Source organism: Lentzea waywayandensis, from assembly GCF_900115955.1.
GTDB classification, from domain to species: Bacteria; Actinomycetota; Actinomycetes; order Mycobacteriales; family Pseudonocardiaceae; genus Lentzea; species Lentzea waywayandensis.
The window spans coordinates 310,756-481,949 of sequence record NZ_FOYL01000006.1; the positions used below are offsets into that span (position 1 = coordinate 310,756).

Sequence of the window (171,194 nt, forward strand, 5' to 3'; positions counted from 1 at the left end):
TAGATCAGCAGGAGCGACTTGCCCAGCGTGGCGCGTTCCTCCAACGACCGATGAGCCTTCTCGGCCTCCGCCAACGGGTACGTCGCACCGATCACCGGCCGAAGTCGGCCCTGCGCCGTGAGCGCGAGCGCCTCCGTGTGGAGCTCGCGCAAGGTCGCCGGGTCGGGTGCCCCGGCTGCCAGCACGTCGTCCACGTGCACTCGCCGCCGGCTTGCCAGCTCCGGGTCGATGTCGGCGAACCCGCCCGAACTGCCGTAGGTGACGAAGCGGCCGCCGTCGGCGACGGCCTCGAACACGGCCCTGCCGAGCGCTCCTCCCGCGCCGTCGAAGGCGAGGCCGACTCCGTCCGTCGCCTCGCGGACCTGGTCCTGCCAGCCGTCGAGCGAGTAGTCGACGGCGAGTTCCGCGCCCAGTTCGCGGCTCAGTGCCAGCTTGCGTTCGCCGCGGGCCGCGGCGATCACCCGTGCGCCGGCGTCGCGCAGGAGTTGGACGAGCAGCGAGCCCGCGCCGCCCGTCGCGGCCGCCACCAGGACCCACTCGTCCTTCGGGATCTCCACGCGGCGGGCCAGCAGCAGTGCGGTGGCGCCGTCGTGCACCATGGCCGCCGCCTCTGCCGAGCTCAGGCCGTCGGGGACCGCCACGATCTCGTCGGCCGGGAAGAGCGTCTGCTCCGCGTAGCCCCCGGCGCCGCGGCTGAGGACGCGACGACCCAGCCATGCCGGATCCACGCCTTCGCCAACCGAGAGCACGTGCCCGACGCCGCCTCCGCCGGGCACGTAGGGAAGGGTCAGCGGGAAGTACTCGCCGCCCCAGCCGCCGCGCAGCAGCGTGTCGAGGAGGATCACGTCGGCGACCTCCAACGCCACCACGACCTGGCCCGGACCTGCTACCGGCTCGGGAACCTCTTCCACGCGGAGTACCTCGGGTCCGCCGAACTCGTGCACACGGACAGCACGCACCGCAACCACATCCCCCAACTCGATCAACTGGTCGCGTCCCACCGTAGAAGCTCCAGTTTGGTGGAGATCAAGGCTCAATCAGCAGGTGGCGAAGTCGTCCAGGAGTGCCGAGGCCACCTCGACGTCCGGGCTGAGCTGGCGGTCGGACATGTCCGGGTTGAGCTTCGACTCGGCGGTCTCGAAGGCGGACCGCAGTGCCGGGGTTTGAGGGGTGATGCCGCGTAGTCGCAGAGCACGGACGGCGGCGACGACCTCGCAGGCGAGGACGAGGCGGAACGCGGTCAGGGAGCGCAGGGCCTGGGATGCGGACTGGAAGGCGAAGCTCGAGTTCTCCTCCTGGCCGCGCGACACCACGGCGTTGCCGATGCTCGCGGGTTCGGCGAGGGTGCGGACCTCGGCGAGCGCCGAGTTGGCGCTGTATTCGAGGATCATCACGCCCGAGCTGCCGGGGACGCCCTCCGCCAGGAACGGGCGCAGGCCGGTGAAGCTCGGTTCCACCAGCGTCGCCAGGCGGGCGGTCGAGATGTGGCCGGTGTGCAGCATCGACAGCCGGAGCCGGTCCAGCGCCTGGCCCAGGTACGCGCTGTGGAAGGCGCCGTGGTGGTAGGCGGCGTCGTCCTCCGGGCCGAAGTGGTCGGAGACGATCAGCGGGTTCTCGGCGGCGGCGTTGAACTCGACGTCCAGGACGCGGGCGAGGTCGGTGGCGGCGTCGACGGCCGGGCCGTGGATCTGCGGGAAGCAGCGGTAGCCGAACGGGTCCTGGATGCGTGCGGCCGGGCGTGGCGGGTCGCCGATCAGGCGGCGCATCTCCGCGGCCACCGCGACCTGGCCTGGGTGCGGGCGGCCCAGGTGGACGCGTTCGTCGTAGGCCTCGGCGGCTCCGTCCACCGCGAGGAACGACAGCGCGGCTACCACGTGTGTGGCCTTGAGCAGGTGGTGCGCGTCCTGCCAGGCCAGGCCCGCCATGCCGATGGTGAGCGCATTGCTGCTGATCAACGCCAGCGCGTCGCCCGAGTCGAGCTCGATCGGGTCCGGGGTCTGGGTGGAGCCGAGCCAGTAGCGCTCGCCGAGCAGGGTCAGGCCGGTCTCGGCCAGCGCGGTCAGGTCGCCGGTGCCGATGGCGCCGTACTCGTGCACGCCGGGGTAGCAGCTGCTGTTCAGAGCAGCCAGCAGCGCGTCGGCCACGGCTCTGCGCACGCCGGCGCCGCCCGCGAGGAGTTGGTTGAGGCGCACGACCATCATGGCGCGCACCTGTTCCTCGGGGAGCATGCCGCCGAGTCCGCCCGCGTGGCTGCGCAGCAGGCGCAGGCCGTGCTCGGCCCAGCCTTCCGTGCTGACGATCTGGTCGCGGTTGGCGCCAACACCGGTCGTGCGGCCGTACACCTGTCGTCGCACCACGAGCCGCTGGCTCGCTCCCCACGACGCTTCGAGGCGTGCGACGCCATCAGCGTGCAGCGCTACCGGGGAGTGGTACCGCGCGACGCGCACCACGTCGTCGGCGCTGAGGGACTGACCGTCCAGCACGACAGGGGAGTCTTCGACCATGGCACCAATGTGAGCACATAGGGTTCGGAGGTGCTCGTACTGCATGGCCTGTGCACGACCGACGGCGTCCTCGCGCTGTGGGCCGAAGACTCCGGGCTGCCCGCACGCAGCGAGAGCACGCGACGGGACGCACCGCACCCGTTCGCGGCGACGGCCGAGTCGCTGGCCGCCGCGCTCGGGCAGGAACCGCTCAAAACGACCACGCGGGCGTTGCTGTTGCCGTCGTTCTCGTCGGGTCCGATGGCCTCGCCCGAGCTGGTCCGCGACCCGCTGACGGCGGGACGGGCGCCGCGCGGCAAGGTCCAGCTGCGGCAGTGGGGTGTCCCCACGATCCGTCTCGACGGCGCCCCGGAGCTCGGCGGCGAGATGCGGCTGAGCGACTCCGCGCGGTTCGTGTTCGACGTGGCAGGGTTCGCCGCCGACCTGGTCGACCGCGGCCGCGTGCTGCCCTCGGTCGCGCCGGAGCGGGCCGTCGCGCGGTGGGTGCCGGTGTTGTCGGGAACGGACTCGGCGCGGTTCGCGGCACTGCAGGCCGCGATGCCGCCCGCCTGCCGGTGCGAGGAGATCGTCAGCGACCCCGCAGAGCTGGTGCGCGCGGCCCTCACGACCGCGGTCGACGAGCAGGTGCGGAGCCGGTTGAACGGCACGGCGCTCGCTCCGGCACGACGTGGCCGCGTGACGACGGCGGAGTCGTGGCTCGCCGCGCTCACCAGCGAGCCCGCGTTCGACGCCGACCCGGTCGAGCTCTACGAACTGCGCGAGCACCTGGACCGCTGGCGGGACAGCGCGGGCAACGAGAGCCCGGTGCGAACGTGCTTCCGGCTGCGCTCGCCCGAGCAGCGCGAGGACGACGAGTGGGCCATCGAGTTCCTGCTGCAGGCCGTCGACGAGCCGAGCGTTCTCGTGCCCGCGCACCAGGTGTGGTTCGCGGACGACGGCGTGCTGCGGCGCTGGATCCCGGCACCTCAGGAACACCTGCTGGCCGACCTCGGCCGCGCGAGCAAGCTGCACCCCGAGCTGGACGAGGCGTTGCGCGGCTCGCACCCGGCCGAGATGGAGGTCGACGCGGAGGGTGCGTACCGGTTCTTGACCGCGGCGCCGGTGCTGGCGCAGGCGGGGTTCGGCGTGCTGCTGCCCTCGTGGTGGCAGCAGACGACGAAACTCGGCCTGAAGCTCACCGCGAAGAGCCGCGGCACGGCCGGAACCGTCGCCAAGGAGAGCGAGATCGGCCTTAAGTCCATTGTGGACTACAAGTGGGAGCTCGCCCTCGGCGAGGACACGCTGACCGATGCCGAGCTGGCCGAGCTGGCCAGAGCCAAGGTGCCGCTGGTCAAGGTGCGCGGCCAGTGGGTGCAGGTCGATCAGAAACGGCTCGCCGCGGGACTCGCGTTCCTCAAGCGCGGCGGCGGGCAGATGACCGCCGCCGAGATCATGCTCCACAGTGGACTCACCGAGGAGGACGAGAGCCTGCCGCTCCCGCTGATGTCCGTCGAGGCCGACGGCTGGCTCGGCGACCTGCTGTCCGGCAAGGCCGACGAGCAGATCGAACCCGTTGAGCCGCCGGCGAACTTCCTCGCGCAGCTGCGCCCGTACCAGCAGCGCGGCCTGGCCTGGCTCGCGTTCCTCGACAAGATCGGCCTGGGCGCGTGCCTCGCCGACGACATGGGCCTTGGCAAGACCGTTCAGCTGCTGGCGCTGGAATCGTTGAACCGCAGCCACGGCAAGAGGCCGCCCACGTTGCTGATCTGCCCGATGTCCGTCGTCGGCAACTGGCAACGCGAGGCGGCGCGGTTCACCCCGGAACTCTCGGTGCACGTGCACCACGGCGCGGACCGCCTGGACGGCGACGCGCTGCGCGAAGCCGTGGAGAGCAACGACCTCATCCTCACCACCTACGCGCTGGCCGCCCGCGACGCCGACGCGCTGAGCGACCTCACCTTCGACCGCGTGGTGCTCGACGAGGCGCAGAACATCAAGAACAGCGCGACCCGCCAGTCCCAGGCCGTGCGGCAGATCAAGGCACGCCACCGCGTCGCGCTGACCGGCACACCCGTCGAGAACCGCCTGGCCGAACTCTGGTCGATCATGGACTTCGCCAACCCCGGCGTGCTGGGCACGGTCAACACGTTCCGCGCCCGCTTCGCCGTCCCGGTGGAGCGCCACAACGACCAGGACGCCGCCGCCCGCCTGCGCAAGATCACGAACCCGTTCGTGCTGCGCCGCGTGAAGACCGACCCGCGCATCATCAGCGACCTGCCCGACAAGGTCGAGATGCGCCAGCTGTGCAACCTCACCACCGAGCAGGCCTCGCTCTACCAGGCCGTAGTCAACGACATGCTGGAGAAGATCGAGGAAGCGGAAGGCATCGGCCGCAAGGGACTGGTGCTCGCGACCATGTCGAAGCTCAAGCAGGTCTGCAACCACCCGGCCCACTTCCTCGGCGACGGCTCCCGCGTCGCCGGCCGCTCCGGCAAGCTCGCGCGTCTGGAGGAAGTGCTGGAGGAAGTGCTCGCCGAGGGCGACAAGGCGTTGTGCTTCACCCAGTTCACCGAGTTCGGCAGCATGCTCGTGCCCTACCTGGCCGCGCGCTTCGACACCGAGGTGATGTTCCTGCACGGCGGCACGAACAAGGCCTCCCGCGACCGCATGGTCGAGCGCTTCCAGGACAGGAAGGGCCCGTCGCTGTTCCTGTTGTCCTTGAAAGCGGGCGGCACCGGCCTCAACCTCACCGCCGCCAACCACGTGATCCACCTGGACCGCTGGTGGAACCCGGCGGTCGAGGACCAGGCGACCGACCGCGCGTTCCGGATCGGCCAGCGCCGCAACGTGCAGGTGCGCAAGTTCGTCTGCATCGGCACGCTGGAAGAACGCATCGACGCCATGATCGAGGAGAAGCGCGCCCTGGCCCAGCTGGTGGTCGGCGCCGGCGAGAACTGGCTCACCGACCTGTCCACCGCGCAACTGCGGGACCTGTTGACGCTGTCCGGGGAGGCCATCGGTGAGTGAGCACTGGTCGGGCGATCGCCCCCGCTACGGCAAGACCATCAAGGTGGACAACGGTCTCAAGGCGACGAGCAAGCGCGGTGACATCGGCGCCACCTGGTGGTCGCGACGGTTCATCGAGGTGCTGGAGTCGTTCGGCATGGGCGGCCGGCTGACCCGCGGCCGCAACTACGCGCGGCAGGGCCAGGTTCTGTCGTTGTCGCTGTCCACGAGCATGGTCATCGGCCTGGTGCAGGGCTCGCGTCCCACCCCGTACAAGACGCGGATCGCGATCAAGTCGTTCACCGGCCAGGAATGGCAGCGCATCGAGCACGCCCTGGCCGGGAAAGCCCTGTACGCGGCCAAGTTGCTGGCCGGCGAGATGCCCGCCGACATCGAGACGCTGTTCGCCTCGCTGGGGCTGCGGCTCTTCCCCGCGACGCAGCGCGAGCTGACGATGGACTGCAGCTGCCCGGACTGGGAGGTGCCGTGCAAGCACCTCGCCGCCACCTGCTACCTGCTGGCCGAGTCGTTCGACAAGGACCCGTTCGAGATCCTCGCCTGGCGTGGCCGCGGCCGTGAGGAACTGCTCGACCGCCTCCGCGCGCTGCGTGGAACCGTGCGTTCCGCTGTGGCTCGCGAGGAGGCGCCGCCGCTGACGAGGTGCCTGGACACGTTCTGGCAGAAGCAGACCGCCACGAGCATCAACCTCGGTGACCCGACCGCGGCCGTGCGCGCGGACGCGGTGCTCGATCAGCTCGACGGTGTGCCGATCACGGTGGGCCGGTCGTCGCTGGCCGACCTGTTGCGTCCGGCGTATCTCGCCTTGAAACCCGGCGACTGAACCGGGTCGTGTGATCAGATCCGGCCGAGGCGCAGGAACACCGACTCGCCAGGAGCGTCGTCCAGACCGTCGTTGTCCACGACGCCGACCAGTCGCTGGAACGGCCCGCCGCCGATCACGGCGAGGCCTTCCGGCTTGTCGTGCGTGGCGGCGCCGTCCGCCTTGAGCGCAGGAACGAGGTCCCTGGCCTGCTTCTTGGACACCAGCGGCTTCTCGGTGCCGGCGGGCACCGGCGTCAGAGCGCCGATGTCGACGCGGTAGACCTTCTTGGTCTTGGCCGCGTCACCGCGCTGGTTGTCGCGTTCGAGGATGAGCAGCGTGCGGTCGTTCAGCGCGGTGATCTCGGACAGGCCGATCCACGCACCGGCCTGCGGCGCGTCGAGCGGGTACGCGGCGAACGCCCACTCACCGGTCGCCGGAGTGAACCGCGCCAGCGTGGCCTGGCCGGGCCTGTCGGCCTTCCACTCGCGCTGCACGGCGAGCCACACCTGCTCGGACCTGCCGCCGCCGATCACGGTCACGCCTTCGAACCCGTTGCCGGTGGCGGTCTTCGCGATCGCCTCCGGCAGCGGGATCTCCCTGACGACAGCGCCGTCCGTGCTCACTTCCACGAGCAGGTTCGGCTTCTGCTTGCCGTCACCCTCGACCGCGACCCAGTAGCCGCCGCCCTTGCGCGCGGCGATGCCCTCGCCGTCGTAACCGACCGGCTTGCCGTCCTTCGTGAGCGTCAGCTCCTTGCGGACCTTCGCTGGTGCCGACACGGTGTCGATGGTCAGGATCCGGGTCGGGCTGTAGGCCGCGTCCGTCACGGCGACGACGTCGCGGTGGTTGCCCGGGATGCCGGAAAGTCCCGACAGCGCACCGAATCCGATGCCGTCCGACACGATCGACGGCGTGCCCTGGTTGTGCGCCAACGACAACGCCAGCGGCTTGCGGGTCAGGCGGTACCCGCTGAGCGACGAGCGGATGCCGTCCGCGGCCGAATCCTCCTCCGCCGCGACGACGAGCGTGCCGGTCGCGGGAATCGGCAGCAGGCCCTCCGGTCCGACGCCGGTCGGCAGCGCCTGAAGGAAACGCGGCCTGCGCGGGTTGTTCACGTCGTACACCGCGACGAGGTTCGCGCGTTCCATGCCGACGAACGCGTACCTGTCGCGCCCGAACGTGGCGACGGCCAGGCCTTCCGGCTCGACGCCCTTGTTGTCCGACCGGCCGTCCGGGTACTGCCCCTGCTTGCCGGCGATCTGCTGAAGCTCGTTGCCCGAGGAGAACACGACCTTGCCGGAGTCCGCGTCGAAGATCGTCCACGTGCGCGAGCCGCCGACGTAGTCACCCTCGTCGGCGGTGCCGAGCGTGTGGTCGTCCAGCCAGGCGACGGCGTCGGGCTCACGGGCGGCGGTGATGGTCTCGCTGGGCGAGAACTTTCCGTCGTCCGCGGTGTCGATGCCGCTCACCGTGGCCGTGCCAGCCGAGAAGTGCTTCACGAGCCTGCCGGAACGCAGGTCCACGATCGCGATGTGGTTGTTCTCCTGCAGCGTCACCGCCACCTGGTCGCGCCCGTTGATGCTGACGTACTCCGGCTCCGGATCGGTCGGCGCGACCTGCGCGATCCCGGTCAGCTCGACCTTGCGCAGCTGCCACGACGCCGGCCCGCGCCCGACCAGGTCGACGATGGTCAGGAAACCCGCGGGGGCCTGCGGGATCGCGCCTTCGTCGACGTCCTCGTCGCGCTCGTTCTCGATCGCGATGGCCGCGTACCGGCCGTCCTTGGAGATGTCGATCGAGTCCGGCTGGCCACCGAGGTCGTGCGTGGCCACGACTTCCCGCTTGCCGAGATCCACGACCACCAGCACGCCAGACGGCTCGGCGAACGACTTCGACGTGTTGACCGCGACCAGCGCGAGCCCGCCGATGACGTCGACGGACGTCGGCTCACCGGGCATCGGCAGCACACCGTCCGGCGTGAGCTTCTGACTCGCCTTGGCGAACCCGATCCGGCGACCGGGCGAGTCGGTGTAGACGACCAGCTTGCCGTCCGCGGTGGCGGCGGCGATCTCGGCGGCCGTGTGCTCACCCGGCGAGCTGTTCCGGAACACCGACATCGTGTCGAAACGCTGGAACCGTGCCGGCACGGACGCCTCGGCGGGCGCGGCCGACACGAGCAACACCAAGGCCACCAGGCCTGTGCACAACCGGACCACTGGTCCTCCTCGAACAGCTCGGAGGCGCGCAGTGTGGCTGATCGAGTCGTCCGCGGGGTGAACGTTCGCTGATCTTCTGGGGTGGTTCGGGTTCAGGGCGGACGGCATCGCTTGGGGGAGTGGGCAGATCGGGCTGGAGGGGCCTCCTTTCTGCATCGACTGCCTCAGCGGCCCGAGGGAGATTTGGGGTTGAGGCGGGTGATTCGGGGCGAGGGAGCGGTTTCTGGTTGAGAGGTGGTTGGGGGTGCGTTGAAGCGATGCGTCGGCTGAAGGGCTGTGGGATGCCGTGGCTGCGGGATCCGTTGGGGGCAGGTGTGAGCGCGGCGCGACCTGGATCGTGGCGCGCGTGGGTCAGGCCTTGGCCGCCGGTGGCGAGAGGTGGCCGGGTGCCGATGTCGCGGGATCCGTTGGGGGTGCTGGGGTTCGGGCGCGTTCAGGCGCGGGAGGCAGCGTGGCTCGGATCGTGGGCGGCGGCGGGTGAGGGTTGTGCGCCAGCGGCGCGGGACAGCCTGAAGCCGCGGGTGCTAGCAGGGAAGGGTGGGCCGTGCACCCGTTGGGCGCTGTGCGGTCCGGGCGCGGTGGCGGGTGTGCGCGGAGGGCGAGGCGGCTCGGGTCACTTGGCGGACGGGTTGGTGGTGAGTGGGTGGGCGGCTGCGGGGCCGCCCTTGCCCGGAGGGTCAGCGGTGGAGTTTCGGCCTGGAGCGGTTGGCCAGCAGGGTCACGCCGGCGCCGGCGAGGCCTACCTGCAGGGCCAGTTCGATCCAGTCGATTCCCGGGGTGTTCGCAACGCCCAGGACGGTGGCGGCCGCGGTGCCCAGCAGGGCGGCGACGATGCCTACGAGGATGGTCGCGAGCAGCGAGACGTGTTGCCTGCCTGGGATCACCAGGCGGCCCAGGCCGCCGATGATGGCTCCGAAGAGCAACGCGGTGAACAAGCCGCCGATTTCCACTGTTTACCCCCTGAGACTCTGGTGCTTGCTACTCCAGGGTCCGCTTGGCGCGGGGCCCGCGAATCAGGTCTTTCCCTGAGTGGCCCCTGACTTTCCCCCTAGCAGCACGGCGGCTGTGGCGGAGAGCTCGCGGCCGGGGACGTCCGGATCGCAGCCCACCCTGGCCAGGCGGGCGCGGATGGCGGTGGGGGAGCGCTGCATGTCGTCGGCCAGGGACCTGATCAGCGTGGGAGAGGGGGCGTCGGTCGGGGTGAGCCAGGTGGTGCGCAGTTCGGTGTCGAGGGATTCGGTCCAGGGCTGGTTGGCGTTCGCGTGGCGGGACGCGCGGCTGCGCAGGCGTGTGTGGGCGCCCAGGACGCGGGCGAGGAGCTTGCCGATCGTGGTGCCGCCCTCGACCGGCAGCCGGAGGCGGCCGTCCGCGACCACCTCGCCAGAGTCGAGCGAGCCCAGCAGGTCGAGCACCATCGATTCGTCGGAGTCGGTCGTCGCGCTCAGCCGGTAGTTGACCTCGCCGAGCTTGATCTCGTTGTGGAAGGTGGATGTCATGGGGTCGACGTTAGGGAGGGGGTCTGACGCTTTTTCCGGGTTGGGTCTCTGGGGATGCCGTTGTGCGGCGGGAGTTCACTCGAAGGGGTGGGGGTCAGCCCGAAGTCACGGCACTTCGACCGGTACCGATGTCGGCGCGGTCGGCGGCCGCACGTCCCGCACCCCATCCCGCGGCTGACCGCACCGTCACGCGTGAGGTGCGCGTACGCGTGAACATCTGCTCGAACAACGTGTCCACGGCCTGCTTGCGGTCCGCGAGCACCGGCAGCAACCGCTCGTCCGAGGCGATCGGGTCGTCCGGGGAGACCGGCGCGGCCGCCATGGCCTCCAGCCGCTCCCCGATCCGGGACGCGTACGCCACCAGGAACGCCTTCCGGAACGGCCGCGAGCGCGCCTCGCTGCCCTTCCCCGCCGGTCCACCGATGGCCACCATTGCCCGTGTCGCCTGCACGAGCAGAGACGTCGACAGGAGCTCCACGCTCTCCAGGTCCACCTCGTCACCCACCAGAGCGACGAACCCGAACGCGTCGTAGGCCACCGCCCGCGACCGGAACGCCTCCGAGACCACGTGCACGAGCTGCGATTTCTCCTTGAAGTAGCTCTTGTCCAGCCACATCCGCCGCGACGTCGCCTCCGCCGGCAGGTCCGCGTCGAGCATCGCCCGCTCCAGCGCGTGCCGGTTCATCAGCTCCTGCGCCTTGGCCGACAGCGCCTCCGCCTCCTCGGGGAACGCCGTCGACTCGGCCTTCGCGAGCAGCCCCCGGACCCGGTTGAGCACCTTCGGGTCCAGCCCCGCGCGCACGGCGGACATCAACACGTCGCCCGGCAACGGCAGGATGTGCGGCAACGAAGGCAACCGCCCGAGGAACTTCAACAGGTCAGCGGCCGTGCGGTTCGCATAGGCCCGTGTCTCGATGTGGCGCGTTGCCCACGCCTCCAGCAGTGGCCCCTCCCACCACACGGAGGCGCCGATCTCGTCGAGCTGACGCTGCCACCGCGGATGCACGGTCGCCGCGGCATGCGGCGAACAGGACAAAGCGATCACGTCCACCGCGAGGGACGCGGCCGACTCGTCGAGCGAACGCGACACGATCTCGCGAAGGTCGTACGGCAGCCAGCCGCGCTGCCAGAGCGCGTCGACCGCTTTCACCAGTTCCACGCCACGCAGTATGAGACGTCCGCCATGTGCGAAGGTCGGGGACCACCTGGTAGACACGGGATGTGATCGAGCTCCAGTTCCGCGGCCGGACCGTCGTCCGCGACCACGCGCTGGTGATGGCGATCATCAACCGCACGCCGGACTCGTTCTACGACAAGGGCGCCACCTACGCCGAGGACGTGGCCATGGAGGCCGTGCACCGCGTCGTGGACGAGGGCGCGGACATCGTGGACATCGGCGGTGTGAAGGCAGGCCCCGGCGACCTGGTCGACTCCGGCGAGGAAGTGCGCCGCGTCGTGCCGTTCATCGCCCGCGTGCGCGCCGCCTACCCGGATCTGATCATCAGCAGCGACACCTGGCGCGCCGACGTCGGAAGGCTCGTCTGCGAGGCCGGTGCCGACCTGCTCAACGACACGTGGGCGGGTGCGGACCCACAGTTGGCCGAGGTCGCCGCGGAGTACGGCGCCGGCTACGTGTGCTCGCACACGGGCGGTGCGCGGCCTCGCACGCGTCCGCATAGGGTTAGTTATCCGAACCTCGTCGCGGACGTCATCGCGGAGACGACGACGCGCGCGGAGCGGGTGGTCGCGCTCGGTGTGCCTCGCAAGAGCGTGCTGATCGACCCCACACACGACTTCGGCAAGAACACATGGCACAGCCTCGCGCTGGTGCGGCACACGGACGAGCTGGTGGCGACCGGGTGGCCGGTGCTGATGGCGTTGTCCAACAAGGACTTCGTCGGGGAGACCCTCGGCGTGGAACTGCACGAGCGCGTCGAGGGCACCCTCGTCGCGACCGCGATCGCGGCGTTGGCGGGCGCCGCGGTCTTTCGCGCGCACGAGGTGGCGCGCACCAGACGAGTACTCGAGTCCGTCGCTCGACTCTGAGCTGGAGGTAACAGGTGGACGACGTCTTCGCCCGGTTTTCGGACGACCGGTGGGACGACTTCCTCGACGAACTCGACAAGATCCGCGTGAGCGTGGTGGATCCTGCGGAACGACAGCAGATGAAGGCGACCGCGCGCCGCGACGCACGAGAGGCGGGCACTCAGCCGCTGCTCGTGCGGATGGCCCTCGCGGACCACTACCTCAACCTGCTCGCCATCGGCGTGTGGGCGGGCGACGAGAGCTGGCGTGCCGATCTGCGCGACCTGGTCGTCTCTCTCGTGCCCGAGGACGACGAGTCACGTGACGACGCCCTGCTGAGCTCTGTCATCGCCGTGGTGCTCGCACAGCTGCTGCAGGACGCACGCCTGCGCGGCGGTTCCGAGGCCGATGTCATCGCACGGTCGGCGTGGGAGAAGGCCCAGGAGTGGGCGGCCTACGCGGAGGACCGTCACGTGGAACGGCTCCTGTACGCCTCCACCGAGGCCGGTGCGCGCGTCGTGACTGCGTCGGAGGTGCAGGAGGTCGTCGAGCTGGCCACGGCCGCGGCGGACGACCAGCACGCCGAGACGATCGCCGCACTGGAGACGGAAGGCTTCACCGCGGAGTTCATGAACGGCGTGTGGGTGGTGGAGGGCGAGTTCCGCAACGCCGTGCGTGCCGCTGCGCGCGCGATCACGCTCACGGGCCACGGCTGCGTCCTCGCGCGCAACATTCGGTCGTCGGCCGTGATGTTGTGGCACGAGAACACTCTCGCCATGGCGGACTCGAAGGTGCCGCGCTGGCGCGTCTACCCGATCCTCGCGCCTGTTACGCCGCAATCGAAGTTTTCAGGCGGTGAAGGTCTCCCGTTCACCCGTGAGACACACCCGTTGGCACCCGCTCCAGAAGTCGTGCGCCGGTTGGCCGACGCCGTTGGTGTCAACCTGTCCCATCTGCTGGCTGCATTGCGGTGAAAGGGTGATCTTTGCCTTTCCGCTACCTCGACTCGTTATCTTGGTGTCATGCCCAGATTTGCCGAGTTCGATGTGGAAGGCCTGCGTAAATCCAGCGCCGTCGCCGACTTTCCCTGGTCAGAGACGTGGGTCACGTTGATCCGCGTTGATGCCAAGGGAGTTGTGCGGCAAGCCAAGTCGTTGACCGAGAAAGCTTCTTTGCTGACTGTCGCGTCAGACAAGGACTTGGTCATCGCGTCCTGCCCCGAGATTTACGCGGTCGACGACCTGGTGGCGGCCCGTGCCGCTGTCAGGGCTTCGGTCGCACGCGAAATGATCCCAAGCCTCGGATGAATGACTCCCGCCACTCGGGCTCAGCGGCGAGCACGAGTTCCGGGAATCGCCGAAGGAGCGTTCCGAACGCGATCTCGCCCTCGATACGCGCGAGCCGTGCCCCCACGCAGTAGTGGATCCCGTGACCGAACCCGACGTGTGGGTTTCGACCCAGCTGCAGCACGTCCGGATCTGAGTACCGGGACGGATCCCGGTTCGCCGCCCCAAGTGAGACGGTGACCTGCGAAGATCTCGGAATCGTGACCCCTCCGATCACCACGTCGGCAGTGGCGACACGACCCAGGCCCAACGCGAACGGACCGTCGTGGCGCAGGAACTCCTCGACGGCCTCCGGAATCAGGATCGGATCGTCGACCAGCGACCGCTTCAGGGCGGGATCGCGCAGCAGGGCGAGCACACCGCTGCCGATGAGCTGCGAGGTCGTCTCATGGCCTGCTGTGATGAGCAACACAAGTGTGCTCACGAGGTTCGGCTCGTCGCGGAGCTCGGTGATGACGTCGTCACCGGGCTCCTTGGTGTGCACGAGATCCTGCGCGTACGCCGTGAACCTGCCGTAGGCCTCGGCCATCGTCGCCGGTGCGAGCAGCTCCGCGGTCAGCTTCCGGACCACGTCTCTGTCCTCTTTGGGCACACCTAGGAGTTCACATATGACAGTGATCGGCAGCGGATAGGCGAACGTCTCGATGACGTCCACCTCCTCCGCGCCCTGCCACGCGTCGAGCAGCTCGTTGGCGATCTCCTCGATGCGTGGCCGTAGCGCTTCCATCCGCCGTGTGGAGAACGCGCGCGCGATGGGCTTGCGCAACCGGGTGTGCTCCGGTGGGTCGGTGTGGTTCAGCATGCCGCCGGGCATGATGGTGCTGCTGAGATCAGGGTGGCTGAGGGCTTGCACGACGTCGTCGTAGCGGCTGATCATCCACGACCTCTGGCCGTCCGGGGTCTCGATCAGCGCGGGACCCCGCTCGCGCCACTCGTCGAAGTACGGGGTCGGATCGGTGAAGAAGCTCATGCGGTCATCGTGGTGTTCGCGCTGCTCAGAGGCATGAGTAGGCGATCACCCATCTTGGCGGCGCGGATCACCTAGCCTGACGGGGTGGGGTGGCCGTTCGTGGGGAGGGACGCCGAGCTCACCGCGGTCAGGCGTGCGGTGCGCAGTGCCGGGCTGATCGTGGCGGGTCCTGCCGGAGTGGGCAAGACACGGCTGTTGGACGAGGTCGAGTGCGACGTCCGGCTGCGTGCGACAGCGGCGATGTCGGAGATTCCACTCGGCGTGATGGCGCCCTTCTTGTCATCGGTCGATCCCTCGCCGTTGGCGATGTTGACCGCCGCACGGACCGCGTTGCGCGATCGCATCGTGGTGGTCGATGACGTTCATCTGCTCGATGACGCGTCAGCAGGACTGCTGCACCAACTCGTGCACCACCGGGAAGCCGTCGTGGTGGCGACGCTGCGCTCGGGCGAACGCGCGCCGGAACCGGTCGTGGCGCTGTGGAAGGACGAGCTGCTGCCTCGCATCGAGCTCGAGCCGCTCGGACGTGCCGCGGTCGTCGAGGTGCTGGAGACCGTGCTCGGCGGAGTGCTGGACAGCGCGACGGCCGATCGGTTGTGGACGGCGTCAGCTGGAAACATGTTGCTGCTGCGAGAGATGCATTTCGCTGCGCAGTGGGTGTCGCACGGCGGCGTGTGGTCGTTGGACGGCCCGCTGCCGTTGTCGCCACGGCTGGTGGAACTGATCGAGGTTCACCTCGCAGGGGTGCCCGCCGAGGAACGCCGGGTGCTGGAGCTGCTCGCGTTCGGCGAACCGCTGGACCTGGCCGCGTCGGAGGCGTTGGACGGGCTCGTGACCGTGACCGATGAGGGACTGAGGCTCGCGCATCCGTTGTACGGAGAGGTGTTGCGCGCGCAGTGCCCTCCCCTGCGCAAGCGCAACCATCAGCGGTACCTGGCTTCCGTGCTCGACGATCCGTTGCGAGTAGCCGTGTTGCGTCTGGACAGCGGTACGGCAGACGATCCCGCACAGCTGCTGAGAGCCGCGAATCTCGCCAGCGCGACGGGTGGTGTCGTTCTCGCAGAACGGCTCGCACGTGCCGCATGGTCTGTCGGTGGTGGTGTGGAGGCGGCACGGCAGTTGGCTTACGTGCTGGTGTTCACGGATCGCGCGGAGGAAGCCGAGGAGGTCTTCGCGTCGGTGGCGACCGACGACGACCCGATCGAGGTCCGCACCATGCGCGCGATGAACCTCGGATGGGCGCTCGGGCGCACCGAGGAAGCCGCGGAGATGATCGTGATGCCAGCGGGCAGGGCCGCGCTCCTGTTCTTCGCAGGCAAGTACGACGAGGCTCGTGCGCTGCTCTCGGACGCCGATCCGGGTGAGGCGGCGATCCTCGCGATGATCGACGTGGTGCAGGGCAGGTACACGGGGCCGTTCCCGGTCGTCCCGCCGAATCCCGAGGTCGGTCTGGGCGCCGAGATGAACGCGTTCTCCGAGGTGTTCGTGCACGCCTTGCACGGTGAACTGGCTCGTGCGGAACGTCTTGCCGTGCAAGCGCATCGGGAGAAGGCCGAGTGGGATTCCATGCGGTCGAGCTGGGCCGTTTCGTGTGCCGGCCTGGCACGGGCGGGTGGCCGTTTGCTCGAAGCGCGGCGCTTGCTGCGAGAGGCGCGGCCCGTGCAGCCGTTCGTGCGGCTCTGCGAACTGGCCCACGTGGAATCGTTGCTGGGCAACGACGCGCGTGCACTGCTCGCTGAAGCGGAAGAGCTGGCGCCGCCAGGAATGCGCCCGTACGGCATCGGACTGTGGCAGGCGCGGATCTGGGCGGGTGGAACGTCGCCGTTCGAGGCGGCGCAGGACGCTCGGGCGCATACCGAGTTCGCTGCCGAGGCGGTGTTCCTGCACGAGGCCGTCCGGCTCGGACACGCCTCTGACGCCCTCGAAAGGCTGCGGGAGCTCGCCTCCACGACGACCGGGCTGCTGGTCCCGGTGTACGCCGCACATGCGGAGGCGTTGGTGCGCAACGACTCCGGAGCGTTGGAAGAGGTGGCCGCGCGGTTCGAGAAGGCCGGGTACGTGCTGTTCGCGGCGGAAGCTGCCGCAGCGTCAGGCAATCGCGCGCTGGCCGGGCGGCTGATCGGCCTGTGCGAGTACGCACGGACGCCCGCGTTGGCGAGGATGACGCTGACGTCGCTCACCCGCCGTGAGCGCGAAGTGGCCGTGCTCGCCGCACGGGGTCTGACGAACAAAGAGATCGCCGAGTCGTTGGTGATCTCCGTGCGGACCGTCGACAACCACCTCTCCAACGCCTACGCGAAGCTCGGCATCACGACCCGCGGTGAGCTCGCGTTGGTCCTTACGGATGACCTCGGCGGCCGGGGATAACGCTCGGCACGGGTCCGAACGACATTCCGGCATGAGCAACGGGTACGCGGTAGTCGACGTCGAGACCACCGGACTTTCACCTGGTCAGCACCACCGGGTTAGCGAGGTCGCCGTCGTGCACCTCGACGCGTCCGGCCGCCGGGTGGACGAGTGGTGCACGCTGGTCAACCCGCGCCGCGACCTCGGCGCCCAGCACGTGCACGGCATCAGCGCCGCGGACGCCCGGCGCGCGCCCGAGTTCGCCGGTATCGCCGGTGAGCTCGCCGCGAGGCTGTCGGGACGGGTGCTCGTCGCGCACAACCTGTCGTTCGACCTGCGGTTCCTGCGGGCCGAGTTCGCGAGGCTCGGCCACGAGCTCTTCGCGGAGGGGCTCTGCACGATGAACCTCGCCGGCCGGTATCTCGGTGCCACGTCACGGTCGCTCGCCGCGTGCTGCGAGGTGGCCGGCGTGCCGATGGGCACCGCGCACTCCGCGCTGCACGACGCGCGGGCGTCCGCGGGGCTGCTGGCGCGTTGCCTGGACCGCGTCGGGGACGTGGAGCCGGTGCGCCTGACGGTGCCGCGAACCCTGAACGCGTTCGCCGTGCAGCGCAGTCACCCCCACGGAGCCGAACAGCACTTCCTGTCGAAGCTCGTGCGGCTGCTGCCTCGGGTGGAGACCGCGTCGGGCGACGAGTACCTCGACGTGCTCGACCGGGCGCTGGTCGACCGGCACCTGACGCTGGAGGAACAGGAAGAGCTGCTCGAAGTGGCTCGTGCGCTCGATCTCGGCCTGCCGCAGGTGATGGAGCTGCACCGCGGCTACCTCGCCGCGCTCGCCGACGCCGCCTGGGAGGACGGCCGGGTGACCGCGGACGAGGAGGCGGACCTGCGGCTGGTCGCGTCGTTGCTCGGCGTGGACGTCGCCGGGGTGCTGCGCAGGCCGGTACGGCTCTCGCCGGGTGATCTCGTCGTCTTCACCGGCCAGATGCGCGAGGGCCGTGACGTCTGGGAGAGCCGGGCGCTGTCCGCCGGGCTCACCGTGAAGGCGGGCGTGACGAAGAGGACCGCGGTGGTGATCGCGGCGGACCCGGACTCCATGTCGGGCAAGGCGGACAAGGCGCGCACGTACGGGATTCCGGTCGTGTCCGAGGACCTGTTCGCCGGTCTGCTCGGTCAGCTGAGCGGGTCGGCATGAGCGCGATGGACCGGGTGGCCGCGCTCATCCAGGAACGCAACCGCATCGACGCCGAACTGTCGGCGTGCATCGGGCGGCCCGCGTTGACCGGGCACCTCGGTGCGTGGATCGCGGCGCAGGTATTCGGCGTCAGCGACGGCAGGCTCGGCGACGGCCGGACCGTGGGCGTCCGGTGGTACACGAAGCGGGAAGGCCTGCTGGACATGAAGGAGCAGGGACCGGACTTCTACCTCGTGCTGGCCGGGCCGAAAGCCGAGCCGGTCGGTTCCCGTGGCACGACCAGGCCGTTGGTCGTCGACGCGGTCTACCTGTTCGACGCGGCGACCGTGGTGGCCGACCTCCGGTCACGTGGCGTCAAGATCAGCACTCAGGCCAGCGTGCGCACGGAACTGTGGGACGCCGCGGAGATCTACCCGCGGCGCAACCCGTCGTTCCAGCTAACTTCCGAGCAACGCGAACTGCTGGCGTTGTTCGGAAGTTAGTCATCGGCCGTGAGGCTGTGCCCGTCCCACGTGAAGCGCACGGTCGTCACGGCGTCGTCTCCGTCCGTGCCGGTCGTGAGCTGGTGGATGGCGATGCCGGTCAGCTCCCGGTAGTCGCACCACTCGTGGTCCGACGTGAGCACCAGGTCCAGGTCGAAGTTGACCAGCAGTTCCAGCAGCTGGCCCCGGTTGGTGGCGTCGACGCCGACGAAGACCTCGTCCAGCAGGATCAGGCGGGGTGCGGTCGGGGTGGCGTGGTAATGCGCGGCCGCCGCGGCGAACAGCGGGAGGTGCAGCACGATGGCCTTCTCGCCGCCGGACAGGGCGCCGTGCACCCGTTTGGTGACCGGGACCCAGCCTTCGCCTCTGTCCACCTTCACGACGAACTGGTGCCACGTCGTGTAGTCCAGCACCTGGGCGAGTTGTTGTTCCCAGCCCGTTGCGGAGTCGTGCGCGCGTGCTTCTTCCACGCGCTCGCGGAAGAACTGGTGCAGCAACGCGCGTTCGTCGTCGTTCAGGTCTGATCGCAGCAGGAGATCGCGGGCCTCTCGGGTGCCCGGCGGTAGCTGGGGATCCACCTGCCAGTCGAGCTGCACGCGGATGCCGGACGCGGTTTGGACGCGCTCCAAGCGTTGGTTCATGGTGCCGACCAGCTCGGAGGCGCCCTGGATGCGTTGGGCGATGTGCCTGCGCGTGTCGCCGGTGAGGGTCTGGTCGAAGAGGTCGCGTTCGACGTCCGTGATGTGCGTGCACACGCGGTCGCGTTCGGCCTGCAACCTCTGAAGCAGGGCGTGCGCACCCATGCGCACGCCGTCCAGCGTTGCGGTCAGAACCGTGACGTCGTCGTCGGGGTCGAGCGACAGGTCGATGCGGCCTGCCAGTTGCTGCCGGGCCTGGTGCACGGCGAGACCGAGGCGGGACTCGAAGTCGCGGATCAGGCGCGGATCCACGATGTCGTCGGGCACCTCACCGGCGTCGGCGGGCAGGTGGCCGCTGGTCAGATGCCGGTAGCGGGCATCGGCCGCGTCACGCGCGACAGTGGCTTCCGCGGCACGTGCGGTGTCGGTCTTGCGCTTTTCCTCCAACGTGCCGAGTGTGCGCGCCAGACCGGTTTGCTTGTCCTGGAGCGTTTCGCGTTCCTCGGCCAACGTGAGCGCCTTGGCGCGCAACGTGATGAGCTGCTGGTCGAGGGCGTGGAACTCCGAGCCGGCGGAACGTTCGACGGTCTCCAGCGTGATGGCGAGGTCGGCGGCTTCCTGGTGACGGGCTGCCGACGTCTCCTCGGCCTCGTCGGCCAGCGCGCTGCTCACCGACGCACGGTTGCCGGCGTCGATCGACAGCGCTTCCGCGGCGAAGGCGTCGTGACGGTCGTCGAGCCAGCAGTGGCCCGTGCTGCCGAACGCGGCCAGCACCTCCAGGTCGGGCACCTCGGTGCTCAGGGTGTGCCGGGCGACGGCGGCCTCCGCGTCGGAGACCCGCCTGGTCGCGGCCGCGACGGCGTCCTTCCTCGCCGCGCACCGCAGCTGGGCCTTCGTGCGCTGGTCCTCGGCGATCTCGATCGGGTCCGCCGAGGGTTGCCGGGCCAGTTCGCCGGCCAGGGTCGCCCGGCGCACCGCGATCTGGTTCAGCGCGGCGTCCACACCGGACAGATCGGTGGCGAGCTGTTCGATCAGCCCGGTGAGCTCGGCGATGCGGCCCGCGCGGGCGCGTTTGCGCGCGTCGGCGCCGATGTAGGTGGGGAAGGGCTTGGTCCAGCGGCCGTGCGCGTTGGCCAGGCGCCACGTCCCGTCCGCGCCGATCGCGACGGCGTGACCGGTGGCCGTCTCGCCGAACGCGATGCCTTCCAGGAACCGGTAACAGCGCTCGTCGTCGGTGACGAGCACCTCCAGCAGCGTGTAGCCGGGAGCGGGAGGCGCCAGCGTCGGTTCCACGAAACGGTCCTGGTTGGGGAGACCGAACGAGTTGTCCGCCGCGAGCCACGCGTCGAGCAGGCCCGAGGCCTCCAGCGCCGCCTCGACCGCACCGCACACGGCCGTGGGCGTGCCGGGGCGGAAGTCGACCAGACGCCACAACGGAGCGCCTGCGGCGGAAACGCGGTAATCGTCGGCGCGTGTGTACGGCGCGGGCGGCGGCACGTCGACCTGGTTGGCGAGCTTCTCGCGGATGGAGTTGTACTGCGCGAGCTGGCCGTTCAACGCCGTGCGCGTCTCGTCCAGGCGCGCCTCGATGCGGCTGAACTCCTCGCGGGCGAGAGCGGCGGCCTCGACGATCTCGCTGTGTTCGGACACGTTCAGCTCGGAACAGCCGTGCGCCCACGTCTCGAAGTCCGCGCCGAACTTCGCGAACGCTTGGTCGAACGCCTGCTGCGCCGCGACCTCCGCCTCCGTGGCGAGGTCGAGCTCGTCACGGGTTTCCTCAAGGCGTTGGCGTGCGGCGTCCCGTGCGTCGACGACCCTCTCGTGCGCGGCAACGGCACGCATGATCGAGCTGATCTCGGTGGAACGGGAGTCGACGGCGGCGGTGAGCAGCTGCCGTCCCGCCCGCGCGTCTGCGCCCGACTCGATCTCCTCGAACACCGACCGCATACCGGCGTGCTCGGCGGCTTCCCGTGCGATCACGACGGAACGCCGCAGCTCATCGGCGCGTGCGGCCGCGTCCGCCTTTGCCTGCCCGGCCTGTTCGTCGTCGGCAACGGCCCGTGCGCGCAGTTTCGCGGCGTGCTCGGCGGCCTCCGACGCGCGCAGGGTCGCGGCGGAAAGCTGCTGCCGCAACAGGTCGAGCTGCTTGCCCTCCTGGTAGGCGGGCAGGTCGGAGATGCCGGAGATCTCCGCGTCGACCGCGCTCGCCTCGCGTCCCAGCGCCGCGAGCTGGTCGAACGCCTCGTCGGTCAGCGTGATCTGGCGCTGGTAACGCCGTTCGCTCATCCGCGCGGCCCGCGTCAGGTCCTCGAGCTGTTCGGTCGACGACTCCAACGCCCTTGCGGCCACTCCAAGAACGCGCTGGGCGTAGACGCGCTGCACGTCCGCGAGCCGTTCGGCGGTGGTGATCTCCTCGTCGAGCCGCCGCAGCCCCTCGCGCTGACGGTCGAGCCGTTCGAACCCCTCGGCGATCTCGGTCAGATCGGACTGGTCCAGCGGCGGAAGTGCCTTGGACAGCAACGAGGACAGCACGCTCGGGTCGAGCCGCTCGGACAGCTTCGGCGTGCGCAGCTGAAGCAGCGCGGTGATCAGCGAGTCGTACCGTTGCTCGGTCACGCCGGGGAACAACGTTGTCCGCACCGTGTGGCGGTAATCGGCCGGTGAGGCGTGCACAACGCCGTGTTCACCAATCGCCGCAACGAGATCGGTCTTGGTCAACGGGCGCCCGGCCTCGTTCACCAGCGCCAGATCGCCGACCCGCAGCGACGTCGTGAAGTACGTGGCCGAGACGTTCGACGTGTTCGTGGTGGCCTGAAGCCGCGCACCGCACGTGAACCACTGCTCGCCGTGCTGGAACTCCAGCCACACGTACCCGACGCGCGTGCTGCCCTGGTTGCCCTCGCCCATTAGGTTCCAGTGCATCGTGCGGTCCGCGCTGCCGAACGTCGACAGCCGGTGCGGACGCAGGTTCGCGTCGAACAGATACGGCAGCAGCAGCTCGAGCGCCTTCGACTTGCCCGTGCCGTTGGGACCCCGGAGCAGCAGTCTGCCCTGGTAGAACGAGAAGATCTCGTCGTAGTAGCGCCAGACGTTGATGATGCCGGCGCGGCTGGGTTGCCACCGGTCAGTCATTGAGCTCCTCGACCGCGTACCTGGCTGCGGCGGGCAGCCTGTGAACGGTGCCGTTCTCCGTGCGAGCGAGCCCGAACATGTGCAGCAGTTCGAGCCCGTCCGCCGCGAGTCTGCCCGCGCCACCGTCCGACTGGTAGGCGTTGGCCCACGTGCGGAACTTCGTGAGCAGCTCGCGTGTTTCCTCGACCAGATCCTCGGTGGCCGCCGGACCTTGTGCCAACCGGTCGAGCAACAACAACGCGGCGACCTTCGCGTTGTTGTCGTCGTCCGGGAACCTCGTGTCCGTGGCGATCGCATCGGCGTCCACCACGAGATAACCCTCGGCGCGTTCCTCCAGCGTGCAGCCGGCGAGCCCGATGCCCGTCTGGACGACCTTGCGCCCGGCCGGTGAGGCCAGGAACGCGAGTTGGCTCGCGTTCAGCTCTTCCTTGTAGACCACGGGATCGTCGATGAGCCTGCGCATCACGGAGTGCCGTTGCCACAGGCTGCGATGCGCGTTGTCGTAGCGGGTCTCGCGGGTGAGGTCCGCGATCGTGTCCACTGTGGAGGGCGGGACCGGCGCGGCGAGAAGGCGCGTGATGAGCGTCGGGTCCGCGCGGACGTGCTCGTCGGTCTCGACCGCGCCGTGTTCTTCGAGGAACGTCAGCACGTCGTTGAACGCGTTGCGGTCGCTGCGCCTGGCCGGGTCGAACTGGATGCCGTCAGTGGCCGCGTGCTTCGTGCGCGTGGTCAGCTCGTCGAGCGTCATCGTCGGCGTGGCCAGCAGTTCCGCGCACACGAGACACAGCAGGATGTACCGCCGCCGGTCGAACGCCGGTCGCGTGCGATCAGGCCGTTGCGTGGTCTTGAACAGACGCGCGTATCCGGCGCGTGGCTCGACGTGCACACGCCAGCCGCAGTAGTAGTCGAACCACTTCACGATCGGTTCGCGGCGCCTTCTGATGAGGTCGAACCCGTCGTGGTCCAGCCTCGCGGTCAGCAACGGACGCGCGAGCAGCAGACGAACACCACGCGCCACCTCTTCGCTCTCCAGCCGTGCGAGCTGGTTCCCCGTGCGGCTCATCGGCTCTGCACGTCGATCACGTAGTCGGGCCCGCTCAGCGTGCCCTTCTGGGTGGTCATGGTCGCCCAGCCACGCGCGTTGCGCAGGTTGATCTGCATCCGCCCGTCACTCGTGCCGGCGGTGCGCGTGCCCGTGCTGTCCGGATCGCTGCCGAGCGCCCGCCCGACCAGGTCGATCAGCCGGTGGAACGTGTCGTGGTCGAGGTTGGTGAGCGTGGAGATCCGGACTGCTCCGTCGGTCTGGATCTGCGACCAGGCGTATTCGAGCTCCTCGCGTTCCTTCTGCGCCCGTTCGCGGCGGTTGCGGCGCACCTCGTCGACGTTGCGGACCTTGCCGGTGGCGCCGATGTGCTCCTGCTTGCCGGTAGCGCGCAGCTGCGGCGACACGGGCACCGGCGGCGTGTTGTGCCACGCCTCGCCGCTCGGCATCAGCTCACCGTCGGCGTGCGCGAGGTGCGCGTGCCGAGCGGACCACAGCCCGAACGCGGCGTTGAACAGCTCGTGCGCCTCGTCCTCGGTCTCGGTCCTCGCGAACCACCGCGCCAGCGCCCGGAAGTCCGCCGCTGTGTTCGTCGGCTTGCGCTGCTCGCTGATCCGGTCCAGCACCCGGAGCAACTGCACGATCGCCTTGCGCGACACGTCCTGCAGTTCGTCGACGCGCGGCGGGTTGTCGTGAAACCAGCTCTTGAGGCTGCTCCAACGCTCTTTGCGCTGCTGAAGCCACAGCTCGTCGTGGAGGAGGCCGGCGCCGTTGCGCGCGCGTTCGTGCAGCTCGGTCGCGTCGATGCTCGCGATGGTGTCGCGGATCTTCTGCTTGCGCGCGTCCAGGTCCGCGATGAAGTCGCGCAGGTAGGTGACCGTCGTGCGCTTGACGTCCTGGAACGTGGCGAGGTCGGTCTGCTCGTCCCTCAGGAGTCTTTGCAGGTCGGCGTTGAACCGCGTCGTGCCGGTCTCGAAGGCTTCGAGGTGACCTTCGAGCTGGGTGAGCGTGGTGAAACTGCCGCGGTCGTCCAGCGGCCTGCTCAGGTTGTCGAGGTGGGTCGCGATCGCGTCGAGCACCGCGGTCTGCAGCGAACCGTTGCTGCTGAGGGTGTCGAGCGCCTGTTTGACGCCCGCGAACGCGGCCTCGCCGAGCTTGGTGAGCCCGTAGCGGTTCTGCGTCGCGTCCAGCAGGCCCCACCCACGGAGAGCGTTGAGGGACGCCTGGAGCTCGTCGTCCGTCACCTGCTCGGACCAGCCGACGGAGCGGAGCCGTTGCTGCACGTCATCGGCCGTGAGGACGGTCTGCAGGCGCTCGTTCGCCACCCCGAACACGCGCATCACTGCAGTGTGCAGCTCCGCGTGGGCGGTCGTGGTGAAGCGGAACAGGTCCGCGGGCACCCGTGGAAACGTCGTCACCTGTGCCACCGTAGCTGGCGTTGTAGGGCTTTCGGGTGACAGGGCGGGCGGCTATCAAGACGACAGATCGTTCAGGAGGTCGTCCAGCACGAGTTCCTCCTCGATACGACGGTTCGTGTGGCTCATCGCCGTCGCCAGAGCAGGATCCCAGCGTGCTTCGACCGGTGCGCCGGTCAGCGGACGGCCCTCACCGGCAGCGAGGTAGGACGCGGTGTCGAAGCGCCACGGCGTGAAAGGCACGCGATCGTGCAGCACGTTGGCGATGCGGACGCCGCCCCAGTCGAAGTCGCCGTGGTAACGCAGGGTGCCGTGCGCGGAGACGATCAGGCGGAGCAGATGCATCACCGCGGCGCTGGGCTGACCGCTGGTGCACACCAACGGCGGGCAGGACGGCCCGAGGTGGTCGGCCGCGGTCGCCACGACGACCGGGTTCTCGCAGACGAACACGTCCAGTGCGGCCAGACGTGGAGGATCACGGACGAGCTGGCGCAGGGTGAGGTGCACCGGTTGACCTAGCCACGCTTCCAGGCCTTGATGGCCGCCGAAGCCCAGGGTGATGACCGTGGTGGACAGCTCGTCGCGCATCAGGCCGACCGATGCCCACACCTCTCGACGCCATTCGGCGCCGCTGCCGTCCGGCAGACCGCTCAGGACGCGTGCGGCCCGAAGTGCCAGCGTCGCCAACGGACGATCATCGTCCAATGAGTGGGCATCACCGGTTAGTCGTGCGGCGAATCGTCCGATCGGCTCGCCGGGCGACGGCAGGTTCGTCACGACGACGTTCACCTTGGTCAGCAGGTCGGCCGCGGCCTGTGGAGTGGCAGTGAGGCGTTTGACCAGGCCGCTCAGACGCAGCGAGAGTGCCCACGAAGCGAGACGTGGATCGTCCAGCTGGTCGGTGAGTCGATGGACCTGGAGATCACCGAGCTGCTGGCCACCTCGCTGCTGGTCCAGGCCACCCGTGCGATGGTGGCCGAAGGCAGCCAGGCCACTCGGGCCGGAACGTCTCGCACCCGGTCGTTCCGGCAGTCCTTCCCGGTCTCGTACGCCACGCGCATCGGGGAACGGCTGGGCGAGGCCGGTGTCCTGGCGCACGATCCGGTCGAGGACGAGCGACTGTTGCCAGTGCTGGCCGAGCGGTCACGAGTGGTCGAGGAGACGTTCGACAAGATGTTCAGCGATCTCGTCCACAGGTCGGCGACAGTCACCAACGGTGCCAGGTGGGAAGCGGGCCGGGCGGCCGCCGATCGCGCGGACATCACTGTCGGGCGCCAAGCCGTTGACGCCTGAGCACCACCGGCTCGACTCGCCGGGGCTTGATCACCTGATGTCGAGCAAGCGTGTCGGCCGGGTCAGCAGCGAGGAGTCGCTGGTGAACCTCTGCTGCACGCCGTAGGCGTCAGTGACGATCGCGCTGCAGCTCCAGTGGGTGCCCAGGACGAGCCAGTTGCGCTCGCATTGGATGTTCTCGGTTTGGGCGACCGCGGCGCCGTACGCGCACAGGGCGAACCAGTCAGCGTTGGTGACGTCCTTTCACACCACCGGGTTCTTGTCGCGGAACATGCGGAACGTGATGAAGAGCGCGACTACCGGAATGCCCATGAGGGACAGCATGTACGCGACCTTGTTCGGGTCTCTGCGTTCGGCGAGCGCCCACTCCGCGCTCGCCTGGGAAGACCGCCCGGAACGTACGCGGTTGTTGGTCATCGGCACGCGGTTGCCGATGTCGGCTGGCGTGAGCGAGGAGTTCTTGTTGCTGTACGGGTACTGCCTTCCATCGTCAGCGACGATGGTGGCATTGCAATGCCAGAGGGCGCCAAAGGCCCACCAGTTGCGTGCGCACGAGATTCTCTCCGCGTAGCCCTTCGGATCGCCGCCTGAGCCAGCTTCGCCGTCGAAGAACAACGTGCCTGCGTGGGCGGTGTACAGGGCGACGATCCAGAGAACGGCGGCGATGGCGATCCGCCTCGGTTTGGTCACGAGCCTTCCTTGTGGCCGCCGCCTTCAGCCTTGTTCAGCTCTTTCGACAGTTCCTTCGCCGGATGGACGAGGTCGCCCCAGTTCGGCATCAGGTGGCTGATGTCCCTGCTGGACACCGCGCGCACCCAGTTCTGGCCGTCGAGCAGGCCCTTGCTCATCGGCGCGTCCACCCGGTCGGCTGCTCGGCCGAGGCCGGACTGGGGGTCGCCCATGTTCTCCTTGCGCGTGGTCAGAGGGGGCTGGTTCATCGTCTCGTAGAAGTCCTTGACCGCCTGCTTGCGAGCCGGGCCGTTCTCCTTCACGCGGGCTGCCCAGTCGTCGACCTTCTGGGTGGTGCGCTGGGCGATGTCGTCGACTTTGTTCATCGCGTTGTCGACACCGTCTTGGATGCGCCTGCTCGCGTTGCCGAGGCCGTCACCGATGTTGTCGAGAGAGTCGGCCCTGGACACCCTCGTTGCCGAGTCGGAGGCGAGCTCTGCCGCCCGCTGGTTGCCGTAGCGGCTGTTCGGCATCTGCCTGCTCAGGGCCGCGAGGTCGTCGGCTTGCTTGCGCATCGCGGTTGCGGCTTTCTTCGCCAGCGAGCCGAGCTTGTCCAACGCTTTGAACAACTTGGCGACGAACCGGGCGATCTTGGTGCCGATCTCGACTGCCTTGGTGACGGCTCGGGTGATGAAGGCCGCGATGGAGGCGCCCGCGGTCGGGATCGCCGACGCAGCGGCCGGAATGCCCCACATCAGCAGGGTGCCTGCCAGGTCGGCCAGCAGATCGCGAATCAGCGCCCTGGTCGCGGCGACTACCGCGCCGGCCACCTTGATCTTGTTCGCGGCGGACGAGGCGGCGGCCGCCGACCCGCGGAGTTGCGCCGCGAGATTGGTGCAACGGGTGCCATAGGCATCGGCGGCGTCGCCCGTCCACTCGACGAGCGTCTTGGCATGGGACTCGTAGGCGTTGGCCTCGTCGCTCAGGCGTTTGGAGATGTTCTCCCAGGTGGTGCCGATCGCTTCGATGGCCGGTGGATCACCCATGAGCTTGTCGAACGGTTCCCGGATGAAACCGACGTTCTCGATGATCCAGCCCACGACCGACGAGGCCAGCGTGCCCAGCGGGTCGGTGAGGAAGCCGGCGACGTCCAGTGCCAGCGCGGCCCCGTCGATGCCCAGCGCGACCGGATCGATGGTCTTGCCTTCGGCGAAGGGCATGACCAGGTCCTCGGCGGTGTCGAACATGCCTGCGCCGGCGAGCCGCTTCTTGTCGTCTTCCTTCTGCGCGACCAAGGGATTGCTCATCGGTCCACCCCCTGTATGGCGGCGCGGTTGCCTTCTTCGGCCTGGCGGTAGGTCTCAGCCGTCGAGCACAACTCGTCACCGGTTGCCTCGAAGGCCTTGGGGAGGGCGGCGAGAAGGGCCTTGGCGTCGTCGAGCTCCTCGTTGAAGATCCACGACCACGCTTGGCAGAGTTCACCCATCACGTTCGGACCGAGGCTCGTCTGGGAGGCGGACACTGCCTCCTGCAGGGCGAGACCTGGCCGACGAGCATCTTGCCGTGGGCGGAGACGGTCTCGGCCTGGGTCTGGAAGCCGGTCATCGCAGCACCGAGTTTCCGCCGAAGTCGTCTTCATCGCCCTGTGGCGGTGCGGGACGCCCTGGCGCGGGCTTCGGTTCCTCGACCGTGCCCGCCGGGTCGATGACGGCGATTCCCTGTTCGACCTGTTCGCGCAGGAAGGCCATGCCTTCGCCGTCACCGAGGATAGGACGCATCGTGTCCTCGATCTTGCGGGCGGCCTCGACCTGGGCGCGGCGAATGGTGTCCATGATCGTGCGGCCCAGTGCTGTGTGGCCCAGGTCGTCGGCGCGCGGAGTCAGCTGGAGCGACTCGATGCGGCCGCCTGATCCGACGGTGATGATGACCGAGCCGTCCGGGCTCTGGGCTTCTGTGCGGGACTCGCGGAACGCGGTCTGAATGGCATCGGCCTGTTCCTGGGCTTGCTGGAGGCGCTGTTCGAAGCTCACGAGATACTGGTGCGGATCGGTCACGATCGAATGATCGCATTCGTTCGGACTCTCCGCGCACGGTTCGGCACAATGCGTGCATGGTCAAGCCGCTCGTCACTCGGGAGATGCGGGAACGCGCTCGTCGCATGCCCAACAACTGGTTGCACGTGGTCGATCCCGCCTACGACGGTGGTTCGGGCGAGTCGGTCATCGGGCGATATCTCGTGGACGCACAGGGTGAGATCACTGATCAGTACGTGCCGAATCCCCGTTATCGGGTACGGGAGATCAGCTTCGAGAACGACCTCGAGTCGTTGATGTACCTCGTGCACCGCGGGTACGCGGACAAGGCGGAACTGGTCGACGCGGTGCTGGCGGCCGAACTCGTGCTGCCCGCCGATCCCACTCTCGAACCGAGAAAGCATCTCGTCGTGCGCAAGGACGTTGTGGATGTCTTCGCGTCGGAACGAGCTCGGCCGCGTGACTGGCCGCCGCATTGGCACCGGTTCAGCGGAGTTGAGCTGGCTGTGGTCGTGGACGCGCTGGAGCAGCCGGTCACGGTGCTGGTGACCGCGCAGGGCGGGGTTCAGTTCGAGGTTCCAGGCGAGTTGCTCGTGGACGGGCTGCGTTCGGTGATCACGATGGGGTGATCCACGTGGTGGCGTAGAGCCACGAACGGGTCGCGTTGCGCCGATCGGCCTAGTCTCCCGCCCATGCGGACGAGGCTGACCCCCATGCAGCAGGCGGTGGTGGACGCCGGGCGCCCCTTGCCGCAGCTGACCGATCCGCTGGAGGTCGAGCTCCAGGTCAGCTCGTTTGCGGGGCCGTTCGCCGACAACGAGGAGTTGTGGGAGGTCGTCGTCCGGCATCTCGAGGAGGTGCCGAGCCGGCGTAGTGCGGCGTTGCTGACGGCGTTGGGGCATTTGCTTCCTGGGCGGCCAGGGGTGTGGGCGCAGGAGGCCGCGCGGCGTCAGGACGAGCCTCAGTGGGATCTGGGAGCGCTCACATTTGGCGAGTGCTGGATCGGTGATCGGTCGATCGACGCGGGATATCTGGCACTGCTGTGCAGTTATTCGTACGGGGACTCGCCGCACGCGATGGTTTTCATGATCGATGAAATCAGCGGGAGTCTCACGCGGCACGCGTTTCTCACTCGGCAGGTCGAGGAGGCGCTGGCTCGGCTGCGGGACGAGATGCGGTTGGAGCTGATCACTCCGGTGGCGGCTCACTGGCTGCTCAGCCGCAGCTACGACCGGTTCGAGCGGCGGCCTGGGCTTGGGGTGAGCATGGACGTTCATCAGACTCGGCTGGTTGCGCGCAGGAGAATCGCACTGGCGATGAACTAGGTGGCCTGTGCGAATCGCAACGTGGTGATTCATCCGACTGTGCAGAGTGTCTGTAGCTCGATCGTGGCTCGGCTATTACTGTCCGAGTTGTCGATCACAGGGCGGAGGGATGATCATGACCGCTCTACTCGGGCGCGATGATCAGGCCCTCAGTCGTGTCCCTGACCAGGCGCGGCACCCTTGGTTGTCGGTCGCGACCCAGCGCTTCGGGCAGACGACCGCGCTGAGTCAGTTGTTGCTGGGCGCGACCCTCGGCTTCGGCATGTCGTTCTGGGACGCGTTCATCGCGCTCACGATCGGGGCCGTGCTCCTCAACGCCGTGGCGATCGCCGTGGGGGTCATCGGGCAGCGGGAAGGGCTTTCCACGGCCATCCTCACTCGGTGGACCGGGTTCGGGCACGCCGGGTCGGCGGTGCTCGGGCTGATCATCGCCCTGTCGTGCACCGGGTGGTTCGGGGTGCAGACGGGGCTGGCCGGAGCGACGCTCGCCGGGGTCGCCGGGGTGTTGCCGGCGCCGGTGTGGTCGTTGCTCTTCGGCATCGCGGTCACGGTCATCGCCGCCTGTGGCGTGCGGTGGATGGCGTGGACCTCGTACGTGGCGGTGCCCGCGTTCCTGGCGTTGTTGCTCTGGCTCGTGCTGACGAACGTCAACGATGTCAGCGCTGCCATCGCCGGTCCGGCGCCGGGGCCGCCGATCGGGATGCTGACCGCGATCACGCTGGTCACCGGCAGTTTCATCGTGGGTGCGGCGGTCGCGCCGGACATGACGCGCTTCAACCGCACCGAGTGGGACGTCGTCAAGCAGACCGTTCTGGGGATCACGCTCGGCGAGTGGGTCATCGGCCTGGCCGGGGTGGTGCTCGCTCGCGGGGTCGGTACCACCGACGTCATGGGCGTCATCAGTTCGTCCGGTGGCTGGATCGGCGCGCTGATCGTGGTCACGGCGGTCTTGAAGATCAACGACTGGAACCTCTACTCCGCCTCGCTCGGGATCGTGAACCTCGTCGACGCCGTGTTCGCCATGAGGATCAGCCGGGCGCAGGTCACGGTCATGGTGGGGTGCGCGGGCAGCTTCCTCGCGGCGGCGGGGATCGTGAACCAGTTCAGCCACTTCCTGGTGCTGCTGGGCGTAGTGTTCCCGCCCGTCGCCGGGATCATGGTCGCCGAGTACTACGTCGTGCGGCGGTGGCGCAACGAGATCATCTCGACGCGGCCGCACGTGCCGCGGTCGGCGCCTTCGTGGGTGCCCGTCACGGTGGTCGTCTGGCCCGCCGCGGCCCTCGTCGGCGAACTGTTGCCGTTCGGGCAGTCCAGTGTGAACTCACTCGTGCTCGCGTTCGCGCTGTACGTGTCAGCTGGACGGCTGGACCTCCTGAGGATGCGGACGCGACGCGCCACCAACCGTAAGGTGGTCGGGGAAGCGAAGGCCGCCTGAGGGGTGCACATGCACATCGGTATCGACGTCGGCGGCACGAACACCGATGCGGTTCTCGTCGAGGGCCGGCGCGTCCTGGCCGAGTGCAAGGCGACGACCACGGCCGACGTGACGACGGGCATCATCGAGGCGGTCAGCGGACTCGCGTTCGACCGGACGGCGATCACCGCGGTCATGATCGGCACGACGCACTTCGTCAACGCCGTCGTGGAGGGCCGCGGGCTCGCGCGCACGGCGGCGGTGCGGCTCGGACTTCCCGCCACCACGGCACTTCCGCCGTTCGTCGACTGGCCGGAGCCATTGCGGCAGGCCATCGGCGGGCACGCGTACCTCTGTCACGGCGGCCACGAGTACGACGGCAGGGTCATCTCGCCGCTCGACGAGGACGAGCTGCGCGCGGTGGCCGCCGACATCGCCGCCAACGACGTGCGGTCGGTCGCCATCTCGTCGGTGTTCTCGTTGGTCAGCAACGACTTCGAACGCCGGGCCGCGGAGATCCTCACGGCCGAGGTGCCGGGCCTGCTGGTGAGCTTCTCGCACGAGATCGGGCGGCTCGGCCTGCTGGAGCGGGAGAACGCGACGATCATCAACGCCGCGCTGCGCGTGCTCGCCGAGCAGATCGCCGACGGGCTCACGGAATCCCTGACGGCACAAGGCATCGACGCCCCGCTCTTCCTCAGCCAGAACGACGGCACGCTGATGGACCTGGAGTACGCGCGCAGCCACCCGGTCGCCACGTTCTCCTCCGGGCCGACGAACTCCATGCGCGGCGGGGCGTTCCTGTCCGGAACGGACGACTGCGCGGTGATCGACGTCGGCGGCACGACGACCGACATCGGCATGCTGCACAACGGTTTCCCGCGCGAGGCCTCGTCCGAGGTGCTCATCAGCGGCGTGCGCACCAACTTCCGGATGCCCGACGTCCTGTCCGTCGGCCTCGGTGGCGGCAGTGTCGTGCGGCAGCACCGAGGACAGGTCCAGGTGGGGCCGGACAGCGTCGGGTTCCGCCTGTCCGAGCAGGCCCTGGTGTTCGGCGGCGACACGCTGACGGCGACGGACGTCGCGGTCGCGGCGGGCCTCGCCGACATCGGCGACGCGACGCTGGTGCGCCACCTCGACCGCACGCTCGTGCGGTCGGTGCTCGACCACGTCCGCGGCCGGATCGCCACGCAGGTCGACCGCATGCGCACGAGCCCGGCGCCGTTGCCCGTCGTGCTGGTCGGCGGCGGTAGCATCCTCGTACCGGACGGGATCGAGGGCGTCAGCGAGGTCATCAGGCCCGATCACCACGCGTTCGCCAACGCCATCGGCGCCGCGATCGCGCAGGTCGGCGGCGAGGTCGACCGGGTGTTCACGATGGAACCGAGACGGCGCGACGAGGTGCTCGACGCGGCTCGGCAGGAGGCCGTGGACAAGGCGGTCGCGGCTGGTGCGAGGGCGGACAGCGTGCGGATCGTCGAGGTCGAGGAGATCCCGCTGGCGTACCTGCCGGGAAACGCGAGCCGGGTGCGGGCGCGTGCGGTGGGTGATCTGCTGCTCGGCCACTAGGGTCACGCGCATGCACCTGCTCCAGCCCGACGAGGTGGACCAGCTCGCCCTGGGCGTGGTCGTGCTCGGCAGCGGGGGTGGGGGCGGCGAGCACGAGACCCACGCGTTCGCCGCGATGCTGCGGCACGAGATGCGGCAGAGCGGCCCGGTCACGGTGCTGTCGCCGGAGGAGGCCGATCCGGACGGCTACGGCGCGCGGGTCGGACTGATCGGCGCCCCTACCGTGATGATCGAGAAGCTGCCGTCCGGCCTGGAGGCCGAAGAGGCCCTGAAGGCGTTGCAGGCGCAGGACTCCACGCCCGTGACGGCTGTCATCGGGTGGGAGATCGGCGGGTGCAACGGCCTGTTGCCGCTGATCCTGGCCGCGCGGCTGGGGCTGCCGTACGTCGACGTGGACGGGATGGGGCGGGCGTTCCCGCGGGTCGACCAGACGACCTACGACGCGGCAGGCCTGCCCACGACCCCGTTGGCCATCACCGAACCCAGCGGCAACCGCGCGGTGCTCGACTCGACCGGCATCGAGAAGCTCGCGCGCACCGTGATGGTCGACTTCGGCGGCTGGGCGATGATGGTCGCGAAGCCGTTGAAGCTCGCGGACGCGGTCAAAGCGGGCATAACGGGCTCACTCGCACGTGCCCTCGAACTGGGCGGGATCTGGTCGCAGCACACGGTTCCGGTGCGGGAGCGGGCCGCGGCGTCCGGCGGTTTCCTTGTCACGCGGGGAAAAGTCGTCGAAGTCTGGCGCGAGTCGGTCGGGGACTTTCCACGCGGAACGGTGGCGCTGCGGCGGCTGGACACCGACGATGCGTATGTGCGCCTGGAGATGCAGGGTGAGTACCTCGTCGCGCTCGCGGACGGCGAGCCGCTCGTGACGACGCCTGATCTGCTGTGCTGCCTGGACGCCGAGACGGGCCACCCGCTGTCCACCGAACGGCTCAGGTTCGGCGCGGTCGTGGACGTGGTAGCGCTCCCATCACCGCCGCAATGGGTGCGAAGAGAGATGCTCGGCAGGGTCGATCCGCGGGCGTTCGGCTACGACCTCGACTACGTGCCTTTCCGGAACGCCGAGTGATCGACGACGCAGACTCCCTGACCGTGCGCGATCTGCTGGAGATCGGCGTGCTCGGCGACGCGACCCTGCTGGCGGGCCAGCGCGGCGTCGGCACCGAGGTCGCGGACGTGCGGCTGGCAGCGGACATGACGGCCGTCGAGGCGTGCTCGGCGGGCGACCTGGTGATCCTGACCGGGCACCAGCCGTACCTCGTCGAGGTGGCGCTGCGCCGGGCCTACAGCGCGGACGTGCGGGCTGTCGTCCTGGTGCGGCCGTCGACCGGCTCCTACCAGGCTCCGTCCACCGCGACGATCTCGTTCGCGAACCGGCTCGGCGTGCCGCTGCTCCAGATCGACGCGGACGACCCGCTGCTGGTCGCGGACGCGTTGCGCACGGCCGTGCGGCGTCCCGAGGTCGCGGCGGCCCGGCTGCTCAACGCCGTCACCGCGCGGCTGGGGCGCAGCAGGCCCGATCCGCGTTCGGTGATCACGATCCTGTCCGGCGAGCTGCACGTGACGTGCGCGGTGATCAGCGCGGACGGCACCGCGATCGAGGGCGTCTCCCCGCCCGGCCTGCCGCCGGACCTGCTGGCCGGTTCCGTCGCCACCACCGTCGAGATGACCGAGGGCTTCGCCGTGGCCGTGCCGGTGGAGACCGACCGGACCGGGCACGTGCACCTGTGGCTCGTCTCGCACGCCCGCGGCAGCAACAAGCGCTGGGCGGAGACCGTCCAGCAGATCAGTCAGGTCGCCTCGTGGGCGCTCGGCAACTGGGTCGCCGCGGAACGCCTCGAAACCGAGCGCCGCGCCCGTTCCCGCGGCTCACTGCTGTCCGAACTGCTCGCCTCGGGTGACGACGTGCCGCCGCAGCTCGTGCAGCAGGCCGTGCTCGCCGGGTGGCGGCTCGACGGCTGGCACACCGGCGTCCACATGGCGCCGAACCCGCCCGCGCCGGACGCGCTCGACACCGCCAACACCGAACGGCTGCGCGTCGAGCTGTCCCGCCGCGGCCTGCACGGCCAGCTGGTCGAGGGCGCGGAGGGCTGGTCGTTCTGGCTCACCAACGACTCCGAGCCGCCGCAGTCGCAGCACCGCGAGCTGACCACGAAGATCGCGCAGGTGCTGGGCGGCTGTCCGCTCGTGGCCGGCATCGGGCGCCCGCACCCCGGCGTCTCCGGCGTGGGCAGGTCGCTGGCCGAAGCGCGCGAGGCCGCGGCGATGACCGGCGTGGTGAAGGTCGTGCACATCGACGAACTGGGCGTGCGGCGGCTGCTGTCGATGGCGGCCGAGACGCCGGCGCTGGTCGAACAGGCCGCGCGCCTGCTGGAACCGCTGGCGGGCGTGGAGGACGGGCAGCTGCTGCGCACCCTCGCCATCTACCTGGACGAGGAGTCGGTGACGTCGTCGGCGGCCGTGCGGTTGAAGGTGCACCGCAACACGGTGGCGCAGCGGATCAACCGGGCCGAACAGTTGCTCGGCGTCAGCCTGCTGAACCCGGACGAGCGGCTCGCCGTCCACCTGGCGTGCAGGGCGGTCCGCGCCTCCGACGAGTGAGGTCAGGTCGGCACGAACGCGGGCAGGACGGCGTCGACCTCGAAGCCGCCGTCGTCGGTCGGGCCAGCCGTGAGGGTGCCGCCGACCATCTCGACGCGGCCACGCAGGCCGAGCAGACCGCTGCCGGAGCCGGGCAGCGCGAGGGCGGGGATGGCGGACGGCCTGGTGTTGCGGATGACCGCGCGGACGCTGCTCGGTCCACAGTGGATGGTGATCTCGGTGTGGGCGCCGGGAGCGTGCTTGTGGACGTTGGTCAGCGACTCCTGGACCACCCGGTACATGGTGCGGCGCACGGCGGGCGAGATGGTGTCCGCGTCACCGTGTTCGGTCAGCGTGATCTCCAGGCCGGTGGCGGCGGAGTCGGCGACGAGGCGGGAGAGCCGGTCGGGCAGCACGTCCGGGATGCGCGCGGCACGGCCGGACCGCAGCACACCGACGAGGTCGCGCAGTTCGGCCAACGAGTGGCAACCCGCGACGCGTAGTTCCTCCGCGGCCTTGCGCACGTCATCGTCCTTGGCGACCATGCGCAACGCACCGGCGTGCAGCACCATCAGGTTCAGCCGGTGCGTGACGACGTCGTGCATCTCGGCCGCGAGCCTGGTGCGTTCGTCCGCGCGGGCGTGCTCGGCCGTCAGTTCGCGTTCCCGGTCGGCGAGCGCCTCCACGAACCGGCGCCGTTCGCCGAGGTGAAGGCCGGTCAGGCCGGCGATCGCGATCAGGCCGGGGCCGATGAGACCGTCCGGCATCGTCCACACCGCGGAGCCGACGGACCACGTGAGGGCGTGGACGACCACGAGCCAGCGGTGCCTCGTCGTGCGGGCGGTGATGGAGTAGGCGGACACGACCGAGGCGAAGGTCGGGGTGAACAGCGCGAGGAAAGCGATTGCCGAGCCGGAGGCGACGGGGTGGGTGCGCTGCCACCACAACGCCGCCGCCGCGAGCAGGTGGATCGTGACGTAGAACGTCGTCGAGGCGGCCACGAGATGCGACGGCGCGGGCAGGGCGAACTCGCGCACGATCCCGAGCGCTGCCACGAGCAGCGCCAGCGCCAGCTCTCCGGCCCGTGTCACGCGGGTGACGATACTGCCGCTTTTGTGCCCTGGATCACCTACTGGAGCAGGGCGTTGACCCTACTTTCGCAGGTGGCGACCTACGGCTTTTCCGCCTGCCGGACGCCCGCGTCCGTTCGCTGCACTTCCTTGCGGAACAGCGCCGTCCACAGGAACGACTTGCCGAACGCGGGGGAGTCCGGCGGCTCCTCCGTCATCCGGCGCAGGTCGACCTCGGTGAGGTCCTGGAAGATCCAACGCAGGTCGTCTGGGGAGTAGCCGACGCCGCCGGACAGCCCGGACTGCCGGTACAGGTCCGCGTCCGGCGTGGCGGTGCCCTCCTCCGCGGTGAAGCAGGTGAGCGCGAAGTGGCCGCCGGGCGCGAGCACGCGGTCGAGCAGCGCGAGATAGCCGATGCGGCGGTGCGGTGGCAGGTGGTGGAAGCAGCCCGAGTCGTAGACCAGGTCGTACGAGCCCTCGGTCGCGAACGCGTCGCCGTGCCGGAACCGGACGTCCAGGCCTTCGGAACGTTCGGTGGCCCACCTGATGGCGGTGGCCGAGATGTCCACGGCGTCGACCTGGAACCCGTTGCGTGCCAGGAAGAGAGCGTTGCGGCCGGGTCCGCAGCCGACGTCGAGCGCCCTGCCCGGCGTGATCAGGCCGCGCTCCAGGTCAGCGGTCGGCTTCCGGCGCGAACAAACCGTCCAGCAACGCCATCACGTCGTCGATCGTCCGCACGTTCCGCTGCACTCAAACCCCCAGGTGGACGCGTTGCCAGTCTACCTGGAAGGGGTAGGCGGTTGCGGCCTCGTACGGTGTATGGCAACATCAGTTAGGTGATCTACTGACCCCGCTTCCAGCGCATCCGTGCCCGATTTCCCTTCGGCGGTGGGGGTCCCTCATGTCAGCTCAGTTGACGATCAAGAAAATCACCAGGAACTACGCGTACAAGCGCGTGCTCGACGACATCTCCCTGACGGTCCGGCCGGGCGAGAAGCTCGGTGTGGTCGGCGAGAACGGCTCGGGCAAGTCGACGCTGCTGCGGCTGATCGCCGGGCAGGACGTGCCGGACGACGGTGAGATCACCGTGGTGGCACAGGGCGTCGGGTATCTCGGGCAGGTGCTCGACCTGCCCGGTGACGCGACCGTCGGCGACGCGATCGACGCCGCTCTCGTCGAGATTCGCCTGCTGGAGCAGCAGATCTCTGTCGCGGCCTCTCAGGAAGAGCTCGACGAACTCGGTGATCTGCTCACGGAGTTCGAGTTGCGGGACGGCTACTCGGCCGACGCGCGGGTCGAGGCCGCGATGTTCGCACTCGGTGTGAGCGTCGGCCGCGAACGAAGGCTCGGCACGTTGTCCGGCGGGGAACGGGCCAGGCTCGCGCTCGCGGGTGTGCTGTCGGCCGAGCCGGAACTGCTGCTGCTCGACGAACCCACCAACCACCTGGACGACGAGGCGTTGTCCTGGCTGGAGAACAGGCTGCGAAGGCATCCCGGCACGCTGGTCGTGGTGACGCACGACCGGCTCCTGCTGGAGCGGGTGACCACGGCGGTCGTCGAGGTCGAGAACCGGACGATCACCCGCTACGGCAACGGTTACGCGGGCTACGTCGCCGAGAAGAGGGCGGCGCGGCAGCGGTGGGAGCAGACCTACGCGGAGTGGGTCGGCGAGATCGGGCACTGGACCGAGTGGCGCGGCACGACGGCGCATCGCGTCGCGCCGGCGCGACCGATCCGGGACCACAACAAGTGCAAGTACAACGGTGACGGCCGCCGCGTGCAGGCGTCGATCAGGACACGGGTGCGCAGCGCGTCCGAACGGCTGGAGCGACTGCGCGCCGAACCGGTGCCGAAGCCACCGGAACCGTTGCGCCTCAACGCCCCGCTCGACGCGGCGGTGCGCGAGGGTGTGGTTCTCGAGTTCGGGGAACTGAAGGTCGAGGCCGGGCAACGGTTGCTGGTGACCGGACCGAACGGCGCCGGCAAGTCGACGTTGCTCGACGTGCTGGCGGGTGTCCGCGAACCGGATCACGGCACGGTCGTCCGCAACGGTGTCATCGGGTATCTGCCGCAGGAAACCGTGGTGCGCGAACCGAAGCAGACTGTCCTGAAAGCGTTCGGCGGAAGCGGGGAGGAGCTCGAAGAGCTGGGTCTGTTGCGCCGAGTGGACTTCGCCACGCCGGTGGGCGCGTTGTCGGTCGGCCAGCGGCGGCGGCTCGCCGTCGCCCGGTTGCTGTGCCGGGAATCCGACGTGTTGTTGCTGGACGAGCCGACGAACCACCTGTCGCTCACGCTGGTGGAAGAGCTGGAAGCCGCCCTGGAGAGCTACCCCGGCGCGGTCGTCGTGGCGTCGCACGACCGGTTGCTGCGCCAGAGGTGGCAGGGGGAGGAGCTCGCAGTGGCTCGTAGCAGTCGAACGTCCTGATGGGCCGGCGGCCGGCCGGGGACAGCCGCCGGCGTCGGGCGATCAGGGCCGGAAGACCGGCTCGATCCCGTAGTTGCTGGCGTACCAGCTGTCCGTCGGGAAGCCGCCGCCGTAGCGGTACACGCCGGCGTTCACCGGGATCTTGAACGGCGTCTGGACGAGGTTGCCGACGAAGTAGTGCTCCGTTGCCCTGTAACCACCTGAAGGTGTGAAGTACGAGACGACGTACTCGGTGCCCGGCACGACGGGAACCGGTGTGCTGAAGGTGATCCGCTGGCCGTAGGCGGCGCCGGGGGCCTCCTGCTCGGCGAGCAGCGTGCCGTTGGACCAGACCCGCGCGGTCACGGGTCCGGTGTAGTTGCCGCGTTTGATGATCACGGCCGTGATCGAGCCCGGACGGTCGACCGCAGTGCGCAGGCCGAGTTCGACCGCCTGCTCGTCGGGGTCGTTGACCGTCGGGCTGTACGTGTCGTGCAGGAACAGCGAGGTCTCGTGGGCGAGCGCGGGGACCGTCGTGCCGCCGACGTGAATGGTGCGCGACGCGGTGACCGGACCGGTCGTGGACGCGGTGTGGGCGCGGGCCAGGATCGTCACCGGGCCGGGGACGGACGGGAAGAGCAGGACCGACCAGCGTTCGTTGCGCGCGTCGACGGGGGTCCAGTTGGTGCCGTTGTCCGTGGAGAAGTCGACCTCGGTGATGCCGCCCGCCTCGCCGTTGACGGCGCCGCCGATCACGAGCAGCGGCTCGTTCAGCGGGACGGAGGCCTCGGCGGTGGGCGAGAAGATCATCGCCATCGGGCTGTCAGCCGCGAGGGCCGGAGTGGGAGAGACCAGGACAAGTGCCAGCAGCAGTACTGCTAATCGTCTCATGTACGGCAGATCGTCCCCGGTGAAGACGCAGTTACGGTGATCCGCCAGCCAGTCCCGCACCCGTTCGGCTGACAGGCGTACCCAGGTCCGGCAGATGTCGTTGACGAGTACATGACCTGTGACAACGAAGTCCCGGTCCCCGAAGCCCGGGTCCCCGTGCGACGGCGGCAGTTCCTCACGTTCCTGGTCGCGGCGCCGGTGCTCACCGTCGCGGTCCCCGGCACGGCCGAGGCCGTCATCCCGACGCTGCCGCAACCGGCCGAGATCCTGGATCTCGGCGACATTCTGATTCTGGCCGGCACTCCGACCGCGGGCGCGCTCGCCGTGCTCAGCGTCGGCGAGGACGGCGTCGTCACACTCGAACTGCCCCGTGCCGAGGTCGGCCAGGGCATCACCACGGCGTGCGCGATGCTCGTCGCGGAAGAGCTCGACCTGCCGTTGGACCAGGTCCGCGTCACGCTCGCCGACGCACGGCCCGAACTGCTGATGAACCAGCTCACGGGCGGTTCGAACACGATGCGGTCGGTGTACGGCCCGGTCCGTCAGGCGGCGGCGGCCGCACGGGCCAGGCTCCTCGCGGCGGCGTCGAAGCAGTACGGCGTCGCGGCCGACCGGCTGTCCACAAAGGATGGAGCGGTGATCCTGCCGGACGGGCGTCCCATCCTGTACGGGCTGCTCACCTCGGCGGCCGCACAGCTGACCGGAGTCTTCGCCGCACAACCGAAACCGGCTTCGGAACACCGGCTCATCGGCACGCCGCAGTCGCGCATCGACGCCCGCGCGATGGTCACCGGGCAGTTCAGGTACACGCTCGACCAGGACGTGCCGGGTGCCATGCCGACGGTCGTGCGGCGGCCTCCGACGATCAACGGCTCGGTGAAGTCGGTCGACTCCACGGCGGCGAAGGCGATGCCCGGAGTGCTCGCGATCGGCGTCGTGCCGACCGGCGTCGCGGTGGTCGCCGAGACGTTCGGTCAGGCCATGGCCGCCAGGGACGCGCTGAAGGTCACCTGGAACGCCGGAACGATCGACGCGTTGTCGGACAAGGAGATCCGGGCGAAGCTGCAGGCGGCCGCGCTGCCGTTCATCGTGCCACCGCTGCTGACCCAGCACGTGGACATGGAGTTCGACTTCGCGTTCGTCAGTCACGCGCCGATGGAGACGAACTCGGCGATCGCGGACGTTCGTGACGACCGCGCCGAGATCTGGGCGGGATTGAAGTCGCCGATCGTGGCGCGGCAGACCATCGCTGCGGCCATCGGACTGCCCGAGTCCGCCGTGACGGTGCACGTGATGCAGGGCGGCGGTTCGTTCGGGCGCAGGCTGTTCTTCGACGCCGCGATCGAGGCCGCGCAGATCTCGAAAGCCCTGCGGCGCCCGGTGAAGCTCATGTGGGACCGCAAGGACGACATGCGGCACGGTCGCGCTCGCGCTGCGAGCCACCACAAGCTGCGGGCGACGTTCGCGCTGGGCAACGTGCTGACGTTCGAGCACCGCGTGGCCTCGGTCGAGACCGACTTCCGGCACGGCCTCGGCGAGGTCCTCACCGCCACCGCCGCGTCGCTGCCGGTCGCGGGCAACCTGTCGTTCGCGCAGACGGTGTTCCTCACGACCTGCAAGGTGCCGTACAACTTCGGCGTGGTGACCTCGCTGCTCAACGAGGTGCCGCTGCGCATGCACACCGGCTCGTGGCGGTCGGTCTACTCGGCGAACACCCGTGGTGCGGAAGAGATCCTGGTCGACCAGCTCGCGAAGAAGATGGGCAAGGACCCCGTAGCGTTCCGCCGCGAGTACCTCAAGACCGCGCGCCAGCGTGCTGTGCTCGACAAGGTCGTCGCGGAAGGCGAATGGGGCCGCACGATGCCCAAGGGTTTCGCACAGGGCGTCGGTTTCCACGACGAGTACAAGTCGTGCACCGCCTGCCTGGTCGAGATCGACGCCCGCGACCCGCAGAACCCGCGTGTGGTCAAGGCGGTGATCGCGGTCGACGTCGGCCGCCCGATCAACCCGCGCGGCCTGGAGGCGCAGATCCTCGGCGGCCTGACCGACGCCATCTCCACCACGTTGCGCGCCGGTCTGCACATCGACAAGGGCCTGCCGCTGGAGGGCTCGTACTCGCAGTTCCACTACGCCCGGCAGAAGGACGCGCCGAAGGACGTGCGGATCTTCGTGATGCCGGCGACCGGGGAACCGGGTGGCGCGGGCGAACTGGGCGTGCCGGCCGCGGTCGGCGCGATCGCCAACGCCTACGCGCGGGCGACCGGTGTGGTGCCGCGCAGCTTCCCGATCATCTTCCCGGTCGACTTCGAGCCGTTCCCGCGCTGAAGGAGCGTTTCCTGTGCCTACCTACACCATGATCGTCAACGGGAAGCCGGTCTCCGTCGAGGCTCCCGCCGACATGGCACTGCTCTGGGTGCTGCGCGACAAGCTCGGCGTGCGCGGCCCGAAGTTCGGCTGCGGCATCGGCGTCTGCCGCGCCTGCACGTCCCACCTCAACGGCGCGGAGATCCAGCCGTGCGTGACGCCGGTGGCCGAGTGCGCCGGGCAGTCGGTGACCACGATCGAGGGACTGGCGTCCGGTGACGACCTGCACCCCGTCCAGGAAGCGTGGCTGGAGCAGGACGTCGCGCAGTGCGGCTACTGCCAGCCAGGCCAGATCATGGCCGCGGCGGCGTTGCTCCGGACGAAGAGGGAGATTTCGGACGAGGACATCGACCGGATCGCGAACGTCTGCCGGTGTGGCACCTACTTCCGCATCCGGCAGGCCATAAAGTCGGCGGCGGCCAAGATGAGTTAGAGCCGGGGCCCGCCGGCGCAGGAGGATCCCGTGCTGGCGCTGTCGGTGTCGCTGCTGGTCGCTGTGCTGGTCTGCGCGGTCGTCCGGCCGTGGGGCTGGCCGGAGGCGGCGGTGGCGGTGCCGGCGGCGGTGCTCGTCGTGCTCGCCGGGGCGTTGCCGTTCGACCACGTGGTGGACGAGGCGGTGCGGCTGGGACCCGTGATCGGGTTCCTGGCCGCGATCCTCGTGCTCGCCCAACTCTGCGACGACGAAGGGCTCTTCCACGCCTGCGGCACCTGGATGGCGCGGGCGTCCGGCGGCAGGCCGAAGACGTTGCTGGGCGGTGTGTTCGTCACGGCCTCGGTGATGACGGCCGTGCTCAGTCTGGACGCGACGGTCGTGCTCCTCACGCCGGTGGTGTTCGCGACGGCCGCACAGCTGGGCGTCCGGCCGAAGCCGCACGTCTACGCGTGCACGCACCTGTCCAACAGCGCGTCGCTGCTGCTGCCGGTGTCGAACCTGACGAACCTGCTGGCGTTCGCGTCGAGCGGGCTGAGCTTCACCCGGTTCGCGGCGCTGATGGCGTTGCCGTGGATCGTGGCGATCGCCGCCGAGTACCTGGTGTTCCGGCGGTTCTTCCGCACCGACCTCGACGCGCCCGCGCACGCGCCGGTGGTGCAGCCGCCGCAGGAACTGCCCGTGTTCGCGCTGGCCACCGTCGGCTTCACGCTGGTGGGGTTCGTGGTCGCGTCGGCCACCGGGATCGACCCGGCCTGGGCGGCCTGCGCCGGCGCACTCGTCATGGCGGCGAGGGCGCTCGCGAAGAAGCACACGACCGTGGTCAAGGTGGTGCGGGCGGCGTCGCTGCCGTTCCTGGCGTTCGTGCTCGGCCTGGGCGTCGTGGTGCGCGCAGTGGTCGACAACGGGCTGGACGACGTTCTGCGCCTCGCGATCCCCAGCGGCACCAGCCTGTGGGCGTTGCTCGGGGTGGCCGCGGTCGCCGCCGTGCTCGCCAACGTGATCAACAATCTGCCGGCGGTGCTCGTGCTGCTGCCGCTGGTGGCGCCGATGGGGCCGGGCGTGGTGCTCGCGGTGCTGCTGGGCGTGAACCTCGGACCGAACCTCACCTACGCCGGGTCGCTCGCCACGCTGCTGTGGCGGCGGATCGTGCACGACCACGACACCGAGGTGAACCTGCCGGAGTTCACGAAGCTCGGCCTGCTCGCCGTACCTGCCACCCTCCTCGGCGCCGTCGTGGCACTGTGGGCGTCCCTGCACGTGATCGGAGGATGACCATGACGGTGGTCGTGTGGATCGCCGGCGACACCTGGCAGGACTGCGTCGACGCGGCCCGCGCGTACTCGGGCGACTTCCTGTTGCTGCACGTCAGCGACCACGACGTGCCGGGTGCGGCGCACGGAGCGTTCGCCGGTCTGTTCGGTCGCGGTCACCCCTCGCGCGACCCCGGCACCCGCCTGGACGACCTCGCCGCAGGCCATGCCGCGCAGATCCTCGACGCGGCCGCGGAACGTCTGGGGCTTCCGTGCGCGAAGGAGGCGCGTGTCGGCCGGGTCGAGCACGAAGTCGTTGCGGCTGCTCAGGAAGCGTCCCTGCTGATCCTCTGCCGCGACGGCGACGTGAGCCACGCCGGACCGCGCAGCCTCGGCCCGGCGACCCGGTTCGTCGTCGACCACGCGCCCTGTCCGGTGCTGCTCGTCTGGCCGTCGTAACTGCGCATCCGCAAACTTGCGCGCACGCACTTTTGTCTTCTAGTCTCGGTGGCATGCGCGCCAAAGGCATCGCGTACGACACCGGTTTCGTGCGCCACGGAGAGATCTCGCTGGAGAAGTTCGACCTGGACGTGGTCAGGCGGGACCTGACCGTCATCAGGGACGACCTGCACTGCAACGCCGTCCATCTGGTCGGTGGTGATCCGGAACGGCTCGAGCGGGCCGCGGAGATCGCTGCCGAACTGGGGCTGGAGATCTGGTTCTCGCCCTATCCGCTGGAACTGACGCCCGCCGAGATCCTGGACCTGTTCACCGACTGCGCCCGGCGGGCCGAGCGGATCCGGCTCGCCGGCGCCGAGGTCGTGTTCGTGACGGGCGTCGAACTCAGCATCATGAACTCCGGCTTCATGCCCGGTGACGACATCATGCAGCGCCTGACCCAGTTGCTGGGGCAGCCGCAACGGATGCAGGAGGCCGGTGCGAGGCTGAACGAGTTCCTCGCTCGAGCCGTGGAGGTGGTGCGGGAACACTTCCGGGGCAGGCTCACCTACGCCTGCATCCCGTTCGAGAACCCCGACTGGGACCTGTTCGACATCAAGTCGTTCGAGCTGATCCGCTCCGCCGAGGTCGCCGACGTGTACGCCGCGAGCATCAGGAACGTGGTGGCGCAGGGGAAACCGGTCGCCATCACGGGCTTCGGCACGGCGGCCTGGCGCGGTTCGGGGGCCGTGGCGCCGCGCAGCATGGAGATCGTCGAGCACGACGAGGCCGGGCTGCCCGTGCGGGTGAAGGACGGTTACGTCCGCGACGAGGCCGAACAGGCCACCTACCTGCGTGAGGTGCTGGAGACCTTCGAGGCCGAGGGGGTCGACGGCGCGTTCGTCTACATGTTCGCGCTCAACAACTACGTGCACCGGCCGGACGACCCGAGCCGCGACCTCGACATGGCAGGTCCCGGCATCGTGAAGGTCCACGAGGACGGCACCTGGGAGCCCAAGGCCGCGTTCGGCGCGGTGGCCGAGGTCTACGCCCGGACATAACCGCTTGGCGTGCCGGGAGAAGGCGGTCAGACTCGTGGGCATCATGAGCAGCAGGTTGCGCGCGATCGCCCACGACACCGTCGAGATCTCGGAACGAGGTTCCTACTCCACCACCGCGGGCGAGGTCTCGATCGCCGTCGCGCCCGCGGTCGCGGGAACCCGTCTCCACCTGCCGGACGAGGTGCTGTCGCTGCCCTCGGAGACTCCAGGCGTCCGGATCGAGGTCACCAACGAGTCCACTTTGGATGCGACCCGGCGCCTCGGTGGTGACGTCGCGGCGCTGAACTTCGCCTCCGCGCGCAATGCCGGAGGCGGGTTCCTCAACGGTGCGCAGGCTCAGGAGGAGAGCATCGCCCGTGCGTCGGCGATCTACCCCTGCCTGCGTGCCGCCGGCGACTTCTACGCCTATCACCGCGCACACGACGACCTGACCTACAGCGACCGCGTGATCTACTCGCCGCGCGTGCCAGTGTTCAAGGACGACAAGGGAACCCTGCTGCCGCAGCCGTACGAGGTCTCGTTCCTCACGGCCGCGGCGCCCAACCGGTCCGCGATCCTGCGCAACCAGCCCGAACGCATCGACGACATCCCGCTCGCGTTGCTGCGCCGGGCCATCCGCGTACTGCACGTCGCCGCGTCGCACGGGCACCGCCGGCTCGTGCTGGGCGCCTGGGGTTGCGGTGTCTTCGGCAACGACCCCGCGGCCGTCGCCCGGATCTTCGCGCTCGCGCTGCGGGACAACCGCTTCTTCGACCACGTCGTCTTCGCGGTGCTGGACCGGCAGAAGGGCGCGCCCACGCTGACCGCGTTCGCCGACGCCCTGCATGGGTAGCATGCCGGTCATGACCACCGAGCCCGTGCGCGCGACCGACCGTCCAGGAGACGCGTCGCCGTTCGCGCTGGGCCTGCTGCTGCGCCGGGCGCACTGGCGGGCGGCGGCGGTCATGGGGGAGTCGCTGCGTCCGCTCGGCATCGAGCTGCGGCACTTCGCCGTGCTGATGGAACTGGTCAACAACGGCCCCGCGATGCAACGGGACCTGGCGCCGGCCACCGGCACGGACAAGGCCGGGATCATGCGCGTCGTGGACGACCTGGAGCGCAAGGGACTGGCCGTGCGCAAGGCCGTGCCGGGTGATCGGCGGGCGCGCGCGGTGGAGATCACCCCGGCCGGGCTCGCGCTCTTCGACGAGATCCACGTGGCGGCGCGACCGCTGTCCGAACGGCTGGGGTCCGTGCTCGAACCCGGCGAGCGTGATCAGCTCGAAGCGCTGCTGACCAAGCTCGCCCACGCTGACGCCTAAAGCTTCTTCGCCAGCACGACGGCCTCCTCCAACGCGCGCTCGCGAGCGGCTTCGTAGCGCGGGATGAGCGCGGCCATGGCGGGGTTGCGGGGCGCCATCGTCAGTTCCGGGACGATGAAGCCGACGTCCAGTCCGAGGCTGCCGGAGAGCACGGCCCGCAGGTAGTTCCGCACGAACTCGAACCCCTCGCGCGGCGTGCCCGGCTCGTAGGAACCGCCCCGGCTGGCGACGACGGTGACCGGCTTGCCCTGGCACGACGGGCTCTCGCCGGACGTGCGCCCGAGCAGGATCACGTTGTCCAGCCACGCTTTCAGCGTCGACGGGATCCCGTAGTTGTACATCGGGGCGCCGATCAGCACGGCGTCCGCGCGCTCCAGTTCCTCGATCAGCACGAGCCTGCCGGTGGACGCGGGGTCCCGGTATCCCTCGGCGGTGATGTGGGGGACGGGCTCGGCGGCGACGTCCCGGTAGATCACCGTGCCGTCCGGGTGCTGTTCCTCCCAGGTCCGGCGGAAGACGGCCGCGACGGAACGCGAGTGGGACGCGTCGCCGGGGAACACGGACGAGTCGATGTGCAGCAGCGTGGCCATGTGTCCTCTCCTACTTCGTATCGCTCGATATCGTATCGAACGATACTATTTCAGGTGTAACCACGTGACCACGTCAAGTGAGGAGGGCTGTGATGGACGTCTACGAGGCCGTCGCGAGCCGGAGGGCGGTGCGCGCGTTCATCGATCGGCCGGTGCCGCGTGAGGCGCTGGCGCGGGTGCTGACGGCGGCGGCCTGGGCGCCGTCGGCGTCGAACATCCAGCCGTGGCACATCTACGTCGTGACCGGGCAACCGTTGGCGGAGCTCAAGAAACGCGCCGGGGAACGCCTCGCCACCGGCGATCCGTGGGACGAGCCGGAGTATCAGCAATATCCACCCGAGCTGAAGTCGCCGTACCGCGAACGGCGTGCGGCCTTCGGGGCACAGCGCTACGGCTCGCTCGGCATAGCTCGCGAGGACCTGGAGGCACGGCAGCGGGCGGCCTCCGCGAACTGGGACTGCTTCGGTGCTCCCGCCGCCCTGTTCTGCTATCTCGACCGCGAGATGGGTTCGCCCCAGTGGTCCGACGCCGGCATGTACCTGCAGACCGTGATGCTGCTGCTCCGCGGGGAAGGGCTGCACAGCTGTCCGCAGATGGCGTGGGCCAAGTTCAGCGGGTCGGTCGCGGAGGTCGTGGCACCTCCGGAGGGGCTCGTCCTCTTCTGCGGCATGTCGATCGGGTACGCGGATGCTGCCGTGGTGGAGCCACGGACAGGCCGGGCGTCGCTCGCGGAGACCGTGACGTTCCTTGATTAGGCCTCTGACCTGCAGTGAGCCACGATGATGCCAAGTTGAGCCAGAAATGCTTGCTGGTGGCGCCACCGTGTGCCATAGTGGTGCCATGGATCTGACCCCGTATGTGGCTTCCCTCGGCCGCGAGCTGCTGACCGCCGTCGAAACAGGCGGCGACGAAGCGAGTGCGCTGGTCGAGCGGTTGACCGTGACGATGGAGTCGGCGATCCGGCTGGCGCTGCTGGAGGCGCTGTCCGCTGCCGCCGACGAGATCACCGCGGACCTGGCACCGGACTCGGTGCAGGTGCTGCTGCGGGGCCGTGACCCGAAGTTCGTCGTGACGCGCCGGGCACCCGAGCAGCCGGTCGACGTCACGACGGAGCCCGCCGCGCCCGCCGAGGACGTGGCGGCCGGTTTCGACGACGGCACCACCGTGCGCATCAACGTCCGGCTGCCGGAACCGCTCAAGGCCGCGATCGACGAGGCCGCTGCCAAGGAGGGCCGCTCGGTCAACGCGTGGCTCGTGCGCGCCGCGTCCGCGCAGCTGAGCCCGAAGCGTGACTCCGTCACCGAAGCGCTGACCGGCGGCATCCCCGCCTCCCAGCGTTTCGTCGGCTGGGTCCGCTAACTCCAGCGCCTACTTCACTTCGCCCCGACCTGCGGGGATGTTCCACCGACACCTTCTGAGGGGACAGCCATGCCTTCTTACGAAACGCCAGAACCGATTTCCGTACTGCTCGACGTCTACGCGGGCTACGTCCAGATCGTCGCGACCGACCGCACCGACACGCTGGTCGAGGTGCGGCCCTCGGACCCGTCCGACTCCTCGGACGTCGAGGCGGCGCAGAAGACCCGGGTCGACTACGCCGACGGCACGTTGGTGGTGCGCGGGCCGAAGCGGACGTTCGACTTCTCCAAGAAGACCAGGTCGGTCGACGTCGTGATCGAGCTGCCGACGGGGTCCAAAGTGGACGCCGACGTGACGGCGGGCAGCGTCCGCACCTCCGGGGTGCTCGGCGCGACCGGGGTCGACATGTCCGCCGGCAACATCCACCTCGACCGGACCGGACCGCTGAAGGCCGACACCGGCGCCGGAGTGGTCAACATCGGCGCGGTCACGGGCAACGCCGACGTCAGGACCGGCAGCGGGCACATCCGCATCGGCACGGTCCAGGGCTCGCTGGTCGCCAAGAACTCCAACGGTCACATCGACGCCGGCACGGTCGAGGGCGAGCTGAAGGCGCGTTCCGCCAACGGCGACATCACCGTCGAACGCGCTGGTGGTCCGGCGGAGGCCAGGACCGCGATGGGATCCATCAACATCGGCGAGGTCGTCCGCGACACCGTCACGCTCAACACCGCGATGGGCGGCATCGAGATCGGGATCGCCCAGGGCACCGCCGCGTGGATCGACGCCAAGACCGCGTTCGGCCGCGTCACCAACACGCTCGACGGCAGCGACGGCCCCGGCAACTCCGTCGAGACCGTCAAGGTCACCGCCCACACGTCCTTCGGCGACATCACCGTCCGCCGTTCCTGAGGGGGAAGTCCATGAACGCGATCAAGGCGACCGGCCTGCGCCGGTCCTACGGCGACAACGAAGTGCTGAAGGGCGTCGACCTGAACGTCCAGCGCGGCACCGTCTTCTCGCTGCTCGGCGCGAACGGCGCCGGCAAGACCACCACCGTCAAGATCCTCTCCACGCTGATCGGCGCCCACGGCGGCAGCGCGTCCGTCGCGGGTCATGACGTGGCGAACGACCCGGACGCCGTGCGTGCCGCGATCGGGGTCACCGGCCAGTTCTCCGCCGTCGACAACCTGATGACGGGCCGGGAGAACCTGAAGCTGATGGCCGACCTGCATCACCTCGGCAAGGCGGACGGCAGGCGCAAGACCGAGCAGTTGCTGGAGCAGTTCGACCTGGTCGACGCGGCCGACAAGTCCGCGGCCACCTACTCCGGCGGCATGCGGCGCCGGCTCGACCTCGCGATGACGCTGGTCGGATCGCCCCAGGTGATCTTCCTGGACGAGCCGACCACCGGCCTCGACCCGCGCAGCCGCCGCACCATGTGGCAGATCGTGCGGGACCTGGTGGCGAGCGGCGTCACGATCTTCCTGACGACCCAGTACCTGGAGGAGGCCGACGAGCTCGCCGACCGGATCGCGGTGCTGGACCACGGCAGGATCGTCGCCGAGGGCACCGCGGACGAGCTCAAGCGCCGCATTCCCGGCGGCCACGTGCTTCTTCAGTTCACCGAGCTCCGCGACCTGGAGTCCGCCACCCGCATCATCGGTCAGGCCTCGCGGGACGGTGACGCGCTCGCGTTGCGCGTGCCCAGCGACGGCAGTGTCCGCTCGCTCAAGGCGTTGCTCGACCGGCTCGACGAGAACGCGGTCGCCGTCGAGTCGCTCAGCACCCACACCCCCGACCTCGACGACGTCTTCCTCGCCCTCACCGGCAGCCCGGAAAAGGTGGCCCAGCAATGAGTTACGCACTGACCGACTCGGCGACGATGGTCCGTCGCAACCTCCGGCGGATGATCCGCTACCCGTCGCTGACGTTCCAGCTCCTGATCATGCCGGTCGTCTTCCTGCTGCTGTTCGTCTACGTCTTCGGCGGCACGCTGGGCGCCGGGCTCGGCGGACCGAGCGGCGGACGAGGCGAGTACCTCAACTACGTCACGCCGACGATCATCCTGATGTCGATCACGGCCGCGGTGCAGGGCACGAGCATCTCGATCGCGATGGACATGACCGAGGGCATCGTGGACCGATTCCGCACGATGAAGATCGCCCGGGTCTCCGTCCTGACCGGACACGTGGTCGGCAGCCTCGTGCAGACGGTTCTCGCCATGACTTTCGTCTTCGGCGTCGCGGTCGCGATCGGGTTCCGCCCGCAGGCGAGCGCTCTCGGCTGGCTCACGCTGGCCGGACTGCTGATCGCCATGTCGTTCGCGATGATCTGGTTGTCCGCCGCGCTCGGTCTCGCCAGCAAGTCCGTCGAGTCGTCGAGCAACGTCGGCCTGCCGCTGATCCTGCTTCCGTTCTTCGGCAACGGTTTCGTGCCCACCGACTCGATGCCGACGGTGCTGCGCTGGTTCGCCGAGTACCAGCCGTTCACCCCGTTCATCGACGCCCTGCGCGGCCTGCTGATGGGCACGCCGATCGGCAACAGCGGCTACATCGCCTTCGCCTGGTGCGCCGTCATCGGGTTCGGCGGCTACCTCTGGTCCAAGAAGCTCTTCAACCGCGAATCCACCCGCTGAAGGAGTCACCGATCATGCTGCACGGCCTTCCCACGGAACGCGACGTCACCCCGTTCGACCCGCCCAGCAAGGTCACCCTGGTCCGCGAGACCCGCCCCGTCAGCCCGATGCTCTTCCCCGACGGTCACGAGGGCTGGCTCATCACCGGTTACGAGGCGGTCCGGCAGGCGTTGTCCGACACCAGGTTCAGCAACCGGCAGGACCTCGGCATCCTCCACGTGCCGTTCCCGACGCCCGGCATGCCCGAGCAGACCGAGCCGTCCCCGCAGACGCCGGGACTGTTCATCAGCATGGACCCGCCGGACCACACCCGGTTGCGCCGCAAGCTCACCGGAGCGTTCACGGTCAAGCGGATGAAGGCCCTGGAAGAGGGCATCATCGAGATCACCGAACGGCAGCTGGACGAGCTGGCCAAGCTCACCCCGCCGGTCGACCTGGTGCGGGAGTTCGCGCTTCCGGTGCCGTCACTGGTGATCTGCGAGATGCTCGGCGTCCCGTACGCGGACCGCGAGGTGTTCCAGTCGAACTCCACGAAGTTCATGGAGCGGGACGTGAACCTCGAAGACAAGATGGCCGCGTACATGGCGATGAGCAGCTACCTGGCCGAACTCGTCGCCGGCAAGCGCGCCGAGCCGGGTGACGACCTGCTGTCCGACCTAGCCAAGGACGAGGACCTCAGCATCGAGGAACTCGTCGGCATGGCCTTCCTGCTGCTGCTCGCGGGCCACGAGACGACCGCGAACATGCTGGCGCTGGGCACCTTCGCGTTGCTGGAACATCCGGACCAGCTCGCCGCGCTGCGGTCGGACCCGGCACTGATTCCCGACGCCGTCGAGGAACTGCTGCGCTACCTGGCCGTCGCCGACATCTTCTTCCGCTACGCCGCCGAGGACATCGAGTTCTTCGGGGAGACGATTCCCCAGGGCTCGTCGGTCATCCTGTCGCTGCTGGCGGGCAACCACGACCCCGAGCGCTACGAGAACGCCGACACGTTCGACGTGCACCGCAACGCCCGCGGTCACCTGTCGTTCGGCCACGGCATCCACCAGTGCCTCGGCCAGCAGCTGGCCCGCATCGAGATGCGCGCCGGGTTCGAGGGGCTGCTGCGCCGCTTCCCGAGCCTTCACCTCGCGGTGCCTGCCCGCGAGGTGAAGCTCAGGACCGACATGAACATCTACGGCGTCCACGCCCTGCCCGTCAGCTGGAAGTGATCGTCCAGTTCAGCCGGCGCTGAGCCGGAACCGCTGCCCCGGTGCACAGGGGACGCGGTCAACGGTGGCCCCGCACGACGCCTGAGTCCAACGCCCGCCGCACGACCCCTCGTGGGTGGTGACGCCGAAGTCGTTGGCAGGCGGGAGTTTTCGCTTCTTCGAGCCCGCCACGTACCAGAAGTTCGCCGATCGCGGCGAGCAACGGGCCGGCTCTCAGTTCTGCTCGGTGGATTGCCGAGTTCACTCCACCTTGGCACCTGCGTCCAACACCCCTGCCGCGGTACGCCGTCACACGGTGAAGCCGCCGTCGACGTTGATGCTCGCGCCGGTCACGTAAGCACCGGCGTCACCCGCCAGTGCCGCCACGACCTCGGCGATCTCCGCGGGCTGTCCGTAGCGTCCCAGCGCGGTCAGCCCGCGGATCGTGTCCGCCATCGGACCGTCCGCCGGGTTCAGGTCGGTGTCCGTGGGGCCGGGGTTGACCACGTTCGCCGTGATGCCCAACGGACCCAGCTCGCGCGCGAGTCCCTTGGTCATCCCGATCAACGCCGTCTTGCTCGCCGAGTACAGCGCGAAGCCGGGAAACGGCGCGTACACCGCGACGTTGCTGCCGATGCTGATGATCCGCCCGCCGTCACGCATGTGCCGTGCCGCCGCGCGCGCCGCGAGGAACGGTGCGCGCACGTTCACGGCCATCGTGTGGTCGAACTCTTCGCGGCCGAGCTCCTCCAGCGGTCCGACCTGGAAGACGGCCGCGTTGTTCACGAGAATGTCGAAACGTCCGAAGTGGACGGAGGTCTGGTCGACCGCCGCCACCACGGCGTCCGGATCGGCGCTGTCCGCCTGGATCGCGAAACCGTTGTCCGGCTTGGTGTTCTGGTACGTGACCGCGACCTGTGCGCCGAGTGCGGTGAGCTTCTCGGCGATCGCGGCCCCGATGCCGCGGCTCCCGCCGGTGACGAGAGCCGCTTTCCCTGCAAGTGATCCCATGCCGATCAGCCTGCTGGAATCACCGCCGGGCGTCTGGCGGGAATCGGACCGTCAGTTGGCGCCTCGGACGTACGCCCACGCGGTGCGGTTGAGGCAGTCCGGGCCCACGCCGAACGTGGCCTTCGGGTTGCCGCCCTGATCCATGATGCCGTTCAGCGAGGTGCGCGACTGGGCGGCGGGTGCGCTGAGGACGTCGAGGAGCACCCGCGCCGGGTCGGGCTGGCTGAGCTGCTGCGCGGGCTCGGCCACCGGCTGTCCGGCAGCGACCAGAGTCGGCGCCACACCTGCTGTGAGCACGCCAAACAGCCTCTTGCGCAGGTGAAGTTCCCCCAGTTCGGTCCTGAATCGAGGAAACCCAGCGCCGTGCGGGGTCAGACCGGCGTTTCGGCCGACCCCTGTCCGCTTTCGGACAATCAGACCGCGGCCTTGGCCCGCAACGGTGCCGCGACCTCGTGCAGGTGCTCCAGCACGTATCCGTACGAGCGGAACAAGCCGCACTGCGCGTAGGAGATGCCGCGCTGCTCGCAGAAGTTGTGGACGATCACCTGCGCGTGCCGCAGCGCCGGCCGGGGCATGCTCGGGAACAGGTGGTGCTCGATCTGGTAGTTCAGGCCGCCGAGCAGGATGTCCGTGAACCAGCCGCCCCGGATGTTGCGCGAGGTCAGCACCTGCTTGCGCAGGAAGTCGAGCGAGTGGCCGGCCGACAGCACCGGCATGCCCTTGTGGTTGGGGGCGAAGGAACAACCCATGTAGAAGCCCCACAACGCCTGGTGCACGAGGATGAACGCGATGGCGTACACGGGCGAGAGCACCCAGAACACGACACCGAGGTACACCACGACGTTCGCGATCATCACGAACCGCTCGCGGCCGGAGTACCGGATCGAGTGCCAGTGCAGCGCGAAGCCTTCGAGCAGCAGCAACGGGAAGAACAACACCGCCTGGTGCGAGGCGATCCACCGCAGCGGACCGCGCTTGTCCGCGCCCTGCCGCTGCGTGAACGCCAGCACCGAGATGTCGACGTCCGGGTCCTCGTCCTCGTGGTTCGGGTTGGCGTGGTGCCGGTTGTGCTTGCCGACCCACCAGTCGTAGCTGACGCCGACCAGTCCGCTGTGGACGTAGCCGGTGATCGCGTTCCACTTCTTCGTGGCGAAGATCTGCTTGTGGCCCGCGTCGTGCCCGATGAACGCGAGCTGCGTGGTCATCGCCGCCAGGACGACCGCCACCGCGAGCTGCCACCAGGAGTCGCCCAGCAGCGCGAACGTCACCCACGCCGCCGCGTAGACGGCGAGGTTCACGCCGATTCGCGCGAAGTAGTAACCACGCCGCCGAGCGAGCAGGCCAGCCTGCTTGATCTCGGCGGCCAAGTGGGCGAAGTCGCTCGCCTGCCGGAGTGCCATTTGCGCAGAATGCCGGATGGCGGCGACGAAGTCATGCACGGCCGATGAAGTCGTTACAAACCGCGTGGGTCGGTCGCGCACCGGACACGATCAGGTGATCATGATCATCATCTCCGGCGAGCCGCTCGCCCCTGCCCCGGCCGCTGAGGTCCAGTGCTGCGCAATCGGGCCCGCCGCGGACGCGGGCCGATCCGGAGAGAGGACCAGTAGGCGTGGTCGACCACACAACCGTGCTCATCGCGGGCGCGGGGCCGGCGGGGCTCGTGTTAGCCAACTTGTTGCGCGCGGAAGGGATCGCCACCCTCATCGTGGAGCGGGCGACCCGGGAGCAGGTGCAGACCCGCGCGAGGGCAGGATTTTTGGGGCCGAACAGTGCTCGCGTCCTCGCTGAGCACGGGCTCGGCGCCGGGATGCTCCACAAAGGACGGTCGCACGGCGTCTGCGCTTTTCGGGGCGAGGACGGGGAGTTCGAGCTGGACTACGCCGCGCTCGGTCGGGGCGAAGTGCACACCGTCTACCCGCAGCAGGACCTCGTTACGGACCTGATCGCCGAATATCTGAGCCGTGGCGGGGAGATCCGCTTCGGTGCCACCGTCACCGGCGTCGATTCCGGTACCGCGACGATCCGTTACCGCGACGAGCAGGGCGCAGGTGTTGCCACCGGACGGTTCCTCGCGGGGTGCGACGGCAGCAACGGGGCCACCCGGCAGGCGATTCCGGCGGGCTTAGGGCAGCGCCACGCCCAGGACCACGGCGTCAGCTGGCTCGCCGTCCTCGCCGAGGCACCGCAGAGCATGGCCGCGGTCACCTACGCGATCCACGACGACGGCTTCGCGGGCCACATGGCCCGCAGCCCCGAGGTGACGCGGTACTACCTCCAGGTTCCTCCCGGCGACGACCCGGAGTCCTGGACCGACGAACGCATCTGGGCCGCTCTGGACACCCGGATGCGCACCGACGAGTTCGGAGCGCTCAAACCGGGCCCGATCACCGAGCGCCGGATCGTCCGGCTGCGCTCCGAGGTCGTCGACCCGATCCAGCACGACAGGCTGTTCCTCGTCGGTGACGCGGCCAGCCTGATCAGCCCGTCCGCCGCCAAGGGCGCCAATCTGGCGATCATGGAGGCCGAGGTGCTGGCCTCCGCCCTGATCTCCGCCCTGCACCGGGACGACGAACGGCCGCTGGCCGCGTACTCGCGCACCTGCCTGCCCCGCGTCTGGCGGGCGCAGGAGTTCTCGCGCTGGATGATCGACCTCCTGCACACCCAGGACGACGACTTCCACCGTGCTCTACGTCGCGCCCGGCTGCACAGCCTGCGCGACTGCCGCGCCCACCAGAACTTCTTCGCCGAGCACTACGTCGGCATCTGAGCCACAGGAACCGTCACCATGATCTCGACCAGCACACCCGTCATCGCCGCGGCCGACCTCGACCGGCTGACCGCCACGATGGCCCTCATCGGCGCGCACGACACGCACTCGGCCCTCGCCGCCGCGGTGCCGTCGCTGCCCGCCGACCAGCGCGCCGCCGTCACGCGGCACGCCACCCTCGACCACGCCGCGTTGCTGATCTTCCCGGAAACCCTTGCGGGACTTGCGGACGAGCTCGCGCGGCACGGCATCGAGGTCGGCACCATGACCCCGAGCGTCGTCGTCCGCGAACGGCTGAGCGCCCGCTACTCGGTGCCCGTCGCGGACCTGAAGGTCGGCATCCTGCGCGCGCCCGTCTCCGACCGCAACGGCTGGCCGTGCGAACTGGAGATCTTCGTGATGGTGACGCCGCCGGAGCTGGCGCACATCGCGGAGGACGAACGCCGCCACGAACACGAGAACCACGTCGCGCTGGCCGTGCGGCGGCCGGATCCGGTGCTGCTGCGCGGACTGCGCACCATGATCGCCGGTGTCATGCGCCCGGACGGCGGCGGCTACAACGGCTACGAGAACCACTCGGTGCTCTACTTCCGTGACGCGCACTGCGCCGACCCCGCGTTCCGCCGCCTGGAACTGATCTCCACCGGCCGGTTTCCCCAGCTCCAGGCCACCCATCAGCGCGAGTCCTGTGCCGGCACCGAGTTGCTGCGCCTGCTGACCGGCGCGTGGGCGACGCAGGCCATCGCGACCGCAGCCGAGCTCCGGCTGCTCGACCACCTCGTGACGATCCCGGACCTGCCCGGTCTGGCGTCGGCCACCGGCACCGAACCCCAAAGCCTGGCAAGGCTTCTGCGCTACCTGACCTCGCTCGGCGTCGTTCACCTGTCCGGTGGGCGGCACAGCCTCACCGACCTCGGCGAGCTGCTGCGGTCCGACCTGACGGGTTCGATGCGGCCGCTCGCGCTGATGTACGGCGGCCCGTTCTACCGGTCGTTCGCCGAGCTCACCGAGGCCGTCCGCAGCGGAGAGGAGTCGTACGCGAAGGCGTTCGGCGCCCACCACTTCGCCCACATGGCAACGGATCCGGACCTGGCCGAGCTGTTCCACGGGTCCATGGCCGCGAGCAACGCGATGTTCACCGGTGTCACCAAGGTCGTCGACTTCTCCTCGGCCGGCACCGTCGTGGACGTGGCGGGCGGCAACGGCGAGCTGTTGTCCCGCGTGCTGCACGCCAACCCGGCGGTGCGGGGCGTTCTGCTCGACCTCCCGAACGCCCTCGCCGCCGCCGAGCCACGCCTCGCCGACCTCGCGGACCGCGTCACCCTCGTCCCCGGTGACTTCACCCGCTCGGTCCCCGGCACCGGCGACATCTACCTGCTGTCCCGCGTGCTGCACGACTGGGACGACGAGCAGTGCCGCACCATCCTGGCCACGTGCGCGCGGAACATGCCCGCACACGCCGAACTCCTGGTGATCGAGCGCCTGCTGCCCGAGGCCGGCGAGGTGGACTCGCTCGCGATCCCGTGGGACATCCACATGCTGTGCAACACCGGTGGCCGCGAGCGCACCGAGTCGCACTACAGCGCGTTGCTCGCCGAGGCCGGTTTCGACCTCGTCGAGACGCACGCCCTGCCGCTGGACGCGCACGTCATGCGCGCCCGGCTGAGCTAACGCACCAGGCAGAAGGGGTGGCCGGCGGGATCCGCGTACACGTGGAACCGCTCGCCACCGCCTTCGAGCCTGCGCGCGCCCAGCGCCAGCACCTTCTCGCCCGCCGCCGCGAGATCGTCCACACGCACGTCGAAGTGCATGTGGGCGGTCTCGTCCGGCCACTTCGGCGGTTGCCAGTCCTCGACCCGCGCGAACGCCACACCGGGCCGGTCGGGGGCGTCACCGATGACGACGAACGCGCCGTCGTCCTGCACCCGGATCATCCCGAGCAGCTTCTCGTAGAACTCCGCGAGGCCCTGCGGATCAGGGCAGTCGATCACCAGTCCGTGCCAACGTCCGATCATGCGCGGGATGCTGGCACGGATCGAGGACAGCGACCGCCCTGGATCACACGAGCGGCATCGCCATCACCGGTGGCGTGGACGGCTTCTCCGAACCTCCCGAGGGCTCCACGGTCAGCGCGACCTCCTTCGCCCCGGTCAGTCCGCTGACCACGACCGGCGTCGACCGGGACTGGAGCAGTCCGGCCGGGTGCGGGTCTTTGTCGGCACCGATCAGCCAGAGCTGGTAGATCCGGCCGTCACCGGGATCGGGCAGGTCCTTGGCGAGGAACAGCGCCTCGTCGCGGCTGGCCGACACGACAGCGGTGCCGGTGGCGCCGTTCGGAGCCTTGCCGTTGATCAGCTTCGCGTCCGGTGTGGACAGGAAGTCGGAGAACCGGCTGTACTCGCTGGAGAGTTGCGCCAGCTGCCTGTCCTGGTCGGACTCCGTGTACTGCACCGTCACGAAGACTGCGGCGACCAGGCAGGCGGCCGCGAGCAGCCCGCCGGCCCAGCGCACCCGGCGCGGGTTCGGCACGCGTGCCGCGTGGGGAGAGACCTGGCGGGTCTCCGCCGCCGCGGCGAGCACTCGGGCACGCAGCTGCGGTGGCGGCGGGGACTCCACCGCGACGCCCAGGCGGGCGGCGGTGGCCGCGAGCTCGGCGACCTCGACCGCGCAGCTCTCGCAGCGGGTCAGGTGCGTCTCGAAGGCGGCCCGTTCGATCTCGGACAGCGCGTTCACGGCGTAGGCGCCGGTGAGCGTGTGCAGATCAGCGGATGTGGTCCTCATCCGGTCACCCCCATGCAGTCCCGCAGTCGGATCAGGCCGTCGCGCATCCTGGTCTTGACCGTGCCGAGCGGGATGCTCAGCAGGCTCGCGACCTCCGGATACGAGTAGCCCTGGTAGTAGGCGAGCAGCACGGACTCGCGCTGCAGCTCGGTCAGGAAGCTCAGGCACCGGCGCACCTGACGTTGTTCGAGCCGGCCGTCGACCTGCTCGCTCACCTCGTCGAAGGGCCTGCCCGGATCGAGCCGGGCCGCGCGGTCCTCGCGGTGGGTGGCGGCCTGGGCGGACCGGACGCGGTCGACGGCACGGCGGTGCGTCAGCGTGAGGATCCAGGTGTTGGCGCTGCCCCGGTCGGGGTCGAACCTGGTCGCGGTCCGCCACACCTCGAGCATCACCTCCTGGAACACCTCCTCCGACTGCGCCTGATCCCGCACCACCCGCCTGATCAGCCCGAACACCGAGCCGGACACGACGTCGTAGAGCCGCTCGAACGCGGCCTCGTCGCCCCGTGCGACCAGGGCGAGCAGCTCGTCGGCGGTCGGCCCCACGTCCCGCGGGGTCCTCGGCAGGCTTTGCAGCGCCCGCTCACGCTCAGGCATCCCAGGTCCTCTCCTCAGCGTTGTCCCTTCTGGTGTTCGCAGCGGAGGCGCTGATGGATCGGTGCCGGATGGGTCACATCCCAGGCCGGGTAACGGATCGATAACCACACCCATCCGCTCCCCGAGGAGCGGCGAATCACGGGCAGCAACTGCTCGATCACCCCTTGGAGATGTCTCGTCATGAACAAGACCGTCCGCAACACCGTCCTGGCCGTCGGCGCCGTCTCCCTCGCCCTGTTCGGCGCGGCGTGCGGCTCGGGTGACATGGCCAGCAGCGGCACCTCGTCCAGTGCCGCCCCCACCTCGACCGCGACGTCGTCCGCCGCGATGGCCGACCCGGCCGCCAACCTCGTCGGCCCGGGTTGTGCCGACTACGCGAAGCAGGTTCCGTCCGGTGCCGGTTCGGTCAGCGGCATGGCCGCCGACCCGGTCGCCGTGGCCGCGAGCAACAACCCGCTGCTCACGACGCTGGTCAGCGCAGTGTCCGGCAAGCTCAACCCGAAGGTGAACCTGGTCTCGACGCTCAACGGTGCCGAGTTCACCGTCTTCGCGCCGGTCGACTCCGCGTTCGCGAAGATCGACGCCGCGACGATCGAGAAGCTCAAGACCGACGACGCGCTGCTGACCAAGATCCTGACCTACCACGTCGTCCCCGGCCAGATCACGCCCGACAAGATCGCCGGTGACCAGAAGACCGTCCAGACCGGCACGGTCAAGGTGGCCGGCTCCGGCAACGCGATCAAGGTCAACGACGCCAACGTCATCTGCGGTGGCGTGAAGACCGCGAACGCCACCGTCTACCTCATCGACTCGGTCCTGCTCCCGGCCTGACCCGTCGGGCAGTACTACTCGCACTCCGGCAATCGCAGGGCGGGGCTGACTTCGGTCGGCCCCGCCTTTCCGTTGCGGCCGTTCAGGACCGCTGAGCCTGGTGGCGTTCCCACAGCCAGCCGAGGCGGTCGATCCGCCACAGTTGCGCGACGACGACCAGCGTCGCACCGAACACCGTCGGCCACACCGAGAGCACGACCAGACCCCACACGATCAGCCCGAACCCCAAGGCGCCCAAGGTGACCAGCAGCCGGAGCACCTGACGATGGTCCGGCGGCACGAGCTCGCGGTCCTCCAGCCAGGCGCGTTCTCCGTAGATGCCGCGGGCGGCCCAGCTCCGCGGTTCACGCACCGGCGGAAACGCCCTCGGGTTGACGAACAGCCAGACGATCACGGCGGCGATCGCCACGAGGCTCCACCACCCGATCCACGTCCGGCTCCAGATCGCCAGCAGCATCAACGGGATCGCGGCGAACCGCGTCCACACGCTCCACGGGTTGGCGTGCCGCTGCCACGCCTCGTCGTTCATGCCGAACGTCTTCGCGATGCGGTCAACCGCGTCCATTGTGGATCCCCTCACGGCCTGGTCGTCCTGTCGATCTCGGTGAACGCGCTCAGCCAGCGGTCGTCGGCGAAGAGTCCGCCGGTCAGCATCTCCAGACCGGCCCGCGCACCGCGCACGGCGGTCGCGGTCTCCGCCGGATCTCCGCCCAGCAGCCGGCCGACGTGATCACCGAGGACGAGCGGTGCCAGCAACCACGACACGTAGGTGACAGCCCGCGCCCGCGAATCGGACGTGGGGCGCACCCAGCCCTCCGCTTCGCCGTCGGCCAGCCACACCTGCGTGCGTTCGACGATCTCGGCGAACAACGCGCCGGCCGCCTCCGTGTCGTCGAGCAGCGCCCGCGCCAGGTACCGCCGCACGGGAGTCGCGGCGCTCAGCACCTCGCCCAGGGCCTCGGTCGCCGCCTCGTCGCCGGACCGGATCGAGTCCAGGACGTAGTCGTCGCAGGCCTGGCGCAGGCCTTCCTTCGAGCCGAAGTGGTGCACGACCAGCGCGGGGGAGACCCCGGCGTCCGCGGCCACCGCCCGCACCGACGTGCCGGAGATGCCCTCGGAGCCGAACCGGGTCAGCGCGGCGTCGCGGATGCGGGCCCGCGCCGTCAGATCAGAGGCTGAACGCATGTGCAGAGTATTGAACATCTGTTCAGCCCTGTCCAGGTTGGCGGCCCCGGCGTCGCTCCCGCCGGTATTGACAGAGCCGCCATCTGCGAACAAACATGGAAGCGCTCTCATAACCGGTCTGGACCAGTTCTCGGACCGGAGGCCTCCGACCGCCCTGCAACCGGTCGGGGGACCTGCTGACAGAGCCCCCCTGCACAAGGAGTCAGATGCGCACTCGAACGAAGTGGTTCAGCGCGCTCGCCGCACTGGCGGCGATCGCATCGGCGGCCATCGCGAGCACACCGGCACAGGCGATCGGCCCCGACCTGCTGCCGCTCAACGTCACCAACAACAGTGGCCGGTCCGAGGCCGTGCACCTGTACGTCCTGGGTACCGACATCCGCAACGGCCGCCTCGGGTACGTCAACCAGGCGGGCGCGTTCACACCGTGGTCGCCGGGCGGCAACCCGCCCACGCCCGCACCGGACGTGTCCATCGCCGGCCCCGGTCCCGGTGGCACCGCCACGCTGCGAGTGCCCCGGTTCATCTCCGGCCGCGTCTACATGTCGTTCGGCGAGAAGCTCAAGTTCTTCCTGACGCCCGACGGCCTGGTGCAGCCGGCGCCGTGGGCGGGCGGCGACCCGAACAGCGGCATCCTGTTCGACTGGAGCGAGTTCACCTACAACGACGCCGGCCTGTGGCTCAACAGCTCCCAGGTGGACATGTTCGCCGTCCCGCACGCGGTCACGGTGACGGGCGCGAGCGGTGCCACGAAGAAGACCGGCGAGCTGAAGTCCGGCGGACGGGACGCCGTCATCAACGGCATCCGCAACCAGGCGGGCTGGGGCGGGTCGGTCATGTCCCGTTCGGACGGCACGGTGCTGCGCGTACTCGCGCCGGGCAAGGCGGCCGACGTCGGCAACTTCGACCGCAACTACCTGGACTCGTACATCACCCAGGCGTGGAACGCGTACATGACCAAGACGCTGACCGTGCAGCCGTTCGGCGACCGGCCGGACGTGAAGTACTTCGGCGGCACGTCCGGCGGCACGATGAACTTCAGGAACACCGCGGGGCAGCAGGTCGCGTCGTTCACGAAGCCGTCCACGGCGAACGTGTGGGGCTGCGACGGTGCGCTGCACGCACCCAACGACCAGGTGGTCGGCCCGATCGCGCGCACCCTGTGCGCCGCCCTGCACCGCTCCACGCTCGGACGCATCGACGTCCAGCCCGGCGGCGGCCCCGCGGACTTCTACCAGGGCGCGATCACCAACCACTACTCGCGGCTGGTGCACCAGAACATGGTGGACGGCAAGGCGTACGGGTTCGCGTTCGACGACGTGCAGGCGCAGGAGTCGCTGGTGCACGACGGCGACCCGCGCTCGGCCGGCATCATCCTCACCCCGTTCAGCGGCGGCTCCACGCCTCCGCCCGCCGCCGTCAGCAGCATCGTCAGCGACTGGCACGGCAAGTGCATCGACGTGCCGAACTGGAACTTCGCCGACGGCCAGCGCCTGATCGTGTGGAACTGCACGGGCGGCACGAACCAGAAGTTCGAGTTCGTGGGCGGCACGCTGCGCACGGAGAACAACAAGTGCGTGGACGTGGCGTGGGGTTCGACGGCCAACGGCGCGGCCGTGCAACTCGCGACCTGTTCTGGCAACCCGGCCCAGCAGTTCGTGCTGTCTGGAGCGGGTGACCTGGTGAACCCGCAGGCGAACAAGTGCGTGGACATCGCGGAGTGGAACCCGAACAACGACGCGGTCCTGCACATGTGGGACTGCGTCGGCGGCGCCAACCAGAAGTGGCACCGCGCCTGACGCACGACATCTGACGCCGGGGCGCCCTGCGCGCCCCGGCGTCTCCCGTCAGCAGGGTGGTGCGTACGGAACGTCCGGGACGTGCCTGCGCCACTCGTCCTCGGTCAGACGCGGTCCCGCCGAGTCGCACGCTTCGGCGACGGCGGCGCCGAGATCCGCGTTCAGCAGCCGCATGGTCGGGTCGAACATGCTCCACACCAGTGTCCGGCCGTCCGGACTGAACGCGATGTCGGCGACGGCGATGGCGGCGCCGGACAACGTGGCGATCTCGGTGACGTGCCCGGGATCGGTGACGTTCCACAGCCGCACCGTGCGGTCGTCGCTGCCGGACGCGAGCGTACGACCGTCCGGGCTGAACGCGACGCTGCCGACGACGTCCTCATGACCGGTGAGCGAGGGGAGCTCGGAAGGCTTGCGGGGGTCGGAGACGTTCCACAGCCGCACGGGCTTGTCGTTGCCACTGCCGACCGCGAGCGTGCGCCCGTCCGGGCTGAAGGCCAGGTCGTACACGTCGATCCTGTTGCCGGACAACGACATGATCTCGGCACCGTCCTGCCACAGCCGTACGCTGTGGTCGTCGCTCCCGGTCGCCAGCGTCCTGCCGTCGGGGCTGAACGCCACCGCGCGCACCGCGTCCGTGTGGCCGCGCACCGTGGCGGTCAGGACCGGGACGCGCGGGTCGCTGACGTTCCACGTCCGCACCTCTCCCGTGCCGGAGCCGGCCACGACGGTCTGACCGTCCGGGCTGAACGTGACCGCGCGCACGGATCCCAGGCCGGTCAGCGTCGCGATCTCCTTCTGCTCGGTCCACAGCCGCACGGTTCCGTCGTCGCCGCTCGACGCGAGAACCTTCCCGTCCGCGCGGTAGGACAGTGCGCGCACGGCGCCGGTGTGGCCGGTGAAAGTGCTGAGCCGGACTGGTTTGCGCCGGTCGCTGACGTTCCACAGGTGGATCGAGTGGTCACGGCCCGCCGTTGCCAGCGTGCCGTCGCTGCTGAACGTCGCCGTGTAGACCTCCTCCTCGTGGGCCGTCACGACGGTCGCCAGCGTGCTCAGCACCGCGTCGTGCGTCTTGCGCGTCGCGGCGAGGTGGTGTGCGGCCAGACCGAGCTGCAGCCCGAGGGACGGGTTCGCGCGATGCTCCACCACCGCCTCGGACGAGAGGTTCTGGGCGATCGCGCTGTTGCGCTGCGACGTGATGTCGTTGCGCGCCCGTACCGCGTAGAACGTCGTCGCCGCCGAGACGACCAGCAACGCCGCGAGCACTCCGACCAGGTAGCCGAGGCGTTTCGCACGGCGCCTTGCCGCCACGTGTTCCTCGGCTTCGGCATCGGTGCTGGCCTCGACGAACGCCCGTTCGCGAGCCGTGAGGGCCTGAGATCGGGTGGCCCATTCGCGGACGATCGCCAGCCGGGCTCCCCGGTACAGCGCGCTGCGGTCGCGGTCGAGTTGCTCCCACACGTCGGTGGCGTGGGTCAGTTCCCGGTGGACGCGCTGCCCGTCGCGGTCGCTGCTGAGCCATTCCCGGAACCGGGGCCACGTGCGGATCAACGCTTCGTGCGTGATCTCGATGCTGTCCGTGTCGCGCACGACGAGCCGTGCGGCGGTGCACCTGTCCAGCACCACCGCGGTGTCCTGGTCGTCGTCGAGTTCGGCCGGGGAGATGCGGCGTTTGGTGTCCTCGGTGCTCTCACCCAGCACGGCGAGGCGCCGGAAGAGGTCCCGCGCACGGCCCTGCTGGCGCGCGTCGAACGAGCCGTACACCGCCTCGGCTGTCTTCGCGAGCGCGCCGTCGATGCCGCCGACAGCCTGGAACCCGGTGAGCGTGAGCCGGTTTCCGCTGCGCCGGCGCCACGTCTCCAGCAACGCGTGCGACAGCAACGGCAGGACACCCGCCTGGCCGTGGGCGTGCGCGATGAGCGTGGCCGCCAGGTCGCTCTCGACCGTGCAGTTCGCCTTCATCGCGGGCAACGTGATCGCGCGACGCAGCTCCTCGGCCGTCATCGGCCCCACGGTGAACTGGGAGTCCTGCAGCGCGCCCGCCAACTCGGGAACCATGCAGCAGTGCGTGTAGAAGTCCGACCGCACGCCGATCACCGCTCGGCGGCCGAGCAGTTCGGCGATGAACCGCGTCCGTTCGTCCGGGTCCTGACAGAGGGTGAAAACCTCCTCGAACTGGTCGACCACGATCACGGTCTCCGGGGAGGACGGAAAATCGGGCACCATCCGCATCGGATGTTCACCCGGTGTCCGGAGAACGTGCGCCGGCAGCCGTGGAAGAAGTCCCGCGCGAATCAGGGACGACTTTCCCGACCCGGACGGTCCGAACACCGCGACGAACTTCTGCCGTTGCACAAGGGCGAGCAGATCGTCGACAAGGCGTTCTCTGCCGAAGAACCGAGACGCGTCCTCAGCGCGGTAGACGGAAAGTCCGACATAGGGCGCCTGGTCGTAATCCTCCGGTTCGGCGACAACAGTCGCGTTGAGTTCGGTCGCGAGAGAGTGCCACCGCTCCTCCCACAGTTCGACGTCACCGTCGCAGGCGCGGACGTAGGCGAGCGTGACCTCCAGACTGGGGAACTTGCGCCCGCCAGCGGCCTCGGCGAGCGTCGTCGCGGAGTAGCCACCGCGCTTCCCGAGCTCGCGATAGGACGGGCCACCGGCGTCCTGACGCAAACGTCGCAGGTCAACGGCGAACTCGACAAGAGCGGTCCCATCGAGCTCCAGCGGTCGCTCCGGGCGTGGCACCTGATGTCTCTCCTCGGATTCGTGTTGTCCGGTGCGGCGCTCTCCGGCGCCTGACAACGCAACCACGCTATACACATCACGGGTCCGGCCTCGATGGCCATCAATTGGGGGTGTCATCGAGGCTGGACCGGTATCGCGGTTCTGGACGCCGAAAGGCGACCGGGGCCGCATTCGCTGTGCGCACGCATCCGGACAGTCAGACCAGAGACCGCGGCCGGCGTGCGACGTGTTCGAGTCAGGCGGCCCGGACCTGACGTGGGCCCACGTGACCATCGCCGGCGGGGCCCGTCCGCGTGGTGGCTCGGCCCTCCGCCACTTTTCAGGAACGATTGTTCTTGACTGATCGTTCCTGAAAACGCTACGGTCGTCGCATGGGACGACGCAGGTCTTTCGACGTCGACGAGACGGTGGAGGCGGCGGCGGACCTGTTCGCCCGCCGTGCCTACGACGGTGTCTCGATCGACGACCTGGTCACTCGACTCGGAGTGCACCGCAACAGTCTCTACAGCGTGTTCGGCAGCAAACGCGGCCTGTACCTGGCGGCGTTGCGCCGTCACGTCGAGCAGGACGTTCGCCCGCACCTGGCTCGTGCCGCCCAGCCGGAACACGTGCCTGCGTGGGACTTCCTGTTGGTGGCCGCGGTCGATCGGGCGCCCGACGACCCCGAGGTCGCCGGCCTGGTGTCGTCGGTCTTCGCCGAAGTCGACGAGGCGACGGGTGACCCGCGCGCCACCGAGGTGCTGCTGGGTCGATGGCTGCGCGGTCGAGCGGAGGCCGTGCGCCACGGAGCGGCTGACGTCCCCACCATTCGTGATGCGCCGGAAACGGCGCCCGGCAAGGAGATCTGACATGGCGACGATCAGCGTGCAAGGCCAGGACCTGGTTGTGGAGATGAACGGCCTGGACAAGTTGTGGTCGTTGAAGAGCAAGCTGACCATCCCGCTCGCGCACGTGCGTGGTGCCACGGTTGATCCGGGAATCCTGGGGGAGCCGAAGGGAATTCGGGCGCCGGGCACGCATCTGCCCGGGGTGATCACGGCCGGCACGTTCCACCAGGACGGCGAAAAGGTCTTCTGGGCGGTCCGCGACGCGCTCAAGGCGGTGGTCGTGGAGTTGGCCGACGAGCACTACACCCGTCTGGTCGTCGAGGTCGACGACCCTCGCGCGGTGGTGGCCATGGTCGAACAAGCGACGAGCCGATGATCGTCAGAGTCGCTTCGGCACTCGTGGCGGCGATCCTCGCCGCCGGCATCACGCCCAACGCCGCCGCGTCCGCCTTGCTCGCCGCAGGCAGCCACGACTCCACGGCCTGGCTGCCCGCACGCGCCGAGCAGGTGTCCTTCGTGGTCGAGGGCACGACCACCTACGGGACGCTCCACGTGCCGGCGCGGCGGCGCGGTGAACGCCTGCCCGCGGCCCTTCTGCTGCCGGGCAGCGGTCCCACCGACCGCGACGGCAACCAGTCGCCATCGCTCACACCCAACACCATCCGGGATCTCGCCGCGGCGCTGGACCGCGATCGCGTGGTGACCCTCCGGTTCGACAAGTACGGAACGGGCCGCACAGGACTGGGAGCCTTTGCCGGGCGGCCACAGGACATCGACTACCCGGCCTTCGTGCGGCAGGCCGCGGCAGCTCGCGACCACCTGCAACACCGTGCCGAGGTGGCACGGGGCAGGGTGGCTCTGGCCGGTCACAGCGAAGGAGCCATGACCGCACTGGTGCTCGCCGCGCACGCACCTCCCCGCCAGCGTGCCGCCGCTCTGATCATGCTGCAGCCCCAGGCGTTGCGGCTGCTGGACGTGCTCGCCATGCAACTGCACGACCAGATCAGGCAACTCGTCGATGCCGGAGGGATGACCAAGCAGGACGCGGAGATCATCGACCGGGCGATCGACGTGGCCGTCGCGGACCTGCGAGGTGGCCGCCCCGTCGACACGACGACCATGCCGGCACCGCTCGCCGCGCTCTTCCAGTCGCTGGCGGGACCAAACCGCCGGTTCGTGACGACGGACGACGCGGTCTTCCCACCCGACGTCGCACGCGGGCTGCCGCCGATGCCGGTGCTTCTGACCTGCGGCGAGCTGGACCCCCAGGTGCCCTGTCACACGACCGACCAGCTCGCATCCGTCGTGGGCCACCGCGTGGTGCTCCCCGGTGTCGGCCACGCGATGATCACCGCCGACGGGACGTTCTCGCCTGTCCTGACCCGTGAGCTCAGTGCCCTGCGGTGGTGACGGGCTGCTTGGCTTCCGCGAGGCTTGCAAAGGGTGAATGACGACAAGCGGTAAAAAGCAGAGAAGCAGGTAGAGACGAATCTCTACCTGCTTCTCTGGAGTACGCCGCCAGGGACTCGAACCCCGGACCCGCTGATTAAGAGTCAGCTGCTCTAACCAACTGAGCTAGCGGCGCTTGTTTGTGTGCCGGAGTCTTGCTCGTTCCGACGTGAAGAACGTTAGCACAGGGGTTCCAACGGGTTTTCACGCGGGTCACCCGTTCGACGCTTTGAACCCCGTGTGCAGGAGCCACTGGGCCGCCGCGTAGGTCGGCATGACGCCCGACGACGCCACTCGCGTCGCGCGTCCTTTGAGGACGAACCGGCTCGCGCCGAGCAGGGCGTCCGACACCGCGAACAGGGTGGCACCACCGAGAACTCGTCGTGCGCCGGCGCCTCGGGCCGTGGAGGCGGCGGCGACCATCGTGCCGAGGGTCAGGGCGTAGAGGCCTACCGGCTTTCCCAGCGGGCCTGCCGCTCGCGCGAACAGCACGGCTCCTGTGGCCGACGCCACGACGATGGGGACGACGGCCTTGCGCGAGCCGGGTGATGAGCGGCGGGCCAGAGCGGCGGTGTAGCCGAGGTGGGCGACCAGGAAGCTGAAGAGTCCTGTTCGGAATGCCCGGTCGGAGTCGCCCAGCAGTGCCACGTCGCCCAGCCACGAGCCGGCCAGGCCGACCGCCATGCCGGGGTCGCCGGGTGGGCTGGCGAAGGCCAGTGCGGGCATCAGCGCGGTCTTCGTCACAGTGCGCGCGGGCTTGGCGCCGCGCACGGTTGCCGCGATCGAGTCCACGATCGCGGCAACCGCGTACGCCTGCTTCTTCATGAGCACCTCTCCGTTGAGGCGCTCACCCTAGAAGGTTCAGCTCAGGGTCACCGCCGTGTCGTCGATCACGAAGGACGTCTGGAGCGAGGCGTCCTCCACTCCGGTGAACTTGACGGTCACCGTCTGGCCCGCGAACGAGGACACGTCGAACGTCTTGAGGACGTAGCCCGCCGCCGCGTTGGTGTTCGAGAGCGTGGCGAGGGTGGTGGTGCCCGCGGTGACCGTCAGCTTGTCGTAGACGGTGCTGCCGGTCTCCTTGGTGTCGATGTGGACGTAGAACGTCAGCGACGCCTTGCAGCCGGCGGGGATCGTGACCGACTGGGACAGCGAGTCGGTGTGCGAGGAGCCGTAGCCGTTCAGCCAGGACGACCAGGTGCCGGTGCGGGCGGGTTCGCCGTCCGCGCTGTGCTGGCCGATGACGCCGGAGCTCGCGGTCCAGGAGGCGGCGCCGGACTCGAAGCCCGGGTTGGCGAGCTTCTGGCCGGAGCAGGTGCCGCCGCTGGTGCCGACGGTCCAGCTGAACGACGCGGTGCCGCTCTTGCCGGCGCTGTCCTGCGCGGTCACCGTGACGTTCGAGGTGGCGGCGGTGGTCGGGGTGCCGGAGATGGTGCCGTTGCCGGAGTTGAGGGACAGGCCGGCGGGCAGGCCGGTGGCGGACCAGCTGTACGGCGCGGTGCCGCCGCTCGCCGACAGCGGCAGGCTCACCGCGGTGCCGACGGTGCCCGACTGGTTGCCGGGGTTGCCGACCGTCACCGTGCCGGTCGCGCCGCACGTCGGGTCGGCCGACTGCGCGGGCACGCTGATCGCGTCCCAGGCCGCCTTGACCGTGTCGAACTCCGCGCAGCTGCCGGGGTAGAGGTTCTTCGCCGCGGTCAGCGTCCAGGTGCGGTACTTGAGGTACGAGCTGCTGGAGGTCTTGAGCAGCATGGCGTTGTAGAAGATCTTGATGGCCTTCTCGACGCCGAGGCCGGTGATCGACGTGTTGTTGCACGTGGTGCTCGCCGGCTGGCCGTTGGTCGGGTTCGTGCCCTGCGAGAGCAGGTAGAACCAGTGGTTGCCGGGGCCGGCGGCCGCGTGGACCTCGGCGTTCGGGATCGAGCTGGAGTAGCAGTTCGCGTGGTTCAGCGCGGACGGGTTGTACATGTTGCGGATCGGGCCGCGGCCGACGAGGTCGATCGTCTCGCCGACAAGGAAGTCCGGGGTGTCGTAGGGCGACGGTTCGTTCGCGAACCACTCGGTGGTGGCGCCGAAGACGTCCGCGACGAACTCCTGGGTGCCCGCGCCGGAGATGCCGCCCGGCGTGTGGTCGTCGATGCCGTGGCCGAGCTCGTGCGCGACGACGTCGATCGAACCGATCCACTGGCCCGCGGAGTTCTTTCCGATCTGGACCTGGCTGCCGTCGTAGTAGGCGTTCTGGTCGTTCAGGCCGACGCGCATCGGCCAGCCGCCGCCGTTGCCGTCGAAGCCGTTGCGGCCGAGCCACTGCGAGAGCATCTTCGACTCGGTCTGCGCCGCGAACAGCACGTCGACGCAGCCGGTCTCGCGGTTGGTCTGGGTGCCGTTGCCCCACGTGTCGGTGGTCTTGGTGAACGTCGTGTTGTTCGCCGCGTCCTGGCAACTGACGTTGGTCAGCGTCGGGTCCTTGAGCGAGTAGTTCGAACCGGACTGCGTGGTGGCGATGGTGACCGGGTTCGGGCCGTTCCAGCCGCTGGTGCCGGTGCCGTGCATGACGCGTTCCTGCTTGCGCAGCACCTTGCCGGTGGCGGCGTCCACGACCACGTCGAGCTTGCTCGGGCCCTCGGAGTCACGGCCGGTGACCGTGACCTTCCACGCGAGCGTCGGAGCGGAGTCGAGCGCGTAGACGACCTGGTCCGCGGTACCGACTCCATCCACAGTGGACATCGTGGTCCTCGCGGTGGCCTCGGCCTGCGCCTTGGTGACGGAAGGCGTGGTGTTCGCGAGGTCGATTGGCGCGTTCTGGCTGACGGAGGTCTGGAGGACCTGGCCGGTCGAGTTCGTGACGACGACGAAGTCGCCGCCCACGACCGGAATTCCCTTGTACGTCCGGTCGTACGGGACGTACTTGAGGCCGTTCGTCGACGAGATCACGCCGTGGCGGACGAACTCGTCGTTCGATCCGGCGTGCAGCTGGGACGGGCGGCTCGCGACTAGGCTCGCGGCCGCGTCCACGGCCATCGCCTCGGCGGTCTGAACGGGTTGGGCTGCGGCGGTCTGCGCGCCGGTCTGGGTGAGAACGGCTGCGACCAGTGAACCTGCCGCGGCCAGCACGAGTGTGCGTCTGGCTTGCATTTTTCTCCTCGTTGCAGGGCGAACAGACCGGCCCTCGGTTGCAGGGGGAGCCGGTGCGTTCGTCGAGGTGAATGTGGTGGCGGAGCAGGGAAAGGATGAGTTGCGCGGCGATGGTTAACAAGTACTAACTTATTCACACCAACAATTCGTGCGCATTTGTAGGACTTGCGTCCGCGCATTCCTTTGTCTGGCTTGATGTTCGATTTGCCCCGAGAAGTCTGCGCAGTGCGGTTGGCGTCTGTCCGAGGTGTTCGCGCACCGTGCGGCACAGGTGCGCCTGGTCGGCGAACCCGAGGTCGGCGGCGAGCACGGCGAGGCTCGGTTCCCCTTCCTCCAGGCGGTCCAGCGCGCGGGACACGCGCACTCCGTTGCGGTAGCGGGTCAGCGACACCCCGAGCTCACGGGTGAAGGCGCGGCTCAACCGATATGGCGAGACACCGAGAAGGTCAGCCAGCGGAATCAGTCCCGACGCGGCCGGGTGGTCGTCGCCGATCACGCCACGAGCCTTCGCCACCAAAGCCCCGTCACCGGTGCCGGCCGGAGTGGGACCGGTGACGACCTGCTGGACGGCTGCCGCCACCAGCCCCACGAGTTCCTCGGCCCCGTCGTCGCGGGCGGCCAGCAGCAGCCGCCGATGGGCGAGATCGAGCCTGCCGTCCACGTACAGCGACGATCCGGCCGGCACTGGCGCTTCACCGGCCAGTGAACGCCACAGGTCGGGCCGCAGGCTGATCGACGTGCACACGTCTCCGCCGGCGGGGTGGGAGAAGTGCTCCTCCTCGCCGGGTAACCCGAGATAGCCGACCGTGCGGTCCAGATCGGTGCAGACACCCCGGACCCGGCGCCGGAACCCGCCACTGCGCACGAGCACGAGCCGCACGTCCGCGCGCGGCTGCTCGGCCGACCAGCCGCGGTGGTCGTCGCGGCAGTCCACGGCGGACACGGTGAACTCCGGACGGGCCGCGAGAGCGATGAAGGAGAGCACCCCTTCAGGCTAGGGACGAGGTCTGACAATTTTTCGCGCGCAAGGATGTTCAAGACCCGGGAGGCGGTCGCGGAGCAGGCTGGTGCCCGTCGACCCAGAAGGAGAAGAAAATGCCCGCCCAGCTCACCACGATCGTCCTCGACTGCGCCGACCCCGGCCCGCTGGCCGAGTTCTACCGCGCGGTCACCGGGTGGAAGATCACCTCCAGTGACGACGATTCCGCCTACCTGGGCGAGAACGGCGTCCAGCTGGCGTTCGTCCGCGTGCCGGACTACCGGCCTCCGGCGTGGCCCGGCTCGGACAAGCAGGCGCACCTGGACTTCCACGTCGAGGACGTCGAGCTCGCGGTCAAGCGGCTGCTCGAACTCGGTGCCACCAAACCGGAGTTCCAGCCCGGCGAGGGGCAGTGGACCGTGCTCGCCGACCCGCAGGGCCACCTGCTCTGTCTGGCAGCGTGACGCGCCATGGCCTCCATCAGCCTGGAAATCACGGTCGAGTCCAGCGTCGACGACGTGTGGAAGGTGATCGGCGAGTTCGCCACCGGCCCGTCGCGGATGGCGCCGGGGTTCGTGGTGGACACCCAGGCCGAAGCCGACTTCCGGACCGTCACGTTCGCCGACGGCACAGTGGTCACGGAGCGCCGCGTCGGCGTCGACGACCAAGCGCGCCGGATCGCCTACTCGATCGTCGGCGGTTCCGTGGAACCGATCCACGACAACGCGTCCATGCAGGCTTTCCCCTACGGCGAAGGGCGTTGCCGGCTGGTGTGGACCCGCGACGTGCTGCCCGACCGGTTGGCCGCGCCCATGGCCGACTCGATGTCGCGTGGACTCGAAGTCATCAAGCGGACGTTCGAGAAGTCGTAGTGCGACAACGGAAAACTCCTCGCCGCACGGTGTGCGCTCACCGTGGAGGTCGGCCGTAGCAGGGTGGCTTCACCGTGCTGGTTGAAGTAGTAGCTGTGCGCGGTGGAGCACTGGCCGAGGGAGAACACCGAGTTCTGCGTGACCTTGGCGCGCATGCGTTCGAGGAACTCGTCGTTGGCCTGCTGCGTGATCTCGAAGACCGCCGAACCGCGGGAGCGCATCGCCGTGAACAGCCGTCGCATGTGGGTCATCTGGCACTCGATCGTCGTGAAGTACGAGAGTCCGCTGTAGGAGTAGGGACTGTTGAGCGACAGGTAGTTCGGGAATCCCGGCACCGTGATGCCTTCGTAGGCCTGGAACCGGTTCTGCCGCCACCACGCCCCCAGGTCCCTGCCGTCGCGCCCGATCACCTCGAACGCCGGGAAGTTGGTGTCCCACAGGTTGAATCCCGTTGCCAGCACGAGAACGTCGATCTCGGTGCGACCCTGCGCCGTCACGACACCGGTGGCGTCGATCCGTTCGATCGCCGACGTCTCCAACCGCACGTGCGGCCGCGTGAACGTGCGGAAGTAGTCGTTGGAGAACGTGGGCCTCTTGCAGCCGAACGAGTAGTCCGGCGTGAGCTCGCGGCGCAGCTCCGGGTCGCGGACCTGGCGGTGCAGGTGCGCCCGGCACCACCGCTCCGCCAGCCGGTTCACGACCCGCAACTGCTTGTAGCGCACCACTCCCGAGATCATCATCAGCTCGAGGACCGAGCTGCCCACCCACCGCACGGCCCGTTGTGCGAACGGCAGCCGCGCGAACAACTTCCTGACCGGCGACGGGATCGGGTAGTCGGGCTTCGGGCTGACCCAGATCGGCGTGCGCTGGTACACGGTCACGGCGGACGCCTGCCGCGCGATTTCGGGGATCAGTTGCACAGCGGTGGCGCCGGTGCCGATGACCGCCACCCGTTGTCCGGTCAGGTCGGCAGGCTCCCAGGCGGCGGTGTGGATCACTTTGCCCTGGAACGACTCGACGCCCGCGATGTCCGGCGTCTTCGGCATGGACAGGAACCCCGTGGCGGTCACGAGGTACCGCGCGGTGAAGGTCTCCTCGCCGGCGACGACCTCCCAGTGGTCGTCCCGCCAGCGAGCGCCGGTCACCGTCACCCCGAAGCGCATCAACGGCCGCAGCCCGTACTTCGCGGCCACGTGCCCGGCGTAGCGCTTGAGTTCGGAACCCGGCGCGAACAGCCTTGACCAGTGCGGATTCGGCTCGAACGAGTACGAGTAGGTCGAGGACGGGATGTCGACGGCCAGCCCCGGATACCTGTTCACGTGCCAGGTGCCGCCGAGGTCGTCCTCCCGCTCCAGGATCAGCAGGTCGTGCAGGCCGAGCCGCTTGAGCTCGATCGCCGCGCCCATGCCGCCGAACCCGGCACCGACGATGACTGCGTCGTACTGCGGGGCCATTCCGACCTCCTGCATCGAACGGAATCGCGTGTCAGTTTCGGAACCGTATGTCAGTTCCAGGGTGATCGCAAGACTCCGCAGGTCATAGACTTGGGCGCATGACGTCCAGTGCCGAGCCCGTCAGCCGCGCCGAGCGCAAGAAGCAGGAGCTGCGCCGCGAGATCATCGACGCGGCCTTCGACTGCTTCGCCGAACGCGGCTACCACGCCACCGGAATCGCCGACGTGGCCACGCGCCTGGGCATCGGGCACGGCACGTTCTACCGCTACTTCCAGAACAAGCGGGACATCGTCGACCACGTGGTCGACGATCTCGTCGGACGCGTCACCGGCGCGCTGACGGCCGAGAACGCGCCGGACGCGGTGTCGACCCTCGCCGAGTACCGCGAACAGTCCGCGCGCATCGGCGAGTCACTGGCCCGCATCTTCGGCGAGGACCCACGCGTACCGCGCCTGCTGCTGTTCGAGGCGCCCGGAATCGACCGCGCCATGGCCGAACGGATCCTGGACCTGTTCGACCTGGCCGCCGCGCTGACGTCCGCGTACCTCTCGCACGGCGTCGAACTGGGCTATCTGCGCGCCGACCTCGACGTCGACAACACCGCCAGGGCCATCAACGGCATGATCCTCGGCACTGCGATCTCGTCGCTGCGCACGCCGGAAGCGCAGACGGCGCAAAGCGAAGCGCTGCGGCGCGTGATGTACGACGGCATCGCGGCCCGCTGACCAGAACGCGGAAGGCCCCGACCGGCGAACCGGTCGGGGCCTTCCCCTGCGAGAGAACTACCTGCCAGATCAGCCGATCAGGCGAGTGCCCTGCCAATCCCAGCCGCGCATGACGCCCTGGTACGCGCCTTCGGACTCGTTGTACGCGTACTCCACCAGGAGGCCGTTGGTCGTGATGACCGTGAAGTGGTCAGAGTCGCCACCGGCGATCAGGCGGATGTAGGTGTTGCCGTCCGGGTTGCCCGTCTCCGGGAACTCCGTCAGACCGCTCTGCTCGTTGACCCAGAAGGACATGGAGTTGAGCGCGTCACCCTTGATCTCGATGAACAGGAACGGGTCGAGACCCGTGATGCTCTTCGTGGCACCCCAGCCCACGCCCCTGACGATCTTGCTGAGGCCGTTGGAACCGTCGAACGTCCAGTAGGCGAGCTCGCCCTGGTTGTTGATCTCGATGAACTGGTTGCCGGCGACGCCGGTGATCAGGCGGGCGTTGTTCCAGCCCGTGCCGACGGCGGCCTCGCTGTACCAGCTGCCGTTCCACGTCCACTTGGACAGGCGGCCGTCACCCTTGATCTCCACGAACGTCTGGGCGTCCAGGGTGGTGATGGCGCGGGTGCCCTGCCAGCCCCAGCCGCGGAGCTGCCTGGAGTAGCTCTCGCCCGCCCGCTGCCAGTGCACGAGCTCACCGGCGCCGTTGATCTCCAGGAACGACTGGCCATCGGTCGTCTGGATCTTGGAACCACGATCGCGATCGAGGCCCTTGAACGTCTTGCTGTCCCCCTGCGCGATGCTCGGTGCGGCGCCGACGACGGTGACCATCGCCGCGATGCCGACCACAGCTGCAACTACACGCTTCAAACGCATGATTCGACTGCCCCCATTAACAATCAGTCGGTGTCCGACGTTGCCATCTTGGCGGGAGAACGCGCAGGTCACAACCCATTTGTGTGCTATGTGAAACACGCGCGACACATCGGACGATGGAGGAGGTACGCCGGATTTCGTCCAGGATCGTTCAACTGAGCCAGGTTCGTGCGGCGACGACCAGAGCGTCGACTCCGGTGGACAGCGTCGGCTCGATGTCCGGCGCGTACTCGGGGGAGTGGTTCATCGCGACCGGCTGACCGGGTTCGCGGGTGCTGAAGTCCGTGCCGCCGAGGAACCAGAACACCGTCGGAATCCCTGCGGCCGTACCGAAAACGCCGACGTCCTCGCTGGCGTTGACCACCGCGCCGGGAATCAGGTTGTGCTTGCCGAAGTGCTCGGCGAACGCGGCCATGGTCGTCGTGGTCGCGTCAGGATCGGACACGAGCACGGGAGTGCCGTCGTACCAGTCGAACTCGGGCTCGCGCGGTGCCCCGGAGGCGGCGGCCTCGGCGCGGGCGATCCGTTCAACCGCGGCGCGAACGATGCCGCGGACGTGCTCGTTGAACGTCCGGATGTTGACGCCGATCTCGGCGGTCTCCGGGATGACGTTCTCCTTGGTACCGGCCTGCAGCCGCCCGACCGTGACGACGGCACGCTCGGACGGTGCGATCTCGCGCGCGACGATGCCTTGCAACCGCACTACGACGTGCGCGGCCATCAGCACGGGATCGACCGCGGTCTCCGGCGCCGAACCGTGACCGCCCCGGCCGAACAACGTGACCCGCACCGAGTCGGACGCCGCCATCAGCGGCCCGCTGCCGTACGCGATCATCCCGGCCGGCAGCGGGCTGACGTGTTGTGCCAGCACGACTTCCGGCTTGCCGAACCGTTCGAAGAGGCCGTCGGCGACCATGTCCCGTGCGCCGCGGCCCAGTTCCTCGGCGGGCTGGAACACCACGAGCAGCGTCCCCGTCCACTCCTCGCGGGTCTGCGCCAACCGCTCGGCCGCCCCGATCAGGCACGTGGCGTGCATGTCGTGCCCGCACGCGTGCGCCACCGGCACGTCCTCACCGTCCACAGTGGTCGCACGAGCCGTTGACGCGTAGGGCAGTCCTGTCGATTCCCGCACGGGCAACGCGTCGATGTCCGCCCTGAGCATCACGACCGGGCCGTCGCCGTTGGGCAGCACGCCCACCACGCCAGTGCCGCCGACCTCGGTGGTGACCTCGTATCCCAGCGGCCGCAACGCGTCCGCCAGCACGCCGGCCGTGCGGAACTCGCGCAGCGACAGTTCGGGGTGGCTGTGCAGATCGCGATAGAGCGCGTGCAGGTCGGGCACCGTGTCTCCCTCAGTCCTGGCCGAGCTTCGGCAGTGCGTCGACGAGCGCGGCCAGCGAGCGCAGCAACGCCTCCCGGTCCGCGGCGGGCAACTGGGCGAGCAGACGTTCCTCGCCCCGCTGGATCTCGGCCTGGGCCGCGCCGTGCCGGCGACGGCCCTCTTCGGTGATCGTGACGAGCCGCGCGCGCCGGTCCGCCGGGTCGCGGGTGCGTTCCAGCAGGCCGTCGTTCTCCAGTTCGTCCAGCACACCGATGATCCGGCTCTTGTCCGCGCCGATGAACTCCGCGAGCGCGACCTGGGTGCGCACCGGCTGGCCTTCGAGGGTGTCGAGCACGACGTAGCCCCACATGCTCAGCCCGTGCGCGCGCAGCACCGGCTGCTCGGCGGCGACCAGCGCTCGTTGCAACGGCGCGATCATCGCCGCGAGGTCACGTCGCCGGCCATCCACGAACAGGATGATAGCTACCTTGCGTCAATAGTAAGCATATGCCTATCGTGGGCATATGCTTATCAATGATCTGCTGGCTCTCCACCACACCGCGGTGCGGACCAGCGTGGAGATCGTGTCCCAGGTGTCGGCCGACGACTGGGGAAAGCCGACGCCCTGTTCCGAGTGGACAGTCGCCGACCTCCTCGCCCACATGACCGTCCAGCACCACGGTTTCGCCGCCGCGGCCAGGGGTGAGGGCGGGAATCTCGCGGTCTGGGAGGTGCGGCCCCTCGGTGCCCGGCCGGTCGCCGGCTACGCCGAGGCCGCGGAGGACGTTCTCGCGGCCTTCGCGGAACCCGAAGTGCCGCAACGGGAGTTCGACCTGCCGGAGTTCGGGCCCGCCGCGCGGTTTCCGGCGATGCAGGCGGTCAGCTTCCACCTGATCGACTACGTCGTGCACGGCTGGGACGTCGCGCGTTCGCTCGGGCTCGACTACCGCCTGGCCCCGGAACTGGCCGAGCCCGCGCTGCGGATCGCGTTGGCGGTGCCGGACGGTGAGAGCAGGCTGAAGCCTGGCGCGCCTTTCGGGCCCGCGCTCGCCGCAGACGACGAAGATCCGCTGAGCCGCGTCCTGACTGCCTTGGGGCGTTCGCCGAAGCGGTGAGTCCCTTCAGGCACGCGACACGATGAGGCGGAAGCCGGCGTCCCACTCGTCGAGGTCGAGCAGGTCCCGGTGGCGCTCGTGCCAGCGGCCGCTGCCCAGGTCGGCGCGTAGCTGCCGGATGCCGCGCTCGACAGCGCCGGGATCGGTTTGCGCGAGCGCGGAGCAGGCGCGGCGGACGCGGGGATCGAGGTAGGCGGCCGGGCGTCGCCAGTAGGCCGGGAACACGCCGTCGGTGAAGTCCCAGGGTAGCGGCAGCACGGTGACGCTTTGAGCGCCGAGTTCGTGCGCGATGTCGTCCGCCGAAGGTCGCGTGCGTTCCAGGTCGGCGATCTCGGGCACGTACTCGCGGACGAACCAGAAGTCGATGTGCCGCAAGGTGTCGTAGGCGAGGACGACCTGAAGTGGTGCGATGCGGCGGAGTTCGGCGAGACCGGCGCGCCAGTCCGTCCAGTGGTGGACGGTGAGCACGGCCAGCGCTGCATCGACGGCGTGGTCGCGGACCGGCAGGGCTTCGGCGACCGCGCGGACGGCGGGGCTCGCGCCGGGTGGTCGTTGCCGGATCATCTCGACGGACGGTTCGAGGGCGAGCACCGTCCGGTCGTGCGGCTCGTAGGAACCGGTGCCCGCGCCGACGTCGGCGATGGAACGGGCGGTGCCGAGCGCGGCGAGGATCTCGGCCATCCAGCGCGGGTCGGTGCGCCGTCCCCACGAGTAACCCGTGCCGATCTCGTCGTACAGATCCGTTCCGCTCATGCGTCCCCCCGGCTTCCGAGAGTAGCGAAAGTGGCCCGGCGGTGGTCGGGACCGCCGGGCCACTCCTTCACGGCGGTGTCACGGGGTGACCGGTGCGTTGGTCAGGCCCTTCACCGCCCCGGTCACGGTGTTCGACGCGTAGACGACGTTGGGCATCGCCGTGCACTTCGACACCGAGGTGATGTTGATGGCGTACTGGCCGACGCCGCCGAGGTCGGAACGGTTGTTGCGCCAGACGTTGCCGCAGCCGTTGGGCAGGCTGGGGGTGGTGCTGGTGTTGTGCGTCTCGTAGCCGTTGGCGAAGGTGCCGGGGCTGCGGAACGTGCCGGTGTTGTCCTCGACGAGGTATCCGATGCCCTTGACGTCGATCCAGGAGTCGGCCGAGTTCTGGCCGGTGATGCCCTGCCCGTCGAAGGTGTTGCCGCGGATGATCCCCTCGTAGGTGCCTTCCTTGACGTCGATCGGCTCGGCCGCGACGTTCGGGCCGATCTTGTTGTTCAGCACCTGGACGCGGTCGCTGCGGTCGATGCCGCCGTTGTTGCCGTGGCAGGCCCAGTTGGAGTTGGCGGAACCGAGGTACACGCCTTCGCCGTAGCCGGGCTGGACCAGGCCGGTGTCGGTGATGGTGGAGTTGCGGATGATGCCGTCGGCCGAGGAACGGCGGAAGTGGACGGCCTCCTCGTCGACGTGGTGCACCGAGACCGAGTCGATCGTGGTGTGGTGCGAGTTGTCGAGGACGATGCCCTTCTTCGACTCCCGCACGGTGAACCCGGTGAGGTTCCAGTACGGGGAACCGAAGACCCACAGGCCGTAGCCGGAGTCCCAGCCCGCGGTGGGCGCGGGGCAGGACGGGGCCTCGCCGGTGGGGCCGTCGTTGATGAGGACGGCGTCCCGAGGCCCGCTCAGGGTGATCGGCTGGGACGCGGTGCCCGCACGGCCGTTGACGACGAACGAGCCGCGGTAGGTGCCCGCCGCGAGTTTGATCGTCTGGCCCGCGATGGCCGCGGCCAGTGCTGCCTGGAGTTGCGCCGCGGTGGAGACGTCGACGGTGCTGCCGCCGCCGGTGCCCGGACTGGTCGTGGCGCTGACCGCCGCGCTCGCCGCCGACGTGTTGCCCGCCGCGTCCTTGGCGCGCACCGAGAACGAGTACGCGGTGGCGGGGGACAGGCCGGTGACCGTGGCGGACGTGCCGGTGACGGTGGCGTTGACCGCGTTGCCGAGCAGCACCTCGTAACCGGTGACGCCGACGTTGTCAGTGGACGCCGTCCACGCCAGCGACACCGAACCGGACGTCACGCCGGTCGACCGCAGACCCGTCGGTACGGTGGGCGCCTGCGTGTCGGTGGGCGGAGTACCGCCGCCACATGCCACGCCGTTGATCGTGCAGTTCGTCGGAAGGCTGCCACCGGACGCGTTGAAGCCGAACTTGGTGCTGGCGCCGGGTTTGACGGTGCCGTTGAAGCTCGCGTTGGTGAACTTGTGGTGCTGGCCCGTGGAAGTGCGGACGGAGCTCCAGGAGCTGGTGATCGTGGTGCCGGACGGCAGGTCGAACTCGACCGTCCACGACGTGCTCGCGGCGTCACCGGAGTTGGTGATCGTCACGTCCGCGCCGTAGCCGCCGTTCCACACCGACGTCTGGGTGACCGACGCCTTCAGCACGGGTGCCGCGGCCTGCGCGGACCCGCCGCTCAGCAGTGCCGCGACCGTCGCGGTCACCGCGGCGAGCGCGAGTGCTCGTGTGCCCATCAGTTGCCTCCGCAGGACTTGCCGTTGACGGTGCAGCCGGCGGGGAGACCGGCACCCGAGGCGTTGAAGCCGAACTTGGTGCTGGCGCCGGGTTTGACGGTGCCGTTGAAGCTCGCGTTGGTGAACTTGTGGTGCTGGCCCGTGGAAGTCCGCACGGAACTCCAGGAACTGCTGACCGTGGTGCCCGACGGCAGATCGAACTCGACCGTCCACGACGTCGTCGCGGTGGCGCAGCCGTTGGTGATCGTCACGTCGGCGCCGTAGCCGCCGTTCCACACCGAGGTCTGGGTGACCTTGGCGGTGACGCACGCACCCGCAGGCGGCGTGGTCGTCGTGGTGGTTGCCGACGTCGTCGTGGACGTGGTGGTGCTGGTCGGCGGGGTGCCGTTGACCGAGCTCAGGAACAGCGACGCCGCCGAGTCCGTCTTCGTGGCGTCCACGCCGTGGCCGCCGGTGAAGTCGCGCTGCTCGTTGGTGGCCCAGTCGGTGATCGGCGTGCCGCCGATGTCCAGGTGCTGGTAGGCCGTGCCGTTCCAGCCGAACTGGTAGATCCGCGAGTGGTCGGCGTAGTAGTCGTTGAACGTGCCGCCGGTCGCGGTCTGCTTGGTCATCGTGTTGTTGAAGAAGACGTTGCGGGGACCGGACGCGCCGGACCACTTCACCGCCTTCTTGCCGGCACCCCACCAGATCGGGAACCAGTTGGAGTTGTCGGGACCGCCACCGCCCTCCTCGCCGCAGTTGGCGCGGCAGTTGCCGGAGCGGTGCGCGTAGGGCACCCGGACCGTGTTCAGCTCGAACAGGTTGTTGCGCTCCCAGCCGCCGTGCAGGTTCAGGTCGGAGTCGAAGTCGTTGCCGATCACGACGTTGCCCGAGGCGGACCACTGGAACGTGAAGTGGCGCAGGTTGCGCGAGGTGTTGCCGGTGTACAGCGAGTCCCACACGCGCGAGCCGCGGAAGTAGCCGTTGCCGCCCTTGCCCTTGTTCCACGAGCCGTCGAGCTCGTTGTTCACGATCTGGAGGTTCTTGGCCTCCTCGGTGACGATCGGGTGCGAGCCCGTCATCTCCGCTTTGATGCCGCGCACCCAGGAGTTGGCCGCCCACTTGAAGACGATGCCGTGCATCTCGGCGGCGGGCGCCATGTTGCCGTAGTTGTTGATCGAGTCGGCCTGGTTGAGGCCAGGCATCGCCTGCGTGAAGCCGAAGTCCTCGAAGCCGACGCCCTCGACCGGGTCGACCAGCGGGGACACCTTCGAGTCGTACGGCGTCCCGTCGATCGGCGCGGAACCGTCCGAAGTGGAGTTGACCGGGACGTCGTACTCGAGCGGCTTGTCCAGCGTCACGGTGTTGCCCGAGACCGAGGTGACGGTGAAGATCTGCTGCCGCATGTGCATGTTCAGCATCGGGAACCCGGTGCCGGTCGCCTGCTGCTGCTCGTAGAACTTGACCGAGTTCGCGGCACGGACGTTCACGAACATGCCGGCCTTGATCCTGGTGGCCGACTGCACGGTGATCGTGCGGTCACCGGTCCTGGCGGTGGTGGCCACCTTCGCGCCGACCTTCCAGTGCACGTTCACCGTGCCCTCGAAGATGTCCTTGCGGTTGGCGGGAGCCGCGGCGTAGTCGCTCGCGTAGCTCGGGTCGACACCGCGTGACTGGACCCGGAACAGGCCGCGGCCCGGCCACAGCCAGCCGCCCTTGCCCGCACCGGAGGTCATGCCGTCCTCGTCCCAGTCGGAGCCGTCCGGGGTGAGGGCGTCGTAGAGGGTGTTCGCGTCCGGCCGGTAGGTGATCTTCGTGGCGTCCTTGCCGGCCCCGCGCAGAATCAGGTAGTCGGCGTCCACGTGCAGTTCGCGCGACACGGCCAGCTCACCGGCGGGCAACGTGATCAGGCTCAGCTTCGTGTGGCTCGCCGCCGGCGAACAGTTCGTTTTGATCGAATCTATGGCCGACTGCAGACCCGTGGAATCGTCCAGGCCGTCATTCGGCTTCACGTTGAACTGGCTCGCCAATTCGGCCGCGGTGATCTGGCACGCCGCACTGGGGTTGATCTCGTTCGCACCGGGGAGGTTCTGACCACCCCGATAACCGGCTTTGCTCCAGTCGTACAGCCCGCTCACGGGCGCTCGACGATTGCCCGCCGAGGTGTCCAGTCCGGTGAGCGCGCCCGCAGCGGGTGCCGCGCCCGCGGCGTTGACCAGCACGGCGATGCCCACCGCGGCGAGAGTGCCCACGATTCCGAGCGTGGCGGCTCGTCGTAGGCCATGACTTCGGGACACGGATGCCTCCAGGGAACAGTTCGACCACGTATGTGGGGCGGCTCACATCGTGGAGTCGAATTGTGAATAGTTCCTGAGGCGTCGTCAATGATTCGCGGCTAATTCGCGATAATGTTCAAGGGTGTGAAAAGTCAGATATGTGAATTAGGAAAATGGCACCGTTTGCAGAAGTCTGTTGCGCCTGCTCGTGGGCCTGATTGAATCGGGGTCCGGTGTCGGGCTGTGTCGATGCATGCTGGGGTTCTCGGGCTCGCGGTCGGGGGTTTGCAGGATGTTTCGCGGGCGGTCACCGCGATCATCGCGGCGGTCGTGGACTTGTCGATCCTCGGGCTTCTCGTGGCGACGGGGCATCCCGCCTGCCGAGCCTGTCCTGCCTGGTGACCGGTGCCCGCCCTGACGTTGGTGATGACGCGGGCGGAGACCGAGCGCGGCGAGGATTTCCGTCATCCAGCGCGGATCCGTGCGGCGTCCCAACGAATACCCGGTTCCGATCTCGTCGTACAGCTTTGTTTCGGCCACACCTGCCCTCAGGTGATCGGCGTTCTTCCAGAGGAGCGATACCGGTGATGCCAGCGCTGGTGGAATCGAAGTTGTTGGCACCGTGGCACCTGCGGCAACACTTGAGTCCTGTGTGAACTGTTCGGTGTCGATGTAACGAATGTGACGCAAGGCCCCGATCACCGGGGCATGTTGGTCAGTCTCACGCGCATCGGCGCCTCCCGGCAGGGGCTCGACAAGGCGTTCGCTGTCGTCGGAACCACCCACGACGCGGCGGCGCACGCCCTCAGCCGCGCTGATCTCCGGCTCGGCGGCCGGCAGGTGGGCGTGACCGCGGGGACGCAGGGGTTGTTCTCGCTCAGGCTGCCGCTGAGCTGGCTCGGCACCCGCCCTGCTCGCGATGACCTGTTCACCGAACTCGGCACGCTGCTCGACGCGGTGGCGGCGATCGTGGAACGCGCGGGCGGTGCGCTGGTGTCCGCCGGGGTGGCGCCGCAGCGCACGAAGGCGGTGCCCGGCGGTGACGTGCATGTGCTGGAGGTGCTGTCGTCCGTCGAGCAGGAAGTCCTGTGCAACGTGCTGCGCAGTTGGGTGCCCACGCTCATCGCACTGACCGGGACCGGCACCACCACGGGCGCCGCGCCGCCGGATCGGATCGGTTCGCGGTGGCTGGCAGGTTCGAACGCACACCTCTCGACGCGCTTCCTCGCGTCGACCGCGCGCAACCACCTGGACCGCGTGAAGGCGGAACTGCGGCGCAAGGACGGCGTCGCGCAACTGGATCGGATGGACGTGTCACCGGCCGACCTGCCGGACGGCGGACTGGCGGTGGTCGTCAGGTGCACGGACGCCGCGGTGACGCTGGCGGGGGTGCGGGCGCAGGCACTGCTGATGAGCGCGCTCGCGATGCATGCCAGAAGGCTGGTGCGCGACGGCAGGCGCGCGGGTCACCAACCCCAGAGGCTCCTGGAGGAGAACCGGGCCCGCGCGATCACGGACGGCATGCGCGCGAGGTTCGAGGTGGAGGACCGCAAACGCGGATCCGTGCGAGGAAAACGCCCTGCACGGGAGTCCGCGAGGCGGCTGCTGCGCGACCTGTGCGTCGAGTTCCGCAACCTGGACGCGGATCCCGCGGAGCTGGCGCCGTTCCTGCTGGCACTGGACCTGCCGGGGCTGGGCCTGCGTGGCGGGGCCGCGGAACGGGACCTGCTCGCGCGCTGGGCCGGCGCAGGTGACGCCGAACTGCTGTCCCGCTGCCGTTCCGCGCTGACCAACCCCGCGCCTGGGGGCCCGCTGCTCGCGGAACTGACCTCGTCGGCGCCGGGCCGGGTCGCGGTGGTGCTGGGGGAGTGGCGGCGTGGCATCGCCGAAGCGGGAACCGGCCGGGCGGCACGGCGAGGTGACGAGGCATGACAGGGCACGACGTCGAACTGGTGCTCGACCTGCGCGAGTTGACGAACGCGCCGGGCACCAAAGAGGAGTTCGCCGCGCTGTGGGCGGATCTGGAAATCGCGTTGACCGGGCAGGACCTCCAGCGCCGCAGGGTGCATTCGCTGGACGGGGCAGGCGGCACGGTGCGGCTCGAGGTCGTGCGGGCGGGTGCAGGGGTGGTCGGGGCGGACACCCGGTTCGCCGTGGTGGCCGTGCGGGAACGCGCGGAGATCCGCTATCGGTGCAGGCACTGCACCGGGAAGGCCGAGTACGCGCCGTTCCTGTGCTCGGTCTGCCCGTCCGACGGCAACGACAACCGCGTGTGCGACCGGCACGTCGTGATGCTCGACGGTGCTCTCATCGCCACGTGCCAGGACCATCGGCCCACCTGTCAGGCGTGTCCGTCGGCCGCCGTGTTCCGGTGCACGGGGCGGGCCTGCCAGAGGGCAAAGGCCTGGTGCGGAACGCATCGCAGGTCGCACCCGAAAGATCCGGACCTCGCGTTCTGCCCACCGTGCTTCGAGGAGGCGTTTCCCCGCTGCGAGAGTTCGTCGTGCGGTGACCTCGGATCGGTGCGGTGCGAACACCTCACCCGCGACTTCCGCCGGTGCGCCCGCAGGATGTGCACCCAGCACGCACACCGCTGGCAGGTGTTCGGGGGTGAACGCGTCGGGCTCGGCCGTTGCTCCGCCCACCGCGCCGTCAAGTCAGCGGCGCCTGACGAGGTCTTGTTCCAGATCGTCGGCGGCGCGGCGCGGCGCAGGCACAAAGAGCGGCAGCCGAGCCTGAGCGGGTTCGGGTACACGCTGCGCTACTGCGAGCACGCGGCGCTCGCCAAGGACCTGCCCGCTGTGCACCGGATGTTGCGGGCGTTGGAGCGCGAGGTCGTGAGGAACGCCGTGACGACGGCGGCGATGGCCGAGTCCTGGCAGGCCTGGGACCGGCAGCTCAAGGAGGCGCTGGAGGACCGCGCGGAGGGCGAGCGGTTGATCGCCGTGCTGCGGCCGCTGGTGCACTCGCGGCTGACGCAGGAGATCCAGCTCGGGGAGTACAAGCGCGCGAGCGGCGCGCGGAAAGCGTTGCTCTTCGTCGAGGTGCCGGACGACCTCGCCGGTCTCTTCTACGGGAAGAACAGGGGCAACATCGCGAAGTACGAGAAGGCTCTGGGAGTCACGGTGAAGCGGGAACGAGGCGACCGGTGAGGCGATCGACTGTCGCCGCGTCGGGACCGCACCGGCTGGTCGCCGTGCCGGGTGGCGGTGCTGTCACGGGAACCCGCGTCGGTGTGCCGGTGGGCGCGGGCTCAGGCGCCGGGGTGCTGAGCGTTCGTTCCGGGACGGGCTGGCTGCAGGCGGCGGTGCTCGCCACCGAACTGGCCGAGGTGCCGGCGAAGCACGTCGCCATCGACGAAGACCTTGCCGCGCAATGGGATCTGGACGTCGCGGACCGGCAGCGGTGGCAGCTCGACCTGGTGGACGCGGTGCCGGTCGGCAAGCTGGTGCTGGAACTCGCGACCGAACGCGAACCAGGTGAAGCGGCCCGCGAGTTCGCACAGGCCGGACTCGTCGGAGAACTGCTCTGGGTGCCCGCCAAAGGCACGGACTTCTCGGTGTCCGTGAACGGTGTGCCGCACCGCGTGCACGAGGTCGACGCGGGCGGACACCACGAGGTCGTCGCCCGCATTACGAAGAACACCGTCGTCGAGCTGTACGCGCCCGCGTCCCGTGCGGGCGTCGACGTGGTGGTCCTCGCGGACACCAGCTTTTCGATGCAGATGCAGGACCTGCCCGCCGTGCGCGCGTCCGCGTGGGGCACGTTCACCACGGGCGAGCAGTGGATCACCCGCGTCGAGGCGTTGCGGGAGTCGTTGCGGGACCTGCTGGAGATGCGCACGCGTGTCTCCGGGCGCGTGTCACGGCTCGCCCTGCTGGAGTTCAACGGCCAGGTGCGACAGGTCTTTCCGCACCAGCCCGGCATGGTGCAGCTCGACGCGGACTCGCCGGCCCCGCTCGTGGACGACTTCCGGCGCGCGGTCGCGTCGATGAAACCGTCCGGCAGCACGGACATCGGCCAGGCGCTGCACGCCGCGGCCAATCTGCTCCACCGCAACGGCAGACCGGGCAACGAGAAGCTCGTCGTGCTGGTCAGCGACGGCGCGAACTGGGTGCCCAGGGGTGAGTCCGGCACCGGCGAGATCGTGTCCGCCGTCAAGGAACCGGTGAGCCTGATGGAGCACCTGCACCGCGACCTCGGCATCCGGCTGCACGCCGTGGGCATCAGCGACGAGAACCTCTATCGCAGGCGCGGCGGCGACATGCGGAAGGCCGAGTACGTCCCCAACCACACGTTGCTCCGCGAGCTGGTGAAGGTCGGCGGCGGCGATTCCACCACGGTCGGCGGGCTCGACGCGCTCGCCGGCTACTTCGGCGGACTCGGCGGCGGCATCGTCCACCGCGTCCAAGGCCGCCTCACCGCGGCGCCGAAACCCGGCCCGCTTCCCGAACGCACCCGCACCGCGCTCCAGGCGCTGCGGCACACCGGAACCGAGGACTGGGACCGGCACCGGGAGGAGCTGAAGGCCGGCATCACCGAGCTGGCCGGTCGGTGCGACACGGAGTTCCAGCGCAGCCACGGCCAGGACGTGTGGGTGGACCGGTTCGTGCTCCAGCTGTCCGGCCGGGAGTTCGGCTCGCTCGTCGCGGACGTCGCCGGTGCCGCGAACTTCCTCGTCCGCGTGTCCAGAGGACTGCGTCCGCAACCGGACCACGCGGCGTTCGCCCCGCTGGTCGCGCTGCTCGACGAGCTGCGGTCGATCGGGGAGAACGGCGGCGTCGACTACGGCCGGGTGACCGGGTTGTGCGGTAAGCGTGCCGACTCGCCGGGCAGCGTCCAGGTGCTCGTGATGCGCCGCGTCCACGACGTGATGACCGACGTCCACCGGGCGCTGTCCTCCGCACCGGCACCCGTGATCGTGATCGCCGCGCCGGCGAGCACCGCACGACCCGCGTCCTCCTTCGTCTACCGGAACTGAGCTCGATGACCACCGTGGGAATGAGGGTCGGGCCTGCCGGGGCGCCTGACCACTACGAGCTCTGCGAACGGGTCACCGAGGGCGGCGAGGGCGAGATCTGGCTCGCCACGACCGCACGCGTCAACGAGATCGACCGCCGCTGGGCCGTGAAGGTGTTGCACTCGAGGCATCTCGAGCAGAACCAGCACGAGACGCCGGACCAGGCGCTGGCCCGCTGGTACCGGAAGGCCGAGGAGGCACGGGAGGAGACCAGCCAGCTCGCTGTCCCCGGGGTGGCCGGCGCGTCGACGGTGTTCATCGGTGCCGAGCCGCACGAACCGGGCAGAGCGGGTGATCGTCACACGCTTTACGTCGTGTCGCGGTGGATCGATGGTGACGACCTGACGCGATGGGTGCGCAAGGCCAAGCCGTCCTTCGCGGACGTCTGCGTCGTCGCTGGCAAGCTCGCCGGGATCATCGACTCGATCAGCACCGGTCCGCTCGCCGTGCACCACCGGGACATCTCGCCCGCGAACGTCATGGTCGACGAGAAGGGCGAGGTGCACCTGATCGACTTCACCTCGGTCGTGCCGGCCAGGAGCGGTCCGACCACGACCGTGCGCACCTACGGCTACACCGCACCCGAAGGCGGGAACAAAGGCACCGCCGAAGCGGACAGGTACTCGTTCGGCGCGGTGATCCACTTCCTGCTGCTCGGCCTGCCGCCGAGGGAGAGCCACGCGGCGGTGACGTGCCGGTCCGCGTTGCGCAGGGCCAACTTCCCGGCCGAGGTCGCGGACCACGTCGCCGAGTTGCTCGTGGAGGACGCGAAGCGCAGGCCGAAGTCGTTGCGCGACTGGGCCGCCCGGCTGCGGGCGATGATCGACGCGGTCGACGCGATGCCGGCGCGGTCACTGGTGGTCGACCTCGACCTGGCACTGGACGTCACCGGGACACCGACCATCGCGGCGATCGGCGACTCGGTGCTGTCGCGGGCCCGGCTCGCGGTCGGGTCCACCGGAAAGCTCGTGCCGGACGCCGCCGCACCGTCGTTCCCGCAGTACGTGAGAGTCGGCGTCGACGGAGCGGGCGAGGTCGTCCAGTTCGTGATCGACAGCGCCCGTGCGATGTGGATCGGCCGCTCCGGGCAGTGGCGGCAGGCAGGGGAAGCCGTGCCGGCGGGTGGGATCGCGGTGCTCAGGCGGTCCGACGGCTCGGTCACGGCGTTCGTCGTCGATCCGTTCGGCCTGCTGACCGCCGTCACCGCCGAGGTCGGGGGAGGAGTGCACCGCGCAGATCAGCACCTGCACGTGCAACGGGTGCTGGCGTCCACAGTGGACGCTGATGGGCGCCCGGCGACGGCGGTGGTCATGCCGGACGGCGAGTTGGCGGTGGCGTGCGAGGACCGGCGGGACAGGCTCGGCGTGACCGGTGTGGCCGCCGCGGGACTGTGCCTCAACACCTACGGCGAGCTCCAGTGCCGGTGCGTGCTCGGCGGCGGCCGGCAGATCGCCGTTTTCGAGCAGCAGTACGGGGAATGGGCCCGGACGAGTGTCGCGAACGCGCCCGGACGTGCCGCGGACATCGCGTGCGTCGGCCAGCGCGACGGCGTCACCGTGGCCGTCGCGGGTGATGACGGGCTGTGGGTAGGTGAGGACGGCGCATCGTGGCAACGGCTGAGCGACGAACCCGCGCACCGCGTCGCGCTCGGCATCGGTGCCGCGTGGCGACTGCGGCTCGCCGCCGTGGTTGCGGGCCGGGGCGTCGTCGCGAGTGAGGGTTTCGACGGCAAGTGGCCGCCGGGCCTGCGGAAACTGTGATTAGGAGAGACGTTGGTGTTCAACGAGTACGTGTACGCGTCCCAGAACAAGGTGCGGCAGTTCGTGCCGGTCGACGAGTCCTGGTGGTCGCGGCTGCGGGTTCGCAAGATCGCGGGCAAGGTCCGCGTCGCTCCTCTGGAGACCTCGGTGGAATTGGAGCCGGTCGGCGCCACGCTGTCGGACGGTGACCTGGAGCAGTTGGTCGAGCACCTCAGCGCGGAGTCGCGGTGGTACCGGGACGACGACCTGATTCCCGGGACCTGGGTCCACTTCGAGGGCAGGATCGGCTGTCAGGCGTTGCCCGAGGGCGCGGCGATCTTCTGCGAGGCGGGCGGTCTGGAGAAGACGACCACACGCATCATGCTGCACGGCTCCGCGGCCAACCTGCTGGGCACGACTCCCTCCGTCGCACCGGAGGGCAGTCGCTTCTCCCACTTCGGCGCGGCGTCGTCGGTGGTGGAGTCGGCGCTCGCGAACGCCGCGCTGCCCGTGGGGGAACAGAAGTTCTGGGGCCCGTTCGGCCGGAGCAGGGGCCAGGTGCCGGGCTCGGCGCTGGCGGAGCACGTCGGCACGCTGTTCCGCGAGGTCGCCTGTCACGACTGGTACTACGACGAGTCGCCGTACCTCGCGGGATGCGCGCGGGTCAGTGCCGTCGTGCGTCCACAGGAGTTGCCGTTCGCCGTGGTCGTGGCCTCTCCGCTGTTCGTACGGCATTCGCACCCGTGACCAGGTAGGTGCGGCCCGTATTGGCATTGCGATCGGGTTTGTTACAGGTCCGGAGTGGTCAGTTCGTGGACATTTCTCGTTATTCCAGATCGGATGGGATCGTCTGCTCGGACATTTCTCGTGAGCCGGTAACAGCAGAGCGGGTTTCTCGATAGTCCATCCGTGAGTCGGGCGTACCGACACATTTCCTGAGTGGAGGATGGAGAATTCGATGACGTCTGCTGTCGAGTACTCCGACCTCGGGCAGCTGGGTGCTCAGCTCGGGCGTGGTGGGCAGGCTGTCGTGTGGGACGCGCCGAACGCGAAAGTCCCCGGCGTGTCGGCACCGTTGGTGTACAAGGAGTACAAGCAAGCGCCACCGTCCGGTGCGGAGCTTCGCAAGATCGTCGGGCTGCGCGCCAAACTGTCCGGAGCGGACCTCGATCGGCTCAACGAGCTGACCACCTGGCCGTTGCGCGTAGTGGAACGCGCGGGCGTCGCCTGTGGAATCCTGATGCGCCGGATTCCGGCCGAATTCGGTGCCGAAATCCCGGTTCTCAGCACTGGTGGCACGAAGTGGATTCCGCGCGAGGTGCAGTTCCTGTTCATCCCGCCGGATCGGCTCGGCGGGCCGAGGATCGGCTGGCAGGTGCCGACCTGGGAACAGCGGCTCGGAATCTGCCGGGACTTCGCGGAGTTGCTGGACTTCTACCACGAACGTCTCGAAGTCGTGTTCGGGGACATCAATCCGAAGAACGAGCTCTATCGGCTCGACGGCAGGCCTTCGGTGATGTTCATCGACTGCGACGGCGTGCGGTCGATGAGCCAGGTCGCGCGGAACGTCCAGCTCAACGTCGACGACTGGCAGCCGCCGGAACGCGGCCCGCTCACCAGGCTCAGCGACCGGTACAAGTTCGGCCTGTTCGTCCGCCGGACGCTGCTGCCGGACAAGCTCACGTCCACCGCGACCGACCCGGCCGCGATCGCGTCCGTGCTCGACCGGACGGGCACCGACCTGCTCACCAGGGCGATCACCAAGACCGCCGACCCGAAGCAGCGGCCGTCCGCGGGCGAGTGGCTGACGTACTTCCGCCGGCTGCTCGGCGAGGACATCGACCCGCCCGTCCTGATCGAGACGGAACTGGACCGGTCGTTCGTTGCTCTGGGCAACCCGGTGCAACTGCGCTGGAGGGCGACGGACGCGGTCACGCTCGATGTCGTCGTCGACGGCAAGAAGACGTCGGTCGACGCCCGGCCGGGCAGTGGCGTCGTGCAGCTGTGGCCCGACCGCACCACGCACATCGCCGTGACGGCGGCCAATTCCCTCGGGACCGACTCCAGGGTCGTCGGTCCCGTCGCGGTGATCCCACCGCCGGACGTGCTGCGCACCCCGGTCGTCCTGCCGGACCTGCCGCCGGTCACCGAGTTCATGGGCTCGCTCCCGCGGACCTCGTTGCCTGATCTGCCGGACGTGGTGCCGCGGGCCCGCCTCGACCCGTTCGACGTCGCGCCGGCCGGCCGCGGGTTCGGCTGGCCGGCGCTCGACGTCGCCCGATTTCCGTTCGACCTGAACGAACTGCTGCTCGGTGGCCCTCCGCTCGACGGGCTGCTGGCCAACTCTGAGGAAACGACATGAGTCTGCGTCACGCGCTCGCCGTGCTGGCGGGCGCTCGTCCGGAGATCCTGACGAAGGCTCCCGGCGATCTCACCAAACAAGCCGTGATGGGCGGTGTTCTGCTCAGCACCGCCAGTCTTGCCGGTGTGGCCGCGTTCTTCGCCCTGTCCAGCACCCTTGAGCTGGCGTGGTGGATCGCCGTGCCGAGCGCGCTCGTGTGGTTCGTGATCGTGCTCAACCTGGACCGGCTCCTGGTCGTGACGCTCAACACCGTGTCGGGCTGGAAGGTCGTCTGGGTGGCGGTGCCCCGCGTGCTGATGGCCGCGGTGATCGGCACGGTGGTCGCGACCCCGCTGGTGCTGCGGATCTTCCAGCCGGAGATCAACGCCGAGCTGGAGAACATGCGGTTCGAGGCCGCGGCCCAGGTCCAGGTGAAGGTCAAGGACGCGTACCGCCAGGTCGACGAGCTGGAGAAGCAGGACAAGGAACTGCGCGACATCATCGACGGGCGCAACCCGATCTCGGTGTCGTCGGACGCCGACGTGAAGGCCCTGCAGGCCGCCTACGACAAAGCACAGGACACGTACCTCAAGGCCGACGGCGACGCCCAGTGCGAGCTCGACGGCAAGTGTGGCACCGGGGTGCCCGGTGTCGGCGAGTCGTACAACTCGAAGAAGGCCGCCGCCGACCGGGCGCTCAGGGCCCGTGACGACGCGAAGCGCAAGCTCGACGACAAGATCGCGGAAGTCACGAAGCGCGTCCAGGACGGCTCCAGTTCGGCGGCGGAGGACGCGAAGAAGAAGATCGGCCCGGTGCAGTCCGACCTCGCGATCGCCCAGGAGCGCAAGCGGAAGGCCGAGCAGCAGGCGCTCGACGCGCAACAGTTGAACAAGGGCCTGCTCGCCCGGCTGGAAGCGTTGGACCGCCTCACTGACGGTCACGCGTCGGCGACCGCGGCCAAGTGGTCGTTGAGCCTGCTGTTCTTCCTGATCGAGGTCCTGCCGGTGATCACGAAGCTGCTGACCATGTTCGGTAGCAGGACCCTGTACGACCGCGTGCTGGAACGCCACGACGGCGACGACAACCACCTCGACGAGGTGCGGTCCGCCGCGAAGCGGCAGCAGGACGAGGTCGAGGCGGACGCCGTGCTCCAGCTGGCCAAGCAGAAGTCGGATGCCCAGGTGCGCACCGCACAGGCGGCCGTCGACGAACTGGTCGTGCAGCAGTCCCGCATCGCGATGAACGCCATTCACGTGTGGGCGGAGGTGGCGAAGCTGCGGTCCGACGAACAGCTCGACGAGTGGTATCGCGAGCACGTGGGATCGCACGTCCCGTCCCGGCGCGGGCCCTCACCCGCCATGTCCACCACGCTGCCCGCGTTCTCGCCGGTGGAACCCGCCGAGATCACCGCCGAGATGCCGAAGGTGAACGGGTCGAATCCCGCCTCCCAGCATCACCAGCCCTGACACCACAGACCAGAGAGGTAGGCCATGGACGGCGAGAAGGGGAAGCTCCTTCCGTTCTACATCGTGATCGACGTGTCGTTCTCGATGACGCTCAACGACAAGCTGGACACCGCGAACCGGATCATGCCCACGGTGACCGACGCGGTCGCGCAGGCACCGATCCTGTCGGACAAGGTCCGGTTCGCGGTCGTCGACTTCTCGGACGACGCGCAGGTGCGGATGCCGCTGTGCGACATCCTCGAGGAGGGCGTCCAGTTGCCCGCCCTCTCACCGCGTGGCGGGACCTCGTACGTCGCCGCGTTCCGCATGCTGCGCAACCAGATCGCGCAGGACGTCAAGCAGCTCAAGGCCGACGGGTTCGCCGTGCACCGGCCGGTGGTGTTCTTCATCAGCGATGGCGAGCCGACCGACCACAGGGCCGACTGGGAGGCCGCGTTCAAGGACCTCACCACCTACGACAAGGGCACGCTGACCGGGTTCTCCATGTACCCCAACGTGGTGCCGTGCGGTGTGGACGACGCCGATCCGACCGTGCTCCAGACGTTGATCCACCCGGCAGGCGGCCCCAAGCCGATGCGGATGTACATGCAGGACAAGACGAAGATCGACGCCGGCCAGGCGATCGCGGCGATGGCCGAGGTGCTGATCTCCAGCGTGCTGGCCTCCGGCGAGAGCATGGCGCAGGGCAACTCGGGCATCATCCTGCCGCCCGACGAGGACCTGCCACCCGGCCTCGCGTCCTACACCGCCGACGACGACTTCGTCTGATGGGTCTGTTCGGCCCGAGATCGGGCAGCCAGGCAGGGATCGCCTCCGTCGAGGGGGAAGCGGCCGAGATCGAACCCGGCGAGGTCGACCACCCCGACGTCAATCCACTGGCCGCGTCCGGACCGCCGGGGAGGCACAGCGCCGAGCACTTCGACTCGTGGGTGGGCGCGTTCGTGCCCTACGCGGTCGGGGACCCCGGCCGGGCGGCGACCGAGGTCGTCCCGGTGCCGGACCCGCAGGCGTGGCACCGTCGTGACTCGGTGTTCGACGGCTTCGTCGTGGGGAGACCGGACGGCACACCTGTCGCCGAACTCCGCGCGGCCAGCCTGCGCGGGCTCTCGCACCGCTCGTTCGGCCGGACCAGGCAGGACGAGTACGCCTACCAGGTCACCCCGGACGGCCGGTACCTGGTGCTGTGCGTCGCGGACGGCGTCTCCTCCGGCCCGCGGTCGCACCACGCCGCCGAGGTCGCGGCCAGGACCGGGGTGACGCTGCTGGTCAACGCGCTGGAGGACGCCGCGCCGGAAGCGCTCGACTGGGACCGGCTGGTGGGCGCGGTCGCGGGCCACATCGTCACGTTCGCCCGCAAGCGCCTGCCCGGCGGCGAGCAGATGGACGTGTCGGAGATCGTCGGCTGGATGGCCACCACCGCCACCTACGCCGTGGTGGACCTGGCGAACGAGGAGATGGAGGTGTTCTCCGCGTCGGTCGGCGACAGCTCCGCGTGGGTGCTGTCCGAGCGCGGATGGGAACCGGTGGCGCAGGTGAAGAACGACGGTGCCGCGGTCGACAGCTCGTCGGTCGGCGCGCTGCCGATGGTGCCCTCGCGGCCGATGCCGAGCCAGCACACGCGGGTCCGCGCGGGCGAGGCGTTGGTGCTGATGAGCGACGGCGTCGGTGACCCGTTGCGCACCGGGGAGGGGGAGGTGGGCAGGTTCCTCGCCCAGGCGTGGCGGAGGCCGCCGCACGACCTCGACTTCGCCGCCCAGGTCGGCTTCCACCGGCGCAGCTTCGACGACGACCGCACGGTGATCGCGGTCTGGCCGCTGCGGCGATGAACGAGCTGGCGGTGCCCAGGCAGTCGCTGGGCGGCCTGGGACCGCTCGTGGGACAGGGCGGTCAGGCGAAGGTCTACCTGGCGCCGGACGTGCGCTTGCCGGACGTGGCCGGAGCGCTGGTGTTCAAGCACTACCGCCCTGGACAGGCACCGCCGGGCGGGTTGCGCGCGCTGGTCGGCAGACGACTGCGCATGACCGCGACCGCCCGGCGGCGCCTCGACCTCTGCACCGCATGGCCGGTGCGGACCGTGGAGGAGGACGGCGAGGTGTGCGGGGTGCTGATGCCGTTGATCCCCGAGGACTTCTTCCACCCTCGGGTGCTGCCGAGCGGAGTGCGCGATCGCGCGTTGCTGGAGTTCCAGCACCTGTTCATCGACCCGTCCCGAGCCGGACGCTTCGGCATGCCGAAGCCGAACCTGCGCACGAGAGCGTTGTTCTGCAGGGACTTCGCGAGCGCGATGCACTTCCTGCACTCCAACGAGCTGGTGCTGGGCGACATCAACGCGAAGAACGCGGTGTTCCGCCTCACCGCGCGTCCCTCGGTGCGTCTGATCGACTGCGACGCGATCCGCGTCCGGGGCAGCGCCGCCGTGGTGGCCCAGCTCAACGCACCGGACTGGGAGCCGCCGGAACGACGGCTGAGCCAGGCCACCGACCTGTACAAGTTCGGCCTGCTGGTCCTGCGCACGCTGTGCCCCGGCACCGGCGCGAGCCTGCTCCGCGACCCCGCGCACGCCAGGGGAGTGCTGGACGGCGCCGGTCTCCAGCTGTTGAGCAGAACGCTCGGCGACAACCCGGAAGGCCGTCCGTCCGCCAAGGACTGGGGCCGCTACCTCGACGCCGAATTCGACTTCGACAGGCTCTCCAGAGGCACGGCCGACGGCACCCGAACCTACGGCTGGGTCCGGGAACCCGGCACGAAGAAGTGGGTGCCGGCGAGTCCCCATGGCGTCTGAATCCTGCGTGTGGTGCAGCCGCGCACCGAGCGGCCGGTATGAGATCTCCATGCACGGCGAGATCACGTGCTCGTCCCACGGCGTCCCCGCACGCTGCGGCTCGTGCACCAGACCGAGATCTCCCGGCGCGGGCTGGACCGCGACACCCCGTCTGCGTTGCCCGACCTGCGCGGCCGACGCCGTGGACACCCAGGAACAGGCCCGCGCGCGCATCCAGCACGTTCGCGCCCAGATGGCGGCCCTCGGAATCACTCTGCCCCAACGCGTTCGCGTACGTCTGGTCGACGACCTCCCTCCTGATGGAGACAGCACGGTCGTCGGCATGACCCACTCGTGGCAGCACTCGACGACCGTCGCGGGCATCGACGTGGTGCGGGGCCTCACCCGTGCGCGGTTCGGGGCGACCGTCGCGCACGAGATCGGTCACGCCTGGCTCATCCAGCGCGGAGCACTCGTCACGGACCCGGTGCTCGTCGAAGGCACCTGCGAGGTCTTCGCCTCGGCGTGGCTGAAGCGCCAGCCTGGTTCCTACCCGGGCGCCCTGCGCGAGGCCATGTGGACCAACCCGGACCAGGTGTACGGCGAGGGGTATCGCCGAGTGCGGGAAGCCGTGGTACGCAAGGGAATTCACCCGGTTCTGCACTCGCTGTGCACCTCGGGAACCCTGCCGTGAGACCGCGCGGACGATCGTCGGTGAGCTCGGCGAAGAACCAGCCCGGTCACGATCGCGTCCGGCCGCAGGACCGTGGTCAACGCCCGATACGTCCGCAACACACGGCTGATCGACGCCCACCACGTCGAGCGGCCGCTTGACTTCCAGGGATGTCTCGGGCTCGCAAACCATGATCCACAGCACTGAAGAGGAGCAGGAGAATGAGTACGGAAAAATGCAAAAAAGCAGGCCGAGACGAATCTCGACCTGCATCTCTGGAGTACGCCGCCAGGGACTCGAACCCCGGACCCGCTGATTAAGAGTCAGCTGCTCTAACCAACTGAGCTAGCGGCGCTTGTTTGTGTGCCGGAGTCTTGCTCGTTCCGACGGGAAGAACGTTAGCACAGCGCCTCCACGCGTTCCCAATCGGCTGGTCAGCACTGGTCTGGAGGTGTATCGGCACGTAACGATCCGGCCACTTGCGCAACTTCGGCCCACCCCCTGTCGTCACCTAGTCGGGGGACGCCAAAACGACTTCGTGCAGGCAGTCTCGGGAGTGGCGACAAGCAGATCGGAAGTACGTCGATGGGGATGTGGGGCAGGCGCGGTCGTGGGGTCGTCGCAGCGGGCGTCGCTGTGATGCTGATCGCAGGCTGTTCAGGGGGCGGCGACAGCGGGACCGGAGGCGCCGGCGGGGAGTCGAGCGCTCCTCCTCCGCCGCCGAAGCCGGTCACGCTGACACTGGCGCTGAACGACGGCGCGGCGGACGTGTCGCCCGGTCTGCCGGTCATCGCGACCGCGGCGGACGGGAAGCTGACCGACGTCAAGCTGACGAACCCCGAAGGCAAGGCCGTCGAGGGCAAGATGAACCCCGAGTCGACGCAGTGGACGAACACCGAGCCGCTCGGGTACTCGAAGACGTACAAGCTGTCCGCCACGGCGACCGGCGAGGACGGCAAGCCGCAGACCAAGGAGTCGTCCTTCACCACGGTGAAGCCGCGCACGCTCACGTACGTGTCGACGAACCCGCAGGACGGCACCACGATCGGTGTCGGCCAGCCGCTGGCCTTCTACTTCGACGAGCCGGTGGCCGACAAGGTCGCGGCCGAGAAGATGCTGGAGATCACCACCGAGCCCAAGGTCGAGGGCGCCTTCTACTGGTTCAACAAGAAGGAGGTGCACTGGCGTCCGGAGAAGTTCTGGAAGTCGGGCACCAAGATCACGATGAACATCAAGGTCTACGGCAAGCACATCGGTGACGGCATCTACGGCCAGGAAGACCGCACGATCACCACGACCGTGGGTGACGAGGTCATCTACGAGGCCGACGGTCAGTCGCACCAAGTCAACGTCAAGGTCAACGGCCAGGTCGTCAAGACCATGCCGACCTCGATGGGCAAGCCGGCCGACGCCACGCCCACCGGCACGTACGTGCTGATGGAGAAGCACGACCACATGATCATGGACTCGACCACGTACGGCCTCGCGCTGGAGAACGGCGGCTACAAGACGCCGGTCGACTGGGCGTACCGCATGTCCAACAGCGGCATCTTCTTCCACAGCGCGCCGTGGTCCATCGGCGACCAGGGCAAACGCAACGTCAGTCACGGCTGCCTCAACCTCTCGCCGGAGAACGCCAAGTGGGTGTTCGACAACAGCAAGCAGGGCGACATCGTGACCGTCGCCAACTCCGGTGGCCCGGCGCTGGAGTCGTGGGACGGCTTCGGCGACTGGCAGGTGCCGTGGGCCACGTGGGTCCAGGGCAACCGCTAAGGATCTAGGAGACCGTCACCTGGCCGCCCGACACGGCCAGGTGACGGTTCACCTGCACCGCTTCCAGCATCCGCCGGTCGTGCGTCACCAGCAGCAACGTGCCGGGGTAGTTCTCCAGCGCCGACTCCAGCTGCTCGATCGCGGCCAGGTCGAGGTGGTTCGTCGGCTCGTCCAGCACCAGCAGGTTCACCCCGCGGCCCTGCAGCAACGCCAGCGCCGCCCGCGTCCGCTCACCCGGTGACAGCGACGCCGCCGGACGCTTCACGTGCACCGCCTTCAGCCCGAACTTCGCCAGCAACGTGCGCACGTCGGCCGGGTTCATCTCCGGCACCGCTTCCTCGAACGCGTCCACCAGCGGCAGGTCGCCCAGGAACAGCCCGCGTGCCTGGTCCACCTCGCCGACCACGACGCCGGAGCCCAGGGTCGCGTACCCCGAGGTCAGCTCGACCCGGCCCAGCAACGCGGCCAGCAGCGTCGACTTGCCCGCGCCGTTCGCGCCGGTGATCGCGACCCGGTCCGCCCAGTCGATCTGAAGGTCCACCGGGCCGAGCCGGAAGCCACCCCGTTCGACCACGGCCGCCCGCAACGACGCCACGACGGCGCCGGACCGCGGGGCCGCGGCGATCTCCATCCGCAGCTCCCACTCCTTGCGGGGCTCCTCGACGACGTCCAGGCGTTCGATCATGCGGTCGGTCTGGCGGGCCTTCGATGCCTGCTTCTCGGTGGCGTCGGCACGGAACTTGCGGGCGTTCTTGTCGTTGTCGCCCGCCTTGCGCCGGGCGTTCTTCACGCCTTTCTCCATCCACGACCGCTGCATGCGCGCACGGGCCTCCAACGAGGCCTTGGTGTCCGCGAACTCCTCGTAGTCGTCGCGGGCGTGCTGACGGGCCCGTGCGCGTTCGTCGAGGTACGACTCGTAGCCGCCGCCGTACAGGCGCACGGAGTTCTGGTGCAGGTCGAGCTCCAGCACGCTGGTGACCGTGCGGGCCAGGAACTCGCGGTCGTGCGAGACCACGACGGTTCCGGAGCGCAGGCCCGTGACGAACTTCTCCAGCCGCTCCAGGCCGTCGAGGTCCAGGTCGTTGGTCGGCTCGTCGAGCAGGAAGATGTCGTAGCGGCTCAGCAGCAACGACGCCATGCCCGCGCGTGCGGCCTGGCCGCCGGACAGCGAGGTCATCAACGCGTCGAGGCCCACGGTCAGCCCGAGGTCGGCGATGACCTCCAGGGACCGTTCCTCGAGGTCGGCGCCGCCCAGTGCGAGCCACTGGTCCAGCGCGTCCGAGTAGCCCTCGTCGTTGCCGGCGGTCAACGCCTCGGTCGCCACGTCCAAGGCACTTTGGGCGTCCGCGACACCAGTCCGCCGGGCCAGAAAGTCCCGCACGGTCTCGCCTTCACGGCGCTCGGGTTCCTGCGACAGGTGCCCGACGTTGGCCGACGGCGGGCTCAGCGACACGCGACCCTGCTCGGGCGGGATCAGGCCGGCCAGCGTCCGCAGCAACGTCGACTTGCCGGCGCCGTTCACGCCGACGAGCCCGATGACGTCGCCGGGAGCGACCACCAGGTCCAGCCCGGAGAACAGGACGCGGTCACCGTGACCCGCGGCGAGATCCTTGGCAACCAGGGTGGTCACAGCGCGCTCCGATGGCTGGGGGTCCGGGGGCTTGCCCCCGGCGTGGGGTCTGGAGGCTCGGCCCCCAGGAAACACAACGAAGCCGGACTATGTTCGCGCTTTCCGCGAACATAGTCCGGCTTATCCGGGTGAGTGACGGGACTTGAACCCGCGACACCTGGGATCACAACCCAGTGCTCTACCGGCTGAGCTACACCCACCATTGCCAGTCGTTGACCGGCGAGGAAAGCATAGCAACGATCGCCACCGATATTGAAATCGGGGGTCAGTCGGCGTTCTTGAGCAGGTCAGCGGCCACGGCCTGGGCCTGCTCGGACGACGGACCCGGCTGCGGCACGAACGCCGTTCGCCGGTAGTACGCGAGCTCCCGGATCGACTCGACGATGTCGGCGAGCGCCCGGTGCGCGAGGCCCTTGCCCGGCTGCGCGTAGTAGATGCGCGGGTACCAGCGCCGGCACAGCTCCTTGATCGACGACACGTCGACCATGCGGTAGTGCAGGTGCGCGTCCAGCGCGGGCATGTCGCGGGCGATGAAGCCGCGGTCGGTGGCGATGGAGTTGCCGGCCAGGGGAGCGGTCCGCGGGTCGGGGACCCACTCCTTGATGTAGGCCAGCACGGCGGCCTCGGCCTCCTCCATCGAGACGGCGGACGCGCGCACCTCCTCGGTCAGGCCCGACTTGGCATGCATCTCCATGACGACGTCCGGCATCGAGGCGAGCACGTCGTCATCCGCGTGGATCACAATGTCCACGCCGTCGCCGAGCACGTTGAGCTCGGCGTCCGTGACCAGTGCCGCGATCTCGATCAGAGCGTCCTTGCCCAAGTCGAGTCCGGTCATCTCGCAGTCGATCCACACCAGACGATCCATCACGCCGGAAACATTACTGCGCGAGGGCTCAACTTCGAGTGGCGGCGTGCAGCAACCTGGTTACGCTCCTCGTGCATGACGGCTCAAGCTGAGATCGCTGCCGGGTACGCGTCCGAGAGCGCGGCCATCGAACTCGGCGCCGTGCTGGTCGACGGCACCGTGGAGCCGACCGCACACGTTCGCATCCCGTTGGCCATGGTCAACCGCCACGGACTCGTCGCGGGCGCAACGGGAACCGGCAAGACGAAGACGCTCCAGTTGCTCGCCGAACAGCTGTCCAACAACGGCGTGCCCGTGCTGATGGCGGACGTGAAGGGCGACTTGTCCGGTCTGTCGCAGCAGGGCGGCGTCAGCGACCGGACCACGGCCCGCGCCAAGGACACCGGCGACGACTGGCAGCCTCAGTCGTACCCGACGCAGTTCCTGTCGATCGGCACCGGCGGTCTCGGCGTGCCGCTGCGGGCGACGATCACGAGCTTCGGGCCGATCCTGCTGTCGAAGGTGCTGGGCCTGAACGACACCCAGGAGTCGACGCTCGGCCTGATCTTCCACTGGGCCGACAGCCGCGGCCTGCCGTTGCTCGACACCAAGGATCTGCGCAGTGTCATCCAGCACCTCACCAGCGACGAGGGCAAGGCCGATCTCAAAGGCATCGGCGGCGTCTCCAGTTCCACGGCGGGTGTGATCCTGCGGGCCCTGGTCAACCTGGAGGCGCAGGGCGGCGACAGGTTCTTCGGTGAACCGGAGCTCGATCCGGCCGACCTGATGCGGCAGCGCGACGGCAAGGGTGTCGTGAGCCTGCTGGAACTCGCGGAGCTCCAGGGCAACCCGGCGTTGTTCTCCACGTTCCTGATGTGGTTGCTGGCGGAGCTGTTCGAGACGCTGCCCGAGGAAGGCGACGTCGAGAAGCCCAAGCTCGTCTTCTTCTTCGACGAGGCGCACCTGCTGTTCTCCAACGCCTCCAAGGCGTTCCTCGACCAGATCACCCAGACCGTGAAGCTCATTCGCTCCAAGGGAATCGGCGTCTTCTTCTGCACGCAGCTGCCGACCGACATCCCGAACGACGTGCTGTCGCAGCTCGGCGCGCGCGTCCAGCACGCCCTGCGCGCGTTCACGCCGGATGACCAGAAGGCGTTGGCGCGCACGGTGAAGACGTACCCGACGACGCCGCACTACGACCTGGAGAAGGCCCTCACGTCGCTCGGCATCGGTGAGGCGATCATCACCGTGCTGAGCGAGAAGGGCGCGCCGACTCCGGTCGCGTGGACTCGCCTGCGGGCTCCACGCTCCTTGATGGACACCATCGGCAACGACGCGATCAAGCAGGCTTCCCAGGCGTCAGAGCTACACGGCAAGTATTCGGAGACCATCGACCGCGAGTCGGCCTACGAGCAGCTGATGCGGAAAGTCGCGCCGCCGCAGGAAGAACAGCAGCAGCAAGCCCCGGAACCCCCTCGTCAGGAGAAGGAGGAACCGGGGATGGTCGAGAAGGTGCTGGGCAACAGCGCCGTGAAGTCGTTCCTGCGGTCAGCCGGCAGCGCCCTGGCGCGCGAGATCACGCGAGGTCTGTTCGGGACTTCGCGCAAGCGACGCTGACAGCACGGCCGCGCCGATGCAGAGGGCGCCCGCGACGTACCAGGCCAGGTCGTAGCTGCCCAGGTGGTCGCGGGTGAGCCCGGCCGCCGAGGCCGCGACGGCCGCGCCGAGCTGGTGCGACGCGAACACCCAGCCGAACACCACAGGCCCGGACATGCCGAAGTACTGACGGCACAACGCCACGGTCGGCGGCACAGTCGCGACCCAGTCCAGGCCGTAGAAGATGATGAACACCAGCATCGACGGGTGTGCCGACTCGCCGAACAGCTGGGGCAGCAGCATCAGCGAGAGGCCGCGCAACGCGTAGTAGCCCGCCAGCAGCAGCCGCGAGTCGACGCGGTCGGTCAGCCAGCCGGACGCGATCGTGCCCACGATGTCGAACACGCCCACCAGCGCCAGCAGTCCGGCTGCGGTCGTCGTCGGCATGCCGTGGTCGTGCGCGGCGGGGATGAAGTGCGTGCCCACCAGGCCGTTCGTGGACGCGCCGCAGATCGCGAACCCGCCGGCCAGCAACCAGAACGGCCGGGTCTTCGCGGCCGAGGTCAACGCACTCAGGGCACGCTTGGCCGCACCGCCGGACGGCGGCGGGGGAGTGTCCTCGGTCGCGCCGAGCGGCAGCAGGCCCACGTCACGCGGGTACTCGCGCAGGAAGAAAGCCGCCAGTGGCACGACGGCCAGCGCGGCGATGCAGATCATCAGCGACGCGGCCCGCCAGCCGTAGCTCTCGGACAGCCACGCCACCGTCGGCAGGAACACCAGCTGACCGGCCGCGCCGCCCGCCGTCAGCACACCCGTGACCAGGCCGCGGTGCTTCACGAACCAGCGTCCGGTGATCGTCGCGACGAACGCCAGCGCCATCGAGCCGGTGCCGAGTCCGACCACGACACCCCAGAGCAGGACCAGCTGCCACGACGCGGTCATGAACACCGTCAGCCCGCTGCCGATCGCGACCATCGTCAACGCGCAGGTCACGACGACCCGCACGCCGAACTTGTCCATCAGCGCGGCCGCGAACGGCGCGGTCAACCCGAACAGCAACAGGTTGATCGAGATGGCGAGGGAGATCGTGCCGGTCGTCCAGCCGAACTCCGCCCGCAACGGCTCGATCAACGCGCTGGGCGCCGCGCGGAACGACGCGGCACCCACCAAGGCGATGAAGGACACACCTGCGACAACCCAGGCCCAATGCAGTCTCACGCCGACAAGGTTCGGTGATGGCGGATCCTGCGACCAGTGGCCCGATGGCCAACATGTGAAAGAATCAGGCCATGCACCGGATCGCCGTTCTCGCGCTCGAGCAGTCGGTCGCCTTCGACATCGGCAGCTCCACGCACATGTTCGCCCGGCTCGCGGACCGCTACGAGGTCGTCGTCTGCTCGCCGGACCGCCGCCCGATCCCCACGACCGGCGGCTTCACCATCGCGCCGGAGCACGGCCTGGAGGTGCTCAAGGACGCGGACACGGTGCTCGTGCCGGGCACCCACTACAAGCCCGCACGGGAGGGGTGGCTCGAACCCGCCGTCCTGGAGGCGCTCACGACGACGAACGCGCGGCGGATCATGTCGATCTGCACCGGGGCGTTCGTGCTCGCCGCGGCGGGACTGCTCGACGGCAGGCCCGCGACGACGCACTGGGGCACCACCGACCAGTTCCGCGCGCTCTACCCGAAGGTGCGCCTGAACCCGGACGTGCTGTTCATCGACGACGGCGACGTGTTGACCTCGGCGGGTGTCGCCGCGGGCATCGACCTGTGCCTGCACGTCATCAGGTCCGACCACGGCAGCGAGGTCGCGAACTGGATCGCCCGCTACTGCGTCGTCCCGGCGTGGCGGCAGGGCGGCCAGTCCCAGTACGTCGACCGGCCGGTGCCGAGCTACCCGGACACCTCGACCGCGCTCGCCCGCGAGTGGGCCTTGGAGCGCCTCCAAGAACCGCTCGACCTCGCCGCGATGGCCGCGCAGGTGCGGATGAGCGTGCGGACGTTCACCCGCCGGTTCCGCGCCGAGACCGGCATGTCACCGGGCCAGTGGCTCGCCCAGCAGCGCGTCGACCGCGCCCGGCACCTGCTGGAGTCCACCGACCTGCCGATCGACCAGGTCGCGAACCACGCCGGGTTCGGGACGGGAGCGGCGTTGCGGCAGCAGCTCGCCGCGTCGATCGGGGTGTCGCCGAGCGCGTATCGTCAGACGTTCCGTTCGGCCTGATCCTCCACAGAGGACTCATTGATCAGGAACGGGCGCAACAGATCCGGCACGGCCTCGTCGGCCAGCGCCAGGCCGTCGGCCTCACCGACGTCCGTGACGTGGTAGACGCCCGCGCCCGCCGCGGTGGTCGCGCCGATCGTCACCAACCCGCTGCGGCGCTGGAAGAACGACCGGTGGATGCGCCACCCGATGATGCCGGTGCGCTGCAACGCGACCGTGCTGCGGACGAGAGAGTTGTTGCGCGTCACCAGATAACGCTCGTCCAGGGCGTTGCCGAGCGAGCGGTAGTTGTCCCAGCCGACCAGCGCGGCGAACGGGATGATCGCCACCGGGATCGGCCACGCCCACGACGGCGCGAAGATCGCGAGGCCGACCGCGATCACGGCCCACGGCATCACGTGCCGGAACATGCTGCGGCGCAACGCGGCGAACGGGTGCTTGCGCAGCGTCAAAGTCGTCGGGTCGTTGTCGACCTTCAGCACGTCCCGCGACACCTCGTGCGCCACCGACAGCGGCGCGGGCGGCAGCAGCAGGTTGCTCTCGCCCTTCGAGCCGAGGCCCGTCGTCACGGCGGCGAGCTTCGCGCCCTTGCCGGCGCGCACCAGCAGCGGCTCCTGGATGTCGACGCCGCGAAGGCGTTGCTCCTCCACCGAGACCGAGCGGGTGGTGAGCAGACCCCGTTGCACGCGCAGGGTTCCGTCCGGCTCACGGGTCAGCTTGTAGTTCCAGAACTGAAGGATGTAGAGCGGGATCGACAGGATCAGCCCGACGACGGCCAGCACGATCAGGAACCCGGCGAAGAGCGCGAGACTGGGGTTCTCGAACAGCCACTCCCACAGGTCCTGCACCGGGTGCAGGCCGAGGTCGTCGGCGTAGTTGGACAGCACGCCGAACACCGCGCCGATCGCGACGAGGCCCGACAACGACAGCGGCGCGAACTTCAGCCACTTCAGGTCGAGCTGTGAGATGACCTCGGATTCGGGCGCCGGAACCGGTTCCGCGTCCACGCCCTCCGCGGTCTGCGCCGGGCGGGTCGCGACTCCCTTCCGCAGCAACAACAACCGCAGCCGTTCGGCCTCCTGCTGCGTCACCGCGTCGAGCGTGAGGCCGTCCGTGCCGGGGACGTCCTGCTGCCCGGTACCGATCCGGACCGCGGACAGCCCGAAGATCCGGTGGCCCGGCTTGGAGGTGAGGTCGACCGTCCTGATGCGATCACGCGGCACCGCGAGCTGCTTGCGGGTCAGCAGACCCGTGTGCAGCTCGACCTGGTCGTCGGTGATGCGGTATTTCGTGGTGCGCCAAATGAGATAGCTGAACGCGAGGATCGCCGCGACCGTCGCGCCGCTGGCGATGAGCCGCCACTTCTCGCCGTTGCCGGTGAACAGCAGCACGAGGATCGGCACCAGCATCGCGATGCCCTCGTTGAGCGGCCGCACGACCAGCATCCGCACGTGCAGGCGGTGCCATTCCTGCAGCGGCTCGGTGAACTCCGGCGCGGCGGGCAGTCCCGCGGGAACCTCAGCGTTCACGTGGCATCACCAGGAGTGGCCTGCGTCGTGTTCGTCAGTTCCACCACGAGCCTCTGCGCGACCTCGTGCTCGAGGCCCTCGATCTCCACGGGACCGGCGGCCGACGCCGTCGTCACCGTGACGGTCGACAGGCCGAGCAACTGCTGGAACGGCCCGCGCTTCGTGTCGATCGTCTGGATCCGCGACACCGGCGCGACTCTCCACTCCTGGTTCAGCCAGCCGGAGAGGGTGTAGACGGCGTCCGGCGTGGTCTCCCAGCGGTGCACGCGATAGCGCCAGCTCGGTTCGACCGCGGTGTGCACGATTCCGACGACCAGCGTGGCGATCATGAGCACCAGCTCCCACGTGGGCGGGTTGCTCACCAGCAGGAACACGATCAGCTGGGGCACGAAGAGCACGAGCCAGAAGACGGCGGCCTGCATCGTCCACAGCAGGACCGACTTCGGGCTCACCTGGTGACGAGGCGTGCGCAGTTGCAGAGTCACCCCACAAGGGTGCCTCACCCGTACCTGGTGGTGTGGCCAGGTGCGTCAATTGGTGTGTCGGTGCCGGGGTGGTCCTGCTTGCGAGGGAGGCGGGACCACCCCGGCTCAGACGATCCGATCAGGGCCGGGCGCAGTACGGGGGAGTGAAGATCGCTCCGGGTTCGTCAGCCGAGGCCGCGCCCGACATCGCCAGCAGCGCCCCCAAACTGAGGATCACGGCCGCGGCGGTTCGAGCGATAGTGTTCAACTTCATTAAGGGGCTCCTTCGTTAGGTGGCGGCCGTGGATGAGGGCAGGAAGTCGTTGACGAGGTTCGGTGCGCGGTTGCGGGCGGTCCGGCTGCAACGCGGTTTGTCGCAAAAGGACCTCGCGTGCCCCGGCGTCTCGATGAGCTACGTGTCCCGGCTGGAGTCCGGCGAACGGGTGCCGTCGCCCACCGTCGTCCGCAGACTCGCCGAGGTGCTCGGCGTCGACCCGTCCGAGCTGATGGTCGACGAGGACCGCACCGCGATGCAGGACGAGGCCCTGGCGTGGTGCGAGGCGCTGCTCGCGTACCACGACGGTGACCTCGTGATGGCCGTCGATCTGCTGGAAACGCTGGGAAAGCGGTCCGACGAGGAGATGTTCGGCTGGTGCGTGCGCTGGACGCGCCTGGTGATGCTCGCGCGGCAGCGAGACCACGAGGGTCTGCTGCTGGCGGGGGCGAAGTTGCGCAAGTCGTGGTCTCCCGGTCCGGCGGTGGACGCGCTCGTGGAGATCCTGCGCGCATCCTCGTTGCGGCGCCTCGGCCGGACGGCCGAATCCGTGAAGGCCGCGACCGAGGCCGTCGAGCTGGCGAGCGGTGACGGCGAACGGGTGCGTCGCGTTCACACGCGCGCGCTCATCTCGTTGTGCGCGGAACTCACCGCGGCCGGCCGCCTGGCGGATGCCGAACAGGTCGTGGACCAGCTTTCCGCGCGGCTGCCCGAACTCGGCCGCGACCGGCTCGCGATCTCCACGTGGTGGGTGCGCGCCAAGGTCGCGGATCGCCTGGGGGACCGCATGGAGGCCGCGCACTGCATCCGCGAGGCCGTCGCGATGCTGGACGACTTCGACGGCGATCCCGAGTACCGCTGCCGCGTCCGCCTGGCCGGAGCGTCCATCACGCTGCGCACGCCGGGAGCGAACCTCGACGACGTGGTGGCGTTGCTGGACAAGGTGGAAACGACGGTCGCGGCCATGCGCCGCCAGGAGAACCTGCTCGCGCACGCTCGCGCGTTGCGGGCGGAACTGGCGTTGCGCGACGGCGAGGTCGACCGGGCACGCGAGCTCGCGGAGGTCGCGCTCGCCACCGGACAGCTCGACGCCGAGCAACAGCTGCGGTGCCACCTGCTGCTCGTGCGGGCGGCGGACGAGGTCGACGCGGACGGCGGCGCGGACGCGCGCACGGCACTCGCCGCGCTGCTGGAACACATCAACCCCGAAGGCGTCGACCCGCTGCTGTGGCGAGACGTGGCACGCATCGCTTTGCGCAAGCACTAGTGCCGGGGGCGCTAGGCGGCGTTGCCTGGTCATGACCGCCCCTCGCTCATTAACTGGACACCTTGTTAACGGAGCATGACACAGACCAGTTACCCATCACATCACCCAATTGCACCGCGTGAAGGTGGGTAAAACACCCGGGAAGCGGCAGTTCCCGGTCATCGACAAGCGACCGAACGGGCGATGGCCCGCCTGTCCGGTCGGACCAGTAGTCAACGACTTGACAGAGAATGACTAGCTGGTGGTGAGGTTCATCCACCAGACGATGGCACCGGCGCGGCCGTTGACGTCAAGCGTCGTGTAGATGCGCTGGAGGTGGTTCTGCACGGTCTTGGGGGACAGGCCGAGCGAGTCCGCGATCATCGCCGTGCTCGCCCCGGCGGCCACGAGCCGCAGCACCTCGATGCCGCGTTTGGTGAGTCCCGCTCGCAGAGCGCGGGCGATCCGGGTGTTCGTGTGTTCCGCGGTACCGGTTTCGTGGAGCTCGCCGGTGTGCGGGAGGCGCACCACGGTGTCCTCGCGCTTGGGCTCGAAACGCCTGTGCGCCAACTGTTCCACGAGTCGTGACGACAGGTCGTGCTCGCGCATCCGCAGAAGATCGCGGCCCTCTTGCAGTTCCCACAACCGATATTGCTCCAGTTGCAGCCGCGCGTGCCGCAACGCCCGTTCCAGATCGCCGGCCCGTTCGTGCGCCTCGCTCAGCTGCTGGTGCGCGTGCACCGCTACTTCCCGTGCCAGGCAGCTCATCGCGAGTTCGGCGGCCTGGGTGAGCTGGGCGATCTGCTCGGGGTAGCGCGCCCGCGCTCCACTCAGGCGTGCCCGCGCCATCAACGCCTCCGCCCGCGCCACCGGGCGGTTCCTTCCGGCAAGCAACTGGTCAGCGCGCTGCCAGCTGCGGTGCGCACGGTCAAGTTCACCCAGATCGATGCGCACGTGTGTCAGCAGGACGTTGACCATCGCCATCCGCACCGGGTCGCCGAGCGTCTTCCAGCGGTCGCGGACCTGAGCGCACAACGCTTCCGCACGGCGGATCTTGCGCACGCACGGCTCTCCGTCGAGGCTGCAGCGGTTCTCCTCGGTGCGGATCATGCAGTGCTCGTGGTACTGCATGCGCATCACCCGTGCCTGTTCGAACAGCACTGAGCCGATCAGCTCGTTGTCGCCGGTGAGCTCCGCGAGACCCAGCGCGCGGGCGAAGGAGTTGAAGCTCCGCTCCCGCGAGTCGAGCCGCAGTTCCACCACGGCACGGGAAAAGCTGCACCGCGCCTGGAGTCCGATGTGGCGGTTCGCCGCCGCGATCTCCTGCACCTTGTCGATCGTGTCGAGCGCGCTGGGCCACAGCCCCCGCTTGCCGAGCGCCACCGACTGCGCCAGCACGCCCTCCGCCACGCCCTCGACGTCGTCCAGCCACGCGAACGCGGCCACCGCCTTCTCCGCGTACTCCAACGCCTCGCCCGGCCTGCCCTCGTCCAGGGCGATACGTGCCTCGCGCAGGTTGTGCACGGCGTTGGAACGCGGATCCGCGGTCCTGCCGGGAACCGTCATGGTGAAGCCCCCTCATTCGGAGGCTGACTCTAGTGGTGATCGCGCAATTGACGTTTCAACACTTTTCCGGCTGCGTTGCGCGGCAACTCGTTGACGAAGAAAACATCCCGGGGAACGGAGTATCGCGCCAGATTCGCCTTCACGTGTTCACGTATGTGTTCGGCCGTCAGGGTTTTTGCGCCGACAACGAACGCCGCCAGGCGCTGGCCCCACTCCTCGTCCGGCACGCCTAGCACCGCGACCTCCGTGACGCCGTCCAGGGTCGAAAGCAGCTCCTCGACGTCGTGCGGGTAAACGTTTTCACCACCTGACACGATCATCTCGTCGTCGCGGCCGGCCACGAACAGCAAGCCGTCCTTGAGATAGCCGAGATCGCCGGTCGACATCAGGCCGTCCAGCGACTCCTTGCTGGTGCCGTTGGTGTAGCCGTCGAACAGCATCTCGTTGCCGACGAAGATGCGCCCGGTCTCGCCCGGCGTCACGGGTTTGCCCTGATCGTCCACAATGGCCAGTCTGGTGCCGAGCGGTGGCTTGCCCGCCGTGCCGGGTTCGCGCAGCATCTCCTCCGGCGTCGCGATGCTCGCCCAGCTCACTTCCGTTGAGCCGTAGAGGTTGTAGAGCACCGGGCCGAACTCCTGGAGCGTGCGGGCGGCGACGCGGGGCGGCAGGGCGGAGCCGCTGGAGGCGATGATCCGCAGGTTCGGCCGGTGTGAGTTCTCCAGCATGCGTTGCAGCATCACGGGAACCACGAACATCGCGGTGCACCTGTCGGCGTCCTTCAACGCCTGCGCCGGGTCGAACCTGCGGCGCAGCACCAGGGTGGCGCCGAGCACGAGCCCGAGCTGGAACGCGGCGAGGCCCCACGCGTGGAAGAGCGGGGAGGTGATGGAGATGACGTCGCCGTGCTTGAGGGGGATCCGCGACAGCAGCGCGGCGGCCGGGGCGAGGCTCGCAGGCTCCGGCCTGCGCGCGCCCTTCGGTGTGCCGGTGGTGCCGGAGGTGAGGATGATCAGCCGGCCGCGCGGAGGCCTGCGGGGCAACGAGGTCGTGGGCCCGTTGGTGATCAGCGACTCGAGCTCGTCGGTGAAGAACACCGGGATGTCCGCGGGCAGGGCGTCGGCGAACTCGCGGTCGGCGACGATCCTGCCGATCTTCTGGTCCTGCGCGACCTGGGCCAGTTGTCCTGTGCTCAGGCCGGTGTTGAGCAGCACGGCGTCCGCGCCGATCTTCGTGCACGCGGTCATCGTCTCGATGAAGGCGCGGCCGTTGCGGCACAGCAGGCCGACGCGTTCCTTGGGGCGGAAGGCATGCGCGAGCCGGCTGGTGCGCTCGTTCACTTCCGCGTACGTGAGCTCGCCGTCGTCGTCGATGATCGCCGCACGGTCCGGGTGTCGTCCCGCGCCCGTCTGGAAGCCCCACGCCAGCGTGATGTCCCATTGCAGATACCCGCGCACGGTGCCGGCGAGCCCACGCGGGCCCAACGGCCGGATCACTCCGGCTTTGACCAGGGTCAGCAGCACGCGGGTCACCATGAGACCCACTCTGCCATCTACCTACTAGCGAGTAGATAACGGTGTGACGGCGGTCACATATCAGTGTTGGACGCGCTCACGACCGCGTCGCGCAACGCCGCCCGCAGTCGGCCGACCTCCAGCGGAGTCAGCACGGCGGCCTCGCCCGGCGGCACGGTGATCACGATGTGTCCCTGGCTGACGAACACCGTCATGTCCCGTCGGCGCGAAGCGATGTCGCGGCAGCTCACCTGCCACTCCTCTTGGGCTCCCACGGGTTTCTTCCTCCAGCTCACTCGGCGCACCAGGCCCGGTGATGCCGGTGCTCGCGTCAGTAGAGACGCGCGTCACCGTTGGTCATGACGGAGGTTTCGCGTTCTCCGTTCAGCGACCGTGCCGAGCTGCGGATAGCGTCGCACGTGGGATGAGACTTGGTCACCTGGAGGGGTGAAAATGGCGGAACCGCAACGCATCGTGATCGTAGGGACTGGCCTCGCCGGTGCCTCCGCGGCCGGCGCGCTCCGAGACCGCGGCTACGGCGGCAAGATCACCATGTTCGGCACCGAGCACCACCGCCCGTACGAACTTCCCGCGCTGTCCAAGGACGTGCTGCTCGGAAAGGCGACCGAGCCCGCGTGGGTGCACGAGCCGAGCTTCTACTCCGACAACGAGATCGACCTCCGGCTCGGCGTGTCCGTGCTGGAGCTGCGGCCCAGCGATCACACGATCGTGGACTCGGATGGAGCAGTGCGTCCCTACGACCGGTTGCTGCTCGCGACCGGATCGCGCCCGCGCGTTCTGCCTGGCGCGCAAGGACATGTGCTGCGCACGCTGGACGACTCGCTGGCGCTCAAGTCCGCGTTGCGCGAAGGCAGGCACGTCGTGATCGTCGGTGCGGGCTGGATCGGGTGCGAGGTGGCGTCCGCCGCCCGCACGCACGGCTGCCGCGTCACGGTGGTCGACCCGCTGGCCGAACCGCTGGTGCGCGTGCTGGGTGCCGAGATGGGCGCGATGTTCCGCGGCCTGCACACCGAACACGGCGTGGAGTTCAAACTGGGCACCGGTGTCGCGAGCTTCTCGCCGGCGGGTGTGCGCCTGGACGACGGCACCGAGCTGCACCCGGACGTGACGGTGCTGGCCGTGGGGGCGACACCCCGTCTCGAACTGGCCGAGGCCGCCGGTCTGGAACTGGCCGAGGGCGGCGTCGCGGTGGACGCGCTGCTGCGCACGTCCGCGCCGGACGTCTTCGCGGCCGGCGACATCGCGGCGCAGGACCACCCGCGCTACGGCCACCGGGTCCGCGTCGAGCACTGGGCCAACGCGAAGGACCAGGGCACGCACGTGGCCGGGCCGTTGATCGGGCTGGACGAGCCGTACCTGAAGTCGCCGTACTTCTTCACCGACCAGTACGACCTGGGCATGGAGTACCGCGGCCTCGCCGGACCGGACGACGAGCTGGTCGTGCGCGGCGACGTGGCCTCGCGGGAGTTCATCGCGTTCTGGCTGCGTGACGGACGGCTGCGGGCGGCCATGAACGTCAACGTCTGGGACCACGGCACGGCGCTGAAGGCGTTGGTGGACGCGCAGGCGACCGTGACGCCGGAGCAGCTGCGGGACGCGGACCTGGGCGATCTCGCCTAGTCCGGCTAGATGCAGGAGCCGTGCATCGGGCCCTCGCCGCGCGAGAGGTCCTGCAGGGCCTTGCGAATGACCGCCATCTCCTCGGCGGTGAAGCGGGAGTGGAAGGCGCGTTCGACCTCGGCGAGCGCGTCACCCGCCTCTTTCTGCAGCTCCCGGCCCTTGTCGGTGATCATCGGCGTGCGCACCCGCCGGTCGTTCGGGTCGGGGACGCGCATGACCAGGCCGATCCGCTCCAGCTTGTCGAGCTCGCTGGTGAGCGTGGTCTTGTCGAGCCCGAGCATCGCGCCGAGCTTGAGCTGGGTGCGCTGGGCTTCCTCGTTGGCGAGCGCGCCCAGCACCAGCTGACCGCGCAGCGAGATCCCGAACTTCGCGATCTCCTCGGCGTACGCCGCGCCCACGCGCTGGGTGGCTCGATGCAGCAGCCAGTTCAAATCCCACTTCTCCAAGCAGGCTTCGACGAGTTCCGGCTGCTCCTCCATGTGTCCCATCGTACATCCCAGGAGAGATGTTCTTAGCTCGGAACATCTTGACTCGGAAGTTCTTCGCTCGTATGTTCCGAGTATGACCAATCTGCTTCACCTCGACTCGAGCATCCGTTACGAGGGGTCTGTGACCCGCGAGATCTCCGGTGCGTTCGCCGAGAACTGGCGTGCCGCGAACCCCGGTGGCGGCTACGTCCACCGCGACCTGCACGCGTCGCCGATCCCGCACAAGGACGGCACGGACCAGGGCATCGCCGCAGACCTGATCGCCGAGGTCGACGCCGCCGACGTGCTGCTCATCGGCGCGCCGATGTACAACTTCTCGATCCCCTCGACCCTGAAGGCCTGGATCGACCAGGTCGCGACCTCCGAGCACTTCGCCCGTGAGGACGGCACGTTCGCGTGGGGCGGCAAGCGCGTCGTCGTCGTGACGGCCCGCGGCGGCTCGTACAAGCCGGGCACGCCGCGCGAGGGCTTCGACTTCCAGGAGCCGTACCTGCGCGCCGTGCTGTCGATGGTCGGCCTCGACCAGAACCTGGAGTTCGTGCACGCCGAGCTGACCCTCGCGGACGTGGTGCCGCAGATGCACCAGTTCCGCGAGCTCGCCGTCGAGTCGCTGGCCGACGCGCACCGCGTGGTCAAGGAACTCGCCAGCGCCTAGCCTCGGCCATGTGATCGACAAGGTGGCTTGGATCTATCTGAACGACGGCCGCGTGCTCGGCACCCGGTCGGCAGGCAAGGACACGTACTACCTGCCCGGCGGCAAGCGCGAGCCGGGGGAGTCCGACGTCGAGACGCTCGTGCGCGAGATCCGCGAGGAGCTGTCCGTCGAGATCGACGCGGCGTCGGCGAAGCACCTGGGGACGTTCGAAGCGCAGGCACACGGCCACACGTCGGGGGTGACCGTGCGCATGACCTGCTACACCGCGTCGTTCGACGGGGAACCGGTGGCGTCGGCCGAGATCGAGGAACTCGCCTGGCTCACCACCGCCGACGCGGACCGGATCTCACCGGTCGACCGGATCATCTTCGCCCACCTGAACGAGGCAGGGCTTCTTCGCTGACCCTCTGAAACGCGAGAAGAGGAGAGCGCTGCTCTCCTCCCACTTCAACATATAGCGCACCCGGGGTCTTGCCACAAGACCCCGGGTGTACTTCATCATTTCCCAGCCAACGTCATCTACCTGGGGAAATGGGGAAGACTCCATGATCGACGTCATCATCGCCGGCGGTGGACCGACCGGCATGATGCTGGCCGGCGAACTGCGGCTGCGCGGCGTGAGCGTGGTGGTGCTGGAACGGGATCCGGAGCCGACAAAGGTCGTCCGGGCGCTCGGCCTGCACGCGCGCAGCATCGAGATCCTGGACCAGCGCGGCATCGCCGACCGGTTCCTGACAGCAGGCCAGACGCACCCGCTGGCCGGGTTCTTCGCGGGCATCGACAAGCCCGCGCCGGAACGGCTGAACACGAAGTACCCGGTCGTCCTCGGCCTGCCGCAGCCGAACATCGAGCGCCTGCTCACCGAGCACGCCGTCGAGGCCGGCGCCGAGATCCGGCGCGGCAGCACGGTGACCGCGTTCGCGCAGGACGACGAGGGTGTGACCGTCGACCTGGCGGACGGCACGTCGTTGCGGACGCGGTACCTGGTCGGCTGCGACGGCGGCCGCAGCACCGTGCGGAAGCTGGCCGGCATCGACTTCCCCGGCGAGCCGTCGCGGGTGGAGACGCTGCTGGGGGAGATGGAGATCGGCATCCCCTGGGAGGAGGCGATGCCGCTGATGCTGGAGGTCCGCAAGACCCAGAAGCGGTTCGGCATCGGACCGATCGGCGGCACCGCGACGTACCGCGTCATCGTGCCCGCCGAGGGGGTGAACGAGGACCGTGCGGTCGTGCCGACCCTGGACGACTTCAAGGAGCAGCTCGTCAAGATCGCCGGGACCGACTTCGGCGTGCACGCGCCGCGGTGGATGTCCCGCTTCGGCGACGCCACCCGGCAGGCCGAGCGCTACCGGTCCGGCCGCGTGTTCCTCGCCGGCGACGCGGCGCACGTTCACCCGCCGACCGGCGGCCAGGGGCTCAACCTCGGCGTGCAGGACGCGTTCAACCTGGGCTGGAAGCTCGCCGCGGCCGTGCACGGCTGGGCTCCCGCGGATCTGCTCGACACCTACGAGGCCGAACGGCATCCGGTCGCCGAGGAGGTGCTGAACAACACCCGTGCGCAGATCGAACTGATGAAGGTCGAGCCGGGACCGCAGGCGGTGCGGCGGCTGTTCACCGAGCTCGTGCAGTTCGAGGAGGTCAACCGCCACCTGATCGAAAAGATCATCGCGGTCTCCGTCCGGTACGACCTCGGCTCGGAGAACGACCTGGTGGGCAGGCGGATCGGCGACCTCGCGCTCAAACGCGGCGGGCTCTACGACCAGATGCACGCCGGTCGCGGCATCCTGCTCGACCAGGCAGGGACGTTGTCGGCCGGCGGCTGGGCGGATCGCGTCGACCACGTCGTGGACGTCAGCGAGGACCTCGACGCGCCCGCCGTGCTGCTGCGGCCGGACGGGCACGTGGCGTGGGCCGGCGACGACCAGGCAGCCCTGGAAGGGGAGTTGGCCCGCTGGTTCGGGGCGGCTGCCGGCTGAGCACCCGGCGCGGGCACGGGGAGCCCCGTCCGCTCGTCCGGGACGTTCGCTGAGGTCACCCGTTCGAGGGCCGGAGGCGCTTTGTCACACTGTGCGGCGTGTCCGAGCCGATGACAGCCGTGCTGCTGCGCGCAGCCGAGCTCACCGCCTCAGGGAAGCCGCGGCAGGCGATCGACCTGTTGCGGCCCCTCGTGGCGGCGAATCCTCGGCACGCCGAGGCGTGGTGCCGGCTCGCCGCCGCCCACCTCGACCTCGGCGAGGCGGACCAGGCGCTCGACTCGGCCAAGCGCGCGATGGTGCTCGACGGCGAGCCCGCCTGGCCGCAGCGGCTCGCGGCCCTGGCGCTGAGCGACCTCGGCCGGCACCAGGAGGCGGCGGTCGCGGCGCGGGAGTCCGTGCGGCGCAAGCCCGGCGACTGGCGTTGCTACGTCGTGCTCGCCGAGGTCCTCGCGGACAACCCGGACGGCGCCGTGGAGGCGTTCGACACGGCCCTGCACGCCTCCCAGCTCGCGCCGACCGAGGCACGGGCGTTCCAGGTGCTCGGCGACGCGGCGCTGCGCATGCGCGACTGGGGCACCGCTGAGCACGCCTACCGGACGGCGATCAAGCTCGACCCGTCCGACGCGGACTCCAAGGCGAACCTCGCGACCGTGCAACGGCGGCGTTCGTCCCGGCCCACCCAGCTGCAGCTGAACAAGGTGCAGGTGTGGCGAGCGCTGCGCATGCTCTCGTTGTTGCTGGTCGGCGGCGGTTTACTCGCGTTGATCGCCGGCATGCCCAGGCCGACGCCCTACCTGGGGTTCTTCACCGGCGCGCTGGTGCTGTGCTGCCTGGTCGTGGCGTTGCGGCTGCGTCCGTTCAAGCTGCTCTTCAGCCTGCGCAAGCTCGCCGTGACGGTGTCCCTGCTCGCGGCATCGGCCCTGATCCTGGTCGGCTGGACCGTCGCGTTGTTCTTCGGGGCCACCACGATGCAGCCACTTGTGCTTTCCTGGTTGTGCGCTGTCGTGGGGGGAGCGCTCGTCTACGTCGGTGGAGGCAGGAAGCGGTGATGCGTCGCAACGCGGTCGCGCTCGCGTTTCTGCTGTTCCTCGGACAGCTGTTCATCGTCGCCGCGCCCGCCGAGCCCGTCACCGCCGGTTCCGTCATCCGGCACGGCCACGACTTCGCGAACCTGCCCGTCACCGCGCCCAAACCGCACAACCCCCAGGCAGCCCAGGTCCCGCAGGCCCAGGTGCCGTCCGACGTGCCGCCGGTCGCGAAGCCCACGATGCCGCTGCGGTTCGTCGTCTCCTTCGCCCGGCGCGTGCACCGCACGCCCGAGGGCATCCGCTGGACTCCGCAGCCTGCTCGTTCGCCGCCTTCCGGTCGCTGAATCTCCTTTTCCAGCAACCCTCTTCGGAAGGCTCACTCACCCATGTCGCGCGACAACGCGCGCCGGGGTCTTCTCGCGCGCGGTCTCATAGCGCTCGGGGTCCTCGTCGCATCCGCTTTTCTCCTGCTCACCACAGATCCCCGCCTCGGCCTCGACCTGCGTGGCGGAACCCAGATCGTTCTCGAGGCCAAGGGCGACTCCGACGCCGCCGACCGTTCCCTGGAGGTGTTGCGCCGTCGAGTCGACGCGTTGGGCGTCGCCGAACCGGTGATCGCCCGTTCCGGCGAGAACCGCATCGTCGTCGAACTGCCCGGCGTGCAGGACCCCGCCGAGGCGGTGAAGGTCCTCGGCCAGACCGCGCAGCTCACCGTGCAGCGCAACGGCCAGACCGTCATGACCGGCGAGGGCATCTCGGACGCGCAGTCCGCGCGCAACCCGCAGGGCGCGGGTTTCGTGGTCAACGTCCAGTTCCAGGGCGAGGGCGCGAAGACCTGGCAGAAGGTCACCGGCGAGGCGGCCTGCGAGCCGTCCGGCACTCCCGGCCGGCAGATCGCGTTCGTGCTCGACGGCAAGCCGATCTCGTCACCGGAGGTCAGCCTCGACACCCCGTGCGGCGCCGGCCAGGCAGGTGGCGCGACCACGGTCACCGGCCGTTTCTCCCAGCCGGAAGCCAAGGAACTGGCCCTGGTCATCCGCTCCGGCGCGTTGCCGGTGCCGGTCGAGGTGATCGAACAGCGCACCGTCGGCGCGACCCTGGGCGCGGAGGCCATCGAGGCCAGCGCCAAGGCCGCGATCATCGGCATCGCGCTGACCTCGTTGTTCCTGATGTTCGCCTATCGCCTGGCCGGTTTCCTGGCCTTGGTCGCCCTGGTCGGCTACGCGGGCGTCGCCTATGCCGGGCTGCTGGCGGTGGGGGCGACGTTGACGTTGCCGGGTCTGGCCGGCTTCGTGCTGGCGATCGGAATGGCGGTCGACGCGAACGTCCTGATCTTCGAACGCGCCCGCGAGGAGTACGCCCGGAAACCCAATCTCCGCCGCGCCTCCGAGAGCGGCTTCCGCGGTGCGTTGAGCGCGATCGCCGACTCGAACGTGACGACGCTGCTGGCCGCCGGTCTGCTGTTCTGGCTGGCCACCGGCCCGGTCCGGGGCTTCGGCGTCACGCTGACCATCGGTGTGCTGGCGTCGATGTTCAGTGCTCTGGTCTTGTCGCGCGTGCTCGTGGTGTGGGCGCTCGGCACCCGTTTCGTCGGTCGGTACCCCCAGCTGAGCGGCCTGCACACGTTGGGCTGGGTCCGTCAGCGCCTGTCCGTCGTGCTGTACCGCCGCCCGTCGTTGTGGCTGATCAGCGCCGGTGCCGTGGTGCTCGTGGCGTTCGCGGGTCTCTTCGCGCGGGGCCTGAACCTGGGCGTCGAGTTCACGGGCGGCCGCATGCTCGACTTCACCGCGGGCGGCACCGTGGACGCGGGCCGCGTGCGCACCGCTTTGGGTGATGCGGGCTTCTCCGACGTGGTCGTCTCGTCGTCGGGCAACGAGGTCTCCTTGCGCACCGGCCCGATCGACGAGGCGCAGTCCGCGCGGATCGGCCAGGTGGTGAGCTCGGCCGTCGACGGCGGCGCCCGCCAGGCGAGCAACGAGCTGATCGGCCCGTCGCTCTCGTCCGAACTGCGCCGCAACGCCGTGATCGGCCTCGCCATCGCCGTAGCCGCCCAACTCGGCTACCTGGCCATCCGGTTCGACTGGCGCCTCGGCGTGGCCACGGTCGCCGCACTGCTCAGCGACGTCCTGGTGCTGGTCGGCATCTTCGCGTGGCTGGGCAAGACCGCGGACGGCGTGTTCCTGGCGGCCCTGCTGACCGTGATCGGCTACTCGGTCAACGACTCGGTAGTCGTCTTCGACCGCCTGCGCGAACTGCGCGGCTCCCGACTGAAGGCCTCGTACCCGGACGTGGTCTCCGACGCGGTGGTCCAAACCGTGCCCCGCACCGTGAACACCGGCATAGGCGTGCTCTTCGTCCTGGCGGCGTTGCTGGTGCTGGGTGACGGCTCGCTGGCCAACTTCGCCACCGCACTCCTGATCGGCCTGGTGGCAGGCACGGTGTCCACAGTGGTCACCGCCGCGCCCGTCGCCATCTGGCTGGAATCGCGCTGGCCACGTCGAGCGGTTTCGAAGAAGCGCCCGGAAGGAGCGCGGGCCTGACGTTCCGCCCATGCCGTGGGGTGATCGGGCCACCTGGTTCGGCGATCCTTTCGGCAACGAGTTCTTCCTAGCGCGGCTCGCTTCGTAGCAAAGTAGGCGGCATGACCTCCTTCGCCGCGTACCAGAACGAGATCTACCTGCAGGGGCTCGGTGGCGCCGTACCGCCGTTCACCACCGATCCGGACGCGCTGGAGCAGTCCGCGCGCGACCGGCTCGGACCGGGCCCGTTCTGGTACGTGGCGGGAGGCGCGGGCTCGAGCGCCACCGTGCGGGCGAACCGCGAGGCGTTCGACCGCGTGCGGATCGTGCCGCGGATGCTGACCAACGCGACCGAACGGCACCTCGGCGTCACCGTGCTGGGCACCGAGTTGCCCGCGCCGGTGATGCTCGCACCCGTTGGCGTGCAGTCGATTCTGCATCCGGACGGCGAGCTGGCGACCGCGCGGGCAGCGGCCGAGCTCGGGGTGCCGATGGTGCTGTCGACGGCGTCCTCGCACACCATCGAGGAGGTCGCCGAAGCGTCCGGCGACGGGCCGCGCTGGTACCAGCTCTACTGGCCGAACGACCCCGACGTGTGCGCGTCGCTGCTGGATCGGGCGCGCAAGGCCGGGTACACGGCGCTGGTCGTCACCTTGGACACGTGGACGTTGGCGTGGCGGCCGCACGACCTGGACCAGGCCTACCTGCCGTTCCTGCGCGGGGTGGGCACGGCGATTCCGTTCAGCGACCCGGTTTTCCGCGCCGGCCTGCAGAAGTCGCCCGAGGAGGACCTGCCGATGGCGATCCTGCGGTGGGTGCAGCTGTTCACCGGCACCGACAAGTCGTGGGACCAGCTGGCGTTCCTGCGTGAGCACTGGGACGGGCCGATCGTCCTGAAAGGAATCCAGCACGCGGACGACGCGCGCAAGGCCGTCGAGTACGGAATGGACGGTGTCGTCGTCTCGAACCACGGCGGGCGCCAGGTCGACGGCGCGGTCGGTTCGCTGGACGCGCTGCCGTCGATCGTCGAGGCGGTGGGGGAGCAGGTCGACGTGCTGTTCGACTCCGGGATCCGCACCGGCGCGGACATCGTGAAGGCGCTGGCGCTGGGCGCCAAGGCCGTGATGGTCGGGCGGCCCTTCGCGTACGGGCTGGCGCACGGCGGTCAGGTCGGCGTGAAGCACGTGCTGCGCAGCCTGCTCGCGGACTTCGACCTGACGCTCGGGCTGTCGGGTCACCGCAGCCCGGCCGACCTGGGGCCGGACGCGCTGCGGTTCTCCTGAACGACGTCGGCCGGGCCGCAGCTGCGACCCGGCCGACGTGGCGGTTCTTCTTCGTCCCTTACGGCATGGTGGCGGTCATCCGCGCCAGCGTGCCGAAGTCGGCTGGCTGCACCCGCAGCCAGCCGTCGCTCTTGGCCGCGAGGTACCGCCCGCTCGGCGTGTCGATGTACGTGAGCGGGTTGGCGCAACGCTGCTTGCGACCGAGATGGTCGCGCTTGGCCGAGAAGAGCTGACCACCACCGGTGCGCGGCTGGCTCATGATCTCGTTGAGCTGCGCGACCAACTGGTCGTTCGGCGTGCTCGTCGGTCTGCTCTGCTGCATGAACGAGCCGGTGTCCTCGTAGGACGGCTGCCGCTTCTGCTGCAGAGCCTCCTCGGGCAGCGTGATCGGGTTGCCCCTGCCCGCCGGCGTGGGCGGCAACGCGCCGACCAACGCCTGCGGCGCCTCGTCCGCGCGCACCGGTTCGAGCACGAACTGCTGGTCCTGCGTGAGCACGATCCGCAGCGCGTCCTGGCCGTTCGACACGACCAGCACGCTCTGCTGAGGGCCGTCCTTCAAACTGAAGAACGCCCAGTACTCCACGCCGGCCTCGACCACGAGCCGCAGCGCGTTCGCCAGATCCGGGTGGACCTGACCGCCGTGCGCGAGCCCGTACTGCTCGAGCTGCGCCCACGCCGACCGCTGCAACCGTTCGAGCTCGCTCACGTCACCCGACTCGAGGAGTCCCTCGTCGAAGTCGACCTGAGCGAGCAGCGCACGGTGCATCGTCGGCAGGCCCGCGGCCTGCCACGCCTGGTAGAGCGCCGTGACAGGGATTGCGACCCTGCTCCGCAGCACGATTCCCCCTTATCCGCCGATGACCGGCGGAGCGACCATCGTTCCGTCGCCGAAGATGTCTTCGGTTTCCTGCAGGTAGGACGCGGACTTGTGCTCCTTGTCCTCCTCGCCCTCACCACGACCGCCACCGGCGCCCATACCTCCGGCACCCATGCCCGCCGCGCCACGGCCACCGGCACCGGCCGCACCAGCACCGGACGGCCCGAAGCCACCGGCGCCACCACGACCGTCACCGGCAACACCGGCAGCACCACCGAAGCCGCTGCCCATGCCACCAGGACCACCCATGCCCTTGGCCGCCGCGGCGCCGCCGAGGCCGCCACCACCGGGTCCACCGAGGCCACCGCCACCGCGACCGCCGCCGGCACCACCACCGCCAGGTCCGCCGATGCCACGGCCAGCGCCGGGACCGCCAGGGCCGTTGGGTCCGCCAGGACGGTTGCGCGGGTTGTTGGGGTCGAGCGGCCCGCCAGGACGACGCGGGTCGTTCGGGTTGAACACGCCGTCCGGCGGAACGGTCGGGACGCCGATGTTGGGCGGAGGGCGGCCGCTGTCGGTGGGCGGAGGAGTGAACTTGGGGTCGTTCACGCCGGCCGTGCCGGTGTCGTCGCCGCCGGTGCCCGGCGGCTTCCAGCCGGACAGGTCCGTGCCGTCCTGGCCACCGCCGTTGCGGTCGCCGCCACCACCAGGCGGAGTGCCGATGTTGGGCGGCGGCTGGCTCTGCATCCCGACCCTGTCGACGTTCTTGTCGCCGCCCGGCTCTTCTTGGACGCTGCCGTCGGTGGCGGTCGGCGCGATGAACGTCGGCTGGTTGCTCATGCTCGCGTTGACGGCGCCGGCGTACTGGTTGAACGCCCGGACGTTCTGCTCGCTGACCTGCTGGTTCTTCTCGAGCGCCTTGTCGTAGTCGGTGTCCCACGGGCGCCAGTCGTTCAGGAACGGCTTGTCCGGAACGGCCGGTGGCTTGGACATCGCGTTCTTGGCGTCGGCGTACGCACTTCCGACGGTGTCAGCGGTCGTGCCGGCCTGGGTCGCCGAATCGCCGGTGACGGTCGCCCAGGTCGCGAGGGGCGATGTTCCGCCGCGCGCCGCGTCACCCGCGGAACCTTCCCAGGACGCGCCGGAGTCGCGCACGGCCTTCTCGATCAGTTGGGCCACGTCCACGTGTCCGGCGGAGAGGTTGTGCCACGACTGCGCCGTGGGCGTGGTGCTCTGGGCTGGTCCCTTGCCATTCTCGAACCACTTGTAGATAGTTTCGCCGCCCGCGAAGGGAAGCAAAGCGAAACCGCCGATGTTCGGCTCATCCCCAGCCATCTCGCTACCCCTTCAGGTTGCTGATGATCAACTGGGCCACCCGCTCGCCCTCTGGACATGCTTTCTTCGTCGCTTGCTCATCCGATGCGACGTTGACCTGAATCGTGACCGAGTCGGTCTTGGAGATTTGAAGGGAAACCAGGCAGGTGACCAGCCCGTCAAGGCGATCGGTGGAGATCACCCGCACACCGTCGATCTTCTTGTCGGTGAAGACCGCGTTGTTCTTGACCTCGTTGACCTGGTTCTCGTAGTTCTGACCTTCGGTCACATGCACGGTGTACCGCGAGTTCTTGATGACGTCCTGACCCGACCACACGCAGTTGGGTCCGAGCGTCCCCGTGCCGGGAGCCGGTGCGCGCACAGAACCGAGCGTCGTCAACTGGCTGGCAGTGAGGATGTTGCAGGGAGCGCTCACGTACTTGGTGATGCTGAGGCCTGAGTCAGACCCGTCGCTGGTGGGCTGGCTGCTCGTTTGCTCACTGCCCGTCGCAGAAGCCGTCGTGGGGCTTCCGCCGGTCTGGGAGCTCGTGCAGCCGGCCAGCGCGCCGAAGGCGAGCACGGCGGTCAGCAGGGCGGTCATGCGCTTCAAGATCGTGTCAGCCCTTCATCGCGGACGTCGCCGCTTCGTCGGTCTTCTGGTACTCGGCCAGAGCCTTCTCGATGTTCTTGATGGTCTGCTCGAGCGCTTTCCGCGCTTCCCGGTTCGCCCAGATGTAGCCGCCTGGCTCACCGCCGGCCGTCTTGCGCTGGGCAAGCGTCGCGAAGCCGCTGTAAGGGTCAGGGCCTGGAGCGCCGTGGTACTGAATCTCGGCGCCCTTGTCCTCCAACACCAGCAGTTGCTCGAGGGCCAGCTTCAGGCCGTCGATCATCTTCTGCGCCTGGTCAGGATCGACGCTGAACTTCGCCACTCCGCCACCGCCGGCCCCAGCGGCTGCTCCAGCCGCGGCGCCCACGGCCGCGCCGACACCCTTGCCGACGGCCCCGGCGGTCTTCACGGGTACGAGTGCGTCGAACATCAGCATCCTGGCCAGCTCCCCTCAGAACTCCACACCCCTGTTGGAGGATTTTCGCATAGGACCGGTTCCCGATGGAGGCGATCGGATCAGCTGATCAGGTCACATGGCCGATTCGTTCAAGACCGCGCACCGTGACCGGCATAGGTTCGAGGCATGATCGAACAGGCGAGGAACTTCCTCTGGCTCAACGCCCGCACGCTGGAACAGCGCTGGTTCGAACACGCTTTCGGCGGCGGTAAGGCCGAGCACGTCGTCCAGGCCGTGCTGGCCTACCGCAACGACGACGGCGGTTACGGGTACGGGCTCGAACCCGACCACCGCGGTCCCACCAGCCAGCCGCTGCACGCCTTGCGTGCCCTTCAGCTGTTCGTCGAGGTCAACGCTCCGGAGCAGGCCGAATCGATCCTGAACTGGCTCACCGAGACCTGCCCTGACGGTTCAGTCCCGTTCGGCATGTCCACCTCGAAGGACCACCCCAAGGCACCCTGGGTCGCCGCCGACGACCAGGGCGGACTCCTCCTGACCGCCCAGATCGCCGCCGCCCTGCACGCACTCCACACGTCCCACCCCTGGCTCGACAAGGCCACCGACTACTGCTGGCAGGAGATCGAGAAGCTCGAGAACACCCACCCGTACGAGCTGCGAGCAGCGGCGATGTTCCTGGACGAGGTGCCGGACAGGTCTCGTGCCGAGCTCGCTGCGGAGAAGCTCAAGCACCTCAAGCCGAGCACCGAGGGGTACGCGGACGGCGAAGCGCTCGAGCCCCACACGTACGCGCAGAAACCCACCAGCCTCGCCTGCGGCTGGTTCACCGAGAAGGAACTCACCGAAGACCTCGACGAACTCCAGCGAGGCCAGCAGGAGGACGGCGGCTGGAACTTCGGATTCCCCGCCTTCACTCCGATCGTCGACTTCGAATGGCGTTCCATCGCCACGGTCGACGCGTTGCTGACCCTGCGCCGCTACGGCCGGATCAGCTGACCCAAAGGCACTCCAGCCAACGCACGCACTTCGCGGGCCAGGTGAGCCTGGTCCGCGTAGCCGGCTTCGAAGGCGACGGCGGAGAACGGCAAGCCGCCCCACGCCAGCCGCAGTGCCGTGTCGAACCGCAGCACCCGCTGCAACACCTTGGGCGGATACCCGAACGCGTCCAGGCACCGCCGTCGCAGCTGACGTGAGCTCAGCCCGATCTCCCACGCCGCCGAAGCCACGTCCACAGAACGCAGCAGCGAAGCCGTGGCGGCCACCGCCGGATCCACGACCACCCGAGCAGCGCAGAACTCCACCATCTCGGAGAACGAACCAAGCCGCGCGGACGGCACCAGGTCGGACAACGGCACCCGCAGATCCCGGACGGCATGCGCGGGCACGCCGAACACCGACGGAAACGCCCCCGGCGGCAACCGCACCCCGTACAACGTTCCCGGAGCGACCACGGCGAGCTGAGCCGAAGTGTCCGGACCGGCCACGAACAACGCACCCGAGGCAGGGGTCCACATCAGGTCGGTGCAGCCGTCCGGCACCACCCGCTGCACGGTCGGTGACGACACCGTGCGCGTCCAGAGGCAGGCCAGACCCGCGGGAGCAGGACGTTCGGCGTACACAGGCCCATTGTCCCAGCTCCGCAAGAGGACCGGACCTGTTTCCGACAGCCACGGCGCTGCTCGTGCCGGCCGCGTCAACGCCGGCATTCAACCGCCCGCTCGGCACCGACAACCTGGGCCAGAACAAGAAGAAGGGCCCGTCAGCAGACGGGCCCTTCTCTCAGATGGACGATACTGGGATTGAACCAGTGACCCCTACCGTGTCAAGGTAGTGCTCTCCCGCTGAGCTAATCATCCGTGTCTTGCGGATGACATTCTAGCGGACGAACTCACCCCGATGCCAAAGCAGGGGTCAGAGGCCGAACTTCACCCAGTTCACGCTCACGTAAGCCGCCGGCTGGCCGCTCGTGAACGTCACGTACACGTCGTGAGTGCCGGAGATGTTCGAGATGTTCGCGGGGATCGTTCTCCACGCGTCCCACCCACCGGTGTTGCCGACCGCGAACGAACCCGCCGGAGTCGCCGTGCGCGATCCGAGCCGCACCTCGACCAGGCCGCTCACCCCGCCCCCGGCGCCGGAGGCGACGCGAGCGAGGAACTGGCGGGCAGGTCCGGTACCGAAGTTCACGCCGGAGAACTTCAGGTAGCCGCCGTTCGCGATCTGGTGCACGCCGGAACCACCATCCCCTGGCGCCACCGAGCCACCGGAGCGTTCCGAGGCGTTCTCCGCCTGCAGTTCGCTGTACGCGGAACCCCCACCGCCGGGGTTCGACGTGGTGGTCGTTGTCGTCGGGGGAGTGGTGGTCCCGCCACCAGCCGAGTAGACGGCCACGTAGTCCACGACCATCGAGTGCCCGGATTGCGTGGCCGCGACAGGGGTCGGCTGGTTGTTGTTCAGCGCGTTCGGGAACGCGCCGCCCATGGCCAGGTTGAGCAGGATGAAGTGCCCCGCGTGCGACGTCATCGCGTTCCACACGTTGACACCGACACGCGCCTGCGTCACCTGGTGGAACGACTGGCCGTCGACGAACCACGTGAACGTCTTCGCGGCGTCGTCCCACTCGAAGCGGTAGGTGTGGAAGGCGGACTGGCAGGACGAACCGGGGCACGCCCGCGAGTTGCCGATGCCGGTGAACTCGCCGCAGGCACCGCCGGGAGCGACGTCGCAGTGCAGCACGCCCCACACGGAGTTGATGCCGTTGACGTTCTCCATGATGTCGAACTCGCCGATGCCCGGCCAGTTCCAGTAGTTGCCGCGGTACGGCGCGCCCAGGGTCCAGAACGCGGGCCAGTAGCCCAGAGCGGCCTCGCCGCTCACGTTCGGCATCTGGATGCGGCCCTCGATGGCGAGCTTGCCACCGGGTGCGGGCTTGAAGTTGGAGCGCTGGGTCTCGATGCGCGACGACGTCCAGTTGCCCGCGCCGTCCTTCAAGGCGGTGATGCGCAGGTTGCCGGCGCCGTCGAGCTTGAGGTTGTTCGTGCTGTTCGTGTAGTTCTGGATCTCGCCAGTGCCCCAGTTGGCAGGTCCGCCGGGGTAGCCGTGGCCGGTGTCGATGATCCAGTTGGAGCTCGACGGCAGCGATCCGTTGGAACCGTTGAAGTCGTCACCCCACACCTGCGTCCATCCCGCTGCAGGGGGTGGGATCGAGGCGTTGGCGGACATGGCGGCGATCGCCAGGGGTACCGCGGCAATAAGAGCTGTCGTGGCCGCGAGGATGCGGCGGCGTTGCCTCATGCGCGAGTGACCTCCTTGTCACGGGTGCAGTCCACTTATGAGAGCGCTCTCACGGTGTAAGAACAAGCGCCCGTTCGGACTAACACCCCCGATCGCACCAGGTGGCGCGGCGTCTCGTTTGGACTTACTTCGCGTCGGCGTAGCAGGTCACGGGTATCGCGTTCATCGGAAACCGCACCGCCGTCCCGCCGAACAGAAGCCGCGTCGCCTCGCGTCCGGCCTCGGCGATCGCCTCGATCACGGCGTCGGCGTCGGCGAGCGGGCAGTGCACGAGCACCTCGTCGTGCTGGAAGAACACCAGGTGCGCGTCGGCGGGTAGCCGGCTGCGCAGCACGCCCAGCAACGCCGCCGTCCAGTCCGCCGCACTGCCCTGGACCACGAAGTTGCGGGTGAACCGACCCCAGTTGCGCGCCGCCTGCCGCGACGAGCTCGACGACTCCCCTGAGTCGTCGGCGCCGCCGGTCAGCTCCTGCCACGCCGCCGAGGGCGTCGGCGACGTGCGGCCCAGCCGCGTGCGCACCATCCTGCCCTGCTCGCCGACCCGAGCGGCGTCTTCCACGTAACCGACGGCGATCGGGAACCGCTTGCGCAGCACGGCGAGCAGCGGACCGGCCTCACCGGAGGTGCCGCCGTACATCGCCGATAGCATCGCGATCTTCGCGCGTGGCCGCTCGCCCTTGAACGAGTCCTCCGCCAGCGCCGCGTAGAGGTCGTCGTCCCCGCAGACCTCGATCAACCGCGAATCCCCTGACAGGGCAGCGAGAATCCGCGGTTCGAGCTGCGACGCGTCCGCCGCGACGAGGCACCACCCGTCGTCGGCGATCACCGCCTGCCGCATCAGCCGCGGAATCTGCAACGCGGCTCCGCCTCGCGACGCCCAGCGTCCGGTGACGACGCCACCCACGACGTAGTCCGGCCGGAACCGCCCGTCCTCGACCCACGTGTCGAGCCACGACCAGCCGTGCGCCACCCACAGTCGTGCGCGCTCTTTGTAGTCCAGCAACGGTTTCACCGCGGGGTGGTCGACCTTCTTCAACACCCACCGCCGTGCGGACGGCACCTCGATGCCCGCCCGCGCGAACGCCCGCACGATGCTGGCCGGCGCGTCCGGGTTCATCTCCCGGCCGCCGAACGCCTCCTGGATCTGATCCGCCAGGTCCTGCAACAACTTCGGCCGTTGGCCGTGTGCCGGCCGCGGCCCGAGCACCTCCTCCAGCAACCGGTTGTGCACGTCCTCCCGCCACGGCAACCCGTGGTGCGTCATCTCCGCCGCCACCAGCGCCGACGCCGACTCGGCCGCGATCAGCAGGCCCAGCGCCGGATTTCGTTGCTGCGAACGGAAGACCAGCGACAACGCGGCAAGTTCGTCCGTGTCACCCGGCAGCGTCACCGGCTCGGGACCGAACAACGTCAGCGCGTCGTCCTTCTTGGGCGGCCCGACGTCGGCTGGAGCGGGCAGCCCGAGCACCCGCGCCAACGCGCCGGGCAGTTCCTTCGGCTCGCGATGCCGGCCCTCCACGCCGAGCAGCAACGCCTCGGTCAGGTGCAGGTCCCAGCACCGGTCGACCCGCACGCCGGCGTCGAGCAGCACCGGGTAGATCTCGGACGTGTCCGCCCACACCCAGCGCGGCTTGTGGGCGCGCTCCAGCGACGCGACGGCGGCGGCCGGCGACGAAGCCGTCATAGCGGGACCGGCCGGGGTCCCGTCGTCGTGCAGCTTCTGCCACCGCCCCGCACCGTCCGCGTCCAGAACCAGGGCGACCAGCACACCTCAGATTGTGCAGCGAGGGTCTGACAATTTCAGTCCAGGCTGAAGCACAAGCGCTGGAAACGTTTGCGGCACCTGTCAAGAGCCCACATTTCTACGAATCCCCCCGAAATTCCGGTACGAGCGGGGAATCCCCTAGTGGAAGCGCTGCCACAGTGCCAAACCAAGGAACGCTCACCTTGGGAGAGCTCTCATGACCAACGGCAACGCGGCCACCGGCCTGCGCGACCTCAACGCCGGCATCCCCGACGCGGCCCAGCTCAAAGGCGCTGTCTCGGCGGTCTACGACGACGTGGCGTCGTGGTCGCGGACAGGCGACTTCTGGAACTGGGGCATGCACTGCCCCGAACTGCTGAACGAGCTCAACAGTCTGCGCCCGAACTTCAACGCGGGCGTGAGCGACGGGTTCTCGGAGCAGCTCTACTTCCAGACGCTGCGCGGGCTGCCGTACACGAAGGACGACTTCAGGACCCTCAAGGTCCTCGAGGTCGGCTGCGGCATGGGCGAGGGCCTCAACTTCCTCACCCGCCTGATCGACCCGGCCAAGGCGATCGGCCTGGACATCTCCGGCGCGGCCATCCGCAGGGCCAACGCGATCCTCGCCCGCGGCGACCGGCTCACCTACGTCGAGGGCGACGCGGAGAGCCTGCCGTTCGAGGACGGCGAGTTCGACCTCGTCATCAACGTCGAGAGCTCGCACAACTACCCCGACGTCGAGAAGTTCTTCCGCGAGGTGGCCAGGGTCCTCAGGCCCGGCGGCCACTTCTCGATCATCGACGTCTTCGACCCCCGCTCCAACCAGCGGTTCAGGGGCAGCCTCCAGCAGAACGTCACCGAGTTCGACTGGATCGCCGAGCGCGACGTCACGGAGAACGTGAAGAGCGCGATCCGCCAGCGCATGGCTCCCGGCAGCTTCTTCCGCAAGGAGTACGCCCGCAAGCAGATGCCGTTGCGCGCCCGGATCATCGGTGGCCTCGGCGGCGCGCACTACGCCGGCGCCGACTTCATCGGTCACAAGGACACGCTGTCGAAGGTCCTGGAGCTCGCCCGCATCCGGACCAAGTTCGTCGGCGAGTACGAGAGCTACCGTCACCACCTGGCCCGTCGCGGGTAGCTGTTGGAGCTTCTCCAAGCCAGTAGGCAATGGAGTGAAGGAAAAACGGGAAAAGACCACGATGGTGTGGTCTTGCTATCCCTCGCCTGGTCACCGGCCGACTATGAAGCCGTGGACCGAGCACTCAGCGTCGCCGCATTGCTGGATCCCACCCACCAGGTGGTCCCCTTTCACGGCAGAGAATCCGAACTGCGCACACTCACGCTGTGGCGCGACAGCCCCGCGCCGCAAGCGTCTCTGCTGCTGCACGCCCCGGCGGGCGCGGGCAAGACCAGGCTGCTCCAGCACTTCCGGGAGGAGCTCTGGGACGACGACGCGCACGGCAGGCTGCTGGTGATCGACGACGCCGATCGCCTCCGGTGGCAGGACGTCTTCCTGCGACTGCAGGACACGCTCCGGCACGGGCCGGAGCGCACGCGGGTGCTGCTGGCGGCGAGGACCACGGGCTGGTGGTGGTCCTCCACCCGCCAGCGCATCGCGGACTTCGACCACGAGGTCACCACGCTCGACCTGGCCCCGACGCTGGACGACCGCGCGGAGTCGTTCACGCTGGCCTGCCAGCACTTCGCCAAGCACCTCACCGTCACCGCACCCGACGAGCCGCCACCGAACATCGCCGGGGAGACGGTCCTCGACCTGCACATGGCCGCGCTGACCGTCGTGCACGGCGACCCGTGCGACGTGAACCGCACCCAGCTCGTGCGGCAACTCCTCAAGCGCGACGACGGCCGCAAGACCGGCCGCATCGCCGAGGACTACCTCGCCGTCGCCACCCCCGGCACCCCGGATCCGGACCTGCTGGCCCGCGCCGCCCAGCGGTGGCCGAACCTCAGGCCCGCACTCGACGAGCTCGTCACCGGCAACCCGGAGATCGTGCGCGACATGGCCCGCGACAGCCTCCGCATCGCCGCGGAGATCGGGTCGTTCGCCACCCTCGAGACCATCGCGCGCCAGGTGTTCCGCGACGAGCGCTTCGCCACCGACGCGATCCCGTCGATCCTCACCCACCGGCTGATCGACCGCGCCGACGACGTCCTCGAGCGCGCCGAGATGTACGGGATGCTCAGCGCCCGCACGATGCTGTGCGGCCTGCGCCAGGAGTCCGTCGAGGCCTCCCAGGCCGAGGTCGAGTGCTACCGCGAGCTGGCGGCGCAGGACCGGGAGAACCGGCCGTTGCTCGCGGACGCGTTGGGAGACCTGGGACTCCGGCTCATCAACGCCCAGCGCAATGACGAGGTGCTCGCCGTCTCCGAGGAGGCGATCGACCTCTGGCGCGAGATCGCGGAGGACGACCCGGAGACCATCCCGCAGCTCGCGTCCGCCCTGGAGCAGATCAGCTACCGCTACCAGACGCTCGGCCGCGACGAGGACGCGATGACCGCCATCAGCCGCGCCACCCTGCTCTTCCAGGAACTCGCGAAGAACCACCCGGCGCTGTTCCGCGCGGACTTCGCCAGGGTCGCCGCCGTGATGGCCCGCCGCTTCCACGTCGAGGGCAACAAGCAGCACGCGGCCGACTCGATGCAGCTCTCCATCGCGAACTGGCGGGTGCTCGCCCAGGAGGACCCGCGCTTCGAACCGGAGCTCGCCCGCAACCTCGTCGCGGCGGGCACCATGCTCGTCGACCTGGGCAGGGCCGAGGCCGCCAGCGAGACGTTGAAGGAGGCCATCGAGCTCTTCCGCCGGCTCGCCGTCGCGAACCCCGAGACGTTCGGCACCGACCTCGCCGACGCGTTGACTCGCCGCAGTCAGGCGTTGAGCGAGCTGGCCGACGACATCGACGCCGCGCTCACCGCCCGCGAGGCAGTGATGCTCTGGCGCGAGACAGGTGACCGCAAGGGCCTGGGCGCCGCGCTGCTCAACGTCGCCAAGGTCGTGGGCGACGTCGGCGCGGCCGAGGAAGCCGTTGAGGTGTACCGGGAACTGGCCGCCGAGGACCTCGTCTGGAACCAGGCGGGCCTCGTGATCGCCCTGGCGACCCTGGTCGAGCAGCAGCTCCTGCACGGCCAGGACGGTCAGGCGCTGCACACCGCCGACGAGTGCCTCGACCTCTGCCACCGCCTGCCGTCGCAGCTCGTCGAGTTCTTCGGCGCGAAACTGGCGCCACCGTTGCAGAACACGGCTCGCGCACTGTCCGAAGCGGACCATCACGTCCGCGCGTTGCAGATGTCCGAGTTCGCGGTCGGCGTCTGCCAGGCCCTGAAGGCGAGGACGGCGCCCACCGTCTACCTCTCGGCCCTCCAGCAGCACGTGTGCAGACTCCGTGGCGCGGAACGGAAGGAAGAGGCGCGCAACACTGCGCACACGGCCGTTGTGCTGTGGCACATGGCGGGGCTCGACCTCGACGGCCACGCCGGTTACGGCGACGCGCTGACGATCTACGGTCGGCTGTGCGCGGAGACGAAATACGAGGTGGAGAAAGCACTTCGGCTCACCCACCGCGCGGCAGAGATCTTCCGCGAGGCAGGTGAGCCGGTGAAGTTGCGGTTCGCCCTCGAAACGGCCGCGGAGCTCAGCTCTTCGTGAGCAGCGAGCGCACGAAGAACGCCACGTTGGCCGGACGCTCCGCGAGGCGGCGCATGAAGTAGCCGTACCACTCGTCGCCGTACGGGACGTAGACGCGCATGCGGTTGCCCTCGGCGGCGATGCGGCGCTGCTCCTCGGGCCGGATGCCGTACAGCATCTGGAACTCGTAGGTGTCCTTCGAGCGCGCGGACGCCAGGTCGGCGGCGATCGCGATCAGGCGCGGGTCGTGCGAGGCCACCATCGGGTAGCCCTGCCCCTCCATCAGCACCTTCAGGCACCGCACGTACGACAGGTCGACGTCGTGCTTGTCCTGGTACGCAACGGAAGCAGGCTCCTGGTAGGCGCCCTTGCACAGCCGCACGCGCGAACCGGAGTACGCGAGGTCGCGGCAGTCCTGCTCGGTGCGCTTCAGGTAGGCCTGCAACACCGCGCCGACCCACGGGAAGTCCACCCGCAGCTCGCGCAGGATGCCCAGCGTGGAGTCCGTGGTGGTGTGGTCCTCCATGTCCAGCGTCACGGTCGTGCCGACGACAGCGGCGGCGGCACAGATGCGACGGGCGTTCTCCAGCGCGATCTTCTCGCCGTCGATCGCCAGCGACTGACCGACGGCGGACAGCTTGACCGACACCTCGGCGCCCTCGGTGAGCCCGAAGGCCTCCAACCGGGACAGCAGCGTCAGGTACGCCTCGACGGTGGCGTTGGCCTGCGACTCCTCGAAGGTGTCCTCGCCCAGGTGGTCGAGGGTCACCAGACGCCCGTCACCGAGCACCTCGGCGGTCGCACGGATCGCGGAGGAGACGTCGGCACCGGCGACGAACCGCTCGACGACGGGCCGGGTCAGCGGCGTCGACTCGACGAGCTTGCGGGCGCTCGCGTTGCGGGCCGCGAAGAGAAGGCTGGAGCGCAACATGGTTCACGTCCTCAGGGTGTGAAAGGTGAGGGGAACGTCCAAACACTTGTGGCGCATGGACGTTCCCCTCACTCAGAAGGGCCGGATCTAGCCCTGGTGCGGGTGGAGGTGGGAGGTGGGCGCCGCGAAGGTCTCCTTGATGGAGCGCGGGCTGACCCAGCGGAGCAGGTTGTGGACCGACCCCGCCTTGTCGTTCGTGCCGGACGCGCGGCCGCCGCCGAACGGCTGCTGGCCCACGACGGCACCGGTGGGCTTGTCGTTGACGTAGAAGTTGCCGGCGGCGAACCGCAGCTCCTCCTGCGCGTGCGCCACGGCGGCACGGTCACGCGAGATGATCGAGCCGGTCAGACCGTAGGGCGCCGCGCTCTCCATCTGCTTGAGCACGGTCAGGTAGTCCGCGTCCTCGAACACGTGGATCGCGAGCACCGGGCCGAAGAACTCGGTGGTGAACACGGAGTTCGTGGGGTCCGAACCGACGAGAACGGTCGGTCGGACGAAGAAGCCGTCGCTGTCGTCCGCGGTGCCACCGGCAGCGATCTCCAGCGAGGAGTCCGCGCGAGCGGCCTGAAGCACGCCCGACAGCTTGTCGAACGAGCGGCGGTCGATCACCGCGCCACCGAAGTTCGAGAAGTCGGTGACGTCGCCGTAGGTCAGGGCGTCGACCTCGGACAGGAACTGGTCCTTGATCTTGTTCCACACCGAGCGCGGCACGTAGGCGCGCGACGCGGCGGAGCACTTCTGGCCCTGGTACTCGAAAGCACCGCGGATCAGGGCGACGCGCAGCACGTCCGGGTCGGCCGACGGGTGCGCGAGGATGAAGTCCTTGCCGCCGGTCTCGCCGACGATGCGCGGGTACGAGCGGTAGTTCGCGATGTTCGAACCGACCTGCGCCCACAGCTTCTGGAACGTCGCGGTGGAGCCGGTGAAGTGGATGCCCGCGAGGTCCGGGGACGAGAGAGCCACCTCGGACACCGCGAGGCCGTCACCGGGCAGCAGGTTGATGACGCCGGGCGGCATGCCCGCCTCTTCCAGCAGCCGCATGGTGAGGTGCGCGGCGAACGACTGGGTCGGCGACGGCTTCCACAGCACCACGTTGCCCATCAGCGCGGGCGCGGTCGGCAGGTTGCCGGCGATGGCGGTGAAGTTGAACGGCGTGATCGCGTAGACGAAGCCCTCGAGCGGACGGTGGTCCGTGCGGTTCCACACACCGGGGGAGGAGATCGGCTGCTCGGCCAGCAGGTTGCGGGCGAACTGCACGTTGAAGCGCCAGAAGTCGATCAGCTCGCAGGCCGAGTCGATCTCCGCCTGGATCGCGGTCTTCGACTGGCCGAGCATCGTGGCGGCGTTCAGCGTCTGCCGCCACGGGCCGGCGAGCAGGTCGGCGGCGCGCAGGATGATCGCCGCGCGGTCGTCGAACGACATCGCGCGCCACGCCGGAGCAGCCTCACGGGCGGCCCGCAGCGCGTCGGTCGTGTCCTGCTGCGTCGCGCCGGCGAGCGTGCCGAGGACAGAGCGGTGGTTGTGCGGCTGGACGACGTCGAAACGCTCACCGCCACCCATGCGCTGCTCGCCACCGATGGTCAGCGTCAGATCGAGCGGCTCCTTCTGCAGCTCGACCAGCTTGGCCTGCAGCTCAGCGCGCTCCGGGGTACCGGGGGCGTACTGCAGGACCGGCTCGTTGACCGGGGCGGGAACCTGGGTGACCGCGTCCACTCGCAACTCCTTATGGGCTTGTTCGGTACGCAAACCGTAAGTCCGCGCGACCTGGCCTCAGTTGTGCGAAACGCCAATATTCACCAGGTCAGATGTACGATCGAACAGTGTCGAGCCTCCGCCACGTCCTCATCGCGCTCGGCGATCCGCTCGTCGAACTTCAGGTTGCCCCGGGCGGCCTGGAGGTAGACGTGCGGGATGTGGTGATCATGGATCCGGACGATCCGCCGGACGTCGCGGCCGGGGACATCGCTCTGCTCATCGGGGCACGAGGCAGGGCCGCATTGCCGCTGATCAGGGCCGCCGGACGGGCGAAGGCCGCGGCCGTCGCGGTGAAGGAGTCGTCCCAAGCCCTCGTGCAGGCCGCCACCGACGCAGGCGTGGCGTTGCTCGAGGTCCGTCCCGAGGTGCGCTGGGGTCACCTGGAGTCGCTCGCCAAGGGCGTCCTCACGACCACGACCGACGACGGCGAGGTCCTCGGCGACCTGTTCGCGCTCGCGCAAACGATTGCCACCCTGACCGGCGGCATCGTCAGCATCGAGGACACCGCCAGCCGCGTGCTCGCCTACTCCCGTTCGTCCGACGAGGTCGACGAGCTGCGCAGGCTCTCGATCCTCGGCCGCCAGGGCCCGGAGCCGTACCTGAAGATGCTGCGCGAGTGGGGCGTCTACAACCTGCTCAGGTCATCCGAAGAGGTCGTCCGCATCGACGAACGCCCTGAGCTCGGCATCCGGAGACGCATCGCCGTCGGCATCCACGCCGGCCGTCAGCCGCTCGGCACGATCTGGGTGCAGGAGGGCGACCAGCCGCTGACCGACCAGGCCGAGCGAGCCCTGCTCGGCGCCGCCCGCGTCACCGCCCCGCACCTGATCCAGCAGCGCAACCAGCCCACGTCGAGGTTCCGCGAGAACCTCCTCGCCGCTCTGCTCACCGGCCGGATGGACGCCGCCACCGTCGCCGGTCAGATCGGCGCCGACCCGAAGAAACCGGCCGCCGTCGTGGTCTTCGCGGTGCGCAGCGCCGAAGGCGACCGCAGCGAACACGAGCTGCGCCGCGCCGAGATGACCGGCCTGATCTCCGTGCACGCGGCGGCGTACCGGCGCAGCGCGCTGGTCAGCGAGTCCGGCGGCCGCACCTACGTCCTGCTGCCGGACCTCGCCCCGAACGCCCAACTCCTGAGCCTGACCAAGGAGATCGTCACCACCGCACGCCGGCACCTGCACACGGCCGTCCAAGCCGCGGTCGGCTCGACGGTGTCCACACTGGACGATGCGCAGATTTCCCGCCAGGAGGCCGAACGAGTGCTGGACGCGATGGCCCGCGACCTCGACGCCGAGGTGGCGACGCTCGCCGACGTCCGCTCCCAGGTCCTGGTGAGCGAGATCCTGGCGTTGCTCCAGGACAATCCGCGGATCCGCGATCCGCGGATCGACGCGCTCGACCCGGAGCTCGCGAAGTCGTTGCTGACCTACCTCGACGCGCTGGGTGACGTGCGCGCCGCGGCGGACCGGCTGCACGTCCACCCCAACACGCTCAGGTACCGGCTCAAGCGGATCGACCTGGACCTGGACGACCCGCTCGTCCGGCTCGTCGCCCAGCTTCAGCTGAGGATGCGGTAGAGCAACGCCCGTTCCGCGATCGTCCACGTCGTCGTGGTGAGCAGGTACAGCCCGGCGGCCAGCGGCAGGTACGCGGCCACCAGGATCGTCCCGAACGGCAGCACCTTGAGCAGCCCGGTCATGAACCCCGGCGTGGGCGTGGTGGTCATCCGCGACTGCTGCCACTTCACGGTCACGTAGGCGACCACGGCGAGCAGCCCGAACAGCACGAAGAACACCCACGTGAAGCCGGTCGTGAAGTGCGAGCCGAGTGAAATGCCGAACAACGTGCCTTCCAGCAACGGGTTCGGCGTCGTGACGATCTGGTACATCACCATGAAGAACGGCGCGGTCGCGAGCATCGGCAGCATGCCCGCGAACATCGACACTCCGTTGCGCTTGTAGACCTTCTGCGACTCCTCCGAGAACCGCACGAGGTCCTTGCCGTACTTCTTCTGCAGCTTCTGGATCTCCGGCGCGAGCTTGGCCTTGGACTTCTCGCCGCGCACGGCGGCACGGGCCAGCGGGTGCAGCGCGAGCCGCACGAGAATCGTGAATCCGACGATGGCGAGCGCGGGCATGCCGAAGCTCGCCAGGGCAGCGCCCAGGTCAGCGAACAAGGGTTGTTTCTCCGTATCGAGTTAGGGGCCAGGACGTGTCAGAACGTCCGGCATCCCGGTGCTCGAGGACGGGACTTGCCTGCGGCATCAGGGTTTCGCAGCCGCAGTTGTGCTGAGCGTTGTGCTCGTTCGCGGATCGAGAGCGACCGCGCCGGTGCCACGGACAGCGGCACCAGCGCGACGACCACGATCAACGCGAGGGCGAGCGCGGTCACGGCCGCGACGACCTCGGTCGGAGACGAGAACAACGTGAAGGCGTAGAGGGCAGGCAGGAAGACCGCGAGCATCAGCATCGCTCGCTGCCTTGTCTCCGGCCGCCACATGCCTTGCAGACTACCTGTCCTTGACGGGAATCGGGGCGGTCTCCAGCAGGCTGCCCGCTTCGTCGTAGAGCCGGACCTGCTTCGGCTTGCCCAGGCTCGGCCACCACGTCACGATCCAGCCGTCGCCGAGACTCGCGGTCACCTCCAGCGCGTCCTCGGTGACGATGACCGCCTTGCCGACCTTCGGGCTCACCCGGCCGATCAGAACGGTCGTGCTGGTGCCGCTGCTCACGTCCGTCATGCCGATCTGCGGGGCGAAGTCGGCGAACAGGCGGTCGCCGAGCGGCTCGCGTTCCTCGATGCCGCCGTGGGCGCTCATGCCGACGGCCTTCGGTGTTCCCCAGCACAGCGCCTCGGACTGCGGACTGGTGAACAGCACCATCGTCATGTTGCCGCGGTGGTCGGTGACCGACACCTCACGCGGGGCCGGCCAGACCGGCTGGCCCTCGACCCCGCGCTCCGCGTCGTGCCGGTCGAGCGTCTTCCCGCACTCCGTGATCATGGGTGACGTGTCACCGGGCGCCCTCGGCTCGGCGGTCCACGACGCGGAGGCGTCCTGGTTCGTCGGGGTCCACAGCACGAGCGTCACGGCGACGGCGGCCACGAGAGCCGTCGCGGGCACCGTGAAACGCCACCACCGCCGGGACGGCTTCGAGCTGATCTCGTTGAGCAGCGCGTGCTTGCGGACCTGGAGCCGCATCGGGTCCAGCTGCGGGATGTCGGGCTTGATCACAGTGCCTCCTCAACCAGGGCGCCACGCACGGTGCGTTGCGCGCGAGCGAGTCGGGACTTCACCGTGCCGACCGGGATGCCGAGCACCCTGGCGATCTGCGCCTGACTCAGGTCCGACCACGCGGACATCTCCAGCACCTCCCGTTCCCCGGCGGGCAGCTTCTCCAGTTCCGCGATCACCGTCCTGGTCCGGGCCTCCGCGTCCACGCGCCGTGCCACGTCATCGGCGTGGTCGTCGTCGGCGGGCTGCGGCGCAACCTTGTCCAGCGCGGTCTTGTACCGCTTGCGGGCACGTTGGTGGTTGCGGGTGACTCCCAAAGCGACGGTGTACAGCCACGGCAGGAGCGACTCCTCGACGGTCACGGACGTACGTTTGCGCCAGGTCTCCATGAACACCACGGACACCAGGTCCTCGGCCACCGCCCACGTACCGGTGCGGCGCAGGCAGTAGGCGAACACGGCTTGGGCGTGGCGTTCGAACAGCAGCCCGAACGCCTCGCTCACACCGGCCCGGACCTGCCCCCAGAGTTCTTCGTCGGTCACGGACCCTCCTCTCTGCCCCGCCTATGTCCGCGGCGGGCAGAGCGGTTCACGACTCGACCAGGCCCGGCCGTTCGGGGTGGTCGTAGCGGACGAAGAGGTCGGCCGTCGGCTCGTAGTCGTCGAACGCGGGCAGCGTCCACTCCTCGGCCGTCTTGCGTTTCAAGGCACCGGGGGAGAGCCACAGGTGGACCGTGAGCTCGGCCGGCAGCCACCGGTCGAGCATCAGGGTTCCGTCCACGAGCACGACCCCGTTCTCCGGCACGTCCACGTACTCGGCGCGGCTGGCCCGGTCGGTGGCCGCGTTCCACAACGACGGCAGCACCTTGCCGTCCATCGCCGGATCGAGGACCTCGCGTTGCAGGCCGCCGAAGTCGAACCAGTCGTGCCGGTAGGAGTACGAGTCGGTGCGGCCGTGTTCGAGCCGCACCGAGGCCGGGCGCAGAAAGTCCTCAAGGGACACTCGCTGCACCGCGCGGCCCAAGGCGCGCAACGGTTCCACGGCGGCGTCCGCGAGCCTGCCAGGTTCGGCGGCGGGTGCGCCGTCGATCAGCACGCGCACCCGTCCGTCGATCTCCGACACCTGGCCGACGATCTCGGCGACGAGCGTGTCGAACGTGAGCGGCCGGACCTTCACTGCCAATCCAATGACGGTCGCCAGTCCGCCCAGGCCGTGTCCCACCAGATCTCGCCGGACGCCAGCATCTTCTCGATCTTGAGCCCCTCGGCCCTGATCTCCTCGGCCTCCCGCGCGGAGTACTTGCCGGAGGCGACCTGCTCCTCGAACTCGTCGAGGTCGCGCTGTGCCCAGGTGCCGTCCGGGGCCAGGGTGTAGTCCAGCGCGTGGTCGAGGGTCTCGAACCCGTCCTCGACGCGGCGGTACGGCGCCTGGAGGTTCAGGTAGTAGTTGCCGAACGTCCGGTCGTCGCCCTTCCAGAACAGGTCGACGGAGTAGGCGTCCTGCGGGCGGTGCAGCATGAGCTTGCCGTGACCGCGCCAGAAGCCGCGTTCCGGCTTGTCCCACGGGTGCGGGTGGTGGTGGTCGGGGTAGGTGAGCCGGGTGCCCGGCTCCACGAACACCGCGAGCAGTCCCGGCTCGTCGACGATCACCCTGGTGGGCATCTCCGACCAGACCTTGCCGTGCAGCACCTCACGCCGCACCACGACGTCACCCGGCGTGAACAACCTCATGGTCAGAACTTACGTGATCACGCTCCGCCGCGTCCTCGGCCAGCATCTTCCGCTTGAGCACGGGTACGGCGTTGGTCACGCGCAGGAACGTCCGCTGGAACGCCGCCGCGACCCGTCCGATCACGGGCTTGTGGACCAGGCTGTTGCCGTCCATCATCTCGCGCGACGCCTCCACGGCCTCGAACCCGTACTCGATCATCTCCTGCTCGTACTCGCCGATCACCTGCACGACGTTCTTGCCGTGGTGCGCCTCGACGAGCTTGCGGCACAACAACTCCGCGTCCCGCAGCGCGGTGTTCGCGCCGATGCCGCGCCCAGGGGTCATGAGATGCACCGAGTCGCCGATCATCGTGACGTTGCTCGGCTTCCACGGCCGCAGCCGTTCGGACGTGCGGACCCTGACCTGGAACACGGTCTCCGGTGTGGCCAGCGCGAAGAGCTTGCGCAGGTTCGGGTGGAACTTCGGGGTCATGGTCAGAACGGCCTGCTTGAGCTCGGCCTGGCTCATGTCCTTCAGGTCCGGGAACTTGTGGTGCGAGGCCGCGTAGCCCCACATGATGTAGTCGTCCTCGACGCCGGTGCCGTCGAAGCGCATCACGTGGATGATCACGAACTCGCCGTTGGGCCCGAACAGCAACGTGATGCCGCCGTCGGCCAGCGGGGGCAGCAGCTTCGCGTTCTCCTCGGTCAGCGGCAGCTTGCCCGCGATCGACGTGATTCCGGTGTCGACCACCTTGGCGTCCGGCAGGTGCTGCCTGCGCACCCTGGACTGCGCGCCGTCCGCGCCCACCAATACGTCACCGGTCTCGGACGTGCCGTCGTCGAAGAACGCGGTGACGGTGCCGTCGTCGTTGCGGGTGAAGCGCGTGAACGTCTTGTCGAACCGGACGACGTCGTCCAGGCCGCCGAGCAACGCCGTGCGCATCGCGATCCGGCTGACCGACTTCTCGCTGCGGCTGTCGTCGCGGTCCGTCGCGATGTCACCGACCAGCAGTTCCTTGTACTTCTCGGTCCGCATGACGATGTGCTTCGGCGGCCGGGCGGTGGTGCGGACGAACTCGGCGAACACGTCCGGAGGTAAGCAACTGTGCAGCGCTTTGCTTCCGTCCGGACTGATCCCCACCCGGTAGCCGATCAACATGCTGCGCGGCGTGCGGTCGCGTTCGAACAGCGCCACGTCCACGCCGGCCTTCTTCAGCCCGTGCGCCAGGCACAGGCCACCGGTCCCCGCTCCGATGATGAGTACGCGCATGACAACCCCCTCGCTAAGTCTCTTAGCAAGGAAGATATTCAGTTCATGAGACTCTTGTCAATCGTCCTGACTGAGTCTCCGGAGCCGCGCGGTGGCGATGGCGAGCCTGACGTCGTCCGGCGGAAGCAGCTTGACCAGCTGTTCCAGCGCTTCGACGTCGTGTTCGCCGGAGTCGGTCTGGGTGAAGGTCCACAGCGCGTTCGCGTCGCCGCGCGACAGGACCGCCGTGCGCACGCCGGTCGCGAGGTCGTCCCGCTCGGCCAGCACGACGGGTGCCTCGGAGCGGCGCAGCAGTGAGCCGCGGTACCTGCTCGTGGCCAGCGGTACGTCGGCGGCCTTGAGCGCCGCCCGTACCGCGAGGAAGTCGGTCTCGACGTCGGCGGTGAGCCGGTACGGCCTGGTCGCGAGCACGTCGGGGCCCAGCTGGGCGCGCAGCCGGTGCAGTTCGGCGCGCACGGTCGTGGGGTTGCCGCGTTCGCCGTAGAGGTGCAGTGCGAGCTGGTCGGCGGTCACCCTGCCCTGCAACGCCAGCGCGCACAGGATCTCCGCGTGCCGCAACGAGAGCGGCACCTCGCGGCCGTCCAGCACGACCTTCGGCTCGGGCAGCAGGAACGACAACGACAGCACGCTGCGCCGCACGTGCCGTTGGCGTGGAATGCGCAGCAGATAGCCGTGGGCGAGCGGTTCGAGCACCGCCTCGCGGCCGTCCGGCAGCTTCACCCGGTCCGTGGAGACGTCGACGCGCGAGGGCAACAGTCCGTACGGCTCGACGGCGACGACGCGGCCTGTTGGGCTGAGCAGCGCGCCGGGCTCACCGCGCAACGCGATCAGGTGCCGCATGTTGCGCGCCCGCAGCTCCTCGTCCTGCGCGTGCATCCGCGCGAGCATCTCCGACTCGGCCAGCCGGGCCGAAGCTGAGACCAGCGCCACCATCGAGGGATGGACGGTCTCGATCGGGCCACTGAGATCGACGACCCCGATCGTGGTGCCCGTGTCAGGGTCGCGGATCGGACTCGCCGCGCAGGTCCAGTGGTGATAGGTCCGCACGAGGTGCTCGGCCGAGTGGACCGTGACGGGGGAGTTCACCGCCAGCGCGGTACCCATCCCGTTCGTCCCCGCCGCACCCTCTGACCAGAGCGTTCCCTCCGCCAGGCCGACGTCCTCGGCGCTGCCGCGGGTGTCCTTGGAACCCTCGCACCACAGGATGTGGCCCTGGGCGTCCGCGACGATCATGATGTGCTTGGCCTCTTCCGCGAAGCCCAGCAGCGTCTCGCGCAACAGCGGCAAAGTCGGGTGCAGCGGATGCCGTTTGCGCAGGTCGGACAGCTCGTCGGCGGCGAACACGGTCGGCGCGGTGTGCAGGTCCGGATCGACGTTCGCGGCGAGTGACCGCTGCCACGATGCAGAAATCACTGAGCGTGGCGAATTCACCGTGCGAGTACCACTCAACACGGCTTCTCTGACGCGACTCAGCAACAGTGCGTGTTGCCCGGGTTCGTGGGTCACTGATCCATCCACGGCTTGCAACGAGCATGCAACGTTCTGCTGCCTACTTTCTCATTTCCCCCACTTCAGCCTACGTGTGGGCCCTCTTCTGGCAGGGAGTCGAGAATGACGCAGTACGCGGCACCGGGGCAGCCCGGCAGCGTGGTCGCGTACCGAGCGAGGTACGACCACTTCATCGGCGGCGACTACGTGCCGCCCGTGGCCGGCGAGTACGCCGAGAACGTCACGCCGGTGACCGGTGAGGTGTTCACCGAGGTCGCTCGTGGCACCGACGCCGACCGCGCCCGTGCACTGCACGCGGCCAGCGGCGCCGCACGCGCGTGGGGGAGCACCACGGCCCGAGAGCGCGCCACCGTGCTGTGCGAGATCGCGGACCGCATCGAGGAGCACGCGACGGAGCTCGCCGTCGCCGAGACGTGGGACAACGGCAAGCCGGTCCGCGAGGCCCTGGTCGCCGACATCCCGCTGCTGATCGAGCTGTTCCGCCAGTTCGCCGCCGTCATCCGCACCGAGGTGGGCGAGGTCGAGCAGCTCAGCCGCAACACCTGCGACTACCGCTCGTTCCAGCCGGTCGGCGTCGTGCACGAACGCGTCTCGTGGACGTTCCCGCTGATGAACGCCTGCCGCGTGCTCGCGCCCGCGTTGGCCGCCGGCAACGCCGTGGTGCTGGAGCCCGCCCTGCAGACGCCGGCCTCGATCCACGTGCTGCTCGGCGTCATCGCCGACCTGCTGCCGCCCGGCGTCGTCAACGTCGTGACCGGCTCCGACGACCATCCTGTGGTGGCCGGGCGCTGCCCGAACATCTTCTTCTCCGACGTGGCCGCGCAGCGTGACAGCTTCCTGGACAAGGCTCTGGAGGGGTTCGCGATGTTCGCGGCCAACCAGGGCGAGATCTCCACTGCGCCGTCGCGCGCGTTGATCCAGACCGCTGTCTACGAGGAGTTTCTGCACCTCGCGACGGTCCGCACGCAGGCGTTGCGGCTGGGCGATCCGCTCGACACGGACACCATGGTCGGCGCTGTCGTGAGTCTTGCGCAACGCGATCGAGTTCTTGCGTACGTGGAGCGCGGCAAGGCCGAGGGTGCGCGGTTGGTTGTCGGTGGCGAGGCTTCGGGCCACTACGTCGAGCCGACGATCTTCGAGGGTGACCACCGGTCTGGCGTGTTCTCGGAGGACGTGCTCGGTCCTGTCGTGTCGGTGACCCGGTTCGACGACCGCGACGACGCGCTGAAGATCGCCAACGAGTCCACCGCCCAGCTCGGCGCCGGCATATGGTGCCGCGACGTCGCGCTCGCGCACAACGTCGGCCAGGAGCTGCGCGCCGAGCGGGTGTGGGTCAACAACTACTACGCGTACCCGGCGAACACCGCAGTGCTCGCCGACTACCGCCGCGTGAAGCACCTGCTGGTCAGCTACTCGGACCGCGGGCAGGGGTATTTCTAGGCGCTACTTCTTCCAGGGCACCTGGGTGCTCGCGTAGAAGTTGATGCCCTGGATCTTCCAGCGTGGTCCCTGCGCGCCCAGGCGCGGGGCGAAGCGGTCCCAGTTGTGGACGCTCGCGGGGGACCAGCCGAGTTCCGCGGCTACCGGGAGCCTGGGGAACGCCATGTACTCGATGTCGGCGGACGTCCTGATGGTCTCGGTCCACAGTGGAGCTTCTATGCCGCGGACGCTGGCTTCCGTGACGCCGTTGAGGTACGCGCCGGGGTTCCAGCTGTAGGCGTCCTTCACCTCCACCAGGCCCGCCCAGTCCAGGCCCAGCTTGGTGTTCTTGTTGTACTTCATGTCCAGGTAGATGCGGTTCGCCGGGGACATGACGATCTTGTTGCCTCGCTGGGCCGCCGCGGCCACGTTGGCGTCGGTCGTGGTGGTGCCCCAGAACTGCGGGATCGCGGTCGTGTCCTTGGTGGTCTTGATGAACTCGTGCCAGCCCGTGGTCGTCTTGCCGTACTTCTTGATGAGCGGCAGGACTCGGTTCATGAACGTCACGTAGTCCGCGTCGGGTGTGCTCAGCGCTTCGTCACCGCCGAGGTGGAAGTACGGGCCCGGGGTGATCGCGGAGACCTCCTTGATGACGTCTTCCACGAACTTGTACGTGATGTCCTTGTTGATGCAGAGGGAGCTGAAGCCGACCTCGGTGCCCGTGTAGAGCGGGCGCTTCTTGCCGTCGCAGTTCAGTTCGGCGTAGCTGGCCTGGGCGGCGTTGGTGTGGCCCGGCATGTCGAACTCCGGGATCACCGTGATGCCCCGGTTCTGTGCGTAGGCGACCAGGTCCTTGTACTCGTCCTGGGTGTAGAAGAGTTTGCCGGTGCGGCCGCCTACCTCCGTGCTGCCGCCGATCTTGGTCAGTTCCGGCCAGCTCTTGATCTCCAGGCGCCAGCCCTGGTCATCGCTCAGGTGCAGGTGGAAGTAGTTGATTTTGAACGCCTGGATCTGGTCGATGTAGCGCTTGACCTGGGCCGGCGTGAAGAAGTGCCTGGAGACGTCGAGCATCGCGCCTCGGTGGTGGTACCTGGGGTGGTCCAGGATGCTGACGCCTGGGACCTGCCACGGGCCCTGTTGTTTGGTCTTCGCCTCGGCCTTGGCCGGCAGCAGCTGGCGGAGGGTGGAGATGCCGTTGAAGTGGCCCTGCACGGAGTTGGCGCGGATGACCACCTGTTTTGGGGTCACGTCCAGTTGGTAGCCCTCTGGGCCCGTCTTCGGGTCTGCGCCGTTGGTCAGGACGATGCCGTCGCCTGTCACGCCGTTCTCGATCGGGAGGGCGTAGCCGGTGGAGGGGCGGAGGATGTTCGCCAGCAGTTCTGCGGGTTTGCGGGCGTCTGCCGAACTCAGTTGGATCTTGGCGGATGGGGAGAGGGTGTAGGTGATGTCCGTGTGGGGCTGCACCTGGACCGGTTGGGGGACCAGCTCTTGCAGGGCGGTGGATTTGGCTGCCTCGGCTGTGTCGGTCACCAGCACTCCTGATCCGGCGATCACCAGCGCCGCTAGTGCGGCCTGCAGTTGTTTTGATTTCACGCCAATCCTCCAGGGCACGGGGGGACCTTTGGCGGCGTTCGGTCACGGTTTCAGGGGTGGGTTGGGGATGTCAAGGTTTAGACCAATTTCCTGTGGGGCTGTGGGTGGGTCACTTTGCGGGCCGCGACCTTGCCGGGTGGTCACTTTGCGGGCTGCGGCCTTGCGGGCAGTCACCTTGCGGGCGACGACCTTGCCGGGTGGTCACCTTGCGTGCGGCGACCGGGCGGGTGGTCGCCTTGCGGGCGGCCGGCTTGCGTTGCGTGCTTTCCCTGGGGGCGCTGCCCCCAGACCCCCGGCAATCTGATCGGGGGAGGGCGCCGTGGGCGGGTTGATGGCACGCCTGTTGCTTTGGGCGGCTGCCTGTTGCGTAGTTGGCTTGCGTTGGCGGTGGGGTCCCGTCACGAGCCGCACCAAGAGCGGGCCACACCTGAGGAGGGGTGTCAAACGGACGAAAAGCGTGTCCGTTTGACACCCCTCCTCAGGTGCAGCAAGAGCTGTGGTGCGGCTCGTGACGGGACCCCACCGCCCCGACCGCGCGGTAGGACGGCTCGCCTTCGGCTTCGCGGGTGGGCGGGCTGCTAGAGGTGTTCCTTGCTTAGCTTGTGCCATAGGGCTGGGAGTGCTGCTTCTGTTTTGTGCGCGAGTTCGACTTCCTGGCCGTACAGGATGCCGAAGGTGAAGCCGTTCTCGTCTCCCCTGCCCAGCTCCAGGAGGACTGGGCGTGCCACTACCGAGTCCTGGTGGTCGCCCAGGAGGGTTTGGACGTCCTTCGCGCGTTTGCGCAGGGCCTTGGCGTGCTTGCCCAGTGCAGGTTCGGCCACTTCTGCCGAGTAGCGGAGGCGTTTGGCTGCTTTGCGGGCCTCGTGCAGGGGTTCGTCGCTGTCGTTGACCTTCAGTGCTTCCTCTACGCGGACGTCCAGGCGGTGGCGGGCCTTTTCCACCAGGCGCGGGAGGACTTCCTTTGCCTTGCCTGAAGCCAGAGGGGTCAGCGGGGGTGCGGTCAGCAGCGTGTCGATGGTGTTGAGGAGGGTGAAGTAGCGCTCGCTGTCCAAGGCGGCGACGGAGTCTTTGTGCGCCTTGGCTTCCAGGGGGGCGAAGTAGCGGGTCATGCGGGCGGAGACGTCGCCCAGGGCCAGTTCTGGTGGGAGGGCGTGCAGGCCGTCTTCGAAGCGCATGCGGAGTACTTCCAGGTCCCGTGAGGTTCCCAGGACTGTGGCCAGCCACTTGAGTTCGTCGGTCAGAGCGCGGGTTTGGTCTCGGTCTACGACCTTGCCGAATGCCTGTAGTGCTGAGCGCATGCGGCGGGTGGCTACTCGCAGCTGGTGGACGGCGTCGTCCTCGTTGCGGCGGACTCGGGGGTCCTGGTTCTGGAGAGCGGCGCGTTGTTCGTAGAGGTAGGCGAGGAGGACTTCGCCTGCCGTGGGCTTCTTGCCCAGGGTGGGGCCCGCGTCTCGCTTCACGCCGATCACCTGGGAGAGCTTGGACTTCGACGAGGACGGGACGATGCCCGCGTCGCCCAGGTGGCGTTCTACCGTGTCGAGGAGCTTGCGATCGCCGCTTTCGCCCAGCTCCACCTCGATTTCTCGCCATGAGGTCGTCGTGGTCGAGGAGCCCATGGTTTGGGCGGTGACCACGTCGTCCACCACCTCGGCGAGCATGTCGCCGCTGTTGTTGGACAGTTGCCAGCGGCGGCGGTTGGTGCGGATTTCGGCCACCGGGGTGAGGTTCTGGCCTCGGGTGTGGGCGCGGACCAGGGAAGAGAGGTCCTTCGGGGGCTTCTTCACGGCTTTGCCCAGGGGGACGCGGAGTTCCTGGCGGGAGTCTTCACCTGCCGGGAGTTTGAGGTGCCAGCCCTCGTCGTTGCCGCCCACGCGCCTGCGCAGGGTCACGCCGGCGCGGGCCAGGCGGTAGTCGTCGGTGTCGAAGTACGTCGCTTCGAGGTCGAACTCTTCCGGGCCGGTCGCGACGCCGGTGATCTCTGTGAGGTCCGGCAGACTCGCGTCCGATGGTGCCTCGTACTTGCGTTCGGTCTCAGTAACGGAGGTCGCCATTTTCTATTAATACCTCGTTTTGTCCCAGTTCACCCAGTGTTGTGACGGTGCGTGAGGGGTGGTTGCCACGGCCGGGCGGAACCGCTCCTCTAATGCGTGTATTCGTCGGGTACCCGCTGTTGCGCGTCCTCAGTGTCCGGTTCGCTGGTCGGGTGCCCACGGAGAAGGAACGGCTTGACGTGGTCGAGCCGCAGGTCGCCACGTTGATCAGTCATGTCGGTCAGCTGTCCGCGGAGCTGGAGCGCGTCACGGCTCGGCTGACTGTGCTGGAACGGCGGTTGTCCGGCGCCGGTGACGGGCTGCTCGTTGATCTCGACGCGGTGTCCGGCGAGGTCGAGCCGCTGGTCGAGGCGTTGCGCAAGGGGTGGGACGCCGAGCAGGAGATCCTCGCTGATCCGGCGCGGGTCGACCTCAGGGCCGAGGTGCTGGAGTTCGACGGGCTCAAAGCTCGCCGCGACGAGGCCAGGTCCAAACTGGACGGTGGGCGGGTGCCCCGGTTCGAGCGGGACGCGCTGTCGCACGAGGTCCGCCAGATGGAATGGCTGATCAACGCGAACGAGGCCAGTGCGCAGCGGGCGGCCGAGCGGCTGGAGGCCGACGAGGACGCCGTCGGGGAGGAGTGGCGCACCGAGGCCGTGCTGGCCGGGGACAAGGCTCGCGGTGAGATCAAGGACGCGGCCGAGCGGCGCATCTCCGAGGCGCTCGGGCAGTACGCGCGCATGCCCGTGTGGTTCCGGGTCGGGCTCGGTGAGATTCCCACGCCGGATCCGTCGTTCTGGCTCGAGTCGGCGATCGCTGTCCTCGCGTACCGGCTGGAGTACGGCGTCACGGACGCGGTCTCGCCGCTCGGGGCGCCGCCGTCCGCCTCGTCCGGGAGCGAGAACTGGGTTCGCCGCACGAACGTCTACGCGGACATCATCGACCGCCTCACGACGTTGGCTGCGACCTTCCACCTGCAGTAGCCTGTTCTGCAACCGACGGGTTGCAGAAGGGGTGTGGCGGTGAGTCAGGTCGACGACGTGCTGGCCGCGCTCGCGGATCCGATGCGACGGCGGGTGCTCGACCTCGTGGCGGCCAAGGGACCCGTGTCGGCGTCGACGCTCGCCGGTGAGCTGCCGGTGAGCCGTCAGGCCATCGTCAAGCACCTGGTCGTCCTGGAGAAGGCCGAGCTGGTGGCGTCCGTTCGCGCCGGCCGGGAGAACAACTTCTCCGTCCGGTCCGGCGCGCTCGACGCCACCGCCACGTGGATGTCGTCGCTCGCCTCCCAGTGGGACCAGCGACTGGCCGCGATCAAGAAGCTCGCTGAAAGTTGAACGCGCCGCCGACCATGGTCGCCAGTACCGGGATCTCCGCTATCGCGTCGCTCGTGCGCGGGTCGTCGCCCAGCACCACGAGGTCCGCCAGCTTGCCCGGCGTGAGGCTGCCCAGGACGTGCTCCTTGCGGCACGCGTAGGCGCTGCCGAGCGTGTACGCGTGGAGCGCCTCCTCGACGGTGATCGCCTCGGCCGGTCCTACCGCGCGGCCGCTGGATGACCGTCGGCGCACCATGAACTCGATGGCGCGCAACGGGGCTCCGTCCGCGACGGGGCGGTCCGAGCTGCCTGCGACGGTGATGCCGTGGTCCAGGAACGAGCGGCCCCGGTACATCCACGGTGCCCGCGTTTCGCCCATGATCTCGCTGTAGTCATCGCCATATGCGTAGAGGAACGTCGGCTGGACCACGGGGACCATGCCCAGGGCCGCGATCCGGCTGAGCTGGTCGGAGCGGACGAGGCCGCAGTGTTCGATGCGGTGCCTCGCGTCGGCCCGTGGGCGTTGGCGTTGGGCTTCTTGGACCGCGTCCAAGGTGAAGTCGATCGCGCGGTCGCCGATCGCGTGGATCGCCAGCTGCCAGCCCGCGTGGTGGCCGTCGATGATCGCCGACCGCATGAACTCCTCGGACTCGGCGAGCCGGCCTGTGTTGTCGCTGCCGAGGTACGGCTCGGACAACGCGGCCGTGCGCGCCATCATGCCGCCGTCGGTCCACAGCTTCAGGGCGCCCAACGACAGCATGTCGTCGCCGAAACCGGTGTGCAGGCCGAGGTCGATCGCGCGCGGGATTCCGTCCGACGGGTCGGCGGTGGCGTCGTGCAGGACGTGGGCGGACACCATGAGCTGTACGCGGATCGGTAGCTGAGCGCGTTGGTACGCGGCCGCTTCGACGGGGCTGCTGGCGATCAGGCCCGCGCCGATGCCTGCCTCCGCGCACATCGTGACGCCTTCGGACAGCACCTGCTGTGCGCTCGTGTGCAGTTCGGTGGTGATCTCGTCGAGGGAGTACGGCAGCCGCAACGTGCGTGCGGCCAGCTGTTCGTTCTCGGTCAGCCAGCCGTCGCTGGTGATCTCCGGAAGTTGTTTGAGCACAACGGAGTTCACGACGCACGCGTGGCCGGACAGGTCGGCGACGTACACCGGTCTGCCGTCGCTGATCCGGTCGAGGTCCAGGGCGGTGAGCGGGACGTCCATGATCCGGCGGTCGTAGCCGGACGCCTCGATCCAGCCCGTGCCGGGAGCGTTGGCGAGGCGGTCGAGGATCTGCGTCACCGTGGTCAGGCCGGTGATGTCGACGGTGCGGCGGCCGTTCCACGCGAGGTGCGTGTGGGCGTCGATGAAACCCGGCAGCACCACCGCGTTGCCGAGGTCGACGGTCTCGGTGGCGGGCAGGTCCTCGACCTGCTCGTCCAGTCCGGCGATCCGGCCCTGCCAGATGCCGATCGTGTGCGCGGCGGGGCGTGCCGGGTCCATCGTGATGGCCCGGCAGCCCGTCAGTTTGAGATCGAGTTTCACGCGGTCGCGAGGACCGGCACAGGAGTGTTGGTCAGCACGGACGCCAGGATCTCACCCGAGCGCACCGCGACGTTGGACAGGAGCGACGACGTGATGCCGTGCGAGTGCTCGGTGCCGCCCTGCAGGTAGATGCCGCCCCGCAACGACGTCTGCACGCGGTAGTCGCGGCCGACGACCAGACGGCCGGCCTCGTTCCGTGCGCACGTCTCGTCCAGTGAACCGAGGACCGGCGCGGCCTCGTCGTAGCCGGTCGCGAGCAGCACGAGGTCGGTGTCGACGAACTCCTGCTCGCCGGTGACGAGCGACTGGATCACCGCACGCGCGCCGTCCGCCGACTCCTCGACCGCGACGAGCCGGGTCATCTTCATCATCTTCAGGCGCTCGGTGCCCAGCACCTTCTCCTGGTACTCGGTGCGGTAGAGCTGCGCGATGAGGTCGACGTCGACCACGGAGTAGTTGGTGTTGCGGTGGTAGTCCATCAACCGCTGCTTCACGGCGTCCGGGGCGTCGTAGTAGTGGTCGACGGCCTCGGGGTCGAAGATCCGGTTCGCGAACGAGCTGTCGTCCGCGGGGCTGTAGCCGTAGCGGGAGAACACCGAGCACACCTCGGTGCCGGGGAACTCGCGGTGCAGGTACGCCACGGCCTCCGCGGCGCTCTGCCCTGCGCCCACGACGACGCAGCGCTCGGGGTTCTTCAGCGAGCCGACGCGGTGCAGGAACTCGCTGTTGTGCCACACGCGATCCGACAGCGTGATGCCCTCGGGCACGGTCGGGCGCAGTCCGGTCGCGAAGACGAGGTTGCGGGCGTGGTACACGTCACCCGTGGCCGTTGTCACCTCGAACAGGTCGTCCTGAATCGCTTCCACGCCAACGGCTTCGGTGCCGTAGGCGACCAGGTCGTCGACCTGCGCGGCGGCCCACTCGAAGTAGTCGTGGAACTCGACGCGCAGCGGGAACAGGTTCTTGTGGTTGACGAAGTCGATCAGCCGGCCGCGGTCCTGGAGGTAGCAGAGGAACGAGAAGCGGCTGGTCGGGTTCCGCATGGTGACCAGGTCCTTGAGGAACGACACCTGCATGGTGGCGTCGTCCAGGAGCATGCCCCGATGCCAGCCGAACGCCTGCTGGCGTTCCAGGAACACCGCGGTGACAGGGGTTTCGGCCTGCTCGTTGTGCTCGGTCAGAGCGATGGCGAGCGCCAGGTTCGAGGGACCGAACCCGATACCGACGATGTCGTAGATCGGATGCATGAGCACCGAACTTAGGGCAGCCTAAGCTATCTGCGCAAGCTGTCAGTTAGGTTAGCCTGACCGTATCGCACCTAAGTGAAGGAGGGCACCCCCATGAGGGTCGTCATGTTCGGGTTCCAGACCTGGGGTCATCGCACCCTGCAGGCACTTTTGGCGTCCGAGCACGAGGTCGTCCTGGTGGTGACCCACCCCAAGGGTGAGGGCGCGTACGAGAAGGTCTGGAGCGATTCGGTCGAGGAGCTGGCCCGCGAGAACGGCGTCGAGGTGCTCGTCCGCGAACGCCCGGAGGACCAGGAGCTGCTCGACGCGCTCAAGGCCGCCGAGCCGGACGTGATCGTCGCCTGCAACTGGCGGACCTGGATCCCGCCGCAGGTCTTCGCGCTGCCCAAGCACGGCACGTTGAACGTGCACGACTCGCTGCTGCCGAAGTACGCGGGCTTCTCGCCGTTGATCTGGGCGCTTCTCAACGACGAGAAGGAAGTCGGCGTGACGGCGCACATGATGGACGACACGCTCGACGCCGGTGACATCGTGCTTCAGCGCTCGGTTCCGGTCGGCCCGCGCGACACGACCGCGATCCTCTTCGAGAAGACGCTGGAGCTGTTCGGCCCGATCACGGTCGACGGTCTCGCCGAGATCGCGTCCGGCCGCACCGACTTCCAGAAGCAGGACCGTTCGCAGGCCTCGTTCTTCCACAAGCGCGCCGAGGAAGACCTGCGCATCGACTTCACCTGGACCGCGGAGGAGCTGGATCGCCTGGTGCGTGCGCAGTGCGCGCCGTACCCGAGCGCGTACTGCTTCCACCGCGGCCAGCGCCTGGAGATCATCGAGGCCGACGTGTCCGCGGAGGTCTACGGCGGAACTCCCGGCCGGATCTTCTACCGCGAGGGCGACGGCGTGACGATCGTCGCGGGCGCCGAGGCAAGGCGCGGCAAGAGCAAGGCATTGCTGGTCAAGAAGGTTCGTACCGCCGATGGCACCGAGCTCAAGGCGCACGAGTACTTCAAGCACATGGGCGGCTACCTGACCTCGCGTCCGTAGTCCCGACACGCGGATCACGGGCCGGGTGACCGGTCCGTGATCGGCATGGTCGATCATTGCCGCATGAATCGCGCGGCGGTGACGTCACTGGTGGTCTTCGTGCTGCTCGTGGCAGTGGGCTGGTACCTCACGAATCTCCAGTCGTCCCAGGAGAATCCGCCCAACACCCCCGCGCCCGTTCCGACCGGTTCGCCGGACCTCGCCGCGTTGAAGATCGCGCCCGAGAGCAAGATGGCCGGCTACAGCCGCGACCGCTTCCCGCACTGGGCCTCGCAGGGAAATTCCTGTGACACCAGGGAGATCGTGCTCCAGAAGCAGGGCACCGACGTGAAGACGGACAAGGACTGCAAGGCGGTCTCCGGCACCTGGAACAGCGCCTACGACGGCGTGGTGATCAAGGAGGCCGGCGAGGTCGACATCGACCACACCGTGCCGCTCGCGGAAGCCTGGCGCTCCGGCGCCGACAAGTGGACCGACGACGAGCGCAAGGCGTTCGCCAACGACCTGGGCGGCATCCAGCTGCTGGCGGTGACCGCGAAGTCCAACCGCTCCAAGGGCGACCAGGACCCGGCGAAGTGGAAGCCGCCGGTCACGGCCTACGGGTGCACGTACGCGCAGCACTGGATCTCGGTGAAGATCAGCTACAAGCTGACCGTCGACCAGGCCGAGTACGACGCGTTGGCCGTGCTGCTCAAGACCTGTTAGTTCGGCCAGAAACCGGGGTTCCGGGTCGGCGTGAACCCGATGAGCCTGCTCTGGATCTTCCCGGTGAGCAGGTCGTGGAGGAACGCGGTCGTCGGTCCGTCGTAGCTCTCCCACTCGGAGAACTCGGCGTCGCACCAGGTGATCGTCCACTGGTCCGGGTCGTCCGTGCCGGTGCGCCAGAACAGGGTGCACCGCCCGGCCTTGCCCCACGGGACCAGATCGTCCACTTCCCTGGTCTCGTAGATGTCGCTGAAGAAGACGTCGAGCGACTCCTCGTCGTCAACGGGCGAGGTCACCTCGACGACGTGATCGAAGACGCCACTGCCGAAGGCCGACAGCAGTTCCTTGTAGTCGCCGGGAAACGCGAACCCCACGTGCTCCTCGGCGTCGCCCCAGGACAACTCGGGCTCACGCTTCGGCTCCCACCTGAGCAACCGGACGAGGTCCGCGCTTCTCGACAACTTCTTCCCCCTGGTACGTGCCGACGACACGGCCCGACCCCCCAGACGGGCCGCGTCGTCCGCTGTTCCCCCTACCCGACCTGAACGGACTCGAACAGGCCGGACAGCTTCCAGTGCGTCACGTACCCCATGGCCTCGGCCGCGATCAGCACGTCGAGCTTCCCGAGGTTCGTGCGCGCCGGCATCTGGTACGCCTTGCCGCGCCGCACGTCGAGCACCATCGGGATGGCGCCGGGCAGCGTGTCCGCGACGGTGTGCTGCAGGATCCGCAGCCCGACGTTCGCCGCCTCCCTGGTCAGCGGCAGTTCCTTGGTGTGCACGAGCACCGCGTAGGTCGTGCCGTCCTTCTTGCGCAGCCCCAGGTGCGGCCGCACCTTCAAGGTCAGTTCGCCGGCGCGGTAGGTGGCGCCCTCCACCGGCACCCCCGTCGCCTTGAACGCCGTCAGCCAGGGCAGGAAGCCGTCGGCGATCTCCTCGAACGCCCGCGGCTGGCCCGTGCGGTTGGCGTTCATGACCGCCTTCTTGAGCTCGATCTCCGGCTCCGTCGAGTTGACCGCTCGTCGCATGGCGTCGCGGATCGGGTTGTAGAACCCGCACACCCTGGTATCGGAGGCCAGGTACATCCCCCGCTGTTCCGACACGATGTTGATGCGTCCACGCTGACCGCTCATGACGTACTCGGTGAACGACAGTGCGGTGACGCTGACGTTGTTGTCCGGCAACGTTTTCTCCCCTCGTACCGCGAGCTTCACCTGACGTTATCCGAGGGGTCTGACAAAAACGGCGCTACTCCGAACGGCGTAGTCGTTACTTAGCGTCGAACAATCACTCGAGTAGGTGACACGCAGAGTTGCGACCTAGGTCGCAATCGGTAAACGGACGGTGACGGACCGGCGACCGATCGCGGGGATGACCGTTCGTCTGCCGTTCGCCGACGCTCACCCAACGCTCACCGCACGACAAGCAGAAGTAACACTCTGTAGAAGATCAACTCGGGAGAATGGGTTCATCAGGAGGAATCATGGCGAGGGAGCACGATGGCGGTAAAGGCGGAGCGTTCACCCGATAGAGCGGGTGACGTGGAGGTTCCGCAGCCGCGGCAGCCGGTGAGGTGGCTGACCCACCCCGGCACCTGGCCGCACGCGGTGCAGGTGACGGTCATCCTCGTGCTGATCGCACTGCTGCTGTGGGCCATCGCCGTCACGCTCGGTCCTGACCAGGCCTTCATCGTCGGCTCCGCGGGCGTCGCGGCCAAGCTGATCTGCATGTACCTAGACACCCGCGTGCGCAACTAACGGCCGTAGCGCTCCGCCGACCTGGCCTTCGCCTTGGCCGCCTCGACCTCACGGTCCTTCGGCGGCGCGGTGGTCACCAGTGCGTCGAGCAGTTCCCGCGTCGCCGCCGCCACGGCCGCGACTGCCTGGTCGAACGCGGCCTGGTTCGCCGCCGACGGTTTTGCCGCCCCGCTCACCTTCCGCACGTACTGCACGGCCGCGGCCTGCACCTCGTCGGAGGTCGCCGGCGGTTCGAAGTTGTGGAGCACCCGGATGTTTCGGCACATGACTCCACTATGACCTGTTGGGCGGCGCCGCGCGGGTGTGGATGCGTTCCCCCTGCTTGCCGAACAGGCTGATGAGCTCCGCGGGCCGCCCGTCGGCGCTGCTCAGCGCGTGCGGCTGGCGGCAGTCGAACTCGGCCACCTCGCCCGCCCGCAGCACGACCTCCTTGTCGCCGATCCGCAGCCGGACCTGCCCGCTCAGCACGTAGAACCACTCGTAGCCCTCGTGCACGCGCGGTTCGTGCAGCTCGGCGTCGGAAAGGATCATCTTCCACGCCTGCAGTGGTCCGATCGACCTGGTCAGCGGGATGCCGATGCGGCCGTGGTCGAGTTCGCGCGGCTTCATCTGCACGCGTGGATCACCCACCTCCGGCGCGCCGACCAGGTCGTCCAGGGTCACCTGGTAGGTCCGCGACAACGGCAGCAGCAGCTCCAGCGTCGGTTTGCGCTGATCGGTCTCCAGCCGCGACAGCGTCGACTTCGAGATGCCCGTCATCTCGGACAGCGACGCCAGCGTCAGCTCGTGCTCGGCCCGCAGCGCGGCGAGCCGTTGCCCCACGGTTGTTGCCATAACAGCAACTTACTTTGCCAAAACTGGACTGTCGACCGCACTGTTGGCGCATGACATTCGAAGTGGTGATCATTGGTGGGGGAGCGGCCGGGTTGAGCGCCGCTCTGATGCTGACCAGGGCGCGCCGCAGCGTGCTCGTGGTCGACGGTGCCGAGCCGCGCAACGCGCCGGCCGCGCACATGCACAACTACCTCTCTCGCGACGGCCTCTCGCCGTTGGAGCTGCTCAAGCACGGACGGGCCGAGGTAGAGGGCTACGGCGGAGAGATCGTCAACGACGACGTGCGAGGCGTGACCAGGACCGACGACGGGTTCGCGGTCGAGCTCAACGAGCGCACGGTGCACGCCCAGCGCCTGCTGTTCGCGACCGGCCTGGTCGACGAGGTGCCGGACAACCTGCGCGAACGCTGGGGCCGTGACGTCTTCGGCTGCCCGTACTGCCACGGCTACGAGGTCCGCGACCAGAAGCTCGCGGTGTTCGGCGAGGAGATGAAGGTGAAGCTGGTCCGGCAGTGGTCGGACGACGTCACCCACGTGCCGTCGGTCGACGCCATCGAGGTGGAGGACGACCGGCTGGTCGCGGTGATCTCCGGCTCGGAACGCATCCCGGCCGACGCGCTCGTGTACTCCGCACCGGTCAAACCGCGCGACGAGTTCCTGCTCGCGTTGGGTGCCGAGACCGAGGAGACCATGGCTGGTCCGTTCGTGCGCACGGACTCAAAGGGCCGCACGAGCGTGCCCGGCGCCTACGCGGCGGGCAACGTCACGGACCCGACGGCCATCGTGATCGTCGCCGCCGCGCAGGGAGCCCAGGCGGCCGGAATGATCAACATGGACCTGCTGGGCCTCATGCCGACGGCAGGCTGATCCGGAACGTCGAGCCCTCGCCGAGCGTGCTCGTCACCGACACCGAACCGCCGTGCGCCTCCACCAGGTGTCGTGTGATCGCGAGCCCGAGGCCGCTGCCACCCGTGCGGCGGCTGCGGGACTTGTCCGCGCGCCAGAACCTGTCGAACACGTGCGGCACGTCGTCCGGCGCGATGCCGGTACCGGTGTCCGTGACCTCCAGGATCGCCTGGTCCTGCCACTGGAACAGCTTCACGACGACCTCGCCGCCCGGCGGGGTGTAGCGCACGGCGTTCGCGACGAGGTTGCCGAGCGCCTGCCGCAGCCGCACCGGATCCGCGCTGATGTGCACCGGTGTGGTCTCGGCGCGCAGCAGGATCTCGCGGTTCTGCTGCGCGTTGACGACCTGGTCCACGACGTCGTCGAGCGCGATCGGTTCCGGGTGGAGCCTGAGCGTGCCCGCGTCGGCCTGGGCGAGGTCGTGCAGGTCGTCCACGAGTCGTTGCAGCAGAAGGGACTCCTCCAGCAGCATGTCGATCAGGTGCGGGTCGGGTTCGGCCAGCCCGTCCTGCGTCGCCTCCAGCCAGCCGGTGATGTTGCCCAACGGCGTGCGCAGCTCGTGCGCGACGTCGCTGACCATGGCCTGCCGCTGGCGTTCGGTCTCGGCGAGCTTCTCGGACATGGCGTTGAACGACTTGGCCAGCTCGCCGATCTCGCCCGCGCCACCGTCGACCCGCGCCGTCCGGTCGCCTTCGGCCGTGCGCTTCGTGGCGGCGGTGAGTGCGCGGATCGGCCGCACGAGCTGCGTCGCCGTGACCCACGAGGCGAAGCCGGCGATCGCGAGGATTCCCAGCGCCACCAACATGATCCGGGTGGTACCGGTCGTCGACAGGTCGATCGGCTGCGGCTCGTCACCGGTCGGTGAGGTGAGGAACATCTGCGCCGGAGGGGCGACGTACGACTTCAACATCTCGCGCCGCGCGGTGTCCATGCACTGCACCACGTCGGTCGACGTGCCGGCGATCACCAGGTAGTCCCAGTCGAGCGTGACCCTGCCGGGTGCCTTGGCCGGAATCTGCCCGTTGCCCGGCAACGTCTTCAGGCAGTCCAGGAAGTACGGCTGCAGCTCCTCGTAGGCCTTCTGCTCGGTCGCCGTCATCGTGTAGAGGTAGTCGCCCGCGGGGCAGTCCTCCCACAGCGAGAAGTGGCCGGGTTCCAGGCTCGTGACCCGTGGCCGGCCGTTCGGGTACTCCACGATCTCGACCCGGCCGTTGCACTCGAGCAGCTGATCGGCGTAGGAGCGCAACTTGCGGGTCTCGTCGTCGGAGAGCTTGAAGGGTCCGACCGCGTGCGGGTCGACCTTTCCGTTGAGGTTCAACGGGTCGATCAGCGCCTTGGGCGTGACGGGCAGTGGCGGCGCGTTCTCGGTGCCGGTGTCCAGCAGCTTCCTGCCGTTGCCGTCGGTCAGGGCGATGCGGCGGTTGTACGTCTTCGCCACGCCCTCCACTGTGGACTTCGCAGCACTCCAGTCCTTGTGCGTGGCCGCGTACTTGACCATCTCGTCGTAGATCTGGGCGTCCGTCTCGAGCGCCTCGCCCTGCTCCTGCCGGATCGCGCCGGTCGTCGCCTGCGACGCCAGCCACGCCGTGACGGCGATCGAACAGGCCGCGATCACCAGGGAGAACAGGAAGAACCGGACGAGGAGGCTTTTCATACGAGCTTGTATCCGATGCCGTAGACGGTGAGAAGTCGTTCCGGCCGGCGCGAGTCCTGCTCGATCTTGCGGCGCAGCTTCATCATGTGCACGTCGACCGTGCGTGCGGTGATGAACCCGTCCTCCAGCAACTGCTCGCGCGTGAACACCCGTTGCGGCTGCGCGGCCATCTTCGCCAGCAACCGGAACTCGGCGGGCGTGAGGCTCACCAGCTCGTCCTTGATGCGCACTTCGTGCCGGATCGGATCGACGGTCAGATCGCCGACCTTGAGCACCGTGGCGTTCGTCTCTCGCGTACGGCCGGTGCGCCGCAGGATCGTCCGCACGCGCGCGACCATCTGCCGTGGCCGGAACGGTTTGGTGATGTAGTCGTCCGCGCCCAGGTCGAAGCCGAGCAGCACGTCATCCTCAGTGGACCGCGCCGTGAGCAGCACGATCGGCACGTCCGACTCGGTCCGGATGGCGCGCATCACGTCGATGCCGTCGACCAGCGGCATCATCACGTCCAGCACCAGCAGGTCCGGGTTGCGGCGCCGCGTCTCGTCGATCGCCGCCCGTCCGTCGTGGACGACCACCACGGAATGCCCGTCGTGCTCCAGGTACCGGCGGACGAGTTCAGCCTGGTGAACGTTGTCCTCGGCGACGAGAATGTGGGCACACACAGCGCGAAGTATGCAGCCCTTCACGACAGTCAAGCGGGACGTAAACAGGTTCTTCATCAGTTCCGGCGAGCGTTGCCGTCATGAAGGTGCACCTGGCTCTGGCGGCTGTCGGGTTGACGGCGATCCTCCTGACGACGACGCAGCTGGCAGGAGAGACGTCCCCCGCGGCCGCTCCCACCACGCCGTCGACCGTCACGCCAGTGGAGGCCCCTTCCTCGCAGGCCCCGCCACCGCCACCGCCGCCCCGCGTCTACGCGTCCAGCTCGGACCTGCCCGACGGCCCCGAGTTCCCGGTGTCCGGCGCGGGCACGTTCCACGAGGTCCCGGGCAACGGTCCGGTGGTCGGCACGGGCCCGTTGCGGACCTACGCCGTCGAGATCGAGAACGGCATCACCGTCGACGAGCAGGCCTTCTCGGCGTTCGTGGACGCCACCCTCGGCGACCCGCGTGGCTGGACCGCACGCGGCGCGCGTTCGGTGCGGCGCGTGTCCGGTGCGGCCTCGGTGCGCGTCCGGCTGACGTCCCAGCAGACCGCCCGCGACGTCTGCGGCTACGAGATCCCGGTCGACGTCTCGTGCCGCGACGGCAACCTCGTGTTCCTCAGCGCCGCCCGCTGGATCCGCGGCGCCGTCGCGTTCCTGCCGGACCTGAACACCTACCGGACGTACATGGTCAACCACGAGGTCGGGCACGCGTTCGGGCAGGGCCACCAGCCGTGCGGCGTCGCCGGCGGCCCGGCGCCGGTGATGATGCAGCAGACGTTCAGCGTGTCCAACGACGAGATCGTCCGCATCACCAACGGCGTCTCTCAGGGCGCGTTCATCCCGCAGGACGGGAAGGTGTGCGCGCCGAACGGGTGGCCGTATCCATGACCTTCGTGGCCATCACCGTGGTCTCGCCCTCGACCGAGAACACCGGCTCGACCCGTTCGAAGACCTATCTGAGCTCGGTGACGACGTCGGCGCCGGTGAACCCCGCGATCACCCGGTGGGCCGCGCGCATGAACCTCGTGGTCGCCGCGTTCCTCGCGCAGGCCGTGGTCGAACCGCGCCTGGGGGAGTCGTTGCGGCGGGGCAACACCGAGATGGTCGCCTGGCTGGCGGGGACGATCACCGCGGTGCGCCCCGGCGGTGATCCCGAGCGCGACGCCATGGCGCTGCTGGCGTTCGCTGCCGAGGGCCTGGTGGACCACCAACTCGCGCGTGTGCTCACTCGTGGTTGATGTCCGTCTCCATAACCTGACGGCATGGACGTGGACACGAGGCTGCTGAGATATTTCGCCGCCATCGCCGAGGAGGGCAACCTCACGCGCGCGGCGCACCGGCTCTTCGTGTCACAACCATCGCTGACCAAGCAACTCAAGCACCTGGAGTCGCAACTGGGCGTGCGGCTGTTCACGCGCTCCAGCACCGGGATGAAGCTGACCGAGGCGGGCCATGCCCTCGCCGCGCGCGTACCGCCGGTGCTCGCGGGCTGGGAGGCGGCGGTGAGCGGGACCCGCAGTGCCGGCCGTGTGCTGCGCGTCGGTTTCCTGGCCAGCGCGGCGAACTACGCGATGCAGGACATCGTCGCCGCGTTCGGCAGGCTTCACCCAGGCTGGCGAGTCGACCTGAGGCAGGCGCCGTGGTCGGATCCGACTGCGGGTCTCGCGGCGGCGGAGGTACCGGTTGCCTTGCTGCGACTGCCCCTTCCCGGCGACGAGACGTTCGGCGTGCGGACGTTGTTCAGCGAATCTCGTTGCGTGGCACTACCTTCCGCGCATCCGCTGGCCGGGCGTGCCTCGATCGCGTTCCGCGAACTGTGGGACGACCCGGTCATCGTCGCCCCCTCGTTGAAGGGGAACTGGCGCGAGCACTGGCTGGCGTTGTCCGAAAGGGACGGTCGTGAGGTTCGCGTCGGTGCCGTGGCGGATCACCCCGACGAGTTCCTCGGCGCGATCGCCGGCGGTTACGGCGTCGCGCTGGTTCCCGCGTCCACGGCCCACTTCTACGCACGCCCCGACATCGCCTACGTGCCGGTGACGGGCGTGAGTCCCAGTGAAGTGGCCGTGGCGTGGCTGCCGGACGCCGGTGAGGCCGTCGCGGACTTCGTCCAGTGCTGCCTCGACGTCACGCGCTCTCGGCGCACCGGCTGCGGCACGTGCTCGGGCTGAAACCGTGCACCCGCTTGAACGCGGCGCTGAACCCGAACGCGTCCGCATACCCGACCTTGCGCGCCACCGAGGCCACCGTCGCCGACGACTCGGCCAGCAGATCAGCCGCCAGAGCCATGCGCCACTCCGTCAGGTACGTCAGCGGCGGCACCCCGACGAGCTTCGCGAACCTGCCGGCCAGCGTCGTCCGCGCCACCCCGGCCTCCTTGGCCAGCAGGGCGAGCGTCCACGCCCGTTCGGGCTTCGCGTGCATCGCCTTGAGGACCGGCCCGACCACCGCGTCCGCCTGCGCCCCCAGCCACCCGTCGCCGTGCTCGCGGTCGAACCACTCCTTGAGCGCACACACCATCAGCCAGTCGAGCAACCGATCCGCGACCACACTCGGCCCGTCCATGCCGATGCCGGCGTAGAACTCCGCGCACCCGTCCTCTCCCGGCGCCACCAACGCGTCCGGCAACACCGACGTGAGCCGCCGCGCCACAGCCGTGTTGACCTCGTACGTCCCGCTCACCACCGACGCACGCCCTTGCGCCGCAACGGACTCCTGCACCACAAGGATGTCCCCGGCCTTGGCGGTCTGCCCGTGCACGCTGATCTCACCCGACGCCACCGCGTACAACGTGAGCCCAGGCAACACCCGCGTTCCGTCGATCTCGGTCCGGCGCACCCCAGCACCATCCGCGCGCACCCCGCGCAGCAGTTCGTCGAACGGCTCCATGCCGTCCACGATACGTCCCGAACGATCGAACATCATCGATGAACTCTCGCCCATGTCCTCTGCTCTTGTGACCGGGTTGGCTTCAGGTCATGACAGAGATCCTGGTCCTGGGCGCAACCGGCAAGACGGGCCGCCGCGTGGTCCGCACCCTCGAAGCCGCCGGTCTGACGCCCCGCAAGGCCTCCCGTGCCACCGGCTTCGACTGGAACGACCCGTCGACCTGGAAACCGTTCCTGCACGGCGCCACCGCCACCTACCTGATCGCCCCGGAAGACCCGACCCTCGCCGCCCAGTTCACCGAACTGGCGGCGGCCTCCGGCGTCCGCCGCCTCGTCCTGCTCTCCGGCCGCGGCCTCGACAAGACCCCACCGGATGTCTTCCAGAGCATGCACGCCGCCGAGAAGGCGGTCCGCGCGAGCGACTTCACCTGGACCGTCCTGCGAGCCAACAACTTCAACCAGAACTTCTCCGAGGAGATCTGGCAGCCCGAAATCCAGGCAGGCCGCCTCTCCCTGCCCGTGGACGACACCCCGGAACCGTTCGTGGACGTCCAGGACATCGCCGAGGTAGCCGCCCTGGCCCTGACCACCGACGACCACCAGGGCCAGACCTACGACCTCACCGGCCCGGAAGGAATCACCTTCGCGGCCGCCGTGTCCAAGATCGCCGCAGCCACCGGCCGCCCGATCGAACTGGTGAAACTCACCCCGGCCGAATACCGCGAAGCCCTGCTCTCCCAAGGAGCCCCGGAAGAGGTCGCCACCGAGCTGAACGGCATGTTCGAGAGCATGCGGGCAGGCGTGCTGGCCACCCCGACGGACGACATCTCGCGCCTGCTGGGCCGCCCCGCCACCAGCTTCGACGCCTACGTCTCCGAAACCTGGCGCTGACGAGGCAACAACAGGTGCACGGCAAACCCGGCAGCCGTGGCCATCACCGCCTGGTAGACGACCGACACCTGGTACCCGGCCCCCACCAGGAACGCCGCGTCCAGCCCGGTCGTCCACCAGCCGGCCAGCTCACCGAGCCCCAGCACGTGCCACCCGAAGAACCCGGCACACCACCCGGCAACGACCCAGGCCGCCTGCCCACCCCGCCGCACGAAGAGAACGGTCGACACCGCGGCTACGGCGTTGAAGGCGAGGGCGATGCCGGTCAGCGTCGCGTCGGCGCTCCACACCAGGCTTGCCACCGTTTGCATCACGAGCACGCCGACGACCAGCCCAATGCCCAACCGCGTCTTGTCCACGGCCTGATTATTCAGCCGAGCATCCACGGCCGTGTGTCGGACACGGAGAGACGGACGCTCGTTCCTTTGTTGCTGCATATGGCGGCTGATTGTGCGACGTTTGGTTGAAATCGTCTTTAGGTGGGTCTTGGGGACATCACCGCAGGTGCGGTGCGCATGGCAATGGCAGAGCACGACCAGATGGGGTTCGCGGAGTTCTGCGAGCGATACGGCTTTGGCCTGTCGCGCAACTACGTGATCGCAGATGACGCACGCAGGTACGGCACGCGAGTGATCGCCGCCGCCGCTCACGGCCGGTTGTCCGGCCAGGCTCCGCTGAAGCCGCAGGAGGTCGCGGACGACGATCTCGTCAACCAGACCCTGGAAGGGTTGCAGTTCGAGGTCAAGGAACTGCGCCCACCCAAGTGGTCACGCGAGGAGCTGATTCTTGCCTGTTCGCAGCTGTTCTCGAACAACCAGGTAGCTCAGAGGGTCAACGATCCGGCTGTGCAGGAGCTCGCGGCCTTCCTGCGACAACTGCCGTTTCACGCTCCGCAGGACCGCGGGCTCAACTTCCGGTCGGGCAACAGCGTGCAGCGCAAGCTCTTCGACCTGAAGACCAGGCTGCCGGACGAAACGGGCAAGAAGACCCGCGGCGGAGCCCTGGACCAGGTCATCGTCAACGAGTTCGTCGCCGACGAGGCGGAGATGCACCGTCAGGCTGCCGCGATCCGGGCTGAGTACGAGCCCAAAGCGTGGGCGCTGTCCGCCGGCCGCCAGGACGTGCTGGGTTCGAGTCATGTCTACGACAACGAGACCGCTCGTTCGCAGCAGCTTCGCGAAGGCCACGTGATCGTCGTCTATGACGCCGAGGACGCGCTAGGCATTGCGAGGATCGGCCGCATCGATCCCGACGCCACACGGCACGTCGCGTACTACGGCGGCACCTGGCGTGCGCTCGACGGGGCTATCACTGCTGACGAGGTCAGGGAAGCGTGCAGCGATGACGAGGCGCAGAACGCGATCCGACCCATGGACATCGACAAGCTGGAGGCGATGCTGGCGCGGGTTGCCGTGCGGCTGCCTTCCCCGGCAGCTGAGGCTCGTGTCGTAGCGAAGGTCAAAGCAGCGCGTCGCACTGTCGCCGACGATGGAAAGTCGCCTACTGGCGGAAGGCGTGAAAGCAAGACGAAGGCCCGCAACGGTCAGGGCGGCTTCCGGAAGAAGCTGATCCAACGGTACGGACACGTGTGCGCGATCACTGGCCCTTGTCCGGCAGAGGTGCTGCAGGCAGCGCATCTCCGCAACTTCGCCGAGCACGAAACCCACAACCTCGCCGAGGGTGTGCTGCTGCGCGCTGACGTGCACCTGTTGTTCGACAACGACCTGCTAGCCGTCGATCCCACCACCTGGCGCGTGGTGCTCGCCCCGTCCTTGAGCGACTACCCCGCTTACACCCAGTTCGACGGTGCCAAGTTTGCTGACGGCCCGTGCGAGAAGGCGATCACCGATCACTTCAACGCGGTCACCAAGACGTGGGCCTAGAGCTCCACGGCGTGGGCCCGTGATCGGAAACGAAGACGGCCTCTGACCTGTTCGCACAGGTCAGAGGCCACTTGTTGAGGCGCCCCTGGCAGGATTCGAACCTGCGACCTCGGGATTAGAGATCCACATCTCGCGGTGTTCGTGGTCGTCTGCCGTCATGGCCTGTGAGATGCGCTGATGATGAGCCGGAGTCGCCACTGTGAACGATCGATTGTGGGTGTCTGGTGTCGTTCGGCCTGGATAACCGCTGGATTTGATCATGGTCAGCTTGACCACCGGATCAGCGCCTCGTGCCACCGGACCAACAGGCGGCGAAGTCGAACATGCGTGCGACCTGCCGAGGTTGGCAAGTGTCGGCAACTTCTGGGCTTCTTGTTTCGCTGCATCGTCTTCAGTTGCAGCCGAGACGGACTAATACGACTCGGCTAATCGGGTGACAAGAATAGAAGATATTCAAGTCAATGGCGGTTTCCGGTACGTTGGCGCGCAGGTTCGAGCACACAGGGGTGGGCATGAAATTCTCTGAAAAGTACGGGATAGTCCGCCAGTCTGATGACGATTGGTACGACACGTTCTTGCCTGCCGACACGAAGCTTTTCGTGGACCCATTTTTGATCTGGGAAGAGAAGGACGGATTTTGGGCTGGTGCTCACAGTCATTTGATTGAGTTCTTTGACATGGTATTCGACCTCATTCGGCAGTCGAATGGCGAACCTGAAAGTATATACTGGAAAAAGGCCGCTTCTCTTCTGATTTTTCGCGAGCCTGCTGAATTTTGTCTCGGAGTGGCGGAGGGGACGCCATTCGGATCTGGATCTGGCGCTGGCCTTCAAAAGGACATGCTTGATGGTGTTCGGACTGCAGTGGGTCTGGGTATGTACAAGATTGCTCACATGGAGACCATCTCGCTCTTCCAAGGTGGTATGGGATTCGACCGGATTAGTGATTCCGCCTGCAATATTCTCAAGAGCTTCTTCATCGACTACACGCAGGACGTGTGTCGGCGGCATAATGTCGAAACGGAACGAATTCGCGTCGAGAACGCATCTTGGAGTTCTGAGTTTTTTCGATGGGAATCAAAGATTGTAGAGCTTCCGACGAACACGATCACCTACTTGCGAAAAGGTCAAGCGAGGCAAAAGAAGATCGCGACACTGCTGACTCCTGAGCGATTTCTTCGAGAGCTTCCCGTTGCGGAGCCGAACGGATTCTGGTCCTGGTCTTGGGCGAATCATGGCGGGGAACTTCGCAACGATTTTAATTTTGACGTGGCGAGAAATGTGGCTCGAAATGTAAAGGCGCGGTTGGCGAGGCAGCATCCGGATATTGTCGCACTCTATCTTCAGCATCTGGAAGAAGTGGAAAAGAAGCCGTACCCTATTGGGGAAGATCCCAAAGCGCTCGTCAAGTGGTACGCGCAGGGCGCAAAACTCATCCGCAAAGGTGAGGATGCTGTCCTGCCGGATTCGTCCGATCAATTCAACGACTTCGTGCGCAGCCTGGTCGAAGTGTATCGTCAGGCGATTGAGCACACCGACTCGTGGCTTTTGTTGTGGAATGGGGCGGTTCCGCACGCGGAGCGAGTGGCTCAGGTGCTTTTTCGCTCGATGGTCATCCACTACTGTCGTGCCAATGGCGTCGAGATGTCCAGTGAGGCAAACGCAGGTCGCGGTCCGGTTGATTTCAAGTTCTCGGGCTGGTCTGGTCGGGCTCTCATTGAGATGAAGCTTGTGAAGAGCAGTAAAATTTGGGACGGAATTCTTGCCCAGCTGCCGGAGTATCAAAATGCCGAAGGCGTAGAATTCGGTCTGTATGTTGCGATCGCATTCACCGACGACGACTATTCTGATAGTGTTCGAAATAAGTTGAACGAGGCCGCGCGGCTTGCGTCCGAATATTACAATATGAATATCGAGGCAGTGCTTATTGATGGTCGCCGGAAAGATTCTGCCTCCAAACTCAAGAACCGAGAGCTGTCTGACCAGCTGCATCGTGGTTCTGAGGAAGAGGAATCAGAGGATCAGTGACAAACAGCTTAGCGCCACACCTCCCCGTTCCCTTGTCCCTGCTGCGCTTAGCGCGTGGACGGTGGTGTCAAGAGTGGCCGTAGGCCATCGCGAAGCGACGCGTAGCGCTCTTGGCACCACCGTCCACGCGTTAAACGATGTTGGGACACGGGTGCGGGGACCCAGCCGGAAACGTCACCTTCTTGCGGTGGCTGCGGGGCCGGTCGGGTCGCTTTCCCGTTCGGTCGGGGTAGGCCTGCCTCCGTCGCCGGGCGCGGGTGGGTGGCCGGAGGCCGGGCCCCGCCCGCTTGCCCGAGCGACAAAGAGATGAGGCCGTTAAGCCCCTGCCGAACGGGGATGGAGCGGCGACCCGAGCGGCCCCGCAGGGGCCGCCTTGATGAAGTAAAGAAACTCTGAACACAGAGGCTGTCCGTGCGCCTCAGAGCAGGTTGACCCCGTCGTGAGCACGTACTGACGGCTCCGGCTCGAACGCGTCGAGAACGCGGGCTGCGAAGACGGGGCTCATTTTCTCGCGGACCTCGTCGAGGGTCATCCAGCGAACATCACGCGCTTCGTCGGTTAAGGCAACAGGCTCAGTCGTTGCTGCACAACGGAAAGTCAGAGCTACGACGTCCCGCTTGAGGTTCTTGTAGACACCCGTGAGGCGTTGAACTTCGACCGCGCAGCCTGTCTCCTCGAAGACCTCGCGCCGCACGCCGTCCTCAAAGGTCTCGCCGAGTTCAAGCACTCCGCCTGGCGGCTGCCACTCGCCATTGTCGCGGCGACTGATCACGAGTACGCGGTCGTCCTCGTCCACCACGACACCAACTACCGCCACAGAGTGTTTGGGCAACGCCACTGGGTCAGGCGACATGAGCTGTCGGCCGTCCTTACCTGATCAACCTGCTGGTGTATCCGGCATCAATTAGGTGTTCGTAAGCCGCGGCAACATCGGCCGGCACTTCCTGGCGAATCGCGTACCCCGCGTCGGCGAAGAGCGTCATGCGTTGGGTGTCCCCGACCAACATGCTGATGACGAACGACGTGTCACCGATGCCCTCTACGTACTCGTCGATCGGAGGCCGGTAGGACGTGCACGTGATGTCCAGTTCGGGCCACAGCTTGCGGCACGTCGCGTATGCGCGGCGCTCCTGATACGGACGGGACACAAGAACCGCAGAAGTAGCCTTGACCCCCTCCTCGTCCAGCAGCACCCTGCTGAGCTCAAAGTTCTCGGCGGTGTTGGTCGCCTTCGTCTCGATCAGGATCGCCTCGTCGGGTACGGCGTGCTCCAGCGCGTACTCGCGGTAGTGAACGGCTTCACCGCGTGGGAATCGCTTGATCGTCGTTGGAGCGTTGGCGCCGGTGAAGAGCACGAGCGGAGCTATGCCGGCCTGGTACAGCTCGACCGCGCGGACAGCGACGCCGATGTCGTGACTACCCAGTCCGATGACGATGTCGGCGGGGCGCACTTCGTGCCTCATGTCGTGGTAGTTCCACAACGCCAGGACGTCTGCGCGGTGCTCGCTGGGGATCGGATCGGATGCCATGGGTCGCTCCTCTTCGGTGATCAGTCCGGGAGGGGGAAGGTGTAGGACCACTCGAACCGGCTCGCCGCGTGAACGCCTCTCGCGAACTCGATCGGCACGTCGTCCTTCGTGAACGTCTGGCGCTTGAGGATCATCACGGGCTCACCCGGAGGCAGTCCGAGAGTGTCGATCTCTTCAGGCGTCGGCATTCTGGAGTGGAAGCTCTCAGTGATGTGGTCCGGTTCGAGGCCTTGCATGGTGAGTACCGCGAAACCGCCACCTGGCGTGGCAGGACCGGGCTTGGGGTCCACGAGCGGGGTGCCCTCGACGTGAACGGGGTTGTAGTAGCTCGTGAGGGTGTGCGTTGGTACGTCGTCGTCCTTCACCAGCCGCGCACGCTCGAAGACGGTCGCGCCTTCGTCAAGCTGTAGAGCCTCGGCGGTCTCGGCGTCCGCCTTGACCTTGCGGACTTCATTGGTCTGGTCACCGGGCTTCCACGCGCGCCCTGATGCCTCGCGGTCTGCTGCGAAAGCGACGAGTCCGTACTTCCACTTGCTCTTGGCGTAGCGCTGCACTCCGAGCCGCTTCATCGCTGGCCTGGGGCGAACGACCGTGCCGCGTCGGCGTACGGAGTCGACGAGCCCCTCGGCCTCCAGCATCGCGACGGCCTTGCGGACCGTGTTGATGTTGATGCTGTGCTCGGCCGCGATCTCTTCCTGCTTGGGCAGCGTGGTGCCTTGCGGGTACGTGCCCTGCTGGATGGCATCACGCAGCACGCCGGCCAGTTCTCTGTACCCGATCGTCACGTCGGCTCCCTCGGTCGCTCGCGATAACCCTATCTCTACAGGCCTCTGACCAGCGATTCTACCCAATAGAACTATCTCTATTGACACCTGTCGTTGTGCGGTGTCTAATAGAGATAGCTCTAATCGACCTGCTGGAGGCAGCCATGAGGAACCAGAAGCTCGACATGTCGGAGACGCGCCTGATGCTCACGGAGTTGCCGGAGTTGAAGACGCGTGAGGTCGATGGTCACACCGAGGTCGTGACGGACCAGGACGGCGCGAACCAGTACGTCGTGTCGCTGTTCAAGAAGCAGCCGGGCGCAAAGGGTGAGGAG

General features: G+C 68.7%; 160 protein-coding genes, 4 tRNA genes and 1 pseudogene (1 of these 165 running past the window's edge). 81 read left to right on the top strand and 84 right to left on the bottom strand.

Annotation, left to right across the window (positions count from 1 at the left end; translation table 11 throughout):
• Both BM417_RS24690 and BM417_RS24695 read right to left on the bottom strand, forming a co-directional pair.
• Positions 1-959 carry the 5' portion of a zinc-binding dehydrogenase gene (locus BM417_RS24690; protein ID WP_093599370.1) on the bottom strand. Its footprint begins 1 nt before the window's first position, so 959 of the gene's 960 nt are visible here — the first part of the coding sequence; it begins with the start codon at positions 957-959; its stop codon straddles the left edge of the window (only 2 of its three bases are visible, at positions 1-2).
• Positions 960-1,037: 78 nt separating this feature from the next.
• Positions 1,038-2,504: an aromatic amino acid ammonia-lyase gene (locus tag BM417_RS24695; protein WP_093598826.1), complete on the bottom strand. Its 1,467-nt coding sequence runs from the start codon at positions 2,502-2,504 to the stop codon at positions 1,038-1,040.
• Positions 2,505-2,534: 30 nt separating this feature from the next.
• On the opposite strand from BM417_RS24695, the gene BM417_RS24700 reads away from it, so the two are divergent.
• Positions 2,535-5,510, top strand: coding sequence for a DEAD/DEAH box helicase (locus BM417_RS24700; protein ID WP_093598829.1), 2,976 nt, complete (start codon positions 2,535-2,537; stop codon positions 5,508-5,510).
• On the top strand, positions 5,503-6,330 hold the full coding sequence (locus BM417_RS24705) for an SWIM zinc finger family protein (RefSeq protein WP_093598832.1): 828 nt from the start codon (positions 5,503-5,505) through the stop codon (positions 6,328-6,330). Before BM417_RS24700 ends, BM417_RS24705 begins: the two co-directional genes overlap by 8 nt.
• 14 nt (positions 6,331-6,344) lie before the next feature.
• Here the strand turns inward: BM417_RS24705 and BM417_RS24710 are convergent, their stop codons facing one another.
• The 4 genes from BM417_RS24710 to BM417_RS24725 all read right to left on the bottom strand — a co-directional run bounded on the left by BM417_RS24710 (position 6,345) and on the right by BM417_RS24725 (position 11,183).
• Positions 6,345-8,528, bottom strand: coding sequence for an esterase-like activity of phytase family protein (locus BM417_RS24710; protein WP_218164549.1), 2,184 nt, complete (start codon positions 8,526-8,528; stop codon positions 6,345-6,347).
• Between the two features lie 677 nt (positions 8,529-9,205).
• A complete protein-coding gene (locus BM417_RS24715; RefSeq protein WP_093598838.1) occupies positions 9,206-9,478 on the bottom strand; it encodes a GlsB/YeaQ/YmgE family stress response membrane protein in 273 nt (90 codons plus the stop codon).
• A 63-nt stretch (positions 9,479-9,541) separates the two neighbouring features.
• Positions 9,542-10,024, bottom strand: a complete 483-nt coding sequence (locus BM417_RS24720; protein WP_093598841.1) for a hypothetical protein — start codon at positions 10,022-10,024, stop codon at positions 9,542-9,544.
• A 94-nt stretch (positions 10,025-10,118) separates the two neighbouring features.
• Positions 10,119-11,183, bottom strand: coding sequence for a DUF2786 domain-containing protein (locus tag BM417_RS24725; RefSeq protein WP_093598844.1), 1,065 nt, complete (start codon positions 11,181-11,183; stop codon positions 10,119-10,121).
• 62 nt (positions 11,184-11,245) lie between these two features.
• Between BM417_RS24725 and folP the strand changes: the two genes are divergently transcribed.
• The 3 genes from folP to BM417_RS24740 are packed head-to-tail and all read left to right on the top strand — an operon-like array spanning position 11,246 to position 13,356.
• Positions 11,246-12,070: a dihydropteroate synthase gene (gene folP / locus BM417_RS24730; protein WP_093598846.1), complete on the top strand. Its 825-nt coding sequence runs from the start codon at positions 11,246-11,248 to the stop codon at positions 12,068-12,070.
• Positions 12,071-12,084: 14 nt separating this feature from the next.
• The gene (locus tag BM417_RS24735; protein WP_093598849.1) at positions 12,085-13,023 is read left to right on the top strand and encodes a hypothetical protein; all 939 of its coding nucleotides are present in this window, start codon (positions 12,085-12,087) and stop codon (positions 13,021-13,023) included.
• Positions 13,024-13,071: 48 nt separating this feature from the next.
• Positions 13,072-13,356 (top strand): hypothetical protein, encoded by a 285-nt coding sequence (locus BM417_RS24740; protein WP_093598851.1) that lies wholly within the window; start codon positions 13,072-13,074, stop codon positions 13,354-13,356.
• On the opposite strand, the gene BM417_RS24745 is transcribed toward BM417_RS24740, so the two are convergent.
• Entirely contained in the window at positions 13,313-14,365 is a 1,053-nt protein-coding gene (locus BM417_RS24745) for a cytochrome P450 family protein (RefSeq protein ID WP_093598854.1), read from the bottom strand. The two genes, BM417_RS24740 and BM417_RS24745, sit on opposite strands and share 44 nt — an antisense overlap.
• Positions 14,366-14,464: 99 nt before the next feature.
• Here BM417_RS24745 and BM417_RS49905 point away from each other — a divergent pair, with 99 nt between their 5' ends.
• Genes BM417_RS49905 through BM417_RS24760 form a run of 3 tightly spaced genes read left to right on the top strand, consistent with a single transcriptional unit; the run spans position 14,465 to position 18,391 of the window.
• Positions 14,465-16,732, top strand: coding sequence for a LuxR C-terminal-related transcriptional regulator (locus tag BM417_RS49905; protein ID WP_281251349.1), 2,268 nt, complete (start codon positions 14,465-14,467; stop codon positions 16,730-16,732).
• 31 nt (positions 16,733-16,763) lie between these two features.
• Entirely contained in the window at positions 16,764-17,909 is a 1,146-nt protein-coding gene (locus BM417_RS24755) for an exonuclease domain-containing protein (RefSeq protein ID WP_093598860.1), read from the top strand.
• Positions 17,906-18,391 (top strand): hypothetical protein, encoded by a 486-nt coding sequence (locus BM417_RS24760; RefSeq protein WP_093598863.1) that lies wholly within the window; start codon positions 17,906-17,908, stop codon positions 18,389-18,391. The genes BM417_RS24755 and BM417_RS24760 overlap by 4 nt, the downstream gene beginning before the upstream one ends.
• Here the strand turns inward: BM417_RS24760 and BM417_RS24765 are convergent.
• Genes BM417_RS24765 through BM417_RS24780 form a run of 4 tightly spaced genes read right to left on the bottom strand, consistent with a single transcriptional unit; the run spans position 18,388 to position 25,608 of the window.
• Complete coding sequence (locus BM417_RS24765) at positions 18,388-22,161, bottom strand: SbcC/MukB-like Walker B domain-containing protein (protein WP_093598866.1); 3,774 nt, start codon at positions 22,159-22,161, stop codon at positions 18,388-18,390. The genes BM417_RS24760 and BM417_RS24765 overlap by 4 nt on opposite strands.
• Positions 22,154-23,224, bottom strand: coding sequence for a TIGR02678 family protein (locus tag BM417_RS24770; RefSeq protein ID WP_093598869.1), 1,071 nt, complete (start codon positions 23,222-23,224; stop codon positions 22,154-22,156). Before BM417_RS24770 ends, BM417_RS24765 begins: the two co-directional genes overlap by 8 nt.
• On the bottom strand, positions 23,221-24,621 hold the full coding sequence (locus BM417_RS24775; RefSeq protein WP_245822140.1) for a TIGR02677 family protein: 1,401 nt from the start codon (positions 24,619-24,621) through the stop codon (positions 23,221-23,223). The genes BM417_RS24770 and BM417_RS24775 overlap by 4 nt, the downstream gene beginning before the upstream one ends.
• A 54-nt stretch (positions 24,622-24,675) precedes the next feature.
• Entirely contained in the window at positions 24,676-25,608 is a 933-nt protein-coding gene (locus BM417_RS24780) for a TIGR02679 family protein (protein WP_245822160.1), read from the bottom strand.
• On the opposite strand from BM417_RS24780, the gene BM417_RS49310 reads away from it, so the two are divergent.
• Together BM417_RS49310 and BM417_RS49315 are read left to right on the top strand one after the other, a co-directional pair.
• A complete protein-coding gene (locus BM417_RS49310; RefSeq protein ID WP_245822162.1) occupies positions 25,528-25,911 on the top strand; it encodes a hypothetical protein in 384 nt (127 codons plus the stop codon). The two genes, BM417_RS24780 and BM417_RS49310, sit on opposite strands and share 81 nt — an antisense overlap.
• Entirely contained in the window at positions 25,835-26,017 is a 183-nt protein-coding gene (locus BM417_RS49315; RefSeq protein WP_245822141.1) for a hypothetical protein, read from the top strand. Before BM417_RS49310 ends, BM417_RS49315 begins: the two co-directional genes overlap by 77 nt.
• A gap of 137 nt (positions 26,018-26,154) precedes the next feature.
• Here BM417_RS49315 and BM417_RS24785 read toward each other — a convergent pair whose 3' ends face one another.
• From BM417_RS24785 to BM417_RS24800, 4 genes are all read right to left on the bottom strand, one after another.
• A complete protein-coding gene (locus BM417_RS24785) occupies positions 26,155-26,601 on the bottom strand; it encodes a DUF6346 domain-containing protein (protein ID WP_093598875.1) in 447 nt (148 codons plus the stop codon).
• Positions 26,598-27,887 (bottom strand): WXG100 family type VII secretion target, encoded by a 1,290-nt coding sequence (locus BM417_RS24790; RefSeq protein WP_093598878.1) that lies wholly within the window; start codon positions 27,885-27,887, stop codon positions 26,598-26,600. The genes BM417_RS24785 and BM417_RS24790 overlap by 4 nt, the downstream gene beginning before the upstream one ends.
• Positions 27,884-28,102 carry a hypothetical protein gene (locus BM417_RS24795; RefSeq protein ID WP_093598881.1) on the bottom strand — a complete coding sequence of 73 codons (219 nt, stop codon included), beginning with the start codon at positions 28,100-28,102 and terminating at the stop codon, positions 27,884-27,886. Before BM417_RS24795 ends, BM417_RS24790 begins: the two co-directional genes overlap by 4 nt.
• A 79-nt stretch (positions 28,103-28,181) precedes the next feature.
• A complete protein-coding gene (locus BM417_RS24800; RefSeq protein WP_177320585.1) occupies positions 28,182-28,634 on the bottom strand; it encodes a YbaB/EbfC family nucleoid-associated protein in 453 nt (150 codons plus the stop codon).
• Positions 28,635-28,690: 56 nt separating this feature from the next.
• Here BM417_RS24800 and BM417_RS24805 point away from each other — a divergent pair, with 56 nt between their 5' ends.
• The 6 genes from BM417_RS24805 to BM417_RS24830 all read left to right on the top strand — a co-directional run bounded on the left by BM417_RS24805 (position 28,691) and on the right by BM417_RS24830 (position 35,525).
• On the top strand, positions 28,691-29,242 hold the full coding sequence (locus BM417_RS24805) for a hypothetical protein (RefSeq protein ID WP_143138791.1): 552 nt from the start codon (positions 28,691-28,693) through the stop codon (positions 29,240-29,242).
• A gap of 63 nt (positions 29,243-29,305) precedes the next feature.
• Entirely contained in the window at positions 29,306-29,938 is a 633-nt protein-coding gene (locus tag BM417_RS24810) for a hypothetical protein (RefSeq protein ID WP_093598890.1), read from the top strand.
• Positions 29,939-30,053: 115 nt separating this feature from the next.
• Positions 30,054-31,373: a purine-cytosine permease family protein gene (locus BM417_RS24815; protein ID WP_093599376.1), complete on the top strand. Its 1,320-nt coding sequence runs from the start codon at positions 30,054-30,056 to the stop codon at positions 31,371-31,373.
• A gap of 9 nt (positions 31,374-31,382) precedes the next feature.
• The gene (locus BM417_RS24820) at positions 31,383-32,921 is read left to right on the top strand and encodes a hydantoinase/oxoprolinase N-terminal domain-containing protein (RefSeq protein ID WP_093598893.1); all 1,539 of its coding nucleotides are present in this window, start codon (positions 31,383-31,385) and stop codon (positions 32,919-32,921) included.
• A gap of 10 nt (positions 32,922-32,931) precedes the next feature.
• Entirely contained in the window at positions 32,932-33,993 is a 1,062-nt protein-coding gene (locus tag BM417_RS24825) for a DUF917 domain-containing protein (RefSeq protein WP_093598896.1), read from the top strand.
• Complete coding sequence (locus tag BM417_RS24830) at positions 33,990-35,525, top strand: helix-turn-helix domain-containing protein (protein WP_093598899.1); 1,536 nt, start codon at positions 33,990-33,992, stop codon at positions 35,523-35,525. The genes BM417_RS24825 and BM417_RS24830 overlap by 4 nt, the downstream gene beginning before the upstream one ends.
• A gap of 2 nt (positions 35,526-35,527) precedes the next feature.
• Here BM417_RS24830 and BM417_RS24835 read toward each other — a convergent pair whose 3' ends face one another.
• The gene (locus tag BM417_RS24835) at positions 35,528-36,595 is read right to left on the bottom strand and encodes a sensor histidine kinase (RefSeq protein ID WP_245822142.1); all 1,068 of its coding nucleotides are present in this window, start codon (positions 36,593-36,595) and stop codon (positions 35,528-35,530) included.
• A gap of 80 nt (positions 36,596-36,675) precedes the next feature.
• Positions 36,676-37,245: a class I SAM-dependent methyltransferase gene (locus BM417_RS24840; RefSeq protein WP_093598902.1), complete on the bottom strand. Its 570-nt coding sequence runs from the start codon at positions 37,243-37,245 to the stop codon at positions 36,676-36,678.
• A 230-nt stretch (positions 37,246-37,475) separates the two neighbouring features.
• On the opposite strand from BM417_RS24840, the gene BM417_RS24845 reads away from it, so the two are divergent.
• Positions 37,476-38,999, top strand: a complete 1,524-nt coding sequence (locus BM417_RS24845) for an ABC-F family ATP-binding cassette domain-containing protein (protein WP_093598904.1) — start codon at positions 37,476-37,478, stop codon at positions 38,997-38,999.
• A 42-nt stretch (positions 39,000-39,041) separates the two neighbouring features.
• On the opposite strand, the gene BM417_RS24850 is transcribed toward BM417_RS24845, so the two are convergent.
• Entirely contained in the window at positions 39,042-39,869 is an 828-nt protein-coding gene (locus tag BM417_RS24850) for a DUF4082 domain-containing protein (RefSeq protein WP_143138792.1), read from the bottom strand.
• Positions 39,870-39,980: 111 nt separating this feature from the next.
• On the opposite strand from BM417_RS24850, the gene BM417_RS24855 reads away from it, so the two are divergent.
• From BM417_RS24855 to BM417_RS24885, 7 genes are read left to right on the top strand one after another with little or no spacing between them, the layout of a single operon-like run.
• Positions 39,981-42,194, top strand: a complete 2,214-nt coding sequence (locus tag BM417_RS24855) for a xanthine dehydrogenase family protein molybdopterin-binding subunit (RefSeq protein WP_093598911.1) — start codon at positions 39,981-39,983, stop codon at positions 42,192-42,194.
• Between the two features lie 13 nt (positions 42,195-42,207).
• On the top strand, positions 42,208-42,666 hold the full coding sequence (locus BM417_RS24860; protein ID WP_093598914.1) for a (2Fe-2S)-binding protein: 459 nt from the start codon (positions 42,208-42,210) through the stop codon (positions 42,664-42,666).
• 39 nt (positions 42,667-42,705) lie between these two features.
• Positions 42,706-43,938, top strand: a complete 1,233-nt coding sequence (locus BM417_RS24865) for an SLC13 family permease (protein ID WP_218164561.1) — start codon at positions 42,706-42,708, stop codon at positions 43,936-43,938.
• 2 nt (positions 43,939-43,940) lie between these two features.
• Positions 43,941-44,375 (top strand): universal stress protein, encoded by a 435-nt coding sequence (locus BM417_RS24870; RefSeq protein WP_093598919.1) that lies wholly within the window; start codon positions 43,941-43,943, stop codon positions 44,373-44,375.
• A 53-nt stretch (positions 44,376-44,428) separates the two neighbouring features.
• Positions 44,429-45,415 carry a hypothetical protein gene (locus tag BM417_RS24875; protein ID WP_093598922.1) on the top strand — a complete coding sequence of 329 codons (987 nt, stop codon included), beginning with the start codon at positions 44,429-44,431 and terminating at the stop codon, positions 45,413-45,415.
• 43 nt (positions 45,416-45,458) lie between these two features.
• On the top strand, positions 45,459-46,247 hold the full coding sequence (locus BM417_RS24880; RefSeq protein WP_093599382.1) for a TIGR02452 family protein: 789 nt from the start codon (positions 45,459-45,461) through the stop codon (positions 46,245-46,247).
• Between the two features lie 10 nt (positions 46,248-46,257).
• Complete coding sequence (locus BM417_RS24885; RefSeq protein ID WP_245822143.1) at positions 46,258-46,716, top strand: MarR family winged helix-turn-helix transcriptional regulator; 459 nt, start codon at positions 46,258-46,260, stop codon at positions 46,714-46,716.
• Here the strand turns inward: BM417_RS24885 and BM417_RS24890 are convergent.
• Positions 46,713-47,306 carry an FMN-dependent NADH-azoreductase gene (locus BM417_RS24890; RefSeq protein WP_093598928.1) on the bottom strand — a complete coding sequence of 198 codons (594 nt, stop codon included), beginning with the start codon at positions 47,304-47,306 and terminating at the stop codon, positions 46,713-46,715. The two genes, BM417_RS24885 and BM417_RS24890, sit on opposite strands and share 4 nt — an antisense overlap.
• A gap of 92 nt (positions 47,307-47,398) precedes the next feature.
• On the opposite strand from BM417_RS24890, the gene BM417_RS24895 reads away from it, so the two are divergent.
• The 6 genes from BM417_RS24895 (at position 47,399) to BM417_RS24920 (ending at position 52,514) form a co-directional block, all read left to right on the top strand.
• The gene (locus BM417_RS24895) at positions 47,399-48,061 is read left to right on the top strand and encodes a nitroreductase (protein WP_093598931.1); all 663 of its coding nucleotides are present in this window, start codon (positions 47,399-47,401) and stop codon (positions 48,059-48,061) included.
• Positions 48,062-48,146: 85 nt separating this feature from the next.
• Entirely contained in the window at positions 48,147-48,665 is a 519-nt protein-coding gene (locus BM417_RS24900; protein WP_093598934.1) for a ribbon-helix-helix protein, CopG family, read from the top strand.
• A gap of 69 nt (positions 48,666-48,734) precedes the next feature.
• Positions 48,735-49,577: a DUF4097 family beta strand repeat-containing protein gene (locus BM417_RS24905; RefSeq protein ID WP_093598937.1), complete on the top strand. Its 843-nt coding sequence runs from the start codon at positions 48,735-48,737 to the stop codon at positions 49,575-49,577.
• 11 nt (positions 49,578-49,588) lie between these two features.
• Positions 49,589-50,524: an ATP-binding cassette domain-containing protein gene (locus tag BM417_RS24910; RefSeq protein ID WP_093598940.1), complete on the top strand. Its 936-nt coding sequence runs from the start codon at positions 49,589-49,591 to the stop codon at positions 50,522-50,524.
• Entirely contained in the window at positions 50,521-51,303 is a 783-nt protein-coding gene (locus tag BM417_RS24915) for an ABC transporter permease (protein WP_093598943.1), read from the top strand. Before BM417_RS24910 ends, BM417_RS24915 begins: the two co-directional genes overlap by 4 nt.
• A gap of 14 nt (positions 51,304-51,317) precedes the next feature.
• Complete coding sequence (locus BM417_RS24920; protein ID WP_093598946.1) at positions 51,318-52,514, top strand: cytochrome P450; 1,197 nt, start codon at positions 51,318-51,320, stop codon at positions 52,512-52,514.
• A 288-nt stretch (positions 52,515-52,802) separates the two neighbouring features.
• On the opposite strand, the gene BM417_RS24925 is transcribed toward BM417_RS24920, so the two are convergent.
• The 3 genes from BM417_RS24925 to BM417_RS24935 all read right to left on the bottom strand — a co-directional run bounded on the left by BM417_RS24925 (position 52,803) and on the right by BM417_RS24935 (position 54,904).
• A complete protein-coding gene (locus BM417_RS24925) occupies positions 52,803-53,504 on the bottom strand; it encodes an SDR family NAD(P)-dependent oxidoreductase (RefSeq protein WP_093598949.1) in 702 nt (233 codons plus the stop codon).
• 51 nt (positions 53,505-53,555) lie between these two features.
• On the bottom strand, positions 53,556-53,801 hold the full coding sequence (locus BM417_RS24930) for a hypothetical protein (protein ID WP_093598952.1): 246 nt from the start codon (positions 53,799-53,801) through the stop codon (positions 53,556-53,558).
• Positions 53,802-53,917: 116 nt separating this feature from the next.
• Positions 53,918-54,904 (bottom strand): fatty acid desaturase family protein, encoded by a 987-nt coding sequence (locus BM417_RS24935; protein ID WP_093598954.1) that lies wholly within the window; start codon positions 54,902-54,904, stop codon positions 53,918-53,920.
• Between the two features lie 212 nt (positions 54,905-55,116).
• Here BM417_RS24935 and BM417_RS24940 point away from each other — a divergent pair, with 212 nt between their 5' ends.
• Positions 55,117-56,274 carry a 4-hydroxybenzoate 3-monooxygenase gene (locus tag BM417_RS24940; protein WP_245822144.1) on the top strand — a complete coding sequence of 386 codons (1,158 nt, stop codon included), beginning with the start codon at positions 55,117-55,119 and terminating at the stop codon, positions 56,272-56,274.
• Between the two features lie 18 nt (positions 56,275-56,292).
• Positions 56,293-57,945 (top strand): methyltransferase, encoded by a 1,653-nt coding sequence (locus tag BM417_RS24945; RefSeq protein WP_093598957.1) that lies wholly within the window; start codon positions 56,293-56,295, stop codon positions 57,943-57,945.
• On the opposite strand, the gene BM417_RS24950 is transcribed toward BM417_RS24945, so the two are convergent.
• The 3 genes from BM417_RS24950 to sigK are packed head-to-tail and all read right to left on the bottom strand — an operon-like array spanning position 57,942 to position 59,651.
• A complete protein-coding gene (locus BM417_RS24950) occupies positions 57,942-58,289 on the bottom strand; it encodes a VOC family protein (protein WP_093598959.1) in 348 nt (115 codons plus the stop codon). The two genes, BM417_RS24945 and BM417_RS24950, sit on opposite strands and share 4 nt — an antisense overlap.
• A gap of 43 nt (positions 58,290-58,332) precedes the next feature.
• A complete protein-coding gene (locus BM417_RS24955; RefSeq protein WP_093598961.1) occupies positions 58,333-59,055 on the bottom strand; it encodes an anti-sigma factor in 723 nt (240 codons plus the stop codon).
• A complete protein-coding gene (gene sigK / locus BM417_RS24960; RefSeq protein ID WP_093598963.1) occupies positions 59,052-59,651 on the bottom strand; it encodes an ECF RNA polymerase sigma factor SigK in 600 nt (199 codons plus the stop codon). The genes BM417_RS24955 and sigK overlap by 4 nt, the downstream gene beginning before the upstream one ends.
• A 180-nt stretch (positions 59,652-59,831) precedes the next feature.
• On the opposite strand from sigK, the gene BM417_RS24965 reads away from it, so the two are divergent.
• Positions 59,832-60,482, top strand: a complete 651-nt coding sequence (locus BM417_RS24965) for a fasciclin domain-containing protein (protein WP_093598966.1) — start codon at positions 59,832-59,834, stop codon at positions 60,480-60,482.
• A gap of 82 nt (positions 60,483-60,564) precedes the next feature.
• Here the strand turns inward: BM417_RS24965 and BM417_RS24970 are convergent, their stop codons facing one another.
• Together BM417_RS24970 and BM417_RS24975 are read right to left on the bottom strand one after the other, a co-directional pair.
• Complete coding sequence (locus tag BM417_RS24970) at positions 60,565-61,047, bottom strand: DUF6653 family protein (protein WP_093598969.1); 483 nt, start codon at positions 61,045-61,047, stop codon at positions 60,565-60,567.
• 11 nt (positions 61,048-61,058) lie between these two features.
• A complete protein-coding gene (locus BM417_RS24975; protein WP_093598972.1) occupies positions 61,059-61,667 on the bottom strand; it encodes a TetR/AcrR family transcriptional regulator in 609 nt (202 codons plus the stop codon).
• 206 nt (positions 61,668-61,873) lie between these two features.
• On the opposite strand from BM417_RS24975, the gene BM417_RS24980 reads away from it, so the two are divergent.
• The gene (locus BM417_RS24980; protein WP_093598975.1) at positions 61,874-63,466 is read left to right on the top strand and encodes a glycoside hydrolase family 64 protein; all 1,593 of its coding nucleotides are present in this window, start codon (positions 61,874-61,876) and stop codon (positions 63,464-63,466) included.
• A gap of 48 nt (positions 63,467-63,514) precedes the next feature.
• Here the strand turns inward: BM417_RS24980 and BM417_RS24985 are convergent, their stop codons facing one another.
• Positions 63,515-66,214 (bottom strand): WD40 repeat domain-containing protein, encoded by a 2,700-nt coding sequence (locus tag BM417_RS24985; RefSeq protein WP_093598978.1) that lies wholly within the window; start codon positions 66,212-66,214, stop codon positions 63,515-63,517.
• A gap of 371 nt (positions 66,215-66,585) precedes the next feature.
• On the opposite strand from BM417_RS24985, the gene BM417_RS24990 reads away from it, so the two are divergent.
• From BM417_RS24990 to BM417_RS25000, 3 genes are read left to right on the top strand one after another with little or no spacing between them, the layout of a single operon-like run.
• Positions 66,586-67,062 carry a TetR/AcrR family transcriptional regulator gene (locus BM417_RS24990; protein ID WP_093598981.1) on the top strand — a complete coding sequence of 159 codons (477 nt, stop codon included), beginning with the start codon at positions 66,586-66,588 and terminating at the stop codon, positions 67,060-67,062.
• Between the two features lies 1 nt (position 67,063).
• Positions 67,064-67,417 carry a hypothetical protein gene (locus BM417_RS24995; RefSeq protein ID WP_093598984.1) on the top strand — a complete coding sequence of 118 codons (354 nt, stop codon included), beginning with the start codon at positions 67,064-67,066 and terminating at the stop codon, positions 67,415-67,417.
• Complete coding sequence (locus BM417_RS25000; RefSeq protein ID WP_093598987.1) at positions 67,414-68,451, top strand: alpha/beta hydrolase; 1,038 nt, start codon at positions 67,414-67,416, stop codon at positions 68,449-68,451. The genes BM417_RS24995 and BM417_RS25000 overlap by 4 nt, the downstream gene beginning before the upstream one ends.
• Positions 68,452-68,552: 101 nt before the next feature.
• Here BM417_RS25000 and BM417_RS25005 read toward each other — a convergent pair.
• The 4 genes from BM417_RS25005 to BM417_RS25020 all read right to left on the bottom strand — a co-directional run bounded on the left by BM417_RS25005 (position 68,553) and on the right by BM417_RS25020 (position 72,610).
• Positions 68,553-68,626 (bottom strand) — tRNA-Lys (locus tag BM417_RS25005).
• A 77-nt stretch (positions 68,627-68,703) separates the two neighbouring features.
• Complete coding sequence (locus BM417_RS25010; RefSeq protein WP_093599388.1) at positions 68,704-69,315, bottom strand: lysoplasmalogenase; 612 nt, start codon at positions 69,313-69,315, stop codon at positions 68,704-68,706.
• Between the two features lie 36 nt (positions 69,316-69,351).
• The gene (locus tag BM417_RS25015) at positions 69,352-71,625 is read right to left on the bottom strand and encodes a M4 family metallopeptidase (RefSeq protein WP_177320587.1); all 2,274 of its coding nucleotides are present in this window, start codon (positions 71,623-71,625) and stop codon (positions 69,352-69,354) included.
• Between the two features lie 133 nt (positions 71,626-71,758).
• Complete coding sequence (locus BM417_RS25020; protein ID WP_093598989.1) at positions 71,759-72,610, bottom strand: helix-turn-helix transcriptional regulator; 852 nt, start codon at positions 72,608-72,610, stop codon at positions 71,759-71,761.
• Between the two features lie 110 nt (positions 72,611-72,720).
• Here BM417_RS25020 and BM417_RS25025 point away from each other — a divergent pair, with 110 nt between their 5' ends.
• Both BM417_RS25025 and BM417_RS25030 read left to right on the top strand, forming a co-directional pair.
• Positions 72,721-73,068, top strand: a complete 348-nt coding sequence (locus BM417_RS25025) for a VOC family protein (RefSeq protein WP_093598992.1) — start codon at positions 72,721-72,723, stop codon at positions 73,066-73,068.
• Between the two features lie 6 nt (positions 73,069-73,074).
• A pseudogene (locus BM417_RS25030) lies at positions 73,075-73,398 on the top strand (SRPBCC family protein); the annotation flags it as partial.
• Here BM417_RS25030 and BM417_RS25035 read toward each other — a convergent pair.
• Entirely contained in the window at positions 73,350-74,930 is a 1,581-nt protein-coding gene (locus tag BM417_RS25035) for a flavin-containing monooxygenase (protein WP_093599394.1), read from the bottom strand. The pseudogene BM417_RS25030 and the gene BM417_RS25035 overlap by 49 nt on opposite strands.
• 98 nt (positions 74,931-75,028) lie before the next feature.
• On the opposite strand from BM417_RS25035, the gene BM417_RS25040 reads away from it, so the two are divergent.
• The gene (locus BM417_RS25040) at positions 75,029-75,655 is read left to right on the top strand and encodes a TetR/AcrR family transcriptional regulator (RefSeq protein WP_093598995.1); all 627 of its coding nucleotides are present in this window, start codon (positions 75,029-75,031) and stop codon (positions 75,653-75,655) included.
• Between the two features lie 69 nt (positions 75,656-75,724).
• On the opposite strand, the gene BM417_RS25045 is transcribed toward BM417_RS25040, so the two are convergent.
• From BM417_RS25045 to BM417_RS25055, 3 genes are all read right to left on the bottom strand, one after another.
• Complete coding sequence (locus tag BM417_RS25045; RefSeq protein WP_143138794.1) at positions 75,725-76,513, bottom strand: hypothetical protein; 789 nt, start codon at positions 76,511-76,513, stop codon at positions 75,725-75,727.
• A 157-nt stretch (positions 76,514-76,670) separates the two neighbouring features.
• Complete coding sequence (locus BM417_RS25050; protein ID WP_093599001.1) at positions 76,671-77,861, bottom strand: amidohydrolase; 1,191 nt, start codon at positions 77,859-77,861, stop codon at positions 76,671-76,673.
• A 10-nt stretch (positions 77,862-77,871) separates the two neighbouring features.
• Positions 77,872-78,309: a MarR family winged helix-turn-helix transcriptional regulator gene (locus BM417_RS25055; protein WP_322788985.1), complete on the bottom strand. Its 438-nt coding sequence runs from the start codon at positions 78,307-78,309 to the stop codon at positions 77,872-77,874.
• Positions 78,310-78,364: 55 nt separating this feature from the next.
• Between BM417_RS25055 and BM417_RS25060 the strand changes: the two genes are divergently transcribed.
• Positions 78,365-78,955 (top strand): TIGR03086 family metal-binding protein, encoded by a 591-nt coding sequence (locus tag BM417_RS25060; protein WP_093599007.1) that lies wholly within the window; start codon positions 78,365-78,367, stop codon positions 78,953-78,955.
• A gap of 6 nt (positions 78,956-78,961) precedes the next feature.
• On the opposite strand, the gene BM417_RS25065 is transcribed toward BM417_RS25060, so the two are convergent.
• The 4 genes from BM417_RS25065 to BM417_RS47940 form a co-directional block, all read right to left on the bottom strand.
• Entirely contained in the window at positions 78,962-79,708 is a 747-nt protein-coding gene (locus tag BM417_RS25065; RefSeq protein WP_093599010.1) for a class I SAM-dependent methyltransferase, read from the bottom strand.
• Between the two features lie 78 nt (positions 79,709-79,786).
• On the bottom strand, positions 79,787-81,454 hold the full coding sequence (locus BM417_RS25070; protein WP_093599013.1) for a cellulose binding domain-containing protein: 1,668 nt from the start codon (positions 81,452-81,454) through the stop codon (positions 79,787-79,789).
• Positions 81,454-83,685, bottom strand: a complete 2,232-nt coding sequence (locus BM417_RS49320; RefSeq protein WP_245822145.1) for a cellulose binding domain-containing protein — start codon at positions 83,683-83,685, stop codon at positions 81,454-81,456. Before BM417_RS49320 ends, BM417_RS25070 begins: the two co-directional genes overlap by 1 nt.
• Positions 83,686-83,874: 189 nt before the next feature.
• Positions 83,875-84,411 carry a hypothetical protein gene (locus BM417_RS47940; protein ID WP_177320588.1) on the bottom strand — a complete coding sequence of 179 codons (537 nt, stop codon included), beginning with the start codon at positions 84,409-84,411 and terminating at the stop codon, positions 83,875-83,877.
• Positions 84,412-84,417: 6 nt separating this feature from the next.
• Here BM417_RS47940 and BM417_RS25080 point away from each other — a divergent pair, with 6 nt between their 5' ends.
• The 11 genes from BM417_RS25080 to BM417_RS25130 all read left to right on the top strand — a co-directional run bounded on the left by BM417_RS25080 (position 84,418) and on the right by BM417_RS25130 (position 97,730).
• Positions 84,418-85,641 (top strand): hypothetical protein, encoded by a 1,224-nt coding sequence (locus tag BM417_RS25080; RefSeq protein ID WP_093599015.1) that lies wholly within the window; start codon positions 84,418-84,420, stop codon positions 85,639-85,641.
• Entirely contained in the window at positions 85,638-86,861 is a 1,224-nt protein-coding gene (locus BM417_RS25085) for a hypothetical protein (RefSeq protein WP_093599018.1), read from the top strand. Before BM417_RS25080 ends, BM417_RS25085 begins: the two co-directional genes overlap by 4 nt.
• Complete coding sequence (locus BM417_RS25090; protein WP_093599021.1) at positions 86,858-88,690, top strand: VWA domain-containing protein; 1,833 nt, start codon at positions 86,858-86,860, stop codon at positions 88,688-88,690. The genes BM417_RS25085 and BM417_RS25090 overlap by 4 nt, the downstream gene beginning before the upstream one ends.
• A 5-nt stretch (positions 88,691-88,695) precedes the next feature.
• Complete coding sequence (locus BM417_RS25095; RefSeq protein ID WP_093599024.1) at positions 88,696-90,489, top strand: serine/threonine protein kinase; 1,794 nt, start codon at positions 88,696-88,698, stop codon at positions 90,487-90,489.
• A 15-nt stretch (positions 90,490-90,504) separates the two neighbouring features.
• Positions 90,505-91,215: an SAVMC3_10250 family protein gene (locus BM417_RS47945; RefSeq protein ID WP_093599027.1), complete on the top strand. Its 711-nt coding sequence runs from the start codon at positions 90,505-90,507 to the stop codon at positions 91,213-91,215.
• Between the two features lie 211 nt (positions 91,216-91,426).
• Complete coding sequence (locus BM417_RS25105) at positions 91,427-92,830, top strand: protein kinase family protein (protein ID WP_093599030.1); 1,404 nt, start codon at positions 91,427-91,429, stop codon at positions 92,828-92,830.
• The gene (locus BM417_RS25110) at positions 92,827-94,275 is read left to right on the top strand and encodes a DUF4407 domain-containing protein (RefSeq protein WP_093599033.1); all 1,449 of its coding nucleotides are present in this window, start codon (positions 92,827-92,829) and stop codon (positions 94,273-94,275) included. The genes BM417_RS25105 and BM417_RS25110 overlap by 4 nt, the downstream gene beginning before the upstream one ends.
• Positions 94,276-94,299: 24 nt before the next feature.
• Complete coding sequence (locus BM417_RS25115; protein ID WP_093599036.1) at positions 94,300-95,043, top strand: vWA domain-containing protein; 744 nt, start codon at positions 94,300-94,302, stop codon at positions 95,041-95,043.
• Entirely contained in the window at positions 95,043-96,101 is a 1,059-nt protein-coding gene (locus BM417_RS25120; protein WP_093599039.1) for a protein phosphatase 2C domain-containing protein, read from the top strand. Before BM417_RS25115 ends, BM417_RS25120 begins: the two co-directional genes overlap by 1 nt.
• Positions 96,098-97,057, top strand: coding sequence for a hypothetical protein (locus tag BM417_RS25125; protein WP_093599041.1), 960 nt, complete (start codon positions 96,098-96,100; stop codon positions 97,055-97,057). Before BM417_RS25120 ends, BM417_RS25125 begins: the two co-directional genes overlap by 4 nt.
• 49 nt (positions 97,058-97,106) lie before the next feature.
• Complete coding sequence (locus BM417_RS25130) at positions 97,107-97,730, top strand: protein DA1 (RefSeq protein ID WP_218164551.1); 624 nt, start codon at positions 97,107-97,109, stop codon at positions 97,728-97,730.
• Positions 97,731-97,990: 260 nt separating this feature from the next.
• Here the strand turns inward: BM417_RS25130 and BM417_RS25135 are convergent.
• A tRNA-Lys gene (locus tag BM417_RS25135) sits at positions 97,991-98,064 on the bottom strand.
• Positions 98,065-98,348: 284 nt separating this feature from the next.
• On the opposite strand from BM417_RS25135, the gene BM417_RS25140 reads away from it, so the two are divergent.
• A complete protein-coding gene (locus BM417_RS25140) occupies positions 98,349-99,482 on the top strand; it encodes a L,D-transpeptidase (RefSeq protein WP_245822146.1) in 1,134 nt (377 codons plus the stop codon).
• A gap of 4 nt (positions 99,483-99,486) precedes the next feature.
• Here BM417_RS25140 and BM417_RS25145 read toward each other — a convergent pair whose 3' ends face one another.
• From BM417_RS25145 to orn, 3 genes are all read right to left on the bottom strand, one after another.
• Positions 99,487-101,112 (bottom strand): ABC-F family ATP-binding cassette domain-containing protein, encoded by a 1,626-nt coding sequence (locus BM417_RS25145; protein WP_093599050.1) that lies wholly within the window; start codon positions 101,110-101,112, stop codon positions 99,487-99,489.
• Positions 101,113-101,239: 127 nt separating this feature from the next.
• A tRNA-His gene (locus BM417_RS25150) sits at positions 101,240-101,312 on the bottom strand.
• 65 nt (positions 101,313-101,377) lie between these two features.
• Positions 101,378-101,983 (bottom strand): oligoribonuclease, encoded by a 606-nt coding sequence (gene orn, locus BM417_RS25155; RefSeq protein WP_093599053.1) that lies wholly within the window; start codon positions 101,981-101,983, stop codon positions 101,378-101,380.
• Positions 101,984-102,055: 72 nt separating this feature from the next.
• Here orn and BM417_RS25160 point away from each other — a divergent pair, with 72 nt between their 5' ends.
• On the top strand, positions 102,056-103,576 hold the full coding sequence (locus BM417_RS25160) for a helicase HerA-like domain-containing protein (protein WP_093599056.1): 1,521 nt from the start codon (positions 102,056-102,058) through the stop codon (positions 103,574-103,576).
• Here the strand turns inward: BM417_RS25160 and BM417_RS25165 are convergent.
• On the bottom strand, positions 103,508-104,773 hold the full coding sequence (locus tag BM417_RS25165) for an MFS transporter (RefSeq protein ID WP_245822147.1): 1,266 nt from the start codon (positions 104,771-104,773) through the stop codon (positions 103,508-103,510). The genes BM417_RS25160 and BM417_RS25165 overlap by 69 nt on opposite strands.
• A gap of 71 nt (positions 104,774-104,844) precedes the next feature.
• Here BM417_RS25165 and BM417_RS25170 point away from each other — a divergent pair, with 71 nt between their 5' ends.
• Positions 104,845-105,780: a GlxA family transcriptional regulator gene (locus tag BM417_RS25170; protein ID WP_093599059.1), complete on the top strand. Its 936-nt coding sequence runs from the start codon at positions 104,845-104,847 to the stop codon at positions 105,778-105,780.
• Here BM417_RS25170 and BM417_RS25175 read toward each other — a convergent pair.
• Together BM417_RS25175 and BM417_RS25180 are read right to left on the bottom strand one after the other, a co-directional pair.
• Positions 105,759-107,309: a PH domain-containing protein gene (locus tag BM417_RS25175; RefSeq protein WP_245822148.1), complete on the bottom strand. Its 1,551-nt coding sequence runs from the start codon at positions 107,307-107,309 to the stop codon at positions 105,759-105,761. The two genes, BM417_RS25170 and BM417_RS25175, sit on opposite strands and share 22 nt — an antisense overlap.
• On the bottom strand, positions 107,306-107,788 hold the full coding sequence (locus BM417_RS25180; RefSeq protein ID WP_407656173.1) for a PH domain-containing protein: 483 nt from the start codon (positions 107,786-107,788) through the stop codon (positions 107,306-107,308). The genes BM417_RS25175 and BM417_RS25180 overlap by 4 nt, the downstream gene beginning before the upstream one ends.
• 287 nt (positions 107,789-108,075) lie before the next feature.
• Between BM417_RS25180 and BM417_RS25185 the strand changes: the two genes are divergently transcribed.
• Complete coding sequence (locus BM417_RS25185; RefSeq protein WP_177320589.1) at positions 108,076-109,314, top strand: helix-turn-helix domain-containing protein; 1,239 nt, start codon at positions 108,076-108,078, stop codon at positions 109,312-109,314.
• Between the two features lie 234 nt (positions 109,315-109,548).
• On the opposite strand, the gene BM417_RS48710 is transcribed toward BM417_RS25185, so the two are convergent.
• The 3 genes from BM417_RS48710 to BM417_RS25200 are packed head-to-tail and all read right to left on the bottom strand — an operon-like array spanning position 109,549 to position 112,645.
• A complete protein-coding gene (locus tag BM417_RS48710; protein WP_218164552.1) occupies positions 109,549-110,859 on the bottom strand; it encodes a LuxR family transcriptional regulator in 1,311 nt (436 codons plus the stop codon).
• A gap of 29 nt (positions 110,860-110,888) precedes the next feature.
• Complete coding sequence (locus BM417_RS25195; RefSeq protein ID WP_177320590.1) at positions 110,889-112,391, bottom strand: AMP-binding protein; 1,503 nt, start codon at positions 112,389-112,391, stop codon at positions 110,889-110,891.
• A 53-nt stretch (positions 112,392-112,444) separates the two neighbouring features.
• On the bottom strand, positions 112,445-112,645 hold the full coding sequence (locus tag BM417_RS25200) for a hypothetical protein (protein WP_093599065.1): 201 nt from the start codon (positions 112,643-112,645) through the stop codon (positions 112,445-112,447).
• 178 nt (positions 112,646-112,823) lie between these two features.
• Here BM417_RS25200 and BM417_RS25205 point away from each other — a divergent pair, with 178 nt between their 5' ends.
• Positions 112,824-114,011 carry an NAD(P)/FAD-dependent oxidoreductase gene (locus BM417_RS25205; RefSeq protein ID WP_093599068.1) on the top strand — a complete coding sequence of 396 codons (1,188 nt, stop codon included), beginning with the start codon at positions 112,824-112,826 and terminating at the stop codon, positions 114,009-114,011.
• 5 nt (positions 114,012-114,016) lie between these two features.
• Here BM417_RS25205 and BM417_RS25210 read toward each other — a convergent pair whose 3' ends face one another.
• Positions 114,017-114,490: a MarR family winged helix-turn-helix transcriptional regulator gene (locus BM417_RS25210; protein WP_093599071.1), complete on the bottom strand. Its 474-nt coding sequence runs from the start codon at positions 114,488-114,490 to the stop codon at positions 114,017-114,019.
• Between the two features lie 82 nt (positions 114,491-114,572).
• On the opposite strand from BM417_RS25210, the gene BM417_RS25215 reads away from it, so the two are divergent.
• The 7 genes from BM417_RS25215 (at position 114,573) to BM417_RS25250 (ending at position 121,960) form a co-directional block, all read left to right on the top strand.
• Entirely contained in the window at positions 114,573-115,154 is a 582-nt protein-coding gene (locus tag BM417_RS25215) for an FMN-dependent NADH-azoreductase (protein ID WP_093599074.1), read from the top strand.
• Positions 115,155-115,164: 10 nt separating this feature from the next.
• Entirely contained in the window at positions 115,165-115,557 is a 393-nt protein-coding gene (locus tag BM417_RS25220) for an NUDIX hydrolase (protein WP_093599077.1), read from the top strand.
• 142 nt (positions 115,558-115,699) lie between these two features.
• Positions 115,700-117,130, top strand: a complete 1,431-nt coding sequence (gene rox / locus BM417_RS25225) for a rifampin monooxygenase (RefSeq protein WP_093599080.1) — start codon at positions 115,700-115,702, stop codon at positions 117,128-117,130.
• A gap of 98 nt (positions 117,131-117,228) precedes the next feature.
• Positions 117,229-118,179 (top strand): tetratricopeptide repeat protein, encoded by a 951-nt coding sequence (locus BM417_RS25230; RefSeq protein WP_093599083.1) that lies wholly within the window; start codon positions 117,229-117,231, stop codon positions 118,177-118,179.
• On the top strand, positions 118,179-118,502 hold the full coding sequence (locus BM417_RS25235; protein WP_093599086.1) for a hypothetical protein: 324 nt from the start codon (positions 118,179-118,181) through the stop codon (positions 118,500-118,502). The genes BM417_RS25230 and BM417_RS25235 overlap by 1 nt, the downstream gene beginning before the upstream one ends.
• A gap of 42 nt (positions 118,503-118,544) precedes the next feature.
• On the top strand, positions 118,545-120,698 hold the full coding sequence (gene secD / locus BM417_RS25240; protein ID WP_093599089.1) for a protein translocase subunit SecD: 2,154 nt from the start codon (positions 118,545-118,547) through the stop codon (positions 120,696-120,698).
• A 101-nt stretch (positions 120,699-120,799) separates the two neighbouring features.
• Positions 120,800-121,960, top strand: a complete 1,161-nt coding sequence (locus BM417_RS25250) for a lactate 2-monooxygenase (protein ID WP_093599092.1) — start codon at positions 120,800-120,802, stop codon at positions 121,958-121,960.
• Positions 121,961-122,018: 58 nt separating this feature from the next.
• Here BM417_RS25250 and BM417_RS25255 read toward each other — a convergent pair whose 3' ends face one another.
• Genes BM417_RS25255 through BM417_RS25270 form a run of 4 tightly spaced genes read right to left on the bottom strand, consistent with a single transcriptional unit; the run spans position 122,019 to position 125,134 of the window.
• The gene (locus BM417_RS25255; RefSeq protein WP_093599095.1) at positions 122,019-122,798 is read right to left on the bottom strand and encodes an ESX secretion-associated protein EspG; all 780 of its coding nucleotides are present in this window, start codon (positions 122,796-122,798) and stop codon (positions 122,019-122,021) included.
• Between the two features lie 9 nt (positions 122,799-122,807).
• The gene (locus tag BM417_RS25260) at positions 122,808-124,112 is read right to left on the bottom strand and encodes a PPE domain-containing protein (RefSeq protein ID WP_093599098.1); all 1,305 of its coding nucleotides are present in this window, start codon (positions 124,110-124,112) and stop codon (positions 122,808-122,810) included.
• A 4-nt stretch (positions 124,113-124,116) separates the two neighbouring features.
• Positions 124,117-124,692 carry a DUF3558 domain-containing protein gene (locus BM417_RS25265; protein WP_093599101.1) on the bottom strand — a complete coding sequence of 192 codons (576 nt, stop codon included), beginning with the start codon at positions 124,690-124,692 and terminating at the stop codon, positions 124,117-124,119.
• A 16-nt stretch (positions 124,693-124,708) separates the two neighbouring features.
• The gene (locus BM417_RS25270; RefSeq protein ID WP_093599104.1) at positions 124,709-125,134 is read right to left on the bottom strand and encodes a hypothetical protein; all 426 of its coding nucleotides are present in this window, start codon (positions 125,132-125,134) and stop codon (positions 124,709-124,711) included.
• 147 nt (positions 125,135-125,281) lie between these two features.
• Here BM417_RS25270 and BM417_RS25275 point away from each other — a divergent pair, with 147 nt between their 5' ends.
• The gene (locus BM417_RS25275; protein WP_093599107.1) at positions 125,282-126,109 is read left to right on the top strand and encodes a prenyltransferase/squalene oxidase repeat-containing protein; all 828 of its coding nucleotides are present in this window, start codon (positions 125,282-125,284) and stop codon (positions 126,107-126,109) included.
• Here the strand turns inward: BM417_RS25275 and BM417_RS25280 are convergent.
• The 4 genes from BM417_RS25280 to BM417_RS25295 all read right to left on the bottom strand — a co-directional run bounded on the left by BM417_RS25280 (position 126,091) and on the right by BM417_RS25295 (position 130,175).
• Complete coding sequence (locus BM417_RS25280; protein ID WP_245822149.1) at positions 126,091-126,732, bottom strand: helix-turn-helix domain-containing protein; 642 nt, start codon at positions 126,730-126,732, stop codon at positions 126,091-126,093. The two genes, BM417_RS25275 and BM417_RS25280, sit on opposite strands and share 19 nt — an antisense overlap.
• Positions 126,733-126,897: 165 nt before the next feature.
• Positions 126,898-126,969: transfer RNA gene (locus BM417_RS25285), tRNA-Val, on the bottom strand.
• Between the two features lie 55 nt (positions 126,970-127,024).
• Positions 127,025-128,407 (bottom strand): carbohydrate-binding protein, encoded by a 1,383-nt coding sequence (locus BM417_RS25290; protein WP_093599113.1) that lies wholly within the window; start codon positions 128,405-128,407, stop codon positions 127,025-127,027.
• A 124-nt stretch (positions 128,408-128,531) separates the two neighbouring features.
• Positions 128,532-130,175 (bottom strand): bifunctional 3'-5' exonuclease/DNA polymerase, encoded by a 1,644-nt coding sequence (locus BM417_RS25295; RefSeq protein WP_093599115.1) that lies wholly within the window; start codon positions 130,173-130,175, stop codon positions 128,532-128,534.
• A 193-nt stretch (positions 130,176-130,368) separates the two neighbouring features.
• Between BM417_RS25295 and BM417_RS25300 the strand changes: the two genes are divergently transcribed.
• Together BM417_RS25300 and BM417_RS25305 are read left to right on the top strand one after the other, a co-directional pair.
• Positions 130,369-131,289: a class I SAM-dependent methyltransferase gene (locus BM417_RS25300; protein ID WP_093599118.1), complete on the top strand. Its 921-nt coding sequence runs from the start codon at positions 130,369-130,371 to the stop codon at positions 131,287-131,289.
• Positions 131,290-131,400: 111 nt separating this feature from the next.
• On the top strand, positions 131,401-133,815 hold the full coding sequence (locus BM417_RS25305) for a tetratricopeptide repeat protein (protein ID WP_093599121.1): 2,415 nt from the start codon (positions 131,401-131,403) through the stop codon (positions 133,813-133,815).
• Here the strand turns inward: BM417_RS25305 and BM417_RS25310 are convergent.
• A complete protein-coding gene (locus BM417_RS25310; RefSeq protein WP_093599124.1) occupies positions 133,802-134,725 on the bottom strand; it encodes a proline dehydrogenase family protein in 924 nt (307 codons plus the stop codon). The two genes, BM417_RS25305 and BM417_RS25310, sit on opposite strands and share 14 nt — an antisense overlap.
• 87 nt (positions 134,726-134,812) lie before the next feature.
• Entirely contained in the window at positions 134,813-136,438 is a 1,626-nt protein-coding gene (gene pruA, locus BM417_RS25315; RefSeq protein WP_093599127.1) for an L-glutamate gamma-semialdehyde dehydrogenase, read from the bottom strand.
• Positions 136,439-136,530: 92 nt separating this feature from the next.
• Between pruA and BM417_RS25320 the strand changes: the two genes are divergently transcribed.
• Positions 136,531-138,057 (top strand): PucR family transcriptional regulator, encoded by a 1,527-nt coding sequence (locus tag BM417_RS25320; RefSeq protein ID WP_093599130.1) that lies wholly within the window; start codon positions 136,531-136,533, stop codon positions 138,055-138,057.
• On the opposite strand, the gene BM417_RS25325 is transcribed toward BM417_RS25320, so the two are convergent.
• Genes BM417_RS25325 through BM417_RS25360 form a run of 8 tightly spaced genes read right to left on the bottom strand, consistent with a single transcriptional unit; the run spans position 138,039 to position 144,107 of the window.
• Positions 138,039-138,656 carry a YidC/Oxa1 family membrane protein insertase gene (locus BM417_RS25325; protein WP_093599133.1) on the bottom strand — a complete coding sequence of 206 codons (618 nt, stop codon included), beginning with the start codon at positions 138,654-138,656 and terminating at the stop codon, positions 138,039-138,041. The two genes, BM417_RS25320 and BM417_RS25325, sit on opposite strands and share 19 nt — an antisense overlap.
• Positions 138,657-138,694: 38 nt before the next feature.
• Positions 138,695-138,979, bottom strand: a complete 285-nt coding sequence (locus BM417_RS25330; RefSeq protein WP_245822151.1) for a DUF6412 domain-containing protein — start codon at positions 138,977-138,979, stop codon at positions 138,695-138,697.
• A gap of 10 nt (positions 138,980-138,989) precedes the next feature.
• Entirely contained in the window at positions 138,990-139,712 is a 723-nt protein-coding gene (locus BM417_RS25335; RefSeq protein ID WP_093599139.1) for a hypothetical protein, read from the bottom strand.
• A complete protein-coding gene (locus BM417_RS25340; RefSeq protein ID WP_093599142.1) occupies positions 139,709-140,254 on the bottom strand; it encodes an RNA polymerase sigma factor in 546 nt (181 codons plus the stop codon). The genes BM417_RS25335 and BM417_RS25340 overlap by 4 nt, the downstream gene beginning before the upstream one ends.
• Before the next feature lie 46 nt (positions 140,255-140,300).
• The gene (locus BM417_RS25345) at positions 140,301-140,888 is read right to left on the bottom strand and encodes a nucleoside/nucleotide kinase family protein (protein WP_093599145.1); all 588 of its coding nucleotides are present in this window, start codon (positions 140,886-140,888) and stop codon (positions 140,301-140,303) included.
• The gene (locus BM417_RS25350; protein ID WP_093599147.1) at positions 140,885-141,442 is read right to left on the bottom strand and encodes a DUF402 domain-containing protein; all 558 of its coding nucleotides are present in this window, start codon (positions 141,440-141,442) and stop codon (positions 140,885-140,887) included. The genes BM417_RS25345 and BM417_RS25350 overlap by 4 nt, the downstream gene beginning before the upstream one ends.
• The gene (locus tag BM417_RS25355) at positions 141,420-142,694 is read right to left on the bottom strand and encodes an FAD-dependent oxidoreductase (RefSeq protein ID WP_093599150.1); all 1,275 of its coding nucleotides are present in this window, start codon (positions 142,692-142,694) and stop codon (positions 141,420-141,422) included. The genes BM417_RS25350 and BM417_RS25355 overlap by 23 nt, the downstream gene beginning before the upstream one ends.
• Before the next feature lie 57 nt (positions 142,695-142,751).
• Complete coding sequence (locus BM417_RS25360; protein WP_245822152.1) at positions 142,752-144,107, bottom strand: GAF domain-containing protein; 1,356 nt, start codon at positions 144,105-144,107, stop codon at positions 142,752-142,754.
• A 198-nt stretch (positions 144,108-144,305) separates the two neighbouring features.
• Here BM417_RS25360 and BM417_RS25365 point away from each other — a divergent pair, with 198 nt between their 5' ends.
• A complete protein-coding gene (locus tag BM417_RS25365; protein WP_093599155.1) occupies positions 144,306-145,643 on the top strand; it encodes an aldehyde dehydrogenase family protein in 1,338 nt (445 codons plus the stop codon).
• Between the two features lie 3 nt (positions 145,644-145,646).
• Here BM417_RS25365 and BM417_RS25370 read toward each other — a convergent pair whose 3' ends face one another.
• Entirely contained in the window at positions 145,647-147,215 is a 1,569-nt protein-coding gene (locus tag BM417_RS25370; protein WP_245822153.1) for a beta-N-acetylhexosaminidase, read from the bottom strand.
• Positions 147,216-147,793: 578 nt separating this feature from the next.
• Complete coding sequence (locus BM417_RS25375) at positions 147,794-149,266, bottom strand: CYTH and CHAD domain-containing protein (protein WP_093599158.1); 1,473 nt, start codon at positions 149,264-149,266, stop codon at positions 147,794-147,796.
• A gap of 152 nt (positions 149,267-149,418) precedes the next feature.
• Here BM417_RS25375 and BM417_RS25380 point away from each other — a divergent pair, with 152 nt between their 5' ends.
• Together BM417_RS25380 and BM417_RS25385 are read left to right on the top strand one after the other, a co-directional pair.
• Positions 149,419-150,228, top strand: a complete 810-nt coding sequence (locus tag BM417_RS25380) for a hypothetical protein (protein ID WP_093599416.1) — start codon at positions 149,419-149,421, stop codon at positions 150,226-150,228.
• Positions 150,229-150,267: 39 nt separating this feature from the next.
• Positions 150,268-150,579: an ArsR/SmtB family transcription factor gene (locus tag BM417_RS25385; RefSeq protein WP_245822154.1), complete on the top strand. Its 312-nt coding sequence runs from the start codon at positions 150,268-150,270 to the stop codon at positions 150,577-150,579.
• Here BM417_RS25385 and BM417_RS25390 read toward each other — a convergent pair.
• Together BM417_RS25390 and BM417_RS25395 are read right to left on the bottom strand one after the other, a co-directional pair.
• Positions 150,557-152,092 carry an amidohydrolase gene (locus tag BM417_RS25390; RefSeq protein ID WP_218164553.1) on the bottom strand — a complete coding sequence of 512 codons (1,536 nt, stop codon included), beginning with the start codon at positions 152,090-152,092 and terminating at the stop codon, positions 150,557-150,559. The two genes, BM417_RS25385 and BM417_RS25390, sit on opposite strands and share 23 nt — an antisense overlap.
• Positions 152,089-153,339, bottom strand: coding sequence for a lysine N(6)-hydroxylase/L-ornithine N(5)-oxygenase family protein (locus tag BM417_RS25395; RefSeq protein WP_093599422.1), 1,251 nt, complete (start codon positions 153,337-153,339; stop codon positions 152,089-152,091). Before BM417_RS25395 ends, BM417_RS25390 begins: the two co-directional genes overlap by 4 nt.
• A gap of 93 nt (positions 153,340-153,432) precedes the next feature.
• Between BM417_RS25395 and BM417_RS25400 the strand changes: the two genes are divergently transcribed.
• Both BM417_RS25400 and BM417_RS25405 read left to right on the top strand, forming a co-directional pair.
• Complete coding sequence (locus tag BM417_RS25400) at positions 153,433-154,380, top strand: methionyl-tRNA formyltransferase (RefSeq protein WP_093599164.1); 948 nt, start codon at positions 153,433-153,435, stop codon at positions 154,378-154,380.
• Between the two features lie 63 nt (positions 154,381-154,443).
• Positions 154,444-155,085, top strand: a complete 642-nt coding sequence (locus BM417_RS25405; RefSeq protein ID WP_093599167.1) for an HNH endonuclease family protein — start codon at positions 154,444-154,446, stop codon at positions 155,083-155,085.
• Here BM417_RS25405 and BM417_RS25410 read toward each other — a convergent pair.
• Both BM417_RS25410 and BM417_RS25415 read right to left on the bottom strand, forming a co-directional pair.
• Positions 155,082-155,546 (bottom strand): SMI1/KNR4 family protein, encoded by a 465-nt coding sequence (locus BM417_RS25410; RefSeq protein WP_093599170.1) that lies wholly within the window; start codon positions 155,544-155,546, stop codon positions 155,082-155,084. The two genes, BM417_RS25405 and BM417_RS25410, sit on opposite strands and share 4 nt — an antisense overlap.
• Positions 155,547-155,617: 71 nt before the next feature.
• Positions 155,618-156,298, bottom strand: a complete 681-nt coding sequence (locus BM417_RS25415) for a hypothetical protein (RefSeq protein ID WP_245822155.1) — start codon at positions 156,296-156,298, stop codon at positions 155,618-155,620.
• Positions 156,299-156,625: 327 nt separating this feature from the next.
• Between BM417_RS25415 and BM417_RS25420 the strand changes: the two genes are divergently transcribed.
• Positions 156,626-156,841 (top strand): hypothetical protein, encoded by a 216-nt coding sequence (locus BM417_RS25420; RefSeq protein ID WP_093599173.1) that lies wholly within the window; start codon positions 156,626-156,628, stop codon positions 156,839-156,841.
• On the opposite strand, the gene BM417_RS25425 is transcribed toward BM417_RS25420, so the two are convergent.
• Both BM417_RS25425 and BM417_RS25430 read right to left on the bottom strand, forming a co-directional pair.
• Positions 156,838-157,107 (bottom strand): DUF2277 domain-containing protein, encoded by a 270-nt coding sequence (locus BM417_RS25425; RefSeq protein WP_093599176.1) that lies wholly within the window; start codon positions 157,105-157,107, stop codon positions 156,838-156,840. The two genes, BM417_RS25420 and BM417_RS25425, sit on opposite strands and share 4 nt — an antisense overlap.
• Before the next feature lie 7 nt (positions 157,108-157,114).
• Complete coding sequence (locus BM417_RS25430) at positions 157,115-157,675, bottom strand: helix-turn-helix domain-containing protein (RefSeq protein ID WP_093599179.1); 561 nt, start codon at positions 157,673-157,675, stop codon at positions 157,115-157,117.
• A gap of 50 nt (positions 157,676-157,725) precedes the next feature.
• Between BM417_RS25430 and BM417_RS25435 the strand changes: the two genes are divergently transcribed.
• On the top strand, positions 157,726-158,541 hold the full coding sequence (locus tag BM417_RS25435; RefSeq protein WP_093599182.1) for an NAD(P)/FAD-dependent oxidoreductase: 816 nt from the start codon (positions 157,726-157,728) through the stop codon (positions 158,539-158,541).
• Here the strand turns inward: BM417_RS25435 and BM417_RS25440 are convergent.
• Together BM417_RS25440 and BM417_RS25445 are read right to left on the bottom strand one after the other, a co-directional pair.
• A complete protein-coding gene (locus tag BM417_RS25440) occupies positions 158,522-160,234 on the bottom strand; it encodes a sensor histidine kinase (protein WP_093599185.1) in 1,713 nt (570 codons plus the stop codon). The two genes, BM417_RS25435 and BM417_RS25440, sit on opposite strands and share 20 nt — an antisense overlap.
• Positions 160,231-160,896 (bottom strand): response regulator transcription factor, encoded by a 666-nt coding sequence (locus BM417_RS25445; RefSeq protein WP_093599188.1) that lies wholly within the window; start codon positions 160,894-160,896, stop codon positions 160,231-160,233. The genes BM417_RS25440 and BM417_RS25445 overlap by 4 nt, the downstream gene beginning before the upstream one ends.
• Before the next feature lie 80 nt (positions 160,897-160,976).
• Here BM417_RS25445 and BM417_RS25450 point away from each other — a divergent pair, with 80 nt between their 5' ends.
• Genes BM417_RS25450 through BM417_RS25460 form a run of 3 tightly spaced genes read left to right on the top strand, consistent with a single transcriptional unit; the run spans position 160,977 to position 163,048 of the window.
• Positions 160,977-161,768: a DUF3152 domain-containing protein gene (locus BM417_RS25450; protein ID WP_093599191.1), complete on the top strand. Its 792-nt coding sequence runs from the start codon at positions 160,977-160,979 to the stop codon at positions 161,766-161,768.
• Entirely contained in the window at positions 161,765-162,118 is a 354-nt protein-coding gene (locus tag BM417_RS25455) for a TetR family transcriptional regulator C-terminal domain-containing protein (protein ID WP_093599194.1), read from the top strand. The genes BM417_RS25450 and BM417_RS25455 overlap by 4 nt, the downstream gene beginning before the upstream one ends.
• 24 nt (positions 162,119-162,142) lie before the next feature.
• Positions 162,143-163,048: a LysR family transcriptional regulator gene (locus tag BM417_RS25460; RefSeq protein WP_093599197.1), complete on the top strand. Its 906-nt coding sequence runs from the start codon at positions 162,143-162,145 to the stop codon at positions 163,046-163,048.
• Here the strand turns inward: BM417_RS25460 and BM417_RS25465 are convergent.
• On the bottom strand, positions 163,005-163,766 hold the full coding sequence (locus tag BM417_RS25465; protein WP_093599428.1) for an AraC family transcriptional regulator: 762 nt from the start codon (positions 163,764-163,766) through the stop codon (positions 163,005-163,007). The two genes, BM417_RS25460 and BM417_RS25465, sit on opposite strands and share 44 nt — an antisense overlap.
• An 89-nt stretch (positions 163,767-163,855) precedes the next feature.
• Here BM417_RS25465 and BM417_RS25470 point away from each other — a divergent pair, with 89 nt between their 5' ends.
• Positions 163,856-164,656, top strand: coding sequence for an NAD(P)H-binding protein (locus tag BM417_RS25470; RefSeq protein WP_093599200.1), 801 nt, complete (start codon positions 163,856-163,858; stop codon positions 164,654-164,656).
• On the opposite strand, the gene BM417_RS25475 is transcribed toward BM417_RS25470, so the two are convergent.
• Positions 164,632-165,015: a hypothetical protein gene (locus BM417_RS25475; RefSeq protein ID WP_143138796.1), complete on the bottom strand. Its 384-nt coding sequence runs from the start codon at positions 165,013-165,015 to the stop codon at positions 164,632-164,634. The genes BM417_RS25470 and BM417_RS25475 overlap by 25 nt on opposite strands.
• Before the next feature lie 180 nt (positions 165,016-165,195).
• Here BM417_RS25475 and BM417_RS25480 point away from each other — a divergent pair, with 180 nt between their 5' ends.
• Positions 165,196-166,539, top strand: coding sequence for an HNH endonuclease signature motif containing protein (locus BM417_RS25480; protein ID WP_143138797.1), 1,344 nt, complete (start codon positions 165,196-165,198; stop codon positions 166,537-166,539).
• Between the two features lie 461 nt (positions 166,540-167,000).
• Positions 167,001-168,566: a hypothetical protein gene (locus tag BM417_RS46980; RefSeq protein ID WP_143138798.1), complete on the top strand. Its 1,566-nt coding sequence runs from the start codon at positions 167,001-167,003 to the stop codon at positions 168,564-168,566.
• A gap of 418 nt (positions 168,567-168,984) precedes the next feature.
• Here BM417_RS46980 and BM417_RS25490 read toward each other — a convergent pair whose 3' ends face one another.
• Genes BM417_RS25490 through BM417_RS25500 form a run of 3 tightly spaced genes read right to left on the bottom strand, consistent with a single transcriptional unit; the run spans position 168,985 to position 170,880 of the window.
• The gene (locus BM417_RS25490; protein ID WP_093599212.1) at positions 168,985-169,419 is read right to left on the bottom strand and encodes an NUDIX domain-containing protein; all 435 of its coding nucleotides are present in this window, start codon (positions 169,417-169,419) and stop codon (positions 168,985-168,987) included.
• Between the two features lie 16 nt (positions 169,420-169,435).
• Positions 169,436-170,095: a YdcF family protein gene (locus tag BM417_RS25495; RefSeq protein ID WP_093599215.1), complete on the bottom strand. Its 660-nt coding sequence runs from the start codon at positions 170,093-170,095 to the stop codon at positions 169,436-169,438.
• 20 nt (positions 170,096-170,115) lie between these two features.
• Entirely contained in the window at positions 170,116-170,880 is a 765-nt protein-coding gene (locus BM417_RS25500; RefSeq protein ID WP_093599217.1) for a GntR family transcriptional regulator, read from the bottom strand.
• Between the last annotated feature and the right edge of the window lie 314 nt (positions 170,881-171,194).

What these genes read in the sequence shown, in the direction of transcription:
- BM417_RS24695 (WP_093598826.1), bottom strand. Translation starts at nt 2,504, where the DNA reads ATGGTCGAAGACTCCCCTGTCGTGCTGGACGGTCAGTCCCTCAGCGCC.
- BM417_RS24720 (WP_093598841.1), bottom strand. Translation starts at nt 10,024, where the DNA reads ATGACATCCACCTTCCACAACGAGATCAAGCTCGGCGAGGTCAACTAC.
- BM417_RS24740 (WP_093598851.1), top strand. Translation starts at nt 13,072, where the DNA reads ATGCCCAGATTTGCCGAGTTCGATGTGGAAGGCCTGCGTAAATCCAGC.
- BM417_RS24745 (WP_093598854.1), bottom strand. Translation starts at nt 14,365, where the DNA reads ATGAGCTTCTTCACCGATCCGACCCCGTACTTCGACGAGTGGCGCGAG.
- BM417_RS24755 (WP_093598860.1), top strand. Translation starts at nt 16,764, where the DNA reads ATGAGCAACGGGTACGCGGTAGTCGACGTCGAGACCACCGGACTTTCA.
- BM417_RS24760 (WP_093598863.1), top strand. Translation starts at nt 17,906, where the DNA reads ATGAGCGCGATGGACCGGGTGGCCGCGCTCATCCAGGAACGCAACCGC.
- BM417_RS24765 (WP_093598866.1), bottom strand. Translation starts at nt 22,161, where the DNA reads ATGACTGACCGGTGGCAACCCAGCCGCGCCGGCATCATCAACGTCTGG.
- BM417_RS24770 (WP_093598869.1), bottom strand. Translation starts at nt 23,224, where the DNA reads ATGAGCCGCACGGGGAACCAGCTCGCACGGCTGGAGAGCGAAGAGGTG.
- BM417_RS49310 (WP_245822162.1), top strand. Translation starts at nt 25,528, where the DNA reads ATGGACCTGGAGATCACCGAGCTGCTGGCCACCTCGCTGCTGGTCCAG.
- BM417_RS24790 (WP_093598878.1), bottom strand. Translation starts at nt 27,887, where the DNA reads ATGAGCAATCCCTTGGTCGCGCAGAAGGAAGACGACAAGAAGCGGCTC.
- BM417_RS24805 (WP_143138791.1), top strand. Translation starts at nt 28,691, where the DNA reads ATGGTCAAGCCGCTCGTCACTCGGGAGATGCGGGAACGCGCTCGTCGC.
- BM417_RS24810 (WP_093598890.1), top strand. Translation starts at nt 29,306, where the DNA reads ATGCGGACGAGGCTGACCCCCATGCAGCAGGCGGTGGTGGACGCCGGG.
- BM417_RS24815 (WP_093599376.1), top strand. Translation starts at nt 30,054, where the DNA reads ATGACCGCTCTACTCGGGCGCGATGATCAGGCCCTCAGTCGTGTCCCT.
- BM417_RS24820 (WP_093598893.1), top strand. Translation starts at nt 31,383, where the DNA reads ATGCACATCGGTATCGACGTCGGCGGCACGAACACCGATGCGGTTCTC.
- BM417_RS24825 (WP_093598896.1), top strand. Translation starts at nt 32,932, where the DNA reads ATGCACCTGCTCCAGCCCGACGAGGTGGACCAGCTCGCCCTGGGCGTG.
- BM417_RS24845 (WP_093598904.1), top strand. Translation starts at nt 37,476, where the DNA reads ATGTCAGCTCAGTTGACGATCAAGAAAATCACCAGGAACTACGCGTAC.
- BM417_RS24850 (WP_143138792.1), bottom strand. Translation starts at nt 39,869, where the DNA reads ATGAGACGATTAGCAGTACTGCTGCTGGCACTTGTCCTGGTCTCTCCC.
- BM417_RS24855 (WP_093598911.1), top strand. Translation starts at nt 39,981, where the DNA reads ATGACCTGTGACAACGAAGTCCCGGTCCCCGAAGCCCGGGTCCCCGTG.
- BM417_RS24870 (WP_093598919.1), top strand. Translation starts at nt 43,941, where the DNA reads ATGACGGTGGTCGTGTGGATCGCCGGCGACACCTGGCAGGACTGCGTC.
- BM417_RS24875 (WP_093598922.1), top strand. Translation starts at nt 44,429, where the DNA reads ATGCGCGCCAAAGGCATCGCGTACGACACCGGTTTCGTGCGCCACGGA.
- BM417_RS24880 (WP_093599382.1), top strand. Translation starts at nt 45,459, where the DNA reads ATGAGCAGCAGGTTGCGCGCGATCGCCCACGACACCGTCGAGATCTCG.
- BM417_RS24885 (WP_245822143.1), top strand. Translation starts at nt 46,258, where the DNA reads ATGACCACCGAGCCCGTGCGCGCGACCGACCGTCCAGGAGACGCGTCG.
- BM417_RS24890 (WP_093598928.1), bottom strand. Translation starts at nt 47,306, where the DNA reads ATGGCCACGCTGCTGCACATCGACTCGTCCGTGTTCCCCGGCGACGCG.
- BM417_RS24895 (WP_093598931.1), top strand. Translation starts at nt 47,399, where the DNA reads ATGGACGTCTACGAGGCCGTCGCGAGCCGGAGGGCGGTGCGCGCGTTC.
- BM417_RS24900 (WP_093598934.1), top strand. Translation starts at nt 48,147, where the DNA reads ATGGATCTGACCCCGTATGTGGCTTCCCTCGGCCGCGAGCTGCTGACC.
- BM417_RS24905 (WP_093598937.1), top strand. Translation starts at nt 48,735, where the DNA reads ATGCCTTCTTACGAAACGCCAGAACCGATTTCCGTACTGCTCGACGTC.
- BM417_RS24910 (WP_093598940.1), top strand. Translation starts at nt 49,589, where the DNA reads ATGAACGCGATCAAGGCGACCGGCCTGCGCCGGTCCTACGGCGACAAC.
- BM417_RS24915 (WP_093598943.1), top strand. Translation starts at nt 50,521, where the DNA reads ATGAGTTACGCACTGACCGACTCGGCGACGATGGTCCGTCGCAACCTC.
- BM417_RS24920 (WP_093598946.1), top strand. Translation starts at nt 51,318, where the DNA reads ATGCTGCACGGCCTTCCCACGGAACGCGACGTCACCCCGTTCGACCCG.
- BM417_RS24925 (WP_093598949.1), bottom strand. Translation starts at nt 53,504, where the DNA reads ATGGGATCACTTGCAGGGAAAGCGGCTCTCGTCACCGGCGGGAGCCGC.
- BM417_RS24935 (WP_093598954.1), bottom strand. Translation starts at nt 54,904, where the DNA reads ATGGCACTCCGGCAGGCGAGCGACTTCGCCCACTTGGCCGCCGAGATC.
- BM417_RS24945 (WP_093598957.1), top strand. Translation starts at nt 56,293, where the DNA reads ATGATCTCGACCAGCACACCCGTCATCGCCGCGGCCGACCTCGACCGG.
- BM417_RS24950 (WP_093598959.1), bottom strand. Translation starts at nt 58,289, where the DNA reads ATGATCGGACGTTGGCACGGACTGGTGATCGACTGCCCTGATCCGCAG.
- BM417_RS24955 (WP_093598961.1), bottom strand. Translation starts at nt 59,055, where the DNA reads ATGAGGACCACATCCGCTGATCTGCACACGCTCACCGGCGCCTACGCC.
- sigK (WP_093598963.1), bottom strand. Translation starts at nt 59,651, where the DNA reads ATGCCTGAGCGTGAGCGGGCGCTGCAAAGCCTGCCGAGGACCCCGCGG.
- BM417_RS24965 (WP_093598966.1), top strand. Translation starts at nt 59,832, where the DNA reads ATGAACAAGACCGTCCGCAACACCGTCCTGGCCGTCGGCGCCGTCTCC.
- BM417_RS24970 (WP_093598969.1), bottom strand. Translation starts at nt 61,047, where the DNA reads ATGGACGCGGTTGACCGCATCGCGAAGACGTTCGGCATGAACGACGAG.
- BM417_RS24975 (WP_093598972.1), bottom strand. Translation starts at nt 61,667, where the DNA reads ATGCGTTCAGCCTCTGATCTGACGGCGCGGGCCCGCATCCGCGACGCC.
- BM417_RS24980 (WP_093598975.1), top strand. Translation starts at nt 61,874, where the DNA reads ATGCGCACTCGAACGAAGTGGTTCAGCGCGCTCGCCGCACTGGCGGCG.
- BM417_RS24990 (WP_093598981.1), top strand. Translation starts at nt 66,586, where the DNA reads ATGGGACGACGCAGGTCTTTCGACGTCGACGAGACGGTGGAGGCGGCG.
- BM417_RS24995 (WP_093598984.1), top strand. Translation starts at nt 67,064, where the DNA reads ATGGCGACGATCAGCGTGCAAGGCCAGGACCTGGTTGTGGAGATGAAC.
- BM417_RS25000 (WP_093598987.1), top strand. Translation starts at nt 67,414, where the DNA reads ATGATCGTCAGAGTCGCTTCGGCACTCGTGGCGGCGATCCTCGCCGCC.
- BM417_RS25010 (WP_093599388.1), bottom strand. Translation starts at nt 69,315, where the DNA reads ATGAAGAAGCAGGCGTACGCGGTTGCCGCGATCGTGGACTCGATCGCG.
- BM417_RS25015 (WP_177320587.1), bottom strand. Translation starts at nt 71,625, where the DNA reads ATGCAAGCCAGACGCACACTCGTGCTGGCCGCGGCAGGTTCACTGGTC.
- BM417_RS25025 (WP_093598992.1), top strand. Translation starts at nt 72,721, where the DNA reads ATGCCCGCCCAGCTCACCACGATCGTCCTCGACTGCGCCGACCCCGGC.
- BM417_RS25035 (WP_093599394.1), bottom strand. Translation starts at nt 74,930, where the DNA reads ATGGCCCCGCAGTACGACGCAGTCATCGTCGGTGCCGGGTTCGGCGGC.
- BM417_RS25040 (WP_093598995.1), top strand. Translation starts at nt 75,029, where the DNA reads ATGACGTCCAGTGCCGAGCCCGTCAGCCGCGCCGAGCGCAAGAAGCAG.
- BM417_RS25060 (WP_093599007.1), top strand. Translation starts at nt 78,365, where the DNA reads ATGCTTATCAATGATCTGCTGGCTCTCCACCACACCGCGGTGCGGACC.
- BM417_RS25065 (WP_093599010.1), bottom strand. Translation starts at nt 79,708, where the DNA reads ATGAGCGGAACGGATCTGTACGACGAGATCGGCACGGGTTACTCGTGG.
- BM417_RS25070 (WP_093599013.1), bottom strand. Translation starts at nt 81,454, where the DNA reads ATGGGCACACGAGCACTCGCGCTCGCCGCGGTGACCGCGACGGTCGCG.
- BM417_RS25080 (WP_093599015.1), top strand. Translation starts at nt 84,418, where the DNA reads ATGTTGGTCAGTCTCACGCGCATCGGCGCCTCCCGGCAGGGGCTCGAC.
- BM417_RS25085 (WP_093599018.1), top strand. Translation starts at nt 85,638, where the DNA reads ATGACAGGGCACGACGTCGAACTGGTGCTCGACCTGCGCGAGTTGACG.
- BM417_RS25095 (WP_093599024.1), top strand. Translation starts at nt 88,696, where the DNA reads ATGACCACCGTGGGAATGAGGGTCGGGCCTGCCGGGGCGCCTGACCAC.
- BM417_RS25105 (WP_093599030.1), top strand. Translation starts at nt 91,427, where the DNA reads ATGACGTCTGCTGTCGAGTACTCCGACCTCGGGCAGCTGGGTGCTCAG.
- BM417_RS25110 (WP_093599033.1), top strand. Translation starts at nt 92,827, where the DNA reads ATGAGTCTGCGTCACGCGCTCGCCGTGCTGGCGGGCGCTCGTCCGGAG.
- BM417_RS25115 (WP_093599036.1), top strand. Translation starts at nt 94,300, where the DNA reads ATGGACGGCGAGAAGGGGAAGCTCCTTCCGTTCTACATCGTGATCGAC.
- BM417_RS25120 (WP_093599039.1), top strand. Translation starts at nt 95,043, where the DNA reads ATGGGTCTGTTCGGCCCGAGATCGGGCAGCCAGGCAGGGATCGCCTCC.
- BM417_RS25125 (WP_093599041.1), top strand. Translation starts at nt 96,098, where the DNA reads ATGAACGAGCTGGCGGTGCCCAGGCAGTCGCTGGGCGGCCTGGGACCG.
- BM417_RS25130 (WP_218164551.1), top strand. Translation starts at nt 97,107, where the DNA reads ATGCACGGCGAGATCACGTGCTCGTCCCACGGCGTCCCCGCACGCTGC.
- BM417_RS25140 (WP_245822146.1), top strand. Translation starts at nt 98,349, where the DNA reads ATGCTGATCGCAGGCTGTTCAGGGGGCGGCGACAGCGGGACCGGAGGC.
- BM417_RS25160 (WP_093599056.1), top strand. Translation starts at nt 102,056, where the DNA reads ATGACGGCTCAAGCTGAGATCGCTGCCGGGTACGCGTCCGAGAGCGCG.
- BM417_RS25170 (WP_093599059.1), top strand. Translation starts at nt 104,845, where the DNA reads ATGCACCGGATCGCCGTTCTCGCGCTCGAGCAGTCGGTCGCCTTCGAC.
- BM417_RS48710 (WP_218164552.1), bottom strand. Translation starts at nt 110,859, where the DNA reads ATGACGGTTCCCGGCAGGACCGCGGATCCGCGTTCCAACGCCGTGCAC.
- BM417_RS25195 (WP_177320590.1), bottom strand. Translation starts at nt 112,391, where the DNA reads ATGGTGACCCGCGTGCTGCTGACCCTGGTCAAAGCCGGAGTGATCCGG.
- BM417_RS25205 (WP_093599068.1), top strand. Translation starts at nt 112,824, where the DNA reads ATGGCGGAACCGCAACGCATCGTGATCGTAGGGACTGGCCTCGCCGGT.
- BM417_RS25210 (WP_093599071.1), bottom strand. Translation starts at nt 114,490, where the DNA reads ATGGAGGAGCAGCCGGAACTCGTCGAAGCCTGCTTGGAGAAGTGGGAT.
- BM417_RS25215 (WP_093599074.1), top strand. Translation starts at nt 114,573, where the DNA reads ATGACCAATCTGCTTCACCTCGACTCGAGCATCCGTTACGAGGGGTCT.
- rox (WP_093599080.1), top strand. Translation starts at nt 115,700, where the DNA reads ATGATCGACGTCATCATCGCCGGCGGTGGACCGACCGGCATGATGCTG.
- BM417_RS25235 (WP_093599086.1), top strand. Translation starts at nt 118,179, where the DNA reads ATGCGTCGCAACGCGGTCGCGCTCGCGTTTCTGCTGTTCCTCGGACAG.
- secD (WP_093599089.1), top strand. Translation starts at nt 118,545, where the DNA reads ATGTCGCGCGACAACGCGCGCCGGGGTCTTCTCGCGCGCGGTCTCATA.
- BM417_RS25250 (WP_093599092.1), top strand. Translation starts at nt 120,800, where the DNA reads ATGACCTCCTTCGCCGCGTACCAGAACGAGATCTACCTGCAGGGGCTC.
- BM417_RS25260 (WP_093599098.1), bottom strand. Translation starts at nt 124,112, where the DNA reads ATGGCTGGGGATGAGCCGAACATCGGCGGTTTCGCTTTGCTTCCCTTC.
- BM417_RS25265 (WP_093599101.1), bottom strand. Translation starts at nt 124,692, where the DNA reads ATGACCGCCCTGCTGACCGCCGTGCTCGCCTTCGGCGCGCTGGCCGGC.
- BM417_RS25270 (WP_093599104.1), bottom strand. Translation starts at nt 125,134, where the DNA reads ATGCTGATGTTCGACGCACTCGTACCCGTGAAGACCGCCGGGGCCGTC.
- BM417_RS25275 (WP_093599107.1), top strand. Translation starts at nt 125,282, where the DNA reads ATGATCGAACAGGCGAGGAACTTCCTCTGGCTCAACGCCCGCACGCTG.
- BM417_RS25290 (WP_093599113.1), bottom strand. Translation starts at nt 128,407, where the DNA reads ATGAGGCAACGCCGCCGCATCCTCGCGGCCACGACAGCTCTTATTGCC.
- BM417_RS25300 (WP_093599118.1), top strand. Translation starts at nt 130,369, where the DNA reads ATGACCAACGGCAACGCGGCCACCGGCCTGCGCGACCTCAACGCCGGC.
- BM417_RS25310 (WP_093599124.1), bottom strand. Translation starts at nt 134,725, where the DNA reads ATGTTGCGCTCCAGCCTTCTCTTCGCGGCCCGCAACGCGAGCGCCCGC.
- BM417_RS25320 (WP_093599130.1), top strand. Translation starts at nt 136,531, where the DNA reads ATGTACGATCGAACAGTGTCGAGCCTCCGCCACGTCCTCATCGCGCTC.
- BM417_RS25330 (WP_245822151.1), bottom strand. Translation starts at nt 138,979, where the DNA reads ATGTGGCGGCCGGAGACAAGGCAGCGAGCGATGCTGATGCTCGCGGTC.
- BM417_RS25350 (WP_093599147.1), bottom strand. Translation starts at nt 141,442, where the DNA reads ATGAGGTTGTTCACGCCGGGTGACGTCGTGGTGCGGCGTGAGGTGCTG.
- BM417_RS25355 (WP_093599150.1), bottom strand. Translation starts at nt 142,694, where the DNA reads ATGCGCGTACTCATCATCGGAGCGGGGACCGGTGGCCTGTGCCTGGCG.
- BM417_RS25365 (WP_093599155.1), top strand. Translation starts at nt 144,306, where the DNA reads ATGACGCAGTACGCGGCACCGGGGCAGCCCGGCAGCGTGGTCGCGTAC.
- BM417_RS25375 (WP_093599158.1), bottom strand. Translation starts at nt 149,266, where the DNA reads ATGGCGACCTCCGTTACTGAGACCGAACGCAAGTACGAGGCACCATCG.
- BM417_RS25395 (WP_093599422.1), bottom strand. Translation starts at nt 153,339, where the DNA reads ATGCATCCGATCTACGACATCGTCGGTATCGGGTTCGGTCCCTCGAAC.
- BM417_RS25400 (WP_093599164.1), top strand. Translation starts at nt 153,433, where the DNA reads ATGAGGGTCGTCATGTTCGGGTTCCAGACCTGGGGTCATCGCACCCTG.
- BM417_RS25405 (WP_093599167.1), top strand. Translation starts at nt 154,444, where the DNA reads ATGAATCGCGCGGCGGTGACGTCACTGGTGGTCTTCGTGCTGCTCGTG.
- BM417_RS25425 (WP_093599176.1), bottom strand. Translation starts at nt 157,107, where the DNA reads ATGTGCCGAAACATCCGGGTGCTCCACAACTTCGAACCGCCGGCGACC.
- BM417_RS25430 (WP_093599179.1), bottom strand. Translation starts at nt 157,675, where the DNA reads ATGGCAACAACCGTGGGGCAACGGCTCGCCGCGCTGCGGGCCGAGCAC.
- BM417_RS25435 (WP_093599182.1), top strand. Translation starts at nt 157,726, where the DNA reads ATGACATTCGAAGTGGTGATCATTGGTGGGGGAGCGGCCGGGTTGAGC.
- BM417_RS25440 (WP_093599185.1), bottom strand. Translation starts at nt 160,234, where the DNA reads ATGAAAAGCCTCCTCGTCCGGTTCTTCCTGTTCTCCCTGGTGATCGCG.
- BM417_RS25450 (WP_093599191.1), top strand. Translation starts at nt 160,977, where the DNA reads ATGAAGGTGCACCTGGCTCTGGCGGCTGTCGGGTTGACGGCGATCCTC.
- BM417_RS25455 (WP_093599194.1), top strand. Translation starts at nt 161,765, where the DNA reads ATGACCTTCGTGGCCATCACCGTGGTCTCGCCCTCGACCGAGAACACC.
- BM417_RS25460 (WP_093599197.1), top strand. Translation starts at nt 162,143, where the DNA reads ATGGACGTGGACACGAGGCTGCTGAGATATTTCGCCGCCATCGCCGAG.
- BM417_RS25465 (WP_093599428.1), bottom strand. Translation starts at nt 163,766, where the DNA reads ATGGAGCCGTTCGACGAACTGCTGCGCGGGGTGCGCGCGGATGGTGCT.
- BM417_RS25470 (WP_093599200.1), top strand. Translation starts at nt 163,856, where the DNA reads ATGACAGAGATCCTGGTCCTGGGCGCAACCGGCAAGACGGGCCGCCGC.
- BM417_RS25480 (WP_143138797.1), top strand. Translation starts at nt 165,196, where the DNA reads ATGGGGTTCGCGGAGTTCTGCGAGCGATACGGCTTTGGCCTGTCGCGC.
- BM417_RS46980 (WP_143138798.1), top strand. Translation starts at nt 167,001, where the DNA reads ATGGCGGTTTCCGGTACGTTGGCGCGCAGGTTCGAGCACACAGGGGTG.
- BM417_RS25490 (WP_093599212.1), bottom strand. Translation starts at nt 169,419, where the DNA reads ATGTCGCCTGACCCAGTGGCGTTGCCCAAACACTCTGTGGCGGTAGTT.
- BM417_RS25495 (WP_093599215.1), bottom strand. Translation starts at nt 170,095, where the DNA reads ATGGCATCCGATCCGATCCCCAGCGAGCACCGCGCAGACGTCCTGGCG.